Origin of the sequence: Rossellomorea aquimaris (assembly GCF_001877785.1) — a bacterium.
GTDB classification, from domain to species: Bacteria; Bacillota; Bacilli; order Bacillales; family Bacillaceae_B; genus Rossellomorea; species Rossellomorea aquimaris_A.
Map to the genome: position 1 here is coordinate 1 of NZ_MINN01000074.1, position 230,686 is coordinate 230,686.

Here is a 230,686-nt window from a genome sequence, read left to right on the forward strand (position 1 = left end):
GAGTTAAAACAGTGCAAGGCCTGTCCGTTACACGACTCCTGTACACAAAATCGTGCTCGGAGAATTCTTACAGTCGGGATGAACACGGCTCAATTTTATGAACTCTCCCAACAGCAAAAGACAGAAGGATTTAAAGAAAAATACAAGAAACGAGCTTCCATAGAAGGAAAGAATGCGGAGCTGAAAAGGTTTCATGGCCTATCCCGAGCCAGGGGGTATGGTCTTTTAAGTGTTTCTACACAATCAAAACTCACTGCCATCGCAGTGAATTTAAAAAGAATTGCGGCATTGGTATCCTAAAAATACGGAGGATATCTACCTCTAAATCCCCCGTTTTACAATAAAAACAGTCAAATCACACTACGATATACAAAAATAACCAATTTAAAGCGAATATGTTTTTTGAAAGCCTACTTTTTCACTGGTCTCGGACGGTTCTCTTGCTTCTTTTTTCATTTTTGTAGAGGCATTAATATGAGAATACGTTGATTAACCTTGATGGTTAAGTGTAGAACATCCTTAAATCATTGACACTGGTCAATTTCTACACCAAAAACCTTCTTGAGAGCTTCGTAAAAATACCTGAATTCCTCCTTCATGAAAAATACATTCCCTTTTGAGCATTTACGTTCCACTTTTGAAAAATACGTTCCTCTTTCCATATTTACGTGCAACATTTTAAAAATACATTCCACTTTTCTGTTTTATCAACCTACTTGTCGAAAAATCTTTGGGGACCCACTCGTCAGACGGAAGGATGGGCGTTTGTGTTGAATATAAATATTTTACCAAGTAAGAGAGCCATTCCTTCTTTTTGCCTATTTTGTGATAAAATAATAGAAACATATCTTTCGTATTTGCGTCTCTGTAGTAAAATATTCACCTGTTCCGGGCTATTATCTTTACAGCATCATCCGTAAAAAATGCAGTCAGGAGGTGTCACATGGAGATGGAGATGGTAGGAAATGATCCGTCCCTGTATCGAGACATTATTAAAAATCTTGCCTATCCGGTTTTACTTATTGAAATAGTGGATGAGGAGATTGATCATTATCGACTTTTTGAGATGAATGAAGCAGCTTGTGCTTTATTGAAGTTTCCAGAAAAAGAGTTGATGGAGAAAGATGTGATGTCCTTTTTCAGCCACCTGTCCCCCCTCGCATTCAGCACAATTAAAAATCTCTTTCTTAAGAATGAAAAATTTACAACGATCCTTGACGTTCCGGATGGAAACGGCACCATGATTCCTGTGGAATTAAATGTATCCTTGATTGACATAGAAGGGAAACGCATCGTTTTCTGCCTGTTGAAAGAATATTCGGCCCCTTGCTGTTATCACGAAGTCCTTAAAGAAGAAAACACCTATTTGAATACCATCATGAACACCACACAGTCCATCGTATTGATCCTGGATAAGGAAGGCCGCATTGCTCACTGGAATACCTTCACCGAAGCATTCACCGGGTACCGACTCGAAGAAGTGCAATACATGAAGTTTTGGGACCTCTTTTTAGAAAAAGAGGAAGAAAATCGGATCATAGACAACTATTTGTCCGGGAAAATCCCCGCCGAATACGAGAATTACTGGATGACGAAGAATGGGGAAAGAAAATACGTCAAATGGAAAAACGTTGTATTTAACGATCCAACGGGAAATATAGAGTATGTTGTGGCGACAGGAGTGGATATCACCGAACAGGTTCACTCTCTTAATGAGCTGGAAAACAGCAAGGAAAAATACAAGACATTGGTCTCGTCCATGGACGACTTTGTTTTCACGATTGATCAATCGTTGACGGTCATGAGCGTTTTTGGAAAGTGGATCGAATCGAACGGGTTCACGAAGGAAATGTTCGAAGGGAAGTCCATCAAGAAAATTTTCAATGGTTCCATTATGCACCTAAATGCAGCACAACAGGCTTTATCAGGTTATACAACTGAATTTGAATGGGATTTCACGATAAATGGAAAGAAGCACTATTTCCATAGTGTTTTATCACCGATTGTTATAAAAAATCAAAGCATAAAGAAGATTGTCGGCGTGACCCGTGATATTACGGAAAAGAAAACACTTGAAGAGCATCATAGAAGGATTTATGAAGCCGTGACCAGCGGTGTTGTCCTTCAAGATTCGTCCGGAAAAATCGTTTATGCGAACAAAAATGCAAGTGACATTCTTGGATACAGTAAAGAGGCATTAATCACCATGTCTTCCATGAATGAGGAGTGGGAAGCAATAAATGATTCAGGCGATGGCATATCAGGGGAAGAACACCCGGCTATGAAAACGTTGAGTACCGGAGAATCCCACAGCAATGTTGAATTGGCCATCCATAATCCTCTAAGAAACGAAAGAAGATGGATACTCGTTGACACGAGAGCCATTTTTGAATTAGGCAGTACCGAAAAGATTGAATACGTGATCTCCACTTTCCGAGACATCACAAAGAAAAAGGAAATGGATCTGCTTCTTAAACAGTCTGAAAAACTGGCATTGGTTGGGCAGCTGGCTTCGGGGATCGCGCATGAAATCCGCAACCCGCTTACGGGAATCATGGGTTTCTTGAAATTGATCGAAGAAGGCGATGATAAGAATAAACTATTTGATTTCCTTCCGGTCATAAAAACAGAACTGGAGCAAATCAACCGCTTTACCGATGAATTCATTGAACTGTCCCACTCACAGAATGATGAATGGACGGATGTTGAAATGGTTGGCATCATACAGTCTGCCCTTACTGCGGTCGGGACGGAACTTAATGAAAAACAAATCAGATCGACTATAGAATGCGATTCTCATGAGGGGCTGCTTTTACACGGTATTAAGCCGCAGCTCAAACAACTTTTTATCAACCTATTCAAAAACTCGATTGAAGCCATGTCACCGGCGGGACAGCTAATCGTAAAACTGGACCGTGTGGAAGATAAAGCCCGTATCCGTGTAATCGATAACGGAAAAGGGATCAGTCAAGCCCGGCTAAAACACCTCTGTGAGCCTTACTATTCCATCAAAGAAAAAGGGACCGGCCTTGGACTGATGCGATGCCTGAAGATCATACATCAGCATAATGGAAAAATCTCTTTTGATAGTGAAGAAGGAGAAGGAACAGTTGTAACGATAGAGCTTTCTTGCTTGGAGTAGAGGATTGGGAGAGGGCCGGTTCTGCAGCTGCCTTTGAGCAAAAAGGAAGCTGCAGAACCGGCCCAAATGCTTCATTTGGAGGGTTTAAATGAAAAAATACGAAGTAAAGCAAATAGATAATCTGTTAAATTTGGACTTGAATATCATAATAAAGCAAAGTAAAGAAGAAGGATTTCTTATTGGAGAAAGATTAGTTTTTGACTATAAAAATGGCACTAATACTTTTAACAATTTGGGTGAAGCTTTGTATGGAGTTTTTAATATTAATGGTGAAATAGTTGCAATTGGCGGACTGAATAAAGACCCTTTTTCAACTAAACCTTATATAGGTAGGGTGAGAAGATTTTATGTTATTAATGAGTATAGGAGAAACGGAATTGGAAGCTTGTTATTAAAAAACATAATTAACGAAGCAAAAAAGTATTATAAAATTTTAGTACTTCGCACAAATACTTCAGAGGGTGATAATTTTTACACATCTAATGGATTTCTAAAAGTAAATATATATCCAAGTTCCACTCATTATATGGATTTGGGAAATTAGGGAAGCATGGAGACGGTTGTCGTGCTTCCTTTTTGATTAGTAGGAAGCAGCAGAACGTCCCCATGCTTTAAGGGTTGAACAATCATCAGGATTTGAGTAAAACTTTATTTTACATCGCATTAAAATAGGTTGTCAACACTTAATTTGTGTTTTTATCATAAAAATGCTACAATTATTACCAAGTGATTTTTTTATATTGAACGTTTAGTTAAAAATCATATTTATTCCGTAGGGAAATTCAAACAGTTTTTGTGAGCTTTTAGGTAATAGGACCCAAGATATTATACAAGGAGGACTACTATATTGAATTTAATCAATAAGAAAGTTACACATGAGCGGTTTGGTACGGGAAGTATCGTTAAACAAAATGATACGGTAGTTGAAATACATTTCGCTTCAGAAAATAAAAAATTTGTTTACCCGGATGTATTTGGACAGCACTTGAAACTACATGATAAAAATGCTGCCAATTCACTTGGGGAAATTTTACACGAGCAGGAAATGGAACTCAAAGAGAAAGAAATGCAGAAGGAAGAGGAAAAGGCACGGCAAAGAAAATACCAGGAGCTTCGAGCGGGTCATGAAAAACTCATGAAAAATCATAAACTTCATCCCGAATCGCAGATGGTTTACCGGTGCGATACAGAAGAACAGAGCAGCCCCTTTTCAGATTGGACAGTTTCCTCTGGTGAAATAAAAAGTGGTAATAATAAGGGTAAGCCAAACAAGCCCAGTCGCTTACACCAAAACAGTGCGGTCCTGCTGACAGCGGTCGACCCCGGCATCCCTGAAAAAGACAGGCGGATATTAGGAGTCTATATGGTGAAGGATAATTTCATCGGTAAACTTTGTGAAGATGGGAATATTCCTGCACATTCCCATTACAGACTCAAACTTACAGACGAGGAATCGAAGCAGATGCCTTTTTGGAAGTACTATGTCAATGAAAAATCCCCTCAAAAAATGACATGGAATACAGGGAAGTACCGTTATTTTGATAATACGTGGATGGCTCAGATCCTGCGCGACATCGTTTCATTGAAAAGTGACACGGAGGAACAAGAGCTCGCACAACAATTTCTGGACCACTTCTCTAAGATGAATCAAATAGTAGAGCAGGAGTTAAAAGAGCCAAACGGAGCATTATTGCGTGCTTAGATAAGAACAGCGGGTGAACTGGCACATATAAGGTGAGAGAAAGTGTTAGGTTCACTGCGAATAGAGTTAAAAAGGGACAAGGCGGCCGCCTTGTCCCTTTTAGTGGTTTTTGGACACCTTACTTGTTCCTTCGACTCCCTTTTTAACGGTAAGTAGGTTAAATATAAGTGCCAATCTTCATGACAGGACAATTTTATAGAATAAGAGGATTGCTCAGAATCATGATATTTGAAATAATTGGTAGTATGTTAAAGGAGAAAAAACTAAAATGGATGTGAATGATCTTATGAAGCGAGTAGATGTCACATATGTGCTGCTATTTGATGAACCTGTGAGTGAGGGGTTTTTTGAGGACAGGGGCCACCACGCCGTTTTATTTATTTTTAGAGGGAAGATCACCGGTGGAGAGATTACGATATCTATGCCTGAAGAAATAGAAGAGGTTACTTGGATGAATGTTCAAGAGGCAGAAGACTACCTCCATATAACAAGCGATACAAAAGGACTGATCAAATCTAACTCGTCAGCACCATATTTACTTAGAAAAAGAAGTGATGTTACTTCCTGAGAGTAACTATGGTTTTCTTCTACTACCGGGGAGGATAGTTGAAGATACTGTTATTCCATAATCGATTCTTATTGCAGAGAAAGGCTTATTAAATTTTTTGACGAATAATATATTAGTGGATGTGCTATTAATGAGTGGAATTTCTTTTGCAGTCTCGAAAATAACAATCGCTTACAATCAAGAGAATGAGATGGTTGATTTTTATAATAAACTTTTTTCTGCCGATTTGAGCCCATTCCAGGCGGGGGAATTTAGATTTTATAAAGGAAAGATAGGAGAAATTGGTTTATTATTTTGCCCGAATGAAATGTTAGGAATTAATGCTGAAAAAAATAATATCCAATTTACTGTACAAGTACCAAACTTGGAAGATATTCTATCTAAAGTTTCCCGGTATTCCGGTGAACAAATTCAGGAAATTAATAGAGAGGAAAGTCAATCCTCAGTAGGAATTTCTGACCCAGATGGTAATTCCATAGAATTATTGGAGATACAAGCGGTCAGGTAGAGTGGGGACGGTTCCCGTTCTACTTTTCTCATTATATAAAACAAAAAAGTAGTGTGAAAACCGTCCCTGGATAACGTTAAAATATAGTTTTCTTGTTACTTTCGGCTTTTTATGCCTTTCATTAGGATACATCCTGGGAAAGTGGGTTATTGCTTTTTAATTATAGATTTGGTTTCAGATAAAGATTAAGTAGACCCAAATCCCTCCACGAGTTTAAATACGATCCACTTTCCGCATTTATTCACGTAAAATATACGATCAAAATAAGGGAAGAAATTCCTCTTATTGAGGAATTTGTACAAGATATGGAGCAAATAGAGGGAACCATTTCCCCTATTTACTCCAAAAGCATTAAAGTCGACCTTTATACCTTGCCTTAAGGGGAAAAACTTCCCTTATATCCCCCAACCTAGCCCGATTCTGCAGGATAACGGAAAAAACTCCACTTATTAAACCACCAGTGGTTACATACAATTGAAAAAATGTCTGGTTTTTGTTTCTGCATTGCAGATAAGGAACAGCTGGTAACTGAAATAAAGAAGAAGGACGTATTTCGGAGTCTGACCCCACTTTAGTGTGCCGGGGGACAGACCCTCAATCATCCGGGCTTATCCAGAGGTTGAGGGGGGAGGGTTCCTATTCTCCTGTTCTCCTTTTTCCCACATCTAAATAAAGCATCCTAAGCTGAAGTATCAAAACTAATTTATTATAGGGGTTGTTTAAAAGTGAAAAGATTATGTAATCAATGTCAAACTGAGATGATAGATGAGTGTAAGGTGACTGTTGAGGCTGATATTTCTGGAATTAAAATTAGTCAAAAAGGGAAAGGGCTTTTCAATAGCATATCGGCAAAACCTAAAGCTTCTGTATGTCCAAATTGTGGCTATGTCGCTTTTTATATTGATGATTTTAAAAAGTTCAACCGATAAATGTTATTAGGGGCATGCTTCATAAATGAAGGATATTTATGAAGTAACGGGAGCTTATCCAGAACTTAGGTAAGCTCTTTAATTATGAATTTTTGACTTGAGTATGCTGCTTAAAGTTGAAATAATTAGGAAAAAAGGTGGGAATAGCAGCTTTATGTCGGATGTAGAAAAAATGACGAAAATACGGAAAAAAATTAATGCCCTTAATGATTCAGATGCAAAGAGCGTTTTAATGCTTACAGCCACAAATCTTTATAGAGTTAGTGGTGGAGACGGAAGTTTTACAAGCGAAGAATGTATAGAGGAATTGACAAGGTTATATAATAGCATCCCTGAACCTCAAGGAGATTTTGAGAAAAATACACACTACAAAACTATACATATTGTATTCGGTGATTCGACTGCAGGGAGTGTAAGAATCGTATTAAAAGAGATGGGATGGCAAGATGAAGAAAAGGTTATTGCTTTTTCAGATGTATTTTCCATTGGACCTGTTTGGCAATTGCATGAAAAGGGGCTAAGCAACAGGTATGAGTGGTTAGAAAACCATATAAATATGGATGATGAAATGTTAGACAGCTATCAAGACAACTTCAAACATACTGTATCAGAGATTAACGCAATTCCAAGTGATACCCCGATCATCATTTGGAGTGGGGAAAATGCTCATGAACAAACTGCTTTAAGGTATGTTCTATATTTATTGAAAGAAAAAACAAACGATATCTTTGTAATGGATACAACTACAAACTATAAAAATCAATTCGGTGTTCCTGAAACTGAATTTTTCCCGTTACACACCGGGGAAATATCACCTGATAAGTTAACATTAATTTATGAGAAAGACAGAAAACACAACTCATTAACTCACACTGATCGAAATAAGTTTCAGCAGGAATGGGTGCAGTTATCTTCAAAACAAGAAGTTTTAAGGATATGGAAAGACAAGAAGATAGAGAGTGTCGAAGAATCCTATTACGATGATTTAATAATCGACACAGCAAGAAAAATACATATTGAGAATAATAACGAATTTATAAAATCTGCTCGTCTTATTGGTGAAGTAATGGGACGTTTAAATCAATATGTCGGCGACCCGTTTTTCGAGTATAGACTAAGACATCTACTTATGAATGGCATGTTTGAAATAGAAGGTGTTCCAAAAGCAAGGTATTATAGTGTTAAACTCCGATAATTCCTCTTCAATTATCAGAAGAACGGGGACGGTTTTCTTACTTAGAACCGTTCCCGTTCTTCCTATAATGTGAAACTTTCCACGGCCTTTTACGTATAGTTAATTAAGAAAGTCGGTATGTTCAAGAGGGGATTATGAACACACATAAATGAGAGGAGGATATTTTATGAGCACAAAAAATAACCACATCATAAAAGCAATTGGCCTTTCATTGTTAATAACCATTTTTGTCTTTTTCAATATGAGCGATCCTGAGCCTATTGCCACGATTTATTTACTGTTTGTGCCTGTTGCTGCTTTTATAAGTATTTATTTTATTTCAATCATTACTTCAAAAGCATACCATAAGTTTGAAAAAAGCATTGGAAGATAAAACAACTCAGCTCTTATCTAATCTTTTACGGATTTGTCCTGGGCTGACCGGAACATAGCAGAATCCTATAGGAGGGATAAATTGAAGAAAACTGAAGGATCAACAAAGAATTCCAAAAGTCCCGTCTATATATTAAGGAATATCATTCTACTGGCCTTAATCGTATTAGCTGCAAAATTCTTCTTTGATGAGATTCCTGAAAATGACCGAATAGGCTGGCTTGAAAGGAAGATTTTTTGATTAAAACATCGAAATTCTTTTTTGGAATCGTAACTTTTTTGTTGGCGGGAATGGTTTTACTTACACGAAATAGTGAGTGGCTTCCTTTTAGTAATCTAGGGCTGGGGATATTCACCTTTATAGTCGGTATTGAAGAATACCAAAAAGGAAGAAAAGGTAATGGATATTGGGTAATCGGAGGTTCAATCTTTATATTGGTTGTCTCACTATTTACCTTCACGTTTTTATACAGCTAGGAGAAAGGAAAAACAAGCTTATACAAACTAAAGAATATTTTTATATACATACTTAGAAGCGATGGAGATGTAGATATGAATCATATTTTACAAGGGAAAATCGAGGAAGTAATAGGCTCCATACATAAGACTATCGTGCTGGATGAACAAGGCTGGACTTCAGAGGTGCGGAGAATTTTCACAAGTGATCGTTCATATTTACTTAAAAGTTCATACAAAGAAAAATATCGAACTTGGTTGAAGGAAGAGGCACAGGTTTTAAAAAAACTGAATAAAAAAACAGTCATTTCAGTTCCTGTATACTTTGGATTCATTGAGGAAAAGGATAGTGACCATCTAATTATGTCATTTGAGGATGGGATGTCCTTGACGGCAGCTTTATCCAAAGCTGCCTCGGACACCGAAAGGAAATCGTTGATCTGGAGTTTTGGACAATTTCTTCATCGATTCCATGAAAAAGAGCCGCTTGAAATTCTTAAAGGTGAAGGGGATTGGTTGGAAGGGCAGCTTGTTAAAGCACAACACCATGCTGAAAATGGCCAGTGTGACGGGAGTTTACCATTACTAGAACACCTGAAGACTAACAAGCCTGCACCAGTCATACATACGATGATTCATGGCGATTGTACAACGGATAATGTAATGGTGATTGATGGAGACGTTCAACTGTTTATTGATGTAGCTGGTATGACAGTGGGAGATCCTCGATATGATGAATCCTTGGCGATAAGAAAATTTATGAATAACCCTGAATATGTAACTGCTTTTTATGAGGGTTACACTCGATATAGAGTAAACATGGAGGAATTTCATTATTTTGATGAGGGGCTGTATGAGTTTTTCTAGTGAAGAACTTGGTTTGGCGGTAATGGTTACATAAGCACAACTCATATAGGCGCACGCCCGAGTAGGGCAGTCGCCGTTTTTGTCCAAAGGCTTGAGGTGTATACCGCGCCCTAAAACCGATAAATATTCGTAATCTGTGTAATCGGCACGCCGGCCATCGGCAGCATCTGCTGCAGTTCATCCGAAATGACACTGATATAATCGGCACCTTCCCGGAATCCATATCGTTCTTTTATATTGATGTCGAAGTTGCATTTGACCTGCAGGGCGATATCGCCTTCCCGGTCGAACGGGGGTGAGACGGTTTGGACGTCGAATGTATTGCCATTTTTGCTGAAAGAATTGATGGTTTTGATTGCTTTTGGTTTATAGTTTTTGACAGCTTTGGGTGTATAGGAAAAGGTCACCCAGCCGGTTGCATTAATCATGATGAACACCTCGGATTTTAGTGAAAGGTATTCTAGAAGTATAGCAAAAGAGTTGAGATGTGGATAGGGATGAAATGGGGAAGCGTGCAATTAGCAAGTTTATGAGTACCCTGGATATGTAACTCTTTTTAAGATGAGCATAATTGATATAGGGTCATTATTTTAAGAAGGGATTGTATGAGTTTTTATAGTGTATTTAGATGTTTTTCTTGAAAGGAGGAATCAGTATGGATTTTGAAACGGCTCAACACTTACATATAGGCTACTATGAAAATGGTCTAGACATAGAAGTTACAGCTTATAAAGTTATTGGTGAGGATAAATGGGTATTTTTTATAGATGGAGAACAAAATTTAAGCGAATTGAAAAATGTGTTAGATAATTATGTTTTAATTGATAACTTCGGATATAAATATTAACTATCGACAGACATGACCTATCATATGAATACGGGGCTGAAAGACTTATTGAATGGTTAGGCTCACATAAAATAATATAAAATAAAAAATGAATTAAGTAGAGGGTTTTAAGGGGAATATAGAAACGGAAGCGTCCTCATGTTTCTCTTATTTAGGCGTCGATATTTTTTTACTAAGGGTAGTACAAAGAAAGGAAAATATAATACAAGAGTAGTTGCAGGTTTATTGTCTTAACGTTTGGTTCTGGAATTAACGATTATCTTCAGCCCGATTTTCAAGAGTGAAGACCCGTTTATCAATATCTGTGATTCTCGTGTTGAGATAACGAAAGTCCGTTTCAGAACGCTGCGTGCCTGCTTTTAACATCGCAATGACATCTTCTGTTTGTGAGGCTTCAATTCGATTGACTGTTTCTTTAATGTCTTTTACATCCGTTTTTAACGCTATCATGTCCGCTTGTACGTCAGTTTTTAACTCTTTCATTTCCCCTCGTAAGTCAGTTCTTAATTCTTTCATGTCCGCTTGTACGTCAGATTTTAATTCTTTCATGTTACTCTCAAGTTCTTTCATACTACAGTCAAGTTCTTTCACATTACTGTCAAGCTCTTTGATGTTACGCTGAATTTCATTTAACATGTTCACGATCTGCTTTTCCATTTTACTCACCTCCTTTTTACCATTATAGTGGAAAGGAAATGAGGATACCAGTCTGAGATTTAGTAAGCTGGAAAAGTTATAAGGGAAGTCGCCATGATTCAAGAAGAGTGGCAGTTCTTTTGTATGTGAAGCACCAGAACCACCATCTCATTTCAAATAATTCCCATTCAACCCCTCATATACTCCTCAACCAATTCATAACACCGGTCCTTCGTCGACTCATATAAAGATATGTACCAGGCTACATTTTCAAACGTTCCACCTTCATACTTAAGCCGTTCTTTCTCTGCTTTTTCTTCCTTTTCATTTATCCATTTCACTTGTTGGGACTTTAAATCGGCCATTACCTCTGGAGAAAGCTCCTTTTTCAGCAGTGCATAGATTTCATTCAATGCTTCGTCATATTTTTCGTATGCCACACCGTAATAGTCTTTCATGGCGTTGGTGACGCCTTTATCAGAATCCTTTTTATATGGCAGGGCATCAAGTTCTTTTTGGATGTTGTCCAGTTTTTCTGTGTATGCTTGTTTTCCATCTGCTTTTGTGTCCCTATCATTCTGTTCTGAAGTTTCCGTGCTGCTGTTTTCAGTGGAAGTGTCTTTCTCATTCTCATCAGATGGCGATGTACTGTCTGCAGATGAGTCCTCCGGTTTTGAGGGCTTCTCTGTGCTTGCTGAGACCGCATCGGTTCCAGGCTGATCGGCGGCCTCCTCATTAGGGGATTGACTACAGGCGGACATTCCCATGATCAAAATAGCCGACATGGCCGGTACTACTACTCTTTTATTCATTGTTACAGCTCCTATCTTTTGTTAAAAATGCACGCATGGATTATTTTAACATATCCAGATATATCCTTCTAATGGAACTGTAGTGAGGATATGAATGGAGGAGGGAGAGAAAGGAATTACAAGTGAGCGATTGTAACATGATTTACTTTATTGGTAAAATATGAATAAATGGAGCAGTTTTGTGAAAGAGCTTAAAACTTGCTTACGGTAATTCCCGTCTAATAAAGAAGGCGGGTTATTCAAAGGAGAACATGATGACGACTTTTTTCTTGATCCTTATAGGATTGTTTATTGTAACTTCAAATATTATGGGATTTATTTCATTTAAAAAAGAAAAGAGCCTGTATTCCGCTGCGTTTACAATCCTGCTCTCATCGGTTGTATTCGGAGGGATCGGCGGTATACTGGCACTGGCTGTGATTCGTGATGCTTTTGCCATATTCTATGGGTTGCAGGTGGGATTTTATTTATTGATCAATAGTTTGATTGTTTTGTTGGCTGCTGTTTTTGTAACGGTGGTTAGGAGATACAGGGCGGGATGAAGTCCCTGTGGATTTTGAACAGGCCTGAAGTCCTGAGACCGTCACCTTGTTTCCAAATATGTAATCAGTCTTAAACTGCTTGGAGGTCTATCAATGGACAAAAATAAAAAAAGAGATTTATTTAAAATCCAGAATAAGTATAGGCAAAGAACCAGAAGGAAAAGGGAGAAAAACAATAAATATGAAGTGGTGATTATTGCTCTCATTTTCTTAGCGATCATAATCTTGAAGTGGCTTGATTAGTTTGGGCTGGTTATTAAAGTAATTCATGAGGACAATGGAGGCTTTAATTAGATTTTCTGAAATTATTGGTGTGAAAACAGCAGTCTGTTGAACAAGAAAAGCTTTAAACAGTATGTGAAGAGGGAGGTGAAACCGGTGATTTCAGAACTCAATAAATCCGAATTTTACAAATGTAAAGAACTACTATGTGAAGAAGGTCTCTTAGAAGCGAAAGCTGTCATTGAAGGCGGGCATCCTGGGCGCCTGTTTGTGGATAATGATAGCGCTCCTGAATCCGGGTTTATTTGGCTGGGGAGCCATAATGGTTTTATCTTTTTTGGCAGAGAAGATAATGAGGCATTTAATGTTGAGCTGAATGATTTTTTTAATACAGTAATCAAAACAGATTACGAAAAGGCAGGTTTTACAGCCTTTGAAGCAATTGGGTACCATTCGAAATGGAATAAAACGATCAAAAAAGTATTTGGTGATAATTTGATTGGGTACAATCAGAGAGTTTATAAATTACAAAAAGAACAATATAGGAAGGAAAATGAACCTGTAAACAAGCCGGGATATGAGCTCATAAAAATTAAAGGGGATACTTTTAATTCATCCTATAAAAATATCGATTATTTGCAATCGAAAATCTTGGAGTTTTGGTCATCGATTGAGCGGTTTTTGAATGATGGAATTGGATATGTGGTTGTTCATGAACATGAGATTGCGGGCATTTGTTTTTCTGGGGTAGTGGCTGGAGATGTTCATGGGATTGATATTGAGACGTTACCACACCACCAAGGGAAGAAACTTGCTCAAAAGGCGGCGCATACATTCGTAAAAGACTGTCTTACGAATCATATCACTCCTTACTGGGATTGCATGGAGATCAATAAGCCTTCCGTTTCTGTTGCAGAAAATATTGGATTTAAAAATACATATAATTATATTTGGTATAGAGTACCTTTTGGTTAGACCTTTTAGGGTAGAACCGAATCGCCGAAACAGTGAAAAGGGGTATATGAATGAGTTTTCATTGGGTAACAGTTTCACCTGATGTGCAAAATACTATTGCATATCTGCAAAAAAAGATTGCAAACATCATGGACGGTGAGTTGGTTGGGTTCTATATCCACGGTTCCTTAGCAATGGGGGGATTTAATCCGGGCACCAGCGATATTGATATAGTTGCAGTGACGGACAAGGCTATTAAACTTGAAACAAAAAGGAGATTGGCAAAGCTCTTTTTGAAGTGTTCCGCTAACCCATATCCCATTGAAATAAGTTTTTTGAATAAAGGACAATTAAAAGAATGGCAGCATCCCTGTCAATTTGACTTTCACTATAGCGAGTTTTGGAGAGATCGGTATGAAAATGATTTGAATAGTGGAACAGGTGAGTGGATAAATGATGATATTAAAACGGATGCAGATTTGGCCGCCCATATAACGATCCTCAATAATCGGGGGATTTGTATTGGAGGCAGGCCAATTACTGAGGTTTTCCCTCCGGTGCCCCGGTCGGATTATATCTCGTCCATCGTTAGTGACTTTAAGGATTGTATCGCAAACATCGAGGAAGATCCCATTTATTGTACGCTTAATATGATTCGGGTGTACTGGTATCTTAAAGAAGGAGTCATTTCTTCGAAGCGGGAAGCTGGTCAATGGGGAGTAGTGAATTTGCCGTCGGATTTGAGGGAGACGGTTGAAAAAGTGAACGAGAGTTATTACAGCAAAAGCGATAAGTATCACTTTACTAGAGATGAACTTTTACCAGTCAGGGATTATTTTTCTGACCAAGTTCAAAAGTTATTACTGTAACTGTGCTTATCTTGTTTGATTTTAGAAAATAACCAGACTTCGAAGAGGAGAAAACAATTATGAACTTAATCAATGGTGAGTTCACCGTTAATTTTAATGGCATTGATCATTGGGTGAAAATTGAGGGAAGTGAAAATGAGACAATCCCATTGATTATTATACATGGGGGACCAGGAGGGAATCACTACGTTTTTGAAAGAACGGCCGGACCATTGTTATCGCGGACAAGGACTGTCATTTATTATGATCAGCGCGGCTGCGGCAGGTCCGAGAAGCCGGGATTGGATGAAGATTATACGATTGATTTTCTTATTGGTGATTTTAGAAAATTAAAGCAGTGGTTAGGGGCAGAAAAGGTAGATCTGCTTGGATATTCATTTGGCGGAGAGCTGGCCCTTGAAATTTCAACTGTGATTCCCAATGAAATAAACCAAGTCATTTTGTCGGCTCCCAGCTTGATGGATAGTGATATTCAGAAAATGGTCCAAATCACAGGATTTATGTCCATCGCACACCAATCTTTAAGTAATGAAATTTCCTTGCTTATGCACAAAGGAATCGCTTTAGAAGAAATCTATAGCAAGGTTTGGGAGCTGGTGGAGCCTGACACTGTTGATTTGCTGTTATTTGAGGATCAAGAATCGGCAAGGAAAAATAGAGCGTTATGGGAAGAAAGTAAATTGATAAATACAGGCTTAATGACGAGTGCACTCATAAACAGACCTGCAGAACCCCCTTTATTAAATCGCCTCGAAGGAATAAAAAATCAAACGCTGATTATTACAGGAGCATTTGATCGAAATACAGGCATACCCATTTCCACTATCATACATAAAAAACTTAGAAACAGCACCATGATGGTATTTGATAAGAGCGCACATTTTCCGGATTTAGAGGAAACAGAGAAGTTTATAGAAGTTATTAATAATTTCCTGGAAGTAAAATAGGAGGCACTCTCTTTAACACAATACGATTTAGTACCATTGGAGAGGTTCGGTTCCACCAATAAAAATTAGGAGTTTCAATATGAGAATAGCCAAAAATACATATCCAACCATAAAAGATCTCATCTCACTGCCAGCATTATCGGGTCTTCATATTAGCAACGACGGCAAAAAAACAGCATTCGTCAAACGAACGGCTGACTGGAATGACAATACATATAAGAATCATATATGGATCTATGAAAAAAGTAAGGAAGAACCATACGAATTAATAGAGGGTACGTCCCCATTATGGTCGCCGGACTCAAGCAAACTTGCATACCTTCGTTCGGTTGACGGAGAAAATCAAATTTTTGTAGAGTCATTGGATGGTAACATCGGGGTTCAGGTGACAGAGGAGAAAGAGGGAGTAAGTGCATTCAAATGGGATCCAGCCGGTAAGGGTTTGTTTTATACTGCGCTGTCATTGGAATCAGAGGAAATCAAGAAAAGCAGGGAGATCTATGGGGATTTTCAATATGCAGGGAAGGAATACAGGAATCATTGTCTATCATACATTGAGTCTGGTGAAAACAGCGTGGCGCACCAATTAACAGACGGTAAGGATTTTCATATCCATGAATTTGATGTTTCAAGTGATGGGAAAAAGGCTGTATTGCTGGCGGGACCAAGCCCGGATATGCGTGATTATTTTAAACGGGATCTTTACCTATTGGATATTGAAGCCGGCGGTCTGCAAAAGCTGAATGTGGATAGGCTGCTGGGAGGGGGCGTGTACTTTTCCCCCGACGGCAGCAAACTATGTTACGCAGCAAGCATCAGGGAGAAGGAGTACTATAAAACCCGCATTCAGGACAGTACGCTGGAGATAGTCGATCTTCATACGGGGCATCGGACCCAGCCTTTAACTGAAATTGATAGTACGGTTGTTCCGTTACGTTGGACATCCAAAGGGATTTTGATTAAATGGCAGGATAAAACGATTGTTTGTATCGGGCTGTTATCCGAGGATGGTACGGTGGAAATGGTCAGCAGGGATGGTTTTATACTGGATGCATCCATGACTGGCGATGGGATGCATCTATCTTTTATCAAGGCGATGGCGAATGAAACCTTCGAAGTCTATGTGGACGGTAAAAAGATAACGGATGAAAACAGCTTTTTCGGCGGCAAGATTAAAAGTAACAGGGAAATCATCTCGTGGCAAAGCACGGATGGTCTTGATATAGAGGGAGTGTTGTCAACTCCGGCAGGGTTTGATGGGAAGGGGAAATATCCTTTATTGGTACTCATCCATGGCGGTCCGGCGTGGGCATCCTTCCCGATTCATTCAGGCTGTTTCAATGATAAGTATCCGGTTGAAGTGTTCATCGAAAAAGGCTTTATCGTGCTGGAACCGAACTACAGGGGGAGTTCCGGTTACGGCAATAAATTTTTAAAAGCGAACTATCGAAACCTGGGACTCGGTGACTGCCAGGATGTGATATCAGGGGTCGATGCCCTGGTGACCAAGGGGATTGCAGATAAAGACCGGGTTGGCGTGATGGGATGGAGCCAGGGCGGATTCATTTCAGCCTTCTGTTCCATCTATAGTGACCGCTTCAAGGCCGCGTCAGTCGGCGGCGGGATCACGAATTGGCGCCATCATTATGCCAACACCGATATCCCTTGGTTCATCAGAATGCATCTTGGAAATGATCCATGGAATGACCAGGAGATTTATGAGAAAACCTCACCCATGACCTATATCAAATTTGCCTGCACGCCCACTTTGATCCAGCACGGCGAAGTGGATGCAAGGGTTCCGGTAACCAATTCGTATGAGCTGTATCGGGGGTTGAAGGATATGGGCGTGGAGACGGAATTCGTTGTATTTAAGGGAATGGCTTATTGTTCTGAGCAGCCGGGGGTGAATATGGCGGTGATGGAGCAGAATTTAGAGTGGTTTTTGGAGAGGGTGCTTGGGGAGTAGAGTGGAGTAGTTTCCGCTCTGCTTTTCTCTTTTTTTAAGCTCTTTTCGCATATTTTGTTGCTATACAGACAAGAAAATACCGTACTTGGGTATTTTCAGATTGCCAGTCCGTCTCTAGTTTAAACTTGAGTTCGAAAAGAGAAGGTCCACAAGCTCAATTCAGGTTACAAGCCTATTTACGAAAAGCAACAATCTTTTAGAAAACAGCCTTTTTTTATAACTAAAAATGGAAATCTTCAATATAAATCTTCATTGTACGGTTAGATTCTCCTTTGAAAGTTGGCAAATATGCCAATCCGGGTATGCCGAATCTACACTAGATTGAAAATACATTCCATTTTTAGGATTTACGTGCCACTTTTAGAAAATACAATCCACTTTTCCTGTTTTTCAAGCAACTTGTCGAAAAATCTTTGGGAGATCCGGGATAAAGAGGGAGCGGGAGACGCCCGGAATAAGTAGGGAAAACCGTTTTTAATCAACCCAGGGACTATATCCCCGCGGCAAAACCACAGGACAAGAACTTCCTCAACCAAAAAATCAAGCCGCCGAAAAAATTCGGCGGCCTTCAAACCTAATCTACATTCCTACTGAGCTATTTTTTCTTCACCCTCCAATTGCTGAGTCCTCTGGCGCTTCGATTTCCTAAAGTAAAGCAATTCATAGAACACAGGGACGACAACCAGGGTCAGCACAGTGGCGCCGGCAAGACCGCCGATGACCACAACAGCAAGCGATTTTGATACCAGACTTCCATCTTCAGTATGACCGAATAGAAGCGGAAGCATGGCACAGATGGTGGCAACCGCCGTCATCACGACTGGACGGAGACGGGTTCCGCATGCTTCGATAATCGCGTCGCGGATGATCATTGTTTCTTCGTTCTGTTTGACGCGGTCGATCAGGACGATGGCGTTCGTGACGACGATCCCGATCAGCATCAGTGCTCCGATGAGAGCTGTTGCGTCTGCAGGCACCCGGGCGATGAGCAGTCCGAGGACGGCTCCGATTGAGGCGAGCGGCAGCGTGATCAAGATGGCCAGCGGCGCTTTCAGCGTTTTAAAAGTAAGGACCATGATCAGGTAGACGATCAGGATGGAAGCAAGCATCGTCATACCTAGGTCCTTGAAGTCATCCGCCTGCTGAGCGGCTGCTCCGCCGGTATCCAGAGATACGCCTTTCGGAAGGTCGATATCCTTAATTTCCGTAGCGATATTTTTCGAAATGACTGATAGTTTTTCCGGCTCCACTTCTGCGGTGATCCGGACATATAAGTCACCATCTTTATGCAGGACGGTGCTTGGTTTCTCTTCTTCCGTGATGGAAGCAACGTCGGTAAGCGGCTGTATGCCGGAGCTTGTAGCGATCGTCAAGTCTTTCAGGTCGGACAACGTATCCGGGTTGACGCCGGCATCCAGGTACACTGGAGTAGGTGCATCATCCAGGTTGATGGCCCCGATCGGCTGCGGATTCAGCAAGGAGCGGATCTGCATCGCTGTTTGCTGGGCATTCGCTTTCTCTGTGTTGACGTTCACCGTGAAGACAGGTGATGTTTTCTCCTGGTTGCTCGAGACTTTTTTCACTCCGTCCACTTCGCTGATTTTATCCATTAGCGTTTTTGAAGTGGTCAGAAGTTCATCGGTGTCATTTCCGACGACGTCATAGGTGATGCTTGAGTTGGATGATCCCCCGAAGATGGACGAAGGAGAAGCGGTGATGGTCACGTCCTTTTCCTCTTTTTTCGCTTCATTCACCTGATCGATGAAGGATTCGGCATTCCCGTCTTCCTTCATGATGACGGTATAGAAAACGGTGTCTGAATCACTCACGGCTCCGTATTGGGCATTCTCTTCACTTGAGCCGTACTGGGTAATCAGATGGTCGTATCCTTCAAACGATGAAATTTTTTCCTCGAAGTCTGTCATGCGCTGCTTCACAGTGTCTGCCGGCGTATCACTCGGGAATTCCATCGTGACAGCGACAAAAGAAGCATCATTTGCATTGGTTGCTGCTTTTGGCAATGTGATGTAAAGGGCGATCGATCCCCCGAACACTAGAATCGCCAGCAGTATTGGAACGAATTTATGATTTAATGACCATCGCAGCACGTTCACATAACGGTGAGGCGGGCGGTGGCTTGGCATTGAAGTGTTTTTCAACATGCCGCGGCTAAGCAATGGCACGACGGTCAAGGCTACAAGCAGGGAAGCAAGTAGCGAGTACGTCACCGTCAATCCGAATGGAAGCAGGAACGCTTTCAGCGATCCGTTGACGAGTCCCATCGGCAGGAAGACGGCCACGGTGATGAGAGTGGACGACGTGATGGCCCGCGAAACCTCCATGGTGGATTGGAGCACGTTCTGTTTCGTGATCTTCTCATTCTGGCTGCGCCGGAAGATGTTTTCGACGACGACGATGCTGTCATCGACCAGTCGCCCGACCGCCACTGCCACCCCTCCGAGAGTAAGGATGTTCAACGTGACTCCGGATAACCACAGAAGGAAAAGCGTAATGCAGAGTGATAATGGAATCGAGACGGCGGTCACGAGTGTCGGCTTGAATTTTCTCAGGAACAAAAGAATGACAAGTGTTGCGAACAGAGCACCCAGGGCCACTTCCCGCACCATACTGTTCACCGAGTTCTCCACCATTTCACCCGTTGTGAACAAAGCGGTGGCTTCGACCCCTTCATAATCGCTGTTGATTTTATCAACCGTTTCTGTCACTTGATCTCCTGCCGTAACGGCACTGGCATCACTTTCTTTAAAAAGGACGACGGCGAGCGCTTCTTTCCCGTTAACCCGCGTGATGATGTCTTCGGGCTTCACTTTTTCAACAGTTGCGATGTCTTTCAGTTTGACTTCAGGAGCATTCGGAACCTGCATTGGAACGGACAGGTTCTTCAGGGCGTCCACGGAAGTCAGATTATCCGTGACGTTGATGGTACTCTTTTGACCATCGATGGTGGTGCTGCCGGCAGAGGTTGTAACATCCTGTCCCTGGAGCACTCCCATCACCGCGTTGACCGGGATTTGTAACTTTTCAAGCTTGTCGTGGTCAAGATTGATTTGGACACGCGGGCTGTTTTCACCGGCGAAGGTGACTTGTGAAAGACCGGACTGCTCCTCGAACAACGGTCTGAACTCATCGTTGGCAAGATCAATATTTTCTTTCGTCAATCCGTCATCGAATGTCACCGACACCTGACCAATCGGAATCATGGAAGTATTCAGCTGCGAAATCAGCGGCTCTCCCACTCCTTCAGGAAGACGGATTCCTTTGATCGCGTCCTCGACTTTATTCTTGGCTTCTTTCATATCGGTTTTTGAATCAAAGTTGAGTGTGACCTGGGAATATCCCTCCCCGGTCGTGGACAGGATCGATGTTTTTCCTGAAATCGACGTGACCGCCTGCTCCACGGGTTCTGTGATATTCGTTGTCATGGAACCGGCGTCATACCCCTGCGCCAGGGTGACGACCGTAACTTGCGGATTGTCCGCTTCAGGCAAAAATTCCATGGGCAGACGGAAATAACTGATGATACCGATAATCAATGTGATCACGACCAAAAGGCCCATGGCTGCCTTATTGCGAAACCCCCAATTTATTAAAGCTTGCATGTGTTTCCCCCCCTAATACGGATGGTTTATTTTTCCTTATTTATAAAGATACTGTATTGCTGCCTGATTCACAGCCTCCTCCAGGCCAATATTCACCTAGGTCTTGAGGCGTAGATCATCCTCCTTTGCTTTGGCAGAGCGGGGACGAATCTTTTTATGTACAAAATGAAAAAACATTGTTCCCCTGATAACCCAAACGAATAGCCACAAGATACATTTTACTGAGGAGCCGGGCAAGGTATTCTTAAAAGTCTGTAAAAATTTTTAAAGAACCGGCCGCCTTATCTGTTAAAATATTCCTGTTACAATATAGTATTATAGACCTAATGGTGAGCGGTGGGAATATCGAATTGCAGGATTTTGTGAAAATAATAGGGTTTTATAAGAAAAATAGGGCGCGGCTCATCAAAAAGATTCACTATACGATTGAGTCACCTGTAAAAACGGGCAGAAGCACCGAGGCGCGCCACCCAAAAACATCCCAAACTAAAAATACATTCCACTTTCCACATTTACGTGCAGCTTTTGAAAAATACGATCCACTTTCCACATTTACGTGCAACATTTAAAAAATACATTCCACTTTTCCTGTTTATCAACCAACTTGTCGAAAAATCTTTGTATGATCGGGGGACGGTTTTAAAAGTAGGATGGGAACCGTCCCCGTTCTCGATGTAAATAAAGGACTTCAAAAATGATAGAGTGGAGCTGTTTTCACTCTACTTTTCTCTTTTTATTTGAAAAAACTTCACTGAACGGCCGCAATCATGATGAAAAGCAGGAAAAAGTGAAGCCCGGATAACCTCGAATTAAACATAAGAGCCACTTTCAGGATTTACGAGCCACATTCAAAAAATGCAAGCCACTTTTTCCCTTTTTCAAGCCACTTGTCGAAAAATCTTTGAGGCATCGGTATAAGCTGAATTGCCGCGAAGATTCCAGGATGCGGGATGAGGACCATCCTGGAAACTGCATATTTTTGAACGTATGTATCAACTTACATGATATGATTTTCAAGAAAAATACATAAATTTGAAACTTTTCTACCGAATAGATCCCACTAATGAGTAAAGGGGGGCAAAAACAGGTGCAAAATGATAGTAACCGTCTCATAAAAAAAGCAATAAAAGGGAATAAGAATGCTTTTGAAAAGTTAGTTCAGGAGCATTACGAAAGAATCTACAGGACCGCTTATCTGTATGTGCACAACGAAGAGGATGCCTTGGATGTCGTCCAGGAAGCAGCCTATCAGGCCTATAAATCGATCCATTCGTTGAAACAACCTGAGTATTTCTTGACCTGGCTGACGAGGATCGTGATCCACTGTGCGGTGGATGTGATCAGAAAGCGAGAAAAAGTGGTGTCGATGAACGATGAGTATTTGTACAACCTGCCGGATGGATCAACTCCAGACATTGAGGGGTCTTCACAGTTGTTACAGGCCATTGGGCAGCTGAAACACAATCACCGAACCGCCATTATCCTATTCTACTATCATGACTATTCCATCAAGACGATCAGCACTGTGATGGACATCCCGGAGAACACCGTGAAAACGTACTTAAGCAGGGGTAAGGCCGAGTTGAAAAAGGTTTATGAAAAAGAGGAGGAAAGATCTCATGGATAACAATGAATTCAAAAGTACAGTTGAAGAAATACCGGTGCCGAAAGAAAAAGTATTGAATGCCATTTCCAATGGGATCAACCGGGACGGGAAAAGTGGTCATGGAAAGAAAAAGAAGATACTTGCCGGTGCAGCCTCTGCAGCCGCTGTCCTTGGAATCACAATTGCATCCGGTTTTGTAAGTCCTGCGATGAATAATGTCTTGGCAAACGCTCCGTTAATCGGCGGGATTTATCAAGAATTTAACGATCAAAGGGGTGTGGAGCTCGCCAGTCAGAATGCCGTCACCGAGCTGGATCAAGCTGTTACGAAAAATGGAGTGACAGTCAAATTGACAAGCGCTTACTTTGATGGCAGTGTCGTGTCCATCACAGGTTTTGTAGACGACGGGGTTGAGAAAGGTCGTAACGAAGAAGGCGAAGTCAGCTTTGATGTGAACTTTGAAAACAATAAGGGAGACAATGATCCCTGGTTGAACGGTCAGTCAAGGGATATCCGAAAAGTGGATAATGGGTACAACTTTCAATGGAAAATGGACTATCCCCATCAAGCATTCAAGGAGGATTTCAGTCTTCCGGTGACAATCCATAACATCAACGGTATTCAGGGGGAGTGGAAGTTTGATATTCCGGTCAGGCAGGAGCTGAATAGCGCCGTTGCTATTGATCAAGCCCACGAGTACCCGGACAAGGGGAACATCATCCGGATTAAAGAAATCCTTACCGCAAAAGAATCGTCTTCCCTTGTTTACGAAACCACTCAAAAATACAAGTTTGACAACATAAGGATTTCAAAAGCGGTTGATGAAAAAGGGAATGAGTACAGATTTGGAAACCAAACGATACTCGAGGAGTCGGAGCTGGAAGGTGATTATCACAGTACCGTGCGGACAGAAATGACCAAGCTGAAGGCCGATGCGACTTCCCTGACTTTTTATCCTCAGGTAAATATAGCAGCTCCAAGAGAAGAGCAGCTGCTGGATAAGAAGACATTCACGTTAAAAAGCGAACGCTTGAATTTAGGCCTGCAAGTAAATGACGTCATTCAGCAAGGAGATCAATTAGTCGTGGATTATCAACTTACCGGCCTTCCAAAGAACATAAGTGAACATAAACAGGAAGTCATCGATCATAATTTGGGGTATGCGTTCTGGCTGGTCGATAAAGAGTATGTATCAAAAATTGACCCGGACAATCCGTATCCGCCTAAGAATCATGGGATTACGTTAAACAAAGTGAAGGTTATTGATAAAGCCACTGCACATTACCAATCCACATTCGATTTGAATGGAGAAGACAACATACAGGACTTTAATCTAGAAGACACGGTCCTCATGTTTGAATTTTCATCGTTTGTTTCTTCTGAGGAGTTGAAACCATTTACGGTTGAGGTCCCTGAGGTGGATGAATAAATAGTAGGGACAGGAAGAAAAGCAGGGTGGTGACTTTTAAGGGTCATCGCCCCATTTTTTTGTGTGAAAATTATCTTGAGTTAGTTGTCCTGTTTTGAAATAATTGGTAGTGAGTTTAAAAATTTCAAGGGGAAAGCAAAGGGGGAAATGTTATGTCAAAACCAATCGTCAATCAAATCGGGGCTGCCTTCATTCCTGTGAGTGATATTGAAAGGGCAAGGGACTGGTATTGCGACATATTGGGAGTACCGGCAGATGGGGAGATTTTATTCGGTCACCTGTACATACTGCCCATGAACGGAACGGACATTGTACTCGACAGCAAAATTTATTCAGAGGAAACGATCTATAAAGCACCGCCTTTCCATCTCAACACCAATGATATCGAAGAAGCCTATGAATACATGAAAAGCAAAAACGTAGAACTCACAACCGGCATTGAAGGGAACTGGTTCAATTTTAGGGATCCGGACGGGAATCATTTGATGATTTGTCAGTGTTAGGAGGTTCACTGAACGGGGATACAAGCATAAAGATGTAGGCAGGGGATATCTGTGCATCCAATAACCGTAATAGAGATTTTAATGTCTGCTGCTCTGATTCTTATTCTTTTTGTTACCGCCATTTTAATGCCGGCAAAGATAAGAAAGTTGAGTATCATTGCTGCTTTCTCCGCCACTGTACTCATACTGTTATTCTTTACTTTTCGTCCCTTTTGGATCGATTATCAGGTATCCAGGAAGACAGAACAGCTCAATCAATATCTTGAAGGAAAGTACCCCGGTCAAGAATGGGAAGTCAGCCGTCGAATCGGGAGGCAGTACAACCCTTATCATATGATGGTGGAGTTCGAAAACGAAAAAGGGTGGACGTATACTTACTCTGTTGTAGATGAAAAAAATATATGTCAAAGCGTTTGGACACCTCCGGAGGGCAGGCTGCCAAATGAAGGGGAACATTTTGAACATGACGATTGTGATTGAATGCCTTTAGCAGTGGATGGGAAGGTTTACAGCTTTTTTATTTAGGCTCTTTTCGCATGCTTTGTTGTGTTACACACTAGGAAATACCGGAACGTGGGTATTTTCGGCTTGTCCGTCAGTCTGTTGTTTGAACTTGAGTTCGGAAAGAGCACGTCCACAAGCTATAATCAGGCTGCAAGCCAATTTACGAAAAGCAACAATCGTTTAGTCTGCGAAAAGAGCTTTCTGAAAACAGATTATAAAACACTTGTTCGTATTATTCAAACTTCTTCCTTTACTTTCGTCATGTCTGGATTCAACATTAAATAAAGGAATAGAACAAACTCAGGTTACCCCGACTTCACCTCCACCAAAGCGTTTTGATGTTATCCCCTAGGTTTGCATCTTTCTATGTCTAACATTTAAGAATTAATTAAGAACTACATAAGAATTCGTTTAGATTTGCTCCTTACAATGAGTACATGTCAGCCGATGCGGCGGCAAAAACGTGCATTGATAAGGAGTTTTTAGAATGGCAAAAAAAGTAGGTTATTACTCAGTTTTATCCCACCTCTGGATTCAGTGGATCATGCTGGGGGGCATCTTGCTTAATACGTTTATGGTTTATCCGAATATTTTCCACAACGTACCTGAGACATTGGAATCATCCATGGATTGGATGCAGATTGCAAGCCCCCATACTTATTTTCCGCCTTTGGGATTCGTCAGTATCCTGACAGGTGTTCTGGCAGGAATCTTTGTATGGAAAGTGAAACCGGCAAGAAAATGGGTCCTCTTCAGCCTGCTGGCAATCATATTGGAAGGGGCAGCCTCCATCGTGTTTGAGTGGCCGCGGAATGAAATCATGTTTATTAAAGGTGCTGATGTCCATTCTGTTGAATTTCTAAAACAGACGGTGAAGGAATTCAAGATCGTGCATTGGTTCAGGGTCATGTGTAATATCTTCGGATCACTTTTCATCTTCATAGGATTTATTAAGTTTGATCGTTTTATGACAGCAAAAAAAATTAATCAAAGTGAAGTTAGTAAATAATATGTATGCTTGCCGGACCATCCGCTGTTGGAAACTGGATAAATGTCCAGCTTTTCCGATACTTACAAGGAACATGTAAGTGTGAACGAGGAGGTGATGGAGCGGTGTCCATAAAGAAAAAACTGATTTTATCCAATATCGGAATGATTGTCATACCGATTCTCTGTTTAATCATTGTTGAACTCGCTGCCGGGTATTTGTTTTTCTATCTGCTTGGAAGGGAGCCTGAAGGGGATGACATGCAAGTCTTTCAAACGTTTCGTTTTGGGGCCATGATCGTGATACTGGTCATCACCAACGGCACCCTGACCTATTCTATTTCAAGGAGTATCCTTGAGCCGATAAAGAAATTATCCATGGCGGCAAAAAAGATCAGTGAAGGCGAACTCGATTACAGCTGTGCTTCAGGTCAAAAGGATGAGCTGGGTCAATTATCCAATACCTTTGAAGACATGAGGCTGAAACTGAAGGAAGCAGCAGCAGTTCAACATCAGTACGAGCTGAATCGCCAGGAACTCATTGCCAGTATTTCGCATGATTTAAAGACTCCATTGACCTCGATCAAAGGGTACGTCAGCGGTATTCAGGATGGTGTGGCGGGCACTCCTGAGAAGCTGCATCGCTATCTGTCCAAGATTGAAAAAAATGCTGATGATATGCATGCGCTCATTGATGAACTGTTTCTCTATTCCAAACTGGACCTTGAACAAATGCCATTTACGTTTGAAAAAGTAAAACTAGACGATTATTTTAGTGATTTCATTGAAGAACTTTCAATAACGCTTGAAAAAGACCACGGTAAAGCAGTACTGATCCATGACCCGCTGCAATCCTATCTCGTGGAAGCGGACAGGGAAAAATTAAACAGGGTCGTCATGAATATCACACAAAACAGTCTGAAGTATATGGATAAATCAGTGAAAGAAATTCAGGTCATCCTTAGTGAAAGCAGGGATGAGGTCCAGGTGGAAATCAAAGATAATGGGAGCGGAATCCCGAAAAAGGATATCGCCCATATCTTTGACAGCTTCTACCGGACGGACGAATCGAGAAATTCAGCCACGGGCGGCACCGGGCTCGGGCTCTCGATTGCCAAAAAAATCATCGAAAACCACGGCGGGAAAATCTGGGCAGTGAGTGAGCCGGGAGTGGGGACGAGTATTTATTTTACTATGAAAAAGGTGAATGAGCGTGCAGAAAATATTGATTATTGAAGACGAGACGGATATAGCTGAACTGGAGAGGGATTATCTGGAGGTTAACGGTTTTGACAGTGATATCGCTTTGACCGGGGAGGAAGGACTGAACCTGGCAAGGACTCATTCTTACAGCCTTATTTTATTAGACCTGATGCTTCCGGGTATCGACGGATTTGAATTATGCAAAAAGCTGCGGGAATTCCTGGATATCCCGATTCTCATGGTGACCGCACGAAAAGAAGACATTGATAAAATCAGGGGATTCGACCGCGGGGCGGATGATTATATCGTGAAGCCCTTTACACCAAGTGAGCTTGTCGCAAGGGTGAAAGCGCATATTTCACGATATGACCGGTTAATCAATCGTGAAGCCCGGAAAAATGAGATCGAGATCAGGAACATCAGGGTGGACCTCGATTCCCGGAGAGTATTCTTCGACAATGAAGAAAAAGCATTTACCGCAAAAGAGTTCGATTTATTGGTGTTCCTGGCAACCCATCCTGACAGAGTCTTCAGTAAAGAACATCTATTCGAGCGGATCTGGGGATATGACTCGCTCGGGGACATCACGACGGTCACCGTCCACATCAGGAAAATCCGGGAGAAGATCGAGCAGGATCCCGCGGAACCTGAATTAATTGAAACCATTTGGGGCGTAGGCTACCGATTTAAAATGGAATAGGAATGGGGAGGGGTCCTGAAAATGGACGATAACAGACATTATATAAATGAAATAACCCGTAATTTCCCTGATTTTCACGTGGAAACGGTTCATCTGCTCGGTGAAGGGAGGATGAGCATCGTCCTTGAAGTCAATGAGCAGTGGGCATTCCGTTTTGCGAAGAACGGACAGGCCTCCCGGGATCTTGAAAAGGAAATCAAGCTGCTGCCTGACATTCAGCCGACACTGTCTTTGGCGATTCCATCATTTGATTATATTGGCAGGCAGGCAAATGGGCTTTATTTTGTCGGGTATAGGAAGCTTTCGGGTGATTTGTTGGAGGAAGATTCAATTGCAGCACTCAGTCCAGTTCAAGTCCGGAATCTGATCGGATCCCTTGCTGATTTTATAAAAAAAATGCAAGCCTTTCCAGTTGGACCTGTTGAATCCAGGGCTGTTCCTGCCGTAAACCTTGAAAAAAAGTACCTGCAGCTGTTTAAGGAAGCAAAAGAAAAAGTGTTCCCTCTTATTGACGACAAAACAAAAGACTACGTTTCTGACCGGTTTCACGCGTTTTTGCAATATCCGGATTATCACAAGTATACACCCGCATTGATTCATGGAGATCTTTCCCCCGATCATTTCCTTATTGACAGCAAAACAGGTAAATTAACGGGAATTATCGATTTCGGGGATATGTGCCTATGCGACCCCGATTATGAATTTCTTTATACCATGGAGGATTGTGGAAAGGCATTCACCAGGGATTTATTATGTTCGCTGGGATATTCGGACGTAGAAGAGCGGATGAAAAAAATCTCTTGCTTTGTCACTTTCGATCAAATTCAGTATACGATCGACGGGATTCTCAGGAAGAATGAAGAATGGATGGAGGAAGGATTGTTGGCGCTGGGAAAAGAGATGGAAAGGTGGGAAAAATAATATAAAGGTGGACCCCCGTAAACTCGAGATAATGTTTGTTTCAAATCCATAAGCTGGCAGGTAGAGTAGGGACACAGTTCCCGCTCTATTTTTTTCAGACTAAATGGGCGTTTTATTAAAATTTATCCACTTATATATCTGTATCATGGTTTGAAAGAGTCATAGGACTCTGTTCAGGATTTGTAAACATCTTCTAATTTGAAGCGCATCCCATTTTCAGGATTTACGTTTCATTTCTGAAAAATACAAGCCACTTTTCCCTTTTTGAAAATCTCCGGATCAAAGTCGTTTAGGGCACGCCTCGACATGTATGCAGCTGCCCCTTTCCTGGTGTCAGCTCCTAAATCTCCGTAATCGATTTCTTTTTACTAAATTTGTAAAACATATTGACTATTCAGTTCAACTGTATTATCCTATTATTAAGTTGAACTATATAGTCGAACTGAATAGAGGGTGAAAAGTTGAAACATAAATTATTACCGTTGTCAGAAACCATGCATTATATTTTGCTTGCTCTGCGAGAGCCTTTACACGGCTATGCCGCCATGCAGAAGATAGAGGAGTTGAGTAACGGCACGGTTATTTTAGCAGCCGGGACATTATATGGTGCGCTTGAAAACTTGAATAAGCATGCTTGGATCGAACCGGTTGGAGAGCATGGCCGGAAAAAAATTTATAAGATCACCGCAGAAGGGAAGGCTGTTTTGGAATCGGAAAGAGAGAGGTTACTGCATATTTTATCCCTGTACGAAGGAAGTGAATCGAATGAAGAAATTTAAGATGTTCATTGATATTGAAAAAGAGGAGCGCTGGCTGAACGAGCAGCTGCAAAAAGGCTACCGCTGTACAAATATCAGCGGCCTGGGATTTTATACTTTTGAACGAAGCGACAAGGGATATGTGATGCGTCTTGATTATCAAGATTCCCTTTCAAAGGAAAGGTTCAAAGAGTACAAAGAGATCTATGAAGACTTCGGCTGGAATTATATTGACGGTCCCTGGCTTAGCAGGATTCGATATTGGCAAAAAGAAGATGATCATCAGAATGAAATTTTCTCGGACCGCCAATCAAAAAGGCATTATTATAAAAGATTGAAGAATTATTCGTTTTCGTTTGGAATGCTTTTTTTAGCCTATTCACTCATGCTTTACAAGGATTCCGGATTCTATCATGATGGATTGTGGAATATGGAAGGTTCATTGTTTTGGAAGGCATTTATATTCGAAACCCCATTTGTCCTGTTGAAGTTGACCCCTGCATTTTTGGTAGTTTTATTCGGCAGTAGTTTCTATAAAGCTTATCGAAAGTATTCGATGTTTAAAGAAGAGTAGAATGGGGCAGGTTCGGCCCTGCTTTTTTCTTTTTTTCTCAAATAATTGAACTTTATGACTGGATTCCACCGTGAATAACTGGGAGATGGCTATCTGGTATATGCTAAAACCGCTTGCTTAAATAGAAAATACATTCCACTTTCCTCATTTACATTCCACTTCCAGAAAATACGTCCCACTATCTGAATTTGCGTGCAGCTTTTTAAAAATACATTCCCCTTTTTCTGTTTATCAACAAACTTGTCGAAAAATCTTCGCGAAAAGAAGGACGTAAAAGAGCCAGATTCCTCACCTTCGACAGGCATAAGACTTTTCTTCAGAAAACTTCAACTGCAAGGAATTTTTCAAAATAAAAAACATCCGGACCACCCGAATGTTTTTATCGCAAGCTTTTCTAAAACTTCAAGGCCGCTCCAACACCGAAGCCAGCATCCGGTGGACGACCTCATGATCGCGCGGGTCGTTGAGGCGGTATTCTCCGCCGGGCAATGTATACCATTCCTCGGCTCCGACATAGGTGATCGAGAGTGTCAACAGACCGTCATCATCACAGGTGGTGACAAGTTCAAGCTCTCCGGTGATCACGCCGACTTCGGCGGTCATGACGCCGTGTGTTGCTGTGAAAATGGTTGATTTCTTGTTCAAATGTAGTCCTCCATTCTTACGGTTTGACCGGAACAATTCCCGTACGTGCCGAACGTACGGGAATTTGCTTGATCCGAATTAGTAAACGCAGCTATTGAGCATGCCTTGAAGGGCACTCTTCTCAGAAGACTGCAGGCTTAATCCCCATTTGTATTTCGTGCTGATCCACCACTTGGAGTAACCGCAGGCTGCTCCGGAGCGTGTCGGCTGCCATGTGGATGGGTCCTGGTCGCCTTTGGACCGGTTGGAGCTGGCGCTGACGGCAATCAGCTGAGGGCCGCTGAGGTCATTGGCGAAGTCTTCGCGCTTCTGTGTGCTCCAGCTGCTCGCACCTGAGCGCCAGGCTTCCGCAAGCGGGACGACGTGGTCGATATCAAGGTCGGACGGATCTGTGAACGTGACCCCGTCATAGTAACTGTACCATTTTCCGGACGTCACCGGGCAGCTGCCGCTGTAGTAGTCGGCGTCGCGCTGCAGTACGAGCTGGCGGGTATCACATCCGTTCCCCTGACCGATCCAGTGGGGGAACTTGTCCCGCGAGTAGCCGGTCATGGAACTTTCGGATTTCACAGTGAGCGCGTTCAATTGTGACTGGACCGTTGATTTGGACGGGGTACCGGGCGGGAAAGCAAATGCGGCCGGCAGGAATAAAGCGAACGAGAGCAGCAGTGCAACAACAAAAAACAACGATTTCTTTAGCATGGGTATGCCTCCTGTATGTAATTTTTTATATCAACATCCTCATCTGAAAGAATGAGATGTTAATAGTGAGCCGGCAGTCCAAACAGTGAAGTGATTTTTGAGAGGGCAGGTCATGAGCTGAGTTGCTTCTACTTGAAATGATAGTGGATGGAATAACCTTCAAACAAGTAAAAATATTGTAAATTTTCACAATCCACAAAGGTTGAAGCTATCTTCCTGGTCCTTCAGGCTCATGTGTGCATTACGAGTCGTTAAAGATTGAGTCGTTACACCTATATAGAGAGTTAGGGGAGCGAAACCACTTTCCGTAAAAGTTGCAGCTTTGCATGGAAAAGTACCGTTCCTCTCCTTAATAAGTGATATAATAGGTCTCTAAAAAACTAGTAAAGGCGTAGATAAAATGAAGTACATATGGAAGCAATATATGAAGGTACCATTTGTTTTGAAAATGTCTGTCGGATTCCTTCTTGGAATCGCCGCCGGTCTGATTTTCAAAGCGGATGCTGAAGTCCTGAAACCATTCGGAACCGTTTTGATCCATCTTTTAAGTTTGATTGCGATTCCGGTTATCTTCCTTACGGTGGTGCAGGCAGTGAATAAGATGAGTGTCACCCAGCTTGGCAGGATGGGCTGGAAATTGATTCTCTATTATACAGCGACGACGGCTGCTGCGGTTTTCATTGGTCTTGGATTGGCCTTCTGGTTCAATCCGGGGATGAATTTATCGCTGCCGGACGCACAAGTTGAAGAACCCCAAACGCCACATTTCTCGGATGTTCTGCTTCAAATCATTCCGGACAACATGTTCCAGGCTTTTGCCGGGGGAGACACCCTTGCGATCATGTTTCTTGCCGTGATCATGGGGATTGCAATTTCATGGATGAAGTTTGCTTCAGATAACACGATGACGGAGTACGGAAATCTTCTTGATAAGGTGTTTGCTGCATTCAATGAAATGTTCTACATCCTCCTGAAAGGGGTTCTTGCATACGCGCCTTTCGGTGTATTCGCCATAAGTGCGGCTACGTTCGGCTAGCAGGGATGGGAAACCATCCAGTCTCTCGCAGGTTTCGTAGGGGTCTTTTATGCAGGAATCATCCTTCTTTGGATCATCGTGTATGCAGGCTTCTTGAAGTGGTCGGGTCAACCGGTTCTCCATTTCTTCAAGAAAACGAAAGAAGCATACAGTACAGCCTTTTTCACCTCGAGCAGCATTGCGTCCCTGCCGGTTGCCATTCAGTCAGCCAAGAAAGCAGGCGTCTCCGATAAGACGGCGAATTTTGCCCTTCCGCTCGGAGCCATCTTCAATTCAGACGGCGGTGCGCTAAGGATGGGTGTTTCGATTGTCTTCGCGGCAAACGTGACAAACTTACAGCTTTCAGTCACCGATCTGTTGACGATCGTTCTGGTCGGGACCCTTCTTTCCATCGGAACCTCGGGAGTTCCGGCAGCAGGGCTTGTCACGCTGTCAGCGGTCTTGACGATGTTCGGTTTACCGTTGGAAATTGTCGCACTCATAGCAGGTGTGGATGCGCTCATCGGAATGGGCGGAACGGCTTCCAATGTGATGGGCGATATCGTCGGGTCGGCCGTTGTGGATGAGGATGAAGAGGAGAAAGTGAAAGCTTCGGTGGTATAGATCGTATGAGAATAGGGACGGGCCGCGTTTGAAGAGGTCAGTTCCAGTAATTTTGGTAGAGTGGGAGCTGTTCCCGCTCTACTTTTTCTTTTTATGAGAATTTTTTGTTGGAGCCCTCATAAAAACCAGGATTAGAACAGTCACCAGGTACCTGAATTCCGGCAGTATTAAAATACGAGCCACTTTCAGGATTTACGAGCCACTTTTAAAAAATACGAGCCACTTTCCACATTTACGGTCCACATTTCAAAAATACAAGCCACTTGTCGAAAAATCTCGGGAATGGATCTGCTCCCCCCGGTACGATGATGTCAGGGAGCAAGGTCCTCAACTGCGAATTGTATTCTGCATTTAAATATTATCCGTATTTACCCGTGGGAACTCCTGTTCAAGAGCTGCCGAAGCCCTCGCATTATCATTGTGTCGATCATCTTTCTTGCCATGATCTAAGGCTCTGTATTGTTCGACCTCTTCGGGAGTTTTCTTTTTGTCAGCCATCATGTCACCTCCTATCGATAATATGCTCCATTTTTATAATGAAAATTAAAATGTTCAAAGGATATTTTAATAAGAGAATTTATTATGCCATATTGGAGACTCTTCATAATAAAGAATGAGGAGTGGTATTATGGAATTGAATGGAAGCGATTTTAAGGACAGGGCGCTGCATGCAATGCACGCGTTAACAGACAATATGAAGGAGAGGTTCTATTCCATTGCTGATATTCCAAGCTCTGCGGTCCCGGAATTGGCAGAGTTTGTTAAGCAGCACCCTGACACCGAGGTGATGGAAAAGCATTTACTCGGCAACAGCTACATGTTTTACACACTGAATATGGACAACTATCAGCTTTATTTGGAAACCAGGGAAGACCGGATTTTGCAGCTGGATGGCTATACAAACGGGAAGAAATTCGTTTCACACCGATCCTATCGGGATTTTGAAGATTTACATTCGCCGATTAAATTAAATTGACGATAAGGCAGGCTTTCAATTATTAAGAGGGCCTGTTTTTTTATGTGGTATGATACTATTGTAAATAATGGAAAAAATTTATGAGCATGCAAAACAGAAAAAGATAGGGGACAACAGAATCATGGATCTGCATATGAGGGAAGCCGCTAGAAGAGATTATGACGCCATTCATCACATACAAAAACAAGTACACGAACTACATACAAAGGAACGGCCGGACCATTATAAGATGGCGGATATCACATTGGACAGGGAGTATTTCGACAGCTTGATCGACCGGGAACACACAAAGGTATTCGTATTGGAAGAAGAGCAGCCGGTCGCATATTCTATCCTCACAATCAAAAATACTGCGGAAAGACCCATCCTCATCCCAAGGACAGTAGTCTACATGGACGATTTCGGTGTCGACCGGAAATACCGGGGAAAAGGTGTCGGAAAACTGTTTTTCGAGAGAATAGTGGAGTTTGTAAAGAGCACAGGAGCTGACTCATTGGAACTGTCGGTATGGGAATTTAATGAGAGTGCTATAAAATTCTATGAATCTATGAATTTAAAGACTAAGACGAGGGGGATGGAGATTGACTTATCATAAGAAAGCAGGAGATTTTATTTGAAGAAAAAGATTATGGCATCCCTGCTCATACTGGTTTTAACGGGATGTAACCAGAATAAGGTTCTCCATAATAAAGACTTAGAAGAGTCAATATATACAGTTGTTGAAAATGAAAAGAATAGTGAAATAACGGTTGCCCCCCTCACAGATTTCAAATGGGATCAGGCATTCTTATTCCATCCTTACACTCCTCAGGAACAGATGGAAAAACAAATGGGTGTTGAGTTTGAAGACCGAAGCAATCTCAGAAGCAGGGATGATATCTATTTATTGGTCTTTCTGCATGATGGTAAGGCAATACAATATGCTGAAATGGATCGTAAGCAGTGTGATTTTTCAATCGGGAGTAGTGAGTTTCTTGCTCCGGATATGGACTTGATAGAAATTAATAGGGATTAGAGGATCGGATTTATGTTGAAAAAACGATAAAAGGAATGAGTAAATGATGACGAAAAAGGCTGGGTTAAGTTGTATGGTCTTAACTTTTATAATACTTTCAGCAGCAATGAATTATAGCTCGCTTAACTTGGCGGAAAACGCTTGTATTGACAACAATAAGATCCCCACCGTTGAAAAGAGTGTGCTTGCTTTTAATTGGTCGGTCTATTGTAAATAAAATTGCGGTGAGAGCCAAAACTGGCAGCTGTCTTCTATCCTGAAATTTTATTGATATTAACAATGTTTTTAACCAATACTAGCATAAAAGACTATGCTGGAGTGGGTAATGTTGATTACAAAAAATCAGGAAAATAGGCTCGATGTGATACTGGAACAACAAGAGAAGGTTGTTTCCATGTGGCTGGACTATTGGAAAGACTTCTCTGGTTTTGATACCGTCCCATTCTGGGTGATTACTTCGATGCTGGTGGTTCCTCTTGTCATTATTTATTTTAAAATCGACCGGACGAAGGCCTTTCAAATAGGGTTTTATGGGTTCAATATCCATACCTGGTTTACATATTCCGATGCGATCGCCATGAGGACGGGGCACGTCTATTATCCATTTCAGGTGATACCTGTTTTGCCCGTTAACTTTGCCCTGGATGCTTCACTTGTCCCGGTCACCTTCATGCTTGTCTACCAGTGGTGTATCAATAACAATAAAAATGTATTTCTTTACGGTGTTTTGACCTGTGTGTTTTTCGCTTTCTTATTCAAGCCTGTCATGAACGCATGGGATTATATCCAACTGGGTAATGGCATGAATTTCTTTTATCTCTTTCTCAATTATCTTGGCATCTTGATTATGGCCATAGTCATTACAAGGATCTTTCTTTATTTTGAAAAACATCCAAAAAAGGCCGGGAAGACGGATTAGGAGCGTGGGAACGGATCTAGTGGGTAAAGTGAGGACGGGTCTCACTCTGCCACTTGTGTTAAAAAAACGGACCAAAACATCAGAGAGTTTCATCATACACGGTCAAGTCCGACGTTTTATCCGGAAAAGCAGGATAATTTCCATCCCTGGCTATCTCTCTAGTCTAATTTCTAACTTCAAAATCACGTCCTGATTCCGGGGCGGCAGATGCAATAAAGCAAGGGGGCAACGACCAAACTTGTTTATCTTGATAAGAGATTTTTTAAAAATGTGGATGCAGTCATATGTTATTTAGTCAAACAACCCGGATTAATGAATCAAACCTGGAGTGAAAGAGAAATGTCCGCTTAAACCGGGGGTATTTCCTCTGCAGCGGAAAGAGATATTATCAAAACCGGGACGGATATTATCAAAAATCTGGATATATTATCAAAAATACCTCATTTATTATCAATAAAGGAAATATATTATCAAAAACATATATCTACCTCCGATTATACCCAATGCCGTATCTCCGTTCATAACCCATTCAACCCCGTTCAACCGCAGTCAACCCACAATGCACGCTCTCGCTTTGCCTCCCCAACTCAACCCAGCTGCTTTTTCCTGATCTTTGCTAGTAAAAGAATCAATAAAGGTCCCCCTATTCCTAAAATCAGCTTGTAAGAAAGTGAGACTTTAATAAACGTTGAGAAGTATGCGTTGTCAGGATATACGATATTTCCAAGATACCAAAGCACAATTCCAAGTGGAAAGGCTACCGTGTTTGGGTTTTTTATTGAAAAAATAGAGCAAATGCCTATGCAGCTGACGTAGTAGCAGATTAGTAATTTTACAAACAGACTGATGATCCAAATCGCAGCGATGAGCACTTCTACTCTTTGCAGAAAATCTGCAATGTTAATTTGCTTGGCTAATATGAAGGTTGGGTAGGAATACATAGATGCAACTTCGTGTCCAATCACACTGATCACAAGGAACGTTAGGATGATCAGTGATACCCCGCCCATTAAGGAGCCCTTTATCATTACCTTTTTAATATCCACTTTTGTATTCACACAGGGAATGATGATAAGAAACACCAGAAACTCTAAGAATGGGAGAGACAGGAACGATAATGAACTTTGTATTATGGGTTTTACACCCGCACTCATTACAGGTTCAAGCTGCTTAAGTTCGATATCAGGTATCAATAGCAGAATAAAGATGATGAACAAAATAATGAATGTTGGATATAAGGTTTCTGCGAAACGAGACATTACTTCTATTCCTTGCTTGACCCCATATATCACCGGAACCAGGAAAAGAAGATGTATATACTCTTTTGGAGTTTCAATCATGATTGACTGAGTGATAAAATCCCCCATATTACTGAGTACTTGTGCACTGAGAAAGAAAAAATATAAGAAATAAAGAGCATTAACAAATTTCCCTGCGTACGTAGTGAATATCCGTTCATTCGCTTCATAAAGTGTCCGGCAGGAAAATACTTTAGCCATGTGTATGTATAACAATACGATTAAAATGCCGGAGCCAAGACCCAAAAAACCTGAGATCCAGCCATCATTTTCTGCTTGTAAAAGCGCCGGGGGAATCAGCAAAATGGAACTTCCGCATGTAAACATGACCACCAGAATCTGCAGCTGCCGTGATGATATTACCTGTTTCTCATCCTGCATTTCCTCCAACTCCTTCTGCATTCTTAGAGGTTTTTTCGATTTTTTTCTTAATAGGAATCATGATAAGAGAAATCAATGGAATGAATAATCCAAACAACAATGAATAAGAGAGGATTACATCAGAGACAAACATGGTAAAAAAGGCGATATTCGGATAGATGTAAACAGAAAAGTAGAACACGCAGACTCCTATCGGATAGGTAAGGATTTTTTTGTTTTGAAAACCCAACAGTTCACCCAGACCTGTCACTGTTGAATAAAAACAAATAATCACCTTGAAAAATATACTGATGATCCAAACGGCAGCAGCAATAATTTCCACTCTCTGCAGAAAATCTGCAATATTGATCTTCTTGGCGAGAACATAGGTGGGAAATGGAACGAGTGAAGAAAATGAGTAACCCAATACTATTAAGATAAGGAATGTGGTGATGACAAGAATCATTCCCCCTATCAATCCTCCAATGATAAAGGACTTACCGACTTCTTTTTTTTCACTTACATGGGGGGATATCATCGTTAAAATGAACAGCTCTAGATACGGTACAGTCAAGATGGAGAAAGATCCGTTCAATACAGGTTTCAAACCTTCTCCCAATACTGGTTCCAAATTCCTGAATTGTCCTTCAGGGATAATAAAGACAATTAATAAAACCAATAGGATCAGGAAAGTAGGATAAATGACTTCTGCAGACCTCCCGATCACCTCCAGGCCTTTTATGACTCCGTATATAATTGGCAGCATAAATAAGAGATGAATATATTCTTTCGGAGTTTCTATCATGATCTGTGTAGTCATAAAATCTCCCATATTACTAACGACTTCACAGGTGAGTAAAAAAATGAATACTAAATATAAAGAAGATACTGCTTTTCCTGCAACTCTCCCGTATATTTTGTTAAATATAGAAAACAGCGATTCCCCTGGATAAGCCTTTATCAATCCCAGATATATCATGATCACACCTATACCAACCGCCACCCCAATAAGGCCGGATATCCATCCATCATGTTGACTTGATTGAATCAGAGAAGGGGGGACCAGCAGAATCGAACTCCCTACCGAAAAAAATAGAACTAAAAGCTTAAACTGGCGGGGGGATATTTTTTCTAACGGACCATTCATATTATCTCTCCTAGCTCTACTTAAAGAAGCTGTTGATCCATTGGGTCATTGGTTTAAATAGAAAGATGATGACATTCAACGGATTGGGAATTTCCAAATGAAACGCTTCTGCAGCAAAGAGGCCGATTCCAAAGGTAAGGATCGTCAAATAGATAATGAGCTCTTTCTTTTTTTTCTTTAAAGCTTTTAAATCCACTAAGAACATACCTGCTGATATTCCGAGAATAATGATCAAGTTGACCAACCTTATCCCTCCTTACTCAGTGAATGGCCTAAAGAACCTGTATTTCTGACTTTGGCAGAAACGCTAATATCATATTGTATTGCCGGAAACAAATCTTCCCATTCATTCTTGTGCTTCCTCCAATAGGAGGGTTCTTTCCGATGTAACACACTTCCAAATCCAAGCGTATCTGATTTGAATTCTTCTTGAGAGACACGGATTGCTTCAGTGATGTCTGACTTTATATGCTTTGACAAGTTTTTCTCAACCTTTTTTAACACTTTCATATCAGAAGGGTCCAATTCACATTCCACGTCCACAAGATTTCCTTCTGCCTCTACTTCAATCGTTATTTTCGGAACTCCGTCAATAAGCTTCGCATTCATTTTTGCGCTTGAACGGATTATTTCAACTGTCAATTTCTCTTCTTTATTCATGGGACAAGAGACCATTTCTGATGTACTTTTTATATTCCCTTGCGAGTAGTTGTACCCTTTACTCTGCTGCTCATTAAACCAACCCGCAATCTTTCCGCCCTTGAAAACAGCTGAGTTATCAAGTTCAAGATATGTTTTGGGATCGGAGGTTTCCGTATTGGGTACCTGCGAGCCTGCCTCAGCATCTCCCATAACCTTAACACCGGAAATCACCAGTTCTTTCCCATCTGTCTTTAAGTCTTCAAGCACTTCGTCAAATTCATAGGCAGTCGCACTTCCAAGATTTTCATTTGATGATTCGAGCATGGTTTTTAATGATAAAGCAGGGATCGGTTCCAAAAATGTCAGTGTCTTCACAATGTCCTTTGCGCTATCCCCGTCTTTTGCCACCACTACATAGAAATCTGTTCTGTACTCATGATCTCTTATTAATGGATCCAGAAATTTGGAAATATCCTCTTTCACCAATTCTTCTTGAAGCACCAGTACTTGAATATGGCCAAAATATGTTTTGCGCGGCGTTAATTTGGTTAATTTCCGCCAGGTATCGAACAATGCTTCCCCTTCAGCAGAAAGGGTCCTTACAGTGGATCCGACAGCACCCTTTTTGGTTGCTTCAGAAGAAACAGTAGGATTGATTACCTGCACTGTAAACTGATAGCCTTTTTCGGTTTTATCCAATCCGATGGCAAGGGCGATGACCAATTCATTCAATTCTCTCCGGTTCCAGCAACCGGTGACAAGGCTCGAACAGAGGAGTAAAATGATTATAACTTTGAGTATTTTCATTACCCGGATCATCTTCCTTTCGGATGGTTTCTAGTTATCAGTGGATTTTTTCGCTGCCTGCTTTGTCAAATTCGTTTGATTGATGAGCCTCGGTCTATTGGAAAGCCATTTCAGCGGGAAGTGGAAGATGGAATCTTTTTGATCTGGCTTGTTATACGGAGCAATCGGAAACATATATGGAATGCCGAATGAACGCAGGCTGCAAAGATGGATGACCATCATAAAAAGCCCTATCGTAACACCGAACAAACCGAAAGTAGCAGCTAATATCATAAAAGCAAAACGAAGGCCTCTTACTGCTATCGCCAGGTTGTACGCAGGAAAAACGAATGTAGAAATCGCAGTAACGGCGACGACGATGACCATGGCCGGAGTCACAAACCCTGCTTCTACAGCTGCCTGCCCGATAACCAATGCACCGACGATGGAAATGGCCTGACCTACCGCTTTAGGCATCCGGATACCGGCTTCCCTTAGAATTTCAAATGTTACTTCCATGATTAACGCTTCTACAAAAGCAGGAAAGGGAACACCTTCCCTTTGGGCGGCCAGCGTAATCATCAATGCTGTCGGAATTAATTCCTGGTGATACGTTTTAATCGCAATGAATAGGGAAGGGCTCAATAAGGCAAAAAAGAATGCTACATAACGCAGAAGCCTTATAATCCCGAAATCGGAACGCTGGTAATAGTCTTCAGCAGATTGAAAGAATTGCGGAAAGACAACCGGGACCAGTAATACAAAGGGTGTTCCATCCACCAATATGGCAATCCTTCCTTCAAGCAGCCCTCCAGCCACCACATCCGGCCGTTCTGAATTGAACATAGTGGGGAAGGGGCTGATCGTACTGTCTTGAATAAGCTCCTCTATATATGCACTTTCTAATATTGCATCAATATCGATTTTGTCGATCCTTCTTCGCACTTCTTCGACAATGTCTTCATTCGCAATACCTTTTATATACATGATGCTTACATCCGTATGCGTATATCTGCCGACCACCCTGCTTTCAAGCCTCAAGTCGACACTTTTTATCTTTCTTCTCACCAGACTCGTATTCGTCCTGATATCTTCGGTAAATCCTTCCTGAGGACCTCTTACCACACTCTGTGTCTGCGGTTCACTCACATCCCGTTTGTTCGGATCTTTCGTCTTCGCCACGACTGCCTGATTATACCCGTTTACAAGTATGACGGAGTCTCCGGAGAGGATCGCGGAAAAAATATCACCAAAATGATCACAGTACTCGACATTGCCGATTGTCATGATTGAATCTCCGAGTGTAGTTATAAAATTAAGACTGTGGTCTTCTTGTATATACTTTTCAGTCCATTCCATCACCGATTTTATGACACTGTCCTGAATCTGCTGTGCACCGGATAATCCGTCAATATAGACAATGACCATCGTTATTTCAGGGTGGGGATGAATTTTTCTGAAAATCAGATCTCCACTATCTCCCAGGACGCTTTTTAAGTAAGCGATGTTTTCATCTAAATTACTCTTTAAGGCGTCATGGTTATTGTGGCTGAGAGGGTCGTCCACTGCGATGGGTTCTTCCCTTTTATATTTCGGGCTCTTTTTTTTCTTGTTCTTGGGTATGATCTTAATTGGAGACATATGTTCTTCACCCCCTGTATTGGACTTTTTTATACTATTTGCAATTTGCTTCCAAATATTCACGGGAGCAGGGTCGAGAGGGGCATTCGCATATGAAGGATCGTTTCTCGTGAAAGATCAGGCAAAATCACTCAATTTGTCAGGAGATTTTTTATAAAATGCAGAAAGCTGAACTGTATGGCGCCACAAGACTGGGGAACAGGAGATATTCCCCCTAACAAAGAGGGTATTCGCGCGACTGTCGGAGTGGATATTATCAAAATCGGCGCAGATATTATCAAAAATCCAAATATATTATCAAAAACAGCCCATTTATTATCAAAAATCCAGATATATTATCAAAAACTTTTATTCACCGCTACTAATACCCGTTACCGTATCGACCGGTATACCCACGTACGAACTTCATCTCCACAATAAAGGGTTATCCCTCTCACCCGGAGAATACTTACTAAATGAAAGAATCCATATTAAAAAGTGAGGTCACACTTATGTTCCGTTCATTAATCGCAAAAGTACTGCGCCTCCTCCCCGATAAAGCAATGAAAACACCGACGATCCCCCTTGAGGATGTCGAAATGAAAAAAGATATTGTAGTTGAAACATCCGTTGGACCCACTCAGATATCACTCTATTATCCCCTTGGCGCGAAGCAGGAAAAGTATCCTGTTTATATCAATTTCCATGGAGGGGCTTTTATCATGAATGATAAGGAACTGGATGATCCTTATTGCCGCTATCTGGCCAATCATGCAGGGTGTGTCGTCCTGAATGTCGAGTACGGGAAAGCGCCGGAGTATCCTTTTCCGAGGCCGATCCATCAGGGCTATGACATTCTGGGGTGGCTGAAGGGGAGAGCAGATGAATTGGATATTGATGCGGGAAAAATCATGGTTGGCGGACAGAGTTCGGGGGCAAATATCGCCGCAGCCCTTTGTCTCTACCTTGAAGAAAAAGGAGAGGACCAGCCGCTGCTGCAGGTGCTGTCCTGCCCGATGCTGGATTTTGTCACACCGCATGCGGATAAGCCGGAACCGGATAAGCTGCGCGCCCGCTATCCGCAGGTGGCACAGTTCATCAACATGTGTTACGTACCGGACAAAGAACATGCCGCACATCCCCTGGCATCGCCTGTTCTAGCCGAGGTCAACGGCCGCTTGGCTTCGGCCCTTATTCTCATAGCCGAATTCGACGCATTCAGGCCGGAAGCGGAACGTTATGCAGAGAAGCTGAAAAGGGCAGGGGTGAACGTGCAGGATGTTCTGTTCAGGGACTGTTCACATGCGTTCACTCATCTCGGTCCTAATGAAAAAGCGGAAGAAGCCTTGCAGCTGATCGCTGGAAAAATCGAAGCGGCGTCGAATCTGTGAAAATTGAACCACCGCTATGAAACACATCCAAAGTTTTTTTGGTGGGAACAAGGGTATAAAATAAGTGCTGAGGATACAGACTTGATAGCATTGGAAAAGCGTTAACCAAGCCGTTTGACGGCTTATCATAGTTCAGTGATCCCGAGAATGATCAGGAGGAGACGGATATGACCACAGGACAAGGCCAAGCGGGATGTGCGAATCTACCCCGGGGTGAGCATAACCAAAAGATTGTACATAAGAGCAGTAACAAAAAAAGGAGGTGCGTTAATAGATGAAAAATAAAACCGTAATCGTCATCGGAGGCGGACTCGGCGGATTGTCGGCTGCTATTTCACTGGCACAGGCAGGATATGATGTCTCCCTATATGAAAAAAACAATCACATCGGCGGGAAGCTGAACAGGCTGGATCAGGATGGGTTCGGCTTTGATCTCGGCCCGTCGATCTTGACGATGCCGCAGATCTTTGAGCGTTTATTTGCAGCGAGCGGGAAATCGATGAAGGACTACGTCCGGATTGAGAAGCTGGATCATCAGTGGCGTTCCTTTTTTCCTGATGGAAATATCATAGACTTATATGAAGATTTGAAGGAGATGGAGGAGAAGAATCCTTCCTTGAGTGAAAAGGATATCCGTGAATATCAGAATCTGCTGGACTATTCTAAAACGCTTTATGACATGACGGATAAGACCTATTTCCAGCATGGTGTCGACCGGACGAGGGAAATCATGAAGCATACGGGTCTGTTCAGTGCGATTAAGAATTTCGATCTGTTTTCGACGGTTCACGGAGCCATTGATAAACGGATCAGCAATGAGCAGTTCCGCGATATGCTTTCCTATTTCATCAAGTACGTCGGTTCGTCGCCATACGATGCCCCGGCCGTGTTGAATATGATGATTTACATGCAGCATGACCAAGGTGTCTGGTATGTGCCCGGCGGGTTGAACAAGCTGGCGGACGGCCTCGTGAAGCTGGCTGAGGAAGTGGGCGTCACCTTCCATCTCGGAAGTCAGATCGTCAAACTTGAAAAGAAGGATGGCGAAATCACGGGGGCCGTATTGGAAGACGGGACAACACTGACGGCGGATTATTTCGTTTCCAATATGGAAGTCATCCCGGTTTACGAACGGCTGCTGGAGGAAGACAGCCACTATATTAAAAAATTAAAAAAGAAATTCGAGCCGGCCAGTTCCGGACTCGTGATGCATCTGGGTGTGAAAAAGAGCTATCCGCAGCTGCGCCATCATAATTTCTTTTTCGCTGAAAATATGAAAGAGCAAATGCAATCGATCTTCCATCGACGGGAACTGCCGAAAGATCCGGTCATTTACCTGGTCAACGTCAATAAGACCGATCCGACTCAGGCTCCTCCAGGTCATGAAAACATTAAAGTGCTGCCCCATATTCCTTTTATCCGGGACGAGAACCCGTTTACACAGCAGGACTATGAACAATTCGCCGAGCAGACCCTGATTAAATTGGAAAAAATGGGTCTCGACGGTTTGCGCGAAAATATTGTCACAAAGGATATGTGGACACCGGAAGATATCAGGCGGACGTACGGATCCGACCGCGGCGCGATCTATGGTACCGTGTCGGACAAAAAGAAGAATAAAGGGTTCAAGCATCCGAAACAAAGTGAACGCTATAACAACCTCTATTTTGTCGGCGGCACGGTGAACCCTGGCGGCGGAATGCCGATGGTTACGTTGAGCGGCCAGCTGGTTGGGAAGAAAATCGTGGAGAGGGATTCATCCCTTGTGTGATGAGCGTTTTGTTTTATGGAAAATTAATGGGATTCCCGGTATCATTCATAAAACAATGGGCTATATAAAAGTACCGAGCTCACATCTTATGGGATTCCCTCCCTATTCCAGGGGGAGTTAGCTTTAATTGAAAAAGTTGATGAAGCAGATGTTGTAATACGGGTTATTTGGAAACAATGGGACGTGAAAAGGTTGAAGAATATGGGTTCTTGGAAATGAGGGAAAGTACATGAATAAAAAGGTGATTGTCGTTGGAGCGGGTGTCGCGGGGCTTGCCAGTGCGATAAGACTGCAGCACGCAGGGTACCAGGTGGAGCTTTATGAGAAAGGATCCACACCCGGCGGCAAGATGAACAGAATTGAGCTTGATGGCTACACATTTGATCTGGGTCCGAGCATCGTCATGATGCCGGAGCTGTACCGCGAACTGTTCGAATTATGCGGCCGCGACCCCGATGATTATATCCCAATGCAAAAATTGGATCCGATTTACCGCGCGTATTTCAGTGACATTCCCGATAAGCCTTTTGACATTTCCTCGGACCTTACAAAATTAACAAAGACGATTGAATCGATCAGCGAAGAGGACACGGAAGGATTTTTTCACTATCTGCATGAAATTTATAAGCGCTTTGTGATCGCCAAGAATCATATTCTTCACCGGCCGTTCCGGAAAAGGTCTGATTTTTACAACCTCCCGATGCTGAAGAAAGCGTTGAAGCTGAAGCCGTACGACACGGCCGATTCTTTTATAGGGAAATTCATCAAGAATGAACGGCTGAAGCAGCTGATCAGTTTTCAAACGTTATACATAGGCATTTCCCCGCTGAAGAGCCCGTCTTTTTATACGATGATCCCGATGATCCAGTTTTTATATGGAGTTTGGTTCATCAAAGGCGGGATGTATACGATGGCCCTTGCCATGGAGAGGCTCTTCAAGGAACTCGGAGGGAACATCCACTATGGTAAAGCTGTGCAGGAAATAAGCATAGTGAATCGCATGGCGGATGGAATCATCGTGGACGGGCAAAAGATTCATTCGGATTATGTCCTCTGTAATGCAGACTTCCCCTATGCCATTAAACATCTGGTCAAAGATAAAAGGGCGAAAGGCAAGTTCACCGATAAAAAGATCGACAGCATGAAATATTCCTGTTCCTGTTTCCTGTTATATCTCGGAATGGACCGTAAATATGAAGAAATCGAGCATGTACATAATTTTATTTTTAATGTAAACCTGGATCAGAATCTGAAGGATATTTTTGACGGCAAGAAGCTGACGAATGCCTCCTTTTATGTCTATATCGCTTCAAAAATAGATCCTTCCCTTGCACCCGAGGGGAAAGACGGTTTGTATATTCTGATGCCCGTTTCAAATGTCGCAACGGCAGACTATCAATGGGACGAGGAGACCATTTCTTATTATCGCAGCTACATTTTAAATGAACTGAAGAAAATCCGCGGATTTGAAAACATCGAAAATGAGATTGTAACAGAAACGTGTACCACACCACTCGACTTTGAATCGAAATTCAATGCCTATAACGGCGCGACGTTTGGGCTGCAGCCAATCCTTGAGCAGAGCAACCACTATCGTCCCCAAAGCAAGGCAACGCATTGTGAAAATCTGTATTTTACCGGAAGCAGCACCCATCCCGGAGCCGGTGTCCCAATTGTCCTGTTATCGGCGAGGATCGCCGCACAGGAACTGATTCAGGACGATACCGGGGAGATGTATGATTATTCTGTGAGGTAGAGGCTGAGCGGCAGCAGCAGGTGGGGACGTGAATAATGGCTGATCGGTTTCATGTTTTATATGAAGAGATGATAAGGAAACGAACATTTATGACGACCGGCCGGCATCATTACGGATGATAGTTGTAAATAAAGGCTCGTCAGGCCATTTAGAAAAAAGGGGGCAGGTTGAATGACAGCATCAGAAGTAATTAATCTCGCTATTGGGTTTCTGGCTATCGTGATCGGCATCATCATGTTCAGGTCCTTGCCGGTTCCCGGTTTCACCGCAAGAAATGCGGCCGGTCTCCCTTTCCTGTCCATCATCATCCCTGCCAGAAATGAAGAAGGCAGGATTTCACCTTTGTTGGAATCGCTGCAGGACCAGCGTTTCAGGCAATTTGAAATACTGGTGGTTGATGACGATTCAACGGATCAAACTGCTGCAGTGGCTAAGAGCTTCGGTGCCACGGTACTGAAGAATAATGGTGCGGGAAAGTCATCGGCCTGCTGGCTCGGTGCCGAACAGGCAAGGGGAAGCTGGCTGCTGTTTTTAGATGCGGATACGAAATTCACCAGTGTGGATGGGTTAAGCAAATTATTGCATTTCTATCAGGAAAAAGGAGCAAGGGGCATCGTGGCTTTGCAGCCTTTTCATACAGTGAAACGCCTGTATGAACACCTGTCCGTTGTCTTTAACATCATCGTCGTTGTGGGCATGAATCTATTTACGATCTGGGGATCGCGGTTTAAAACCGCAGGCTCGTTCGGCCCGTGTATTCTATGTAACCGCGACGATTATTTTTTGTCTGGCGGGCATAAAGGGATCGAGGGTGCCATCATGGATGACCTTGCCCTGGGGGAGGCATTTCTTGAAAAAGATCTCCCGGTCCGATGCCTCGGCGGAAAAGGTATCATCTCGCTTCGGATGTACCCGGAAGGCCTCGGGAGCCTGATTGAAGGCTGGTGCAAAAGCTTTGCCGTCGGTTCAAAATCCACTCATCCAGCCGTCATGCTGATGGTGATCCTCTGGATTGCCGGCAGCTTCATCACGGCCGGGGCATTCATTTCATCCATTATTGATTGGAACCCCGCCGCTATGATGTTCAGCGGGGCATTGTATATCCTTTATTCGATCCAAACGGCATGGTTTGCCCGCAGGGTCGGTGACTTCAGATGGTTTGTATTCCCTTTTTATCCGCTATTGTTTATGTTTTTTGCAGGAATCTATCTGTACTCCTTCATCAGAGTGAATGTATTTCATTCGGTGAATTGGAAGGGGCGGAAGATTAAAGTTTGACGCGGGACAGGGGGACAGGTACCTTGTCCCACTGGCCGGGAGTGAGAATTCTTAACGGATATTTATTCGATTTTTCAGTCGAACTTAGTCAATATACATACAAATGCCTGTAAATCTGCTTGGAGCGGTTTGAATGCCACTGTCACCGGGGGTATTAGTGGTGGCAGGGTACTATTTATTATCAAAAATGGACTTCTTATTATCAAAAATCCAAATATATTATCAAAAACCAACCATTTATTATCAAAAATAGAATTATATTATCAAAACTATGTTTTTAACGCTTTCTATACCTGCTGGTGTATCGATCGTCGTGGAAGGCATGTGCCTACTGTAGTCAATCATTCTGGACGGATCTGCTGCTTCCAAAGCAGCAGATCCGTCCCTTTTTTATGCAGGCGAATAGTTTCTTGCAGTGATTAGAGCACAGGCGCAGATTGGTCACTTACAAAGAAAAAAACATCCCTATGACAAAGGAATGTCCTTGGTGCGGGCACTGCGCACCTTTTCTCTGGAGGTTACGTTTACCTTGGGAGAAAGTTGTTTAGATGTTGGGCGCTCCGTTTCGCCGGGAGAAGGTGACAATTCTTTTGTGAATTCACTGGGCTGCTTTAGTTTGTCATACGTTGTTCCGATGTATAATTGTCCTTTTAAATCTTTGATACCAAGATTCCCGAAATTGTTACTCAAGTCAGCATGGTCGATGTTGACATTTTCGATTGATAAATGCTCAATGACAATTTTTGAAGGCTCCTGCTGGGTGGAAAGATTGTTCTTAAACCCTGACACCATGCTTGTTTTTAACAATTGAACTTCGTTTTCAAGGGCCTGGATTTTGACCTTCAATTCATTGTGTTCTTCATCGATGCTTTTCTTGATGAATGAAGAGAGTTTTTTTTGAAGATAGGTATACATGTTCTCACATTCTTTTTTGTTGGTATTTTTTACTGTGAGCCTCCGTGCAGTGAAACCTCTTCTATTTTCCGGGGATAAGCCACTTGTATGAGTCCGTTAAAGAATTGAATGTTGATTGATTTCGCCTCGGCCGGTTCAGGCAGGGGAATGGTCCTTTCGAATTCCCCGCTGAACCGCTCTGAATGTATTTCTATTTCTTTCGGATAGAATTGCCTGACGGTTCCTTTGATCAAAAGATTGGTGTTGGAGCTCAATGAAAATTTGATATCCTCTTTTGTCAGGCCTGGAGCTTCCAGGATGATGCATACATGGGTGTTATTTTGATATATATCATATTTGGGAAAGTCATCATCCGTATTGAAGAACCGGGTCGGGTTTTTACTCTCGAAGACGCTGTTCCAGAAGTTATCGCTTTTATACTGATTGGTCAGTTCAAGCCACTTTTTCATTTTTTCAATGTCCATCGATTATCACCTCATGAAGCGTTCCATCTAGACTTGAAAAGCATAAGGGAAGGACGGATTCGCGATTTGATCCTGGTCGCTGACATCAGGGTCGATTACACCGGTATTCATTTGTGAGAAGGTAGGAGAAAAATCACCAAATGAAAGTGTGGCTCCAAATAACTTGTCGTTGGACGTATGACTGTTATGAACCGTCGGACCGATATCGACGTTCCCGTTTTGGGTCACTCCGTTAACTTTAATATTGAATATGTTGATTTGATAAGGCATTAGGGTCCTCCTTTTCTTTTTCTCGTGGATCAGCCGGCACCGGGACCGGTACAGGTAAAGGTGCGCCTACATTGGCTGTATCTGCATTGCCTAAATCTGACTGATCATTTACATCCGGATCGATATATACATTTTCCATCATGGATTCTGTAGGGGAAGTATCACCGTATGAAGAGTTAATGCCTTGGGATTTATTATTGGACGTATGACTGTTATGGACAGCCTCCCCAATGGTAATGGATCCATTTCCTGAGATGCTGTTTACCTTCATACAGTATAGGTTAACTACAGTCTGCACAGTTTCCCACCTCTCTGTCTATGAAATACTATATGCTCTAACCAGCCCAATCGTTCGATTCTTTGAGAAATTGCAAGGCAGCAGCGGGGGGAGCGTTAAGTGGGGTGGAAGTACACCCGGCATCATTTTATGCAAAATGAAAACCGTCCCCCCTGCTTTAGCATCCAGTTTTTATATTTTTTATTGAGGACGGCGCCATAGTTTGAAATAATTGGCAGTGAGAAGGCGGCAGATTCATATTCAACAAGGTATTTTTTATAAAAAATTTCAGAAAAAGTGAAATAAAAAGAAATTTGATTCGACTCATTAATGAGTGTGCACATGGGTGGGGGTTTCGTTAGATGTCATGCAACAGGATTTCCGACTGGTTTTACAAATATAATAAGGATATTTATCATTACCTGATTTATTATACGGGGTCTGGGGATATTGAAGACTTGGTTCAGGAAGTGTTTTACCGTGCGATAAAAGGGGTTGATCGCTTTCAAGAGAATTCAAGCCCCAAGACATGGTTGTTTGGCATTGCCAGGAATGTTGGGTTAGATGAGATCAGAAAGAAAAAACGTTCAAAAATCTTAAACACATTGGCGGGCAGGGATATCGAGGATTTAAAAGAAAAAAGTCCCGATAGCATCTTGCAGTTCAATGAGCAGAACAAAATACTTTACGAGGCCATCCATTCTTTAAAAAGGAACTATCGGGATGTCATCATCTTGAGAGGGATAAAAGAATTTACGGTATCAGAAACGGCGGACATATTAAATTGGAATGAAAACAAAGTAAGAATTACCTATCATCGGGCGTTAAAAGCTCTGCAAAATAAGAAGGAGGGGCTGCAGTGAAAAAGGAATATGACAATTCTCAGGTGTATCAATTGGCAAGTGAAATCACCGAAATGCCTAAACCGGATTATGACAGGCATTTTAATCAATCTGTACAGGAGAAAATACATAAAAATTTAATGGATGCCGCCATAAAGCATGAAATGAAAACATCTTTACGAAATAAGATGCAGCCCCTCTTTTTGAGTTTGGCAGGAATAGCTGCATTAGTGATGATAATATCTTTTGTAATTCCTTTTGATCAATTCACTACAAACAATGCAGGCAAAAATGAAGCTTATCATTTCTCAGGAAATGTATATAATCTTCCAAATCAAGTTGTCATAAAGGGATTAAGCAATTTTCCGGAAGGGACCGTTATTACGCTTGAAAAATCAGGGGATAAGAATAACTCTTTTGAGCTTGAAGACAAAGTGAAGGTTAATCGTGAAGGGTCGTTTCAGTTTGTGACTGAACGTGTAAAGAGGGATAAACAGCTCCTGCTTAACGTCATCATCTATCCTCATCTTCAGACACAGGATGTGAAAAACATCTTGGGGGAACGAGGTAAGGAGTTAAAAGATGTGAAAAATACGAAAGGTGCCTTTAAATATCGCTTCAACGGAAACGATTACTATGGACTTAAGTTGATGGGAGTGGCGTATCGAGTCGACACAACTGAATACCATCTATTGCCGAAAGATCTTAGGGAAATGGAAACCCTTGCAGACTAAAAGTAGGATCGTCACCTTATATATGCTGCTGATGGTCTCAAGGATGATTGGAGGGGAGAGTAGTGAAATCTGTTATTAAACCTGTTATGGAGCCATTATTAATCATATTGGGAATTGTGCTGGTCAGTTCGACAACAGCAGTATTTGATATAGAGACTTCTTATTTTGATAGTCTTCTGTCCGTTTTTAAAGATATCATCCAACCGTACGAGCTTGTGTATGTTAATCCAGTATCTGAAATTGAACGGGAGGTGTTTCCACTCTTATTCATCGCCTTTTTCAGCAGTGCCAGGATAGTGTTTCTTGCTTTGGCCATTGCCATTCTCACTTCATTGCTTCTGCTCGTATTTTATTTTATTTCAGGTGAGTTTTTTAAAAAAATTATCAAGGCTTGTTCAGTCGTCGTGAGTTCGCTGCCTGATATCTTCATTATAGCCGTTCTTCAACTCGGTGTTATATTATTCTTCAAGAGCATGGGTCTTTTGTTGATTGACGTAGCATCAACGGGGGAAAATCAAGTGACCCTCTTTCCTGCAGTCACGCTGAGTATTTTACCCACTTTTTTCTTTTTGGGGTTATTGGTCTCCTTTTTAATAGAAGAAGAACATTTATCATATGTTGAGCTGGCGAAGAGCAAGGGACTGAATAAGTACCGCATTTTGTTTATACATATGATCCGGAATATCCTGATCAGTGTCACGTATCACGGGAAGCAGATTGTGTGGATGATGCTGTCCAATTTATTGATTCTGGAATATCTTTTCAATGTGTTTGGCGTTACCTCTTTTCTATTTTCCTATAATTCTCCTTCCATCTTTGCGATCACTGCCATCCTGTTGTTCCTTCCAATTTATACATTACTAAAGAGCCTTCAGTTGATCATAAAGAAAAGGATTGGAAAGGAGATGAGTTTATGACGAGGGGGAAAGTGAAGATTCTAATCATCTTGTGCAGTGGATTTATCCTCATGCTGCTGGCAGGCAGCATAACGTTTAACTATCTGTTTGAAGGGAAGATACCGCAAACACTGCTGGCATACAGCCAGGATGGAAAGGTCTTAGGTAAAGCACCGTTTGCACCTTCGATTGAACATCCTTTTGGAACAGACCGGAACGGATACGATATGTTCTATAAAGTACTTCAGGGTGCGCAATATACCCTCGGTGCGGCAGTCGTCATCTCAATGCTGGGCTTTGCGGTCTCTTTCATCGCGGGGGTCGTTTGGGGATTTATGAACTCTGCCAATCAGTTCATCTCTCAAACACTGCTATCATCCCTATATTTCATCCCCCAATCCATCATTGCCTACAACATACTATTCCCATTACTATGGGAGCCGCCGGGAGGTTTTGAAACCACCTTTATGGCAAGAGTGACGCTGACCATTATCACCCTTGCCGTGATCACCGTCCCGACCACGGCCGTTTTAATCTCAAATGAGACCAGGGAGATACTGAAAAAAGAATTCATATTGAGTGCAAAGGTGCTCGGAGGAAGCAGGATTTTTCTATTCAAAAAACATGTCATGCCTCACTTGAAGCTAAGACTCTCCATCATTTATCCGAAAATCGTTATTCAGGTATTGTTGATTATAGCGCATCTTGGTTTTTTCCAGTTGTTCTTTGGAGGCACAGACGTATGTTATGGACCTTTCTGCGATCCACCCAAACCTATCGTTCAGGAATGGGCAGGAATCATGGCCCTGAATTTCCATGAACTCTTCAATGCCTGGTGGATCTTCATGGTTCCCATGTTCTTCTTTTCTTTGACGATTCTTTCGTTGAATGGGGTTGTCAGGGGGTTAGAAGCAATGTTGGATTCCAATACTCCAGTTGTTTTGAAAAAGGGAAGGAAAGACAAGGCGAGTCAAACAACGAGTAATAAGAAAGTAGCTGGGGCAGAGGATTTTAGGAGGGTGAGCGGGTAGGAACGCAGGATCGCATCTTCCCGGATATGACAATAATCAAAAATTTAGAGCTGGTACTCTTGCTTGGAAAGGATGAAGTTTAATAGAAAAAATCTTTCAATCCAATGGGTGAAGAAAAATTTGACCAGTATACCCAGCAGTTATTGGAAACTTTCAAACAAACCGGTGGAGGAGGGGGCCAGGTCCACTTTGCATAACGTTAGTGAAGCATGGGACAAAGGATTTCCCGCTTCTTTTTAAGTTCGATTGTTGGTTCGTCCAAGGGTCGTGATACTTTAATCTTCTCAGGAATGGAGGAATTCATAGAATCAGTATGGAAGAAATAACTGAACGATCAAAACTCAGTGCAAGGGAGATGGACTTATGTCTGAAATTCAGGGGGTCCTTGAAAATTACAAGCAGGCTGTAAACGAGAGAGACATCGAAAAATTTTTAGCGGTGTATTCATCTGACGTACATATTTATGACTGCTGGGGGAGCTGGGAGTGCAAAGGGAAAGATGCGTGGAGGGATAGCGTTTCAGGCTGGTTCCACGATTTAAAGGATAATGGCGATGTACTTAAAGTGGGTGTAGAAGATGTAGTGATTGAAGAAAATACGAATCTCGCATTCGTTCATTGTGCTGTTACGTTTGCTGCTTACAAAGAAGGATCCGAAGAAAAACTGCGCCAGATGACCAACCGGTTTACATTTGGCTTGAAACGGGTGGACGGCTCCTGGCTGATTACCCACGAACATTCATCTTTGCCGATAAATATGGAGGATGGGAAGGGAATGTTTGATTTGAGGTGAGGGGTGAGTGATGTCGCGGGACCGGAACGGGGCTTTGAGGCATTTCTTAATAAGATTTATCCCTATCCTTTTTCCAGTTATACGGCTTGTTTGCCCAATTGATAAGCAGCATCGTCAAGAATATAAAAAAACAAATGCTGATATTCGCTGTCCACATTATATGTCCATTGATGATGCCTTGCCAGAAGGTTAATGCTGATAAATAGATTAAAGGGTAACGGATGCTTTTTTTGAACAATGATGCTGCCCCCTTTTTTAGATTGCGATCTGTTCGGTTACCTATAGAGCAACCAATATATTCAATTATAACGCGTTCTCCAGTTTTTGTAAGTTATTTTATGTAAATTCAAAAAAGGAGTAGATCAATCATGCATAAAGTCACACCATTTTTGATGTTCCAAGACGGCAATGCAGAGGAAGCGATGAAGTTCTACACTTCCATTGTGGAGGATTCTGAAATCACAAATATCGTTCGTTATGGTGCTAATGAAAGCGGGGATGAAGGGACGGTTATGCAGGCTACGTTTGAATTGAAAGACCAGGAATTCATGTGCATCGACAGTAATATACAACACCAGTTTACCTTTACACCTTCCTTCTCGATTTATGTGACATGTGATTCCGAAGAAGAACTCGATCATCTTTATGAGAAGCTGAATGAAGGTGGACAGGCTCTTATGCCGGTGGGGAATTATGGGTTCAGCAAGAAGTTCGGCTGGTTAAATGACCGGTTTGGGGTATCGTGGCAGTTGAATTTGCCTGAGTGAGTTAGAGTGGGGGGCGGGTGTGTCGGGGTGTGGAGAGAAGTACCACGATTGGAATATGTGTGTGGCCCGGGAATGAGAATTGAGACATGAAATTCACCTTTTCGATCTGATTTCATCCTTTTTTAATAAGGATTCGGTAAGGATGCCAGGAAGCTATCAAGTAGGATAGGGTTTACTGTTGTCACTGCGGGTATTATCCGGTCAGGATTTATTTTATTATCAAAACCGGCCCGCTTATTATCAAAAATCCCAATATATTATCAAAAACGAACCCTTTATTATCAAAAATAGAAATATATTATCAAAACCGCCTAATCACTAGCACTAATACATGGTGGGGTATCCGACATAACGCTCTAACAAACAGATAGAACAATGAAAAATAACGGAGGATTTATGGACAAGATCATACACAGGATAGCCAATTGGGTAAGAGGCACAGATAAAAAAATCATCATTGGTATTTCAGGTCATGGGGCTTCTGGCAAAACGATGTTTGCAAATGAACTTATTAGGCAGGTAGGGCGGGATGACTTGAATTATATGAATACCGACCCCTATATTATCGGTTCCTCTCAAATCAGGAAGTATGCAGTAATAGATTATGAATATAACAATGAACGTCATCAAGATAAGATGACGGCTTGCCACCCGGGTGCCCATAACATACTGGCTTTAGAGCGGGACCTGCATATGATCAGAAATGGTCTGGATTTATTCACAATGCATTGGGATTATGCAAAGCGCCGGTTAATCTCTCACCGGAACAAAGTCAATATTATTGAAGGGATGACAGTTGCATTTACGGATCCAAGCCTTTATAATTTGAAAATTTACCTCTATACAGATGGGGATACCGAATTAAGGAGAAGGTCTCATCGTGATGTGAAGGAAAGAGGGACAAATATCGATTATTTGAGGCAGTCGCATGAAGAGCGCAGGATTCAGTATGAGTTATTTATGCACCCTTATAGTGAGGGTTTTGATATTGTAATTAAGAATTCGGATGAGGGGTATGTTGTGGAAAAAAATAATTTGTCCACGGTGTGAGGAATTACCATTGGGTTGAACGGCAGCCCGAAGGAGATGGTGGGGCACAGTGGACAAGTACTGCGTCTCAAAATGCGTGCAGTGGTTTGAGGGGACAGGTGCTGTGACCCGAATAGTAGTCTAATTTTACCAGGGAAATTCACTCTTTTGGGCAGGATTTCCGTTTGTTTTAGTTAGAATCCATTATGATTGAGACAATGATGCAGGTATTTCGAATATGAGCAGGGGTATTATGGTGTGTATGATCGTTTTTATTATCAAAAATGGCAAATTTATTATCAAAAAATCCGATTTTATTATCATAAATCAGCAATTTATTATAAAAAACACAAATATATTATCAAAACTATGCTTTCATCACTCTGGATACCTGGCGGTGTATACACCCGTAAGCCCAATGGGACCGGCTCTACCCGCCTTGAAAAAGCAGGATGAGAACCGTCCCCAATTAACCCCCGGCTCAACCCGCCCCAAAAAAACAGGAGCAGAACTGTCCCCATTCCGCCCTAATCCATTCCCTTCAACGCATCTTTATAACGCTGATAATAAGCTTCCACATTATTCAACAACAATAATTCAGTATATAAGTACACTTTCATATTGAAGTTATTGAAATCAATTGTGGTCAGCTCTTGTATTTTTTTGATGCGATAATTCAAGGTGTTAGGATGGATGAACAATTCATTGGCGGTCTGTTTACCTTTTCCGTCATTTTTCAAATAGACTTCGAGTGTCCGGAGCAGATCTGTCTGTTTTTTGACATCATTTTTGATCAACGACAGCAGGTCATCACTGTAATAATCCTTTGATGTGTTTTTTTCATAGAGGGCAGGGAGGTACCGGTAAATGCCCAACTGCGCGAATTCCCGCGGCATCGATTCGGGACGCGGGCTGATGAAGTTGGCGGTTTCGATGACCTCAGACGCTTCCAAGAAGCTCTTCCTCATTTGATAGAGGGAGGTATATTCCTTTCCGACCCCGATCAGGAAATTATAAAATTGTTCCTCACCTGTTTGTTCTTTGACCTTTTTGGCCAAATCCCTGGCTAGTTCCAGCGATGAAAATGGTTTATCAGCTTTGCCGTATAGAACAAGGATCACCTGGTATTCTGTTTTCAACGCGTAAATAGTTGAGTGGAAGGCGGTCTCTTGGACAAGCCTCTCCAGATGATGGAGCATAGGTTTGTATTGTGGTGATGTGATTGAATAGACGGCCACGGTAAACCTTTCGGGTAATGTCAGTTTGACAAGTGATGCATCATGGCGGAGCTGGCTTTCACTTCCGTATTCATGCTGAAGGAGGCGCCATAATACTTCTTCTTTTTTGTCTTTTTTAAAATTTGCCTTTGCGTAAATATCATTGATCAGATTCCCCAGGTGGGGGCAGATCTCTTCAAGGAATGCAAACTCTTCACTTTGGAGAAGGCGGCCGGATTCCTGGACCCAAATATACCCGATCGTATTCCCAAGATATTTTGCGGCAATGACGACACGCTGATGGAATCCGAGTTCTTCCATGGGTTGAACACGGATCGGACTCGATTGGTTTTCCAGCCTGTGTACGATGCCTTCTTTTTTCAGCCGGTCGATGATGAAAATCGGACATTTCTTCGTAAGGATTGTCTTTTGCTGTGTCTGGTCGAATTTATCGAAAGAGGAACTGTAGGAAATCAATTCGAAATTTTTGTTTTCAATGATGACGGGGTTGCCTAATTTTGAATTGATCAATTCCGTCGCTTTATGGATATCTTCAGCCTGCAGGATTAAATCTTTTGCTTCCATAGGAATCTTACCTTTCAACGAGAGTCATTATCCCTATTATATCGTTTAATTCCTGAATGAAAAGGAAAAGCTCCCCGTTGGCAGGGGAGCTTTTTTCATAAGAAGCATATTCATTTTGATCTGGAAACCCGGATTTGCTTCAGCACCGGATGTATAGACCGGCAGCCTGTAGATTATTCCTCATCCATGAATGGATAGGCGATTTCCGTAGTAGGAGCAAAGTTTTCCTTGATGATACGAGGGCTCGTCCAGCGAATCATGTTGAAGACAGAGCCTGCTTTATCGTTTGTACCTGAACCGCGTGAACCGCCGAATGGCTGCTGGTTGATCACGGCACCGGTTGGTTTGTCATTGATATAGAAGTTTCCGGCTGCACCTGATAAGCGGCGCTCAAGGTGCATGATGGCTTCACGGTCCTGTGCAAAGATCGCGCCAGTCAATGCATACATAGACGCTGTATCCACTGCAGTCAAAGTGTCTTCCAATTGATCATTTTCATATACATAGATCGTTAACACTGGTCCAAAAATTTCTTCTGTCATCGTTTTGAAGTTTGGATTCGTTGTCACGATGACTGTCGGTTGAACGAAATAGCCGACTGAATCATCATATGTGCCGCCGGCTATGATTTCTGCTTCCTCAGAATCTGCTGCATAGTCGATGTAACTTGTGATGGAATCGAAAGCCGGTTTATCGATGACCGCACCCATGAAGTTCCTGAAGTCACGGACATCCCCGACTTTTAGCTTAGCTGTTTCTTCCAATACGCCCGCTTTCACTTCTTCCCACATGCTTGCAGGGATGTAGGCACGGGATGCTGCTGAACATTTTTGACCCTGATATTCAAATGCTCCGCGTACAAGTGCAGCGACCACTTTGTCTGCCTGCGCTGTTTCGTGTGCGAATACAAAGTCTTTTCCGCCGGTTTCCCCGACGAGACGAGGATATGATTTGTAGTTCATGATGTTTTCCCCAACATTTTTCCAGATGGTCTGGAATGTGCTTGTTGATCCTGTAAAGTGGAAACCGGACATGCGAGGGTCCGTCAAAACTACCTCTGATACTTGTGAACCGCGGGAAGGTACGAAGTTGATAACGCCTTTTGGCAATCCTGCTTCTTCTAAAATACGCATGAAGTAGTAGTTTGATAGTACAGAAGTTGATGCCGGTTTCCAAACGACTACGTTCCCCATGATGGCAGGGGCTGATGGCAGGTTCCCGCCGATTGCTGTGAAGTTGAATGGGGAGATCGCCAATACGAATCCATCTAATGGACGGTATTCCAAGCGGTTCCAAATATTTTTCATGCTATCCGGCTGCATTTGATAGATTTGGTTTGCGTAATCGACGCCGAAACGAAGGAAGTCAGCTAATTCTTGTGCTGCATCAATTTCAGTTTGGTATGCTGTTTTGGATTGACCCAGCATAGTTGCCGAATTGATGACGTCACGGTAAGGTCCGGAGATCAAATCAGCCGCTTTGAGGAAAATGGATGCACGGTGCTGCCACGGCATATTTGCCCATGATTCTTTTGCAGCCATCGCAGCTTCGACAGCATCACGCAGCTCTTTTTCACCAGCCAGCGAAAAGTTTGCAAGGACATGTTGGTGATCATGCGGCATGACGACTTGCTTCACTGAATCTGTCTTGATATTTTCCCCATTGATGATCACAGGGATATCGACTACTGTTTCCGATTGGCGCTTTAATTCTGCCTTTAGTGTTTCTCTTTCTTTCGTACCTGGTGCGTACGTATTGCCTGGCTCATTTGTAGGTGTTGGGATGTTGAAAACTCCGTTACTCATTTTATTCACGTTCCTTCCTAAAATTAATGTATAAAACTACTTCTTGAAGATTCCCTTCAGTGCAAACGCGATGTTTGCCGGCCTTTCCGCCAGCCGTCTCATGAAATACCCGTACCAATCCTCCCCGTAAGGAAGGTAAATTCGGACGGTATATCCTTTTTTCAAGAGATCGGACTGCAATTGATTCCTCATTCCATAAAGCATTTGAAACTCAAAGCGGTCGTTCGGGATATTGTGTTCTTTCACTAAGCCGATGGTGTAATCGATCATCGCTTCATCATGGCTGGCCACGGCGGTATAATGACCGTTCAAAAGCTGCTTTTTTATAAGATGTTTAAGATTCTCATCCACCTTTTGCTTTTCAGGGAACGCATCACTGCTTGCTTCTTTGTATGCACCCTTCACAAGCCTCAAGTATGGAGAGAACTGGTGGAGGTCATCGACATCCTTATCTGATCGATAGAGATAGGATTGGATGACTGTACCCACATTTTCGTACTTCCGGCGAAGCGTTTTGTAAATATCAAGGATGGCATGGCACCTCGCTGAATCCTCCATATCAAGGGTAACCGTGATTCCATGCTCTTTTGCCTTAGTTAGGATTAATTCCATGTGTTCGAGCACAAGGTCACGGCTGATATCCAATCCAAGGGAGGTCAGCTTCACAGACATTTCAGTGTCCAGCTGGTGGTAAGCGATTGCACTTAAACTCTCGATACACTCCCGGACATGCGCCCGTGCATCATCTATGGAATCAACAAATTCGCCAAGGTGATCAACTGTAACCTGGAATCCCTCCTGATTCAATTGACGAATCAATGGAATGGCTTGCGAAAAGGTTTGACCCCCAATGATCTTATCGGCTCCAAATTTCGATCCCCAACGCTTGGCCATTCGATCCAATGCTTTATTGTAGGAAAGGTACAAGAAAAAGCGCTTACTTATGGCTTCCAAGACCGCCACACCTCCTTATCATAACTGATAATCTACGAAACAGGGTAAATAAACGGAAATTCGTTTAACTATTTCCTCTGTTAAGAAAATTATAACGATAAGGGGCGGCATGAAACAACGTGTTCGAATCACAATAATGTTAGTGTCGATTTATGGTTTAGCCACAAAAGGGGGGAGGGTAGTGGGGGTGGCTCCCGGATTACCGTGAAAAGTGGGGTGGGAATGGTTCATTCACATATGTTTCAATGTGAGTGCCTGCGAGTTTTCATTAAAGTTTGGAAAAAAATCAAACACTAGATTTTCAAAGCATATTTTTAGCCGTTAAGTTTCTGTATAAACAATCTCTGAAATTAAAAATTTTGGGTGGAGTGGGAGTGGCTCTCTTCTTGGCTCAAACAGCCGGAAGAAAACCGTCCCCACTGAACCACCTAACTCGGTATCGGGTGCACAGAATGATCATCCACGATGGATTGGGTGGAAACCAGTTTGTCGTTCAGGGCTTCTGCGCTGATCTCTGAACCAATGCCGGTGCCGGCGGGGACTTGGATGAATCCCTCTTCCATGGTGATGTCTTCCTGGATGATGTCCTGATTCCAGTAGTGGGACGAGGGTGCGGTGTCGCCGGGGATGATGAAGTTCGAGAGTGTGGTCATGTGGAGGTTGTGTGACCGTCCGATGCCTGTCTCGAGCATGCCGCCGCACCATACCGGGACGTTGTGTTCTTTGCACAGATCGTGGATGCGGATGGCTTCCTGCAGTCCGCCGACCCGGCCAATTTTAATATTGATGATTTTACAGCTTCCCAATTTAAGGGCTTTTCGGGCGTCTTCATAAGTATGGATGCTTTCATCCAGGCAGATGGGTGTCGTGATGTTTTGCTGCAGGGTGCTATGGTCGATGATGTCATCATGTGCGAGAGGCTGCTCGATCATGAGCAGGTTGAATTGGTCCAGCTGCTTCAAGTGATCGATGTCATCCAGAGTGTAAGCGGAATTGGCGTCGGCCATGAGAATGATGTCAGGGAAAGCCTCCCTGACTTTTTTGATGTACTCGATGTCTGCCCCGGGGGCGATTTTGACTTTGATTTTTTGGAAACCTTCTTTGACGTATTGCCCTACTTTGGAAACCAGTTCGTCAGGTGAAGACTGAATACCGATGCTTTTGCCGACGGCGATCTTTTTCTGCCGGCCGCCGAGGACTTCGTACAGGGGCATCTCATTCTTCTTGCTGAAAACGTCCCACACCGCCGTCTCGAGGGCGGCTTTCGCGATTTGGTTCCTCCGGACGAATGAAAGCATGCGATGTACGTCCCGCGGGTGTTTGATTTCTTTTTTGATCAATCTTGGGACGAGGAAATCATTCAGCATATAGACTGCTGTTCGGGTGGTTTCTTCGTTGTAGTACGGCTCGTCGCTCGTGACGGTTTCGCCCCATCCGGAGTGGCCGGATTCATCGATGACCTCGACAAGGCAGACCTCTTTGTCCTTCATCGTACCGAAGCTGGTCGTGAAGGGGGCTTTCAGGGATACATTGATGGTATGGAGTTTGACTTCCTTTATCACTACGGAATGCATGATTACCCGTCCTTTCTGGAATGAAGTTTGACGATTTCCGTTAGTATTTCGATGCCGTTGAATAATGCGTCTCTCTCAAAGGTCATGTCGGGATGATGAAGTCCCGGCTGCAGATCGCACCCGAGCCCTACCATGGTCGCCTTCAAATGCGGATGTTTAATCGTATAAAAATGGAAGTCGTCCCCGCCGGGTGTCAGAAGGGGATCGGTCACGTTCTCGTCTCCAAGGACATTTGTGATCGCTTTCTCTGCCACCGCCTGCGCCTCATCACTAACTTCTGCGGCTGCGATGCCGTAATCCCTCGTCACCTTCATCTCGACCCCGTACAGTTCCCCGGTCGTCTCAATGATTTCCTTCACCCGCTCCTGTAATTGATTCATGAGTTCATTTGTCTGTGCACGTAAATCAAGCCCGATAGACGCACTTCCCGGGATGATGTTCAGGTTCTTTCCGCCGGACATGAACTTCGTCACCTTGATGGAGTGGGCGATCGTCGGATTTAAATGAATGGTATTCAGTGTATTCAAGATATGATTGCCTATTTCGATTGCGTTGTGTGTCAGATGAGGGCGCGCGCCGTGTGCGTCATCTCCAAGGATGTCGAATTCCAGGGACCTCGTCGCCCCGTGCAGGATCGAGGGGGTTGCGTATCCGTTCGCGGTTTCCTGGATCGGGCGCAAATGGATGCCGTAAAGAAAGTCAACGTCATCGACGACTCCTTCTTCGGCCATTTTCAGTGCGCCGGCCCCGACTTCTTCTGCCGGCTGGAAAATGAATCGGACGCCGATTTTTTCTTTCAGCTCCTCGTCCTCAATGAGGTTCCATAGCACCCCGAGTACCATCGTCATATGGGCATCGTGGCCGCATGAGTGGTTCGCCCGCAGCTCCCCGTTCACTTTCTGCCACAATGCATCGATATCGGCACGGATGGCAATGACCGGCACTTCGCCGCTGAAATTCCCGAAGTCCCCGATCACGCCTGTGCAGTCTTTGAACGTGCGGACCCTGCAGCCGGCGTCGGTGAGGATCTTCTCGATATAGGATGTTGTATTCTTCTCTTCCCAGCTGATTTCAGGATGAGTGTGGAGATGTTCGAAGGTGTCTCTAATTTTTTCTTTAAAAGGTGCATGCATAAGTTCATTTCTCCCTTTACTTAATATAGTAGGTGTTCGCCGGATTGACGAAGTCCATCTTTCCTTTCACCTGAGCGAGATGAAGGAGCAGAGTGTTCAACACGGAGAACGTGATCGGCCCTTTTTCAAGGATGGATTTCTTTGCCGAGTGAATGGTGAGGACATGGTCCCCGTATTCCGCGATCGGCGAGAGCTTCGAGTCCGTGATCACGATCAGGGTATTGCCGTTTTCTTTCGCTTCTTTTGCAAGGCGGATCGATTCCAGTGCATACCGGTAGTAAGAAAAGATGATGACCGTATGTTCTTTGCCGGGCTTCGTGAAGCCGATATCCGTTTCCGGCCGGTACAATGATGTGTTGTCGATCAGATGATGAAGAAGGAAGTAAAACCAATGGGCATAGGAAAACGAATGGTAGTAGCCGACGACGCTCGTTGACTCGGTTGCAGCCAGGCAGTCAATGATGTCCTGCGCCGTTTTCCAGTCGATGCTTTCGGAGGCATGGTGAATATTCTCTTCATCCATCTGCATGATCCTCACGAACGAATTGGCTTCCTCGGGATTGCTCTCCCTTTTTGTCGGTTTCAATGAAAGCAGGCTTTGCTGCACATCTTTCTGCAGCTCCCCGTAGCCTGAATATCCGATTGCCTTACAAAAACGGATGACCATCGTTTCACTGACATCGATGATTTCAGCCGTCTTTTTGGCAGGGTGGGTCGCGAATAGGACTGGATTTGCGCGCAGCGATTCCGCTACTGTTTTCAATCCTTTTGTTAAATGTTGATAGTGCTTTTCGGTTTTTTCTACGTATGACATGATTCATTCTCCATTAAAATAAAGTATTTAATTTATTGTTGTTAATTTGAATTGTATGCTTTATTATAAAGCTAGTCAACAGAATTTTCAGAAGATTAAGAAGAGGAGGCGGATAAAATGGAAGTCCAAACAGTCACGTCAAAAGAAAAGAAACGGAAAAAGTGGGGGATCCCTGATGCATATGTTATCTTATTTGGCATCCTGGTCGTGATCGCAGTCTTGACCTATCTCATTCCTGCCGGCGAATTTTCAAGGGAAGAAGTGGATGGGATCACGATGGTGGTTCCGGAAAGCTACCAGCAAGTGGATTCTTCTCCGGCAACGTTGATGGATGTCTTCCTTGCGATTCAGGAAGGAATGATCAGTTCGGCGCCTTTGATCTTCCTGGTATTGATCATTGGCGGGGCATTTGCCGTCATCGAATCCACCGGGGCGATTGACGCCCTCATCTTAAAGACGATTGAAAAGACACGGAACAAAGAATTATTGCTGATCATCGGTGTCAGTGTCCTGTTCTCGATCTTCGGCGCGCTGGGCATCATCGTCAACGCAGTCATTGCCTTCATACCGATCGGAATCATCCTTGCCCGCTCCATGAAGCTCGATGCCATCGTCGGCGTCTCAATCATTTACCTGGGCGCTTATGCAGGCTTCAATACTGCATTTCTTGATCCTTTGACAACGGGTACAGCCCAGCAGATTGCCCAGCTGCCTTTATTTTCGGGAATCGGCTACCGGATCGTCATTTATCTGGCAGTCCTGATTTCGACCATTGCCTATGTGGCGTACTATGCGAAAAAAATAAAGAAGGACCCTTCAAAAAGTGTTCTGGGGAAGAATCCATTCCCTAAAATGGAACAAAGAGATGAGGTTGCACACAAGCAGGAAATAACCAGATTACATAAGCTTGTACTCGCCTGGCTGGTCGTCGGGATCGGAATCTATGTGTTCGGGGTATTTCAATATAAATGGGCGTTGAATGAAATGGCGGCCATCTTCCTGATCATCGCGGCCGGTACTGCCATCCTTGCAAAAATGAGCCCGAATAAACTCGTTGCGGAATTTTTTGAAGGAGCAAAAGGGCTTGTGTACGGAGCCCTGATCATTGGGATGGCCAGGTCCATCGTGGTCATCTTGGAGAACGGGAAAATCCTCGATACGATTGTCCAGGGGATGGCCGCCGTCATGACGCCTTTTACCAGCGTCATGGGTGCCCTGGTCATGTTCGTTGCCAATCTCATTTTCAACATTCTCGTCTCGTCCGGAAGCGGACAGGCCGTCATCGTTATGCCGATCATGACACCGCTTGCCGATCTTATGGAAATTCCGAGGCAGGTTGCTGTACAGGCTTATAAAATGGGTGACGGGTTTACCAACACCATCACGCCGACATCCGGCATCCTCATGGCGAACCTGGCGATTGCCGGGATCTCCTGGACCAAATGGATCCGGTTCATGATGCCGCTCCTGCTTATATGGATTGTGATGGGATCAGTGTTCTTGGTTATCGGGGTTATGATGGACTGGGGACCGTTCTAACCAAAAGCGTAAAAAGAATTGGAGAGAGGCTGTCGACCATGTCGACAGCCTTTTTTGCGGCGGGGACCGGTTCTCACTCTGCCATAAGGAGCTGGATGAGAACAGGCTTCATTTGAGTTAGTGTCGATTTATGGTTTAGCCACAAAAGGGGGGAGGGTAGTGGGGGTGGCTCCCGGATTACCGTGAAAAGTGGGGTGGTAACGGTTCCGGGTTGGCTGGGTTGAAGGGAATTGTGGGGTGGCAGGGGGCTGAGCATGGGCGGTTTGTTGGTGGGCTGTTGGCGGGCCCACGGCTGGTCTCGGGTGAGTCGGGGGGACAGGTACCATCACCAAATAATGTTCCCGGGGATGATTATTGGCAACGGATATGCACCTTTTTACTTCGATTACGGTCATTTTAGTCAGGGTTCGGAATGAAATGACTGGAAGCTTCTATGATAGAGAGGAGTTTGAATATGTCATCGGGGTATTATCGGCGTCAGGTGTTATTTTATTATCAAAAACAGCAAGCTTATTATCAAAAATCTAGATATATTATCAAAAACGGACCTTTTATTATCAAAAATAGAAATATATTATCAAAACCATCTTTCCTGCAGCATTAATACCTGGTGGTGTATCAAACCGTTACTGCGGTAAATGTGGTACGGCCTTCCTTCACTCTCGAACTAAAGCTTCCGATAGTCACCACTCAAGCTGTTTACCCAACCATTTGCCTTGAGTTTTCACCCGTTCGAAAAGATCTGCTTTCTGGATAAAGTGGTTGAGCTTCAGCCCGTTTGTGGGGGTGGGTTCTTTTTTTGTGCGGAAAGTTTGTGTAAGAAGTTCATTGCCGTTTATCATAAAATTTGAAATAATTGGTATAAACATAAAATTCGAGCGATAAACCATTTGCTGCTGGGTGGGGGTGCAGGCATCCGCATACTGGTAAGCTTGATCGTTTTAGCGGTACTGTTTGCCGTTGGCGGCTATTTTGTAGAAGGTCTGAAGTTTGTACAAATTGGGGTGTGACATCTGAGGGAGCTGTGCTGGATAGGTGTACTCTGCCTAAAAAGGGCCGTCCCCGATTAACCAGGAGTTTGGCCGGCAGCCAAAAGGAAGGGATATGATAAAATGATTACGTTGAATCCAATCGGTGTTGCTTATAATGAACGGAATGAAATTGAAGATGATTATTGGGGGAAGGTGGTTTCGAAGATCATTCTGGATGATTCCCTTCCGGAAGATTCGCTGAGTGGAATCGAATCTTTTTCTCATGTGGAGATTATTTTTTATTTCCATAAAGTCGATCAGGCCAAAATCATAACAGGTGCCCGCCATCCCCGGAATGATGTGAAGCTCCCTAAGGCAGGGATTTTCAGCCAGCGGGGCAAAAACAGGCCCAATCAGCTTGGGTTGACGACGGCAAGGGTTATATAACGAGAGGGAAGAACTTTATTTGTAGCGGGTCTGGATTGTATCAACGGAACACCGATATTGGATATAAAGCCTGTCATGAAGGAATTTCTTCCGAAAGAGCCGATTACCCAGCCGGAGTGGACTCATGATATTATGAAGCATTATTGGGAGTGAGCTGAGGGACCTGTCCCCATGTTTCTTAGAGATTTAGCAGGTGAGAGGATGAACAAAATGGCAAAAAAGAAAAATGAGACATTTGAATGGATTAAATCTTTGGGTGTTGCGTTAGTCATCGTGTTCATTGTACGGGCTTTCTTATTTACACCTATTCTTGTTGACGGGGCTTCAATGAATACAACATTACACGACCAGGATCGGATGATTGTATCCAAGATTGGAGAACCGGAGAGATTTGATATCGTTGTGTTTCATGCAAATGAGAAACAGGATTATATCAAGCGGGTTATCGGATTGCCCGGTGATGAAATCGAGTATAAGAACGACACCTTGTATGTAAACGGGAAAGCGTATGAGGAACCATACCTCGATGAGCAGAAAGAAAAGATTGATGGCGATTTAACGATGTCATTTAAGTTGGAGAATACTGCTGTCGGACAGGCGACTGTACCGGAGGGTCACTTGTTCGTCATGGGGGATAATAGAAGAAACAGCACAGACAGCAGGATGATTGGGGCGGTCCCTATTGAAAATGTTGTTGGGACCACGAATGTTGTTTTTTATCCGTTGAAGGATATGAGGATCATTGAAAATGAATAGTTTACGCGGGAAGAAGCTGAAGATTGAGTGAGGGTCATCAGCTTTTTTTTGAGAAAGGAATTGCTCCCTGCTTTGCAGGCGACGATAGAGATGCTGGTGAAGAAGGGAAGAGCGATTGTTTGTTATCATTAATTATTGGTAGTTGTGTATATTTCTGTATGGTATATTGATAGAAACACATTAAAAGCAGGTGAAGAAGTCCGACATAGAAGCGGCTAGGTATTCGAGGCTGATTTATGATTGGGAACGAGTGAAAAATCAATTTGAAGCAAGCTGATGAAAGCATGTTCTTATGCTTATTTGGTATGCCGATTGATTTTTTACTCTACGGACTTTTCCCTTTTTAAAACCCCAGAGTAATCTCTGTGGTTTTTTTGTGTTTAAAAAAATTTGAATGGAGTGGTTTTTATGAAACGGTATGTTATTCATGATGGGGAAATCGATGTTAGGATCACAGAATGGGGTGGTGAGGATAAACCGGTGATTTTTTGCCTGCACGGGCTGGGGAGTACAGGTCTCAGTTTTATTGAAATAGCTGAAGAACTGAAGGGTGAGTACAGGGTCATCAGCATAGATGCTCCCGGTCACGGTAAAACCGATCCATTCACCCGTGCCGAAAATTATGAAATGCCTTCATTGGCGAATTGGCTGAATCACATACTAGACTTGCTGAAAATCAATCGATTTTATTTTTTATCGCATTCGTGGGGAAGTTTTGTTTCGTTATTCTATATATTGAACTTCTCGGAGAAGGTACTGGGGGCGATTCTCATTGACGGTGGATATCAAACAAAAAGGCGCATGTCCATTTCATTGGAAGAAGAGGTGGCATTTCAAGAAAAAGATTTTGAAGAATTCGTAGAAACCTGGGAAGAATTTTTGGATGTGGCCGTGTTTGGCGACTCCAGAAGAACCCCATTATTACTCACTGCAGCCAAGGATTTGGCCCTTGTAAAGGATGGAAAATACTATTGGCACGCAAGGGGAGAAACGGGAGGTAACATCATTAGTGGCATGCACAAGGATGAAACGGAGGATATTTATGAAAAACTCCCCCGCCACCTGGACATTTGCCTGCTTCGGGCAGCGCTCCCTGAATCACAAGCTCCATATAGGAATCTGACCGCCGGCATTTTTGAACAAAAATCCGGTGCAACGGTGAAAATGATTCCGAATACGTCTCATATGCTGCATTGGGATGATCCCGGGGCGGTGATTAGAGAGATAAGAGAGAGATGGTGAATGACTCTATATTTGACGGGGCATTATGTCGGGAATCTGTCAGCAAAAATATAGTCTGATGCCCTATAAATGTAAGTAGTGCCGATATCGTGGAGAAAAACTTAAAACCATAAAAAGCACACCAAAAAAGAGGGTGGGAAAAAAGTGATTTAGTCTAAGTAAAACCCGAACTAATTTGAATGAGGAAAATTAGTTCGGGTTATTAATTTCTTCATTGTTCATTTAGGGTTTAGCTCGTTTCAGCGGTTGATTGGAGTGCAAGACGAAGACTCCTGCGGGAAGAGTAGCTTATGTGAAACTTGTCCAGCTCCAGGGCTTAGAGGCACATGTCATAAGCCAAACCGAACATGAAGGCAAAGGCCGCCTTCCCGTCCGGTTCGTCTTATGCCACAGGCCTCTGAGCAAAGCCCTTCCGCTTTTCTTCCCGCAGGCTTGCCGAGGAGGCTCACGGGCTACCCGAGGAAAGCGTAGTCTTGCACGGAAATCATTAGCGTTGTTTAAATTCTAGTCTATAACGTTCGTCTTTAGAGATGAGATTTTAGGTTTTGTCCTAAATATGTATTCATTTTCAATAAAATGATTTATATAAATCTCTCTATATATTTGCCAAATATCTTGTTCATCACTTTTGGCGTGTTTTCTAAGTAAACATTCATTTGTTCAATGTTTGATTCGAATTGATCAGAGTTACTTTCTTCTGTTGGAAAATCAGATATTCCTTTAATAATGATACATTCAACATCATTCTTCTTGCAGATATAAGCAATTGCACCCGCTTCTGTATCGGCAATTGTTATGTTATTTTCTTTTAGTTCTAAATAGTCCTTCCACATAACGACCGCTCTATCAGCGGTGCCAATGGTTCCGGTATGAAAATCATCTCCATATTTTGATTGTTCAATATCGATTATGAAAGATTGCTTAATAAAAGGCTCGATTTCTTTTACTGTGCAATCATATTGAACGGCTTTATTGGGGACAACAATATCCAGATTACTGAACGTATCATCTATTCCTGCACATGTCCCGGCGACGATTACTTTCGTTAAATTAAATTTAGAAATCATATACTGATTACCGCCAACACCATTAACTTTCCTTACACCGGTACTATAAAAAACAAGCTCAGTATCATTCATTGTCCTTATGAAATACTCTCCATAAGGATAGCCGGTACGTTCGTTATCTTTTATGCTAAAGTATTTCAATGTTGCTTCATATTCCCACTTCGTCGCTATACTTACTCCGATCATTGATTTATCACCCTGCCTTTTATATATAGAACGTGAATTTCCCTTAAACGTGATGGCACTGTCAGATTTAATAGGTATTCATCTTGTATGTAACTTCAAATGGTAGGGCGCGGTATAAGAGATTCCGACATCAATAATTCCATCCAATCGATTTGTTCTTTATCCATGCCAATTAACCTCTGCCATGCTATCGGTAATTCGAATAATTCATTATACAGATAATACCATAATATATATAATTTATATGAATCTTTGGAAATTTAGATTAAATAGGAGATGAGAAGTGGATTATTGACGTGACGAGTTTTTGAAAAATAAAAACGAGAGGGTGTTTACCATAAATAGAACAGAAGTTTTGAATGCAATCTCAAAGGCAATTATGGCCAATAAGAATGATAAACCGTTAAGAGTCGGTATCAGTGGCATTACTTCTTCTGGCAAGACTACTTTAGCCAATGAACTTTCTAAGCAACTAGGGAAGATGGGTGTACCGGTGATTCAAGCTCGGATGGATGACTTTCATAATCCCAAGTCCGTCCGTTATCAAAGAGGCAGAGAATCAGCTGAAGGATACTATTTAGATGCTTATGATCATCAATCTTTACTAAATAAGCTTCTGATTCCTTTGGGTCCAAATGGAAACCGTCAGTACTCTGTAAAATCACTTGATTTATCTTCTGACCAATATGTGGACAGCGCTATTGAAACGGCAAAAGAGAACTCACTATTGCTTATTGATGGGACATTTTTGTTTAAAGACGACTTACGAAAAGAACTGGATTTCATGATATATGTACAGACGGACATTGATATTGCTTTGGAAAGGGGCAGCTTAAGGGAACAGCATGCTTTAGGCGGATTAGAGCGTGCTAAAAGTATTTTCATAGAAAGGTACCATGCAGCTTCCCGCATGTACTTGGACGAACATGAGCCTGCTAAATATGCAGATATGATTTTGGTGAATAATGACCTTGATCATCCAGAATTAATCGTGAACAACAGAAAATAAAAGAGTAAAAGATAACGGATGGACAGCCGGGTAACGATGAAAACGATTATTTTTGACTTTGACGGGACACTGGCTGATACATTGGCGGTTTGCTTGTATGCATTTCAATCAGTATTCAAGCTTAAAACAAAAAGTACGGACTGTTTTACGTTAGAAATTTTAAGGGTACCATTGTATGAAAAAGAAAAAATTATGACTGGCTGGCGATTACAGTTCCAACTCTGCTTTCTGGAAAGAATCGAAGCGGTCAACTATCAAAATGCACATAAAGGGGAAGCGAGATGCAACATAATACATCACAAGGATTATTTAAAATTGATTGCGGGGATCTTTACCTTCAAGAGTTTTCAATCGAAGATGCCTACCATATATACAGAATATCAAATCAACCTGAAATCTATCATTTCCTGCCTGACTGGAAATCTACCAAAGAACAGAGGCTGGATTGGGTCACTAATTATGAAATTCCAGCAAATAAAGTATTTCTTGAGGCAGCTGCAAATAATACGGACATTGGAGACCATTTTTTAAAACTTGGTGTTTTTATTAAGGAAACGGATGAATTCATCGGGTGGTGCTGTACGGGCATCAAAGAAGAACTGCCTGCACCAAATAGAGAAATTATGTATGCCATCTCAAATGAATTTCAAGGGAAAGGTTACGCAACAAAAGCGGCTGTGGTTTTGATTGACTATTTGTTTTCACATACAAATGTAGAAATTCTTAATGCAGTAGCTCTAATCAACAACGTCTCTTCTCATAAAGTGATTGAAAAATGTAAATTCAGCTATAATGGTCAACAGACGATAGAAAATGAAGGTTATAATCACTATATATTGAATAAATCGGAGTGGAAGAAAAAACGGTAAGCAGCTAATCTTTCGTTTCACAGACAATCTAGATTTAAGCAGCAGTCTTAAATACTTAAATAAAGGAGGGAACCATTTATGAGAAAAAAAGATGAAGACCAAAACATCCCAGTATGGGCGTTCGAAAAAATAGAGCTGAAAAATCCTGACCCTGTATGGAAATACAAAGGGATTCAGGAGAAAGATGAACTGTATGAGCTGCTATCAGGCTTTGGTGTGAAGCAAGTCGAGCATATCGGCAGTACGGCCATCCCGCATCTGCCGGCGAAACCCATCATTGACTTAATGGCATCCGTTCCATCCTTTGACCAAATCAATCCCATAGCAGAAAGCCTCTCCTTACACCAATGGCATTATGTTCCCCCTGAATTGGACAAACAGCCGTGGAGAAGATTTTTTGTTAAGGTGGAGAACGACAAACGAACCGCCCACCTTCATCTTATGCAAGAAGGGGAAGAGCGGTGGGAGCAACAGCTTATTTTCCTGGAAAAATTAAGAGCGAATCCACAACTAGTAGAGGAATATGCAAAAATAAAACATCAATTAGCTCAGGAATTCCAGAATGATCGAGAAGGATATACAGAAGCGAAGGCGGAATTTATACGTAAGGTGTTGAGAAATTGAAAGGGTTCTTCGGAAGCAAAAGAAACATCCACCAGTTGTAAGAAAGGGGGAACACTCTGTTGCCTGAACTGACACCGTCCCAGAAATCTGCTTTAGAACATATTACAAACTATGCACGCAACTATAATAAGGAAGCCAATGCGACCATTCACCATGTCCTTAAAATGTCCAATATCTCTGATGATCTTTTCAAGAGAGCTGTCTGCAGTTTAAAGTCCAATGCAAGAATCGGTCTTCATTTTCATCCCGATCGGCCCCTATCCAACATGAAAAGTGTTGCTGAATCACTTTTAGATCAGGGGGAATATAAGAGCCAGTTTGAAACATTCATATCTAACGGGAGCGTATCTGCCCTGCCGGGAGGAGAAAGGGATATATGGGAGAATAAACTGTTTGGAGGGGCCTATCAACTAGTGGGAACAACCAGTGACCAGCGTCCTAAATACGGTGCCTTAAATGTGATGCTGCATCCGGATGGACCGGCTCCCCGCTTTGGTTCATGTTATTTCCTTCTTTCGCCTGAAGTCTCCCATCGTTCCACATTCACCTATTTAGATTCGCATCAAGACCCTGAGGAAAAAGGAACATATGAAGAGTTTGATCTGATACTTTCTGCGCTGCTGGAAGAAATATTTTCGAGAGACTTTGCTATTGGTGAAGCCAATCTGACACCAATTAAATTAATAAAACACTTGTCAACAAATCTTGAGAAGCCCTTTACTGATCCAGCAAACAAAGAGCCTAAACGAAATCTTAATCACTACATTGAAGCCCAGGTCCACGGCTCTATTTCCCTTAAAGATGATGTTGAGATGTTGGTTGCAGATCCTTCTTTTAAAGAAACGAAAATCGGTCATGTCTTGAAAGACATTTGCCGTAAGTATTCGATTGATTTGTACTGGCACTGCGGCTTTTCTCTCAACGCAGAAGATGTTCCTTCTGACTTCAGGGGCCCATCAATGCCTTCGCTTGCAAAGCGCATTGCAAAGAATAATCGTATAAATGCGTATGTCATCGGCTCAGCTGGTATGGATTTACATCGTAATCCTCAAGATTGGCTGGACCGTGGTTCGTTGAAAGAAGTTCTACAGGAAATGAAACTATTGTGGCATGTGCTTGTTAGAAATGGTAAGGCATACTGACAAGAGGTGAGGTACTTTGACAACCATTAAAGAAATGGGACGTTTTTGTCCAACGGATCATAGCGGAAACATCATAAATGATGCCAGTCTGCTGAACATCAATCCAGAGTTTTCAAAGGTAATAGAAGAGACTATCGAACATTACAAAACTCATTTAAAAGATGACTTGCACAGCATATACATAAGGGGCTCCATACCACGTGGATTGGGGATAGAAGGTGTTTCGGATTTGGATACGATCGCTCTCACGAATAAAACTCCTCAAGATATGGACCTTGGCTGGGTGGAAAAGTCTGAACATTATTTAAACAAGAAGTATAAGTGTGTAGGTGGAGTGGAATTTAGTTTCTATTCCATTGATGAGGTTTTAGAGAACAATGACTTTTCCATCATACCGTTTATGATCAAAACTCATAGTGTATGTGTGTATGGAGAAGATGTACGTGTACACTTACCTGAATATAAAGCCGATACCACGCTTGGGAATGAACATCTTGTGAATCTGAAGAGACAAATCGACCAGGCAAAAGAGGACCTCGACGGCAATGATGATAAGCAGGATATCGTGGACTGCTGCAGATGGATCATGAAAATCATCGTGAGGGCGGGCCTGGCCCTTGTCATTGATAAAGAATCCAAGTATACCAGGGATTTATATCCTGCTTATACGCTGTTCGCGAAGCATTACCCAGAGAAAGAACCTGAGATGAAGCAAGCTCTCCATTATGCGGTTAATCCTGTTGAAAATCCGGATGAGGTACTGGCATTTTTAGAAGGGATGGGAAGCTGGATGAAAAAAGAGGCTGAAAAATGGCTGGATGTTCATAATACCAAAAAGGAATGGAATCTGTAGAATAGTAGAATAGAGTTGCAAAACCAAAGGGTGCGTCCCGGTATAATTTTAATTAAATAAGGGGAACTGCAATCCGGTATATCTAGGGGGGCTGTATGAAACTAAGCAATATTAACGTAGAAGAACGGATGAAACATTATCACATCAGCGGTTTAAGTTTGGCATACATTAAAGACGGACAGATGAGTGCAGTTGAATCTTATGGTGTGAGTGAATCAGGAACCACTAATGTTGTACGCACTGATACTATATTCAATGCCTGTTCGATAAGTAAGTTCGTAACAGGGATGCTTGTTATGATCCTGACTGAACAGGGAATTCTTGATTTAGACGAGGATGTTAATGAACAGCTTTTGTCCTGGAAGGTTCCAGATCATAGGTTTTCTGCTAAAGTGACACTGCGCCGATTACTCTCCCATCAATCAGGGATCAAGGATCCAAATGATAGCTTTTCAGAGCTTAACCTGATAGATTCAGTGCCCTCCATGGTTGAGATATTGGAAGGGAAAACCCCCTACTGTAAAACTCCGATTGAAGTAAACGTTGAGCCGGGGAGTGAGTTTCATTATTCAGACGCAGGCTATTGCATCATCCAGCAGGTTATCGAAGATGTAACCGGAAAGTCATTTGAAATGGTATTAAGCGAGCTGATTTTCACCCCGTTAAAGATGGAACATAGCTCATTCCCAACAGACTTTTCTAAAGAGAGAATGACAAACTTTTCTTGCGGACACAACAAGTACGGTCGATTGATTGATGGCGGGTACTCCATCTATCCCTACCCGGCTGCGTCAGGTCTATGGACAACCTCCACTGATTTAGCCAATTTGGTCATTGAATTGATCGGTTCTTTAAAAGGTCAAAGTAAGATCGGCCTTTCTGAAATGAAAGCAAAAGAAATGATCAGCTCGCAAGGAAGCAGTAAATGGACTGGTCTGGGAGTATTTTTAGATGGTGCGGGAAACGAGCTTGAGATTTCTTCTCTCGGGTGGGGAATCGGCTACCAGTCTATGATGGTTGCATACCCTCAACTGGAGAGCGGACTCATCATCATGACCAATACAGATACAGGTATTCACCAATTAAAAGGGATGATTGGTGAGGTATATGACTCTATTAAAAAAAGATAAGCTCATAACATATAGCCGGTGGAACATGTCGACTGGTACGATGATTCAGATGAGCTAAAGAACCTGTCTGCATCTTTGAAATTCTGGATTTGAATAAGGAGGAGCTGGCAAATGAACATCGAACTGATGGATATCTTTCGCATGGAAATGAATTTTTGCTGGAACACCGAGACCTGGTTTGTACCTTTGGAATCTGCCCTAAAGGATTTGGATTCTAAACATGCAAGCTGGCAGCCCCCTGGGGGAGGGAATACGATCTGGCAAATTGTGAACCACCTGAATTATTACAACGTCGTCCTCGTTAACCAGCTCAAAGATCCAATTTCACCGAAAAAGGCAGCCAGCGGCAAGGCTGTATATGGAGATATCGGAGAACCGGCAGATCCTGAATGGGAGTCGATATTGGCAGTGGATACATTTGGCGCCAGAGGTGATTTGGAGGATACTGAGAAATGGGAAGCAGTCCTCGCAGAAACACGCCAGATCTTTGGGGATTTGCGGAAAACATTGGAGCAGGGGAATGACAGACAGCTGGATGAAGAACGGATAGGGAGGCTGGCCCGGCAAATGTTGCACAACGCTTACCATATCGGGCAAATTGTGCTGATCCGTAAACAACAGGGATCCTGGCCAAAGGAGCGGGGATGATTTGTGCTTTCTCTGGCAGGTAATTGGATATATACAAAAAGGATTTAGGCATTTTAAATGTTTTCAAGGAAGGAACTCTTTCTTTAAGTTTCCCGTCGTAAAGGGTTCAAGTGATCAGCTGGGTATTATTGAGTCAAGAATCATTTTTATTATCAAAAACGAGGCAGTTTTTATCAAAAATCTGGATATATTATCAAAACCGAACGATTTATTATCAAAAATAGAAATATATTATCAAATCCTTCTGTACACACCTCGATATACCTGGCAGAGTATCCGATCACCAAACCTCTTATACAAGTTGGGTTCCACATCCCATCCCGAAGCATGAACGACTCTCGTCCATGCTTATTTTTTTACTCTTCACTCCCCATCTAATTTCCAAATTAGGCTTTTACACCAGTAACAACACCCGCCAAAAAAACATAAATTGTTTGGGAGTGTTCACATTTATAGTGAATGTACCTATTACAAAAGTTTTTCTTAGAAAGCTTGTTACTTGGATGAGAGCCGCTGGCTAATTTATGTGGGAGGTAATGAAGATGAATAATTTTCACCATGAACTTCAAAATTTGAATGTTGGGGATTTCCAGGCAACACAACCGGTTTCCTGGGAACAGCAAATGTATGATCCGAATGACGAACGGCTTTTTCTTGGACTTGGAGGTTGTTTCGGCTTTGGTTTCTCCTGTTTCTTCAGCTGTTTTGGCTGCGGAGGATGCTTCCGCTGCGGTGGATGCGGAGGGTGTTTCCGTTGTGGCGGTTGCGGACGTTGCGGCGGCTGCGGCAGATGCGGACGCTGCGGTCGTTAATTTGCAGTTAGAATATAGTGAACAAAGTGACCCCTGCATGAGTCTGTGCAGGGGTCTTTATCTATACATAAGGGACAAATTGAGTTTCATATGATAATAATGACGGTCACTAAACAATATAAAGCAGCGGGGGAGGAGGAGCGTTATGGAAAAGTTGGACCCTTCTATGCGCTTGAAAGTGAAAAGGGATACGTTTTATCTCCCGGAACCGGACAGCGGGGTTTACTTCAGGAATAACCAGTGCTCTTTCCGGATGGAAGGCAGCGGCGTCGATCAGTGGGTGGAGAAGCTGCTTCCGATGTTCAATGGGGAGTACACGCTTGAATATTTGACGGAGGGACTGCCTGGTCCTTATAAAAACAGGGTGATGGAAATCGCAGAGGTTCTGCATAAAAATGGATTTGTCCGAGATGTGAGCAGGGACCTGCCGCACGAGCTGCCCAAGCATGTCTTGAAAAAATTCGCCTCCCAGATTGAGTTTGTTGATAGTTTGGCAGATTCGGGGGCATCAAGATTTGAAACCTACCGCCATTCAAATGTTTTGGCAGTGGGATCTGGTCCATTTTTGACATCACTTGTTTCATCGCTGATTGAATCCGGGATGGCAAAGCTCCAGGTTCTCATTACCGATGAAAATCCCACGAACAGGGGGAGGATTCTGGAACTTGTTGACCATGCCCGTGAAACAGATCCGGAGCTGGAGCTTTTCGAAGTGAGTTTCAGGGAAACCGGCTGGCGGGAGACCCTGAAGCCGTTCGACTCGATTTTATATGTGACGCAAAATGAAAACATTGAAGAATTGAAGCTGCTTCATGCCATTTGCAGGGAGGATCGGAAGACGTTTGTACCGGCGGTCTGTCACCAGCAGAAGGGAATAGCCGGGCCGGTACTCCACCCGGATTCAGAGGCTGGATGGGAATCGGCATGGAGCCGTTTACACTCCACTGCATTAATAAAAGAAAATCGATTATCTGCAGAGTCGGCGATCCCTTCAGCGATGCTTGCGAACATGATTGTCTTTGAGCTATATAAAGAACTGACAGGTGTGACAAAGGCAAATCAGAGGAATCGAATTTTCCTGCTGGACCGGGAAACGCTTGAAGGAAGCTGGCATTCTTTTTTACCGCATCCGATTGAGACTGGAAATGCAGGGGCAGAAGCAGTTCACAATCTGGAGCAGCGGCTGGAACAGGATTCAAAGAGAATTGACAGGGAAAAAATGCTGTATTTCTTCAGTCTGCTGACGTCAACTGAGACCGGGATTTTCCATGTATGGGAAGAAGGCGATACGAAGCAGCTGCCGCTGGCTCAATGCCGTGTCCAGCCGGTCGATGGATTATCCGGGGGTCCGGCAGAACTGCTGGATGAGGTGACCTGCAGCGGCCTGACCCATGAAGAGGCTCGCCGGGAAGCCGGGCTGCAGGGAATAGAGGCATACGCTTCAAGGCTCGGAGTTTCGCTTGTTCCTCGTCGTCATGATGAATATGTGGTTTTCTGCTCAGGGGCGACTTTTGCGGAATGCGTTGGACGCGGTCTTCTGAAGTGCCTGACGGATGAGATCAGAAAAAGGGAATCCCTTCAAAGGTGTGCCATTTCCCGGCTTGAATTGGATGATGTCGAGGATGAAAAATGCCGCTTTTACCTAAAGGCACTGACCACGATGCAGGGTGAGCCGGAAATAGGGATTGGTGAGGACGTGGCCGGATTTCCTGTCGTCTATGTCCGCGGGAAAAACGGCTGGTATGGAAATACAGGATTCACGAGCACCTCAGCGCTGAGGAACTCCCTTCAGCATGCACTTTTTAATGCCCAGAACGGTACCGATGCTTTCAACGCCAATCCAGTTACCGCTGTGGTAAAGGAAGGGAATGCAGAGAGAATGGCCATTCCGGCCGATGAAGACGGAATCCGGCATGAAAACCTGAAAGAAGCAATCGAAACCTTGAAACGGAATCAGAGGCAGTTAACGGTTTATGAACTGAATATCGAACCCGTTTTTAAACAGGAGCTCGAAGGCGTGTTCGCTGTGCTGCTGCGAAAGGAGGAAACCCAATGAGTTCTTTCGTGGTGATTGTCGGGGAAGGGAAGCTTGCAGAGCAGGTGTGTGCGCGTATTTCCGCCCGGTATCCGGTGTTCAGGCAGAACAGTTTTGAAAAAAGAATCCCTGCACGGACGGAGTTGGTGCTTGCCGTGGATGATACTTGGAACCCGGCTGTTCATCTTCAGGCAGAAGAAGTGATGAGGGGTGAACAAGTTCCATGGCTGAGGGGCTTCGTTTCGTTTGGAGAAGGCGTCATCGGGCCATTGGTCCGGCCTGACACACCGGGCTGCTCACAATGTGCCGACCTGAGGCGTTTACTTGGAGGGAAGGAACGACATGAGATGCGGGAGGTACAGGGGAAACTGGCTGAAGCAGGTGCAATGACGATGGATCCGTGGGCATCTAATTCCGGTTTGGTGCACATGGCTCACATCATTGCAGCTGAAGCCTGCAGGGTCATCGAGGGTGAAAAGCCGCTTTCGGAAGAGCAGGTATGTTTAATCGACTTGAAAACATTGAACAGCTCCTGGCACTCCTTCGTTCCCGACTCGTTATGCAGGGTTTGCAGCCGGATTCCGGATGATTCCCCTGAATTGGCCCGGTTTTCCCTTCGGCCGAGCCCAAAAATCCATCGTGACAGTTTCCGCTGTACGCCGCTGGATGAGCTGAAAAAAGTCCTCGTAAAAGACTATCTGGATAATCGGACTGGTCTCTTTAACTCGAAGATGTATGACCTGGTGACGCCGTTTGCGGATGCGAGTGTGAATATGCCGATGCTGTCCGGGGATGAAGGGACGGCCGGACGTACTCAAGTGTACTCGGACAGTGAACTGACCGCCATCCTTGAAGGACTGGAGCGTCACTGCGGGCTGGAGCCGCGCGGCAAACGGACGGTCGTCCATGACAGCTACCGGAATGTGAAGGAACAGGCGCTGAATCCGCTGAAGGTCGGCGTGCACACCGATGAACAGTATGCCATGCCGGGCTTCCCGTTTGAAAAATTCGATCCTAAGAGGGCCATTGACTGGGTGTGGGGATATTCCCTCATCGAAGAGCGGCCAATCCTTGTTCCTGAGCTTCTTAGCTATTACAGTCTGGGCTGCGGCTCATCGGGTTTTGTGTATGAGACGTCCAATGGCTGTGCCCTTGGCGGAAGCAGGGAGGAAGCGATTTTTTACGGAATCATGGAGGTTGTCGAACGGGATTCGTTCCTATTGTCCTGGTATGCAGAGCTCAACCTGCCGAGACTTGATCCCCTTTCAGCAGGGGACGAGGAACTGGAGTTGATGATTGAGCGGATGCGGGCTGTCGCAGGGTATGATCTCTATTTGTATAACTCCACGATGGAGCACGGAATTCCAAGTGTCTTTGCGATGGCAAAGAACAGGAAGGATACAGGATTGAATCTGATCCTTGCGGCTGGTGCCCATCTGGATCCGGTAAGAGCGGCGAAAAGCGCGATTCAGGAGATTGCCGGGATGATGCTGAATCTTGATGAAAAATTGGAGAAGAACAGGACGAAATATGAAAAAATGCTTTACGAGGATTCCCTCGTGACACAGATGGATGACCATGGGATGCTGTATGGATTGCCGCAGGCGGAGGAACGGCTGGGATTTTTACTGAATGACAGCCGTCCGATGCGGAGTTTCCGGGAGGAATTCAAATGGACGTCCGAACACACCGATTTGACGGATGACCTGAAGGATATCCTCGCAGCACTCCGAATCCGGAACCTTGATGTCATTGTCATTGACCAGACCGCGCCGGAACTTTCGAAGAACGGACTGCACTGCGTGAAAGTCTTGATTCCGGGCATGCTCCCGATGACATTCGGACATCATCTTACCCGTCTGACTGGACTTGAGAGGGTCCTGAACGTCCCGCCAGAACTGGGCTATGCCGACCGGCCGTTGACTTTTGATGAGCTAAATCTTAAACCGCATCCGTTTCCTTAGGATACTGGGGAGGTAAGGAGGATGAGTCTGGAAAAATTTCTATACAATCTGCAATATAATATCGAGCGGGCCAATCAGCCAAACTGGGAAGCGGACTGGGATGATGCGCCCCTTCCTTATAAGCTGTACCGGGGATTGCCGGCAGTGCCATTGTCTGCGGAAGTACCGCTGTCACTCACCGGAAGCCGGACGCCGCTAGAACCTGATTTAGAAGTAATCGGTCATTTTCTCTGGTATGTCTACGGCATCACAGGGGTAAGCCAGTCTGAGTATGGGGAGGATCCCGGAGAACAGGAGTCTTCCCCCATACACTCTTACCGGCGGTTTGCGCCATCTGGAGGGGCACTGTATCCGAATGAACTGTATCTCTATTTAAAACTGGATGACCTGCCTGCTGGAATCTACCATTATGATGCCGCCCGTCACAGCCTCGGCTTACTCCGGGAAGGGAATTTTGATTCGTATTTGGAACGTGCACTCGGCAATCGCTGTGACATCTCATCATGTTTCGGCACAGCCTTTGTTTCCACCCGATTTTGGAAAAACTTCTTCAAATACAATAACTTTTCTTACCGGCTTCAGGGTCTGGACACCGGCGTCCTGATGGGACAGCTGCTGGAAACGGCCAAACGATTTGGATTTCAGTCAGGGGTGTATGTACAATTTCTCGATTCGGCGGTCAACCATTTGCTCGGCCTTGACGAGGAAGAGGAAAACGTCTATTCTGTCATCCCGCTTTCTGCTGATGCAACGAATTGGGCAGGATCTGTGAGGGGGATGGACCGGGAATTCACCGCTAAGGAAATATGCCGGGAGCTGCCTGCGATTACTTGTGAACATTATGAACGGTCTGAAAGAGTCAGGGAGTTTCCAATGCTGCTAGCGGTAAATGAAGCTTCAAAGATCGATTGTACTGCTGATTTTCGGAGAGTGGGGAGAAGGCCGGGTGTTAGAAGCGCAGGAAAGGAAATCCATTTGCCAGAGGTAGAGTCCCTGGCGTACGATTTTGCTTCGGCATGCAGAAACCGCTATTCACCTGAAATGGATTTTGCGATGGGGAAGGTCAGGCAGGAGCAGCTGGCTGCACTTTTGAAAAATGCATCTCAATCCTTCGCTTACCGTAGTGACATTGATGAAATTTTTTACGATGCGGAACCCCGTGTTTCGATTTACGGGTGTTTTTATAACGTAGAAGGCATACCTGATGGCGTTTACGAATATGACAGCGGCCGGCATTCATTGCTGGAAATCGGCACGGGGGATTATCGCCTTAAGCTGCAATCCGGTCTCTCAATGGATAACGTTAATCTGCTTCAAGTGCCGCTGTGCCTCCATATCATCGGCAACAAGACTTACGATAAAGACACCCTGGGATACAGGGGCTACCGAATCATGCAAATGGAAGCCGGCATGCTGGTACAGCGCCTGCTTCTGGTTGCTTCTGCTTTTGGATTCGGCGGACATCCGCTGCTTGGGTTTGATACGACACTGACGGATCAAATTTACAAACTGGATTCCGGCGGCCGAACCACCCTGATCCAAATACCGATCGGCCCTTTTCGGGAGCGGGGGTGGATGAGGGGGAGTTTGTTGTGTTAGGGAGCACCGGGGGGACAGCATAGGTTGAACTAACATTTGATATCGGTCCCCTTGGAATTGATTGAGGTTTAAGGCAGGTAGATCGGGGACGGTTCCTGATCTGCTTTTTTTTATGAAAATTCCAGCCGGTTGCCCAGCCAATTTTATAAACGTCTAAACTAAGTGGTAAATTGGTGCTTCCGAGGGCTGTATTAGGGTGGCTGGGTAATGGCAAAACCGAATTTTGTCGGAATTGCAGGTTTGAAGCTATTTTGCATGGTGAATCCAGGTACATATGGTTCTGGTACTTCGTTAGAGGACTCTTGATAGAGTTTTAATGAGGAATGTGGCAGGTGAAAATGGGAAATAATTGGTTATTCTTTCGATTTTGGTAGTTAATCTTCGAATTTAAGTAGATAATCTTTTAATTTCCACCTTTAATCTTCTAATTCACCCGATTATTCTTTCAATTCTCCGAATAGTTCAGTCATTTACCAAAATAATCCATAATATCAGGCTGTGGAAGTCCAAGATGAAATTCGTAACCACCGGGACAGGGACAACGATATTAGTGAACCGGGGTACCTGTCCCCATGGATTTTATGGTACTATCTCATTAAGAAGATCAAGTGCAGTACAGGAGGCAATCATGCCAAAGACGAAATACATAGAAATTTATGAAGACCTGAAACATAAGATCGAACAGAATCGTTATGAGTACCAGCAGCTTCTTCCATCGGAGAACACACTGGTCAGGGAGTATGGATGCTCGCGGAATACGGTGCGGCGTGCGATCGGGAACCTGGTGAGCGACGGGTATGTCCAGACGAAGCACGGTCAGGGCGTGCGTGTCATCTATCAGGATTTTAAGCAGAATGAGTATATGTTCGGGGAGACGGAGTCCTTCAAGGAGTTTGCCCGGCGGAATCATAAGAAGCATGAGACAAAGGTGATTGTGTTTGAGGAGCTGACGGTTGATGACGAAATTCATATGCAAACGCTGATTCCGGTCGGGGTTGAGGTGTATCATCTGAAGAGGGTCCGTTATCTTGACGGTAACCCAGTCATCATGGACCACAACTATTTCCGGAAGGATGTCGTGAAGGGACTGACCGTCGAAATCGCGGAGGATTCGATTTATGAGTATCTGGATCGTGAACTTGATCAGCGTGCGGTCACGGCGAAGAGGAAGATGGTGGTGGAACGGACGACAGAAGAGGATGAAAAGTATTTAAACCTTGATGGATTCAACAGTGTCGTCGTGGTGACGAGCCATATCTTCAACTCGGATGGTGTCATGTTCGAACGTACCCAGTCCCGTCATACGCCCGGGAACTTTGTGTTTTTTGATCAAACGCGGAGGAAGTAGAAATACGGAGGCGGCTTGATCCCCGCGGGAGATCGGCCGGTTATGTCGAGTTGACTTCAGTAAATGGGATTCAGGCGCTGGAAATTGTCTGGAGAACTCTCTCAATGTGAGGGTGGTTCTCCTTTTACTTTTAGTAAACATACAGGGGGAAAAATGAAGAAATTATTTTTAACATCACTCGCAATAAGTACTTTGACTCTCGGATTGTCAGCGTGTTCACCAAAGCCAGAGACACCGGAGGAAATCCTTGATGCTTCCATCAAGGCGATGAAAGAAACGAATAGTTTTCGTATAGATATGAATATTGACCAGGATCTCACATACGGACCTCCAAGCGGTGAACCCGATAAACAGACAGCAGAGATTGTGACGGATTACGTCAAGGAGCCGGAAGGATTGCATCTCAACACACATATGAATGTGGCCGGTCCAAAAGTTGATGCAGAAATGTATTTTGCAGAAGGCGAAGTGTATACGACTTCTTCAAGGTGGGACCATTGGTACAAAGGGAAGGAGAATGGTTATCAGCCATCCCTGGATACGGTCAGGAGGATGGTGGACCTAGATAAGAGACTGGAATGGTTAAAAACTCATTCAGAAGAAATGGAAGTGAAGGAAGAGGATGATCAATGGGTCCTTACATTCAGCGGTGAAGGTGAAAAATTCAATCGCTTCACTGAATTCATACTGGATCTTTCCAAACCGGCACTCTATCAATCCCTATACTTAGAAGATATTAAAACGAACGACCTGAATTACAAAATTTATATTGATCGGAAAAGCTTCCTGCCCGCCGAGTCTGAAATCAACATTGATATCGAAATGATGAATGAACTCGATGGTAATGAGATGGCCGCCATTCAAACCATTAAAGAGACTTACACGAAGATGGACGAAATTGAGGCAGTTACCATTCCTTCAGAGGTGAAGGATACGGCGAAGGATAAGTTTTAGTTCAGGGAAATATCGAAGAGTTACTAATCGCTGATTCTTTTGTGAAAAAGAAACACGACTCGTCTACTCTATAAAAGGGAGAAGGATTTATGGAGAAATTCTACATTGCATCCAGCTTTCGCAACATTGATGCAGTTCGTTATGTTACCAGCAAATTAGTGGGCAGCGGTTATATTCATACATACGATTGGACCACCAGTGAAAAGGTAAAAGATTCATTAACATTGGAAGATCTAAAAACAATCGGAGAGAATGAGAAAAAGGCTGTCATGGAATCTGATTTTATTGTTGTTTTATTACCTGGCGGGAAAGGGACACATATTGAATTGGGTATTGCCATCGGCCAGGGAAAGCGGATCTTTCTTTATTCGCCGGACAGAGATATTGATAACGTGGAAACGACGAGTACGTTTTATCACTTACCTGAGGTGAAGAAGTGTTACGGGACACTTGATGATTTATTGAAAGAGATTTCAGGGTGAATGGATTTCTCCTGAGGCTTTCTGAAGAAACAAAATAGTTAAGTAGAAAAACCCAGGACAAAAAATCCTGGGTTTTTCTACTGTCTAAAAGTCTCTTGAACTACGCCTATTCTGCCAGCTTCCCGGCCAAATGAATAAACACACTCGACGTCCATGTATGCGCAAGATCCCTCAATCCTTCACCGGTCTCTGCATGGAAGTTTTCCGCGAATCCTCCGTGTTTGCAAAGTTCGAGGAATTTCCAGGCCACGTCTTTAGCGAGTTCATGTTCCCCGCATTCTTCAAATACTTCCACGAACAAAAGTGTGGTCGGCGCCCAGATCGGGCCGCGCCAGTAGGCATCCTCTTCATAAAGGGGGCTGTCGATCGCTTCGGAGGCAATTCCCCATTTGGTCAGATAGCGGTCGCTCTTCAGGGTGTCGATCATTTTTCTGCGTGCAGCTTCCGGAAGTTTGTCGCCAAGGATGATCGAGACGAGCGGCAGGCAGCCTTCGCTTTCGATTGATTTTCCATCCCTTGTGAAGCGGGCGACGGGCATGTCATCGACTAAGAAGTAGTTGCAGAATTTCTCCGTGTATCCTTCCGCTTCTTTTTCCCAATGTGCTTGGTCTTCTGTTCGGCCTAACTTTCCTGCCGCGACTGCTAGCATATCCATCGATTTAATCAGGAACGCGGTCAGGTCGGGTGAATCGATGATATCGGCATCCCTGAACACGGTGCTGTTATCCTGGCCGGAATCATTGCCGTGATGATATTCGCAAATGCCGTCGCGGTTGAAGTCCTTGTAATGAAGATAGAATTCTACGTGTCTCTTTATCTGTGAAAAAATGGTCTCCAGCTGTTCGGTGGAGAGGGTCATCTTTTCCATCATCTTCAGAACGAACAAACCCTGCACGGGCGGCTTGGAAAAATTCCAGCGAATTGTCGAGTCGCTGACGGACCCAGGGATCTGTCCTTTCTCGTCCTGGTGGTCGAAAAGAAGCTGAATCTGATCCCAGGCGAGCTCATCGTCTACACCTGCAAGGGCGAGTCCGTTGAAGGCATTGTCCCAGCTCCATACACCCGGGAAGTTCGCATTCGACATGTACATCGCTTTTCTTTTTAACAGTCCCTGCTCATTGACGATGCAGGTCCAGTTCAGATACGCAGCTTCTCTCAGTGTCTGTTCATACCCCTCAGGGACAGCCGGCTGTTTTTCCAAGAATGATAGAAAATGATTCGTGCTTTTTTCGAGTGCCGCCTCGAATGAGTATTCCCGTTCTTCAGGGAACCCGCCATTGGTAGGCACGTCTTCGATGACACACAGGATGTTCCCGGATCCGTCAAGCTGGGTAATGTGTATGGAGGACAGATTATCCGCCTCCACCGTGCTCCCGATTGTGTCCATGAAGACATTCTGCTGAAGGGAGACAGAGCCTTCCGGGGCAAAGATCATGTACTTGGTGAGATTCTTGTAGCTGTTGATCAGGCAGAATTCTTCCCCTGGATTTCCTAGTAGATAATTATATTCGAAGTTAAACACTGGCTGGGTGTCGAGGATGAGCCCGACGTTGTCACCAGTTCCTTTTACAAAAATACGCTCGGAATCCTCGAAGCAGATGTGCAGTTTCCCGCCGTCGAATGAAAGTGAGATACGGAATTCATCTGCTTCATATGTGTAAGGAACGGGTTTGCCGTTCACGGCCGGGATGATTTTGAGGGCATTTTGGTGCTGCTTGGATTTCCCCCGAACCGAGTTCAGGTACAATCCGTTTTTCTCAGGCGTTTCGCTTTCCTGGAAGGTGAGGGCCATATAAGAACCGAAATGGCTCATCGGTGTAATTGTGATATCCATGTTGAACGCTCCTTTTTTCAAAATTGTCTTGACAATGATTGATAACAATTTATACTGTACTATAACGAACTTGTTTAAACAAGTTGAAAATTTTATGAAAGCGATTAATCGAGGAGGTCAAGAAGATGGACTTTAAGGATAATGTTTCTGACATTATAAAGAGCATAGGCGGCGCCGGGAACGTCAGCAGTGCGTCACATTGTGTGACCAGGCTGCGCCTGGTGCTTGCGGATGAGAGTTTGGTAGATTTAGAAGCCCTCGAGGCAAATGAACTTGTGAAGGGGACGTTCTCGGCGAGCGGTCAATTCCAGGTGATCATAGGTCCGGGCATGATTGAAAGGGTTTACAGCGAATTTGTTACGCAAACCGGTGCGGAGGCCGTGACGAAAGACGATATGAAGAAGGAAGTCGCAGAGAAGGGGAATGTAATCCAGAAGGGTGTCCGGGTGCTTGCGGATATCTTCATCCCGATCCTGCCTGCGATCGTTGCAGTCGGGCTGCTGCTTGGGCTGAATAATATGCTCGCCAATCCTGGCATATTTTACGATGAAAAATCACTGCTTGACGTTCACACAGGATGGACAGGCTTTGCCGAGTTCATCAATGTGATTGCCAATACAGCGTTTACATTCCTGCCTGTGCTCATTGCCTGGTCGGCAGCGAAAAAGTTCGGCGGAAGCCCGCTGCTTGGGATCGTACTTGGTTTGTTATTGGTTCACCCATCGTTGATGTCCGCTTATGCGTATGCGGAAAATCCAGGGGACGTTGAATACTGGAGCCTGTTCGGATGGGACATTGCGAAGATCGGCTATCAGGGACAGGTGCTGCCCGTCATTTTTGCGACATGGATCCTGACCTGGTCGGAAAAGCAATTGAAGCGTGTCATCACGGATAATTTACAAATGATTTTTGTGGCACCGCTCGCATTGGTATTCGCGGGGCTGCTGACATTCGGTGTCATCGGACCGATCACCATGACAGGTTCGAACTGGATCACCGACGGCATTCTTTATCTGTTTGAAATATCGCCTGTCATTGCCGGCGCCGTGTATGGATTCATCTCCGGCCCGCTTGTGATCACAGGGATGCATCACATTTTCCTAGGGGTCAACTTGCAAATGGCCGGCACGCTAGGCTATGTCACGTTATGGCCTATCGGGGAAACGGTTACCCTCGCGCAGGGTGCTGCCGCATTGACGATGTTCTTCATTATTAAGCAGAACAAGAAACTGAAAGGTGTGTCCCTGACGGCAACCCTTTCCGCATGGCTCGGGGTCACGGAACCAGCCATCTACGGAATCAATCTCCGATTCCGCTACCCGTTCATCGCAGTCATGATCGGAAGTGCAGTCGGAAGTGCATACTTGGCGGCACAGGGTGTGAAAGCGACATCCGTCGGAGTAGGCGGCTTGTTATCGTTCCTGTCCGTTTATCCGGAACACTGGGCATTCTACTTTACCGGAATGGCGATCACATTTGTCATCACGGTTGGTTTGACGTTTGGGTTCTTTAAGAGTAATTTCTTCGCCGCGAAGACGGCTGATGGAAAAGCTGGTGCTAAGGGTGGTGCTGGTGTGAAGGGTGAGAAGAAGTTGAAAGAGGAAAATGTATCGGTTTGATGATTTTTTACGGGGTACCCAGTGATGGGGCCTCGTTTTTTTGATTGCATATGGTCGAGAGGGTGGGCTCATGCTTTGCTCATTCTTCTCATTGGGGGTATTATTCAAGCCTTTGTTAATTTTATTATCAAAACCGGTCCTCTTATTATCAAAAATCTGGTTATATTATCAAAACCGAACCATCTATTATCAAAAATAGAAATATATTATCAAAAAGGTGAAATTGCGATCATTGTACGCTATGGCGCATCGAAAGTTCAAGGTTAAAACAAATTTCAACTTCCTGGTAATTTCATGCACCGGTTTTCTGTCATAAAGCTCGCTTTTCACAAATATGATTTTTGTAAATTGTCTTAAAATGACCAGATGATAAAGATATGTTAAACATTCAATCGTGAAAGGAACTGGAATGGATGAAACTCAATGAAGGAGATAATTTCAGGGTTGAAGGGAGTAAATCAGCAGAGCATGGACGATTGATAAGAATGCGAAAAATCGGGGGATATGGAGCTGCCTTGGCGGTGATGCCATATCTGCTCATAAAAATCGTTTGGACTCTGGGTTTATTAATTCCAACCGGGCACATGGGCGATCCTAATTGGAGGATGGTCAATGCAGTCACGGCTGTTGTCGCTGCAATTGGAATATTTCTCGCAATCGCATTATGCAGGCCATGGGGGGAGCGGCTTCCTGCCTGGTCAGTGGCTTTGCCTGTATGGATAGGGACAGGACTTCTGGTTCCGATGCTTTTCCTGGCGCCAATCCTCGGTCCTGCCGCCGTGAATCAGGACCAAGCGGCTGGGTCTGCTGACATCTGGACATACGAACAGGTTCTCATCATGCTATCGCTGATTGGTGTAGGTATCTGCTTGCCTGTTGCCTTGGCAGGATACGCTAAAACAAGGTGGCCAGAGGCCCTGGGAGGTCCACTTCACACAGGGGAAGCCCCTGGAAATTCGTACAATTTGCAAATTACTCTTGGCAGAATGGTGGCAGCCGGATGTGTCATACTTGGTGTCTTAAAATTATTTTGGGCAGCTGGAGGCACCATCGGAATCATCCCATCTATGATAGAGGATAGGAATTTGTGGTGGCACCTGCTTACACTTAGTACAGGGGTATGGGCTTTAGCGGGAGCCTGGGGAATTTTGGTGTTGACCTCCCGAAAAGGATCGAGAAGATTCCCACTCCCGATGGCCGCTGCATGGATCTCATCCGGAATGCTCTTTTCATACAATATCTTCGCCAACTTATCCGAACTAATGTACAAGGGGCCGTCTTCACCTGAGTACCCAATAGCCAGGGTGATGACAACAGAAGCAGGTATCATCCTTGGAGTGGCTATGATTTTGATTATTTTAATGGTGCTGCATGACCGGAGACGAGAAGAGTGATTTTACCTCAAATGAAAGACCAGGATATCTTTACAGGAGATATTTCTGAATTAATATAATACAAGTACGGTATAGTGACTCGTCTATTTTGACGAGTTTTTTCATTAAGTAAGTCAATTGATTCGTCAATTCTTGTGACACTTTACAGTAGGAAGAAAGGGAATATGATGCATAAATTACTGTGAACTAATGTAAAGCATTAATTTCTAATTGTATATGCATCTAGCCAACGTTATAAAATGAGGGAGAACTTCTGGGGAAGGCCAAAAGGAACGGCGTACCCACCTAACCCCGCGGACAAGACACAACGACATAAAATGAACAGGGGTAAACGTCCCCGGCTATCGAAAGAACCGGTACATAGGCCACCCATACATCTGTAAACAAAAATTGATATTAAGTTTATGTTGCTGATTTATAATGTGAATCGACATATTAGAAGGAGGTAACATCATAATGAAAAAATGGCTTTATCCCGTTACAGATTGGGTTTCGACGAAGCGGGGGATGTGGATTACGATCATTGCCTGGCTGGTTCTGATGGTCGGGTTGAGTGCGGGGCCGAGTCTTGGTGACTATAAAGTGAGTAATTTTCAGTCACTGCCTGACGACGCTGCGTCCATTATTGCAGAAAACAAAATTGAAGAGTTATTTCCGAATGAGCAGGGAACCCCGGGGATCCTTGTGTTTCATAACGATTCAGGTGATGTGAAGTTAGATGAAGTCAATAAGATTTTAGAAGCGATTAAGGGTGAATATATTAAAGGCATCGATCGCATTGTTGATATCAGTAAGCTTCCCCCGCAGGCGCTGGAAGGATTTACTTCTGAAGACGGTTCAACGGTGATTGTTCCCATGGAACTTAAGAAAGGACTTGGAAACAAGGACTATTCTGAAATCAATGACAGGGCGTCAGAAGTCGGCAATAAGGCTGCCGATTCTTTTGCAGACCTGGAATTTTACATCACCGGTCCCGCGGGGATCGCCGGGGATGCGACAAAACTGTTTGAACAGGCGGATGTCGTCTTACTGCTTGCGACGATTGTGATTGTGCTGGTGCTTTTAATCGTCATTTATCGTTCGCCGCTGCTTGCGTTCATCCCGCTCCTGGCTACGATCATCGTCTATCAGGTGGTGAATCAGAGTGTGGCCCTGATGGGGGCTGCGGGCTTGGAAATAAACAATTCGACGACTTCGATCATGAGTATATTGCTCTTCGCTGCAGTCATTGATTATTCCTTGTTTGTGTTCTCGCGTTACCGTGAGGGTCTTTATCAGGTGGAAAATAAATATACTGCCATGAAGAATGCCATGCGTGCCACCGGTGAGCCTGTGTTTTTTGCAGGGGGAACCGTGATGGCGGCCATGCTGATTTTGTTCTTTGCTGAATTCCGTGATTATCAGAACTTTGCTCCGGTTTTCGGACTGGCGATGTTCTTTATTATGCTTGCATCGATTACGCTTGTTCCTGCGTTATTCACTTTATTCGGACGTAAGGCGTTTTGGCCGAAGGTACCGAAATATGGCGGAGAAGAAGAGTTGAAACACACGTTTTGGAAGTCGGTTGCCCGGTTTGTAATCAGTAAACCTTGGATCAGCGGCGGATTGACGGGGATTTTCCTGGTGGTGACTGCACTCAATGTGATGAACATTGAGTTTGAGTTTGATACCGTGAAGAAATTCCCTGAGGATTTACCTTCCCGGACAGGGTATGAAATTGTAGAATCCCAGTTTGATAAGGGGGAGCTTGCTCCAACTACGCTGCTCATTGAAAGCAATGAGGCTATAACGCCTGAAAAGGCAGATGAAATCAAGAACGAATGGGAGAATATGGATGAGGTCGCTTCCGTCCGGAAGTCGGGGCAAACGGAGGATAACACGGCAGTGAAATACAGTGTCGCTTTATCCATGAATCCATATTCGAAAGATGCCATCGACTTCATGGAAGACCTCACGGGCTCGACCCCTGATAAGCTCAGTGATCTTTCCGTAGATGGAGAGGCTTATTACGCAGGCGTTACGGCCAAGCTTGTGGATGAGAGGACCGTGAATAACAGGGATATCGTGATGATTGTGATCCTTGAAACGGTACTCATACTGGGTCTGTTGGTAGCCCTTACCCGTTCGATAAAATTACCTTTATATATGGTGGGAACCATCTTACTTTCTTATGTCTCCGCGCTGGGACTGGGGATTTTCCTTGTTGATGTGTTGTTCGGTTTTGATGCCATCAGTACACGGGTCCCTGTTTACGCATTCATCTTCCTGGTGGCCCTGGGTGTGGATTATAACATCATCCTGGTATCCCGTTTCATGGAAGAGAGAAAGACACACGGTGTCAAGAAAGGCCTGGAAATTGCGATGACGAACACTGGCGGCGTCATTTCATCTGCCGGGATCATCCTCGCTGCTACATTTGCAGCTTTGACCACGATGCCGATTGCTGATTTATTCGTCTTCGGCTTTATGGTGGCAATGGGAATCCTGTTGGATACTTTCCTGGTTCGCGGTGTGCTGCTGCCTGCATTGATACTGGCATTTGAAAAGGAACATCAAACCTCTCATACTAAGGAATAATAGAGATACGAAGATTGGCTGTCGTATTTGCTTATAGGAGGTCATTTATGAAAATTCTTGTTGTGGATGATGATGTCAATATTCAAAAGCTTGTCTCCATTCATTTAAGCCGCAAGGGCTATCAGGCACTGAAAGCGAATGATGCGGAGGAAGCTCTGGAAATCGTTGAAAAGATGGCTGTTGATCTCGCGGTGGTCGATGTCATGATGCCCGGAATGGATGGGTATGAACTGACCGGGATTTTATCTGATGTTTATGATATTCCGGTCATCCTGTTGACCGCTAAGGGGCAGCTGGATGATAAGGAGCGGGGCTTTCTGTCCGGATCGGAAGATTATATAGTGAAGCCCTTTGAGGTCAAAGAGCTGTTATACCGTGTTGCCGTTGTCTTGCGCCGGGTGGAGCGGGCAATGGATACGTTTATAAGGGCAGGGAATCTGGTGCTTGACCGCAAGAACTTTGAAGTGATGATCAATCAAGAGACGATCCTCTTTCCATTGAAGGAATTTGAATTACTGAGTATCCTCGCTTCGCGGGCGCAGCGGATCACACCCCGTGCTTTGTTGATCGAACAGATTTGGGGAATCGATTATGAAGGAAGCGAACAAACCCTGAATACACATATAAACCGGATCCGTGACCGTATTAAGAAATATGAGGCGGGTGTCGAAATCCAAACGGTCAGAGGGATTGGGTACAAGCTTGAGGTGACCGGATGAGGACGCTGTACAGGAAATTTGTCGCAGCGACGCTCTCGATCCTGAGCATCAGTCTCATCTCAGGTTTGTTTCTGACCAATTGGATATATCTAAACTCCACCAAGCAGAAAATCGACCAACAAAACGTGGGGATTGCTAAAGAAATCGTTGCGAGCATAGAGGGGATGCAGGGCCACCAGACGGCTCTGGCTCCATATTTGGAATCAGTGGGGAAACTGGGTTATCAGGTGCTCGTGATTGATGAGGATGGGGACAAACAATTTTTCGGTGAGGAGTTTGCGAAGACCGAGCTCTCAGGTGAAGCCCGGAAGGTAATGGATGAAAGGGAAATCTATCACGGCATGAGTGAGGATTCCAGCCAAACCTTTATGATGGGACACTTTTCCAATGATGTACGCAATACGGTCGGGGTACCATTCACCTCAAACGGAGAGCAGTTTGCGTTGTTCATGCGCCCGAACAACAAATTGCTATTCTCTGATATTCACATGATCCTTGCATGGTTCATTTTAGCTGTATCTATATTCAGTATCATCGGCATGACCTGGTTTGCGAAGCATTTGATCAAGCCCATCACCCAGTTGACGGAAGCAACCAAAGAATTGACACGTGAGAATTTCAAATATGAGTTGAACATCAGCCGCAGGGATGAAATCGGTCAGCTGGCACAAAGCTTCACCACCATGCAGCGTCAATTGCAGCATAACGATGAAGCCCGTAAATCCTTCATCAGCAATGTGTCCCATGATTTTCAATCACCCCTGATGAATATTCAGGGATACGCCGATTTATTGAAGGCGGGTGTGACCAAGGAAGAGAGCGAGCAGTATCTCGGGATCATTGACGATGAATCAAAGCGGCTTTCCCATGTAACAAAACAGTTATTAATCATTACGTCTCTGGATCAAAAAGCATACCCAATGAAGATTTCAAAGGTTCAGGTGGATGATCAGATCAAGCAGGCGATACGCAGGTATCAATGGCTTATAGAGGAAAAAGAACTGGAAGTCTCCTACAATCTCGCTCCATGTACCTTCAAATATGATGCCGAACTGATGTCCAATGTCTGGGATAACTTCATGACCAACGCCATAAAGTACAGCGGTCAGGGGGACAGCATCTGGATCGGTTTGGAGGAGAAAGAGGAGAATCTTGTGATCACGTTTAAGGATACCGGGATCGGAATGACACAAAACGAAATGGATCAGATCTTTGATCGCTTTTACCGTGTGGATGCAGCGAGGGAGAAGGGCGGGACCGGTCTCGGTCTCTCGATAGTCAAGCAGATCATTGACCTGCACCAAGGAAAGATCAATGTGAAAAGTAAAGCCGGGGAGGGAACGATCTTCACGATCACCCTTCCTGTTATATAAAATGGATAATGGAGGAGAAAAAATGGAACAAGTTTGGAGTTTGAGATTGATACGATTTGCAGCTGTCTTTGGCATCATCGGTACGTATTTGGGGTCGCATATGGCCGGGGTGATGGACTATGCACTCAAACCGATTCATGCCCACATCCTGCTGGTCGGCTGGCTTTCCGTTTTTGCCTGGGGAATTTTCTACAAGGTATATACGGTCAAATATAAAAAAATGGTGGCAATTCACAGCATTTTCGGGATGGCCGGAGCTCTCGGTCTGACGGTGGGTATGTGGATGTACAACCTGAATCCCTTTCAACTGAATGAAGCATTCATCACTGTGTTTTTCATTGTAGGGGGAACCTTGCTCCTGCTGGCCTTTCTATTGTTTGCGGTGATTACTTTCATGGTGGAAAGAAAAGCAGTATAGGATCAGCTCCACTCTATCAATGGCTGCCTGAACGGCGATTTTATGTTTAGTCTTTCACAAACCAGGATAAATCCTCTATATGACTTACTAAATCAGGAGGCTGTTAAAATGGGAAGACTGAATCAAAAAATCACCGTGATCACAGGGGCTGCGACCGGAATCGGGGAAGCCGTTGCCAATGTTTTTGCAGAAGAAGGGGCTGTGGTCATCTGTGCGGATGTGGATGAATTCCAGGTGAGGAAGACGGCTGAAGACATCAAATCGAAAGAAGGAACGGCAGAGGCCTATCACCTCGATGTATCGAGCGAGGAGAGTGTGAAGAAATTTGCCGAGTATTTGAAGGACACGTACGGGAAGATCGATGTCCTCTTTAACAATGCAGGCGTGGATGAACAGGGAGGGAAGGTCCATGAATATCCGGTCGAACTATTTGATAAAATCATTGCAGTCGACCTGCGGGGGACGTTCCTTGTCAGTAAATATCTGATTCCGCTCATGCTTGAAAACGGAGGCAGTATAATCAACAACGGTTCAATGTCCGGTCATGCAGCCGACCTGGACCGCTCTGGTTATAACGCAGCAAAAGGCGGCATCATCAACTTCACAAAGGCGATGGCAATCGATTACGCGCGACACGGGATCCGGGTCAACTCCCTGTCTCCAGGTACGATCGAAACACCGCTTATTGATAAACTCGTCGGAAGCAAGCAGGACGACATGGGGCAGAAATTCAGGGACGCCAACCGATGGATCACCCCGATTGGCCGCCTCGGCAGCCCCCGCGATATGGCCACCGTCGCCCTTTTCCTGGCCTCGGATGACAGCGCATATGTGACAGGCGAAGACATCAAGGCGGACGGCGGCATCATGGCGTATACATGGCCCGGTAAGATGTTGATTGAAGAGGAAGAGTGGAAGAAGGGTACGGAATAGAATAGTTTGGTGAGGCTCCTTGTCTTTTGGCAGGGGGCTTTTTATATGGAATGGAGGAACTTTGGAAGATTATGGTTTAATTATCAGAATAGTCATGATATAATCACCCGTAAAGAAAGGAAGGGAGACAACCCATGATTAAAATCATTTATCTCAATCCATTCGATCATTAGAGTGCTGTCTACGTTTGGAAGCCTCCTTGATTTTTACTAGTAATGTCTAGTAATAAACTATAGGAGGAACCAATATGAATAGACAGTTGACGATATTATTGATTGGAAGAATAATCACGAATTTTGCGGACAGTTTTTATATGATCGCGACTATTTGGTATGTGAAATCACTGACGGGTTCACCGTTTCTGATTGGTTTGACGAGTGCGGTGGCGATTCTGCCGGTGACGATACAATTCCTGTACGGACCGGTAATCGATCGATTTTCAAAAAAGACCATTCTCTACGCGGCGATGTTCGGGCAGGGGGCACTGATAAGCGTCATTTCGATCCTTTATTACTCAAATATCCTGTGGCTGCCGGTGCTGTTTCTGATGATGTTCATGGCACTTTCCTTATCAGAAAGTACATACCCGACCGAAAGTGCGTTGATTGAGCGGCTTGCGCCAAAGGAAAAACTGACAAAAGTGAACGCCTTCTTTTCATTTTCGTATCAGACACTCGATATCATATGTGATGCAGTTTCAGGCATCCTGATCGCATTTGTCGGACTTGGCGTCATTTATATGACAAACAGTGTGCTGCTGGTGATGACCGGGCTCATGTTCCTTGTATACTTGAAGGTGCCTAAATCTGAAAAGGAATCTCAAGTCTCTGCATTAGGTTTCTTTAAGCAGTATAAGGAAGATTTCAAAGAGGGCTTCGGGGTCGTCAGGTCGAAGCGCAAATTGTTAAGCATCATGTTCGGAGTGATGGGCATTAATCTGATGGCGACCATGGGACTGGCGATGCTCCCGGTCATTTCGGATACATCCGCTGAATACGGATTCTGGCTGACTGCCATATCCGTCGGCACCCTGACCGGGACCCTCCTTTCGAGCAGGGTGGAAAAGATCCCGCTCAACCGGATCTTGCCAATTGTCGCCGTCTGGTCCGGCGTATTCTGGCTGCTGGCTTTCACTTTCAGGGGCGCCTGGTTCCTGCCGTACCTGTTCTTCGCCTTCTCATGGGCGGGGATCGGCATCTTAAGCATCTATATCCAGACCATGATCCAGGTCAATCTGCCAAGAAACCATGTCGGTATTGGATTTGCATTTATTTCATCGCTGCTTGGATCGCTGAGTCCCCTCGGTTTCTTCCTGGGCGGAGTGATCGGTGAATTGACTTCGGGGATATTTCTGCTGAGCATATCGGGGACAGGGTATCTTTTGTTTTCAATTTACTTCCTGGTGAATCCCAAATTGAGGACGTTGGATGGCCCATTGAATGTCGGTTTTGAGGAATCGGCTTGAGGAAGTACGGGTAACTGGTTTCCTAGAAATTGCAGATAGTAGAGTATAAAATCAATTCGGTTTTATACTCTATTTTTCTATCTTTTTATTGAAAGTGAGGTGGGAATGATAGAAAAACAATAAGATAATTTCAAAAATCCATCAATGATACCTTTTCTCAATGTTACTAAAGAAAATGATACAAAAAAAAATATGACATAGTAAATACAAAAGGAAGGTATTATAAAAAACAAGACATCGGTTTATTTATTAGGAGGAAGTATTATGCAGAAAAAAGCTTTAGTAATAATTGATATTCAAAATGACATAACAAAGAATTACAAAAATATCATTGATAATATTAACAAATCAATTGATTGGGCGGTCGAAAATAATATTCATGTTGTTTATATAAGACATGAGAATTTGTCACCTGGTACGAGAACTTTTAAAACAGGTACACTAGGTGCCGAATTAGCTTCAGATTTGAAAGTAGTATCAGAAAATGTTTTTACAAAATATAAAGGAAACGCATTAACAAGTAAAGAATTTACAGACTTTATTAGTATAAATGAAATAGAGGACTTCTACATCACTGGAGCAGATGCTGTTGCTTGTGTTAAGTCAACTTGCTATAACTTACGTAAATCAAACTATGGGGTTAGTGTACTATCAGATTGCATAACCAGTTATGATAAAAAGAAAATTGATGGAATGATAGATTATTATGAAAGTAAAGGATGCAAGATAATTTGTTTGAATGACTTATTGATTTAAGAATCTACATATCCATTTAATCGTCCAGAGGTAGTTTAAACATACTGCTTTGCTCCGTTTCTTAAAGTATCTAGGTGCACTACTCAATAATTAAAGAATTTATTAATTTGAAGTTAAGTCATCATATTCATTGAACGATACCAAGGCGTCTCACCTCTCCCGCTGCTCTCATTTCAAAGTCTCACGCCTTTCTTAACATCGTGCTTTAACATAGCCTGAAAATAAGGACTCGATTGGGGTTCTTATTTTATGGTCATTTATCAATAATATTATTTAACATAGTTTTTTTGAAAAGTGGAAAAGAAAATCCGGATTATTTTACGAGAGAAGAAGACATAAGCGGGATGAAACAATCGGTCAATCATTTCCTGGAGCAGAAAAGAAGTTTGAAAATCGGGTGATCCGGCTGAGGGCTGAGGAGAATGCAGTCGTGTTTTATGAACAATTGATTGTAAAAGATGAAAAAGTCCTGTCTCGATTGTTCACGATTGAAAATTGGAAATTACGGAGCGGAAAATGGGGAGTTATGAGTGAGATAGAAGAAGCAATTTAGCAGGTTTTGGTCTTTTTAGTCAATATGTTGGTTAATTGCAAGTACCGGTAAGGACGAGCGGTTTAGCAGCGGGGGTATTATCTGGTCAGGGACCGTGTTTATTATCAAAACCGGCCCACTTATTATCAAAAATCCGGATATATTATCAAAACTGAACCATTTATTATCAAAAATAGAATTATATTATCAAAACCATGAATGCACAGCGTAGAATACAAAGGGGGGTATCATTTAATCGGGGTCCGTCCCCGCGACCCAATTAATTTGTCCCCAGCCCCAGCAGCAACACAACAACAACCTGCCGGAGCAAGGCACCCAAGAACCAACAAATCACTTTTCCTTCTTATAAAACCGCCGTGCTTTAGCACGATTGCCGCAATCGGCCATGGAACACCAGCGGCGGCTCCGGTTGCGGCTCGTATCGAAGAATAACCATCCACACGGATCTCCCTCGCATTGTTTGACCCGTTCCAAATCGTTTTTGGAAACGAGTAAATCTACGGCAGACTGCAAGATTGGAGGGAGCATCATGTCCAAGTTTTCCCCGGAGTAATCGAACTTCATTATGTAATGATCTTTTTCATGGATCAACTGAAGCTTTCGATCGAATCGGCTTACAAATTCATTGAAGCGGTCCAGGTCTTTCTCAAGAGGTGGTGCTTCCTCTGCAATCGATTTGAATACTCTATACATCACTTCCCGCATCTCAACTGCCTGCTTCAAAACATCCCCGGCTTCAGGCGGTTTTTCCTCCGCTTTTAAAAGAAGGGCTTTTGCTTGTTGTCCGCTCAGGACTCCTGCATGGATGCTCCAGTCGACCAAATTCGCATAACCCGCAAACCATTCCCTCCTTTTTTCGGTACTTTCCCGCCAACTGACGGTATTGATGAAATCCATACACAGCCGTTCTCCGACCATCATATAAGAATTTGTTTCTGACATGTTCAAAACTCCTTTTCTGTAACCATCTTAATACATATTGACAGTTAGAAACAACCGGGTTAAACTATAACCGTCTAAAGTAATTTTGATGGTTAAATACAATTTCAGGAGGTACAGAGATGAACAATCCGATGTTGGCAGCTGTTGAAACATTGTTGAAGGAAACATTTGAGGGACCTGGTGAAAATGGAAGCTGGTACACAGAATCAAAGCCAGGGAGTGGTTTATTCGGAACGCTTGGAAAACTATCGGAAAAAGAGGCATCGATCTCTGTTAACGGGACGACAATCGCCGCCCAAACGGACCATACCCGCTATTACTTGTGGGTTGCGAACTCCTATTTAAATGGGGAAGAGCCAGAAAAGGATTGGGGAGCATCCTGGAAAATCGCAAAAGTTGATAAAATGACCTGGGAAAAATTCAAACAAGAACTTCAACAAGAATATACAACATTGCTGAAAAAGGTTGGTTCACTTGACTCCTTGGATGAACAGACATCGAATGGTCTGTTGGGAGCGATCGCCCACTCAGCCTACCATCTCGGTTCGATCCGGCAAATGATCAAGGGACTCTAAGATTGAATCCACATACAAGCATAGAAAAGCTCCAGGGAATCATTCCCCGGAGCTTTTTAAAATTAGTATACCCCAACAGCATCCCATGCTGCTTTTACAGAGTTATACGTCGAGCTTCCGCTTCCATACAGGTCCGCTGCTGATTGAAGAAGAGCGGCACGTGCGTAGCTGAAGTTGCTTGTAGGCGTTAAGTATACCGTCAATGCACGGTAATAGATCTTTTCGGCTTTCGCTTTACCGATGCTTTGGATCGTGTTGTACGCTGCTTTGTTCGGAATGCCTGAGTTGGTATGAACGCCGCCATTATCAGAAGAGGTATTGACATAGTCATTCATATGAGCCGGCTGTCCATATTGAGTCGGATTTGACAGGCTGCGAAGGGCATCGCCAGAAACGCCAGGTGTGTAGACATCTTCACCCATCAAGTAATCGCCGGGATCGAGGAAGTATCCGAATACATCCGAGAACGATTCGTTCAGCGCGCCTGATTGATATTGATATTGCAGACCTGCTGTACGTTCTGTCACGGCATGGGTCAATTCATGTGCAACAACGTCCAAAGCGCCTGACAGGGAAGTGAAGGTGGATCCGTCACCGTCACCGTACACCATTTGTGAACCGTTCCAGAAAGCGTTATTGTAGTTGCTTCCGTAGTGGACAGTGGAACGGATGGTCGCACCGTTATTGTCAAAACTGTTGCGGTTATGTGTGTTTTTATAATAGTCATATACTTTACCCGCGTAGGCATGGGCGTCTACGTCAGCAGCTTGCGAATAGGCTGTCCAGGCATTGTTGCTGTCTACTGAATAGTAACCTGGAAGACTTGATCCATTATTCGCTGTTAATGTTTCAATGACACCGTTCATTGGTTTTGTGACGTCAAAAAGATAATAAGTACCGTTTTCATAATAAGTGTTCAATGATTTATAATCATCCAGCACACCATATCCATACCCGGTGGTTCCCGCATCGCTCACTGCATTGACTGCTTCAAGGATCCGGCCGTCTTCAGCATCGATGAAGATCTGCCAGTTGGCACCGTACGGTTTGATGAATTGAAGCTGAACTTTGTAGGCAAGGTTGAATTCGCCGTCTTTCTCATGGATGACCAGGTCATTTTTCACTGTCGTATTTTCGATATCGCTCTTAGGTCCTGCCACGTTTTGATTATCTACAACCGTATCGCTTTTTGATAGGTTGATATGTTTCCATGCAAGATCAGACGCAGCCTTTTTGGAAATGGAGGACTTGGTCTTTGTCACCTTTTTGGCTGCTTTGTCATATAGCTGCCCGGTTGCACCCGTCACTTCATTCTCTTTATTTATGTGGATGATGAAGGTTGCCCCGTCGATCGGAACCCCTTTGATCGATTGAGAAAAACGATAGTGAGTGGATCCAAGCTCATCCGTTGTTTTTTCGATGAGGGTAAGCTCTGAATGAGGATCGATTTTGAACAACTCTTTATTGACCTTCATGAATTTCTTTACATCTTTTTCGTTCTTTACAATACCTTTTGACAGCTTCCCGGATAGGAAGTCCGGACCGCTTTTATCTATAAGTTTTTGATGGATTTCCATTTTGGAAGTGATAGAATCCGTAGATGATTGCGCGAATGTTGTTCCAGTAAAGGATGCACTGAAAACAAGGGATGTTCCTAATGCTAAACTGACTAATTTTTTCTTCGACATAATTACAATTCCCCTTTTATAATGTATTAGAGAAATAGCTATTTCTTATAGCTCCGGCAGCTAATTTGAATTCTAGTAAAATAAACTTGATAAGACAATGAAAATTATGGAAATAGTATGTCAATTTAGAATATTTACTTTTTTGGGTTTCCGCTTTTGTGTAAACGGAAGGGAGGATTCTTTGTTTTTCTCCTTTTTTTGACAAAGATTATTTTTTTAGGCATATTCGACATTTTTTTCTATTTGATAATTTGCTTTCCTATTATAATGGGAAATTAGAAATCTTAGATGTTGGGGGATGAACTTGAAGAGGGACCAGCAGATAAAAACTCAGGGAATTTGACCCTGAGTTTATCTTGATTACTATGATTTAAGCAGGACTATTTTTCTGTACATGCTTTTAAAAAGAATCGGGCGGTCTTCCATTATGGACAGGATCTCTTTGTGAGGTTCAACCATCTTTTCAAAATTCCTCCCAATGTCCGTGCCCAATACCCCGATAACCGGTCTGAGCAGCTTTTTATAGAGCGGCAGTTTGTTCCCTTTTGGAGAAAATTTATCAAAAATGACTATTTTGCCATCCTGTTTCAAGACCCGTACGATTTCCCCGAAACACCGGTTTTCATCAGGGACAACCGACAAGATCAGGCTTGCCACCACCAAATCGAATTGATCATCTTCAAATGCCATGTCCTGTGCATCCATCTTCAAAAATTCGATAGCAGAATGGTTGAATTTTTCCCGTGCCTTCTGAAGCATCGCCTCTGAGTAATCGATAGCCGTGATATCAAACTTATCAATATCCAGTAACTCCAAATCTGCGCCGGTACCAACCCCGACAAAAAGAATTTTCTGACCTTCATCTTTAAATATGCCATCACTGAAAATCTGTTTGCGTGCTTTAAGAAATAATCCGGAATTGAAAAGCTGGTCGTAAAAACCAGACCCGAGTTTATAGATGAATTTGTTCCAGTGGTTGTTCATTGGTCACCTCTTATTTCTTTTAATAATGTTACTATTAACATACCATGTATTTTACCAAATATGACCAATAGCAGATGAATAAAAACTTGCCGCCATTTGGATTGGATGTGGATTAAAGGATATTATACCGGTTTTAAAGAATAGGTATATGACAATTGCTTATCGGAGGAAACCAATTGAATAAACTTAAAAACAACGGTTATGAATTTATGGATTTTATGTACATCAACGAAGGGGAAATATGTACATACGGACCGCTTGCCGGATCTTTTGCGGTATTGAAATGCGGGGGAGAGGTTCTCATGTGCTATAACGTTTGGCGGAAGCAGTGGGAATTGCCGGCCGGACGCAGGGAAGGTGATGAAACCGCAAAGGAGTGCGCTGCTCGGGAACTTTATGAAGAAACGGGGCAAGTGGTGTCGGACTTGCAATTCAGTGGACTATTAAAATCAAAGAATATCAAAACGGGCGAAGTCAAATACAATCCCGTTTATGTTACGGCCCTTGAAAAACTTCAGCCCTTTATCGAGAACGAAGAAACATCTGAGATAAGGCTTTGGGATTTAAAAGAAGAAATCGGTGATCTGGATATGGTTGATATCAGGATATTGGATTTTGTTTGAGTCAGCGGGTCGAGGGGACAGGTACCTTGTCCCACTTCAAAAAAAAAAACGAATCGAACGAAAATTGACCATATTTTAGTGATCATTCTGTTATATGAGTCCGCATTTCATCCAAAGGGGAAGAGTTATGGGCCTCACCCGGGGTATTAATGCGACTCGCAATTCATTTATTATCAAAAAGGGCCCACTTATTATCAAAAATCCGGATATATTATCAAAAACCAACCATTTATTATCAAAAATAGAAATATATTATCAAAACCATTATTACGCATCTCATAATACCCATCGGTGTATAAATCGACCGAAGCATATTCAGAAAGATTCGCCAGGATTATAAGAACCTGAACGAAAGTTATTACATGGAAGAGCCCCACTAGATTCATATTATAACCTACATCACGGATAAGTTATTTGTTATACTAATTAAAAAAGTTCATTAGTGTTTGTCTTTCCGCTATAACCGTATGGACATCAACTATCTAAGTGAACGATAAAAACGAGGGTTAAGATTGACGACATTTCTTTTAATTATCATTTATTTGGCTTTCATCAGCCTGGGGCTGCCTGACTCGATCCTTGGAGCGGCCTGGCCTGTCATGCAAAAGGATTTGGGCGCCCCGCTGGAGTCGGCAGGACTGCTGTTCATGACTGTCGCCGGGGGAACGATCATCTCCAGTTTAGTGAGCGGGAGCATCTTGAAGAGGTTCGGCACAGGTAAGGTTACGTTTGTCAGCTGTTTGATGACGGCCCTCGCACTGGTGGGGTTCCAGTTCTCTCCTTCGATTGTGTGGCTGGTTGTGTGTGCGGTACCGCTTGGCCTTGGTGCAGGGGCAGTGGATTCGGGGCTGAACAACTATGTGGCCGCCCATTACAAAGCTCACCACATGAGCTGGCTGCACAGTTTCTGGGGCGTAGGAGCCACCATGGGTCCGGTCATCATGGCGCAGTTCATTGCAGGTGATTTATCATGGAGAAGCGGGTACCTGGCGATTGCCGGGATTCAACTTGCGCTGGCCGTGATTCTGCTAATGACGCTGCCTATATGGAGCAAAGTGAAAAGCGGACCAAAGGCCAAGGAGAATGAATTACAGGAATCAACTGTTAGTGGGAAAGTGGAAGCAAGTAAACCCCTGCAGGTAAAGGGTGTAAAACTCGCTCTGTTCACGTTCTTCTTTTACTGCAGTATCGAAGCCGCCATGGGGCTGTGGGGGAGCAGCTTCCTCGTGAATGCAAAAGGGGTATCCCCGGCGGATGCCGCCAGGTGGGTGTCCCTGTATTGGGGAGGAATCACGGTGGGGAGGTTCATCACCGGATTTATCACCTTCAAGGTCAGCAACCTCCTTCTCATCCGGTGGGGCCAGCTGATCGCACTCTGCGGGGCGGTGCTTTTGTTCATGCCTCTCCCGACAGTCTTTACGCTCATTGGCTTTATGCTTGTCGGGCTCGGGCTCGCGCCTATTTTTCCATGTATGCTTCATGAGACACCTGCACGTTTCGGCAAGCATCATTCCCAGAGCATCATGGGATTTCAAATGGCATTCGCTTATACAGGGAGTACATTTATGCCTCCGCTGTTTGGCTTTATTGCCTCAAAGACTTCGATCGGATTTTTCCCGGTCTTTGCCTTGGTCATTGCAGCGGCGATGTTATTGAGTTCGGAGAGGTTGAATTCTTTGTTGAGGAAGAAGGCATTGGAAAAAGAGATAAAGGCAGTTTAATTGTTTAGGAACATCAAAAGAGCTGGTCCATCGAATGGACGGCTCTTTTTTGTGTGTTTTCAAGAAAGAATATTTCTATTATTTTACAAAAATATGTTAAACTATCCAAAGGAATTTATTTCATGATGGAGGGGGAAATGTGCTAAATGGAATTCAGGGGTTCAAGTGCGTATGACCAGGAAAGTTTCTTTTCAACTTATATGATACGAAGAGATCGAAAGGACAGCCCAAATAATGCGATTGAGGGTCCGATCATCGATGAGCTTTTTGGCGACGTCCAGAATAAAGAAATCCTGGACCTTGGATGCGGGGATGCCGTTTTTGGCAGAGAATTATTGGATAATGGCGCTGCCTCTTACACCGGAGTGGAGGGTTCTGAACAAATGGCGGCCGCTGCCAGGCTGACTATGTCCGATAAAAATGGGACCATCATCCGCGAGTCCATGGAATCGTATCATTATCCGAAGGAAGCTTTCGATATCGTCACATCCCGTTTTGCCATCCATTATGTTCCGGACATCGAACCATTGTTTCAAGACATACATAAAGCATTGAAGAAAAATGGGCGGTTTGTGTTCAGCGTGCAGCACCCTCTCACTACTTCGTCGTTTGTCAGCAAGAAAACGGGTGACAAACGCGGGAACTGGATTGTGGACGATTATTTCCTTGAAGGGGAAAGAAAAGAACCGTGGATCGATCAAGTGGTGGTCAAATATCACCGGACGATCGAGCAATATTTCCGGACGCTGTTGTCATGCGGTTTTACCGTCACGGATCTGCGTGAAGGGACGCCATTGCGCGAACACTTCAGCAGTGAAGAAGAATTTGTGAGAAGGCAGAGGATTCCGGTTGTGCTTGCTTTTTCTTGCATCAAATAAGATTTGCGGTACACATATCAGAGGAGCGGAAGGCGACAGGGCCGCCTTCAGTTTACTTTTAAAGGGGCGACGGCAATGCTTCTGAAAAGAACGAGTAAGGCAGACATGAGTCCTCTTAAAAAATCAGTCTTGCAAACAGGGATTCTGCTTTTTTGGATGATTGGTATTATATTTCTTTTTATATTGGGGAATTTGCTCCTTAAGATCAATACATATGGATTTGAAACAGGCGTGAAGAGCACGGCCAATACACTGGAGATCTTTTCTAAGCCAGTGGTTTCACCACTGAAATGGTCGTCACAACAAGAAACCGGAATTCATCATTTAGTTGTTAACATGCTTGTTTTTTATGCTGTTTTTACCTTTGGATTCTGGGTGAGGCAGTATTTTAAAGTAGCAGGCGTGATTCTGCTGCTGGTGTTTTTCATTGCTTCAGGCATTTGGTATTATGTATATTTTTTAAGTTATGCGGTGATTTAGATTCTAGAGAGAAAGCTTGGTGTCCGAATGATAAATAAGATTAGAGAACTTCCTGAAAAGGCTGCCTTTACAATAGGCTTGTCAATGATCTTTGTCTGTCCAATCGTATTGCTGTTCATCCCGGTGGATAAATGGATGACGATCGCCATTCAGGGTATTGTCGGATTTATTTCTATCCTATTTATCCTGAGTGCAGCGGATAAGAGACATGCACGAACCGGTAGTGATAAATGAATGACGATTGAGATGGGAGGGGAACCCATTGAATTTTACTGACTCTCTCGTGACCTACTTTCTTTTATGGGGAATGCCCGTTTTTATGGTGATGCGGGCCTACTTGGAAATGAGCGGGGATGTGAAAAAAGAAGCGTTAAGTGATTTCAGAACACCGCGCTTTATTTTTACTATCGGCTTCATGGTGACGGGTGCATTTGCAGCACATGCAGGGATGCTGTTCTCGACAAACTCGTTAAGATACATCGGAACTTCGCTTCTCATCACTGGATTAGTGGTATCTTCTTTTCAAACGTGGAAGTTTAGTAAGGGGAGAAGTGCCTACTTGAAAATGAGCGGGGATGTGAAAAAAGAAGCGTTAAGTGATTTCAGAACACCGCGCTTTATTTTTACTATCGGCTTCATGGTGACGGGTGCATTTGCAGCACATGCAGGGATTCTGTTCTCGACAAACTTGTTAAGATACATCGGAACTTCGCTTCTTATCATTGGATTAGTGGTATCTTCTTTACAAACGTGGAAGTTTAGTAAGGGGAGAAGTGCCTATATGCTTTTAATTGGGACGTTGCTGATTTTCTTATTTTAAAGACAGGTATAGTGCTTAATTTTTTGAACCGGGATACCTGTCCTATCGCTTCTTCAAGTCCCTTGACACTTGCCACTGCATAAGATAAAATATTCCTAATTTTCAATACTGGCGGCTATGAAGAGAAGAGTAGTTGGGATCGGTTATTTTCAGAGAGCTCCGGGTGGTGGGATGGAGTAATAATGATCTTAATGAAAAAAGGCTCGGAGCTTCGCACGGATCCAGGGTTTCCCTGGTGATACTGCGACGGGATCTCCCGTTACAGAGATAGGGTATACTCAACTATAAGTTTTGACGTACCCGAAGAGTTTGGTATGGCGACATATCAATAAACTGGGGTGGTACCACGGAGCATAATACTCTCGTCCTCAAGATGATGAATCTTGGGGGTGGGAGTTTTTTTGTTTTTAAATAGATTCGGTGTGATAAAAAACCAAAGAACGGAGTGAACGGTATGAGTATCGAGCAGACAGAAGCCAGACTGAAAAAGGCACAAGCGATGAGATCGCAGGGGATAGATGTATATCCAGAAAGGTTTTCCGTAAATTATGAACTTGCCGAGGCAGCCCGGCTTGAAGATGCTACAGCGGGAGTGAGGGCAGCGGGAAGGATCATGGGGATCAGGAACTTCAAGAAACTGATGTTCATTACGGTCTCAAACATACATGGCAGTCTGCAGCTTCTCCTGAAGAAGGATGAAGTGGGCGAAGGTCCGTTTGAACAATTTCAAGATTTGGTGGACATCGGTGATTTCATCGGTGTGGAAGGAAGCATGTACACCACGGGGGCGGGAGAGAAAACGCTGCGGATCGAACATTATGTATTCCTTGGCAAAGCGCTGCGGAGTCTGCCGGATAAATGGCACGGTCTGAGCAACATAGATGTCCGTTACAGGCAGCGTTACCTGGACTTGATGATGACTAGTGAAACCCAAAGCCGAATGCTGTCCAGAAGCAAAATGGTTCGCGCTATTCGCCGATTCTTTGAAGATCAGGATTTCATTGAAGTGGAAACGCCAATTCTGCAGCATACCTCCTCCGGTGCGCTCGCGAAACCATTCAAGACCCATCACAATGCCCTGGATACGGATCTGAACCTCCGGATCGCGCCGGAAACATATTTGAAAAGGCTGATCGCAGGCGGCTTCACCAAGGTATATGAATTCGCCAAGTGTTTCCGGAATGAAGGGATCAGTCCCCAGCATCTTCAAGAGTTCACGATGCTCGAGGGATATGCAGCCTTCTGGAACTATGAAGACACGATGAAACTCATGCGTGAGATGGTGCTCCATGTATTGGTACACACTTTTGGAACAACCACCATCCATATAAACGGCCAGGCGATTGACTTTTCCCAGCATTGGGAAGCGGTCTCCTTCAGGGAATTGATTCAGAGGGAAACAGGAATTGATATCAGCCTATATCCAACTACAGATGAATTGATTCAAGAGATTCGCAGGATAAACATCCAACTTGAACATGCGGATATTCATTCGTTAGGAAGAGGAAATTTGATTGATTTGCTTTATAAGAAATCATGCCGTCCAAAGCTGATCAAACCGACATTCCTGATCCAGCATCCAATCGATCTGTCACCACTTGCGAGGGCAAATGACGAAGACCCTGCCCTTACAGACCGGTTCCAGCTGGTCGTGAACGGGGCTGAAATCATCAATGCATATTCTGAACTGGTCGATCCAATTGAACAAAGAAAAAGATTGGAGGAACAAGCCATCCTTAAGAGCAATGGGGATTCAGAAGCGATGGAAATGGATGAGGAATACCTGACCGCCATGGAATACGGGATGCCGCCCATCTCCGGCTGGGGATTCGGCATCGAACGGCTGCTGATGGTACTGACGGACAGCGATACGATCAAGGATTGTGTGTTATTTCCGTTGACTAGGAAGATGTAATTTGATGAGTTGGGTTGAGAGTGGGACGTGGGGACAGGTACAGTGACCCATTAAATAATGTTGAAGGATAAGAAGAGCTGCTTTTATTGATCGAATTTAAATATGTTTTAAGGAATGATGGGATTGGCTGAGCGGGTAACTACTAAACCAGTGAGTTTCAGCTGCCATCGTAGGGTATAATTGGTGCCCTGGTTGTTTTTATTATCAAAAACGTCCTGCTTATTATCAAAAATCTGGATATATTATCAAAAAACAACCATTTATTATCAAAAATAGAAATATATTATCAAAACTTATTTCCAATGCCTGAAATACCTGTCGTGGTATAGGTAGGGGAGGACATAAATCCCGAATCGAAGGAGCCGGTTTCTCATACAAACTGAGAAACCGGCTCTTATCTAATCTATGACATAAAACGAATCGAAGAATATCCAGAGTGCGGATGCTGTGCAGAGCGTTCCTGTTTGTAAACGGCCTTCAGCTGTGGTTCCGAAAGGGTTTCTAAATCCTGTTTTTCCTTCACCATGGATTCTTTGAGCATTTGATAAATACCTTTGTTCTGGTGGTTGAGTGAGGCTTGATTTGCCATCATTTCCTTCCTCCTCTAAGAAAAGAATTCTCTAAAATATAGGGTCGGTGTAAAGTTTATATCATCATAATACCTACAAACCTTATCTGTCAAGTCGGAATTAAACGAGACCCTATATAATTCAATTAACTTGGAGCACTGTAAAACGGGTTCACTGGTTGAGATTTCAGCTCGGTACCTTCTGGAAATATGATAAAATACTGGTAAACAAAAGGAGCATTCTCAATGATTCTAAGAAAATTTCTGGCAACCCTTGTGTCTGCCCTCATTTGTTCATTGATTTTAGCTATATTTCAGACATTAGATGGGAATGATCCTTTATACAATTACGGCAATCAGCTGATGAGCTGGTCAGCCATTTACTTTATTTATATCGGTGCAATTATTCTCATCTATGGAAATATCGTGTCTTCAGCCGCAGAGTATGTCCAAAAGAAGTTGTTTGCAGATAAGGATTGGCTGTACATTCTGATACTCGGGATGTTCGGTGTGGCAAACGGGCTGGTTTTCAATGAAATTCTGATGGCCGTCAGTGGAATGGCTGCAGCTGTGATTTATGGTGTTATAGAAATATGGATTGCCCGCAGGATGAGAAGTGAGCGAAGCATCAAGATGTTCGTGATTGTCCCGGCCGCAGTGTATCTTTTTGCATGGGGGATTGGGCAGGCACTATCCCCTCCGGTGCCGCCTTTTACAAAAGAAGATGCGGTCGAGTTCGCCGTTTCAGGAGAAGGGACCTCAATCGATTATTTTCCGGAAGAAATCGGTGTCTGGGAAGGAAACATTAATGGTTATAAGGTAAAGAGGGAAACCCTTGTAAAAGAAACCGGCCGCGAAACGTATGTGATTATATTTAAGGAGAAATGGGACTCCGGTATCGAAAAAGGTCAGTATTCCCTTTCCTATAAGGTGAAGCGCGGAAGTTCGACGATAAACGGGCAGACCGGGGATACGCCGCCTTACTATTAAACTTCTAATTCATTCAAGAGGTGAGCAGATGGAACTTTTTATGCTGATTGTGATTGTGATATTTTTACTTATTTTATTATCGATCGAAGGATCTCTAAGGAAAGTACATAAGTCGAATACAGAAATCCTGGAGGAATTGCGGGAGTTAAATAAGGAATGAAGGTTATTCACATAGGAGGGATGTCATGAGCAGCTTGATAAGATACAAACTCTTCTTATTTGTCCTGTTTTCTATTTTGCTGTACTTTGCAGTTAGTTGGGTGCAGCTGTTTGGCGTTTATACGCAGCTTTTCAACATTTTTACGATTATCGTGATTCTTGTAATGGGAATTTATTACCCGCGTTTCAGCAAAGGAATCAGTAAACGGATGGGCCGGAAAATAAAGCTGATCTGGATGGCTGTTTTTTTAGTTGTATTGGCTGGGTTGAAGGTCGGTAGTTCAGTTATAAGTGATGGCGCATTTAATTTACTGTTTATCATTACAGGGGTGTATTTATTAATGAATCTTAAGGAAGTGGTTAAGCAGAAGTAAGTGAGGCAAGGGGACAGGTCCACTGGTTTTTATGCTGTCCCCATAACTCACCCTTACCCTACGTGGGTATTTCGTAGGGTTTCGTTGTTTGTAAAAGGAAATATAGGAAAGGGTGTAGAAAAAGCTAGAAGGATACACTTGTTTTAGATGGTTATTTTAGAAAGCGTTTTCTTTGTATAGTAGGGGACGTTTCACTTTTGGATTTAATCGAAACCGGTTTCGTCATTGGGCACGATGCAATTATTATAGGTTTGGTGAAAGGGAAATCTTTTTTAATTAAAAACGAAAGCGGTTTCGGACTTGAAAAGTGGTGCTAAGGAGGAATGAAATCCTTCTTCACATATACAAACAAAGGGAGGAAACAAGGAATGAGAAACAAAGTGGCGATGGTGATGCTTGTGATGATACTTGCATTGTCGGTTGTACTGCCAGCCGGGGCGAAGGGCCCGCGAGGCAGTGAGGATGAGACGATGTTAAAACGCTGGGAGGAGCGGGGGCTCTTCGGGGTGATGGAAAAGATGAAGAAGAATTCGAACGCAGCGTTGTCGAGAGTGGAGTATGCTGGACTCATTCATTATCTAATTGGTGCCGGCAAGGAGGAGATGCCGTGGAGAAGAGCGGATGTGGTGAAGGATGCTAAAGCTCTCGGGTACTGGGATGAGGTGTTCGGAGAAGAAGCGGAAGCCAACTCGGCTGTGAAGAAGAAGGAGGCACTTGAGGTTGTGGAGTATCTCCTTCCGGACAGCGGCTCCGATGATGATGAGGATAGCATGAAGCCGCTTAAACTAATCGATGCAATCCGTTTGTTTGATGAGAGGGCCGATGGTTTTTACCAAGAGGCCGGTGTGTATTCCGGAGAGACGATCGTTGGAAATGCCCTCATTAATCATGGGGATGTGTCGCTCCAGGGTGTGAAGATCGAAGGAGATCTATATATCACGGCCGGCGCTCAGAATGGGAATGTCATTTTGAAAAATGTGACGGTTGATGGAAAGGTTTATATTGACGAGAAAGTGCAGAATCAGGTGCGTTCGGAAGGGTCGAAACTTGGTGAGGTCAGGGTGTATCAGCCAGGTGCCGGCAAATCCGACTGGACGCTGATGTGGTCGGATGAGTTCATTTCAAAAGAAATCGATCGTGAGAAATGGACGTATGATATCGGGAACTGGATTGTGGATGAAAACGGCGATCCAGTTTCTCCCGGGTGGGGGAATAACGAGCTTGAATATTATACGGACTCACCTGAGAATTCCTTCATCCGCGACGGTAAGCTCGTAATCAAGGCGAAAAAGGAGGATGAGCCGATCACCGATCAGTTCGGTTCGTACGATTATTCTTCAGCCAAGCTCAAAACGAAAGGCTTGTTCTCAAAAAAATACGGGAAGTTCGAGGCGCGGATGAAGCTTCCGGAAGGACAGGGATTCTGGCCGGCATTCTGGATGATGCCTGAAGATAGTGTGTATGGCAATTGGCCGACTTCCGGAGAGATTGACATCATGGAATCGGCAGGCGGCGATACGAGCAAGATCGGGGGCACGATTCATTATGGAGCGGAGTACCCGAATAACACGTATACGGGTGCGGAGTATCATTTTCCAGATGGAGAGGATACGACCGGTTATCATACGTATGGAATTGAGTGGGAGCCAGGTGAAATCCGCTGGTATGTAGACGGAAAGCTGTATCAGACGCTGAATGACTGGTTCAGCCAGGGCACGAATCAGGCGGACAAGTACGCATTTCCTGCCCCGTTCGATCAGGAGTTCTATCTGATCCTGAATCTTGCAGTAGGCGGCTGGTACGGCGGCAATCCGGATGAGACGACAAACTTCCCTGGAGAGATGGAAGTCGATTATGTCCGTGCCTATGAGCTGACAGGCCGTGACTATATAGAGCCGGTCGAGCCGGAGCAAGTGAAGGCCGAGCTGCCGGAAGGTTCCAAATTTCCGTTAGAGGATGGGAACTATATTTATGATTCAGATTATGATGAGCCGTTCACAGTGGTGGATGCATCTGACGAAGCGCTGGACGGGACATACTGGAATTTCGTGAAGCTGCCGGACTTCGGCGGTGGAGGGACGATAACGAAGGAAGAGGCAGACGGCGTTTCTTTTGCAAAAACAGAGGTGGCGAATGAAGGAAATGCATTGTGGGCGCTGCAGCTGATCCAGAACGTTTCGATTGCGGAAGGCGGCATGTATAAGGTCAGCTTTGATGCCAAGTCGGATACGAACCGTCCGATGATGTCGAAGGTATCGGGCGGAGCTGAGAGAGGGTACGCCAATTATTCGGGTGAGCAAACGATCCAATTGACGGATCAGGTGCAGTCTTATGAGTACACGTTCACGCACCGCCAGGATACGGATATCGCAGCAAGGCTCGAGTTCAATATGGGTGCAAATGGGAATGCACCTGTGTGGATTGGGAATGTACGCGTCGAGGAAGTGGAGCCGGTTGATTCAGGTAATGCTTCGAAAACTCCGCTGCCGGACGGAAATCATATTTATAACAGTACGTTTGATCAGGGTGACATGACGCGTATGAATTATTGGGATGTTTTAGTGAATGAGCCTGCAGCGGCTGCGGCCGAAGTAACGGAAAAAGCAAGGGAGCTGCATGCAGAGATCACAGACGGCGGTTCGGCTGCCGGTGACGTCCAGGTGAAGCAGACAGGTTTGCAGCTTGATGCGGGTGCAGATTATGAGTTGACGTTCGATGCGCGTGCTTCAGCTGACCGGAAGATTGAGGTCGAGTTCGTGAGCGAGGACGGGACGGTGAGGTATTTAGATTCCGTACCGGTTAAGCTGAATGGTGAAATGGCTCAGAATAAGGTGGCATTTACGATGCCTGAGGAACTGAGCGATGAACATGGTCAGCTGCTGTTCAAACTTGGCGGCTCGGAAGGGGATGTGTATCTGGATAATGTTAGACTGCTGAAAACGTCGGTGGATGTGGAGCTGGAGCCTTTAAAGAATGGAGATTTTAGTTCAGGGCTTGAAAACTGGGTGCCATATATTCATTTTGATGCTGGTGCTGTAGTTAATGCTGAGAATGAGCAGATGAATGTGCGGATTGATAATGCCGGAAAAGAAGCGTGGAGTGTTCTGGCGGAGCAGCCGGGACTGGAACTCGGACAGGGGCTGACGTACGAATTGTCGTTTGATGCCCGTTCGACGGTTGCGCGCAGTATGGAAGTGACGCTTGAAAATGCAGCATACACACGCTATTTCAACCAGCAAATTCCGGTCGATGACGAAATGTCCAACTATACTTATGAGTTTGTGATGGGCGCGAATGAAGTGGTGTCGCTGAAGTTCTTGATGGGGAAATTTGCAGGATCGGACGCAGCACATGAAATCACGATTGATAATGTGGTACTTCGGGTGAAGGAATAGAAGAATAGAAGAAATGGGGACTGCCTGCTGCGGCAGTCCTTTTTTTTTTGAGGTGAGCGGATTCAATCTGCATTCTGCCTCTTTCTCCTATTTAACCAGTACATCAGGAAAAAACCGAGAGTGATCCCAATACTATATGTGATGATATAATTCATTTCAAATTTTCCGATCAGGGATAATACCAGAAAGATGATGGTGCCGATAAGGAATGGAAAATACCAGCGGTTCATTGAAAAACTTCCTTTCTAATAAAAATAGATATATTGAACTATACCCATTTTTTAGGTGGTGAATCTTTACCTGCAAAATAAATAGATTCATTAAGAAATTCTCCAAAAACTCTAAGGATAGTTCCTATTACCTCTTTTTCAGAATTTTACAAATAAATTACATTCTATTTATTTTTTTCCTTTATGATAAAGATGTCATTTATTGATGGATTCAATCAAAATATGGAAATGTCTATAGGAGGCTGAGGGATGAGAAAATGCTTGAAAAGGGTAGTGCCTGTTGTCCTGTCATTTGCAGTTGCCGGCAGCATGGTTCTCCCCAATGTTGCGAGGGCCCTGGGAGATTTCGATTTAGATTCCAGGGTGGTACATACACCGATTAATGAATACCGGGCAGATCTTGCACCTGGTGTTAAGGAGAAGCATTACAGTTTTGAAGGAAGTGACGGGAAGAAGATTGAGAGTTTTGTAGTGGAAGTAGACGTTCAGAATCCGAGTGTATCGATTGAAGCGGGAACCCCGGATGACGGCGAGGAGTATGGATTGCAGCCTGTCAGGCAGCAGGCAAGTGCCGCGGATGGTGAAAACCATAAGGTGGTGGCAGCTGTGAACGCCGATTTTTATAATATGGCTACAGGCGAACCCAACGGTATTGTTTTTAAAGATGGAGTCGGGATAAAAGATCAACTTCGGCAGGGGTGGGGTTTCTTAGGCATCAAAAAGTCCGGTGAAGCAGTCATTGGAAGTACAGCGGAGTATGATGTGGTCAAGGATCAGCTGCAAGAAGCCCTCGGTGGAAATGCGATTCTCGTAAAGGAAAGTCAAGTCTACCAGACTCCTAAAACTGGAGCGGATAGGGAGCCTCGCACGGCTGTTGGGATCAAAGCGGATGGAAGTGTGTTCTTTACCGTGATCGACGGCAGACAAGAGCCTTATTCAAGCGGGATTTCCATGCCTGATTTGGCACAATTGATGATTGATTTGGGCGCGGTGACGGCCCTTAACCTGGATGGCGGCGGTTCATCCACTTTTACCACCCGTACACTTGGAGGGGACGATCTCGAGATTGATAATATGCCCTCTGACCGTGGGGAGAGAAGTGTAGCCAACTCGTGGCTTGTTGTTTCAGAGCAGCCTTCAGATCATTCCTTTGACTCTGCGTATGTTTACCCTTATGATCAATCCTTCACTCCGGGTTCTACGATCGATTTCGGTGCAAAAGGCAGGGACAAGGCCATGGCATCAGCCCCTATTCCAGACGCCGATCTGACATGGGAATTATCTGATGCGTCATTTGGGACAATTGATGAAAATGGAGTGTTTCAATCGAATGGGAAAACAGGTCAATTTCACGTCATGCTGAACCATCAGGGAAAAGAGGTTGGCAAAAGCATCATTGAAATTGCTGCTCCGGTTGAAATTTCTTTCTCTTCACCTGAACTGACGGCAGCCAGAAACAGTGAAATCCCGTTAGGTTTTAAAACAAAATATGAAAAACGGATAGTCGATTGGAAGTTGGAAGACGTTGAGTTTGATATACCGGAAGGATTAGGCACGATTGATGAGGAAGGTGTCCTCCATACGGGTGATGAGAGTGTGAGCGGCACCATCACAGCCCGGCTGAAGGATACAGACCTGACAGCTCAGTTGAAGATCTCTGTTGGAATGCTTCCACAAGTGCTATTTGACTTCGAAGAAGACTTAGGTACATGGAAGACAGCAACAGCGAATCGGGGAGAAAAAGGAAGCCTGAGCCTGGCGGAGTATCCAGAACCCGTTCGATTCGGGGATCAATCACTTAAGCTTGATTATGATTTCACCGATGCACAAACAGGGACGACCCTCGGAGTGTATACCGGTCCGGGAGTGAATACCGAGATCGAAGGGGATCCGCAAAGCATCGGCATGTGGGTCTACGCAACGCCGGAAGCAAACGGGTACTGGCTCCGGATGCTGATTGCAGATGGGAATAACAAGAATCAATCCGTTAACCTGACCGCTGAGAAGCCCGGGATTGACTGGGTTGGATGGAAATACATCGAGGCAGAGATCCCATCATCCTTTACAGGACCATTCAAGATATCCGGGACCCAGGCCATCAGAATGATGTCGACGAAATCCGGCATCACAGGACCTATGACGAAAGGGTCTCTTATATTGATAATATACGTGCGGTGTACGGAGAAAAAGTCGATGATCTATATCCTCCGGTCATTGAGTCCATAAATGCAGAAGGCCAAGAATATACAACCAGCGCGGTGAATATTAAAGCAGACGTTCGGGAATATGAAGATGATCCTTACAAAACGGGTATCGATTGGGAAAAGATCAAATTGTACGTGGACGGCAATGAGTATTCCAAGCGTGAAGGCCACTTTTCCTATGATATGGATGGCTCTGTCTCGCTCAGCGGATTAGAGTGGGCGGACGGTACACATCAAATTACCTTGATGGTTCCTGATAAATTTGGAAACCAGGCGGCTAAAACCGGATATTTTACAGTCAATACAGGGTCTGCAAAGATCGAAATCATTAAAGCTGAAGAGAAAGCATTTTTAGGGGATACATTTGAACTGGCTGTGAAAGCAACAAATCCAGCTGAAATCTCTGAATCTGCCTTGTCATTGAAAGTGGATGGGAATTTTCCGGTGGAAGACATCATCTTTTCACCTGGCTTCGCTGGAAGCACATCAAGCTATGACGATGAAACGGATATCTTGACTCTGCATCTCGAGAACAACGGGGAAACCGGCGATACAGCAGAAGCAGCCATAATTCCGATAAGGGTGCCGGCATCCACGAAAGAAGGAAGCAAAGTGAATGTGGAGTTGATGGGGGGAGAAGTCACCTATGTTCATCCCCGGGAAGAGACTTTCATCCCGACCTATTCGATGAAACCGCTGAATGTGGAAGTAGAGGCTGCACTTAAAGTCGAAGCGGAACCACTGTTAATAGGAGAACCTGCACATATCAAGGTAATGGATCAGGAAGGCAAGCCTGTCAGTGGAGCGGAAGTTTTTGCCTCAATTGAAGGAAACGAAGAACTTCTTGGGAAGACAGAAGATGACGGTTCCCTCCTCGTCGATTCGCTCACAAATGAGATCAAAAACATCAGCTTGTTTTCAGTGAAAGGCGGAAGGTATTCGTTTAAGATGGATACGCAGACGTACCCGGCTTTAGTGGAGGATGAAATAATAAATATTATTTCACCTACCACCGATGACCCTTATAAATCGAAAAGTTTTACCTGGATGTCGAGCCCGTTAGGAAAAGACGAGACACCGGTCATCCAATATGCAAGGAAGAAGGATTATGACAAGAAAGGTGATAAGAGCCTTCTCACCGCAAAGGGATCATGGAGCAATCAAGTATTCTCCGGTGAGTTGGATATTACCAAGAATGGCATCGCGCGTGTGAATCAGGTTACAGTAAAGAAACTGAAACAGGACACGACATACGTTTACCGGGTCGGGAATGGGGAGACCTGGAGTAATATGCAGGAATTCACCACGTTGAAAAGAAAAAATCAATTTGAGTTCGCAATATTGGGGGACACCCAATCACCATCCGACTTAAGCCTGTTTGACCAGATTCTTTCCGATGTCAACGGACAGGATCCGGCATTTATGATCCATGTAGGGGACCTCGTCGATGATTCTTCTAAATTCACTCAATGGGATGATGTATTGGAAGTGATGAGTCAATATGATACCATCCGCACGACTAATCTTGTATCCGCCCTTGGTAATCATGAATATATGGGAGACAGCGATGCCAGTACAGCAAAGGCCATCCTGGGCTCGCCGGGGAATGGTCCTGACATGGACAAGGGCGGCACGTATTCAATAGATTATCATAACATGCACATAAGTGTGCTTGGTTTTACAAGTGACGATAAAGTACTCGATCAACAAATGGAATGGCTGAAAGAAGATATGAAGAGTTCAGATAAACCATGGAAAATACTCGTGACCCATAAGCCTCCGTACTATACGAATCCGTTCGGCGGCAATGAAATCATGAAGGAAAAACTGCCACCGGTCGCTGATGAACTTGGAATCGACATCGTCTTCTCCGGTCACGACCATGCGTACGGCAGAACGAAGAAACTGAAAGAAGGCAAGGAGGACGAAAACGGTACCGTCTATGTTGTTGCAGGCACTACCGGTAAAAAGCACTACGATGCAGTGGCAGATGAAAAATTTGAATACGTCAACATGGAAAACATTGCAGTATATATGAGTGCGAAGGTGGATAAGGATACCATCACATTCATCACCCGCACATCAGACGGCGATGTGATAGATGAGTTCAGTGTGGTGAATGAAGAGTACGATATGGAAGACTCTGAAGAAGAGTAGGATGGATAGGTGTCAGGTACCCTTGTAAACGGGAGGGCCTTGGCACCTTTTTTAATTTGAAAATATGATGCAAATGTTGTCGAGGGGAGGCAGCTGGCCGTTTAACCGAGAGGGATATAGAGGAAAATCATTCTGCATTATAGAATAGTTGAAAGGATAGGATCTAAGATACCGGATTTTATAAGACGAGTGTCTGTTAAAGAAGGAGGATATATTATGCTGTTTATGCTAATCGTCAAAGCCTCGAAAAATTCTGAAGCCGGAAATCACCCGAGCCCTGAATTGATGGATGCCATGACGAAGTATAATGAAGAATTAGTTGAAGCTGGCGTTCGGATCATGGCTAAGGGACTTCATCCAAGTTCATATGGGATACGCATTTCGTATCCTGATCCTGATGAAAAGCCTGTAGTCACGGAAGGACCTTTTAAAGAATCAAACGATTTGATTGCCGGATTCATTCTGATTGATGTGAAGTCTAAGGAAGAAGCGCTCAAGTGGGCGATGCGGATGCCGGATCCCCAGGGAGATGGCGAGGGTCAGATTGAATTGCGGCAGGTATTTTAGCGTCTTGACTGACAACAAGGGGGGAAATACTATGGAGAAAAAAATAACATTCATTCGTTCTGGCAATTTGGCATCCGTCGATTATGCCTACGCAAGCAGCATACCTGCAGGGATGGACGTCCTGTTCTTTGCGGGGGCGTGCCCTCTGGATAAGGACCGTAACGTTCCACATCCAAGTACATATGAACAGCAAGCAAAATTGTGTGTGGAGAATTTGAAGGAAGTCTTAAAAGAGAGTGATGCAGCCTTGGAGGATGTGGTCTATACGAGAGTGCTGGTAGCTTCAGGGGACCGCTCAGATTTAGTAGCTTCCTGGAGTGCGGTTCGCGAGGAGTTTGGCGAACACGATGTCCCGAGCACTTTATCTGGTGTTACGGTGCTGGGATATGAACATCAGTTGGTGGAAATTGAGGCGGTAGCGGCTGTGGATAGGGAGGGCGGAGTAAAAAGAAGATAGAACTAGGCGGCAAAGTAGGACCGGTACTTGTATAAGTGGCAATCTGGATATTTTTGTTAAATTCAGCATATATCCAAATTAGTCAGCATAAATGGGCGGAAAGTCAGTATAAAACGAGATGGGCCAGCTTCCCTCCATGATAAAGGTTTTATACCAGGGGGCTGGCCCCGTTAAGTCAGGTCCACGCGCAAAGACTATTCGACAAGTGGCGCGAATAGCACCCAGAGTGGCGCAATAATTTAAATACCGGCGCAATTATCCGGAAAGTGGCTTAATTATTCAGATTCCGGCGCAATTATCCCGGAACCGGCACAATAACTATTTCTATATTCATATTCTTAGTTTTGAAGTCACTGAGAAATTGGCTTAAGACATTAATTTTGATAGGAACCTTCTCTTTTTATCTTAAAACAGTCAAACTATGGCAAGTTTTCAAAAAGATTCTCACTTCACCCCAGCCACAGCCACCGTCTGATACCCCCGAGAAACCGGCCCGCCCAATACCCTGACCTCTGAAAATTTTAATCTCTCCATCATCGGAATCAGTTCCCTATGAATCATTTGCTTAACCGAAGCCCATTCCTCTCCGTCTTTCCCGTCACAAAGCGTAATCATGACTCTGCCTCCCGGCGTCATCACCCTGTGAATTTCTTCAAACGACCTGGAAAGATTCTCCCAAAAATAAACAGAATGGATGCTGTACACGGCTGAAAATTGCTCTTCAGAAAGAGGCAGTTCTTCGACACTGCCAAGGACTAACTCTATCCTTTTCTGTTTCAGTGCTTTTCTGTTTCGCATTGCAGCGGAATGGAGGAGGGATTTGGACAGATCCAAACCGGTGACATGGTGACCGCCATTCATTGAGGAGATCTGTTTTAATGCAAAACCTGCACCGCACCCGATTTCGAGTACACGTTCATTCTCCTGAAGGTTTAAATTTTCAATGGTCCATAGCGTTTCCGGTTGATGCTGCCGAATCATCTTTTCCCCGATGAACCGTCCGAGCAGTCCCGTGGGCCGGCCATACTGGCTATCAATGATGTTGTAGAATCTTGTTTTGAGATTCATAAAAAATTCCTCCTAAAGTTACTGTATTTACACTATAATTTTCTTATAACTATTAAACAATCATATATAAGTTATAGATACTATTAAATATTCTTATAGTAAGGAGGCGGTAAAATGGAAATCAGTCAATTAAAAGCATTTGAGCTTGTGGCCAGGCTCGGGTCATACAGCAAGGCTTCGAGATACCTGGATGTGTCTCAGCCGACAATCAGCCTGAGGATAAAAGAGTTAGAGAAAGATGTGGGCGGATATCTTTTTGTCCGGTCAGGTAAACAGATGGTGCTGACAGATTTAGGAAAAGGTTTCCTTCCTTATGCCAGACAGGCACTTGAAATACTGACTAAAGGGAAAGAAAGGGCGCTCTCTATAAAAGAAGGCAAAAGAGGGGAAGTCACGATTGGGACACTCCCGACTTTTACAACCGGACATTTCACCTCTATCGTGATGGAGATGCAGCATCGTTTTCCTGACATCGATGTGACCATCCATACCGGCCATAACCAGCAAATCATCGACATGCTTTATGATGGATTCGTTAATATGGGGTTGATCACATCGCCGTTTTTTAATAAAGACCTGAAGAGGATCCATACGCTCAAAGAACCCCTCGTCTTCGTCGCACATCACAGTCACCCATTAAGCGGAATGAAGAGTTATGGGGCAAGGGATATTTTTGAAAACGGCAAACCATACATCATGACCGATTGGAGCGAAGAGAGTAAACATTGGCAGAGAACGCACATACAATTAGGGACGGACATTATAGAATTGCCGCCGGCCACCGCACTGGAATTCGTCCTGCAAGGCACTGGAGCAGCACTGCTAACGGAATCAATGGTATGTCACCTCATCCAAAAAGGGACATTGGTCAAGCTCGAACCAAACGAAATGCCAGCACTATACAGAGAAATCGCCTTGGTCAGCCTGGATCGTGAGCAGTCCCTGCCGCCGGCTTCACAGCTCTTCGTAAAAACAGTAAAGGGCGGGTCATGGGGACAGGTACGTTGACCCGTTATTCGGCTCTTTCTTCTTTTCAGGAAAATATATACATTATAATTGACATTTCATTCCAAACATATATAATTTAAGTAATTAAGTAAACACTTAAATATTGCGAAAGGAGGGACGGACTTGTCGATCAACGAGTTGTTTAAGGCCCTGTCCGATGAGAATAGAAGAAAGATCCTGGACCTGCTGCGGAAGGGGGATTTGACGGCAGGTGAGATTGCGGAACACTTTGACATCAGCAAACCTGGGATCTCGCAGCATTTATCGGTACTGAAACATGCCGAGTTGGTGTATGCGTTCAAGAAGGGGCAATATGTGTATTATTCGTTGAATTCATCGGTTTTTCAGGATGTCATGAAATGGGTCGTACAATTTAATTCCAAGGGGGAGAACGAATGAACAGTAAGTTCTTTATCATTTTCTTGACAATTTTAACATTTGCGGCAAGTATCTATCTTTACGTCAATGGCAGCGGAATAATGGATTCAGCTTATGGACCTGAAGAGGTCATTCTTTTTGCGGTCCCGTCCACGATGATGTTAGTGGCTATCCAGCTCTTCACTATGCCGGTCCTCATGAAACAAGGCGATATTTCCTCTAGATTCAAGAAGGGAATTGACCACATCTTTGTATCCCTCGTGCTCATTTTATTGATCCTGCACATCGGGCTGCTTCTGCTGGCTTCCGGAATAGAGTTCGACATATTAAGGCTGCTGCCGATTTTGGCCGGGACAGTGCTGATGACTACCGCCAACACACTTCCTAGATTCCAACTGAACACCACAGACCAACCCGCATCTCAAAAAAATTCAACTCAACAAATTTGGAACACCACACTCAGGCCGTTCGCCTACCCGCTGTTCTGGGGCGGCATCATCATGTTTCTCTGTGTATTCCTGCAAGGGACCTTCATGCTAGTCAGCTTCTTTGCAGTCTTAGGCATAACGCTGCTGACCGCCGTATCCCGTGCGTACAAAGCTTATCAACTTCACTTATCACAGAGATGAGAGAAAGCGGGCCATGGGGCCAGGTACTGCGGCTCACTTCAATTTAAAAAAATTTCAGTTAAATGAGGAATTAGAATGAAAATAGAACAATTACCGCTAGTGAAAATAAGGGATTTAACCCTCGAAGACGCAGAAGACCGTTATCAGTGGTGCCTCGATAAAGAAGTCACCAAACATCTAAATATGCCGGAGAAGTATCCTCCATTCAGCAGGGAAGAGACCAGGAACTGGATCAAGATGTGCATAAACAAAACGAATGGCTATGAACAAAAAGCCATCGTCACAGAAGAGGGCACACACATAGGCTGGATCGACTTGAAAAATATCGACAAGCTGAACAAACACGCAGAAATCGGGATTGCGATTGGAGAGAAAGCTTATTGGGGCAGGGGCTATGGCCTTGCAGCCATGAAAGAAATGCTTCAATGGGGATTCAATGAACTGGGATTAAATAAAATTTGGCTGCGGGTGGAAGTGGACAACGATAAAGCGATTAAATCGTATTTACGAATGGGGTATGTGGAAGAAGGAATTCTGCGGCAGGACCGGTTGAGGAATGGGGAGTTCGTCGATCGGGTAAGAATGAGTATTCTTCGATCAGAATTTTTAAAGTAATAACCGTAAATAAGGGGGAAGAAAATGATAAGTACTGAAAAAGATATACTCAACCTAATTCAAAACGATGAGAGGATGATGGGAATCCTCAGGGCTGCGAGCAGGCTGCACCTCCCGGATTGTTGGATTTGTGCAGGGTTTGTACGCTCAAAGATCTGGGATGAACTTCACGGATTTAAAAATAGAACGGAGATCCCCGATGTGGATGTAATCTATTTTAACGAGAGCAACCTTGAAGAGGAAACGGAAAAAAGACTGGAGGCTGCACTCCGCGACATATTACCTGAAGTCCCCTGGTCCGTTAAAAATGAGGCCAGAATGCATGTAGTAAATGATGTTTCACCTTATGAATCCTCTGAAGATGCGATATCAAAATTTCCTGAGACAGCAACTGCTCTTGGTGTGAAGCTGGACAGCAATCAAGAGCTTATCCTGACTGCCCCATGGGGACTGGATGATGTCCTCAATATGGAGGTAAGGCCGACTCCATATTTTAAAGAGACACAACAACGGGCTGTTATTTATGAGGAACGGGTCATAAAGAAAAATTGGAAAGCAACTTGGCCGAAAATTAACGTGTATCATACAGGTTGGAGGCGATGATTAATCTCCATCGCCAACACAACAGTCCCGCTTTTTTACCGGTAGCAGAACATGTGGCAGACACATTCGAGAAAGTGATTTGTACAGGGGCTTCCACTTTCATCATCCATCGGGATTCAGTCGTCTTTGAGCAGTACATCGGCAAACAGTCCGCTGCTGAAGATGCCAGACTGGTCCAGGCGGACACGCAGTTTCACGTCGCTTCAGTTAGGAAAACGTATATCGGTTTTGCCGTTTCGTATGCTTTACATTATGGATACATAAAGAGCATTGATGATAAGGTGACCTGCTATCTACCTGACCTGGATGAGTCTGAATGGAAACCGGTGACGATCAGGCATCTTCTTACCCACACACATGGATTGAAAAAGGAAGGTCGGAATACTGTCTGCGAGTTTGAGCCCGGCACCGACTGGTCGTACAAACAAATCGGGGTCGAAGCCCTGACCAGGCTAGTGAAGGTGACAACAGGCAAATCTGTTGCAGAAATCCTTCATGAAACGGTCTTCACCCCGCTTCGTTTACGCGAATCAGATTGGTACGCTGAAAAAAACGAGCGGCTCGTTGACGTGATCCTGCGCTATGAAGAGGACGAAGACTGGCGGACAAGCGAAGGCACGGAAGGCGATAAGATGAACATGTACGTCTCCACCAGGGAGCTGGCGTACTGGGGCTACTTCCATTTGAAAAAAGGAAAAATAAACGGGAAGCAAATCGTCCCGCGGGAAATCATCGATATGGCCGTCTCCCTTCAAAGTCCTGCCGCTCTCCATACAGACGCCCCTCAAAACGGCTTCTTGTGGTTCGTCAAAGATCTGCCTGCCACGAAGACAGAAATCGGGCCCTTGGTCCCGAAAGGATCCTATCAGCTTCTCGGATTCACGAATGCAACCGTGCTCGTCATCCCCGAAAAAGATCTCGTTGCCGTCCGGATGTTTAATAGTTTCGGATCACCGGAGGGATATGATTATCTTGCAGATGTCCGGTCGTTTGGGGATATGGTTATGAAGTGTGTCGGGAAATAGTGGGATTGCGTCATTGGAAAGAAAACAGGTGAATGTATTCAGCATAAAAATAATCCAGCATAAACTTATATTTTTTCAGCATAAGATCAAAAAATTCAGCACAAATGGATTAGAAGTCAGCATAAACTCATATGTGAAAAAGGTTCCGATTGTACCCCATGTTCGGAACCTTTTTGTTTAATTTCCTATTGATGGAAATTGCGGTTTGGTGGATAATGGGTACCAGGTAAAAAATGGGGATTCGGGGCTGATCCTCAAATCTATTAAAGATTAAGTGATTGAGAGGTTGAAAACTTACATGGAAGAGAAGGACAGATATTTTTTAGAAATGGCTTTAAGGGAGGCTGAGCAGGTGCTGATGGAGAACACCTATCCAATAGGGGCTGTCATAGTCGATGAAAACGACAATGTGATTTCTACTGGCAGAAATCGGGTACAGCCGCAGCAGGATGCCACGGCCCACGCAGAGATTAAGGCGATCCGGAATGCAGGTGGAGCGATTCTGCAGGCAAAAGTGCACCGTGAAAAACTGTCGCTATATACATCAGTAGAACCCTGTCCCATGTGTACAGGCGCCATTTTGTTTGCGCATATCAAGAAAGTCGTGAGGGCGATGAATGACGATATCGGTTTTGGAGGTTGCCGTAAATTAAGGGACTCGTCCATGTTTGATGATCGATTTATTGGTGCAACTGATCGAGGAGCCATTTGAGGACTTGAAGGAGAGGCAGTCGGACTTAATGGAAGAATGGGCCTTGAATCCGAATGATATTGTGAATTTACGAAAAGCTGTTAGTAAACCTTTATAAGATTACGATGCGGCAAATTGCTTAAAACAAAGAGGTGTAGAAATGAAAAAACTACTGATCCCAATCATGTTATCATCCGTGTCCATCCTGCTCATGGCGTGCAGTGAAGATGTTAAAAAAAACGGTGAACATGTCGATTCAGAAGAAAATAAATCAACAGAGGAAGATGTTCTCGCATCTGACAGCAGGGATGAATCTGCAAACTCCGACTCTTCGGAAGAAGCTGAGCCTGCTGATTCCGATGCTGAACCATCGTCACAGAGCGGGGACAACCAATCAAAAAGTACGGAAGAAACTACCCTGTCCCAGTACTCGTCAAAGGAAATAGAATACGCGCGCGTTTGGCTGCAGGTGATTGGAAACGAAGATGCAACTGAGTTAAACGTCCGCCAGATATCAGCGGGAGAAGCCGTCAACCCTTACGATGAACACAGCGCCGTCTATCCGGAAAACGTCATTGTGCTGGCCGGGGATATCGTGGCTGATGGAACAGTGACGTACAGCGGCAATGGGGACGGCACTATTAACATATATAATATTCCCTCGCATTGGCCGAGTGCCCAGCAGCTCGAAGTGTCGATGAAGGAGTATACGAAAAAGATCATTTCAAATACTGAAAAAGTATATATTAATCCAGGAGACGATGAGGCAGTCTTGGAGCTGATTGAGAAGTTGAGCAGCTAAAGAATTCAGGATCGATCCGCAGAAGAAGGATTAACTGAAGCTGCACGCATAGTTATTGTCATCTCTATCAGTTTCTTTTCCGCAGACCATCTGATGGGTATGAGAATAGTATTATTGCTATTTGCGGCAACCGATATAATCTTGATCGTTAACCGGCAAAAGGGAAGAAAAAGTGTATTCTTTGTTACTTCTGCTGTCTTCCTAACAGCTCTTATCATTATGGGTCTACTTGAGACATTTACATTGTACATGTTGATATTTGGAATCGTTCTGGTCATTGCTTCCTATAGAACACTATTTGAAGGAGATGAGGAAAATAAAACCTGTCGACGTTCTTGATTAATTTTAACACTGTAACCTTTATTCTCTTCCTATGTAAACGGGGAACTTTTTAAAAACAGAAGATTTTTAAACTAGATGGGGGATCATATTAATGAAATATCTATGGGCGGCTATCAATCTGCTGATTCCGGTTTTACTGTTATTCCTGATTTTTTCTACTTGGATTGGGTATATTGCAGAAAGCCTCAGAGACTTCTATCATTTCAAGTGGGCTGCCATTGGCCTGATTCTTCTGGGGTATATGCTGAACTTTAAAAAGCGGGCGGCCGGGCTGATTATTGTGACGGCAGGCTCAGCTGCTTGGTTCTTTATTTGAATCAGACCGGCTCCATGCCTGAGGGAGGACGTCATATCCTCGAGGTCATCCTCCTAAATAGATATCTAAAAACGTTTCATATCTTCTCTTAACAATATCCAACTCATAAACCCTTACAAAATCCACTTTGAAAGCTGGATAGGGTGTCAACTCCTCTTCTGCTGCTCTTTCCATTTCTGTTAGCCCATCTTTCGAAAGCGGGGTAGAGATATTCCCGCCGTAATGCTCTTTCCCCAGGGTCAAGTGAGGTACAAAGTCATCGAGTTCAAAATACCTCTTTATCAATTCATGCGATGGTGAAATCTCTTTTACTATTTTTTGATGGAGGGTATGTAATTCCGCAGAGTCCACACTCAAATAAAGGATGTTATTTCCAAAATACTTTGGTTTACCCAAGGACACTTGAAATGGACTGATATTCTCGCAAACTCTTTTCACATTTCCTAGCCACTTTTTATCGGGAGTCAGACCTCCTTGTGCTTTCAGTGTGATATGAGGTTCCACACCTGATTGTCGAATCCATTTACGCTGAAATCGCTCAACTCGTTCCACATATTCTCCTGGCGGGACAATACCTATAAAATAATCAATTTTCAATTTTCTCAACCCCTGATTCATTCGTTTTGAATAGTTTACCAGAAATGAACAATCGGAACATCCTTTAAAAACAATGATGCTGTACAAAACGTCTAACTATTAGTTTCTGCTCTTTTCATAGATTGAAGAAGATCGCGGAGGGATTTCTTTGAAAGTGTTCATTGCCGTTATCGGCCCTTTATTGAGTATCATTTCCTGGCTGGCAGTGGGGTAAAGGTCCTGTTTTAGTGGAAAGCTGGAGAGAAAAACCGATAAAAATTAAAGATCGTTTAAGTGAGGAGGGGATTTTGTGTTTTGGATAAAATTTTGCCTGATTGTAATTATCGTCTTTGTCCTCATCTCTTTCGTTAAGTTCATCTTAAGAAGAGTCTTCCATATTAAAAAAGTGAAGAGAAAGGTGTTTTCCTATAATCTTATTAATGAGAGGCACCGCAAAATAGATAAGTGGATAAGGTTTGTTTCTGTGATCATTCTTATCGGCTTAAGCTGGGGAGTAATTGAGGATAAAAATTACATATCTTTATATGTAATAGGAATGACTGTTCTCCTCATGACGGACTACTTAGTCAGGGCATATTTTGAATGGAAACACAGTGAATATCCTAAACAAGCCATTGTAACGGTGGCTGAAATGGTAATGATGGTTACTGCAATCATAACGATCGTACAATTTGAGTTGCTTTGGATTTGAAAAGAGCCGTGGTGGGCTATGGGGACAGGTACAGAGGTCCATAGTTGAATGGGAGATAGGGGGCCAAATTAGTGGTTTTATTTAAAAGACGCATAAACTCATTTTTTCATTACAAATCTTAAAATATCATCATATAACCCTGATTTGAATGCGTAAGTTATCATGGACGACTCTCCAGGGAGGATTTCAGAAGCTCATAAATAACGATTCAAGCCACTTTTCACCACATTAAGGCCACTTCCCCACGTTTTCAAGCAACTTGTCGAAAAATCTTCAATCTTTTGTATGCAATCGCCAAAATGGATGAAAAAACCGGCACACCTAAAGCGTACCGGTTTTCTCATCACAGTCCCTTAAATCCCTGCCCAGACATCCTTCCCGAACCGGCCGTCCTTCTCGAGCTGATCGAGCCAGTTCTTCGATTCTTCCTTAGAAACACCATGAACTTCCCGGTATGCCGTACGAAGGGTATCTTCCACTTCAGGGGACATCCGGCTTCCGTCGCCGCAAATATAGAGATGTGCGCCGCGGTCGAGCAGTTCGATCAGGCGAGGGGCGTCCTCTTTCATAAGATGCTGTACATAGGTCTTCTGCTGTCCGTCCATACGGGAAAATGCCGTATGAAGAGTGACAATGCCATTTTGTTCATCCCGCTCTAGTTCACCACGGTAGATGTAATCCTGATCACAGTGGCGGCATCCGAAATAAAGATGTGCTTCACCAATCGGCGTTCCTTGTTCCTTCAAGCTTCGGCGCGCCTGCAGGAAGCCGCGGAACGGAGCGACGCCGGTACCAGGTCCGACCATGATGATCGGTGTTTCGGAGTCAGCCGGCAGTTCGAAATTCGACTGCGGCGTGCGGATGAAGCATGCGATGTCTTCTCCTTTTTCCAATCTCGCCAGATAATTGGAGGCGACACCTTCATATTCGCCCAATCTGCTCCACGCCGCATCTCTTACGACACCGACCGTGATGCTCAATTTTTCAGCATCGGCAGAAGGGGAAGAAGAGATGGAATAATATCTCGGCTTTAGGGCCGGGAGGAGTTCCATGAACCGTTCAAACGAGAGCTCGCATGCTTCGTATTTTTCCATAAAGTCGAGCATGGAGACGCGTTTTTTCAATACCTGTTCTTGATAGACTCCTTCTTCAAGCATGGCTTCCAGTTCTTTTTTATGAGGCGGACACACGGTGTAAGCCGCCAGTTCGCGGATTTGTGCCCTGGTGGCCGCTTCCTGCAATTCCACACAGTGGGAAAGAATATCCGATAAGGAAACGGGGCGGCCGAGCGGCAGATGGGCTGCGCTCCGTCCGCTTGCCGACAGTACCACCTGGTCATTTCCTTTCAAGCCGAACCGCTTCAATACTCGGTTCACATTTCTCAGACTGTTTTTCGGAAGTACGCCCAGGTGGTCTCCTTCCTTGTAAGAAAGTCCGGCAGGCAGGGCCACCTCGATATGACGTGTGCTTCGGCCGCTGTCAGGTGACTGAAGCTCCAGGTTTTCCAGGATGTTCGTATTCACCGCTTCATAAGACTTGGCAAGCGGGGAACCGCCGATGCCGCTGACAAATTCCATGCTGAGGCTGCTGCGCTCCTTGCCGCCTTTGTTTTCAACTTTCAAACCGAATGTCTCGACGGCGTCCGACCACATAGTGTCTTTCCACTGTTCAAGCTGTTCTTCGAAGTCGCCGCTCGCATCTCCTTCGCCGCGTACGGAGAATCTTACGGCACCTTTTTCTGCGAGTTTTTCGTCGATTAATCTTGGGACATCCTGGTAGGTACTGGCCCAATTATGATCTCCGCAGCCGAACACTGCATAATGGACGCCTTCAAGTTCACCGGGCTTCACTTCCTCAAGCCACTGGACGAATTGTCCGGCGTTGCTCGGCGGCTTCCCGTTGTAGGAGGAAGTGACGATCAAGACGGCGCCCTCTGCTGGAAGACTGCCAACGCGGTCGTTTAGAGGGGAGACCTCCGTGCGTACACCGTGGAAGCTTGCCGTATCCGCGAGCTCCTTGGCAACACCTTCTGCCGTACCGGCATCGGATCCGTAAAGGACAAGAAGGGGACGGTCATTTAGACCCGATACGACTGGAGCCTCTTGAGATCTCGTATCTTTATTCTGTGTTTTTTCACTTGAACCTGAAGCGAATAGAGAGAAATCCGCAGCGGTCTGTTCCCGCTGTTTGACTTTGATTTTAAAATCACCCGGCTTCAGCGTCAGAGTCTGTTTGACATTAAGCTGGTAGTCCTGATCATCAATGAATTCAAAGTGCTTCAGCAGCATGGCGAGTACAAGGGTCGCCTCATGAAGGGCGAACTGCATGCCGATGCAGGCGCGCTGCCCATTGCCGAACGGCTTGTATGCATGATGAGGCACTTTTTCCGGGTTATCGAAGCGTTCTGGACGGAATTCGTCCGCATCATCTCCCCAGGCATCCCGATCCCGGTGAAGCTCAGGGATCAGAACAGTGATTCGTTCTTCCTCTTTTTTAACCGGATACTTGCCGGCAAGGAGGGTATCCTCTTTCGCATACAGGCTGAAAGCAGGAGCCGTCGGCCATAAGCGAAGTGATTCATTCAGTATCATGCGGACATACTTCAAATCGATCACTTGTTTATAGGTCGGTGCATGCCCTGAAAATACTTGGTCCACTTCCTCGTAGGCTTTCTTTAATTTATCAGGGTTTTTCATCAAGAAGTAGAGGGCGAATGACAAGAGCCCGCTTGTTGTTTCATGCCCTGCGATCAAGAAGGTGATAATCTGGTACCGGATATTCTCATCATCCAAATTCTCTCCGGTTTCAGGATCTTTCACATTCAGCATGCGGGATAGCAGATCATTTTCTTCCTGCGATCCGTTCGCCTTCCGTTCAGCGATGATGTTGTCGACCATCGAGAACATCGTCTGTATATCATGTCTGTATTGACGTTTCGTCCTGACCATCAGCTTATCTTGGATGTCCAGCCTCTGAAGCTGGTGCATCGCTTCATCCATTGCACGCACCATGCTGATGATGAAGGGATGGGGGCTCTCACGGTAAAAACTGTTGAATCGGTAGTTGAAGCCGCACAGTCCAATCGTATCAAGTGTAAGTCGAGTCATATCTTCAGGCACATCGATCTCTTCATTCGGATTCAGTCTCGCCCATTTCTGGACCAGCTGGACGCCGATGTCGATCATCATATCGTGATAATCCTTCATCGCCCGCTGGCTGAAGGTAGGCATGAGGATGTTGTGGGCCTTGCTCCAATTTTCCTCATCGGTATGGCTCGTAAATAGTCCGTCCCCGCCGAAAGCGCGTACTTTTTCGAGGGCGCCTTCGATGCTTTTATCGAATCTTGACTGATCACATACCTCTTTTACCAGCTCATGCCCCGACACGATGATCGTGGAAGAAGAGGGGGTCTGGAGACGGAAGATGGGTCCCTGTTCCTCTGCGAGTTTCATGAACGACAGCGTCGGATTGTCCTTGTCGATGAGCGGTAGATGACCGAGTGGACCGTATGTTTTTGGTTGTGGGATCGCTTCATATTTTTCCATTGAAAACATCCTTTCAAATCATGATAGACAGTACAAATGATTATTTGATGAAGTTTGCCCGCAGGCTGTGTTTGATCATTTCTTTCCATTGTGTTTCGTCTTTTGTGACAGATGAGAAAGGGCTCAGGATATGGGGGGCTGCCTGCTGATAGGAAACGGATGACAAGAGCATCACGATGAGCTCCTCCGGGTCTTGGTCGGCCAGCACTCCAGTTTCTATCCCCTTTACGATAAATGGATAACTCTGTTCATGGAAAGGCTTGATCAATAGTTCGAATAAATGATCGAACCTTTCGCCTTTTTGAATGCTTTCATTCATGACAAATAAACTGAACTCCCGATGCTCAAACGTCATTTCGACCAACTTGTCAAATAGCTCACCGAGGAGCTGCCTCATATCAGCAGAATCCTGTACTGCTTCCAAATCAAAGTCATTAATTTCGAGGACTTCCCCGGAAAGCTTCAGGATGACGGCCTTCCACAGGTCCATCTTAGAACCGAAGTGGTACTTGATCAGCGCCATGTTCACATTCGCATCCGCCGCAATCTCACGCAGGCTCGTTTCCTCGAACCCTTTCGTAGAAAACAGCTTCGTGGCAGAGTCAAGCAATTGTCCTCTGGCCACTTCCTTATTCAGACGGGGTCTCCCCGGCGCCCTTTTTTGTTCATTGGATTGAGTCATAATCGAAGTTCCTTTCTCTAATTAATCAACCGATTAATTAATATGCGTCTAGTATCGGATATCTGTAATGGAAAGTCAAACAATAACCGGATCGGGACAGAGGGACAGGTACGTTGACCCATTTTTCGGAGGCGGACGGGACGCCGGGGCAGGTGCAATGGCCTGATTTAATTTGAGTAACAGGGTCTGTTACCGTGGCACGTATACTGGACTGGGAGAGTTGGTAAAGGAGTATTTTGGTGAATTAAGCATAAAACTAAAAAGTCAGCATATATCCGAAAAAATCAGCATAAACTCATTTTTTTCAGCAAAAGCCAAAATAATTCAGCAAATCTATCAGAATTAAGCATGATCTGAGGGTACCAGCAGGTAGTGGAAGAGATACTGAAGATTTTCACAGATGGAATTTAAGTCGCTTCCCGCCATTTTCGTTCCACTTTTCGTATTTACATGCGACTTTTCACAAATACACTCCACAATCCCAAAATACATTCCACTTTCAAAGTTAGCGTTCCAATTTATCAAGGTACGTTCCATTTTCCCCGTATATCAACCAACTTGTCGATAAATCTATGGACTGGCGAAATTGAACCGCGGGACCTGGCGGAGATTGAGCCGAGAGTGCTCGATGGGACGAACACATTGCCCCGAATACCGTTCCACTTTCTAATAAATCTGTATGACCAAGTGGAGGTTTTTAACGAATAGCCACCATAAATAAGGACATGACAGATTCGTCATGTCCTTTCTTTTATCATATTCTTCCTGATTCGTTCCTTAACGATTCACTGTCGGGAAACCAAATCCAGAAGCATAGTCATCGCCTGCTGCTGAGCCGGAGCCGCCGAGTATATCATTATTCTTCCCGCGGTTTTGGATTTCTGCACGGAGCTGGGCTGCAGAGAAACTAGGGTTTTCCGCCCAGATCTTTGCGGCAAGTCCCGATACATGAGGGGTTGCCATGGACGTACCGCTGATAGTGTTGTACGTACCATCGTACCAGGTCGATTCAATCGCACGGCCCGGTGCCGAAACTTCCACATCACCCACTCCAATCACGTAGTCACCATCCGTATTTGGATTTCCGCGGGAAGAGAAATCAGCTACGCGGTAGGTTCCATTTTGCTGGACATCTTCAAGTGCTGCCACTGCAACCGCATTTTCAACTGCGCCAGGATATCCGATCGTATTGGCGCTTGGCCCTTCATTACCTGCTGCAGCAACGACAAGCACGCCTTTGTTATAGGCATAGTTGACGGCGTCCGTGATCAAAGGACTTTCAGAACTGGCTCCGAGGGACATGGAGATGACCGTGTTGACATTCAGGCGGTCACTTTCATCCGCAGCATACCGGATAGCAGCTGCAATGTCATCGGAGTAGCCTGATCCGCGGTCATTCAATACTTTGTAGGACCACAGTTTGGCATCCGGTGCCACCCCGTAGATCCCATCGCCAGTACCGCCGTCGGCAAGGACCGTCCCTGATACATGGGTGCCGTGTCCGTTTTTATCTTCACAAAAGTTTGTGACGAGGCTTGCTTTTCGTTGGGAGAAATCATTGCACTGCTCAACATTATTAGCGAGATCCGGGTGCTTTTTGTTTGCTCCAGTATCAAGGACCGCCACTTTTACGCCGCTTCCGCCGGATGTAGAACTGATGCCCGCATTCTCATACATGGCTTCGATTCCCCATGGCGTCTGATCACTCGCTGCTGATCCTGCATTCGATCCAGGCTTGGCATCCAATGATACTTCCTCGACAAGTTTAACAGATAGATTTTTATTTTTTTGAAGAGCGTTATATTGGGCTTCTGTTACTTCGGTTGAAAAACCTTTCTGATCAAAATCCCAGCGGACACCGTAATTTTGCTTTGCGTTAACTTCTGCTTTGTCATTGGTGGATGAGATTAGAACGCGGACTTTTTCCCCTTTTGCCGTGGCATCTGCCGTACTGTTGATAGCCGGACTGACTAGAAGTGCACTCATTACGACAGTCCCAAGAATCTTTCCTACTTTCATTTACAACATCCTCTCCATTTTTGTTTACTGACCTTCTCCCGAAAAAAGTTCGCCTCCCCGCTCTGGTAGATTGAAAAGAATCATCTAGACCAAAGAACTATGTAGAGATCCTTACTAAAACGGATTGTAACAAAATTTAACCATTAACAGAATAGGTTGAAAATTCTTATTAATGTAAAATTATGGGATATATGAAAGTGGAATTTAGAATTTAAATGAAAGGGAGGAAAATTTTCATAAAACAGAGGCCGGACATGCGTTTTTTACGGGTATATATACCTGGATTTTCCCAACCTGATTTTGAAACCTTTTAATGGGACAGGATTTACAGGGTTTGTGCACAGCAAAAATAAATCGATTTAATCTAAGATCATCGTAATATGGTAAAATATAGAATGTTAAGCTAACGTAAGAAACTGTCACGGCACTATTGCCGAATGTCATTCAACAATACAATAAGGAGGTGTAAAGGTGGCTCTAAAAGAAACACTAAACATCCTCAACGGAACAGAAATGTACAAGCACTTCAAAGAAACTCAATTTCTTGATTCTAAAAACATGATCCCCTTCAACGAGGCAATGTGTTACGGGGACACGTGCGAGGTTATTTTTTCAGAGGAATTTAACAACATCCGCGCGAAGGTGCATCATGTCACACCAGCTCAATATACTGACATCACCTTGAAACCATTGCAGCCCCTCTTCAGCGGAGAGTTCGGGAGGATTGCCCTTTGGTTTGATGAGGATATGTTTTGCCAAATGAATCTCCTTACCATCCTCGCCTGGTTAGACCTTACAGTGGTCCGATCGCACTCAATATTGTGGGAGATCGCTTTCAACCTGTGGATTCTTATAGCTTGGAGGCAAAAGGGTTTGATTCCCTGTACAAAGGAGTCATGATTCTTCAATCGGACCCTTGGGAAGTCCATCCGCCTCCTTTAAACAAAGGGATTCATCTTTATTTGGACTATCTTAAGGAAGACAGTGATCTATTGGTATATATTCAGGAACACCGGGAGGTCCAGATAACAGAACTTGTGTCAGACTTAATGATGAAATTTAAAGAGTATGGGCTGGGGGATACGCAATACTCGGAGATTATAAAAACTTATCGTCGAAATCTGTGACAACTTTTAAATTACTTGCTCAACATAGAGGCATTACTGGAAGAGGAAAGGAGTGACAATGGTGAAAAATAAATGTGCTCCATCCCTATTTTTTTTCAGAAAGGAGCCTGACATTGGAAAAACTACTAAACATTGTCCAGCAACTGGACGAAACGTTCAAGATTAAAAGCTTCGGCAAAGATCCTGCTTTCAGCCGATATATCCCTCAGGTTTATGAAGGGAAATTTGATTGGAGAAAGAAGTTCGAGCCGGAATTCAATGAGTTATTCAACGGCTTGATGATAAAGGGAACGCCAGAGGTGAATAATATTTTTTTGGCCGTTTTCCCAACGAAGGATGTTTTAGAAACATTCATTGAAAAAGGGGAATCCGGTGACCTGCTTTTTATGCACCATCCTTTATTGATGGAGTGCGGTGATCCGGTTGGTGAGTGGGGAAGGGGATTCGTTCCGATAGAAGAAACCCTATTGAATCGAATCAGGAGTAGAGGTCTTTCGGTGTATACATGCCACGTTCCGATGGATTATCACGAAACATTGGGGACAAGCCAGGCGATTGCGGAAGCACTGAATGTGGATATCACCGAAAGGTTCATCCATGACGATAAACACGGCTGTATTGGAATCATCGGCAATGTTCAACCAACGGATTGTGAAGATTTAATAAAACACCTCAAACATATTTTTGATATCCCCTATGTTGATTTTGAAGGACGGAAAAAAGTGATCAACAAGGTGGCCATCGTCGCCGGCTGCGGTGATAAAACCCATTGGATGCAGCTGGCTGAAGACAAAGGGGCAGATGCTTATATCTCCGGGGAAATACACTGTCATATTGATAGTGATTACGGGAGGAGAAGATTTGATGAAGTCATAGAGTATGCATGCAAAACAAGCATGTCTTTATTTGGCGTTTCACATTCTGCCTCCGAATATTTAGTGAAGAAAACGTTGGTGGCTCCTTGGTTAGAGGAGAATTTTAATCTTGAAAGCGTTCATTTGATTCCGCAGAGGGATTGGTGGCTGTAAGGAACGAGTTGAAAGATTGTGATTAAGATAGGAGTGTTTTTTATGGGGAAATACCCGAACCTAAAGATATTCACTCTCTAGTGGCAGAGGCTGCTGGAAAGTGAGTGGAGAGCGGTCTCTGCTGTTTCTTATACATTTTATAAGAAAGCGGGGACGTTTATGGGATATAAAAAGGCAAGTGATGTGCTGCCGATCGAATTGGTGCAAATCATTCAGGAATATATTGACGGGGATTATTTGTTCATCCCCAGGAAAAGGGGAAATGAGCTTTCCTGGGGAGAAAAAAATGGGACAAGGCAAGCTTTTAAAGATAGAGATCAAATGATTTATAGGCATTACATTAATGGTGCTTCAAAAGAGCAACTGGCTGAAGTGTACCATTTGTCTCTCAAAAGTATCGAGAGGATCATCTATAAAGAAAAAGAATAAGTGATTACAAGGAGTGTCTTATGCAGAGATAAAGCATGAGGCATTTTTTTTGCTCATTATCACTACATAACCAGACTTTAGGGAGCGAGATAAAACCCGATGATATAAAATGGAAGTAACGAATTGAAAAGGGTGAGTCAGGAAAATGGGTTATACAATCAGGAAGAGAACACAGGAAGATGTCGCTGAATTCATTAAGTGGACCTATGAAGGAGTGTATTCGTTTTACGATAATAACATTCAGGAAGAAAAAATAAATGGCTTCCTCCAAAGTGTCAATACCGACCAAATGTATTCAGTTGTAGACGGTCAAAGAGAATTGATCGGCAACTGTGAATTCTTTGATGTGGGAGAACCACCGGAAGAAATAATGGCTGTTGGCGTTCAAATGAGGCCTGATCTAACAGGAAAAGGAAATGGACTCGCATTTATCCAATCCATCATCGAACAGGCAAGAAGATTAATAGGATATAACCATTTGGAGCTGGCGGTCGCTGAATTTAATAAACGTGCCATCCATGTTTATGAACAAGCAGGTTTTAAAAGAAAGGGAGATTTTGAGAACACAATCAGAGGTAAAGATTACAATTTCATCATTATGGAAAAGGATTGGTGTATTGTAAGGAATGGTGAACGGTAAACAAAGAATAATCTGAAAATACCAAATGATTGTGGTAAAATTTAACTTATCAGACATATCGAGGTGACACAATGAAACAATGGTTCGGATCCGCAGCTATCTGCATCAACGAGCGGAATGAAGTCCTGATGGTTCGGGGCAATGATAGTGATAGGTGGGCCATTCCGTCAGGCGGAATAGTAATAGGCGAGACGCCTGAAGATTGCTGCATCAGGGAAGTAAAAGAAGAGACAGGGTATGACGTCAGGATCCTCAAGAAACTGACTGTTAAAGAGACCGTTTTAAAAGGGATCGAAGTGCAGACCCATTATTTTAAAGTAGAGAAGCTGGGTGATAGTGCAGGCATCAATGATCCTGATGAAACAATTGTTGAAGCAGCCTGGAAGTCATTATCGGACTTACATGATTTGGACCATATGTATCCGGAAGATGTGCAGACGATTTTGGAGTGCAGTGATTTAATTATAGATTGATGTGGTTAGAACTTACCTAACGTTCAGGCCTTTACAAAGAGAACTGGTCATGGACAGGTTGAAGGAAGGAATACTATGAAAATGACAGACTGCCAAATTCAAATTGAAGAAAAGTATGTGAAAGTAAAAGACTTTAAGCTTTATGCGAAAGTATTCGGAGAGCAGAAAACGAAACTAACGGTCGTAATGGACGCAGGATACGGAGACCATTCTAAAGCGTGGAAAGACATTGCTCCTGTAATCGCTGAACAATCAGATGTTGTACTGTATGACCGCGCAGGTCTCGGCAAAAGTGAAAAGAGTCCAGCCCCAAGAACGAGTGACCATATGGTTGATGAGTTAAAAGAAATGCTCGCGGAATTGAACATGCATCCGCCATATTTACTCGTCGGCCATTCATTTGGCGGGGTGAATATGAGATTGTTTGCAACCGAGTACCCTGAAGAAGTCAGCGGGTTGATTTTGGTCGACTCCACACCGGAGGATTACAGAGAAGTATTCCTTCCTACTATGCCGGCTGAGTTTCAAAAAGCATATAAGGATCAGTTCGTTTATGAAGGCAATTATCATGAATTTATGGAGAGTTTAAAATTGGTTAAGAAATCAAGGAAGCAGCTTGATATACCTTTGGTCGTCATTGCAGCAGGGAAGAAAGCTCATTATTCTGCCTCCTCACAACAGCTCTGGAACAATATGCAGAAGGAGCTGCTTACCATATCCACAAACAACCGGTATATCCTCGCTGAAAATAGTGCCCATTATATTCAGTATGACGAGCCCGCGGTAGTAGTTGAAGCAATTAAAAGTTTATTTTGAGGTGCTGAATGATTATTTATTATGGAACCCCTGCAATAGAAACAGAGCGATTACTGCTCGGAAAGTTCACGCTTACTGATACCCAGGCCGCATTTGACCACTGGCTCTCAGACGATCGAGTATCAGACAACCGGGTGAGTGCCGCACATCAATCCGTTTCAGAAACCAGAGAGCGGATGAATCGGATTCTTTCAGACTATGAAAGTGAAGAGTTCTGCTATTGGGCAATAAAGCTCAAGGAAAGCGGAGAACTGATAGGCGAGATTGATATATATGACATTGAAGAAGCAACAGGAAATTGCGAGGTCAGCTATTCGTTGGGATACAGGTGGTGGAACAAAGGATATGGAACGGAAGCATTGAAAGCAGTTGTGGAATTCGGTTTCAGGCATATGAACCTGCATAAGATTTCTGCGGCACATAACACCGATAACCCGGCATCCGGCCGGATCATGAGCAAAGCCGGGATGGTGCAGGAAGGGACAATCCGGGATATGATCCGCAATTCGAAGAGGCAGTATAAGGATTGTGCAGTTTATGGGATTCTGCAGGAGGATTATCTGAATAAGAACGGTGAAGCGGGCAGGTTTTTAATAAAGGTTTGCTTTACGGCGAGATAGACCTCGTACATAGCAAAGAGTTGAGCGTACCACAATACCGGGAAAGCAGAAGATTCCACGGGGTAAAAAGTGAAGCTGCTTCAGTGCTCCCATACAAAAAGACATACGCCTGGGTGCTCGAAAAGCCGCAGATTTATGTAGAGCCCGTTCCTTATAAGCATCCGATGGGTGCAGTCATTTGGGTCAAGCTAACCGAATAGGAATGATTAAAATGAAACAAAACTCACTTATGCTGCTTGGTAAAAAAGAATTGAAATGGATACAAAATGAACTCCCGCCGCTCGCAAACGATGAAGTCCTGGTGAAAACGATAGCAGGGGCGATCAGCATTGGAGCGGAAATGCCGCAGTATCTAGAAACAGACATCACCGAGAGGCAGCCGGCCTATCCTAAAGAAACCGGGTATGAAAACTATGGTGAAATCATCGAGGTCGGCAAAGGGGTTGCCATGCTCAAAAAAGGAGACAGAGTCGTTGCTTCCTTCGGGCATAAAGATTATGGGATCATACCGGAGTATAAATCCATACCAGTGCCAAGAGATATTCATTACGCCGATGCACTGCTTACCATATTGTCCTGCGACGCGGCAAAAGGCGTCTTGAAATTGAATCCAGGCAAGGAAGACAAAGTATTGGTGACCGGCATGGGGACGATGGGGCTTCTGACTGTGTATTTTTTAAGGGAGTATATGGATGTCCGCCACATTGATGTGCTAGAACCTAACGCTTCAAGAAGATTCATGGCAAAGCAATTAGGATCAAATAATCTACTTAATGACATCTCTGATTGTCCAAAGGATTTTTATGATTATGGACTGGAGTGCTCAGGGATCAATGCGGCATTTCATTGCCTGCAAACTTCCCTTTTGCCCGATGCCGGACTCTGCATCCTGTCGGACGGAAACAAGGACGTCTTTGAACTGCAGCCTGAATTTTATGAGAAAGAATTAAGAATCGTGGGCTCGAGTGACGGCTGGGATTATCAGAAACACTCCCAGTGGTATTTTGAAAATATAAAACGCAGAAGGTCGGTGCTGAATCAGTTGTTTGAACTGACGATCGGGAAGGAAGAATTGATCCGATGTTTTGAAGATTTGGGAGAAGGTCGTGTAAATCCTTTGAAAGTATTGGTCAAATATTAACTTTCGATTGAACAGGAGGTCTAGGTGATGGATCCGAAACAAAACGAAAAACTCCGTAAGGTCCAAGCATCATACAGGAAGAAGAAAATAAGATACCGGTCGAAGGGTGATGTAAGCAGAACCTGGACACTGGCGGTTGGAGCAGGTGTTCTGATCATGTTCTTCTTACTGATTATGAGTGTTTTGTTCGATATAGGTGTACCGCTGCCTTCATTTTTTGGAAGGTGAGTTTTCACCTTTGCTGTTGAAATGTTACCCACAGTTTTTCACGAGGAAAGGAAGTATAGGGGGATTTAGATGGACATCTTAATACAGCAACCTGTAAATTCAGAACAGCTTGCAGGCTTCATCGAAAAAATCAATACCAAACAATCAAGCCATGTAGGCTATTGCGGAGAAAAGAAAAAGGAAATCCTAGACACTCTCCAGAACGATTTTTCTGACATGAAACTCGAGGATTCATTCATTGTTGCCTACAGGGAGGACCAGATTGCCGGAGCCGTTGGAGTTGATATTGACCTTGATGAGAAAACTGCAGAGGTTTGGGGACCTTTTATAGAAGATGGAGAGGATTGGCAAGGCCTTGCTGTTTCATTATGGCAGCATGCCTCTGTTTTATTAAAAAGCAATGATATTCGAATCGTCTCTTTTTTCTTGAACCATTTGAATGCGAATGCCATACAATTTGTATCATTATTGAAGGGAGTCAGCAAAGGAAACCATTTAATCTTAAAGGCTTCCAGAGGAGCTGAACAATCTTGCGGTGCATTTCAAGAAGTATCGCCAATCAACCAGGAGTTAAAAGCAGATTTCTTAAGTTTACACCGTCGATCATTCCCCGATACATATTACACCGGGGAGCACATACTGAATAAATTGAATAATGAAAATCAGTTGCTGACTGCCAAAAGCGAAAGTGGCGGGCTGACCGGCTATGTATATATCGAAGCCTCACCCCGGCATGGTGAAGGGAGGATCGAATACATTGCCGTCTCCCCCAAACACCGAAAAAAAGGAGTCGGGGCAATGCTTGTCAAATCGGCTCTGACTAAACTGTTCGACCATTCCCCTATAAATGAAATTGCACTCTGTGTGAAAAAAGAAAACAAAATGGCAGTAAATTTATATATATCTGCAGGATTTATCGTTCAGCATGAACTGATGCTTTACCAGGTTCAAGTGAAGTAAAGGAATTTTGCCTGAAGAACAAGGTGGCTTTAGAATCGTTCGGGGAGAAAAAGATAAGAAAGTGTTATGCAGCCTGGATACCTGGTATTTATACCTGCCTTCACTTCTCCTGAAGCTTGTCCGAGTAATTACCTTTACGACTAAAGTCGTAATCTCCGTCATCAAAATGATGGAAGACCCTGCCCAGAATATTCTGTAATCTAAAGATACATAAAATCTTTGGAGGAATGAATGATGAAAAAATATATCTGTACGACTTGCGGAGTCCAATATACTGAAAGTGCCTGTGAACCTGAGCGTTGCCCGATTTGTGAAGAAGAAAGGCAGTATGTCAACCCCGGGGGTCAGTCCTGGACTACCCACGAAGAATTAGTGGAGAGTGGAAACTATAAAAATATCATTACAAAAGAGGAAGAAGGTCTGTACAGCATTACGACAACCCCGAAAATAGGGATCGGGCAGACAGCCTATCTGGTCGCAGGTGACGGTTTCAATATTCTGTGGGACTGCATCACCTTCCTTGACGACGAAACCATTGCATTCATCCGTTCTTTGGGCGGGATCGATGCCATTGCCCTTTCTCACCCTCACTACTACTCACGCCAGGCAGACTGGTCAGAAGTGTTCGATGCGCCAATCTACATCCATCGCGATGACAGCGAATGGATCATGGAACCAAGTGAATACATCCAGCCATGGGAGGGTGAGGAGAAATCGTTGGGTAATGGTTTGAACCTGCACCGTCTTGGCGGGCATTTTAAAGGCGGTGCAGTGCTGCACTGGAGGAATGGGGGAGACGGGAAAGGCGTGCTTCTTTCCGGAGATATCATCCAGGTAGTTGCGGATACGCGTTGGGTCAGTTTTATGTACAGCTATCCCAACTTGATTCCGCTGCCGGCAAGTAAAGTGGAAAAGATGGCGCTGAAAGTACAGCCGTTGTCATTTAACAGGTTATACAATGCTTTTCATAAAGTAGTAAAAGAGAATGCCCATCATGCAGTTCAGCGTTCGGCGGAACGTTATATTAAAGCGGTGAATGGGGAATTGTTTAATACGTGAAAAAGAGAAAAGGGTTGTATGTGGCAATGGAGGTAACAAAGTCGTATAGGTAACGGTAGTAATATGTCCAATGTTCCAAGTTTATTTCACTGAAGAAGCGAATTTTCTCATTATTTTAATCAACCCGGCCGGCTTCTATAAAAATATTCCTGTTCATCCGGCAGCGAACAGACTCTATAAACAAGAATATTAATATACGAATATTTATTGTGCCGAAATCCAATTAATTGTGCCGGTTACAGGATAATTGTGCCACTTTCAAAATAATTGCGCCACTTCAACTGCTAATCGTGCACTTGTCGAAATTACTTTGCCTTGCCGCGCCATTTTCCACCGGGCAAACACCAGCTAATAAAAGCAAAGCCTCTACCTTAAAATGAGCCTAGGTCCCAGTCCCCCTGGCACGCAGCTTTGCTCCCTCCAAAACTCCCAATCCGTTTTGATTGGGAGTTTTTCATTGGTTTTGCATGTACTGAAAACCTACTTGTAAAATCCCCCATCAATTCTTCCATTAAATTTACCTCGCAGACTATCGCAGGAACAGAGCTGCCTCAGATTGAAGTAAGTTTCTCTATCAATCTGTTAAAACTCCAGTATAATAGTAATTGATTTTTGTTTTTTCTTATTATTCAGTCGGTTTTGAAATTATACATAGCGGAGGCATTGCCGATGGACCATTCTGGTTTATTTAACGGTTTACTCATTAATCTCCTGGTCATTCTGATTATGATCTTATTGACGAGCTTTTACCATTTGTCACGGCAGCGAGTATATAAAGTTCAAATAAATTTTCTGCCTGTTTACTTAATCAGTACATTCTTGATTTTTCTAAGCCTGCTCGTGTCGGTGAAGGTTGAAGAAGGATTCTTTTATGATCTGCGCTTCATCCCTTTTCTCCTCGGCGGCATTTATGGAGGGAGAAAGATGCTTCCCTTACTGGCAATTACGATGATAGCTGTCCGCTTACCATTTATGGGACACGGCTTCATTATTACCGTCGTCATCACCATTATTTCCACGATTGCCATTTACTATTTAACTCCAAAGCTATCAGGCAAGGCATGGGTAAAGCGAGTCTATTGGTTTACGTTCTATTCATTCGGATATTCTGTTCTCGGTCTTTTACTGCCTTCCATATTTTTCGGTTTTAATGATTACTCGGCATTTTTGATTTATTCTGCGACATTGACGGGTTCGACATTTTTTGTCTTTTATTTATGTGAAATGATCCGTACAATTTATATTCTTCAGCTTGAAGCCATTAAATACGAGAAAATGCAAGTGGTCAGTCAGCTTGCTGCGAGTATGAGTCATGAGGTGAGAAATCCTCTTACTACGGTTAAAGGCTTCCTGCAATTGATCAATGAAAACCCTGCGGATGCACCTGCGAATACAGAGCTATCCAAGATAGCGGTCAGTGAAATAGACAGGGCGACGGATGTGATCAATCAATACTTGAATTTTGCAAAACCGCATCCTGACAGGGAAGTTGACGTTGACGTGACCATGGAAATCCGTCATACACAGGAAATCATCAAGCCTTTAGCCGTTAACAAAGGAATATCTGTTGCAGCTGAGCTCTTACATCAACATTCGATTAAAGGTGACCCCAATAAGCTGCAACAGGTTTTGATCAATGTGATGAAAAACGGAATCGAAGCAATGGAGTCAGGAGGAGCACTGGAAATTTGCAGCTATGAAGAAGAAGGCTTGCTCAACATCATCATTAAAGACAATGGAATCGGAATGACAAAAGAACAAATAACACGACTTGGCGAACCTTATTATTCATTGAAAGGGAAGAACGGAACGGGTCTTGGAATGATGACCGTCTTTCAATTGGTGGATGGCATGAACGGGACCGTAAGGGTAGTGAGTAAGAAGAAAAAGGGTACATCCATCACCCTGTCCTTTCCGATTTCCTACAGAGATTATGGAAAAGAGACAAAGGTTATGTAAGAAATCGCCAGTCCTTCTTTGCGATCAAGGCATAGAGGAACTGGCTTTCTTTGGGCAAACACACATTTCCGTGCTTCCCTGCATATCATATCGTGGTGAAAAACAGAAGGGAATGAGTGTAAATGTATTATTCATATCATACTTATGCCGATCACTTGTCGAGGGGGGGAGAAGATCAAATCCTGAACCTTCTTTTTTCTGGAATACAGAGGAAAGCAGCTGCGGTGGATTTTTACGGCCGGATGGCAGGTTTTGCACCAAATGAAGAACATAGAAGCCACCTGGTTCGGATTGCTGAAGATGAAAGGGAGCAGTGGCAGCAGTTAACAGGTCTGTATACTTCAATGACTGGAGCAGAGCCGGTATACACCATACAACAAGTTCCCTTTCACAGCTACCATGAAGGTCTTCAAAGAGGATATGAGTCGGAACTTGAAAGCTATGAACAATACAGATTGGGCACCTTGCTTATTAATAATCCCGCGATTTATGAAACATTATTGAATGCATGCATGGGCGATTGGGAGCATGCAGACCGTTTGAACTATTTGAAAGCCTCAAATGAAAACAACAGGATGGATTACGGACCTGAACCGTTCGCTGTCGATATTGATGATGCAACGGAGCAGAATAATAATTTCAGAACAGCCTTATGGACCGGGGAACATCTTCAAGTGACATTGATGAGCATTGGTGTGGGGGAGGATATAGGACTTGAAAACCACCCAAATCTCGATCAGTTCCTCCGAATTGAACAGGGGCGGGGGGTTGTACAGATGGGGGATGATCCGAATAACCTGAATTTCCAGAGGAATGTGGAAGAAGACTTTGCAATTGTGATTCCAGCAGGTAAATGGCATAACCTTACCAATACAGGGAATGAGCCGCTAAAGCTTTATTCAATCTATGCACCTCCACAGCACCCAAAAGGCACTGTCCACAAGACTAAGGCAGATGCAATGGCGGCAGAGGCAGCTGAACATGGCAGGAAGTACTTTGGAGAATTTTGGGGATGAATTTGAGAAGAGATCATGCCTCTCGGAAATAATTAATTTACAAATATAAGAAAAAATGAGATAATAATGAAAATACGCAAGGGGGAAAGTAAGTTTATGGAACCAACAAATTGCTAAACATTAATTTTATTTAAAATTAATAGTGATTTTATTCAGAACCGCAATACCTAGTCAAGATAGGTTTATTTGTTATGTTCTTAATGGAATCAGGCAATTTGAAGGTACTTGCTTACTTTTGCTCGGGATGATCACGAATTGGATGTGAGGGGCCGGTTTGATATCGGGGCTCTGCATACAGGCGGACTCTGTGTTTTCCATTCGCAGTCTTCGTTTAAACAACTATTCAATGGTCGCAAAATCGAGTATATAAGACTGTAAGAAGTGCAATCTTCTTACGGTCTTTTTTAGTTAATTAAATAAGTATGAAAGTTCTTCTTGATGCCGTCCATAAGAGTTTAACGCAAAATATGGATGAAAGAAGGAAATAGTATGCTGGAATTATCATTGAATGGCGTAAAAAAATATATGGAGGCCACCCTTGTTCTGCGGAATATCACGTTTGAGGTTTTCACTGGAGAGAAGGTAGGGGTTGTTGGTGTCAATGGAAGCGGGAAAAGTACCATCCTGAAATTGATTGCGGGGATTGAGCATATGCATTACTATCCAGGCTACCCGCAAACTTCCAGTTACGGATATGATGAAGGATTTGTGAATGTGCCAAAAGATGCTGAAGTTGCGTATCTTGAACAGATGCCGGAGCTGCCGCAAGGATTGAAGGTCATCGATGTTTTGAATCTGGCTTTCGAAGAAATTCAGCTCATAGAGAAAAAAATGCGTGAAATAGAAGAAGCGATGAAGACGCTCGAAGGGGATGCTCTGGATAAAGCCCTTAAGAAATACAGCGATCTCGTTCAGCTATATGAAGTAAAGGGTGGATATGAAACCCAGGAGAAAATAGGCAGGGTCTGTACCGGGCTGAAGCTTGATGAAGGATTTTTAAACAGGGACTTCGATCAATTGAGCGGCGGTGAAAAAACCACGGTCATGCTTGGGAAGCTCCTGATTCATGCTCCTGATATCCTGCTGTTGGATGAGCCGACCAACCACCTCGATATGGAGTCGATCGAATGGCTCGAAGCCTACTTGAAAAGCTATAAGGGAATCGTTCTCATCGTCTCCCATGACCGCTATTTTCTCGATCATGTAGTCTCAAAAATCGTGGAAATCGAGGACATGGAATCCAAGACCTACAAAGGGAACTATTCTTCCTTTGTCAGGCAGAAAGAAGAAAATATGCGGATTCAATACGAGCATTTCCGGGAGCAGCAAAAAAAGATCGGCAGTATGGAAAAGCAAGTCACCAATCTGAGGGACTGGGCGCTCCGAGCCGACAATAATAAGTTTTTCAGAAGGGCCGCCAGCATCCAGAAGAAGATTGAAAAACTGGATCGAATCAACAAGCCGGTATTTGAGAAAAAGAATATGAGACTTACTTTTAAGGATGCCGTTCGGTCCGGAAATGAAACGATCAAAGCTGTCGGTTTGTCGAAAAGTTATCATGAAAAAGTGATTTTCGAGGATGCAGATTTAATGATTCATTTCGGTGAAAGAGTCGGGATGATCGGATCCAATGGATCCGGAAAGACGACATTCATGAAAATGCTCCTTGGAGAAGAGCAGGCGGACCAGGGAGAAGTGGAGTTAGGGGCGAATGTGGCGCCGGCTTATCTGCCGCAAAAGATTATTTTTGAAAATGAAGAGTTGACGGTCTTGGAAACTTTCAGGGAAGACATCTCGATTTCAGAGGGGAATGCACGAGAATACCTCTCGAAATTCATGTTTTATAGGGGCAGTGTCTTTAAGAAAGTGAAACATCTGTCAGGTGGCGAACGGATCAGGCTGAAGCTCGCCATGCTGTTATTCCAGGATATCAATTTACTGATTCTTGATGAGCCGACCAACCACCTTGATATCGACTCGATTGAAACTCTTGAGGAAGCTCTGGATGATTTCAAAGGAACCGTCTTCTTCATCTCCCATGACCGTTATTTCATCAATAAAATGAGCCAGAGACTGATTTCTGTCGAGGACTGCGGGTTTAAAAGTTATGACGGTAATTACGATCATTACCGAAGTGAAATAGAGAAGACGAAGGTTGAAGAGAAGGAGTTAGAGGGAATTGTGAAGAAGCAGAAGAAACAGGCTGTGGAAGTGGCACAGGATGAGGACGAGGTGCTTTCGAAGATTGAAGAACTTGAGCGTGAACTTGATAAGTTAGATAAAGCAATGACAACTGAAAAAATGGAGCATGAGGAGCTTCTTCACCTTTATGTGAGGAAGGATGAGCTAGATCAGGAATTGGATTCTGTCATGGAAGATTGGATGAGGATTGCCGGCTTAGATTAAATCATCAGGTCACACGGGGCATAACAATGCCCCGTATCCAAATATTAATGGATAGAAGGTTGCTCTGCGTGAATTTCATTTTAGATAAAGAGTAGAAATGAACTGTAGACTTGTTCACTAACCAGCCAGCTCATTTATGAAAATATTTCTTTTGCGAAAATATCTTTTTTTTCTGAAATTTAATTGCTATAATGTTGATACAAGTGAAAAATGAGTGGTGAAGGCGCCATAATAGATGAACCAGAATTGGTTGATCTATTATGGCGCCTTTTTGGATCTCATGACTGTAAACGCTTACTTAATTTGTTGTTAAAAAGAAGGTCCTTACTAACGAAAGGTGGGAGGAACATCTATGTTTTCATGTACAGTCAAGAATGTCCAATTTCGGTTTCGTTCTGTCAGCGAAGTGCTGGCCAAAGCGAGCGAGGAGAAGTCAGGTGACATTATGGCCAAGATTGCGGCAGAGTCCTATTTGGAGAGAATGGCGGCAAAGATTGTCTTAAGTCAGATGACCCTGAAAGACATCTATGAAAATCCAGTGATTCCATATGAAAAAGATGAAATTACGAGAATCATTTATGATGATTTGAATCAGTTCATTTACAAAGAAGTTTCAGGTTGGAGCGTTGGTGAGCTGAGAGATTATATTTTGGCTCATAAAACGAATACCTCGGATTTATTCCGGCTGAGTAAAGGGTTGACGAGCGAGATGATTGCAGGAGTGGCGAAGCTGATGTCAAGCATCGATTTGGTGATGGCCTCACAGAAAATCAGGCCGACGGCTCACTGCAATACAACAATCGGTGAAGCTGGTCGACTGGCGTTCCGTTGTCAGCCGAACCACCCAACCGATAATCCTGAAGGGATCCTGGCATCCATGAAAGAAGGGCTTTCTTATGGGTCTGGAGATGCGGTAATTGGTGTGAATCCTAATAATGATTCAGTGGAATCCGTATCAAAAATTTTGCACATGACCCATGATTTTATACAGAATTGGGAGGTGCCTACTCAAAATTGTGTGCTGGCACATATTACAACACAAATGAAGGCGTTGGAAAGGGGAGCTCCCATCGCACTGATGTTTCAAAGCCTTGCCGGCACGCAGGAAGCGAATGACGATTTCGGTGTCTCTAAAGAAATATTGGATGAGGCCTTTGATATGATGGCGAAGCACGGTACTTCTACTGGGCCGAATCAGCTTTATTTTGAAACCGGACAAGGTTCAGAAGTATCTTTAGATGCTCATTCGGACGTCGACATGCAGACATTGGAGGCAAGGACATACGGGTATGCCCGTCACTGGAAGCCTTTCATGGTGAATAACGTATCAGGATTTATTGGCCCTGAAACACTTTATGATGGAAGGCAGGTCATTCGGGCAGATCTTGAAGATCTGTTTATGGGAAAACTGCATGGACTACCGATGGGAATTGCGCCAACGTATACGAATCATATGCAGATGGATCAAAATGATCAGGAAATCGGCGGTATGCTGACCGCCCTTGCAGGAGCCAACTTCTACATGGGTGTGCCTGGCGGGGATGACGTCATGCTCAGCTATCAGGACACAAGCTACCACGACGATGCAAGTTTACGAGAGATGCTGGGACTTCGTCCTCTTGCTGAATTCGAAGGCTGGCTTGAAAAAATGGGTATTATGGACAATGGCAGATTGACTGACCGGGCAGGAGACCTATCCATTTTCAAATAAGAAAGGAGGAGAACCGACATGAATATCCAAACGATTGTAAAGCAGGTACTTGAGGAACTGGAGAAAGTTGAGGAAAAGAAACAGCTGTCCGCCCCAATTGGTGATAAACAAACCGATAAAAGCTACACATATGAAAAAAAGAAGGTTGTCAGGGTGGACAACGCCGAAGATCGGGAAGTGATCGAGAAGGCCCGGTCGATCACACCGGCGAGAATCGGTATCGGCAGGACCGGAACGAGGATGAAAACAAAGGAATATCTTGATTTCCGAATCGATCATGCCGCTGCACAGGATGCAGTATTCAAAGGGGTTTCGGACGAATTCCTGGAGAAAATGAAGCTGCCAGTTCTTCAGTCCAAATCTGATTCGATGGATGAATACTTAATGAACCTGAACAGCGGACGTCAGCTGAATGAAGAATCAAGGAAATGGGCACAAGAGAACCTTTCCGTCAATCAGCAGGTTCAAATCATCGTGTCCGATGGACTGAGTTCGACGGGGATTGAAGAAAATATTCCGGATTTACTGCCTGCACTGATCCAGGGGTTGAAGGGTAAAAATATTTCCCTTGGAGAAACCATTTTTATAAAAAGAAGCAGGGTGTGGATACAGGATGAAATCGCCGCGATAACCAATTGCGATGTGGTGATCTCATTGATCGGGGAAAGACCGGGACTTGCAACATCTAAAAGCCTTAGTGCATACCTCATTTACCGTCCTGGAGAAGAGACGGTCGAAGCGGATCGTACAGTTATCTCAAACATTCATGACGGTGGAATCCCTCCTGTTGAAGCAGGTGCATACCTTGCCGATTTACTGGAAGATGTATTAAAGAATAAAGCCAGCGGAGTGAAGTATGCAAAGCTGAAATAACATTAGACAATAAGAAAAAATGACTAATCTGGAAACGGGGTTCCTTTTATCTTAGTTCTTTCCATTGACAACCCTGAAACAAGAGAAATATAATGTTCTATATTCAGAATTTTCTGTATGGAACAGGGGTTTTATAATGGACAACAACTCAGTAAGTTATTTGTGCAGTATGCATACTGATCTTTCTAAAGAAGATATAGACAAGCTCAGGGAAATTGCAGCAACCCTTCAATTGATGGCGGATTTGAACAAAGCTCATGTCTTTGTGGACTGCCTTACACGTGAAGGCAGTCAAGCCATTGTGGTGGCAGAGGCTGCACCTGCAACATCCAGACCTATTTATAAAAATTCCGTGGCAGGAAAATTCGTTTATGAATCATTTGAACCCTCCGTCATCTATACCTTAAAAACGGGGCAGCCCATGTTTCATAACCGGGCGATTACCCAGGAAGGTAAAACCGTGGAGCAAAGCGTAGTGCCGATTAACGGAGTAAATGAAAGCGTTATCGGGACGCTTATCATGGAAAAGGATATAAGCGAACAGCTGAAACGTCAGCAGAAATTGGAAGCGCTGTCAGAAGCGACTGAAGCGTTGAGTGAAATTCTCATCGGTGCAGGGGAAAGTCATCCGATCCTTCCCGAGGTGATTGAGGAGTCTTTATTCTTTATAGAGAATACCAGCAGAATCCTGTTCTGCAACTCAGCAGCAGCCAATATGCTTCATGAACTGGGAATGGGAGAATGTCATGCAGGAGATTTCCTGTTTCACTTTTTTCCAGAGATAAAAGATATACTTCATTCTCCTGAAGAATTACTGGTCAGGGAAATTACATTTTACAATAAAGTCTTCAAGGTGAAGAAAATTCATCTCGGCCAGCCGGATAAAGCCAGCGGCACCTTCATCATCTTTAAGAACATCACGGAACTTCGGGAAAAGGAAAGGGAATTGATTGTTAAATCTGTGGCAATTCGGGAAATCCACCACCGCGTGAAGAATAATCTTCAAACAGTCGCAAGCCTGCTGCGCCTGCAAATGCGGAGAGGGCTTCCTGAAGAAAGCAAGGTTCACTTTGTTGAAAGCCTGAATCGTATCTCAAGCATTGCCTCGGTGTATGAAATCATCCTCTCAAATTCCAGTGTGGATGATGTGGATCTCTATCGTTTGATAGAAAAAATCGGCAATATGCTCGTGTCCGAGACCGAGGATCATAAGAGGATTTCCATTACGTACTCAGGTCCGCAGTTATTGATTAAATCGAGTAAGGCTGTATCCGTTGCCCTGGTACTTAATGAATTAATACAAAATTGCATGAAGCATGCCTTTAAACAAATGTTTGAAGGCGAGATCAATGTAGTATTCGAGCGTCGAGAAGAGAATCTTGAGGTTCGGGTCCTTGATAATGGTGAAGGTCTTTCACCTGGCTTTAAATCTTCGCTGGGCTTGGATATCGTACAAATGATGATTGAACATGACTTGTCAGGCCAATTCCAGATCGAACGAGCCCAGCCTTCCGGAACAGAGGCCGTTGTCACATTTCCTATGGAAAGGGAGGTGGCACTCGTATGAGTAAACGAATCATGATCGTTGAAGATGAATCGATCGTCCGCCTGGATCTCTCCATGATGCTCGAAGATGCCGGCTATGAAGTCATTGCACAGGTGGGGGACGGGGAAAGCGCCATTGAACACGCTCTTTCATTACATCCTGACTTGATCATCATGGATATCAAGATGCCGAAATTAAATGGATTGAAAGCAAGCGAAATCATCTCTAAGCGGACAACGATCCCTATTCTCCTCTTGACGGCATACAGTCAACGGGAATACATCGATAAAGCGAAGCAGGCAAATATCATGGGGTATCTTGTAAAGCCGGTAAAAGAATCAAGTTTGATCCCAGCCATGGAAATTGCTCTTCAGCAAGCGGAAAATGCAAATGCCTTCAGACAAAAGGTTGAAGACATGAAAGGAGAGCTGTCGAGCAGGAAAATGATTGAACAGGCAAAAGGACTGATTATGGAGAAATTTCACGTGCCTGAAAACACTGCATACAAAAAAATGCGCAAAATCAGCATGGATAAGCAGGTTTCTATGGAAATCGTGGCAAAAAAAGTTCTTCATAAGTATAAAAGTTAAGCATTACAAGTGAATAAAAAAGCGATGGTGCTTATGCGGTTTTTGGTCCATGAAACCGTAAGGCACCCTTTTGCTTTTTTTAGATATATTCATGCAAACATCACCAAGGGGTATTCATAAATTTCTATTAAACAAGGGGGAAATGTTATGGAAATGATAGGGAATGTTGTGATTTACATCATCATGGCGTGTGCTGTACTGGGGGCGTTTGCCGCCATCCGCAATAGTGATGACGGGCTTGGGAAACAGTTTATGGAAGGTCTGCATGCTGTTGGTCACATTTTCGTGCCTGCGGCGGGGATCATGGCTTCGATTCCTTACCTGTCATGGTTCATTGACAAGGTCTGCGGTCCATTTTTCGCAGCGATTGGGGCAGATCCAGCAATCGCAGCGACATCCATTTTAGCGACGGATATGGGAGGCTATCAACTAGCCGAAGTATTAAAGGAAACACAGGAAGGATGGATCATGGCGATGATCGTCGGGTTTATGGCCGGGGCGACCATCGTATTCTCCATTCCAATGGGTCTTGCGATGCTTGATAAGCGCGACCATAAATATATGGCGCTAGGCGTGATGTCAGGGGTATTGACGATTCCGATTGGTGCGCTTATATCAAGTACGATCATTACCTTCTCGAATTCAAATGTACGTGATTTCATTTCAACTTCAGGAGAAGCGAAGTTTCAATTTGCTTTAGGATATGGGCAAGTCCTTTTGAACTTGAGCCCGCTATTGATTTTCGTTGTGCTCATCGCAGTAGGGCTGTATTTCCTTCCAGACCTGATGATAAATGGATTCATGTGGTTTGGGCGGATACTTGATGCTGCGATTAAGCTGGTTCTCGTATTTTCAATCGTTGAAATTTTCACCGGTCTCTTTTCAACGGTATTCGGAGGGTGGGGATTCCATCCGATCATGGCGGATGAAGCGGATCAATTCCGTGCCCTTGAGACTGCCGGATATATCGGGATCATGCTGGCCGGGGCTTTTCCAATGGTTTATTTACTTCAGAAATATGCCGGCGGCCCGCTTGAAGCAATGGGAAGAAAAGTAGGACTCACTAAAGAAGGAAGTGCAGGTATCGTTGCTACGATCGCTAATATTTTGGCTATGTTCAAGCTGGTTAGGACGATGCCTCCTAAGGATAAGGTCATCAATATCTCATTTGCCGTTTGTGCGGCATTCTTACTTGGAGATCACTTGTCCTTTACGGCCAACTTCCAGCCCACATTGATTCTTCCGATAATTGCAGGGAAGATTTCCGCGGGGGTGATCGGAATCGGCCTGGCTTATTGGCTCTCTGTACCGAAAGCGCTGGAACTGGAAAAGAAGGATCGTGCAGCCGGGATCATAGGTGAAGATGAATATTTAAATAAAACTGAAGAGGATAAAGCAAAAGCAGTTTAAGGTGACTGCGCTGCAACTAAGGGAGTGCGAAATAATCATGGATGAGAAGAAACGATTTATACAGGAGTTCGTACCTGGAAAACAAGTCACACTAAGTCATGTGATTGCCAATCCGGATCCAGGCATGTTTGAAAACTTGGGGATTCAGCAGGCGGGGGCATTGGGGATTCTGACGCTGACACCGAGTGAAACGGTCATCATCGCAGGCGATCTGGCCACAAAGGCAGCCGATGTGAATTTAGGATTTCTTGACCGTTTTACCGGAAGTTTGGTTATCGTCGGAAGTGTTTCCTCCGTAGAAATGGCCATGGAGGAAATCAATCGTTTTTTATCAGAGACACTGCAGTATACCCCTTCAAAAATCACGAAATCATAAGGGGGAAGAAGAATGAAGAAAAATCGCGCGATGCTGATCGGTTCGATCGGTGCAGGGAAATCGACGCTGACAAATGCCCTTTTGGAAAGAAATGAAAAAGCGGTCAAAACACAATCTCTAAATTATTCCGATTGGATTGTGGATACGCCGGGGGAGTATACGGAGAATCCTTTTTATTATAAAAATATCATGGCGACCTCACTAGAAGTTTCCCATGTCATGTATTTGCAGGATGCCACCAGAAAAAAAACGATTTTCCCGCCTAATTTCAGTACCGGTATCAATAAGCTTCCGATCGGGGTTGTAACAAAGAGCGATAGTGATAAAGCCGATGTAGACGAAGCAGTGAGGCAATTGAAAAGGGTGATTCCTTCGGGACCCATCGTGATTACATCCTCGATTACGGGAAGAGGAATACAGGAAATTCGAAATCTTGTAAAATGCAATTCCCTTATTGAGATGAAGGAGTATGTATCAACCCACATGGATGGGAACATCTTCTTTTCTTGAAAGCCTTTACAAAATTCAAAAAATAGACTATATTCAAATTATAAAAAGATATTCGAGCAAAGGCGCTCAGTACAACCGTCATGAAAATGGATGACGGTTCGTATTGGGCGCCTTTTTGTCTATTTTTAACTCCGTCAGCAGGGGGGTGAAACCTTTGAAACGTTATGATCCTCAAAAAGAGGAGATTCTGAGCGCAGGGATTGATATTGGAACGAGCACCACCAAAGTCGTCATCAGTAAGTTCTCTCTTATGAACATGGCGGGCGGCACCCACATGCCCCGCATCGAAATCATAGATAAAGAGATTCTTTACAGAAGTCCCATATTCAGAACGCCTCTTCAAACCAGAACTTCAATTGATATCGAAGCAGTGGAAAAACTCGTGAAACAAGAATATCAACTTGCAGGAGTCAGCCCAAGTGATATTAAAACGGGGGCGGTGATCATCACAGGCGAAACGGCTACGAAAGAGAACGCACAGCAAATGGTCCACCAATTATCCGACCATGCAGGTGATTTCCTTGTCGCAACCGCCGGGCCTGATCTGGAAGGAATCATCGCAGCCAAAGGTTCGGGTGCTTATGAGTATTCGAAGAAGATGGGGAAAACCATCGCAAATATCGACATCGGCGGCGGCACCGCGAATGCGGCGGTCTATAAGTCAGGCAGGCTCTTGGGAACCTGTACATTGCATATAGGCGGCCGGCTGATCGAGTTTAACGGCGGCACCATCCAAAGCATCTCGCCTCCTATTCTTAAAGTCCTGGAAAACATGGGTATGTCTCTAGAGGAAGGGGACAGACGGGATGAGTCAAAAATTAAAAAAATAACAGATTTTATGGCAGACTCTATTGCCCGGATGCTGAATCGAAACGTATCCGAACCCGACCTTCCCCTGCTGCTTGGACATAAGCCGAATTGGCTGGAAGACATCGACGCCATCATGTTTTCGGGCGGAGTCAGTGAATGCCTCTATGAACATGAAGAGCATGCTGCTTCACAAACTCAATATGACGACATCGGGCAAATGCTGGCAGCCTCTCTGAAAGAATGTAAAGCGTTATTGGAATGGGAATGGGTGACGCCTGTTGAAACAGTCAGGGCTACCGTTCTTGGAGCTGGAACGCAGACAACCGAAATCAGTGGTGCGACCATTCATGTCGATGGCAGGGATCTCCCCCTTCGGAATCTGCCGGTCTATCAAATTCCGTTCGGCCATCAACTGGAAGAGGGGCTGAGTCGGATATCCCAAGCCGTAGAAGAGGCCTTGGATGTCTATGATTCACAGCGGGAAGGAATCAATTTCGCTCTCTACCTGACGGAAATCCCTTATCTGGGATTCAGGGATGTTCAGACGCTGGCACATGCCCTGATGGACGCCGTCAAAACAAAACCAAAAACTGACCAGCCCTTAGTCATCATCCTTGAAAGCGACCATGCAAAGGTTCTCGGTCAGACGCTTAAGACGGTGAATCCCTCGCAGACGGTCATTTGCATCGACCAGATCAATGTAGAGCATGGGGACTATATCGACATTGGGAACTTGCTGCAAACCAGTGTGGTCCCAGTCGTCATTAAAACATTAACCTTCCATCATTGAGAAAGGAGGCGCGGGTTGTGAACCTTAAAACAACTTATTTAGGAACGGTATATCAATTTTCATCTTTAAAAGAATTATTCGCAAAAGCAAATGAAGAGAAGTCAGGGGACCGCCTCGCGGGGATTGGAGCGGAAACGGTTCAGGAACGGATCGCGGCGAAAGAAGTGTTGAGTCAACTGACACTTTCTGATATCAGGGAGCATCCGCTGCTTTCTCCCGAAGAGGATGAAGTATCCCGGATGATTGAAAATCAGGTGAATAAACCGATCTATGAATCAATCAAAAACTGGTCAGTGGCTGAGCTGCGGGAATACATCCTGGATGACAGCACCTCGGGAGACGATTTAAAGAGGCTGGGCAGAGGGTTGAACAGCGAAATGATCGCGGCAGTTGCAAAGCTCATGTCGAATCTCGACCTTGTTCATGCAGCAAATAAGATTGAGGTTTTAACAAAATGCAATATTACCATCGGTTATCAAGGGACACTCGCTTCCAGGCTGCAGCCGAACCATCCGACAGATAATGTCGATGGGATGATTGCATCCTTAAAGGAAGGATTAGCTTATGGGATGGGAGACGCAGTCATCGGAATCAACCCTGTCGACGATTCAGTCGAAAGTGTCAAACGGCTGCTTCACGCGACCCACAGCTTTATCGGGGACTGGGATATTCCAACTCAAAACTGTGTGCTTGCCCATGTGACAGCCCAGATGAAGGCGATTGAACAAGGAGCCCCGGCCGATATGATCTTTCAAAGTATAGCAGGTACGGAGGCTGCTAACCGATCGTTTGGCATTAACGCTTCCTTATTAAACGAAGCAAATGACATGGCGAGGACGCTCGGGACGGGAACCGGACCGCAGCGCCTGTATTTTGAGACAGGACAGGGTTCTGAACTATCGGCCGAAGCACATTTTGACATCGATCAAATGACACTTGAAGCAAGAAACTATGGATTCGCTGCCTGCTACGATCCGTTCATTGTGAATACGGTTGTAGGATTCATCGGCCCTGAATACTTGTACAACAACAAGCAGGTAATCCGTGCAGGTCTCGAAGATCATTTTATGGGGAAAATGCACGGCATACCAATGGGAGTGGATGTGTGCTATACCAACCATATCAAAGCCGATCAGAATGACATTGAAGATCTCGGGGTCCTCTTGACAGCTTCTGGTGTTAATTTCGTCATCGCAACACCGATGGGGGATGATTGTATGCTGAACTATCAATCTCTCAGCTATCATGATGTCGCTGCCCTCAGGCAAACCATGAAGAAGCGTCCATCCCCAGTTTTTGAAGAGTGGCTTGAGAAAATGGGGATCTACGAAAACGGCAAGCTAAGTAAGATCGCCGGAGACGCGACCATTTTTGCACGATAGGAGTTGAAACGAATGAACCCTGAGCTTATAGAACAAGTAACAAAAATGGTGATAGAAAAGATCCAAAGCAGACAGCAGTCAACTGAAACCTCCAATACTGATAAAGCTTCCCCGGTTAAATTCTGGGATCATACATCGGCCTCTAAGAATAAAAGCGATTATCAGCGTACACAGGATCAGTCCCGTACTGAAAGCGGCGGAAAGCTGATTGAAATCAAAAGCTACACGGACTCTGCCACAACAAGCAGGCAGAAAACAGAAGGGAACTCAGTGGAGAGCAGCCAGCACCGGGAAGCGGATTCTGTCTCTGAAGAGCTTAAAGATCTGCAGGATAAGACTCCGGCAAGGATTGGAGTTGGAAGGGCAGGGGTGAGGCCAAAAACGGATACGTGGCTGAAATTCCGTTTTGACCATGCTGCCGCCGTCGATGCCGTTTATGGGGATGTAAATGATTCATTATTATCGAGGCTGGATTTATTTAAAGTAAACACCCTGGTTGAGGATAAAGAGATTTACATCCGCCGGCCCGATTACGGTAGGAAGCTTTCAGAGGAAGCGAAGAAGACTATATCGGAGCGCTGCAATAAATCCCCGACCGTACAGATTGTCGTATCAGACGGCCTGAGCTCAAGTGCAATTGAAGAAAATGTGGAAGATGTCTTCTTTTCATTGAAGCAGTCACTCACAAGTTTGGATCTCGATATGGGGACCCCCTTTTACATCGAAAAGGGAAGAGTGGCAGTGATGGATGATGTCGGGGAACTCTTGAAGCCCAAAGTGGTGGTCTTGTTGATCGGTGAACGACCGGGTCTTGTCAGTGCGGAGTCGCTGAGTGCCTATTTGTGCTACGAACCGGGAAAAGGAACGATCGAAGCCGACCGGATGGTGATCTCGAATATCCATAAAGGCGGCATCCCCCCTGTTGAAGCGGGGGCGTACCTCGGGACGGTCATCCAGAAGGTTTTGAAATATGAAGCCAGCGGTGTATCGCTAGTGAAGAAAGAAGAATAGGAGGGGACGAAAATGGCATTGGAACGAATTCATGCAGACATCCTGGCCATTCGGGTCATTCCCAATGTAGACAGCGGATTAGCGAAACATTTCAATCTTGATCCCCATCACAGGAGCCTGGGGATCTTCACCTCGACCGTAGATGATATTGGCTACACGGCTCTTGATGAAGCAACAAAACGAGCTGAAGTGGAAGTGGTGTATGCCCGTTCTTTCTACGCAGGCGCCGGTCATGCTTCAGGTCCCTTATCAGGGGAGATGATCGGGGTGATGGCCGGCCCTTCTCCCGATGAAGTGAAAAGCGGGATGGAAGCGGTGCTCCAGACGGCGGAAACGGGTGCTTTTTTTGAAGCCTTGGATGCTGAAAAGAGCCATGCCATCTATGCACATGTTGTGTCGCGAACAGGCACATATCTTTCGAAAGAAGCAGGAATCGATCAAGGAGAACCACTTGCCTATCTGATTGCACCGCCACTTGAAGCGGTCTATGGCCTGGACGCTGCCCTGAAAGCCGCTGATGTCGAGCTCGTTAAATTTTTCGGGCCGCCGTCAGAAACGAACTTCGGAGGCGGGCTCCTGACAGGCTCCCAATCAGCCTGTCAGGCGGCAGCAGATGCTTTCCGTGAAGCCATCATGGATATCGGTCACAATCCAACCAGATATTGATAACTGCTAAGAAACGAAAGGAGCGTGGTAATGTGCAATTTGATAACGATCTCCAGTCCATCCAGGAAATGCGGAACGCTGTCAAACGGGCAAAGGAAGCCCAGGCAGAGTACTTGTCTTACAGCCAGGAACAAGTCGATGAAATTGTGAAGAAAGTGGCAGAGGCCGCTTATGGGAAATCACAAGAGCTTGCCCGGATGGCAGTGGAAGAAACCGGTATGGGACTTGTAGAACATAAAAAAATCAAAAATGAAGTCGGTTCCAAAGACGTTTATGAATCGATAAAGGATGAAAAGACTGTGGGCATCATCGGTGAGGACCGGGTCAATAAAGTGACGGAAATCGCCTATCCCTTCGGAGTGGTGGCAGGCATCATCCCGACGACGAACCCTACTTCGACGGCCATTTTTAAAACGCTGATATCCTTGAAGACGAGAAATGCGATCGTCGTCAGCCCTCATCCAAGGGCAGTGAACTGTACAGTGGAAGCATTGAAAATTTGCAGCGAGGCTGCCGTTAAAGCAGGCGCCCCTGAAGGGTTGGTAGGCTGGATATCCAAACCATCCATGGCTGCAACAAATGAGCTAATCAAACATCGCGATATTGATGTGATCCTCGCAACTGGGGGAGGCGGCCTTGTCCGTGCGGCATACAGTTCGGGGAAACCGGCTTACGGTGTCGGCCCAGGGAACGTCCCGGTTTATATCGAAAAGTCAGCGAAGGTCAACGAAGCTGTCTCCATGATCGTCGACAGCAAATCCTTCGATAACGGCACAATCTGCGCAACGGAGCAGGCAATTGTCGTCGACAGGAATATTCAGCAAATGGTGATGCGTGAACTGAGGAATAATGGGGCCTACATCCTCAATGAAGAAGAGAAATCAGCTCTTGAAAAAATCATTTCACCTGCCCCTGGAAAGTTAAATCCAGGAATCGTGGGCCAGCATGCAGTAAAGATAGCAGACATGGCAGGTATAAAGGTTCCTTCCAACACACGGGTGTTGATAGCAGAAGAGACAAGGGTCGGAAAACACATACCTTTCTCCATTGAAAAATTATCGCCGATCTTTGCTTTATACACGGCTGAAAGCTATCAGGAAGCCAAGGATTATTGTATGAAGCTGCTGAATCTTGGCGGTAGGGGGCACAGTCTCTCGCTTCATACAACAGATGACGGTGTAGCGAAGGAGATGGCCCTAGAAATGCCGGTGTCCCGTATCATGGTCAATACCCTGTCATCCATCGGTGCGGTAGGGGCGACAACAGGCTTGAAACCTTCCCTGACGTTGGGCTGCGGCTCGTTCGGAGGGAATATCACATCCGATAACGTCTCTGCCCGCCACTTAATCAATATTAAGAGAATGGCATACGGAATAAAGAGTCCTTCCATCCCGAAAGCCTCTACTTCTGATCTCCCGAAGAAAATCGAAAAAGGGAATCAAGAGGTAGAAGAGATTGTGGATCAAGTATTGAAGCAGGTACCGGAGCACGAGATGAGCCCCGAGAGGATTACTGAAATGGTGAATAAAGTCATTAAAAAATATCAACTAAATTAATTGGAGGAATGAAAAATGAGCAGAGAATTAACAGCATTAGGAATGATCGAGACTAAAGGATTAGTGGCATCAGTTGAAGCAGCGGACGCAATGGTAAAGGCTGCGAATGTGCATTTAGTGGGGAAAGTCCATGTAGGAGGCGGGATCGTGACGGTTCTGGTACGAGGAGATGTTGGTGCAGTCAAGGCAGCTACTGACGCGGGGGCTGCGGCAGCACAGCGTGTAGGAGAAATCATGAGTGTCCATGTCATCCCGCGTCCTCACAACGAACTTGAAAACATCCTTCCGAAGCTAGAGGTAGAAGTCTAAAACCTGCATCACAGTTAGGAGCATGAAGCATGAATAATGAATCCATTCAAACCATTGTGGAAGAAGTCATGTCCAGATTATCAGCTGGAACAGAGAAGGTAAACTCTGTTCCGCTGGCAGTTTCAGCCCGGCATTGCCATGTAAGTCAAGCAGACCTGGAAGCCCTTTTCGGAAAAGGATATACGCTGACAAAAAAAGCCGATTTATCTCAGCCTGGTCAATTTGCAGCAAACGAAACCATAACAATCGCCGGACCAAGAGGGAGCCTTGAAAAAGTGCGCATTCTTGGTCCTGCGCGTCATATGACCCAAGTGGAAGTGAGCCGGACGGACTCTATTAAACTGGGAGTGAAGCCCCCATTGCGGGAGTCAGGCGACATTATTGGCTCTGCCCCCATTACGCTCGTAGGCCCAAAAGGGAGTCTCTATAAGAAAGAGGGGCTGATCATCGCTCAGACGCATATTCATATGACCCCCGAAGATGCCAAGGGTTTCGGGGTGGAAAACGGAGAATATGTGGAAATTAAAGTCGGCGGCGAACGTCCGGTTACATTCGGTAAAGTCTTAGTGCGGGTATCTTCCAGATACAAGCTTGAAATGCATGTTGATACAGATGAAGCGAATGCAAGTTTGCTAACGGGAAAACAGGCTGGTGAATTGGTGAAAATCGAGGGGATTTCATGATTGACCGCGAACTGGTTGAACAAATCGTCGTCGAAGTCTTAAAGAAACTCAAACTTTCAGAAAACCAGCCGGAGAATCACTCGAATGCCAATCTCCTGCTGATAGGGGTTAAATCCCGTCTGGAACCCGCCGATCTGTTAAGGCTGGAGTCCAGATGGAATCTAATTTCCTATGAATCTTTGGAACAAGCAGAATTGCATACTGCTGAAAGAGTTGTGTTCCTTGATGCCCCACAGGATTTAATCGTAAAGGGTGCGTTGGGAATAGGGGATACACCAGAAAGCGAACTACTGTCCCGCTGCATCCTGGAATATGTCCCTGTCACCATTATTCCAAAAATACATTTACACAAGCATTTGTTCAATGAAAATCAACAGAACTCTGAATATATCAAGCAATTACACTCTTATACAAAGCTCCTAGTGAAATTTGGCGTGAAGGTTGAAGCGTTGAACGGTTTCCTGGGTAAACAGGATGAAGAGAAGAAACAGCCATCTTCATTAAAAGGTAAACCAAAACAGCTGCTGACACAAAGAGATATTCAAGATCACAAAGAAAAGGAAGTACAAGTGACGAAACAAACGATCATCACCCCTTTAGCACGTGATGCAGCACGAGACCTGGGGAAACGCATTATAGTAATTGATTAAGAAGGGGAGAAGTCATCATGCAATTAGGGAAAGTAATTGGCAACGTATGGGCAACCAGGAAAGAAGATGATCTGAAAGGGTTGAAATTCTTAGTCATTAAACCTGATCTGCCGGATGGACCGTCGGAAGAAGATCCGTTCATTGCGGTGGATCGAATCGGAGCAGGTGTCGGGGATCAGGTGCTGGTTACCCGCGGAGGTGCAGCTGCCAATATGTCCACTGAACCTAAATTGCCCATCGACGCTCTCATAATCGGAATAATCGACTCGATCGATGTGGAAAATGAAAGAGGTGAAGGATGATGTCAAGAGCACTGGGATTGATCGAAACTAGGGGACTTATCGGATCCATCGAAGCGGCGGATGCGATGCTGAAATCTGCCGATGTCACATTGGTCAAGCAGGAAAAAGTGGATGCAGCCCTCGTGACGGTGCTGGTCCAGGGAGATGTAAGTGCTGTTCAAGCAGCTGTCGATGCAGGAAAAGAAGCAGCGAAACGTGTGGGAGAGCTGGTATCTGCCTTGGTCATCCCCCACCCGGATGAAGAGATTGGGAATGTTCTATTTAAAGATAAGAAAAAACCCGAGGTCAATGCAGAAACAAAGGAGCCCCAGCCCAAAGGCAAACGTGCTCCAAAGAAAAAGCCGGAAGCGCAACCGGGAAAAAATACGGCCAAAAAAGCTGCTGACCTCAATGAAAATCAACCACCAAAGGCTCCTTAATCACATGATTCAGGGTGAAAGGATGGAGGAAAAGCATCATGGCATTTAAAAGGAGAAAAATTGCAGTCATTGGAGCGGGCTTCACAGGTACGACGGCTGCATTGATGCTCGCTCAAAAGGACTTGGGAGATATCGTGATCGTCGATATCCCCTCCCAAACCAACCCGACCAAAGGAAAAGCCCTCGATATGCTGGAAGCCGGACCTGTACAGCAGTTTAATGCAAACATTACGGGTACGTCAAACTATGAAGACATTCAAGATGCAGATCTTGTCCTTATCACAGCAGGACTGCCGAGAAAACCCGGGATGAGCCGGGATGATCTTGTGGCAACCAACGAAAAGATCATGAAAGACGTTTCAGAAAACGTGAAGAAGTATGCACCGGACAGCTATATCATCGTCCTCAGCAACCCTGTGGATGCCATGACATACGTATGCTTCAAAACCACCGGATTTCCTAAGAACAGGGTAATCGGCCAATCCGGTGTACTTGATACGGCACGTTTCAATACATTCGTTGCACAGGAGCTGAACGTATCCGTAGAAGATGTCACCGGTTTTGTGCTTGGCGGGCACGGAGATGATATGGTGCCGCTTGTGCGCTATTCCTATGCAGGAGGGATCCCGCTCGAGAAAATCCTCCCGCAGGACAGAATAGATGCCATCGTTGAAAGAACAAGAAAAGGCGGGGGAGAAATCGTCAACCTTCTCGGTCAGGGGAGCGCTTATTATGCGCCCGCAGCATCTATGGTTCAAATGGCAGAAGCCATTTTAAAGGATAAGAAACGAATTCTCCCGTCGATCGCGTATCTGGAAGGTGAATACGGTTACTTCAATGTATACCTTGGAGTACCGACAGTATTAGGCGGTAACGGAATAGAAAACGTCATCGAAATCTCCCTTACAGGTGAGGAGAAAACTGCTCTGGACCAATCGGTAAAGTCGGTTGAGAATGTATTGCAGTTGCTTGAGGTCAACAATTAATAAGTAAGTCACTTAGGGTCATGGGATAAATCCTGTGACCTTTTTTGCATTAAAATAAAAGTACATAATACCGTTTTTTATGGTAAATTTTATATAATACAATTGAACAAATTTTATATTTAGGTAGTTTCATATTAATTCCAGCTCTTTGTTAGGAAAATTTTAACCTTATTATGGGGGAAGAGGCATGCGCCAGGAAATCGCACTGGATAAAGTGACTGCAAGTTTAAAAGGGGACTCAAGTATCCGCTGTATATTCATAAAAGGATCAATGGGCAGGAAAGAGTACGATGAACATTCTGACATCGATCTATACTGCCTGGTAGATGAAAGCGATGAAGAAGCTTTTCTAAAAAGGAGGCTCGATCATCTCAGGGCATATAAAGAGATGATCTTTCACGATGATATTTTCATCATCGCTCCTCAGATCATAGCCATTTATGAAGATTGGCTGCATATCGATTTGTTTACAGTAACCGAAAAGACAATTCAGCATAAGGATTTCTTCGCCGTTCTTTATGACCCTGAGAATTTGATGGAGAAATATAAAAATGATCAGCATTTAACGATTACAAGCGAAGCTTTCCGGGACAGTGTACTCGATGCAGCCTGGTTTTTATTTCAGCATAAAAAGGCAGCAAATAGAGGGAATCATACATGGGCACCAGAAATGCTCCGTCATACGATGAGGAATGTCGCCACAATCTTGTTGGCAAGGTATGCCAGTGAACGCGCTCTTCTCGGGTTAAAAACCATACATAGGGATCTGCCGATGGATATTCAGCATAAAATCGAAAATATTTATGAATTGATGACTCCTTCCCATCACAGTGAATCGGCTGTTTGCATAGCGTCTCTCTTAAAAGAACAACTTGAATGGATCAAAGGAGAGATGGGGGAGGAAGATCAGCAAACGTACTCATTCCTGGTTCTGATGGTCGAAACTGTTTTAAATGGTGTTTAATCAGTACAATCTTTATAGATTTATATCCAAGCAATCATCGGATCTTTTCCTTGAAAAGGCTTGATGATTGCTTTTTTATTCTGAAGAGACTTTGTAAGGCTGCATAAAGGTTCCGAAAATATGAAACTATTTCCATTAAATCAACGTATATCCAATTAGGCAGAATAATATGATGAATGGGTTAGTTTTGTGTAGTAAGTTCAAGGGGGTTGTCTGTGATGATTGAAATTGTGAATGTCAGTAAGAGGTATGGCTCCAACACCGCACTGGATGATATTCAATTCACCATTGAGGAGGGAAGCTGTTACGGACTTGTCGGACCGAATGGAGCAGGAAAGTCGACATTGATAAAAATTCTATCCGGTGTCCTGCAGGATTTTGAAGGTGATATTATGGTCCAGGAAGATTCGGTTGCAAAAAATCGTATGAAAGTGAAAAAGAGGATAGGGTATATCCCCCAGGATATTTGTTTGGAAGAGACTCTTACTGCTCAAGAGAACCTCACTTATTTCGGCAGTCTCTATGGGTTGAGGGGCAGGGATCTTAAACGGAGAACAGCAGAAGTGCTGGATCAGATCGGACTGAAGGAAAGAGGGAAGGATAAGGTATTGACATTTTCAGGCGGGATGAAGCGGAGGTTGAATATTGGCTGCTCCCTGCTACATAAACCAGCGATCATTATCATGGATGAACCGACGGTTGGAATAGATCCGCAATCGCGAAATTCGATTTTTTCGATTATCAATCAACTGAAGTCAGAAGGAAGCACAATCATCTATTCGAGTCATTACATGGAAGAGGTTGAACATCTTTGTGACAGCATCGGACTGATAGATAAAGGGAAGTTGATCGAATCCGGAACAATGGAAGCTCTGCTTGCCAAATACAAGAAACCGTCCTTGTTTATAGCAGGTGATCAACTGGAGATCGAACTGCTGTCCAGGCACGGTCATGTTGAACCTAAAGGCAACGGTTTCCTGATAGAGAGTGAAAGGCCATTGAGTGCCCTCCAGGATCTGATTGGAGAGTTTCGTAAAAATGGAATCGAACCGAGCAGACTTGAGCTGTATCAGCCGAAGCTTGAAGATATCTTTTTCAATTTGACGGGGACTCAGCTCAGGGATTCGTAGAAAAGGAGGATGTAACCATGTGGGCAATCGCACGGACAGAATTAAAAAAGAATATCCAGGATAAAGGGTTATGGTTTTGGACGTTTATCTTACCAATCGTATTTATGATCGCGTTTGTTGCCATTTTTTCAGGAGATGAAAATACGAGCTATAAAGAAGTCGTCACTCAAATCATTCCTGGTTATACGATCATGTTCGCATTCTACATCATGATTTCTATGGTCATCGTTTTTTTAAAGGACCGGGATAAAGGCATGGTCGCGAGGATTGCCAGTACCCCGCTGCCAATCAGAGACTATTTCATAGGGAAGTGGCTCCCGTTCATGCTCATCGTCTTGATTCAAATCGCCGTCCTATTCACCTTTGGGGTCGTGGTGTATGACCTTCCATTGGGGGATCCGGCTGCCTTGATCATCTTATCCATCATGCTTGCTTTTATCGTATCCGGCTGGGGAATGGCGCTTTCTGTACTGGTTAAAACTGAAAACATGGGAATCGCCTTTACCCAGATCATCGCGCTTGGAGGTGCGATGCTCGGAGGATTATGGCTTCCTGTGGAATTCATGCCGGGCTTCATGCAGACCATCAGCAAGGCGATGCCCCAATACTGGGCAATCGAAGGATATAAGGAAATCATTCTTCGAAACGGAACTGCCGGAGATATTCTCTTCAACGCAATCATCCTGTTTGGGGCAGGAATTGCCGGCGTCATCATTGCTTTTATAGCATATCCCCGGTTTCTGCGGTCAGCAAGGAGCTAAGGTTGAATGGGGATATTCCTCTGAATGGCGGTTGATACCCAATTTTCCGAGGGGGGATAATGATGAAAAACTACGCATTCATTCTCTATGTGTTGATACTGGCGGTCCTCCAAACTGCCTGCTCCCAAGAAGAAAAAAACTTCACAGTTCAAACCGAAGATCTGCCCCCGCAGAAGACAGAAACGTTTTCTGCGGGCGGACAGAACTTCACCATCATTCCATTTTACGAAGAGACGCTTGACTATATTGAAGTGGTGGAGGAAAACAGTCTTCTGAATACACTTGGAACGTATCGATACACCGTGAAGGATCCAATGCTCGACAGGATGTCTGAACAGAAGATGATCCTCAATATGGACATCCCTGCCAGTGTGACCATAACCCAACGAATTAATGAGCTAAAAGAGAAGACAGCACAGTTGATCCGCGATCAGGATAAGACCAATGCAGCAATCCAAGGCGCATTGGATGCCTCAACCGGGCTCTTGTCAGGCGGGGATAAGACCTTCTATGTACTGCCGGTCAATCCGGACCTCCCGATGGAAGGCATGGGAGGCGTGGCTGCCTGGACGCTCGATGAAAATGTCATTTTACTGCTGCTCGATCCGTCATATAAGGAAGACAGGCTTTCCTACACCATTGCTCATGAATATCACCACGCAGTTTCGATGGAAAGCGATCCAATCTATGATTCCTTATTGGACTTTGTCCTCTTCGAAGGAAAAGGTGACGCGTTTGCACAAAATGTATATCCGGATGTGAAGATCCCATGGACAACGAAAGTAAAGGACATCGAGCTTGAAGTGGCATTTTCACAGCTTGAGGCTGCCGGCATGACTGCAGAGATGGAGCTTTATCACTCTTGGGAACTCGGGGACCCCGCAATGAACATTCCAAGGTGGGCAAATTATAAGATGGGTAATCTGATTATGCAGAGTTACTTGGAAAATCATCCGGGAGTTCCAATTGGAGAATGGACCAGTCTTGGAGCAGAAGAACTTGTAAGAGAAAGCGATTATGAAAAGTTATTGGCAGATTTTTAGAAAAACGGCTGTTTGATAAGGAGAAATTCAAATGATAGCTGATATGTATAAACGCAGAGAGAAGCTTGCTTATATAGCATTTTTAATCCTGGTTACGATCGGTGCGGGGTTCATGTTTTGCACAGGCCCTGACAATGTTGAGCAGTGGATGGAGGGAGGAGCGTTTTTATTGCCGGCATTGTTGATGCTGGGTGTTGGCATTGGCAGCAGGAACAAATACAACAAAGTGAAGGGTATCTCATTACCCCGTTCGAGCCAAAATATTTTGGAGACAGATCACATCATCATAAAAAAAGACGCCAGTTGGATGCCTAAACTGCTTGTTTTTGAAAAAACCGGCAGTTTCCTGGGGTCGTTTCATTTGACCAATGTTCCTTGGTGGGTAAGACCGATTATTCTTTTCAGGACTTCGACTTTCACATTTTTCCCGGTTGAAATTGCCTTCACCTCGAATACCGGGAAAGTTGTGTTCACATGCAGGCGTAGAGGTTTTAAACAAAGCGTGGTTGAGATTTTTCATTCGGATGGAAGTTTTTTAGGTACATACATTCAAGAAGAAATAAAGAGTGTGGTTACGGTCAAGGGAGAGCTGAAAGACCGGGAAGGGAAGACTCTTCTTCAGGTGAAAAGTTCAGGCTTCACCGGGGACTTCACTCTTTATGGCGGGGACGGCCATCTTTGGGCGCGTTTCTATAATGGAAGATTCCCTCATGAGCATACTGAGATATTCAGGGATGTATATAATGACATGGTGGAGATGTCCGGCCGGCTTCCAGATAATCAGAAGATATTACTACTGGGAATGGTTGGGTACCTGTTTATGAATCGTAATAATAGGGAGTGAGGAAAAATATAAGCCAGTATATACTTTAGTTATAGGAATTTATTAAATTTAAGGAGGACTACCAATGAACCTGGGTGCATTTTCTGTCAGTCTGAATGTAAAAGATATAAACAAATCAAAAGAATTCTATGAGAAGCTGGGGTTTAAAGCATTAGGAGGAGACATCTCACAGAATTGGCTGATCTTAAAAAACGGAGACCACATCATTGGCCTGTTTCAGGGAATGTTTGAAAAAAACATCCTTACGTTCAACCCTGGATGGGATCAGGATGCAAAGAACCTTGACTCATTTACAGATGTCCGTGATCTTCAGAAAGAACTAAAGTCTAAAGGGCTCACCCTGCTGACAGAGGCGGATGAGTCTGGTGAAGGGCCTGCTCATATTACATTACAAGATCCGGATGGAAATCCGATATTGATCGATCAACATAGATAGGAATCAGATGCATACATTAGGCCAGATCCAGTAACAGAGATACTGGATCTGGCCTAATGTATGCTCAACTAATGATTGAGTAGTATGTGTTCACTATTCAACTGCCGGGATTGAAGGTCTTTCCTCTATTGCACCCTATAAAAGCCAGGATATCATGGATCTTTGCGCTCTCAAGCCCTTTGAAAAAGGAGATTTAGCTTCCCACACTGTCGTTGCCCCATTCATTAGCCAGAAAGTGATTGACGAATGTACAGAAAAGGAAGTGTCATTGAACGGACTCGAGGGAATTTCTTTGATCGCCCCTTTTATAAGCAAAGAAGTCATAAGGGTATGTGCAGAACAGAGTTACCATAGAATCCTTGTATCTATTGCTCCTTTTAATGAAATGGAATTTTTAAATGATCTTGCAGTTGCTAGGTCAAAAGTTTTTCAGAGTAAGTGAATCCTCACCTGATTTATCCTCGAGCAGGTAAATTAGTTCGGGTTTTTAGTTTGAGGTCCTGATAGATATTTAACTGCTTCCAGCGGTTGATTGGAGTGCAAGACGTAGACTCCTGCGGGAAGAGTAGCTATAAAAATTGTCTTTAGAGATTTGTTTCAAATTCTTTTTTACTGGAAACCATTGTATAAATTTGTAATATTTGAAATAATTGGATGTATGACCAACAACGTTCGAAAAAAGGGGATAATTCATGAAACTGCAATCCAATAAAACTGTTTTTAGCGAAGACGATTTAAAGGCATTATTGACAGAAATCAAATCAGGCCAAAAAACGTGGAAGGATGTAGATCTTAATTTGACAGTGAGGTCCATGTGCACCCACATCGGCTCAACGGATCCTGTACTCAGGGACAAATTAATCTATACTTTATTCTTTCGATTGATCATCGAAGATAATCTCATAGAGCCGGACCTCATGAAAGAGCTGCTTCAAATATGTCAGAAAGATTTATTGTTTTATGGAATAGGTGATAAGGAAACGGATACCGTATTCACCAGGGCGTTTACTACACTGCTCATAGCACTGATCATATACCGGGATATTGAAGATGATTTCCTGTCAAAAGCCAAGGTTGATCAGGTGGGGGAGCATTTGATCAGGTATATCAACGAAGAGAAGGATGTAAGAGGATATATCGCTGGAAAAGGATGGGCGCACAGCATTGCACATGTTGCAGACGCATTTGATGAGCTTATTAAAAACCCAAAAATCAGCCGTGATCTTTATCCTGAGATCTTCCATTCATTATGGAATAAGATGTTTATTTCCGACAGTGTCTATCTGCACGATGAAGGTGAAAGGGTGGTCACTCCGATCATCGAAATGCTGAACAGGGGTCTTGATTCCAGCAAAATAGAGAGTTTAATAGATAGCATAAAGCTTAAATTGGAGAGAAAAAAGATTGAGCTGGATGAAGAGAATTACTGGTTATTATTCTCCAATGTGAAGACATTCTTAAAGAGTTTTTATATAAAACTCAATCATACTTCCAAGTACGATTCCATCCGTGTCAGCATTGAAAAGTGTCTGGATGCAATCTAGTATCATTGAAGTACTGAATCAGAATGAAACAGGAAATGAAATTGGCCGGAACAGAGGGATGGACATGACATACAAATTTGAAAAGATGACTCAAAAAGAAGCGGTCGACATTGCATACGGCTGGCACTATGAAGGTGATTATGCCTTTTACGATATGGAAGCAGATGAGGAGGACCTTGCTGAATTCTTAAATCCGGAATCCCGGGGTGATACGGTATTCACCGTTTTTAAAGAAACTGAGGCAGTTGGCTACTTCAGCATAACCAGGCCGGAAAAAGGAGTATGCGACATCGGCCTCGGTATGCGGCCGGACCTGACCGGGAACGGGATGGGAGCCGGCTTTTTGAAAGCGGGGCTGTCGTTTGTCATCGATGAATTTAAAGCAGATAAAATCACTTTATCTGTTGCAGCATTCAATCAAAGGGCTATAAAGGTGTACGAGAAAAATGGCTTTACAGCAATTGATGCTTTTATACAAGAGACGAACGGCGGTACATATGAATTTCTTCGGATGGAATACAATGTTGTGTGAAGGGACCTTACCGCAGACCTTCTGATTAAAGGGGGATTCCAATGAATTTCAGTAAAGAAGAGTATGATTTAGTTTACTCAGAGGAATATGAGCCAGAGGGATTCGAAGATATAAAGGAATTGGCTGACCGCTGCAAGTTTTCAAACTGCACCCACACCGTAGAACCTCATTGTGCTGTCCTAAAATCCATTTCTGATGGTGTGCTCGCGGAGGATCGATTTATTGCCTATTACCGCGAAAAAAATGAAGCACTGCATGTGGCTAGTCACAAGAATAAAACAAAAGCAGTCGATTATTTGAAGCAGAGAAAACTTTTTCAGGAGCCTGTCAAAAAATCAAAGGAGTAAAATGGTATGAATCTGGGAATTCCGATTGCTTCCGGCAATACAGCGGAAATCTTTCTGCATGAAGACAAAATAATAAAGGTTTTTAATGAACGGCTGCCTTGCGGAGAGGCTACGTATGAAGCGGGCAAACAGAAACTTGCCTATTCAACTGGCCTCCCTGTACCCAAAATCCTTGATGTAGAAAAGATAGACGGAAAGCAAGCGCTCATAATGGAATATGTGAAGGGGAAAACATTGGGAGAACTCATCTCAGACTCACCTGGGGATGCCGGACATTACATGGATCTCTCCGTGGACATACAGCTGAAAATCCATTCAATGAAAGTTGATACGCTTGAACCCATGAAAATGAAATTAGCGAATCAGATCGACGGCGTCGGGGAATTATCTCAAAGGCTTAAGGAGGTCTTGATCGAAAGATTAGATGAGATCACGTTCGAGGAAAGGCTTTGCCACGGAGATTTACACCTGAATAATTTAATCATGTCCGAAGATGGATCTCTTACTATCATCGACTGGATCGACTCGAGCAGCGGGGATATACGCGCAGATGCTTACCGCACCTATCTGCTTTATTCACAGGTATCATTGGAATTAGCCGAATTATATCTAAGGCTCTATTGTCAGAAAAGTGGTTTATCAAAAGAAGAAATTTTCATTTGGGCTCCAATCATAGCAGGGGCAAGGCTGTCCGAAAGCGTCTCGACTGAAAATAGTCAACGGCTTCTTGCCATTGTAAATAAATATTGCCCTTAAAGAAGAAGGCCGTCCCGGAGTGGTTGCCGAAAACCACGCCGGGATGTTTTTTTGTTTATTATTGACCAGTGTGGTCAAAAGGAGTAATATGGAATTGACCACACTGGTCAATGACTTGTCCATCAGAAGGAGGGCTTGTTTTATATTGTTTAAGACATTGAATATCGATACTGAAAAAGAAGACAGGATTATCAACGCAGCGACAAAAGTTTTTGCCGAGAACGGATATAAGCGTGCATCCACGAATGCGATTGTTAAGGAAGCCGGTATTTCGAAAGGGATTTTATTTCATTATTTTAAAAGTAAAAAAGAATTGTATTTATCCCTTTATGAGCATCTCTCGGACATGTTCGCTGAAAAGATTTATGACCGGCTGGACATGGAGGAACGGGACATTTTTGAAATCATCCGTCAGGTGTCGGTCATTAAGTTCGAACTGTTTTCTACTTACCCTGATTTAATCAATTTCCTGAATAGTGTATTTCATGAAAGTGATCCTGACGTTAAAGATGAAATCGATAAAATCAGGGGAACCTTGACCGGGAGCAGTTTTTCTAAATTGTTCAGCAATATTGATGCAGGGAAATTCCGGGAAGGCATTGACGTCGAAAAGGCCATTCAGGTGATCTATTGGACATTTGAAGGTTTTGCAAATCAGCAGCAGGCAAAAGCAAGTTCGATGTCGGTAGCAGACATTAATAAAGAAGATATCCTGGCAGAGCTCGATTCATATACCGAGCTTTTGAAGAAATCATTTTATAAATAATCTTTTTTACTGCACAGGGAGGCGGCAGGTATGAATGTAATTGAAATCAATGGGCTGACAAAAACATATGGCTCATCGAGGGGGATAAACAATATCAGCTTCAATGTGGAGGAAGGTGAAATCTTCGGATTCATCGGTCCGAATGGGGCGGGCAAGTCCACGACGATCAGAACCCTTCTATCCTTGATCAAGCCGACAGGCGGGAGTGCAGCCATATTCGGGAAGGACTGTATCGAGCATGCCCCGGAAATTGCAAAAGATGTTGGTTATCTGCCTTCAGAAGTCTTCTACTATGACAATATGAAGGTGATGGACCTGCTGAAATATTCCGCGAGTTTTTATAAGAAAGATTGCAGCGCCCGGATCACGGAGCTGGCAACCAAACTCGATCTTGATCTCACGAAAAAAATCGATGACCTTTCACTGGGTAATAAAAAGAAGGTCGGCATCATCCAGGGACTGCTTCATGAACCGAAGCTGATCATCCTTGACGAGCCGACTTCAGGACTCGACCCGCTCATGCAGCAGACTTTCTTTGATCTCTTGAAAGAAGAAAACCGAAAAGGAGCGACTATTCTTTTTTCTTCACACATCCTCAGTGAAGTGCAGCGTATGTGTGACAGGGTGGCAATTATTAAAGAAGGTGAAATCGTCCAGGTTGAGAAAATCAGCACCCTCAAGGAAAATAACCATAAGAAGTTTAAAATCGAAGTGAAAAACGAATTAGCGGCATCCTATTTTGACATGCCGGGTGTGAATAAACTTGAGACAAACGGTCGCCATATCAGCTTCTTGTTCAGGGGCGACATTAATGAAGTGATGAAGAAAATCGCTGAAATCGACATTGACAATCTGTGGATAGAAGAGCCCGATCTGGAAGAAATCTTCATGCATTATTATGAGAAGGAGGCGTGATCCTCCATGAATATATATCTTTATGAACTGAAGGCGTACCGTAAGAATACGATTATGTGGACACTTGCGCTTGTGGGACTCGCTCTTTTGTTCATGTCGATGTTTCCGCCCATTGCTAAGGAAATCGACGCCTTCAAGAAAGCATTAAAAGGCTTTCCTGAAGGCGTACGGAAAGCTTTGGGGCTCCAGGTCGAGACCATCGGGTCTGTCAATGGGTACTATTCATATACATTCCTGTATATAGCGCTTTGCGGGGCTATTCAGGCAATGACCCTTGGAATATCTATTTCTTCTAAAGAAATACGAGAAAAAACTGCAGATTTTCTATTAACTAAGCCAGTGACACGTTCAAAGGTGCTGGTTTCGAAATTGCTTGCGGCGTTAACCAGCCTTGCAATTACGAACATTGTGTATGTTGCAGCAGCAGTGGCGATTGCCAATCTGGTGGCGAATGAAGAGTTTAGTTTGACTGTTTTTCTATTAATCTCTCTGAGCCTCTTCGTCATCAGTATGATCATGTTTGCATTAGGTACAGTGCTGGCAGTTCTTTTTCCAAAAATAAAATCCGTTGTCAGCGTTTCACTTGGAGTAGTGTTTGGGTTCTTCGTGCTGGGCATGGTTGCCGGCTTGGAGGAAACAGGCCGTTATTTATCTCCATTCAAGTATATTGATTATGCGCATGTGATGAGAGAAGGGACCTATGAGTGGGAGTTCATGATCGTGGGCGGGGCTATCATCCTCCTTTGTTTTATTATCAGCTTCATCGTGTATAAGAAAAAGGATATTCATACGGTATAAAAGGAGGTATTGTTCGTGAATATGTATTGGAGAGAAATGAAAGCGCACGGTAAATCATTAATCATCTGGTGCATCGGTATGTGGGCGCTTATTGCCGCAGGGATGAGTGAATTTGGTGCCTTCACTTCTTCTGGACAGTCGATGAATGACTTGATGGAAAGCATGCCAAAAGCGATGCAATCCTTTATGGGCGGAGGCGGTTTGGATTTATCAACGGCAATCGGATACTATGGTTTGCTGTTCCTTTACATCATCCTCATGGCGACGATTCATGCAGTCATGCTCGGTGCCACGATCCTTTCTAAAGAAGAAAGGGATAAGACGGTGGAATTTTTATTTGTGAAGCCGGTGACGCGGAGGAAGGTAGTGGCAGTGAAGATGCTTGCGGCAGCGACAAATGTGCTGATCCTGACACTTGTAACATGGGGAGTTTCCATCTTGATCACAGGACATTACAGCGAAGGAGAAAGCGTAACAGGCAGCATCGGAAAGCTGATGCTGGGGATGTTGATTCTGCAGCTGCTGTTCATAGTTACAGGAACTGTTGTAGCTGCCGTGAATAAACGACCCGGTAAAGCTTCAGTCATTGCAACCAGTATTCTGCTTGCCGCTTTTTTCTTGTCATTTGCGATTGATTTAAGTGAAAAGCTGGAGGCGTTGAAATTCCTAACTCCGTTTAAATATTTTGAAGCCAGAAACATGTTAGACGGCGGCCTGGAACCCGTTTATGTCATTTTGTCTGCCCTGTTGACCGCACTATTCGGCACTGCGACATTCTGGTTCTATAGGAAGCGTGATTTAAAGGTTTAGATAGGTGAATGGACGTGAAAACAGGCAAACTCTGGTTTGCCTGTTTTTTTTACAATAAAAAACTGCCCGAAGATGGAATAACCCACACGGCAGGCAGTAGAAAATTAACTATTGATAATCCATTGTAAATGTAATAGAATAAAACAGAAACGCTTTTATTAAAGGAGTGATTTACGCACTTCCTCAATAATAATTATATAACATACAATCTTGTTGTGTCAACCTTATAGTTTTAAAAAAAGGAGTGCTTAAATGAATCATCAAATGCGCCAGGAACAAGACCGCGTCAAACGTGTTATTGAAATCATTGATGAACAGATAGAAATCCTTGAAAATGAAACCGGCCGGAGGAAAGATGAAGTCGTTGATATCCGCAGGAACTTCTGGGATGAGGTCAAGGTCAATACTGATACGTTCGATGATTTCCTCGAAACAGTCTTAAGTTTGAGGCAGCAGGCACAGGTCCTGACTGTAAGTCAAAGTACGCACCGGCAGGCAGTCAAGAAGCTGTCTTCGCTTCGCCGAATGAAAGCAAAACCGTATTTCGGGCGCATTGACTTTCTTGAAGAAGGGGATACGTCCGCAGAGGATATATATATTGGAATAGGGTCGCTGACTGACAAAACAGGAGAGGATTTTCTTGTTTATGATTGGCGTGCACCGATCTCCAGCGTTTATTATGATTATCCGCCCGGTCCTGCGGAATTTGAAACACCCGGCGGCACGATAAAAGGGGAATTGATGAAAAAGTGGCAATACATCATCAAGGACGGGACATTGGAATCCATGTTCGATACGAGCCTCACGATCGGGGATGAAGTCCTCCAGCAGGTGCTCGGAAAGAGGACCGACAACTTTATGCACAATATCGTCGCCACTATCCAGCAGAAGCAAAACCAGATCATCAGGCATGACAGCGGGAAGCTGCTCATCGTCCACGGTGCAGCAGGCAGCGGCAAGACCTCTGCAGCCCTTCAACGAATTGCGTATTTGCTCTATAAGTATCGGGAGAATCTTAATGCAGATCAAATTATCCTATTTTCCCCTAATACCATGTTCAGCAGCTATGTGTCCAATGTTCTGCCGGAACTCGGTGAGGAAAATATGGAACAGGTGACGTTCCAAGATTATCTGAACCACCGTCTCAGTGATGAATTTGAGGTGGAAGATCCATATCAGCAGCTTGAATATGTACTGCTTCATAAAGAAGACGACAACTACAATGCGCGTACAAATGCCATTATTTTTAAAGCATCGAACCATTTCTTCGAATTGATAAAATCCTACAGGAGCTCCCTTGAAACGAGCGGCATGATATTTAAGGGGATCAGGTTCAGAGGGGAATCAATCGTCACTAGCGAACAGATTACGGAACGCTTTTATTCGTATGAACCATCCATTAAATTTCATAACCGGATCGAGATGCTGACCGATTGGCTGAAAGATCAGCTGAAAAAAGCAGAGAAGCGGGAACGGACGAAGCCGTGGGTCGAAGAAAAGATCGAACTGCTGAGTAAAGAGGAGTATCAAAAGGCATTCAAGTATTTAAATCGGAAAAACGATACGAAAGAAGAGTCATTCAGAAACTATGATGAGGAGAAAGAAGCGCTGACTCGAATGATTGTCAGAAAGAGATTCAGGGGTCTGCGAAGAAAGATAGAAAATCTCCAGTTTATTGATATAAAAGCAATATACAAACAGCTATTCACAAATCCCTCAGTAATTGAATCCTTGACGAAGGGGGCGCTTCCTGAGGATTGGGATGAAATGAGCCGGTCGACTGAGGAGATGCTTTCAGAAGGAAAGTTGAATTATGAAGATGCAACCCCCTATCTCCTGTTGAAGGAATTGATCCTTGGCTTTCAGATGAATACTTCGATCAAGCATGTGATTATCGACGAAGCTCAGGACTACTCTCCCTTCCAATTCGAGTTCCTTAAAAGGCTTTTTCCTGCGGCGAAAATGACGGTGCTCGGGGATTTTAACCAGGCGATCTTTGCCCACGCAAGGGAGCACGTGAATTTTCATCTTTTAACGAGCCTTTACGGGGAAAATGAATCCGACACGATATTATTGACACAAAGCTATAGATCGACCAAACCTATCATTGAATTTACGCGCGGCTTGGTACCACCTGATCGCGAAATCGAGGCTTTTGACCGGGAGGGTGAAATTCCTGCTTTGACCATAGTGGAAGATCGAAAAGAACTTCATCAGCATATTGAATGGAGGGTCGAAGAACTTAAAAAGAAGGGGTTCCATTCTATCGCGATTATATGTAAATCAGCTGCTGAAAGCGAAGCGGCGTATTCCGGACTTACTGGTGTAAAAGATTTGAAAATCGTGAAAGCCGGTGCACTTCAATACGAACAGGGTTTGGTTGTGATCCCGACCTACTTAGCCAAAGGGATCGAATTCGATGCCGTTATCATTTATGATGCTTCCTCACGCCAGTACGGTGATGAGAGCTTGCGACGGTTATTTTATACCGCTTGTACTAGGGCGATGCACGAACTTCATTTGTATAGTGTTGGGGAACCGACACCTTTTATTGAAAACAATGCCGATTACAAGCTTATCGAATAGAGTTCTCCTACTTGAATGAAGGTCTGCCCCGGGATACTCAACATCCGGGGCGGCCCTTCTCTTTTTTTATGAGCCAAATTCATTGTAAAGCTATTATACCTCTGCTAGAATCAACAAAGATTTAGTACAAGCAGACGGAAAGGTGTTTAATCATGAATCCACAACCAACAGGAAAAGAACGGATTGGACTCGCATTCCTTCTGGGTATGCTCGGCATCCTTGGTCCGTTGAATATTGATATGTATCTGCCGAGCTTTCCGGGAATAGCGGCTGACTTGCATGCCAGTGCATCCATGGTGCAGCTCAGCCTGACTGCATGCCTGATCGGGCTGGCTGCAGGGCAGATTGTCATCGGGCCTGTCAGTGATGCCCAGGGAAGAAGGAAACCCCTATTAATCTCTATATTTCTATTCGCGCTATCATCCATTCTATGTGCACTTTCACCAAATATCTTGGTTCTAATTGCCGCTCGTTTTATTCAGGGTTTCACTGCTTCAGCGGGGATTGTGCTTTCGCGTGCGGTGGTACGGGATGTTTTCAGCGGGAGGGAATTGACTAAATTCTTTGCGTTGTTAATGGTGATCAATGCAACAGCACCAATGATCGCTCCGATTACAGGAGGAGCCATCCTGTTGCTGCCGTTTGCTTCGTGGCATACGATCTTCTATTTTCTTGGATTAGTAGGATTTGTGATCGTCGCAACAATTGCTGTGAGATTGAAAAAAACCCTTCCTCCAGAAAAAAGAATTCCGAGCTCGATCGGAGCTTCGCTCAAAACGATGGGGAGCTTGATGACGGATAAATCCTTTGTCGGTTACGTGCTCACGATCGGACTTATTCACGGCGGAAGCTTTGCCTATGTTGCCGGCACGCCGTTTGTGTATCAGGGGATTTATGAAGTATCTCCTCAGGCCTTCAGCATTCTTTTCGGCATCAATGGTCTTGCCATCATTTCGGGCAGTTTCATGATCGGTAAATTCAGCGATTTCGTACCCGAGAGAAGTCTGCTCCGGATCGCCGTGATTACAGCAGTAAGCGCGACAACCATCCTTCTGATCGCCACCATCATCCAAGGGCCGCTGGCGACACTCGCCATTCCGATCTTTATTTATATGACTTCGATGGGAATGATTTTGACAAGCACGTTCACCCTCGCCATGGAAAAACAGGGACATCGTGCCGGAAGTGCAAGCGCCATGCTTGGCATGCTCCCGCTTGTCGTCGGTTCTCTCGTCGCACCGCTGGTCGGCATTGATGAAACAACCGCCGTACCGATGGGGGCAGTGCTGTTCTCGACATCGCTCCTTGGTTCAATCGCGTTCTTTACACTCACCGGGAAACGTGAATGGAAGCGGGACGGGGGGACAGGTACCGCGTCCCAGTAACTTTTGGTCTGAAGCTGCCGATTGGGTGTGTTTGTCGGTGGAATATTAAATGATTTGTGAAAAAAAAGATCAAATGTGAATTTTTTAAGATTATTTAGGATAAAAGTCTGGGTTTAAAAGGGTCATTGAAACGTATTTTTATGAAGTTTGCGACAGTTACGTTCCATTTTCCAGATTTATGATCCATTTTACGAAAATACGTTCCATTTTCAGGATTTATGATCCATTTTCCAAAAATACGATCCGTTTTTCAATTTTATGATCCGTTAATAATGATTCTAATGTAGGGCAGATGCTCAGATCCGCTCGCCGATCAGCACAGAAGTGATAAACAGCGTAAACAGTAAAAAACCCCAGAACCAAACGGATCTGGGGTTTTTTACTTTAAATCTGACGCCTATTCCTCCCACCATTTCTCTTCCGGGTAAGGCCCTCCATTCAAAATGACCGTTTCACCGATCATCGGTGTTAGAATCTGCACTCCTTCTTTCTGACCGGCTTTTGTCACACGCTTAATCGGGTCTGTCCAGTCATGGAAAGACAAAGTGAAGGCGCCCCAATGGATCGGGAGAAGCAGTTTGCCTTTCACATCTTTATGGGCCTGGACGGTTTCTTCAGGAATCATGTGGATGGCTGCCCATCTGTGATCGTATTGTCCGCATTCCATCAAGGTCAGATCAAATGGACCGAACCGCTCGCCTATTTCCTTGAAATGGGGACCGTAGCCGCTGTCTCCGCTGAAAAAGATGGTTGTTTCACTTCCTTTAATGATCCAGGAACTCCATAATGTGCTGTTCCTGTCATGCAGACTCCTTCCGGAAAAATGCCTTGCGGGTGCTGCGGCCAATGTGAGCCCCTGAAAGTCGACTTCACTCCACCAGTCAAGTTCGGTGATGCTGTCCGGATTGATGCCCCACCGTTCCAGATGACTTCCCACCCCGATCGGCACGAAATAATGCCGGACTTTTGCCCGAAGCTTTCGAATGGTTCTGTAATCTAGATGATCATAATGATCGTGCGAGAATAGGATAGCGTCGATTACCGGAAGATTTTCTATTGAGAAAGGTAATTCCCGGCTGAATCTTTTACCTCCCAACCCCAGAAATGGGGAAGGGCTGTCACCGAACATCGGATCAAGGAGGATGAGCTTTCCTTCAATATCGATCAAACATGCAGAATGTCCGAACCATGTCACATTCGTTTTGTGGGAGGGATGGTTCAACATTGGGAATTCTATGTTCGGAAGGCCGCCCCTGGGCTTCAAGTTTCCATTTTTCTTCACCATATCACGGATCATGGTCAATGAAGATTTCAAGTCTGTATTCATTGAAGTAGGGAGGGCGTTCTTAAATGAACCATTGGAATATTGCGGTGAAGATTCCACCCTGCTGTTTTCGGGTTTCCGGCCGAAAGCGGGGTGCAATTTGAATAGTAAATAAGTGAACAGTACCAACACGCATATGAAAAAAAGAGTGATCATCCGGGGATCCCCTTTTGAATTAGTAACTTAACTATCTCAAATTATCATTACTGTGTCCAAAATGGGAATGTTTAAAAATGAATTAATAGTGATTAATCCGCCAGTTCCTCATACCATAACCGTGTTTCTTCAGGTGACCCGCCGTTAATGAATAGATGTTGATTTTTCACTTTCACGTAAATATAAGAAGATTCTTTTTTGATGAATAACAGGCTTCTTCCGTAATCCTTCACCTTGAATACACCCTTAGCCTTCTTTGAAAGCCCAAACCCATTGATTTTCCATGTGACTTCCGGCATCTCATCGAGCAGTTCGACCGTTTCGATTTTGCCCTTATCCCACTTATCTCCATACATGCCCGTAATCTGGAATGAATCCTTGGATACTATCAATTCATTTTTTTGGTAACCGATGAAAGTGATACCGCCGATTAACGCAAACACAGCGGCCATAAGGATGGAACTGATCCAGTAGCTCCGCCTGCGTTTACGGGGAACCTCATATTTGGACAGATAAATCATCCCGCCCATCAGGAATATCAGCATGAAACCGAACTGAACCTCCATCGTGAATCGGAAGTGAGTGAGAGCCAGCGGAAGGAGCAAGAGCATCCCTAAGGCTGTCAAAAGCAATAATGAGCCGTTCTTCTGAGGATATCCGTTCCTGATCAGCTCCTCTTTTTCTTCTTCGGACCTGGCGGCATAACCTGAAATCAGTTCATATACCTTCTTATAACGTATTGCCCACCCAAGCAACGTAAATAGGGCGATGACAAACAATTGAATGCCAATAAGGACCACCATGTTCATTCCTCCTGTGAAAAAGATTTCTTTAGTAATCAGTACGAAAATAGAACGAAAATGGTTTCATAATAGTTGACGTACGTTTGAGCGGTTAAGAATGAAATATGTTACGTTATACTTAATGAGTCATATTTAATGAGGGGGAGATCACCAGTGAGCAACCGATTTACCATCGATCAGCAGCTGCTTTCAAACATGCAAGAACAGAATGAGGTATTTTGGCCAAATCCTAAGCTCTCTTCGTTCAAGGCATCGGAGGCAGAGGAAATATTAGAGGCAGAACAGCGGCTTGCAAGATTTGCCCCATACTTAAAAGAAGTATTTCCGGAAACCAGAAACACTGATGGCATCATTGAGTCACCCATTAAATATCTTCCTGAAATGCAGGAGAGGATGCAAGCCCATTTTCAGACAAAAATACCCGGCAAACTGATGATGAAGTGCGATAACCAGCTGCCGATAGCAGGCTCCATTAAAGCACGAGGCGGCATTTATGAAGTATTGAAGCTTGCTGAATCACTTGCACTGGAACACGGACTGATTCAAAAAACGGAAGATTACTCAAAAATGGCAGGGAAATCTTTCAGAGACTTTTTCTCTCAATATTCGATAGCAGTAGGCTCGACAGGGAATCTTGCCCTCAGTATCGGCATGATGGGTGCAGCTCTTGGTTTCAAAGTTACCGTCCATATGTCGCAGGATGCAAAGCAATGGAAAAAAGACCTTCTGAGAGAAAAAGGTGTTAACGTCGTGGAACACGAAAACGATTTTTCTTATGCTGTCGAACAGGGCAGGAATCAGTGTTCGATAGATCCGAATTGTTATTTTATAGATGACGAAAATTCCCGGGATTTGTTTATGGGATATGCGGTGGCAGCAATGAGGCTGCAAAAGCAATTCATACAAGAGGGTATTAAAATAGATAAAGACCATCCTCTGGTTGTCTACCTGCCATGCGGAGTCGGCGGGGGACCGGGTGGCGTCACCTATGGGTTGAAACATGTATTCGGGGACGATGTTCACTGCTATTTTGCGGAGCCGGTGAATTCACCCTGCATGCTTTTGGGGCTGTCAACCGGTAAGCATGAAGAGATTGCTGTGCAGGATATCGGTCTCAGCAATGTGACAGAAGCGGATGGCCTTGCTGTCGGCCGCCCGTCGGCACTTGCGGGAAGAATGGTGGAGAGAATACTGAATGGTGTTTACACTGTCAGCGACGGGAACCTTTATAAAATGCTGACTCTATTATATGAAGCTGAGTCCATATCCCTTGAACCATCCGCTCTCGCAGGCATGCTCGGCCCCGTACAGTCAGGAATCAGGTCCCAACTCGAGTCGCTCTCACTTACACAAAAACAGTTATCTCAAGGGACTCATCTTGTATGGGCAACGGGAGGGGATCTGGTCCCTCAGTCCATCATGAAGGGTTATATCGCTAAAGGGAAGGGACTGTTTTAACCGGGACCAAAGAATCCGCAGCCGCATGAGTCCAATGAAGCTGGGTGTTGATAGAATGAGCGATTATTGACAATAAATGGACTTCAGCATATAATGATGATGTAAAATTAATCTTTGTATAGCAAAGGGAGTATGTACTATGTTAGGTGTCGTTCTTAACTAACCGTGAAATGAATACGGACATTTTGCCGGCTTTCGCTCTTTCATAAAAAGGGCGGAATGTACGCTTATTTAACTGTGCCAGCAGAATGTAGTTAAGAACAATGGTCATAGCCTGTACATCCCTTATTTCAGGAGAGCTGTGTCTTTTGTGCACAGCTTTTTTTGTGTGCAGAAGTACGTGGGGCGCTTTATTTAGTGCACTCCTAAATAAGCCTTTGTATTCAAGTAGTGAAGACCACAATGGACATTGTTCTGTTGTGGTCTATTTTTATTTATTGGAGGAGAAAACATTGAACGAAAGAACATTTCAAACATTGGAATTTCAAAAAGTGAAACAAGAGCTTGCGGACTTCGCTCTTACAGAAGAAGGGAAATCCGTACTGCTGAACCTGATGCCTTCTGTGAATAAACGTCAGATCGAAATGCGCCTTGATGAAGTGACCGAAGCGGTGAAGATCCTTGAGAAAAGCGCAAGTGTTCCGATCCACGGCATGGATGGGGTGGAGAAAATCATTTCAAGTTTCAATAAAGGTGTTCCGCTGAGACCGGATGGATTAACTAAACTGTATTTCTTCCTTGATACATGCAAAAAGTTGAAGAAATATATGTCCGACAAGCAATTCCTGGCTCCCAGGGTCTCTGCTTATGTCTACTCCATTGAAGACATACCGGAAGTGGCGGACGAAATCAATCGCTGCATCCGAAACGGCAGGGTTGATGATTATGCGAGCAGGGAACTGCTGCGGATACGGAAACAGCTCGCCATTCAAGAGGAAAGGTTGAAGGACAAAGTCCAATCAATCGTAAAGTCAGCCAAATATAAATCATTGCTGCAGGAAGCAATCGTAAGCCAGCGGAATGGCCGGTATGTGCTTCCCGTAAAGAAGGAATACAGAGGAAAAGTGAAAGGGTCGGTTCTGGATTCATCTGCATCTGGCTCGACGCTCTATATCGAACCGGAGGAATTGAGCGTGCAGCAGGATCAGCTCCTGCTGTATAAGCTTCAGGAGGAACAGGAAATCGAGAACATCCTTTGGGCATTGACAGGGCTGGTTCAGACATATGAACCGCAGCTCAAGCTGGCGATCGAAACGATGGTTCACTATGATGTCCTTTTTGCAAAGGCGAAATACAGCCGCGCAATTGACGGAGTGAGTGCGGATGTCAACGAACATCATTACATCCGCTTGAAGAATGCTGTCCATCCGCTGCTTGGAAGCGATGCGGTGCCTTTGACGATCGAGATGGGGGACTCGTTTCATGCTTTGGTGATCACAGGCCCGAATACGGGAGGGAAGACCGTCACCATCAAGACCGTGGGACTGCTGACCCTGATGACTCAATGCGGACTTCATATTCCTGCCGGTAAGGGCAGTGAAATCAGCATTTTTGATAAGATTTTACTTGATATCGGTGACGGGCAAAGTCTCGAGCAGAACCTGAGCACGTTCAGCTCCCACGTTAAAAACATCATCGACATATTAAAGGAAACAAATGACCGTACCCTTGTGCTTCTTGATGAACTCGGTTCCGGTACAGATCCGCTGGAAGGAATGGGGCTTGCGACTGCCATCCTCGATCAATTATATGAAAAGGGAGCGACCTTGATCGCGACTACTCACTACAGTGAAATCAAGCACTTCGCAGAAGAACATAAGGGATTCATAAACGGGAGCATGGAATTCAACATTGAAACCCTTCTTCCCACATACAGGCTCATTGTCGGAAAAGGAGGGGAAAGCCAGGCTTTCTCCATTGCCCTGAAGCTCGGGATGCATCCTTCCATCATCGAAAAAGCGCATAATATAACCTACCGGGAAACCAAAGTCTACAGAATTGATGAACAGGATATTCATGCTAAGAAAGAAATGGAAAAACAAATCATCGTTAACAAGCATAAAAGAAGAGAACGCGGGGAAAAGGAAGAAGCCAAGCCGTCAGTACAGCAGTTTTCAAAAGGCGATAATGTAAAAGTATCACCAGGCGGAGATTTCGGCATCATTTACGAAGGACCGGATGACAAGGGACGCTACATTGTGCAGATCAAGGATGAAAAACATGAAATTCCGCATAAACGGTTATCCCTTTACATTTCAGCAGCAGAACTGTACCCGGAAGGCTATGATTTTGACATCATCTTCGAAAGTAAAGAAAATCGTAAGAAAGATAAGCTCATGGGAAAGAAGTTTGTGGAAGGACTGACGATTGAAAGGGAATAGAGGGCTGATAAGATATGCCGGGCAGGGATGAATCCCTGTCCCGGCACATCTTATTCCTTATTCAGCAATTCAAATAATACATACTTCTCATCCTTTGTTTTAGCAACGAGGTATTGATCCTGACCCTTCACTCTGAAAATAATGGATCCTTTTGCTAGTGTGTTTGAAGTGAAGTTGTCTACCGGATGATATTCCTCATTTATCTGATTCTTGATCTTACCAAGTTCATCCCCAAGGATAACCCTTTTTTTCGAATCAATTCTTAAGTATTCCTTTCCGTCAGCCACCATCATCGGTCCATACCCGCATAACTCATATTCTTTCTCTTTACCGATACTGCAGGCACTCATTATCAACATAGTAAGTATACATAATGCCAGCTTTCTCATTCTTATCCCCTTTCATAAACGTTATAGTCAATAAATATTCCTGCCTGTCTTCATACATGCTGATTTCTTCAGCCGAGCAAAAAAAAGGGTCACGAATATAGAAATATTTGGTATAATATTTTCTAAACTATTTTACGTTCAAATGAAAAAGAAGGCAGGGAAGAATGATGTATACGCCAAAAGAAAGAGAACAGTATTTTACAAGGGCCATCTACAACCTGGAACTCTCTGAAAATATCGAAGGAGTCGTTCAGCTTGGATCAGGGGTGGCAGGGTATAAGGATCAACTGTCGGATATAGATTTGATGGCGTCAGCTCCGTCAGCTGCAGATCTGGGGGAAGCAAAGTCTTTTTTGCACGGTTATTTCCGAACTATCGATGCTGTTTACATAAAACAATTACAGTTAAGAAAAGATGTTTTTTTGATCATCGCTTTTCTGAAAAATGGACTGGAATTTAATGTCTCCGTCCTTCCAAGGGAATTATTGAGTGTCAAATCTCCCCTATGGAAGGTAGTAGTAGATAAAACAGGGAATATATCTGCAAAAATGAAAGATGCCCAGAAACAATTCGAACAGGCTAACTATGCGTTCAGTGATGACATCGCTTTTGATTTCATGTACAGTATGAGGAAATTCCAGACAGAACTTAAGCGCAACAATATGATTTATGCCTTAAAAATGCTCGAAACAATGAGGGCACATACCGTTCAGCTTCAATCTTTGATGGAGGGCAAGAAGCTGCATCAGTTTAAAGCGTATGAAACACTCCGTCCGGAATTTATAAGTGAATATTTGAGAACATTCCCCGAGCTGATAACAGTGGAGCAAGTACAGAAAGCAGCTGAAAGATTACGAGATTTATTTATGGACACGATACGCCTCAGCAACAATCATAGCATGGACGAAAGCCTAAACAGTATCCTCCTAAAATAAACGCACTGGCAATGAACATAATGAGTTCGCATTTCAAATACAAAAACTAAATTAACACACCAAGTAGCAGTCCAATTCCTAACTGAATGAGACTGCTTCTTTTTGTTGATATTTAAAGGGGTTAATAAAATAAACGCTAAATCCGCCCTGAATTTCGCCTCCTTTTTAACATAAGGTCATTAGTTTTTTGTCAGTTTGAAAATACGTGTACTAATCGATTTACCAATTGGTGTGCTGTAAATGTTTTTAACTAGCGGGGGGAGGGTGTTGATGTTTGAAGATAAAAAAGAAGCAGACATTTATTCATCCTTCAATGCGAGCATACTCTGATGATTTTAATAAGGGGAGTTTTTTCCGTTATCCTGCAGATAGGGCTAAGTTCGGGGGATATAAGGGAAGTTTTTTCCGTTAAGGCAAGGTATGATGGTTCATTTTCATGCATTTGGAGTCAATAGCGGGAATTTTCACCTCTATTTACTCTTTATTTCGTGCTTATTCCTCAATAAGAGAAATTTCTCCCCTTATTGAGTGAATTATGTATACTCGGAATCCCTAACTACTAAAAAATGCTTGGAGATTCTGTCTCCAAGCATTTTTCTAAACTGATTTTTTTGCCAAATTGCTTCTTAATTTTGGTGCGAATTACGTTACGAAAAGCAATGTTCTGTAGTTCAAAACAGAATCCCATACAATGATCCGCGGTGCTGTTTTACATAAAGATCATTAAAATGGATTCGTCGCCCATTGCAGTGATTGTTTGATAAAAATACGCGGATGCAGTTTCAGCTGCGCCACCATATGTTCGGCCAGATCTTCCGGCTGCATATACTTTTCCGTATCCGCTTCATCCAGTTCATCCCCGAACGTAAGGTCTGTGGCGACAAGACTCGGGTTCAGCGTCATCACACGAATATTATGCTTGCGTACTTCCTGCATCAGGGCCTCGGTCATTCCCTGAACAGCAAATTTTGAACCACTGTAGGCGGTGCTTCCGGCGGTGCCTTTCAAACCGCTGCTTGACGATATATTGATGATATCCCCGCGGTTTTTATCTATGAGTTGAGGGAGGACGGCGCGCGTGACATAATAAGTTCCAAACACATTCACTTCGAACGTCCTTTTCCAATCTTCCGGAGAGATTTCTAAAAAATTCCCGTACGTACCGATACCGGCGTTGTTAATGAGGATATCTGCCGATCCCAATTCATTTTGGAGCGACTCAACTGCCTTTTCCACCTGATCTATATCGGAAATATCCGCAGCAGCCACACTAGCCTTCACACCCAATGATCTCGCTTCTTCCGCGACTTGTTTCAAAGCGCTTTCGGTTCGTGCGATCAACCCTACATGAACTCCCTCTCTTGCAAGTTCCAATGCCGTCGCTTTCCCGATGCCGCGTCCGGCTCCTGTTATATACGCAATTTTCCCTTGAATCGTTTGTGCCATCATGGTTACACCCTTTCAGCTTAAGTATCTAACATAAGTCTACGGGGCAAAAAGTGGAGAAGCAAATAATCCAGCTTGATTACACGATGATTTCTTGAATCTCTGTCAGACGAACAAGGTTACCATTCGAAATCTTTGCTTAAACGCCATGATAACCATTCAACAAGTTGTATTAAGTAAAAGGGTTCATTTTCGACAAACCAGCAGGACTATTTCTGCATCTTCACGAAACTAAGGATACAGAGGGGCTTGCTTTTTGAAAGGGAAGGGGGGTAGAACGTCAGGTTTTGTCTAGTATTATCTGAATGTTCCATCTATTTAACGTATTGTAAGTCTATTTCACAACTTCGTGGACAGAGTGTCTAATGAATCATATGATTTTTCAAACTACAATGATTGTAACCACCTACCAGTAGTTGGGATAGGAACCGGCAGAAACCAGGCTACTAAACTGCCGCAACACATATTCTGAAAGAAACAAGCTTTTCAAAGTGTTAAATCAAAAACAAAGGGGTGTTCACACTATGTCTATCAATGGAGAAAGATTGAATCAGCACCTGGAGGAACTTTCTGAAATTGGAAAGATCGGAGAGACTGGTGTCTGCCGTCTTGCTCATTCAAAAGAAGACCGCCGGGCTGTAGAGGTAGTGAAGGGCTGGATGGAAGATGCGGGATTGGCAGCTAGAATCGATGGTTTTGGAAACTTGATCGGCCGGCTGGAGGGATCTGAACCCGATCTGCCCCTTCTCATTCTTGGCTCCCATATAGATTCCCAGCCATACGGTGGAAGATTCGACGGGACAGCAGGTGCACTCGGGGCGATTGAAGTCGTACATAGCATGAAGGAGAACGGAATCACTCCGGCGCGTACAATTGAAGTGATCTGTTTCTCGGATGAGGAAGGAAGCCGTTTTAACAAGGGGATATTTGGAGTCCGGGGATTGGCAGGTATGCTTGAAGAAGGGGAATTGGAACGAAAGGATAAGCAGGGGATGACAAGAAGGGAAGCTCTGAAGGAGTTCGGTGTTAAGCCGGATCTTACGAAGAGTCCGGTCTACCAAAAAGGGGATATTGCCGCTTTCCTCGAGCTGCATATCGAACAAGGGCCTGTCCTTGAGAATTTAAACAAACCTGTCGGAATCGTTTCCGGGATCTCCGGCCCTATCTGGCTGACGGTCACCCTCGAAGGGTTCGCCGGCCACGCAGGTTCGGTGCCGATGAAAATGAGGCAGGATGCGCTTCTCGGAGCATCCGATATCATCACAAAGTTTGACCGGCTTGTTAAAACAGAAGGAACGGATACGACCGTCGGGACAGTGGGCAGTATGCAGGTTTTCCCGAATTCAAGAAACATTATTGCAGAAAAGGTTGAGTTCACGGTCGACTTAAGGGATATCGACCTTGAAGCCCGTACAAGGCTGGAAGAAAAACTTTATAAAATCATTGAAGAATCTGCTGGGGAGTACAAATTGAAAGTTGATATTAAAGAAGATACCCGCAGTGAGCCGAGATATTGTGCCGATTGGATCAAAGACATCATGAAAGAAGAAGACAAAAAGCTCGGACTGGATTCACCGACATTGATGAGCGGCCCTTTCCATGATGCACTGATTATGTCCTATATCAGTGACTACGGGATGATCTTCGTCCGCTGCGAAAAAGGGATCAGCCATAATCCGCTGGAATACGCAGAAATGGAGGACATTGAAAAAGGAGTTCAGCTGCTATATAAAACCGCACTGCGAATCGCTCAAACGTGAGCCGGGGGACAGGTACCAGTCAAAGGAATCATGGACAGACCGCTGGATTTTGAAGGGAGAGAAGCTTTTAGAAAAGAGCCACGGTTCCTGTCCCCATGACCCGGATTAAATATTACAGGAGGTGTTGATGTGAGCGCGACGATGCTCTTTATTAATGGGGAAGTGGTTACGGTTGATTCGGAGTTTTCTGTAATGGAAGCTGTGGCCTTAAAGGATAACAAGATTATCGCGGTGGGAACGAATGAAGAAATCCTGGCGCTTAAGGGTGAAGAAACTGACATCATAGACCTGGCCGGCAGAAGTATTCTCCCGGGATTCATAGATGCCCATGCCCACCTCGAACTTTATGGGACAAACAGGCTGGGAGTGAACGGGAAGGAAGCAGACAGTATTACCGGACTAATTGAGAGACTGAAGGAGAAAGCGAAAACCACCCCAGAAGGAGAATGGATCCGTGGGTGGGGGTATAATCAGAATCATTATGCGGAAGGACGGCATCCTACTCGCTGGGATCTCGATCAGGTGTCCACAGAGCATCCGATCATCGTTGTCCGGACGTGCGGGCATATTTCCTGTGTCAACAGTAAAGCACTCGAATTGGCCGGTATACATTCGCAGACGGAAAATCCTCCGGGCGGAAAATACGAGCGGAAGGCCGGGGAATTGACGGGACTGCTTTTGGAATCTGCTCACATGAATATGTTCCTGTCTGCAAATTATTCCGAGGAAGAAGTCATGCATGGCCTGGAACTCGCTTCAAAAGATTTTTTAGAGAAAGGCATCACCAGTGTTCATGATGCCGGCGGCTACGGGCCCGCCCACATCCGTTCCCTTTTGAAAGCCGTCTCTTCAAAAAGAATCAGACAAAGAGTTTACGCCCTGTACGGCTCCCTGCATGACTCCACTGGAATGGTTGAGAATGGTCTCATGAGCGGAATAGGGACAGGCCTCGGGGACGAGTGGATGAAAATCGGTCCTGCCAAGGTCTTTATTGATGGAAGCAGCAGCGGTCCCACCGCGAAGACAAGGAATCCTTATACGAGTGATCCCGATGATTCGGGAATACTTTACCTGTCACAAGAAGAGTTGAATATGTCCCTTGGAAAAGCCCATCAGGCAGGCTGGCAAATCACAGCGCATGCCATCGGGGACGAAGCCGTCCACATGATGATCGAGGCAGTCAGGTCTTCGCTTGAGAATGAACCGAGACAAGACCACCGCCACCGGATCGAACATTCCGGGATGACACCGCCCGATCTTCTTGTGAAAATGAAAGACCTGAATATTATTCCGATCCCCAATCCTGCATTTATTTATGAGTTTGGTGACGGATATGTCTCAGATTACGGTGAGCGGGTGAACCACATGTTCCCCTTATTGAGTTTTTCAGAACACGGAATTCCTTTTGCCATCGGTTCCGACAGTCCGATCACAACGGCAGCTCCTCTTCACGGCATATTTTCTGCGGTCACTAGAATGTCAAAGTCGGGCAAGGTAATCGGCATCGGACAGCGCATCACCGTCCAGGAAGCAATAAAGGCCTACACATTGAACGGTGCATATGCGAGTTTCGAAGAAGAACTGAAAGGCAGCATAGAGCCTGGAAAACTTGCCGACCTTGTCGTATTGAATGATTCAATTCTGACCTGCGATCATCAGAGGCTGCAAGAATTAAACGTAGAGCTCACAATTTTAGATGGAAAGATCGAATATGCGGCAAAAAAGGAGGGTGTCATTTGAGTAAAAGCAAATTTACAACATTATACTGCATCTCCCTGGGAATTCCGTTCTTGCTATTAATCTTCCCGTTCTTTTCACTGGGGAACAGGGCTACACCGATTGTAATGGGAATGCCCTTTTCGGTGTTCTGGGTGATCCTGTGGATCATCATTACATTTTTGATCGTTCTGATACTCTATCGGATCGATCCCGACAAAGATGAAGAGGAGGCGAACTGATGGAAGATTGGCAGATTGCTATGATCATGATGATCGGTTATCTTGTGATTGCACTTATCGTGGGAGTTATGGCCGGCAGGGGACATGACAAGAACTCTCTGGATGAGTTTACTGTTGCCGGCGGAGGACTCGGGCTGGTTGTCATGTGGTTCCTGATGGGCGGGGCCGTCTTCAGTGCATTTTCATTCCTCGGAGCCCCGGGCTGGGCTTATTCAAAAGGAGCTCCTGCCCTTTACATTTTGACTTATACCGCGTTTGCGATTCTTCCGTGGTATATCATCGGTCCGAAGATCGGAAAAATCGGACGGAAGTTCAATATTTACACAGTGGCAGGTTTCATGAAAAAACGATATGGAGGGAAGACGCTGCCGATCCTGATCGGGATCATCGCCCTGCTTGCCTCGATCCAATATCTTGCCACGCAAATGAAGGGAATGGCGTACATTTTCAATATCATGACGGAGGGACGGATCCCTCTCTGGCTGGGTGCCCTGCTTGCATATGGTATCGTGGTCGTGTATGTCGCCACAGGAGGTCTCCGGGCAGCAGCCTGGTCGGATGTCTTCCAGGGAATGCTTATGATCATCATTTCCTGGGTCGTCGGTTTAGCCATCGTCAATCAGATGCACGGAAGCATCGGAGAAATGTTTTCGAACCTCGTCCGGGATAATCCTCAATTCCTGGAAATCGGCAATGAAGGTTCGACGATGTCAGGTACGGCTTATACAACAACAATCCTTGTCTCCCTAATCGGATTCCTGATGTGGCCGCATCTCTTTTCTAAATCTTATGCGTCAAATGCACGTACAATCAAAAAGACGGTGCTTGTCTATCCGATCTTTGCCCTTTTCCTGATACCTTTGTTATTCGTCGGTTTTTCTGCAGTCAACGTTGTGAATCCCGCCGATGTAGGGGCACCGGATGAAATTCTCCCATATTTAATCACTGTTGTTCTCACTATGCCGGGCTGGGTGTACGGTCTGGTTGGTGCCGGGGCGCTGGCTGCAGCGATGTCGACTGCCGATGCGATTACTCACAGCGCATCACTGGAATTCACGGACGGAGTCATCAAGAACATGAAACCTGATCTACCGGATAAAACGACATTATTTTTGATGAGAGCAGGGGTATTCGTAGTGGGCGGACTCGCATATGTCATCACCGTGTTCGGCGGACAGGGGCTCATCGCCCTGCTGCTTGGAGCTTACGGTTCCATCGTCCAATTTGCACCAGGAGTATACGGAGCCCTTTATTCAAAGAAAATAACAGGACCTGCCGTCATCACCGGACTCATCGTCGGTACATTTGTCAATTACTATTATCAGCTTATCGCTGAAACGACTCCATTTGATATTCATGCCGGCATCCTGGGCTTGATCTGCAATATAATCATTGTTGTTGTAATCAGTGCCCTCACCCGGCAAAAGAGCGGGAAGATGGCAGAGGAGTATCGGAATATTGGATAAAAGATATGGATAATTAGTACAAAGGTTGCAAGTCCAACCCAAAATGGGGGGCTTGCAATTTTTTTGTTGGAATACGTACAGGAATTATAGGTAGATTTAGAGCTTTCAACATATGCAATGAATAATTATGGTATTTTAATAACAGAGGTGACGCCAATGAAAAACAAACCAATTTATGTAGAAATCCCCATCAAGGCACCTGTCGATAAAGTGTGGGAGATGTCTCAGGACCCTCATCTCCATGAGCAGTGGGATCTTCGATTTACATCCATCACCTATTTTCCAAAAACATCAGATGATGATCCGCAATCATTTCGATACGAGACAAAATTCTGGTTTTTAAAGGTTGCTGGCTGGGGTGAAAGTGTCGGGACCCATCATAAAGAAGACGGTTCAAGGACCTCTTCACTGCATTTCGGGACAGACCAGAAAATTTCTCCGATCTGTCAAGGAAGAGGATACTGGAGATATGTCCCGACGGAAAACGGAACAACTTTCCTTACCCAATATGGCTATGACGTCCGATTTGGCGGGTTTGGAAGACTCATAGACACCGTGTTCCGTCCGCTGATGGGGTGGGCGACGGCTCTAAGTTTTGACGTGCTCAAGCAATGGATTGAAAAAGGGGAGCCGCCGCGCTCACAATTTATGCGCTACTTCAGCAGTACAATGATGGCCATACTCTTTTTCTTCGTTTGGGTTTATCAGGGGCTGGTTCCGAAGGTCATAGCGGGACACCCCAAAGAAGTTTCGATGCTTTCAGCCTTGTCCTCTCTGGACGGGATGGCAGCTGTAAAAGGAGTGCAAATCATAGGGGTTCTTGAAATCCTTTTCGGTGCCGTCTGGCTTTTATATCGTAAAAAAAGGCATCTGCATGCACTGCAGATGTTCGTGTTCCCTATATTGATGATCCTGGCTGTTTCGTCGAATCCCTACATTTCTTATCACCCATTCAATCCAGTAACTTTCAATGCAAGTCTGTGGGTACTCTCCATTATCGGTTTCATTCTTGCCAAAGATTTACCCACTGCCTCCAGCTGTATTAGAAAGAGAAAGGTTGATTCAAAGTGACAATATATAAAGAACTTCTAGGAGAGGACTTTCATAAGCTGCATCCCAAACTTCAGGAGAGATATATGCTGCCTCTAGGACAACCATTTCAGGGGACAGGAACGATGTCAAAAATAGAAACCGGTCCTGCCTGGCTTAAGCCTTTTTTAACTTATGCTGTACGCAGAAAGTTTCTTTTTCCTGAAAGCGGTAAGGATGTACCGTTCACGATTAAAAATAGCTGCAGGCTCCTGCAAAGCGGAGAGACAGAGGTTTATTGGGAGCGGTCCTTCTTATTTAAAGAAGAGACACGTCAATTTAATGCCTTCATGACCATTGATGCCGAGCGAGGGGTAGTAAAGGATTATTTGGGTGAACCAAGCCTGTTTTATTCCGACCTGAATCTTAGTGTAAACCATGACGGAGGGTTGCACATACAATCCGGTTCTCAGCGTTTCCTTGCCGGTAGCTTTGAAATCCCGCTCCCTTCGTTATTCAGAGGCGAGGTCGCCGTGGAGGAAGGGTATGATGAGGTCTGTGGATGCTATACCATAAAAGTTGATATAAATAATAAATTAATAGGCAGGATGATGACTTATGAAGGTACATTTACTGCGCTGTCTGGTTAATCCCGCCACCCTTTCAGGGATTATTCTTTTCACCGCAAGCTGCTTTATGGTGACTGACCAGCCTCATTTATTGATGCTGACTGCTGCACAATTGATATTGGTACCAGTCATGCTTCTGCAGATCCTTGAATTGAGCAGGCTGCATAGAATAATCATTTGGATTGCGATGCTCTCCGTTTTCCTGCTGCAATTCGTTTCATTGAGTGGAGGCAAGCTGCTGCTCTCATTTATTTATGTGAGCTTTACCCTCTTGGTGGCAGCTAATGGATTGAAACGTTTTTCCAGGAGGGGTTTCACCAATTTGGCAGAAATTTCAATAGATGTGGGTTTGATGTATCTGTTTATAGGCGGGCTGTGGTTTTTTGCTTATATTAATGGGGTGGATACAGGGTTCAACCCATTGATCACATGGTTAACGGCCATACATTTTCATTACTCAGCCTTTTTGCTGCCTATTTCCCTTGGTTTATTTGGAAGGATGCATGGGTCAACTTTGTATCGGTGGATCGTACCTGTTATCCTGGCAGGTCCTATGCTTGTTGCCATTGGGATTACTTTTTGGCCGATTCTTGAAGTCTTGTCCGTGCTGTTATACATACTTGCCATTTACAGTCTGATCGGGCTTTCTTTCCGGACCCGCTTTGCCTCCCGTCTGCAGGCATTCCTGATCCGGATATCATACTCTGCGCTTGGGGTGACCATTTTATTTTCAATGCTTTATGCGCTGAATAGTGCCTTTGGATACTGGTATGTCAGTATCGAATTCATGCTATTGTTCCACGGTCTTGTCAATTGTATCTTTTTTGGACTTGCCTGTGTGATCGGCTGGGCGGCATCCCCGCCGGCATCGAAACAGGAAACGTGGACCTTTCCGGTGAGCAGGATAAAAGGGAGATGTGAGTGGTCCGGTAAAAAGCATCCCGGTCTTGTCGATAATCTTAAAGACTTTGTTGATGTGGATTCTTTACCCCATTCAATCGTTCATTTCTATGAGCACACAGAGGAGTACCAATTAACTGCTTCAGTCAAATGGGCTGCCTGGTTCATGCCGCTGGCCCTGTGCTTCAAACTGATCAGCAGAAGGATGCAGCAGTTGAACCTTCCTCTTTCCAGCAAAAGAACGGAAATGACAGGAGAAATCTTGCAGGTGGATCCGGACATGGATGGCAGGGAGCATCCGAGGGTATGGGTCCGCAAGGTGAAACATTCCACCGTGTTTGCAGCCATCTATTCCCGGCACGAAACGAACGGGAGGACCTTTATGAATATTGCCCTGCCGCTACCGCATTCCTCCATGGTCGGTATACTTCAATTAAAGGAATTGAATGGCTCCTTGATTTTGTCAAGCGAAGGAGAGGGAGATCCGGGTGTTTATCTGGCCGGAGGGGATAGTCTTTTAAAACTTCCTTTATCCGAGCATTTCTTGATCCGGGAAACGAGCCGGGGTTCACTTGCAGCCAGTCACAATATGAAAATCTTTGGGATGCATTTTTTGAATATCGAGTATTTGATTCACCGGAAAATATGAGGTATCAATCAGAAGCTTCAGCTTAGATAAGAAAATGTATGAATGATAATGGACAAGATGAATATTTATATAAAGACTAATTGTACGATAGAAACTTTTTCAGTGTGTAAGTCAACTCGGAGCTCTAGATAGGGGCTGGTTTCTTGTATAGAAATAATCGGAATCCACTTGTGAATATCTCCATCTTCATTTTGATTTTTTTACTCATCATCCATGTCATTCGTTTTATCCTCAATGCGAAAGTGTACATCGTCTACAGTATGGGGCTGGGCCCGATTTTATTAATGGGGCTTATCGTATTTCTGATTATTTTTCTTTATTTTAAAGGGTGAATGTATAGGTACAGTGACTGGAGACCAGACAAATGGTCTCCAGTTTTTTTGTATAAAGTGTTGTTAGGAGTTAGAAATTATTGGATAATTGTGAAAGCGGCTTTAACTGTTCCTGGTTTCCAAAAGCGAGATGCAGCGATAAAATCAAATCGCACTATTTACATATCTAAGGAGAGATGACATTGGCTACTTGGGTGACACATTTCAGAATCGCAGAAGAATTATTGAAAACGGAACTTGCCGTTTCGCGGATCGGATTTTTGGTAGGGAACATCGGCCCGGACTGCGGTATTATCGGGGAGGACGGGGTCCCTCATCCACCGAAAAAGATTACTCATTTCAAAGATGAAGGGAAAATCAATGCAGAATCATTTTACGATGAATATCTCCTGGGAGAAAATGAGTTAGATGCCGAGGGATATTCTTACTATCTTGGCTATTACATTCATCTTGTTACCGATCAGGAGTGGCTGAAGATCGTAGCGGATAAGAAAAAGGAGAAGGTTTATCAGGATATCTTGAACTCTCCAGATTACGCGAGAATTGTCAAAGGAGATTGGTACGGGCAGGATTTTTTATACCTCAAGCAGCATCAAGACAGCATTTTCTGGACGGATTTTCAGCACATCGATGATTTTCCGGAGTATGTGAGTTTCTTTAGAAACGGTCAGACATTAGAGCAAATCAGGAATATAACAAAATTCTACCAGTCCAGCTCGATTGGAGATGATCATGAATTTATTTATCTCACAGCTGCAGAAATGAATGCATTCGTTGATCGTACTGTAGAAGACATAAAAGTACGGTTAAATCATAGGTTGAATATGCAAGTGGGCTGATGGAATTTGTATCCGTCTGCTGTTTTTCTTGAAACATAAACATAAAGTGAGGGTGGAAAAATGAACATTAGAGAACGTATGGAAGGTGAAAAGCTTCCTATGAAACTGTTATTGCTGGCTGATCCTTCGGAAGAAATTGTGAAGGAATATGTCGGGCGCGGGTATTGTTACCTGACCGAAATCCAACAGGAGATAGTCGGTGTCTATGTTTTGCTGCCGACCAGGCCAGGAACGATTGAGCTTGTGAATGTTGCAGTTTCAGAGGAATTGCATGGCAGGGGGATCGGGAAAGAGCTGGTGACCGATGCCATCGGGAGGGCAAAAAGTAAAGGCTACAAAACGATTGAAGTCGGTACCGGCAACTCAGGCATCGGCCAGCTGGCACTCTATCAAAAATGCGGGTTTAGAATAACGGGTGTTGATATGGATTTCTTCATAAAGCACTATAACGAGGAGATTTTCGAAAATGGAATACAGTGCAGGGATATGATCCGGATGGCACTCGACCTTACATGAATCTCTTGCTATGAATTCGATCTTTTACATGCAGCGTTTCTGATTTTAAAGTGGAAATAATTAAATAAAAGCTTAATAGAATGATGGGAAAAGGGGGAATTCTTTGTTTTTATATCTTGCTTTTTTTCTGCTTCTTTTGAATGTTGTCTTCCTGGTGTTGAAAAAAGTGGCTCCTTATTCTGAAATAATGAACTCATTCAAAACTGTAAATGGATTCTGGAAAGCACAAGCCGCTTGTTTATCTCTTGTACTGCTTTTTGTGTTCCTTCACTTTTCAGGGGAGGAAAGGGCCAAATGGCACATAAGCCGTGACTATGTTTCCGATGGTGTTTTGTATTTGGGTGATGAGAGCGGGAGCATTGAATACCAATCATTGGTGGTGGAAGAAAGGAACTATGAAACAAACGTGATTTTACCCATTGCGGCGGTGAATTCAGATAAAGTTCGTCTGTTATTTACTCATGACGGTTCCGCAAAAAGAGAACCGATAGCACTTTCTCAGCCCCATGATAAGAAGCAGCCTGTCAAACTATGGTTCCCCGAAAGTGGAAAATGGAGAATGGACATCGAAATAGATGGAAACGTATATTCTTCCATCGTGCTTCCGGTCAAAGAGAAATAACTTATAGAAAAAACAATGTACAGAGAGGTGTACCCTGTTGGATAAAATCAAAAAGTTATTCATACCCGAAAATGCAAGAGTCATCGTCATATCAGATATTCACGGTGAACTGGAGCTTTTCAAACAATTATTGGATAAGGTGGATTTCGACTCAGGAGATTATTTGATCATAAACGGTGATCTTTGTGAAAAAGGCAGCAACAGTGACGGTGTGGTGAGATTTGTCATGGAGCTGGAGGCTCAATACCCAAATGTACATGTCACTGAAGGCAACTGCGACACACTGGTTGAAGATCTAGTGGAAGAAAACCCTGAACTCCTGAGATATTTACAAACGAGACAACACTCGATCCTGAATGAATGGCTCGATAAAATAGGTTTTGTCATCGGCGAGGATACGTCAGTCGGAGAAATCAAAGAAAGGTTGACCTGCCATTTTTCAAAAGAAATTAACTGGCTGCTTCAATTGCCGACTGCAATTGAAGCGGATGACTATATCTTCGTTCACGCCGGTCTTGAGGATCGTGTCGATTGGAAGGAAACAGAACGGTTGAAAGCCATAACATTTCGTTCATTCCTTCATCACACGCATAATGCGGGCGAACATGTGATCGTCGGCCACTGGCCGGTCGTCAACTACTCTTCCGATATATCGTCACACAAACCAATCATCGATGAAGGCAAAAAAATGATCGCGATTGATGGTGGAAACATCATTAAAAAAACCGGTCAGCTCAATGCCCTGATTATTGATCGTTTAAATAAAAAGGATTCGATCGCATATACCTATACCGATTCATTCCCGCAATTTGAAGTTTTAGAGGATTTTCATGCTGATGCACAATTAACGGGTGCAATCTCCTATCCATCCTATGAACTCGTCCCCATCAAAGCTGGGCAACACTTCACTTTATGTGAACAGGTCGAAACAATAAACAAGTTATATGTGAAAAATGAATATTTTTATCAAGGAGAAGATGGCAGTACATATGCCAAAAACGATGTATCCTGTGCTCAAATCTCAGTGGAAAAAGGAGACATCGTTTCACTTATTGACGATAACTGCAGCGGGTACGATTTAATTAAGAAGAATGGGGTTATTGGATGGATCGGAAAAGGGATCCTTGCATCCCATGACTCTTCACATAAAAAATCGAATTCCCTTCTGAACAAGTAAGAAGCACCTGTTTAAGATCAAAATTTGGAAAAAGAGGATGAACATCCCTGGTTGGATATGGTAACATAGACTCACGGAATTTATTTTCTAACAATTTTGTCATTTTAAAGCGGCATAAGTATTGAAGGGGGATGTGGAAATGATCCCGGCGAACGGAAAAACAGATCCATTCCTGATCAGTAAGATCAGGCAAAAAGATATGGAATCCACCCTTGATTGGTTTGAACAGTATCAGAATTCATTTTATACGATTGGCTGGATGTATCTGAGGGACCAGAAGCAAGTGGAGGAGCTATTTTACAGAGCTATTAAAAAAATACATCAAGAACTGCCGAATTATAAAAGAAAGAGTCCCTTTGATATCTGGACTTCTTCGATTTTTATCCAGGTTTGCCGTGAGCTTTCAGAAGCGTTTCAACCGAGCCAGCCTGAGGAGGATATATTTGACGCACTGCAAAAACTTTCAGCAAAAGATAAAGAAGCCATCGGGGTCGTATACCTAATGGGATATTCCATTGAGGAAGCGGCGCAGATACTCCATGCTGACATTGGGGCAATAATAGAACGCCTATTTTCAGGAATCCAGTTATTGAAAAAGGAACTGGGCTATCACGGGAACTTTAACGGCTGTCCCGAATATAAACTGTACTACATAGATTACTTGGAAAAAAACCTTGACCGCCCGCGAAAAGTTGATTTTGAAATTCATACATACAATTGTCATGGCTGCCAAGAGGAACTCGCTTCATTCCAGGATATCATGCTGACCATAAAGGGGACTGCAGAAGAGGTGAATGTGCCCGGCGGTATATTAATGAAAGTAAAAGCAAGGCTTGAGAAAGAGGAAAACATCAGGCTGAAAAAGAAAAAGAAGCGTATAAAAATCGGAGTGTCATTTGCTGCCGTGTTTACATTGCTGCTGTGCACCGGTTTAGTCACCGGCACCTTCAGCAGCCTCTATTACTCCTGGACAGAAGATAACGAAGAGCTCCGCGCATATCTGCAGAATGATTTTGGTGAACGGCTTGATTTGGAAGCGGAAAGTGACAGTGTGAAAATAAAAATAAAAAGTGTAATCGCGGACGACGTGCAGACACTGGTTTTTTATGAAATCCAAGATACAAAAGAAGACAATCGATATATGCTGAATCTGCATGACGGCGTGAACGTTGAGAACGAATATGAAATCATGGATCGATCCGCACAGCAAAGATTCTCACCTCCATTCCCGCCTGCGGATTTTGATAAAAATGAAAAGAATATATTCGAAGGGAAACTGAGTCTGCTTCCGCTGAAAGATGAAAGCGGGACAATCAAATTGAATATTAACAGGCTGCAGAAATTGATGGTCGATCCTGAGAATACGGATGAAATTAATCCATGGGCTTATGAGGAAATGGAATTCTCAGAGGGAGTATGGAAATTTGAAATCCCTGTGAAGAAGAATCCTTCACGAGAATATGCGTTGGATAACGAAACGAAAATCGAGGGCCTGCCAGTCCGTTTTGAAAAGCTTACAATTGCCCCGACTGCAACGATCCTCCAGTATAGCTTCAAGAATCTGGACGGTGATAAGCGAATTGAAATGCTTAATTTCGAACTCCTTGAAGCAGGAAGTGAAAAATTGAAAGCAGACTTATACGGCAGTTCATTTGTGGACAATCCAGGAAATATTGAATGGAATACCTTTCAGGCACATTTTGATCCACTATTCGGACAGGCGCCAGAAGAAGTCAATGTGAAATTCGGTTCGATTCATCTGGCAGTCCAGGATGAAAAATCGATAGAATTGGAGTCTTCGAAACCATATCCACAAACATTTGACTACCTGGGAAGTACCATTTCAATTGATAAAGTGGAAGTGGGATTGCCGACAAAAGTAGTAATCAGTAATCATGATCTCATGAACCGTGAATATGAATCGCTTCAACTCCACGTCACAGGACAGGAAGAATATGAAAATGTCTCTATGGGGATGGAATCAGAGGGAGTCCTTGTGGATAAAAACGGTAAGGAATACGATCCCATGGAACTGAGCTATCCTTTCGAAGAAATCGAGCAGCCCCGGTACTTTGAAACTGTTCAAAGTTTCCAACTTTTCAATGACACCTCACGGGAAGAAGTCATCCCAAAAACGCTTGATATTGAAGGATACACGACAACGAAATATTTGGATGAAATGGTGAAGATTGAGTTGTGACTTAGAGGTCTGTCCAATAGGGCAGGCTTTTTTTATTGGGAAACCAGTTCCATTTTTGCGAATATTGATGTTGAGGAGAAAAAGACATTCAAATCAGGGTCTTTAGGTTATCCAAACAATGATAAAATGGGGATGAAGACTTAAGGAGGTTCCATTTTGACAGGCGTATTTATTTTTATTCTTATCATTTTCATCGCTTCCACCCTTCAGACAAGCACAGGTTTTGGGTTCTCCATCATGGCCACTCCTTTTTTACTCCTGCTTTTCCAACCTGCTGAAGCGATCCAGATCAATCTCATTCTATCGCTGCTCATTTCAATCGCTCTTATATGGAAAATCAGGGAGTCCATAAATTATGAGTTAATGAGGAAACTTATTGCAGGGAGTCTGGCAGGCGTTCCGGCCGGGTTACTTATTTTTAAGTCGATTGACGACCTTACCACGTTCAACATTGTTGTCAGTATCATCCTGCTGGTTCTGACTCTTTTACTTATCTTGAGGTTCAGGATCAATCGGACACCACTCCGGGATTACCTGATAGGGGGTATTTCAGGCATTCTGACGACAAGTATCGGAATGCCCGGCCCTCCGCTGCTGCTGTATTTTACGGGGACAGATACGAAAAAGGAAGTGTTGCGTTCCACCACACTGGCATTTTATCTCTTCATTTATCTTATCAGTCTGATAACCCAGCTTATATTTACAGGTACCGATTCAGTTATATGGAAATCAAGTTTGTATGCCATCCCTGTTGTGTTCCTCGGCCTGCTGGCCGGCCAATATCTTTTTAACTGGGTCAACCAGCGGATTTTCACGATTTTCACTTATTTTCTGTTAACTTTCACTGGTTTGTATTTACTCATCAATAGTATATTCTTCAGATAATATAAAGTATGGATATAAGTGATTTGGAATGAATTTTCTCTCTATGGAAATTAGTCGGTAATTAGATTAAATGTTGATTCCATTTTAGTTCTTTCCAGCGGTTAATTGGAGTGCAAGACGAAGACTCCTGCGGGAAGAGTAGCTTATTAGAAAAGCGTAAGGGCTTTGCTCAGAGGCTGTGGCATAATGCGAATCGGCCACGAAGGCGCTCTTTTGCCTTCTTGGACGGTTTGACTTATGACATGTGCCTCTAGGCGAGCCGCCTACGCTTTTCTTCCCGCAGGCTTGCCGAGGAGGCTCACGTGCTACCCGCGGAAAGCGAAGTCTTGCACGGAAATCAATAGCGTGATCAGAGTCCGTTATAAAATGCCGGACTTAGGCACTGTTTGTCTTTCTATTACATTCCAGATTCAACATCGAAGCAAGTTTAGTAGAAAATATGTCATAAACAGAGTAAAAAAGCACTTCTTTTTTGGGGAGGCCGGGTGTAAAATTAAAACAAATTATGTGTGAAATTTACATCTGAAGATATCCGAATATGTTGTTGACCTTGTTATCACAGCCTGCCGGACGACAAGTTTTCTTGGAGTATTCGGAATATTAAAAAATGAAGAGGTTGAGGAAAATTGATTATTGAATCAAAGGAAATGCAGATTAAGGAACAAAGTATCTTTCATCATCCAGGGAATAAAATCATCACGGATGATCGCGAGATAAAAATCATCGCCAGAATGGAAGAACCCTGTATCGTGGTTTTGGCAGATGTACTGAGCAATGAAGAATGCGATGCGCTCATCCAGCTTTCTAAAGAGCGCATGAACCGGTCCAAGATTGGAAATAAACGCAGTGTGGACGATCTTCGCACCAGCAGCAGCATGTTTTTTGAAGAGGCTGAAAATGAACTGGTAGCGAAAGTTGAGAAGAGGGTTTCTCAAATCATGAGCATTCCGGTTGAACATGGTGAGGGGCTTCAAATATTGAATTATAAAATCGGGCAGGAGTACAAAGCGCACTTCGACTTCTTCAGGTCGGCACAAAATAAACCTGTAACCAACCCCCGAATCAGTACGCTTGTCATGTACCTTAATGACGTGGAAGAAGGCGGGGAAACTTATTTTCCTAAATTGAATTTTTCTGTATCCCCTCAAAAGGGTATGGCCGTTTATTTTGAGTATTTCTATGACAACCAGGAGCTGAATGAACTCACCCTTCATGGCGGCGGCCCGGTAATCACAGGCGACAAATGGGCAGCTACGCAATGGATGAGAAGAAAAGTGTACAGATAGAGAGAAGAAAGCTCTTCCAATATGGAGGGCTTTTTTCATTATCTTTTTTTGAGTAGAAAGTGAGTTGATCACCCCGCTAGTTCATGTGAAATGATAAAAAATGGAGGGAATGGGGTCCTGGAAATAGAATTACAATTAAATATGCGCTCAAAATTGAAAGGGATGAATCATTATGAAATTGACGAGGGATACCCAATATATTCGAGGTATATCTCTAAAGGAAGACCGTATTCCCTCTTATAACGAATTCCCGTTTTGTCTGCCCGTCATGAAAAATTTCAGTGAGTTGATTTTCCATCCGAATGTCACCTATATCATAGGTGAAAATGGCATGGGGAGTCTACTCTTCTTGAAGGCATCGCCATTGCATTGGGCTTTAACCCAGAGGGGGGAACGCTGAATTTTAATTTCTCCAGCTATGATTCCCACTCTGATCTGCATGAGTATCTGCGGATCGTTAAAGGAGTTGAACGGGCAAAGGACAGTTTCTTTTTTAGGGCAGAATCATTCTATAATGTCGCTTCAAATATAGAAGAAATGGACAGGGAACCATTACCTGTGGCAAAAGTGATCGACTCTTTCGGAGGTAAATCGCTTCATGAGCAGTCGCATGGTGAATCATTTTTCGCAGCTTTCACAGAGCGTTTTCGCGGACAGGGACTTTACATACTGGATGAACCGGAAGCAGCGTTATCACCTCTTCGCCAGCTGTCGATGCTTGCACGTATAAATGAGCTGGTCCAGCAGGGGTCCCAACTCATTATTTCGACTCACTCCCCCATCGTAATGGCATACCCTGATTCCAAAATCGTTGAATTAAGCGAGTCAGGGATGACAGAATTAAGCCTTGAAAATACGGGTCATTATAAAATGATGAAGCAATTTTTCGATGACCGGGAAAGACTGCTGGTTCACTTGTTTAAAGAGTGATGGTTGTCTTGTTACACCATGTAATAATTGAATATGACCATATTTTTGAAGACCGCCGCAACGAAAATGACTTAATAATATGAGGAGACTGCCAATGTATCAATATTATAATGGTTTGATTATACGTGAGGGAACAATTGGTGTACCTGCAGATGCCGTTGAAGGCCTGTTTAAAGAAGCAGGATGGGTGCGAACAACACCACGCTGGCAAAAAGAGAAATTCACATTGATCTTTGAGAATTCTACCTGGGCGTTCACAGTATGGGATGGGAATGAAATGATCGGGATGGTAAGGGTGATATCCGACAGGATTATGGCTGCCAATATAATGGATCTTGTTGTCTCCACCGATTACAGGGGAAGGGGAATCGGAAAGAAGCTGGTTGAACTCTGCGTCGGGAAGCTTCCTCACGGTGACTGGTTTGCTCATACATCCGCAGATAATTTTACATTTTATAAAAAGTGCGGGTTTGAAGTAAAGGATTTATCGGAAAACGGAACATGCAGTTATTACGGATATATAAAAGCCCGGAAAGAGGGACATCGCATGACATGATAAAAAGAGGCACACGGAATGAGTTATGGGAGAAAAGTATATTAACTGGAATCAGGAATAGTGAATGAATTCAATCAGCACTTCAACGAATCCCTCCTTCCTGCCCATTAGAAGCATGGAGCTAGATTGATTGGCCGGTGGAAGACCTCCTCAGATGGAGAAGCAGTTGAAATCTTCGCTATTTTGGAGTACGACAGCTATGAAGATTAAGAAATAATTGAAGGGGAAGTCAGAAGTGACGGGCCGCATATAAGTGAGTTCAGGAGTGATTTGCTAAAATGGGAGGGAGAGAGAAACTTAAAGAGTCTTTCTTTATAAACGACCAGGACTTTTTTGATCAACATTAGCTAATGAAAGTCCCATCAGATAAATAGGATGAACAACTCTAGCATCGTGCAGATCAGCATCTATAAAAATATTAACCAAGGCGGAATGAATTCCGGTTACTTCACCGGTATTCAAATCACCTTGGTTTTTTGTGCATAGCCGTGACCTTTTGTACAAGCTGTGAATATTTTACTAGTAGAAGGGGTGATAGATTTAATGGCTAAAGCTAGTGATTATTTAATAGCATTGGACGACGGTCACGGGCTTGGAACAGCAGGAAAACGTACGCCATATATTCCTTCCGTAGGGAGGCAGATACGGGAAAATGAATTTAATGAGAAAGTAACGCTCTTTTTGAAAACAGAATTAGAGAGATGTGGTTTCAGGACCCTTTTAACAGCTCCGACGGATGGGGATACTCCGCTGATGGATAGGACGGAGCTTGCCAATTCCAGGGGCGCGGATGCGCTGATTTCCAACCACTTCAATGCGTTCGACGGGAAATTTGACGGTCCAGGCAAAGACCCTGAAGGACATTCAATTCATGTTTATTTCAATGATGTGAATGACAGGAGGCTGGCAGAAAGCATTGCAAAATATCTGAAGCAGGGAACGAAGCAAGTATTCCGCGGAATCATTGAGCAGAACCTTCATATGACAAGGGAATTCAATAAAGCAGCTGTACTTGTAGAGAATGGATTTATGGATAATGAGAAAGAAGCGCTGCTCATGATCAATGAAGATTTTCAGCGTGAAACAGCGAAAGAGCAGGCAAGAGGAGTTTGTGATTTCTTTGGGGTTCCTTATGTGGACGAAAAACCTGGAGGCGGGGTTAAACCTCCGGAATCAGGTACTGGCGGTGTTTCACCTGATTATATCGGTAAACGTGTAGAAAGTATTTACAGAGGATCTGAAGGGCTGGACTTTTACAGCAGGCCGACTTTCAATGATGCATACAAGGCAGGGACGTTAAAGTTTCAATACGGATTCCCGGTGATTCTCCGCAAATTAAGGGTCGAGGGTGCCTATATGTATGAAGTGAAAAATTCGCGCGGCCACGTGTATTATGTCACGGCTGCCCCTAAATTTGTAAAAGTAGAGGGTTCGGGCGGAGGAACGAAGCCGCCATCAAATCCGGGTCCTTCCCCAGGTCCGGTCGCGATTGGTGAAATCAGGATCATGGGTGTAGCGCAAGCGGCCATCATCCAAGACCGCCCTGACAGATTGAATTCCAAGAACATCGGCACCATAGCAAGAGGCCGGACCATACCGGTAACAGGGTCGGTCAGGGGGAAGAACAGCAGTTCAGGCTATTGGGAAGTCATCTACAATGGCAAAAGAGCATATGTAACAGGTGATTACGGAAGGTATACCGCCTATTAATAAAAATAACAACCGGCCTTAAATGCAATGAAAATGTTGCATTCATGGCCGGTTTTTTTATTGAATCTCACTTCAGAGGACGTTGTCTATAATCTGTTCGAATGTATCACTGACCCTGCTTCTGTTGACGAGAATCTGCTGATTGTCAAGATTCACGCTTCCTCTATATTCATCGAGATTAAACTTTTCCTTGAAAGCGGCCATGGATCCTTTACTTCGTTTATCAATTTCAAAATATACAGTCGTTTCACGATCGCCTTGAAGAATATAGACTTCGAGTTCGTCCAGCTTCCGGTTGTACTTACCGTAAGTTGGAATGAATTCGAATTGTTGTACAAATGGACGCTTCGTTTTCACCCATGCAGGTGTGTTCTGACTTTCCATCTGCCTGAATTTAAAGCCAATTACCTTGATTGCGTCAATAATGTTCTCGTGTATGGTGGATGGCGCGACTGTAACATAATCCTTGTCTTTCGGATCGATCGCGTTTCGGATATCAATTCCCGTCTCGATCCAAACGGGAGGTACATTCTTTTGGGTGTGAGGATCTGTCATTGTTACCGGCGTATCGTGCGGGATTTGGATAGCGAATGGAATGGTTTTTCTTTCACCTCTAATAATTGTAAAAGGTTCATTTAGTTGAAAAGACTCTACTATGGCCGGTGACAATCGATCGCTTCCTTCATGGCCGAACATTGTCATTAATTTAAGATTGATGGCTTCTATCCGTTGATCCGTGTTTCCGCCCTTTACCTCTACGATTCCATTTAGAATCTCCCCCTGCTGAATAAAAGGACTTTTCAGCTTTGTATCAACTGCAGCAGAACCTATTCCCATACTCGCAACCACTTTATCGAAAACAGACATGAATTCCTCTCCCTCCTTTTGATTTCATCGTAGCACAAATATTGGGTTTGGTAACAGCAGAAATAAAAAGATTAGATGAAGAAGACGCTTTTTGGAAGGCCGGACAAGATTCTTGACAGTTTATTAAACTATTTTCAGTTATATCGTTTACGTTTTTGTGTAAAGGGTATACCCCTAATGGAAGCAAAGGGGGAATCTATATTTTATGCGAAAATTTTCGAATATCGGGTGTGTGTAGCAGGACGGAAAAGGATGTAAACGTAGAAATTTCGCTCGCAAAAGGGAGCGGTAATTCTGAACATGTAATCGCCACCTGCACAGGTATCAGAGACGATTGCCATGATTGCCCTTTTATATTATTAAATGAGGAATAAAAAAGCTGGAGTAGAAAAAAAGATATAAAAAAATGATTATTGATGAAATCAGTGTTGAACGGGAACGGGTTCGACACTTTTTTGTATTTGAATGGCCGTCCAGCCGGTTTAAACATATGCTGAGATTGGCCGAAATTTGAATTGAGAATTTCATATCGAAGCAAATAAAATGTGGAAAACCGAAAAAATTATTGAATTTTCAAACTATTGATGTTTAAATAGAGTCATACTAAACTTATCAGATATGTGACAACCAGAGATGAAGTTTGAAAAGAAGGGTGGTGGAAAATTGACAGCAGATAAGATTGCAGTGAAGAAGGTATCTGAGCAGGTGGAAGAAAGAATCAAACGGATGATCCAATCGGGTATGTTTAAGGAAGGAGAAAAGCTTCCATCCGTTCGCGAGCTTTGTGAGATGTTCGAAGTCGGCAGGTCAGCCGTCCGGGATGCGATGACAACGTTGAAGGGAAAAGGCATTCTGCAGGTGAAGCAGGGCGAAGGAGCGTATATACGTGCTTTCGATACAGAGAGTTTCTTCACGACTCAGCTGATGCTTCCTGACACGAAGGATATTCGCGAATTGTTCCAGGCAAGAAAAATGATTGAGCCGGGGCTCGCTGGAATGGCTGCCGAAAAGAGGACGGTTGAGGATGTTTGCATCCTGGAGAGCTTTCTCTCTCAGGAAGTGATGGCCAATTGGGAGGCCGATTACGAGTTTCATATGAAGATAGCCCGCATTACCGGGAATATGATCCTTGTTAAATTGATGGCGTTCATTGCAGCGTCAACGAGGAAAGCGATGATTGACGTCCACCAGCATATCCAGAGCCGGGATGAAATTTCGAACCTTGTCATGGAACAGCACAACCGCATCTTCAAATCGATTCAATCAAGCGATGCAACTGCAGCCAAGGAAAATATGATTAGTCATCTGGAGTTTGTTGAGAAAGTGCTAGTCAATAACGTACTTCAATCATAAGACGTTCTTTTTTTTACGAATTCTTCAGAAACGATGTTTCTTATTACAAAACAAGGAGTGTGGACAATGCTGAGTGAGCTTGTGACAGAGTTGACTAACGCAGTGCCCGAATCGCGGGTTAAAAAAGGGAAGCTGGACCGCTTCGGGAACGGCGGTGATCTCAAGGTCTGCCCGGTATCGGAAGAAGAGGTTGCAGCGATAGTAAAATATGCAAATGAAAAAGGTAAGAAAGTGACTGTGGAAGGCGGGGGGACGAAGAGAGGGTACGGCGGGCTTGTTGAATCTGCAGACATTATTCTGTCAATGGCAGAGTACAAAGGAGTGGTGGAACATGCGACGGGTGACTTGACCATTACAGTCAAAGCCGGCACGACCTTCAAAGAACTGCAGACGTATCTGGCAGCTTACGGACAGAAAATTGCACTCGATCCGGCCTGGACAGACGATTCAACCATCGGTGGAATAATCGCTGCAAATGAAAGCGGTCCCAAAAGGCTCGGTTACGGATCAGCACGGGACAATGTCATCGGGCTGCGAATCGTCTATCCTGACGGTACGATCATCCGCTCTGGCGGAAAAGTTGTGAAAAATGTTGCAGGTTACGACATGAATAAGCTGTTTATCGGTTCCATGGGTACACTGGGCGTGCTGACTGAAGTGACCCTCAAATTGCGGCCCATTTCAAAATGTGAAAGCCTCGTCCTTGTATCCTTTCCGGCAGAAGGGCAGGCAGACATCCGTCAATTTGTTATTGATGTGCTTGATTCAACACTTGAGCCGACTTCACTTGAACTGCTGAATCCGCCGCTTTCTGAACAGTTGACCGGAGTAAAAATGTATACAGTCGCAATGAGCTTTGAGGATGTTGAAAGCTCGGTCCGTTATCAGGAGGAGACTGTACAGCGGCTAAAGCCTGAGGGCAGTCAGCTTACGATTTATGAACGGGATAAAGCCATGAACTTCTGGGCTGACTTTTCACGTATCGGATCAGCCGTTGATGAAGGAACAGGTTTGAATGCCATTTTGAAAATGGGTATGGTCAATCTCGACGTACTGCATGTATTAAAAGATTGTGAACATCTTGAAGAAAGTCACCGGGTCAAAATCCTGGCGCACGGCGGACTCGGCCATGGACTATGCGGCGCCCATGTGAAGGGAAACCATGAAGACGTCCTTTCAGTCATTCGAGAATTGACGGCGGCAGCAACAAACCGTGGAGGCTATGTCATCGTTAAGAGCCTTCCGTTTTTTGAGCGCCAGAAGATCAAAATATGGGGGGACGATCCGTCCTATCTCTTTTTACTTCAAGGCATCAAAGCAAAAGTTGACCCTAATTCAGTATTGAACTACAAACGATTTGTAGGAGGGATTTAGGTGAGTGTAAAAGAGCTTATGAAAACACCGCCCTGTTCTGACATGAGTTTAAGCAACTATTTATGGAATGACAAACCGGATGAAAACAAGTGGGCAGACTGCGTCCACTGCGGGATGTGCCTGGAATCATGCCCAACGTATGAACTGACGGGACAGGAACAGCATTCCCCCCGGGGGCGTGTACACCTGATTAAGTCGGTGGCAGAAGGGAAGCTTGAAGTGAATGAGCAGTTCATGGACCCCGTATATGCATGCCTCGACTGCCGTGCCTGTACGACCGCCTGTCCCGCCGATGTCGATGTGGGAGGATTGATTGAGGAAGCGCGGGGACAAATCCGCCAGGCGATGCCGCTTAAGGGATGGAAAGGGATGGTCAGCAAAACATTCCTCGAAGGATTGTTCCCGCACCCGAACCGCTTGAATGCACTCGGGGGCGTGCTGAAATTTTACCAAAAGAGCGGCGCGCAGACGCTTGTAAGGAAGACGGGCCTCATCAACGTGATGCCCAGGCATCTGGTAGAGATGGAAGCGATCATGCCCGAAATCAAACAATCTGTACGGCAAAAATATAAGAACCAGAAGGTCATCAAAGCGAATGGCGAAACGAAGCACGAGGTTTCCATACTGACGGGCTGTGTGATGGATGTGATGTTCGGGGAAATCAATGACTCGACGATCAATGTCCTGACCAGAAACGGGAACGATGTGGTGATTCCGGAAAATCAAACGTGCTGCGGCGCGCTTCATGTTCACTCGGGAGACAGGGAGATGGGCAGGAAGCTTGCCAAACAGAATATCGAAGCGTTCAAGGATAGTGACAAGGTGATTGTGAACGCAGCGGGTTGCGGCTGCATGATGAAGGATTATCCGGAACTCTTTCATGAAGACCCGGAATGGAGGGCAGAGGCTGAGGAGTTTTCCGCAAAAGTTAAAGACATTTCCAAATATCTTCATGATACAGGCTATGAAAGGCCCAAAGCGGAACTGAAAACACGGATTACGTATCATGATGCCTGTCATTTGGCGCATGGGCAGGGTGTACGCCAGGAGCCGCGCGATCTTCTCCTCAAGATCCCTGGAGTCGAAATGGTCCATATGCCGAATGCTGACCGTTGCTGCGGAAGTGCCGGCATATACAATATCACAAACCCTGAAATGGCAGGTGCAGTGCTTGAGAACAAAATGCAGAATGTCCCAGAGGATGTCGAAATGATATCGATGGGGAATCCAGGCTGTATGCTGCAAATGGCAATGGGAGTCAAGAAGTACGGTAAAAACCAACAAGTCGTCCATACCGTACAGCTCCTTGACTGGGCGTATCAAAAAGAGGATGAAGAAAGGGGGAGGGCATGATGGCACTGAAAAAGCTAAAGACTGCAGATCCTCATATCAAAGGTCTCGCGGCTCTTGTCAACGGACCGAACAGTATCCTGTATCATAAGGAGGATCTGATCGCCTATGATTGCGACGGCTTCACCCTCCATAAGCATCTGCCAAAAGCAGTCGTATTCCCTAAGGATACGGAGGAAGTGGCTAAACTTGTAACCTATTGCTCCGATAACGGACTTCCATTTTTGGCCAGGGGCGCAGGCACCGGTCTGTCCGGCGGCGCAATCCCTATTAACGGGGAAGTAATCATCAGCCTCGTCCGGATGAAGCGGCTTTTAAGTGTCGATTTAGAAAACCGGCGTGCAGTCGTCGAGCCGGGATTCGTGAATCTGAAGCTGACTAACTCTATTTCAGATAAAGGCTATTATTACGCCCCTGACCCGTCAAGCCAATACTGCTGTACGATCGGGGGAAATGTCGCCGAGAATGCCGGCGGGGCACACTGTTTGAAATACGGTGTCACAACCAACCATATTCTCGGATTGGAGGTCGTGCTGCCGAACGGAGACATAATCGAGATCAGCCCGAGCGGAATCCCCGATGCCCCTGGCTATGATCTGCTCGGCCTTCTGACAGGCTCTGAAGGGACGCTCGGAATCGTCACGAAGATCACCGTGCGCATCCTGAAAAATCCCGAAGCGAAACAAACGGTGCTCGCCTATTTTGACCGCGTGGAAGATGGAAGCCAGGCCGTTTCCGATATCATCTCGAAAGGCATCGTCCCTGCAGCCCTGGAAATGATGGACAAAATCGCGATTGAAGGAGTCGAGGCAGCTGCTTTCCCTGTGGGACATCCAAAGGATATCGAAGCCTTGCTTCTGATCGAGGTGGACGGGATATCGGCCGGAATCGAAGAGCAGATCAATCAAATATTGGATGTGTGCAGAAAAAGGAACGTCCGGGGAGTTAAAGTCGCCCGGGATGAGCTTGAAAGAGGCAGATGGTGGGCCAACCGGAAGACAGGCTTCGGTGCGATGGGAGCCATCTCCCCCGACTATCTGGTCCAGGACGGTGTGATACCGAGAAGCCGGCTTCCTGAAGTGTTAAAGAGAATAAACGAAATCAGTGCTGAATACGGGCTGCGGATAGCGAATATTTTCCACGCGGGGGACGGGAACCTGCATCCGCTCGTCCTCTTTGATGCACGGATCCCCGGCGAAACAGAAAAAGCATTGAAAGCAGGGAGCGAATGCTTGAAGGCATGTGCCGACGCAGGCGGATCCATTACGGGAGAACACGGTGTAGGCATTGAGAAGAAAGAAGAAATGCGCTTCGTCTTCAATGACGATGAAATCATTGCCCAGAGCAATATACGTGAAGTCTTCAACCCTCGCAATCTACTGAATGCCGGCAAACTGTTCCCGAGCCCAGGCCGTTGCGTGGAGATTAAGAAAGAGTTGAAGTCCCAGCAGGAAGTGATTGGGTCATAGATCGATAGGAACTGCGGTCTGGTCTATGTATATATGAAAAAATCTGAACAAAGCGAATATGCTTATTCCAGCAAGCATGATGAAAATACTGAATTATTAGAAAAATGATTGAATGGTGAACGTAAAGATGGTATCATCATTATAACATTTACGAAACAGCGTTTCTTAATAAGAAACTACAAATGATTTTAATAATAGCTTATATAAGTTATTGCACGTAAACCACCAGCATCAATACAGCGCCCTGAGCCAAAATAGGAGGAATCATTAATGAGTAATTATGTCAATGCAGGATCCTTGCAGGTAGATCAACAGTTGTATGAGTTTATCAATGCTGAAGTCCTTCCCGGTACAGGACTTGACAGTGAAGCTTTCTGGCCGGAATTCGGTGAGCTCATTCAAGATCTCACACCTAAAAATAAATCGCTGCTGGCCCGCCGTGATGAAATCCAGGATAAACTTCACGAGTGGCATAAAGAGAACAAAGAATTCGATTTCGCCAGCTATAAAACGTTCCTAGAAGAAATCGGCTATCTCGAGACGGAAGTGGGCGACTTCAATGTGACAACTGAAAGCGTTGACGATGAAGTGGCGCTCCTGGCCGGGCCTCAGCTGGTCGTACCCGTGAATAATGCACGGTATGCCATCAACGCTGCCAACGCGCGGTGGGGAAGCCTGTATGATGCCCTTTATGGGACCGACGCGATCGGTGAAGAAGACGGTTCCGGCCGTCAAGGCGCGTACAATCCGGTCCGGGGCGAGAAGGTCATAGACTTTGGAAGGAACTTTTTGGATCAGGCCGTGCCTTTGAAAGACGCCTCCCACAAACATGCGTTGAAGTATGAAATCGCTGACGGCAGATTAGCCGTGACGCTACTAAATGGAAAAACAGCAGGATTAGAGGACGAAAGCAAGTTTGCCGGCTATCAGGGGGAAGCTGAGAGCCCCTCATCAGTCCTTTTGAAAAATAACCGCCTCCATATTGAAATCCAATTTGACGAGAAGCACCCGATCGGGGCGTCGGATGATGCAAATGTAAAGGATATTGTCCTTGAATCAGCGATTACGACAATCATGGACTGCGAAGACTCTGTGGCGGCAGTCGACGCCGAGGACAAGGTACTTGTTTACAGGAACTGGCTGGGCCTCATGAAAGGGGATCTCGCAGCGGTATTTGATAAAGCAGGCAAGACGATGACTCGTACACTGAACTCTGACCGGACGTATAAGACCCCCGCCGGGAAAGATCTCACCCTGTCCGGACGTTCTCTGATGTTCGTCCGTAATGTCGGACACCTTATGACGAACAGCGCCGTCCTGGATCAGGACGGCCGGGAAGTGCATGAAGGGATCCTTGATACAGTTATTACGAGTTTAATAGCAAAGCATACGCTGCGCGGGACGGGAAGCTACCAAAATACTGCAAAGGGATCGGTCTATATTGTAAAACCAAAAATGCATGGCTCCGAGGAAGTCGCTTTTGCTAATGAACTTTTTGACAGGGTGGAGGATCTGCTTGACTTGGACCGTAACACGCTGAAGATAGGGGTCATGGATGAAGAACGCAGGACCACCCTTAACCTGAAGAACTGCATCAGCACGGTAAAGGAAAGAATCGTGTTCATCAACACTGGATTCCTCGATCGTACGGGGGATGAAATGCATACTTCGATGGAAGCGGGCCCGATGATCAGAAAGAACGATATGAAGGCCACGAAATGGCTCAAGGGTTATGAACAATCGAACGTCCAGACAGGACTTGCGGCAGGATTCCAGGGTCGTGCTCAAATCGGCAAGGGGATGTGGGCGATGCCTGATATGATGGCCGAAATGATGGTGCAGAAAATCGGCCATCTCAAAGCTGGGGCCAATACGGCATGGGTGCCGTCGCCAACGGCTGCGACGCTCCACGCACTTCATTATCATGAAGTGTTCGTGCAGGATGTCCAGGATGAGCTGGCGAAAGAAGCTTCTGACCTGCGCGATGATATTTTGACAATACCTGTTGCGGAATCTCCAGATTGGTCCGCTGAGGAAATTCAGCAGGAACTCGATAACAATGCGCAGGGAATCCTTGGATATGTCGTTCGCTGGGTGGAACATGGAGTGGGCTGCTCGAAGGTGCCCGATATCAACAATGTCGGCTTGATGGAAGACCGCGCCACGCTGCGCATCTCCAGTCAGCACATGGCCAACTGGCTGCACCACGGCATCTGCACCGAGGAACAAGTGATGGAAACGTTGAAGCGGATGGCAAAGGTCGTTGACGAGCAAAATGCAGGCGACCCTGACTACCGCCCGATGACCGCAGATTACAATCAATCTGTCGCTTTCCAAGCCACCTGCGACCTTGTCTTCAAAGGGTACGAACAGCCAAACGGCTATACCGAACCGATCCTCCACCGGAGACGGATCGAAGCGAAAGAGAAGTATGGGGTAAAGCAGTAATAGGAAATGTAATGGGGCATTCTTCTTGAATGCCCTGTTTTGCAAGATGGACCGGGAATTTCTAAGCTGCGATACTATTTGTTGGTTTCGCGGAGTCTTTTCGTTTACATAGAGGCGAATTCGATTATATCTTTGTGACTCCGATTATAGAAGGAAAGTTTTAATAATAGTTTGTAAGGATTCGATAATAAAAAGTGGATTTTCAATAATAAATTCAATTTTTTTGATAATAAATCTTCATTTTTCGATAATAAGCTCTCTCTGATTGCTTACCAGCTAGACTATTACAGCTGTTTTTAGGTAAGAAAAGTGACCAATGACGTTAAAACCTTGGAAAAGTAATTCATTATGAATAAAAATAGCGAAAATCTCTTCTTTTTGTAAAAATAAACCTTATTTTTCAAAAAGAATCACCGAAAGGAGAACTTACTATGAAATTCATTCGATTCCAAAAGGGGAATGCAGTATCCCACGGAGTACTCGATGGCAGCACCATCAAACAAATCAAGGGAGATATCTTCTCAGCATGGGAATATACAGGCAGAGTCCATGAAGCAGCCGAGGTGAAGCTTCTAGCTCCGCTAGAGCCCAATCAGATCATCGGCATCGGCGCAAACTTCGTATCAAAGCAGGAAGACCTGCCGGATTCTTTACCTGAGATCCCGGTGTTTTTCTTCAAGCCGGCTTCATCGGTTGTCGGTCCGGAAGAGAACATCGAGATACCCGAAACCATCGATTCTGTGAAGTTCGAATCTGAACTCGCCGTCGTCATCGGGAAGGAAGCAAGGAATGTTCCGGAGGAGGAGATCCTCGATTATGTGTTCGGCTATACGATCGGGAACGATGTCACCGCACCCCAATTCTTTCATGAGTCCGGGCACTGGACGATCGGGAAGTCATTTGACACATTCACGCCGCTCGGACCGGTGATTGAAACCGAGCTGGATCCTTTCAACGTGTATGTGGAAGCGAGGTTGAACGGGGAAGAAAAGCAGAACAGTCCGACTTCACTGATGATCGTGCCGATCCGGGAGATGCTTTCCTATCTGACGAAGGTGATGACCTTGAAGCCTGGGGATGTCATTTTAACGGGAAGTCCCATCGGTGCTGAAATGGTCGGGGCAGGGGACGTGATCGAATGTGAGATCAAGGAGATCGGGACGCTGAAGAATACGTTCCTGGCTGTCGGTCACGGCATCGGGGTATCGTAAGCGTCCGTACCGATTGTGATATAATGGAAAGCAAGACGTTTTGTCATCAGGGGTGAAGAGTGTGGAAAGAGAGAATATGGTCAAATCCGTGAGCCGGGCACTGGACATCATCCAGCTTATCAGCATGAAAAAGGGCGGCATGGGCGTGACGGAAATTGCAAATCAGATAGACATCAACAAAAGCTCCGTTTACCGGATTTTATCTACGCTTGTACAGTATGGATTCATTGAACAGGACGAGACTACAGGCCGCTATAAGCTCGGGTATAAATTCCTGGAGGTCAGCTCCAGGCTCTTGGAATCGATCGATTTGCGGGAAGAAGCAAAGCCTTTCCTGCAAGAGCTTGAAAATGAAACGAATGAAGTCATCCACTTGGTTGTGTATGATCAGGGTGAAGTGGTCTACATCGAAAAGCTTGAAGGCAATGAAGTGCTCAGAATGCATTCAAAGGTGGGAAAGAGGGCGCCAATGCACTGTACCTCAGTCGGGAAAGCGATCCTTGCCCATCTGCCGACGAATGATGTCATCGATATCCTGGATCGTAAAGGCATGCCAATGCATACCGATCAGACAATCACGGATAAAGATCGATTCCTGAAAGAATTGATCTGGGTGAAACAGAAGGGCTATGCCCTGGATCTTGAAGAAAACGAGTACGGGATCACCTGTATCGCTGCACCCATCTTTGATCACCTGGAGAAGGTGGTAGCGGCCGTCAGCATCTCTGGTCCGACAATGCGTATGTCCGGTCAGCGGATGGAAGAATTGAAAGAGCGGGTGCCTGAAATCGCCAAGCGTATTTCAGCACGGCTCGGGCATGTCCATCATAATCAAATCATATAAGCAAAGGCCCTATCTTTCCATCAATGGAAAAATAGGGCCTTTTTATTTAAAAATTATAAATTTTCTAAAAAATTGTTGTAACGGGACATAATGTATGTATAATTTTAGTTAGGGTTCAGTAATGTTATATAACACAAACTGAAATGGTTGTATAACAGTGTTGCTTAATATGTAGTTCGTCAGAAACGGTGTTTGGTATTACAAAACGGAAAGGGGAAACGTTTCATGAGTACTGGTGTGTTGGCAATCTTATCTTTATTACCCATCCTGGCAGTCGGAATATTCCTGGTAGGTCTTAGATGGCCGGCAAGTAAAGCAATGCCCATTTCATACATAATTGCAGTAGGGCTTGCTTTATTTGTCTGGAAAGTTCCGGGAGCCAATGTTGCGGCAGCCTCAGTGAACGGGCTGGTTGTTGCAGGAACTTTGCTTTTCATCATCTTTGGGGCGATCCTGTTATTGAACACACTGCAGGAGAGCGGGGGAATCAAGACGATCCGTCAAGGTTTTACGGACATTTCAGCTGACAGAAGAGTCCAGGTTATCATCATCGCCTGGCTGTTCGGGTCTTTCATTGAAGGTTCGGCTGGATTCGGGACGCCTGCAGCAGTGGCAGTGCCGTTATTGGTGGGTCTTGGATTCCCGGCGATGGCAGCTGTTGTTGCCGGCATGGTGATTCAGAGTACACCGGTTTCATTCGGGGCAGTCGGTACGCCGATTCTTGTCGGTGTCCAGTCGGGTTTATCGGCCGATTCCGGAATCACGACCGATTTCCTTGCTTTTGTGACGGATATCGGTACGAAAGTGGCACTCCTCCATATGGTGACGGGTACACTGGTCCCGTTATTTGTCGTTGCACTGATGACAAGATTCTTCGGGAAAAATAAATCCTTCTCTGAAGGAATCAAAGTGTGGAAATTCGCATTGTTCGCAGCTTTTTCAATGACGGTTCCCTATCTGATCGTCGCCAATGTGCTTGGACCTGAATTCCCGTCCATGATCGGCGGGCTTGTCGGGCTTGCAATCGTGATCACTGCTGCTAAGAAAGGATTCCTGATGCCGCCGAAAGAAGAGGCATGGGATTTCGAAGAAAAGTCCAAATGGGATTCAGAGTGGAGCGGCAGACTGGAAATCAAAGATATCGCACATAAAAGCGGAAGCATGAGCATGGTCCGTGCATGGGCACCTTATATCCTGGTCGGCCTGTTTTTAGTATTGACAAGATTGAAATCGCTTCCATTATTGGAGTGGTTCCAATCCTGGACGGTCACGTTCCCAAATCTATTCGGGACGGACATCAGCTCCAGCTTCCAGCCGCTGTATTTACCGGGCACGATTTTCATTGCCGTGTCTGTGATCACTTACTTCCTTCATGGAATGAACGGAAGAGCATACAAGCGGGCCTGGGCACAATCGGGGAAAACGATGATTGCTGCCTCGACTGCCCTCGTCTTCACTGTCCCGATGGTTCAGGTGTTCCTGAACACCGGGGGAGGAGCGGCCGGCTTTGAAAAGATGCCGATCGAACTCGCGAACGGAGTCGCGGCGATTGCAGGTGATTACTGGCCGTTCTTCTCTACTTTCATCGGAGGGATAGGTGCCTTCATCGCAGGCAGCAACACTGTAAGTAACATGATGTTCTCCCTATTCCAATACAATGTCGGGTCGCAGATGGGTGTTGACGCAAGCTGGATCGTAGCCCTGCAGGCAGTCGGAGGAGCTGCAGGCAATATGATCTGCGTCCATAACGTTGTGGCGGCTTCAGCCGTGGTCGGTTTAGTAGGGAAAGAAGGGGCAGTCATTCGAAAAACGCTGCTTCCATTTGCATACTATGCACTGTTTGCAGGCTCCCTCGGGTATTCAATCGTATGGTACTCTCAGAAAGGAATCTTCAATCTCGGCAGTTTCATCGTTGTACTCATTGCGATGGCAGCGATCTACGTTATCGCAACCAACAACAAGCGTACCAGTCTTCTCGTCACCAAGAACATAATCGGTCCGAAAGTAAAACAGGGTTAACAGACAAGCCATACCCGGTGACAATACGAATAGAGAGATTAATCCGCCGGCCGGTATAACGGTCGGTGTTTTTTTCGTACAGCATTGCCTGCCTCATTGCATTTCCCGGAGGACATTAACCCTTTGAGACAATGGGCCGGTCTTCGAACCTGCAGTCGGGTAGCAGACTCCCCGTCTTATTAAAAGACTTACATTTGGTTTTATTATCTACTAAACTGAAATAAATCTCCCCTGAGGATATTGAAAGGAAAGTGATGATGTATGCCGAATAATTTTAAAATAGAGAAACCGAAAATACAATCTAATCTCGAACCTGCCCGATTCGAGGATGTCTATTACGATGAAGACCCGATGTTGAAGGACTGCGAAATCAAGCATGCATTTGTAGAAGGGGAAGAACTGGAAAAACTCGACCTTACGAGGGTATCGTTAAAAGGTGTGAGGCTTTTAAACTCTTCTTTCAGAAGGGCCGATGTCACGGATACTGTGTTTGAAAACTGTGATTTGTCCAATACCCGTTTTGAAGAAGGAATCATACACAGGGTCCATTTCAAGGAATGCAAGCTGCTTGGACTTGATTTATCCCAGGCTAACCTGAAGAATGTCACGTTTGAAAATTGCATCCTGAATATCAGCAGCTTTATTGATGCAAAAGTAAAGCAGGTCCTTTTTGAAAAGTCCACTTTGCACAGTGCTAATTTCTTTGACTGTCGTTTAGAAGATGTAACATTTGATCAGTGTGATTTAAATGACATCGATTTTACCGTGACTAATCTGAAAGGGATTGATATCAGCTCGAGCTTCTTCGAAAGAATTCGGGTGGAAGCAGAAAATCTCAGGGGCTGCATCGTTTCACCCCAGCAGGCAGTTTCGTTCGCGCCGGTTTTCGGTCTGAAGATCAGGGAATAGAACTTCAGGGGCAGCTATACTCGCCGCGTAGTAAAATGAAATCATACATACTCAACCAAGGAGGGAAATGAATTTGTTTCAACTGGTGAATGAAGTAAGGGAGAAGAACCCGCTTGTACATAATATTACGAATGTGGTGGTTACAAATTTCACAGCGAACGGGCTTCTGGCAATCGGAGCTTCTCCGGTTATGGCCTATGCCAGGGAAGAAACTGCGAATATGGCAAGGATTTCAGGAGCGCTCGTACTGAACATCGGCACTCTGTCGGAGACCGAAGTGGAGTCGATGATTCTGGCAGGGAAAGCGGCAAACGAAAAAGGGATCCCGGTTGTATTCGATCCTGTCGGAGCCGGTGCCACACCGTTCCGCACAGAGATGTCCAGTAAAATTTTGAAGGAAGTCAAGATATCTATTATTAGGGGTAATGCAGCCGAGGTTGCCGTCATTACAGGTGAAAAGTGGGAAATTAAAGGAGTCGATGCCGGGTCAGGGGATGGAAGCATCGTTGAACTTGCTAAAAAAGCTGCTGGCCTATTCGGGTGCACCGTGGTGATTACGGGCAAGGATGATGTCATCACCGATGGAGTAACAACCCATATTGTGGAAAACGGTCATGAATTGTTAACCAAGGTTACCGGTACCGGCTGCCTGTTATCATCTGTTATCGCAGCATTTGCTGCGCTCGAAAAAGATAGTGTGGAAGCTGCGGGAACTGCCGTTTCAGCCTACGGGATTGCGGCCGAGAAGGCGGCAGCAACGACGGCAGATAAAGGCCCGGGCAGCTTTCAAATCGAATTTCTCGACCAGCTTTCAAAGATTAGTAAAGAAGACGAAGCATTTGCTAAGATTAAAACCACCAAAGAGTAAAGGCAGGGATGAACATTGACTATAAGTAAAGCACTTACGATAGCGGGATCGGACAGCGGAGGCGGGGCCGGCATCCAGGCGGACCTGAAGACGTTTCAGGAACTCGGCGCATACGGCATGTCAGCCATCACCGCTGTAACAGCTCAAAATACGCTGGGCGTCCATGGTGTATACCCTGTAAACATTGAAGGGATCGTACAACAGATTGACGCAATAGGGGACGACCTGGGAACGGACGCACTCAAAACAGGCATGCTTTTTTCCGGTGAGGTAATTGAAGCGGTGAGTGAGCGTATTCATCATTACGGCTGGGATAATATTGTCGTTGATCCTGTTATGATTGCAAAAGGCGGGGCAAAGCTACTCCAGGATGAAGCGGTCCGTGCCCTCAAGGAAAAACTGATACCGCTGACATCGGTGATTACGCCGAATATTCCGGAAGCAGAAGTATTGACGGAAATGAAAATCACTTCCTTGAATGACCGGAAAGAGGCTGCAAAACACCTGATGGACATGGGTGCTAAAGCTGTCGTCATCAAAGGAGGTCACGCAGATGACAAAGAAGTCATTGACTTATTCTTCGATGGGACAACTTGCGAAGAGCTTGTTTCGCCCCGCATCGAAACCCTTCATACACACGGGACCGGCTGCACGTTTTCTGCAGCAATTACGGCACAGCTTGCAATTGGCATGACGATGAGGGATGCGGTCCTGACTGCGAAAGAATTCATCCGTGCTGCAATAGAGGACGAGATTGGGATCGGCGCGGGACATGGCCCGACAAACCATTGGGCTTACAATAAAAGGGGTGAGAAATAGTGGATATTCATCGAAATAAATCTTCGATTGAAGAGCTTCTTCAGCTTTACTTCATCATGGGGAGCACAAACTCCATAGCAGACCCTGTCCATGTCCTCGAGCAGGCGATCGAAGGAGGCATCACCCTCTATCAATATAGGGAAAAAGGTCCGAGTGCCCTGGAAGGACTTGAAAAGACCAAACTGGCCGAAAAACTTTTCCGAGTCTGCAAAGATGCAGACATCCCCTTTATCGTGAATGACGATGTAGATCTGGCACTCGAGTTGGATGCAGACGGAATCCATGTCGGTCAGGAGGATCTGGCTGCAGACTTTGTGCGTGAAAAGGCCGGTGATAAGATTGTAGGTGTATCGACACATACCATTGATGAAGCTGAGAAAGCCATTGAAGACGGTGCCGATTACCTTGGTCTCGGGCCGATTTACCCGACGATTTCAAAAGATGATGCTCGGGCTGTCAGCGGACTGACAATCATTGAAAACTTCCGTAAAAACGGGATAATCGTACCGATTGTTGGAATTGGAGGCATCAATGCTAAAAACGCCAGGGCTGTCATTCAGGCTGGCGCGAACGGAGTCTCTTTGATATCAGCCATAGCAGCGGCTGCTGATGTGAAAAAAGCCGCAATGGATTTAAAGAAAGCAGTCATATAGGGTGAGAAAAGACCTTCATCGCTCTAAGGCGGTGAAGGCCTTTTTCATACTTATTTAAAGATACGGTCCAGGAAAATCCTGATCCGTTTATTGGCTTCCATTTCATTTTTCTTCTTGGAAAACCCATGCCCTTCATCTTCAAAAAGAAGATACTCTGCGTCTATTCCTTTCTCTTTCATTCTTTCCGCCATTCTCTCAGATTCTACCGTTTTGACCCGTGGATCGTTTTTTCCGTGAACAATGAACATTGGTTTATTCATCTGCTCCACATATGTAATCGGGGATGCAGCGACAAGTTTATCAAAGTCCTCTTCTGGATTTCCTACCATCTGATTCATGAGTGTCCGCCAGCTCGCAGGGGCATTCTCCACGAAAGTAAAAAGGTTGGAAATACCGAAAATATCAATGACACCGCATAAATAATCACCATGTCTTCCAGCAAGGAGCAGACTCAAATATCCGCCGTAACTGCCGCCCATAACAGCGATTTTCCCTTTATTGGCATGGCCGTTTTCAATCAGCCACTCCATTCCGGCAACACAGTCATGTCTTGGACCGCCGCCCCAATCCTTTTCCACCATCTTTTGGAATGTTGCACCGTACCCTGTGCTGCCCCTGAAATTCGGGGCGAAAATGGTGTATCCGCTTTGTACAAGATATTGAATAAGAGGACGGTATTTCATCCTTTCAGCTTGTTGAGGGCCTCCGTGCAGCCAGAGGATTGTCCCTTTCTCAACAAGATCCTGGTCAGGCTTAAAAAGGAGCGCTTCAATCGATAGACCATCATAAGAAGGGTAACGGATCACTTCAGGCTTGATCATGTTTCGCTCATTAATCCCTAATGCTTTGTTATTTGTAAGCATAATCCACTCGCCGTTTACTTCCCGTTTAAAAATATTATCAATTTGGTGTGATGAAATGCCGAGAGCATACAATGTCCCGCTTGAGTACGACTCGATTTTTTTCAGAATATCACAAGGTAAATCAATCGTTGCCAGATCACCGGTTGTGGTCTCGAATTGATAAAGGTGGTCCTTCACACCTTTTTCACTTGCTAAATAAAAGGTGCTCCCATTCGATGTAAACATTTTTATTTCTTCATCTTTAAACTTCAATATTTGCCGGAATTCATTTGTTGATAGAGTGAAAGATGCCAGATAAGAGAATTCTTCCTGATAGTTTGTCAGGAAATAAACTGTGTCCTCATCTGCAAACCGTACGTCCCTGATTATATGTGGAAAGGATGGGTCCGGGACGAGTGGAATTTTTTTATCATCAGCTTGATAGAAACATGCTGCGTGTGTATTTGTATAGGTTTCAATGAAAATATAGTCAGAGCCATTTGGAGAAACGGCTGCCACAACAATAGGTGCTTCCTTTCCGGATTCAAGGAGTTCTTTTCTATTGGTTTTCAAGTTGAATCTATAAATATTCAACAAAGGATTTTCATGATTAGAAGAGTAGTATATTTCATGATTGAAGGTACACGCATTATAGCAGACTGACCTGTTCTCTTCCTTGTCGAAAGGAACAGGCTTTCCTCCTGAAAGCGGCAGATGATGCAGCTGGTAATTTTCATCTCCATCATGTTCAAACGCAGCCGTAATCAGATGTTCATCTTCATGGATGTGAATAAAACTGCTGTTCTGATTGATTGCTGTCAGCTGATAGGGAAAGTTATTTGGCAAATCCATTGCCCATAGATTAAATTCACCTTTCAGATTGGTACTGAACACCAATTTCTTTTCATCCCTACTAACACTGAATGTGCCGATCTCGACCGTGTGGAAGTACTGTTCTACTTCGGGCTTTTGTAAAAGAATAAGACATTCCCCCATACTTCAGACTATAACCATATTATTCCACTTACTGTACTCACATTCAATCATAAGTTTTCGCGAGCCTTAACTCTTCACAGGTTCCCATCCCAACCTTGTTAAATCCCTGAAAAAAAGGTTGCATTCACCCTTCAATTTTTATAAAGTATTAAGTTAGACAGTATGTACAAGGAGGTCCAGGATTTGCCTACTACCAACGAAGAAATGGTTGTTACTATACATGGATTAGATAAAAAGGGATCAGGTCAGGCTGAGGTTTGGCGTGAGAATGAACTCGGGAATCCAAAGAAATTAAGATTGATGATTCCACAGACGCTTCCGGGGGAAAAAGTGCGGGTTACCGTTGATCATCCCGAGAAAAAAAGACGAAAAGCGATGCCGGATGAAATCGTCGAGGCTCATCCAGAACGGACTAATGCACCGTGTCCGCATTTTGAACGCTGCGGAGGCTGCGTATGGCAGCACTGGACGTATGAAGGCCAGCTCAAAGAAAAAACGAATCATGTAAGGCAAGCAATCGAAGCTGAGGGCTTCGACCATTCTCTTGTCCGTCCCACAATCGGAATGGAAGAACCGTGGCGTTACCGGAATAAAATGGAATTCACCTTTGCTCCTGACGGTTCAATGGGTTTGCATGAGCAGGGGAATTTCCGTAAGGTCATCAAGCTTGAAACATGCTTGATTGCAAGTGAGCAGATGGTGGAAGCTGCGATGGAAGTGGCCGACTGGGTACAGGATCACGGTCTGGAAGGGTACAATAAGGATACTCATGAAGGACTGCTCCGACATTTGATGGTCCGTCAATCATTTGCAACCGGAGAGCTGATGCTTGCAGTATTTTCTACAAAAGGGCCAGAAGGTGAACTGCAGGCTGCAGTGGACGACTTAAAAGCACGTGTGGAGAGGAAGTTCCCTCATGTGAAAAGTCTGCTGTGGATGGAAAACACAGACTGGGCGGACAGGACCCAGGCTGAGAAAATTCACCTGCTTGACGGCCGCGATTATATCAACGATGAAATGGATGGGTACCGCTTCCGTCTATGGTTCGATACTTTCTTCCAGACGAATCCGGTGCAGGCACAGAAACTCGTCGACTTAGCGGTCGAAATGAGCAAACCGAAGAAGACAGATAAGATGATCGACCTGTTCTGCGGTGTCGGTACATTCTCCCTGCCGTTTGCAAGCAGGGTGGAAGAGCTTGCCGGCATTGAAATCGTCGAAAGTTCAATCGAGTCCGCCAAACGCAATGCCGAGGATAACGGGATCACCAACACCTACTTCCTGGCGAAAGATGCCCGAAAAGGAATTGACCAGGTGCTTGAAAGTTTCGGTCATCCACAATTATTGATGCTCGATCCGCCTCGTTCTGGTGCAGGCGGTAAAGTCATGAGGAGAATCGGGCGTTCACAGCCTGAAAGAATCGTTTATGTCTCTTGCAACCCGGACACATTCGCGACTGATATCAAAGAACTTGAACCATTCGGTTACACGCTTGATGCAGTTCAGCCGGTGGATCTATTTCCGCATACAGTTCATGTAGAATGCGTCGCTACATTGACATTGAATAAATAATATAAGGCCCTTTCCAGACTGAGCTCTCACTTTAAAGCATTCTGGGAAGGGCCATATTTTTATGGGATTCAATAAGATCTTGAAAAGTTCTGGAAAAATATTCTTGACTTAAATGTAGGCAACGGAATATAGTTTAATTAAACACTGGTCAACAAAAAGGAAGAGGTACAAAATGGCACCCAGAAAAGCAGTAAAACATGAACTCACAAAAGAGA

Annotated in this window: 219 protein-coding genes, 9 pseudogenes and 1 other annotated feature (1 of these 229 cut by a window edge); of the genes and pseudogenes, 185 read left to right on the forward strand and 43 right to left on the reverse strand. The window is 44.2% G+C overall.

Annotated elements, in window-relative coordinates:
• The 12 genes and pseudogenes from BHE18_RS03855 to BHE18_RS03905 form a co-directional block, all read left to right on the forward strand.
• Window positions 1-297 (forward strand): annotated as a pseudogene (locus BHE18_RS03855) (transposase); the annotation flags it as partial.
• Between the two features lie 646 nt (window positions 298-943).
• The gene (locus BHE18_RS03860) at window positions 944-3,142 is read left to right on the forward strand and encodes a PAS domain-containing sensor histidine kinase (protein WP_071617324.1); all 2,199 of its coding nucleotides are present in this window, start codon (window positions 944-946) and stop codon (window positions 3,140-3,142) included.
• Between the two features lie 88 nt (window positions 3,143-3,230).
• The gene (locus BHE18_RS03865) at window positions 3,231-3,686 is read left to right on the forward strand and encodes a GNAT family N-acetyltransferase (protein ID WP_071617325.1); all 456 of its coding nucleotides are present in this window, start codon (window positions 3,231-3,233) and stop codon (window positions 3,684-3,686) included.
• A 303-nt stretch (window positions 3,687-3,989) separates the two neighbouring features.
• Window positions 3,990-4,844, forward strand: a complete 855-nt coding sequence (locus BHE18_RS03870; protein ID WP_071617326.1) for a malate synthase — start codon at window positions 3,990-3,992, stop codon at window positions 4,842-4,844.
• Window positions 4,845-5,112: 268 nt separating this feature from the next.
• Complete coding sequence (locus tag BHE18_RS03875; RefSeq protein ID WP_071617327.1) at window positions 5,113-5,412, forward strand: NUDIX hydrolase; 300 nt, start codon at window positions 5,113-5,115, stop codon at window positions 5,410-5,412.
• 130 nt (window positions 5,413-5,542) lie between these two features.
• Window positions 5,543-5,920, forward strand: coding sequence for a VOC family protein (locus BHE18_RS03880; RefSeq protein WP_071617328.1), 378 nt, complete (start codon window positions 5,543-5,545; stop codon window positions 5,918-5,920).
• 725 nt (window positions 5,921-6,645) lie between these two features.
• The gene (locus BHE18_RS03885; protein WP_071617329.1) at window positions 6,646-6,849 is read left to right on the forward strand and encodes a hypothetical protein; all 204 of its coding nucleotides are present in this window, start codon (window positions 6,646-6,648) and stop codon (window positions 6,847-6,849) included.
• 154 nt (window positions 6,850-7,003) lie between these two features.
• Complete coding sequence (locus tag BHE18_RS03890; RefSeq protein ID WP_235860243.1) at window positions 7,004-8,044, forward strand: DUF1835 domain-containing protein; 1,041 nt, start codon at window positions 7,004-7,006, stop codon at window positions 8,042-8,044.
• Between the two features lie 166 nt (window positions 8,045-8,210).
• Window positions 8,211-8,417: a hypothetical protein gene (locus BHE18_RS03895; RefSeq protein WP_071617330.1), complete on the forward strand. Its 207-nt coding sequence runs from the start codon at window positions 8,211-8,213 to the stop codon at window positions 8,415-8,417.
• A gap of 81 nt (window positions 8,418-8,498) precedes the next feature.
• On the forward strand, window positions 8,499-8,657 hold the full coding sequence (locus tag BHE18_RS23120; RefSeq protein ID WP_171910646.1) for a hypothetical protein: 159 nt from the start codon (window positions 8,499-8,501) through the stop codon (window positions 8,655-8,657).
• 50 nt (window positions 8,658-8,707) lie between these two features.
• Window positions 8,708-8,893 (forward strand): DUF3953 domain-containing protein, encoded by a 186-nt coding sequence (locus tag BHE18_RS23915; protein ID WP_369122136.1) that lies wholly within the window; start codon window positions 8,708-8,710, stop codon window positions 8,891-8,893.
• Between the two features lie 75 nt (window positions 8,894-8,968).
• Window positions 8,969-9,739, forward strand: a complete 771-nt coding sequence (locus BHE18_RS03905; RefSeq protein ID WP_071617332.1) for a phosphotransferase family protein — start codon at window positions 8,969-8,971, stop codon at window positions 9,737-9,739.
• 110 nt (window positions 9,740-9,849) lie between these two features.
• Here the strand turns inward: BHE18_RS03905 and BHE18_RS03910 are convergent, their stop codons facing one another.
• On the reverse strand, window positions 9,850-10,167 hold the full coding sequence (locus BHE18_RS03910; RefSeq protein ID WP_071617333.1) for a hypothetical protein: 318 nt from the start codon (window positions 10,165-10,167) through the stop codon (window positions 9,850-9,852).
• A 227-nt stretch (window positions 10,168-10,394) separates the two neighbouring features.
• Between BHE18_RS03910 and BHE18_RS03915 the strand changes: the two genes are divergently transcribed.
• Window positions 10,395-10,586: a DUF3986 family protein gene (locus tag BHE18_RS03915; RefSeq protein WP_171910647.1), complete on the forward strand. Its 192-nt coding sequence runs from the start codon at window positions 10,395-10,397 to the stop codon at window positions 10,584-10,586.
• 249 nt (window positions 10,587-10,835) lie between these two features.
• Here the strand turns inward: BHE18_RS03915 and BHE18_RS22650 are convergent, their stop codons facing one another.
• Entirely contained in the window at window positions 10,836-11,243 is a 408-nt protein-coding gene (locus BHE18_RS22650) for a hypothetical protein (protein WP_083573607.1), read from the reverse strand.
• Window positions 11,244-11,410: 167 nt separating this feature from the next.
• Window positions 11,411-12,034 (reverse strand): lysozyme inhibitor LprI family protein, encoded by a 624-nt coding sequence (locus BHE18_RS03925; RefSeq protein ID WP_071617334.1) that lies wholly within the window; start codon window positions 12,032-12,034, stop codon window positions 11,411-11,413.
• Between the two features lie 251 nt (window positions 12,035-12,285).
• On the opposite strand from BHE18_RS03925, the gene BHE18_RS03930 reads away from it, so the two are divergent.
• The 5 genes from BHE18_RS03930 to BHE18_RS03950 all read left to right on the forward strand — a co-directional run bounded on the left by BHE18_RS03930 (window position 12,286) and on the right by BHE18_RS03950 (window position 17,537).
• Window positions 12,286-12,576: a 3-isopropylmalate dehydrogenase gene (locus BHE18_RS03930; RefSeq protein ID WP_235860244.1), complete on the forward strand. Its 291-nt coding sequence runs from the start codon at window positions 12,286-12,288 to the stop codon at window positions 12,574-12,576.
• A gap of 378 nt (window positions 12,577-12,954) precedes the next feature.
• Entirely contained in the window at window positions 12,955-13,773 is an 819-nt protein-coding gene (locus BHE18_RS03935; protein WP_071617336.1) for a GNAT family N-acetyltransferase, read from the forward strand.
• 50 nt (window positions 13,774-13,823) lie between these two features.
• A complete protein-coding gene (locus BHE18_RS03940; protein ID WP_071617337.1) occupies window positions 13,824-14,621 on the forward strand; it encodes an aminoglycoside adenylyltransferase domain-containing protein in 798 nt (265 codons plus the stop codon).
• A gap of 59 nt (window positions 14,622-14,680) precedes the next feature.
• Window positions 14,681-15,568 carry an alpha/beta fold hydrolase gene (locus tag BHE18_RS03945; protein ID WP_071617338.1) on the forward strand — a complete coding sequence of 296 codons (888 nt, stop codon included), beginning with the start codon at window positions 14,681-14,683 and terminating at the stop codon, window positions 15,566-15,568.
• A gap of 79 nt (window positions 15,569-15,647) precedes the next feature.
• Window positions 15,648-17,537: a S9 family peptidase gene (locus BHE18_RS03950; RefSeq protein WP_071617339.1), complete on the forward strand. Its 1,890-nt coding sequence runs from the start codon at window positions 15,648-15,650 to the stop codon at window positions 17,535-17,537.
• Window positions 17,538-18,124: 587 nt separating this feature from the next.
• Here BHE18_RS03950 and BHE18_RS03955 read toward each other — a convergent pair.
• Window positions 18,125-21,157 (reverse strand): efflux RND transporter permease subunit, encoded by a 3,033-nt coding sequence (locus BHE18_RS03955; RefSeq protein WP_071617340.1) that lies wholly within the window; start codon window positions 21,155-21,157, stop codon window positions 18,125-18,127.
• Window positions 21,158-22,244: 1,087 nt separating this feature from the next.
• On the opposite strand from BHE18_RS03955, the gene BHE18_RS03960 reads away from it, so the two are divergent.
• The 10 genes from BHE18_RS03960 (at window position 22,245) to BHE18_RS04010 (ending at window position 30,342) form a co-directional block, all read left to right on the forward strand.
• A complete protein-coding gene (locus BHE18_RS03960) occupies window positions 22,245-22,784 on the forward strand; it encodes a sigma-70 family RNA polymerase sigma factor (protein ID WP_235860245.1) in 540 nt (179 codons plus the stop codon).
• A complete protein-coding gene (locus BHE18_RS03965; RefSeq protein WP_071617342.1) occupies window positions 22,777-24,192 on the forward strand; it encodes a DUF4179 domain-containing protein in 1,416 nt (471 codons plus the stop codon). The genes BHE18_RS03960 and BHE18_RS03965 overlap by 8 nt, the downstream gene beginning before the upstream one ends.
• 152 nt (window positions 24,193-24,344) lie before the next feature.
• Window positions 24,345-24,695, forward strand: a complete 351-nt coding sequence (locus BHE18_RS03970; RefSeq protein ID WP_071617343.1) for a VOC family protein — start codon at window positions 24,345-24,347, stop codon at window positions 24,693-24,695.
• A 51-nt stretch (window positions 24,696-24,746) separates the two neighbouring features.
• Window positions 24,747-25,175, forward strand: coding sequence for a hypothetical protein (locus BHE18_RS03975; RefSeq protein WP_071617344.1), 429 nt, complete (start codon window positions 24,747-24,749; stop codon window positions 25,173-25,175).
• A 511-nt stretch (window positions 25,176-25,686) separates the two neighbouring features.
• Window positions 25,687-26,208, forward strand: a complete 522-nt coding sequence (locus BHE18_RS03985) for a hypothetical protein (protein ID WP_071617346.1) — start codon at window positions 25,687-25,689, stop codon at window positions 26,206-26,208.
• Between the two features lie 104 nt (window positions 26,209-26,312).
• Window positions 26,313-27,422 carry a HAMP domain-containing sensor histidine kinase gene (locus BHE18_RS03990; protein ID WP_071617347.1) on the forward strand — a complete coding sequence of 370 codons (1,110 nt, stop codon included), beginning with the start codon at window positions 26,313-26,315 and terminating at the stop codon, window positions 27,420-27,422.
• Window positions 27,400-28,089, forward strand: coding sequence for a response regulator transcription factor (locus tag BHE18_RS03995; protein WP_071617348.1), 690 nt, complete (start codon window positions 27,400-27,402; stop codon window positions 28,087-28,089). Before BHE18_RS03990 ends, BHE18_RS03995 begins: the two co-directional genes overlap by 23 nt.
• Window positions 28,090-28,110: 21 nt before the next feature.
• On the forward strand, window positions 28,111-29,010 hold the full coding sequence (locus tag BHE18_RS04000; protein WP_071617349.1) for a phosphotransferase family protein: 900 nt from the start codon (window positions 28,111-28,113) through the stop codon (window positions 29,008-29,010).
• A gap of 461 nt (window positions 29,011-29,471) precedes the next feature.
• Window positions 29,472-29,789 (forward strand): PadR family transcriptional regulator, encoded by a 318-nt coding sequence (locus tag BHE18_RS04005; RefSeq protein WP_071617350.1) that lies wholly within the window; start codon window positions 29,472-29,474, stop codon window positions 29,787-29,789.
• Complete coding sequence (locus BHE18_RS04010) at window positions 29,776-30,342, forward strand: DUF2812 domain-containing protein (protein WP_071617351.1); 567 nt, start codon at window positions 29,776-29,778, stop codon at window positions 30,340-30,342. Before BHE18_RS04005 ends, BHE18_RS04010 begins: the two co-directional genes overlap by 14 nt.
• A 402-nt stretch (window positions 30,343-30,744) precedes the next feature.
• Here BHE18_RS04010 and BHE18_RS04020 read toward each other — a convergent pair whose 3' ends face one another.
• Both BHE18_RS04020 and BHE18_RS04025 read right to left on the reverse strand, forming a co-directional pair.
• A complete protein-coding gene (locus BHE18_RS04020; protein ID WP_235860246.1) occupies window positions 30,745-31,023 on the reverse strand; it encodes a hypothetical protein in 279 nt (92 codons plus the stop codon).
• Between the two features lie 42 nt (window positions 31,024-31,065).
• Window positions 31,066-31,689, reverse strand: a complete 624-nt coding sequence (locus BHE18_RS04025; RefSeq protein ID WP_071617353.1) for an HNH endonuclease family protein — start codon at window positions 31,687-31,689, stop codon at window positions 31,066-31,068.
• Window positions 31,690-32,137: 448 nt separating this feature from the next.
• Between BHE18_RS04025 and BHE18_RS04030 the strand changes: the two are divergent.
• A pseudogene (locus tag BHE18_RS04030) lies at window positions 32,138-33,328 on the forward strand (dicarboxylate/amino acid:cation symporter).
• A gap of 351 nt (window positions 33,329-33,679) precedes the next feature.
• Here BHE18_RS04030 and BHE18_RS23125 read toward each other — a convergent pair.
• Window positions 33,680-33,829 carry a hypothetical protein gene (locus BHE18_RS23125; protein WP_171910648.1) on the reverse strand — a complete coding sequence of 50 codons (150 nt, stop codon included), beginning with the start codon at window positions 33,827-33,829 and terminating at the stop codon, window positions 33,680-33,682.
• A gap of 127 nt (window positions 33,830-33,956) precedes the next feature.
• Between BHE18_RS23125 and BHE18_RS04035 the strand changes: the two genes are divergently transcribed.
• The 4 genes from BHE18_RS04035 to BHE18_RS04050 all read left to right on the forward strand — a co-directional run bounded on the left by BHE18_RS04035 (window position 33,957) and on the right by BHE18_RS04050 (window position 36,238).
• Window positions 33,957-34,304 carry a hypothetical protein gene (locus BHE18_RS04035; protein ID WP_083573610.1) on the forward strand — a complete coding sequence of 116 codons (348 nt, stop codon included), beginning with the start codon at window positions 33,957-33,959 and terminating at the stop codon, window positions 34,302-34,304.
• 121 nt (window positions 34,305-34,425) lie between these two features.
• Complete coding sequence (locus BHE18_RS04040; protein ID WP_071618221.1) at window positions 34,426-34,899, forward strand: GNAT family N-acetyltransferase; 474 nt, start codon at window positions 34,426-34,428, stop codon at window positions 34,897-34,899.
• An 18-nt stretch (window positions 34,900-34,917) separates the two neighbouring features.
• Window positions 34,918-35,319, forward strand: a complete 402-nt coding sequence (locus BHE18_RS04045) for a hypothetical protein (protein ID WP_071617354.1) — start codon at window positions 34,918-34,920, stop codon at window positions 35,317-35,319.
• A gap of 325 nt (window positions 35,320-35,644) precedes the next feature.
• Window positions 35,645-36,238: a hypothetical protein gene (locus tag BHE18_RS04050; protein WP_141771808.1), complete on the forward strand. Its 594-nt coding sequence runs from the start codon at window positions 35,645-35,647 to the stop codon at window positions 36,236-36,238.
• A 587-nt stretch (window positions 36,239-36,825) separates the two neighbouring features.
• On the opposite strand, the gene BHE18_RS04055 is transcribed toward BHE18_RS04050, so the two are convergent.
• Genes BHE18_RS04055 through BHE18_RS04075 form a run of 5 tightly spaced genes read right to left on the reverse strand, consistent with a single transcriptional unit; the run spans window position 36,826 to window position 42,112 of the window.
• A complete protein-coding gene (locus tag BHE18_RS04055) occupies window positions 36,826-37,917 on the reverse strand; it encodes a GerAB/ArcD/ProY family transporter (RefSeq protein ID WP_071617355.1) in 1,092 nt (363 codons plus the stop codon).
• Entirely contained in the window at window positions 37,907-39,043 is a 1,137-nt protein-coding gene (locus BHE18_RS04060) for a GerAB/ArcD/ProY family transporter (protein WP_071617356.1), read from the reverse strand. Before BHE18_RS04060 ends, BHE18_RS04055 begins: the two co-directional genes overlap by 11 nt.
• Before the next feature lie 16 nt (window positions 39,044-39,059).
• On the reverse strand, window positions 39,060-39,287 hold the full coding sequence (locus BHE18_RS04065) for a hypothetical protein (RefSeq protein WP_071617357.1): 228 nt from the start codon (window positions 39,285-39,287) through the stop codon (window positions 39,060-39,062).
• A gap of 2 nt (window positions 39,288-39,289) precedes the next feature.
• Window positions 39,290-40,492 carry a Ger(x)C family spore germination protein gene (locus BHE18_RS04070; RefSeq protein WP_071617358.1) on the reverse strand — a complete coding sequence of 401 codons (1,203 nt, stop codon included), beginning with the start codon at window positions 40,490-40,492 and terminating at the stop codon, window positions 39,290-39,292.
• 30 nt (window positions 40,493-40,522) lie between these two features.
• Window positions 40,523-42,112 (reverse strand): spore germination protein, encoded by a 1,590-nt coding sequence (locus tag BHE18_RS04075; RefSeq protein ID WP_071617359.1) that lies wholly within the window; start codon window positions 42,110-42,112, stop codon window positions 40,523-40,525.
• A gap of 177 nt (window positions 42,113-42,289) precedes the next feature.
• Between BHE18_RS04075 and BHE18_RS04080 the strand changes: the two genes are divergently transcribed.
• From BHE18_RS04080 to BHE18_RS04100, 5 genes are all read left to right on the forward strand, one after another.
• Window positions 42,290-42,532 carry a hypothetical protein gene (locus BHE18_RS04080; RefSeq protein WP_071617360.1) on the forward strand — a complete coding sequence of 81 codons (243 nt, stop codon included), beginning with the start codon at window positions 42,290-42,292 and terminating at the stop codon, window positions 42,530-42,532.
• A gap of 35 nt (window positions 42,533-42,567) precedes the next feature.
• On the forward strand, window positions 42,568-43,482 hold the full coding sequence (locus tag BHE18_RS04085; RefSeq protein WP_235860247.1) for an alpha/beta hydrolase: 915 nt from the start codon (window positions 42,568-42,570) through the stop codon (window positions 43,480-43,482).
• Between the two features lie 274 nt (window positions 43,483-43,756).
• Window positions 43,757-45,253, forward strand: coding sequence for a phytoene desaturase family protein (locus tag BHE18_RS04090; protein ID WP_071617361.1), 1,497 nt, complete (start codon window positions 43,757-43,759; stop codon window positions 45,251-45,253).
• 229 nt (window positions 45,254-45,482) lie between these two features.
• On the forward strand, window positions 45,483-47,009 hold the full coding sequence (locus BHE18_RS04095) for a phytoene desaturase family protein (RefSeq protein WP_071617362.1): 1,527 nt from the start codon (window positions 45,483-45,485) through the stop codon (window positions 47,007-47,009).
• A 171-nt stretch (window positions 47,010-47,180) separates the two neighbouring features.
• The gene (locus BHE18_RS04100; protein WP_071617363.1) at window positions 47,181-48,287 is read left to right on the forward strand and encodes a glycosyltransferase family 2 protein; all 1,107 of its coding nucleotides are present in this window, start codon (window positions 47,181-47,183) and stop codon (window positions 48,285-48,287) included.
• A gap of 465 nt (window positions 48,288-48,752) precedes the next feature.
• On the opposite strand, the gene BHE18_RS04105 is transcribed toward BHE18_RS04100, so the two are convergent.
• The 4 genes and pseudogenes from BHE18_RS04105 to BHE18_RS04120 all read right to left on the reverse strand — a co-directional run.
• Complete coding sequence (locus BHE18_RS04105; protein WP_071617364.1) at window positions 48,753-49,202, reverse strand: hypothetical protein; 450 nt, start codon at window positions 49,200-49,202, stop codon at window positions 48,753-48,755.
• Between the two features lie 29 nt (window positions 49,203-49,231).
• A complete protein-coding gene (locus BHE18_RS04110) occupies window positions 49,232-49,666 on the reverse strand; it encodes an Hsp20/alpha crystallin family protein (protein WP_071617365.1) in 435 nt (144 codons plus the stop codon).
• Window positions 49,667-49,693: 27 nt separating this feature from the next.
• On the reverse strand, window positions 49,694-49,936 hold the full coding sequence (locus BHE18_RS04115) for a spore germination protein (protein WP_071617366.1): 243 nt from the start codon (window positions 49,934-49,936) through the stop codon (window positions 49,694-49,696).
• A gap of 37 nt (window positions 49,937-49,973) precedes the next feature.
• Window positions 49,974-50,207 (reverse strand): annotated as a pseudogene (locus tag BHE18_RS04120) (spore germination protein); the annotation flags it as partial.
• Between the two features lie 368 nt (window positions 50,208-50,575).
• Here BHE18_RS04120 and BHE18_RS04125 point away from each other — a divergent pair.
• The 8 genes from BHE18_RS04125 (at window position 50,576) to BHE18_RS04165 (ending at window position 56,760) form a co-directional block, all read left to right on the forward strand.
• Complete coding sequence (locus BHE18_RS04125) at window positions 50,576-51,076, forward strand: RNA polymerase sigma factor (RefSeq protein WP_071617367.1); 501 nt, start codon at window positions 50,576-50,578, stop codon at window positions 51,074-51,076.
• A complete protein-coding gene (locus BHE18_RS04130) occupies window positions 51,073-51,789 on the forward strand; it encodes a hypothetical protein (RefSeq protein WP_071617368.1) in 717 nt (238 codons plus the stop codon). The genes BHE18_RS04125 and BHE18_RS04130 overlap by 4 nt, the downstream gene beginning before the upstream one ends.
• 62 nt (window positions 51,790-51,851) lie before the next feature.
• Entirely contained in the window at window positions 51,852-52,706 is an 855-nt protein-coding gene (locus BHE18_RS04135; protein WP_071617369.1) for an ABC transporter permease subunit, read from the forward strand.
• Window positions 52,703-53,716, forward strand: a complete 1,014-nt coding sequence (locus BHE18_RS04140) for an ABC transporter permease (protein ID WP_071617370.1) — start codon at window positions 52,703-52,705, stop codon at window positions 53,714-53,716. The genes BHE18_RS04135 and BHE18_RS04140 overlap by 4 nt, the downstream gene beginning before the upstream one ends.
• Before the next feature lie 363 nt (window positions 53,717-54,079).
• A complete protein-coding gene (locus BHE18_RS04145) occupies window positions 54,080-54,508 on the forward strand; it encodes a YybH family protein (protein ID WP_071617371.1) in 429 nt (142 codons plus the stop codon).
• Window positions 54,509-54,876: 368 nt separating this feature from the next.
• Window positions 54,877-55,275 (forward strand): VOC family protein, encoded by a 399-nt coding sequence (locus tag BHE18_RS04155; RefSeq protein ID WP_071617373.1) that lies wholly within the window; start codon window positions 54,877-54,879, stop codon window positions 55,273-55,275.
• 396 nt (window positions 55,276-55,671) lie between these two features.
• The gene (locus BHE18_RS04160) at window positions 55,672-56,325 is read left to right on the forward strand and encodes a uridine kinase family protein (RefSeq protein WP_071617374.1); all 654 of its coding nucleotides are present in this window, start codon (window positions 55,672-55,674) and stop codon (window positions 56,323-56,325) included.
• Window positions 56,326-56,562: 237 nt separating this feature from the next.
• Window positions 56,563-56,760 (forward strand): hypothetical protein, encoded by a 198-nt coding sequence (locus BHE18_RS04165; RefSeq protein ID WP_071617375.1) that lies wholly within the window; start codon window positions 56,563-56,565, stop codon window positions 56,758-56,760.
• 71 nt (window positions 56,761-56,831) lie between these two features.
• Here the strand turns inward: BHE18_RS04165 and BHE18_RS04170 are convergent, their stop codons facing one another.
• The 6 genes from BHE18_RS04170 to BHE18_RS04195 form a co-directional block, all read right to left on the reverse strand.
• On the reverse strand, window positions 56,832-58,106 hold the full coding sequence (locus BHE18_RS04170) for a PucR family transcriptional regulator (RefSeq protein WP_071617376.1): 1,275 nt from the start codon (window positions 58,104-58,106) through the stop codon (window positions 56,832-56,834).
• A gap of 173 nt (window positions 58,107-58,279) precedes the next feature.
• On the reverse strand, window positions 58,280-59,911 hold the full coding sequence (gene pruA, locus BHE18_RS04175; RefSeq protein WP_071617377.1) for an L-glutamate gamma-semialdehyde dehydrogenase: 1,632 nt from the start codon (window positions 59,909-59,911) through the stop codon (window positions 58,280-58,282).
• Window positions 59,912-59,947: 36 nt separating this feature from the next.
• Window positions 59,948-60,865 (reverse strand): proline dehydrogenase family protein, encoded by a 918-nt coding sequence (locus BHE18_RS04180; protein WP_071617378.1) that lies wholly within the window; start codon window positions 60,863-60,865, stop codon window positions 59,948-59,950.
• Window positions 60,866-61,293: 428 nt separating this feature from the next.
• Window positions 61,294-62,439, reverse strand: a complete 1,146-nt coding sequence (gene menC, locus BHE18_RS04185; RefSeq protein WP_071617379.1) for an o-succinylbenzoate synthase — start codon at window positions 62,437-62,439, stop codon at window positions 61,294-61,296.
• A gap of 2 nt (window positions 62,440-62,441) precedes the next feature.
• Window positions 62,442-63,572 (reverse strand): M20 peptidase aminoacylase family protein, encoded by a 1,131-nt coding sequence (locus BHE18_RS04190; RefSeq protein WP_071617380.1) that lies wholly within the window; start codon window positions 63,570-63,572, stop codon window positions 62,442-62,444.
• Window positions 63,573-63,588: 16 nt separating this feature from the next.
• Complete coding sequence (locus tag BHE18_RS04195; RefSeq protein WP_071617381.1) at window positions 63,589-64,386, reverse strand: MurR/RpiR family transcriptional regulator; 798 nt, start codon at window positions 64,384-64,386, stop codon at window positions 63,589-63,591.
• Window positions 64,387-64,503: 117 nt separating this feature from the next.
• Between BHE18_RS04195 and BHE18_RS04200 the strand changes: the two genes are divergently transcribed.
• From BHE18_RS04200 to BHE18_RS04220, 4 genes and pseudogenes are all read left to right on the forward strand, one after another.
• Entirely contained in the window at window positions 64,504-65,925 is a 1,422-nt protein-coding gene (locus BHE18_RS04200; protein ID WP_071617382.1) for a YfcC family protein, read from the forward strand.
• 1,112 nt (window positions 65,926-67,037) lie between these two features.
• Window positions 67,038-67,496: pseudogene (locus tag BHE18_RS04210) on the forward strand (SAM-dependent methyltransferase).
• A 57-nt stretch (window positions 67,497-67,553) separates the two neighbouring features.
• Window positions 67,554-68,099 carry a signal peptidase I gene (gene lepB, locus BHE18_RS04215; RefSeq protein WP_071617384.1) on the forward strand — a complete coding sequence of 182 codons (546 nt, stop codon included), beginning with the start codon at window positions 67,554-67,556 and terminating at the stop codon, window positions 68,097-68,099.
• Window positions 68,100-68,507: 408 nt separating this feature from the next.
• Window positions 68,508-69,341 (forward strand): alpha/beta fold hydrolase, encoded by an 834-nt coding sequence (locus tag BHE18_RS04220; protein WP_071617385.1) that lies wholly within the window; start codon window positions 68,508-68,510, stop codon window positions 69,339-69,341.
• 581 nt (window positions 69,342-69,922) lie between these two features.
• Here the strand turns inward: BHE18_RS04220 and BHE18_RS04225 are convergent.
• Entirely contained in the window at window positions 69,923-70,594 is a 672-nt protein-coding gene (locus BHE18_RS04225) for a 5'-methylthioadenosine/S-adenosylhomocysteine nucleosidase family protein (protein WP_071617386.1), read from the reverse strand.
• Window positions 70,595-70,901: 307 nt separating this feature from the next.
• Here BHE18_RS04225 and BHE18_RS04230 point away from each other — a divergent pair, with 307 nt between their 5' ends.
• The 15 genes and pseudogenes from BHE18_RS04230 (at window position 70,902) to BHE18_RS04300 (ending at window position 86,063) form a co-directional block, all read left to right on the forward strand.
• A complete protein-coding gene (locus tag BHE18_RS04230; RefSeq protein ID WP_235860248.1) occupies window positions 70,902-71,603 on the forward strand; it encodes a hypothetical protein in 702 nt (233 codons plus the stop codon).
• A gap of 36 nt (window positions 71,604-71,639) precedes the next feature.
• Window positions 71,640-71,720 (forward strand): annotated as a pseudogene (locus BHE18_RS23835) (HAD hydrolase-like protein); the annotation flags it as partial.
• A gap of 164 nt (window positions 71,721-71,884) precedes the next feature.
• A complete protein-coding gene (locus tag BHE18_RS04235; RefSeq protein WP_071617387.1) occupies window positions 71,885-72,472 on the forward strand; it encodes a GNAT family N-acetyltransferase in 588 nt (195 codons plus the stop codon).
• A 78-nt stretch (window positions 72,473-72,550) separates the two neighbouring features.
• Window positions 72,551-73,096 (forward strand): GrpB family protein, encoded by a 546-nt coding sequence (locus BHE18_RS04240; protein ID WP_071617388.1) that lies wholly within the window; start codon window positions 72,551-72,553, stop codon window positions 73,094-73,096.
• A 56-nt stretch (window positions 73,097-73,152) separates the two neighbouring features.
• On the forward strand, window positions 73,153-74,238 hold the full coding sequence (locus tag BHE18_RS04245; RefSeq protein WP_071617389.1) for a DUF3626 domain-containing protein: 1,086 nt from the start codon (window positions 73,153-73,155) through the stop codon (window positions 74,236-74,238).
• Between the two features lie 16 nt (window positions 74,239-74,254).
• Entirely contained in the window at window positions 74,255-75,091 is an 837-nt protein-coding gene (locus BHE18_RS04250) for a nucleotidyltransferase (RefSeq protein WP_071617390.1), read from the forward strand.
• A gap of 95 nt (window positions 75,092-75,186) precedes the next feature.
• Window positions 75,187-76,221, forward strand: coding sequence for a serine hydrolase domain-containing protein (locus BHE18_RS04255; protein ID WP_071617391.1), 1,035 nt, complete (start codon window positions 75,187-75,189; stop codon window positions 76,219-76,221).
• A gap of 111 nt (window positions 76,222-76,332) precedes the next feature.
• Window positions 76,333-76,869, forward strand: a complete 537-nt coding sequence (locus BHE18_RS04260) for a DinB family protein (RefSeq protein ID WP_071617392.1) — start codon at window positions 76,333-76,335, stop codon at window positions 76,867-76,869.
• A gap of 542 nt (window positions 76,870-77,411) precedes the next feature.
• Window positions 77,412-77,681 (forward strand): heterocycloanthracin/sonorensin family bacteriocin, encoded by a 270-nt coding sequence (locus BHE18_RS04270; RefSeq protein WP_141771809.1) that lies wholly within the window; start codon window positions 77,412-77,414, stop codon window positions 77,679-77,681.
• Between the two features lie 145 nt (window positions 77,682-77,826).
• Window positions 77,827-79,737 (forward strand): putative thiazole-containing bacteriocin maturation protein, encoded by a 1,911-nt coding sequence (locus BHE18_RS04275; RefSeq protein ID WP_071617395.1) that lies wholly within the window; start codon window positions 77,827-77,829, stop codon window positions 79,735-79,737.
• Window positions 79,734-81,680: a TOMM precursor leader peptide-binding protein gene (locus tag BHE18_RS04280; RefSeq protein WP_071617396.1), complete on the forward strand. Its 1,947-nt coding sequence runs from the start codon at window positions 79,734-79,736 to the stop codon at window positions 81,678-81,680. The genes BHE18_RS04275 and BHE18_RS04280 overlap by 4 nt, the downstream gene beginning before the upstream one ends.
• 21 nt (window positions 81,681-81,701) lie before the next feature.
• Window positions 81,702-83,279 carry a SagB family peptide dehydrogenase gene (locus BHE18_RS04285; RefSeq protein WP_071617397.1) on the forward strand — a complete coding sequence of 526 codons (1,578 nt, stop codon included), beginning with the start codon at window positions 81,702-81,704 and terminating at the stop codon, window positions 83,277-83,279.
• A gap of 628 nt (window positions 83,280-83,907) precedes the next feature.
• Window positions 83,908-84,627, forward strand: a complete 720-nt coding sequence (locus BHE18_RS04290) for a UTRA domain-containing protein (protein ID WP_071617398.1) — start codon at window positions 83,908-83,910, stop codon at window positions 84,625-84,627.
• A 153-nt stretch (window positions 84,628-84,780) separates the two neighbouring features.
• Window positions 84,781-85,581, forward strand: a complete 801-nt coding sequence (locus BHE18_RS04295; protein ID WP_071617399.1) for a DUF6612 family protein — start codon at window positions 84,781-84,783, stop codon at window positions 85,579-85,581.
• Between the two features lie 89 nt (window positions 85,582-85,670).
• Entirely contained in the window at window positions 85,671-86,063 is a 393-nt protein-coding gene (locus tag BHE18_RS04300; protein WP_071617400.1) for a nucleoside 2-deoxyribosyltransferase, read from the forward strand.
• Between the two features lie 106 nt (window positions 86,064-86,169).
• Here BHE18_RS04300 and BHE18_RS04305 read toward each other — a convergent pair whose 3' ends face one another.
• Window positions 86,170-87,897, reverse strand: a complete 1,728-nt coding sequence (locus BHE18_RS04305; RefSeq protein WP_071617401.1) for an amylo-alpha-1,6-glucosidase — start codon at window positions 87,895-87,897, stop codon at window positions 86,170-86,172.
• A 125-nt stretch (window positions 87,898-88,022) separates the two neighbouring features.
• Between BHE18_RS04305 and BHE18_RS04310 the strand changes: the two genes are divergently transcribed.
• The 10 genes from BHE18_RS04310 (at window position 88,023) to BHE18_RS23735 (ending at window position 99,704) form a co-directional block, all read left to right on the forward strand.
• Complete coding sequence (locus BHE18_RS04310) at window positions 88,023-89,516, forward strand: PTS transporter subunit EIIC (protein WP_083573614.1); 1,494 nt, start codon at window positions 88,023-88,025, stop codon at window positions 89,514-89,516.
• Between the two features lie 413 nt (window positions 89,517-89,929).
• Window positions 89,930-90,910 carry a hypothetical protein gene (locus tag BHE18_RS04320; protein WP_235860249.1) on the forward strand — a complete coding sequence of 327 codons (981 nt, stop codon included), beginning with the start codon at window positions 89,930-89,932 and terminating at the stop codon, window positions 90,908-90,910.
• Between the two features lie 456 nt (window positions 90,911-91,366).
• Window positions 91,367-93,487 (forward strand): MMPL family transporter, encoded by a 2,121-nt coding sequence (locus BHE18_RS04325; RefSeq protein ID WP_071617403.1) that lies wholly within the window; start codon window positions 91,367-91,369, stop codon window positions 93,485-93,487.
• Between the two features lie 47 nt (window positions 93,488-93,534).
• The gene (locus BHE18_RS04330) at window positions 93,535-94,206 is read left to right on the forward strand and encodes a response regulator transcription factor (RefSeq protein ID WP_071617404.1); all 672 of its coding nucleotides are present in this window, start codon (window positions 93,535-93,537) and stop codon (window positions 94,204-94,206) included.
• Window positions 94,203-95,579: a sensor histidine kinase gene (locus BHE18_RS04335; RefSeq protein ID WP_071617405.1), complete on the forward strand. Its 1,377-nt coding sequence runs from the start codon at window positions 94,203-94,205 to the stop codon at window positions 95,577-95,579. The genes BHE18_RS04330 and BHE18_RS04335 overlap by 4 nt, the downstream gene beginning before the upstream one ends.
• 22 nt (window positions 95,580-95,601) lie before the next feature.
• Window positions 95,602-95,997 carry a hypothetical protein gene (locus tag BHE18_RS04340; RefSeq protein ID WP_071617406.1) on the forward strand — a complete coding sequence of 132 codons (396 nt, stop codon included), beginning with the start codon at window positions 95,602-95,604 and terminating at the stop codon, window positions 95,995-95,997.
• A 108-nt stretch (window positions 95,998-96,105) separates the two neighbouring features.
• Entirely contained in the window at window positions 96,106-96,930 is an 825-nt protein-coding gene (locus tag BHE18_RS04345) for an SDR family oxidoreductase (protein ID WP_071617407.1), read from the forward strand.
• Between the two features lie 247 nt (window positions 96,931-97,177).
• Window positions 97,178-98,395, forward strand: a complete 1,218-nt coding sequence (locus BHE18_RS04350; RefSeq protein WP_071617408.1) for an MFS transporter — start codon at window positions 97,178-97,180, stop codon at window positions 98,393-98,395.
• Window positions 98,396-98,659: 264 nt separating this feature from the next.
• Window positions 98,660-99,151 (forward strand): cysteine hydrolase family protein, encoded by a 492-nt coding sequence (locus BHE18_RS04355; RefSeq protein ID WP_071617409.1) that lies wholly within the window; start codon window positions 98,660-98,662, stop codon window positions 99,149-99,151.
• Between the two features lie 430 nt (window positions 99,152-99,581).
• Complete coding sequence (locus BHE18_RS23735) at window positions 99,582-99,704, forward strand: hypothetical protein (protein WP_268876290.1); 123 nt, start codon at window positions 99,582-99,584, stop codon at window positions 99,702-99,704.
• Between the two features lie 330 nt (window positions 99,705-100,034).
• Here BHE18_RS23735 and BHE18_RS04360 read toward each other — a convergent pair whose 3' ends face one another.
• Complete coding sequence (locus BHE18_RS04360; RefSeq protein WP_071617410.1) at window positions 100,035-100,646, reverse strand: CGNR zinc finger domain-containing protein; 612 nt, start codon at window positions 100,644-100,646, stop codon at window positions 100,035-100,037.
• 119 nt (window positions 100,647-100,765) lie between these two features.
• Here BHE18_RS04360 and BHE18_RS04365 point away from each other — a divergent pair, with 119 nt between their 5' ends.
• Complete coding sequence (locus BHE18_RS04365; RefSeq protein ID WP_071617411.1) at window positions 100,766-101,221, forward strand: hypothetical protein; 456 nt, start codon at window positions 100,766-100,768, stop codon at window positions 101,219-101,221.
• Between the two features lie 62 nt (window positions 101,222-101,283).
• On the opposite strand, the gene BHE18_RS04370 is transcribed toward BHE18_RS04365, so the two are convergent.
• The gene (locus tag BHE18_RS04370) at window positions 101,284-102,909 is read right to left on the reverse strand and encodes a M4 family metallopeptidase (RefSeq protein WP_071617412.1); all 1,626 of its coding nucleotides are present in this window, start codon (window positions 102,907-102,909) and stop codon (window positions 101,284-101,286) included.
• 363 nt (window positions 102,910-103,272) lie between these two features.
• On the reverse strand, window positions 103,273-103,893 hold the full coding sequence (locus tag BHE18_RS04375; protein WP_071617413.1) for a class I SAM-dependent methyltransferase: 621 nt from the start codon (window positions 103,891-103,893) through the stop codon (window positions 103,273-103,275).
• A gap of 176 nt (window positions 103,894-104,069) precedes the next feature.
• Between BHE18_RS04375 and BHE18_RS04380 the strand changes: the two genes are divergently transcribed.
• The 7 genes from BHE18_RS04380 to lysS all read left to right on the forward strand — a co-directional run bounded on the left by BHE18_RS04380 (window position 104,070) and on the right by lysS (window position 110,330).
• A complete protein-coding gene (locus BHE18_RS04380) occupies window positions 104,070-104,516 on the forward strand; it encodes an NUDIX hydrolase (RefSeq protein ID WP_083573615.1) in 447 nt (148 codons plus the stop codon).
• Between the two features lie 512 nt (window positions 104,517-105,028).
• The gene (locus tag BHE18_RS04385) at window positions 105,029-106,237 is read left to right on the forward strand and encodes an MFS transporter (protein WP_071617414.1); all 1,209 of its coding nucleotides are present in this window, start codon (window positions 105,029-105,031) and stop codon (window positions 106,235-106,237) included.
• Between the two features lie 146 nt (window positions 106,238-106,383).
• A complete protein-coding gene (locus tag BHE18_RS04390; protein ID WP_071617415.1) occupies window positions 106,384-107,115 on the forward strand; it encodes a class I SAM-dependent methyltransferase in 732 nt (243 codons plus the stop codon).
• Between the two features lie 75 nt (window positions 107,116-107,190).
• Window positions 107,191-107,595: a hypothetical protein gene (locus BHE18_RS04395; protein WP_071617416.1), complete on the forward strand. Its 405-nt coding sequence runs from the start codon at window positions 107,191-107,193 to the stop codon at window positions 107,593-107,595.
• Window positions 107,596-107,622: 27 nt separating this feature from the next.
• On the forward strand, window positions 107,623-107,829 hold the full coding sequence (locus BHE18_RS04400) for a hypothetical protein (protein WP_071617417.1): 207 nt from the start codon (window positions 107,623-107,625) through the stop codon (window positions 107,827-107,829).
• Window positions 107,830-107,857: 28 nt separating this feature from the next.
• A complete protein-coding gene (locus BHE18_RS04405; RefSeq protein WP_071617418.1) occupies window positions 107,858-108,415 on the forward strand; it encodes a hypothetical protein in 558 nt (185 codons plus the stop codon).
• Between the two features lie 108 nt (window positions 108,416-108,523).
• Window positions 108,524-108,788: a binding site (T-box leader), on the forward strand.
• 81 nt (window positions 108,789-108,869) lie between these two features.
• Window positions 108,870-110,330, forward strand: a complete 1,461-nt coding sequence (gene lysS / locus BHE18_RS04410; RefSeq protein WP_071617419.1) for a lysine--tRNA ligase — start codon at window positions 108,870-108,872, stop codon at window positions 110,328-110,330.
• Window positions 110,331-110,733: 403 nt separating this feature from the next.
• Here the strand turns inward: lysS and BHE18_RS04415 are convergent, their stop codons facing one another.
• Window positions 110,734-110,922, reverse strand: coding sequence for a hypothetical protein (locus tag BHE18_RS04415; RefSeq protein ID WP_071617420.1), 189 nt, complete (start codon window positions 110,920-110,922; stop codon window positions 110,734-110,736).
• 222 nt (window positions 110,923-111,144) lie between these two features.
• Here BHE18_RS04415 and BHE18_RS04420 point away from each other — a divergent pair, with 222 nt between their 5' ends.
• The 4 genes from BHE18_RS04420 (at window position 111,145) to BHE18_RS04430 (ending at window position 115,816) form a co-directional block, all read left to right on the forward strand.
• Window positions 111,145-111,888: a hypothetical protein gene (locus tag BHE18_RS04420; protein ID WP_071617421.1), complete on the forward strand. Its 744-nt coding sequence runs from the start codon at window positions 111,145-111,147 to the stop codon at window positions 111,886-111,888.
• Window positions 111,889-111,916: 28 nt separating this feature from the next.
• Window positions 111,917-112,048, forward strand: coding sequence for a hypothetical protein (locus BHE18_RS23740; protein ID WP_268876291.1), 132 nt, complete (start codon window positions 111,917-111,919; stop codon window positions 112,046-112,048).
• Window positions 112,049-112,073: 25 nt separating this feature from the next.
• Window positions 112,074-112,421, forward strand: coding sequence for a hypothetical protein (locus BHE18_RS04425; RefSeq protein ID WP_071617422.1), 348 nt, complete (start codon window positions 112,074-112,076; stop codon window positions 112,419-112,421).
• A 368-nt stretch (window positions 112,422-112,789) separates the two neighbouring features.
• On the forward strand, window positions 112,790-115,816 hold the full coding sequence (locus BHE18_RS04430) for a carbohydrate binding domain-containing protein (RefSeq protein ID WP_071618227.1): 3,027 nt from the start codon (window positions 112,790-112,792) through the stop codon (window positions 115,814-115,816).
• Window positions 115,817-115,878: 62 nt separating this feature from the next.
• On the opposite strand, the gene BHE18_RS23130 is transcribed toward BHE18_RS04430, so the two are convergent.
• The gene (locus tag BHE18_RS23130) at window positions 115,879-116,046 is read right to left on the reverse strand and encodes a hypothetical protein (RefSeq protein WP_171910649.1); all 168 of its coding nucleotides are present in this window, start codon (window positions 116,044-116,046) and stop codon (window positions 115,879-115,881) included.
• Between the two features lie 249 nt (window positions 116,047-116,295).
• On the opposite strand from BHE18_RS23130, the gene BHE18_RS23545 reads away from it, so the two are divergent.
• From BHE18_RS23545 to BHE18_RS04450, 4 genes are all read left to right on the forward strand, one after another.
• Window positions 116,296-118,272, forward strand: coding sequence for a phosphodiester glycosidase family protein (locus tag BHE18_RS23545; protein WP_071617423.1), 1,977 nt, complete (start codon window positions 116,296-116,298; stop codon window positions 118,270-118,272).
• Between the two features lie 1,025 nt (window positions 118,273-119,297).
• Window positions 119,298-120,407: a purple acid phosphatase family protein gene (locus BHE18_RS23550; protein ID WP_235860267.1), complete on the forward strand. Its 1,110-nt coding sequence runs from the start codon at window positions 119,298-119,300 to the stop codon at window positions 120,405-120,407.
• A gap of 216 nt (window positions 120,408-120,623) precedes the next feature.
• Window positions 120,624-120,974, forward strand: a complete 351-nt coding sequence (locus BHE18_RS04445) for a YciI family protein (protein WP_071617425.1) — start codon at window positions 120,624-120,626, stop codon at window positions 120,972-120,974.
• 31 nt (window positions 120,975-121,005) lie between these two features.
• Entirely contained in the window at window positions 121,006-121,431 is a 426-nt protein-coding gene (locus tag BHE18_RS04450; RefSeq protein ID WP_071617426.1) for a RidA family protein, read from the forward strand.
• Between the two features lie 444 nt (window positions 121,432-121,875).
• On the opposite strand, the gene BHE18_RS04455 is transcribed toward BHE18_RS04450, so the two are convergent.
• Window positions 121,876-122,499: a class I SAM-dependent methyltransferase gene (locus BHE18_RS04455; protein ID WP_071617427.1), complete on the reverse strand. Its 624-nt coding sequence runs from the start codon at window positions 122,497-122,499 to the stop codon at window positions 121,876-121,878.
• Window positions 122,500-122,613: 114 nt separating this feature from the next.
• Between BHE18_RS04455 and BHE18_RS04460 the strand changes: the two genes are divergently transcribed.
• The 9 genes and pseudogenes from BHE18_RS04460 to BHE18_RS04505 all read left to right on the forward strand — a co-directional run bounded on the left by BHE18_RS04460 (window position 122,614) and on the right by BHE18_RS04505 (window position 128,908).
• Window positions 122,614-123,507, forward strand: a complete 894-nt coding sequence (locus tag BHE18_RS04460) for a LysR family transcriptional regulator (protein WP_071617428.1) — start codon at window positions 122,614-122,616, stop codon at window positions 123,505-123,507.
• A 129-nt stretch (window positions 123,508-123,636) separates the two neighbouring features.
• Window positions 123,637-123,906 (forward strand): autorepressor SdpR family transcription factor, encoded by a 270-nt coding sequence (locus tag BHE18_RS04465; protein WP_071618228.1) that lies wholly within the window; start codon window positions 123,637-123,639, stop codon window positions 123,904-123,906.
• A complete protein-coding gene (locus BHE18_RS04470; RefSeq protein WP_071617429.1) occupies window positions 123,903-124,514 on the forward strand; it encodes a hypothetical protein in 612 nt (203 codons plus the stop codon). Before BHE18_RS04465 ends, BHE18_RS04470 begins: the two co-directional genes overlap by 4 nt.
• Before the next feature lie 75 nt (window positions 124,515-124,589).
• Window positions 124,590-125,129 carry a GNAT family N-acetyltransferase gene (locus BHE18_RS04475; RefSeq protein ID WP_071617430.1) on the forward strand — a complete coding sequence of 180 codons (540 nt, stop codon included), beginning with the start codon at window positions 124,590-124,592 and terminating at the stop codon, window positions 125,127-125,129.
• A gap of 24 nt (window positions 125,130-125,153) precedes the next feature.
• Window positions 125,154-125,732: a nucleotidyltransferase family protein gene (locus BHE18_RS04480; protein ID WP_071617431.1), complete on the forward strand. Its 579-nt coding sequence runs from the start codon at window positions 125,154-125,156 to the stop codon at window positions 125,730-125,732.
• Entirely contained in the window at window positions 125,729-126,757 is a 1,029-nt protein-coding gene (locus BHE18_RS04485; RefSeq protein ID WP_171910650.1) for a serine hydrolase domain-containing protein, read from the forward strand. The genes BHE18_RS04480 and BHE18_RS04485 overlap by 4 nt, the downstream gene beginning before the upstream one ends.
• Before the next feature lie 328 nt (window positions 126,758-127,085).
• Window positions 127,086-127,566 (forward strand): annotated as a pseudogene (locus BHE18_RS04490) (nucleoside deaminase).
• 42 nt (window positions 127,567-127,608) lie between these two features.
• Window positions 127,609-128,250: a hypothetical protein gene (locus BHE18_RS04495; protein WP_071617432.1), complete on the forward strand. Its 642-nt coding sequence runs from the start codon at window positions 127,609-127,611 to the stop codon at window positions 128,248-128,250.
• Window positions 128,251-128,683: 433 nt separating this feature from the next.
• Window positions 128,684-128,908, forward strand: a complete 225-nt coding sequence (locus BHE18_RS04505) for a hypothetical protein (protein ID WP_071617434.1) — start codon at window positions 128,684-128,686, stop codon at window positions 128,906-128,908.
• A 45-nt stretch (window positions 128,909-128,953) separates the two neighbouring features.
• On the opposite strand, the gene BHE18_RS04510 is transcribed toward BHE18_RS04505, so the two are convergent.
• Window positions 128,954-129,505, reverse strand: a complete 552-nt coding sequence (locus tag BHE18_RS04510) for a 2'-5' RNA ligase family protein (protein WP_071617435.1) — start codon at window positions 129,503-129,505, stop codon at window positions 128,954-128,956.
• 289 nt (window positions 129,506-129,794) lie between these two features.
• Here BHE18_RS04510 and BHE18_RS04515 point away from each other — a divergent pair, with 289 nt between their 5' ends.
• On the forward strand, window positions 129,795-130,196 hold the full coding sequence (locus BHE18_RS04515) for a DUF4181 domain-containing protein (protein ID WP_071617436.1): 402 nt from the start codon (window positions 129,795-129,797) through the stop codon (window positions 130,194-130,196).
• Between the two features lie 353 nt (window positions 130,197-130,549).
• On the opposite strand, the pseudogene BHE18_RS23970 reads toward BHE18_RS04515, so the two are convergent.
• The 5 genes and pseudogenes from BHE18_RS23970 to BHE18_RS23135 form a co-directional block, all read right to left on the reverse strand.
• Window positions 130,550-132,265: pseudogene (locus BHE18_RS23970) on the reverse strand (diflavin oxidoreductase); the annotation flags it as partial.
• 119 nt (window positions 132,266-132,384) lie between these two features.
• Window positions 132,385-133,741, reverse strand: a pseudogene (locus BHE18_RS23975) (cytochrome P450); the annotation flags it as partial.
• A gap of 40 nt (window positions 133,742-133,781) precedes the next feature.
• Window positions 133,782-134,423, reverse strand: coding sequence for a TetR/AcrR family transcriptional regulator (locus BHE18_RS04525; RefSeq protein WP_071617438.1), 642 nt, complete (start codon window positions 134,421-134,423; stop codon window positions 133,782-133,784).
• A 777-nt stretch (window positions 134,424-135,200) separates the two neighbouring features.
• Entirely contained in the window at window positions 135,201-136,442 is a 1,242-nt protein-coding gene (locus BHE18_RS04530) for a S8 family serine peptidase (protein ID WP_071617439.1), read from the reverse strand.
• A gap of 612 nt (window positions 136,443-137,054) precedes the next feature.
• Window positions 137,055-137,201: a hypothetical protein gene (locus BHE18_RS23135; protein ID WP_171910651.1), complete on the reverse strand. Its 147-nt coding sequence runs from the start codon at window positions 137,199-137,201 to the stop codon at window positions 137,055-137,057.
• On the opposite strand from BHE18_RS23135, the gene BHE18_RS22835 reads away from it, so the two are divergent.
• From BHE18_RS22835 to BHE18_RS04785, 49 genes are all read left to right on the forward strand, one after another.
• Window positions 137,195-137,569: a hypothetical protein gene (locus BHE18_RS22835; protein WP_141771811.1), complete on the forward strand. Its 375-nt coding sequence runs from the start codon at window positions 137,195-137,197 to the stop codon at window positions 137,567-137,569. The two genes, BHE18_RS23135 and BHE18_RS22835, sit on opposite strands and share 7 nt — an antisense overlap.
• Window positions 137,570-137,682: 113 nt before the next feature.
• Window positions 137,683-138,597 (forward strand): Nif3-like dinuclear metal center hexameric protein, encoded by a 915-nt coding sequence (locus BHE18_RS04545; RefSeq protein WP_071617442.1) that lies wholly within the window; start codon window positions 137,683-137,685, stop codon window positions 138,595-138,597.
• Between the two features lie 159 nt (window positions 138,598-138,756).
• Window positions 138,757-139,026 carry a CD3324 family protein gene (locus tag BHE18_RS04550; RefSeq protein ID WP_071617443.1) on the forward strand — a complete coding sequence of 90 codons (270 nt, stop codon included), beginning with the start codon at window positions 138,757-138,759 and terminating at the stop codon, window positions 139,024-139,026.
• 145 nt (window positions 139,027-139,171) lie between these two features.
• Window positions 139,172-139,666, forward strand: a complete 495-nt coding sequence (locus BHE18_RS04555; RefSeq protein ID WP_071617444.1) for a GNAT family N-acetyltransferase — start codon at window positions 139,172-139,174, stop codon at window positions 139,664-139,666.
• Between the two features lie 71 nt (window positions 139,667-139,737).
• Window positions 139,738-140,139 (forward strand): NUDIX hydrolase, encoded by a 402-nt coding sequence (locus BHE18_RS04560; protein WP_071617445.1) that lies wholly within the window; start codon window positions 139,738-139,740, stop codon window positions 140,137-140,139.
• Window positions 140,140-140,214: 75 nt separating this feature from the next.
• The gene (locus BHE18_RS04565; protein ID WP_071617446.1) at window positions 140,215-140,955 is read left to right on the forward strand and encodes an alpha/beta fold hydrolase; all 741 of its coding nucleotides are present in this window, start codon (window positions 140,215-140,217) and stop codon (window positions 140,953-140,955) included.
• An 8-nt stretch (window positions 140,956-140,963) separates the two neighbouring features.
• Window positions 140,964-141,575, forward strand: coding sequence for a GNAT family N-acetyltransferase (locus tag BHE18_RS04570; RefSeq protein WP_071617447.1), 612 nt, complete (start codon window positions 140,964-140,966; stop codon window positions 141,573-141,575).
• 211 nt (window positions 141,576-141,786) lie between these two features.
• Window positions 141,787-142,716, forward strand: coding sequence for a zinc-dependent alcohol dehydrogenase (locus BHE18_RS04575; RefSeq protein ID WP_071617448.1), 930 nt, complete (start codon window positions 141,787-141,789; stop codon window positions 142,714-142,716).
• A gap of 27 nt (window positions 142,717-142,743) precedes the next feature.
• Window positions 142,744-142,944 carry a hypothetical protein gene (locus BHE18_RS04580; protein WP_071617449.1) on the forward strand — a complete coding sequence of 67 codons (201 nt, stop codon included), beginning with the start codon at window positions 142,744-142,746 and terminating at the stop codon, window positions 142,942-142,944.
• A 69-nt stretch (window positions 142,945-143,013) separates the two neighbouring features.
• Entirely contained in the window at window positions 143,014-143,904 is an 891-nt protein-coding gene (locus BHE18_RS04585) for a GNAT family N-acetyltransferase (protein ID WP_071617450.1), read from the forward strand.
• A gap of 7 nt (window positions 143,905-143,911) precedes the next feature.
• Window positions 143,912-144,103 (forward strand): hypothetical protein, encoded by a 192-nt coding sequence (locus tag BHE18_RS04590; protein ID WP_071617451.1) that lies wholly within the window; start codon window positions 143,912-143,914, stop codon window positions 144,101-144,103.
• A gap of 32 nt (window positions 144,104-144,135) precedes the next feature.
• Window positions 144,136-144,963: an MBL fold metallo-hydrolase gene (locus BHE18_RS04595; protein ID WP_071617452.1), complete on the forward strand. Its 828-nt coding sequence runs from the start codon at window positions 144,136-144,138 to the stop codon at window positions 144,961-144,963.
• Between the two features lie 669 nt (window positions 144,964-145,632).
• Window positions 145,633-146,922 (forward strand): sensor histidine kinase, encoded by a 1,290-nt coding sequence (locus tag BHE18_RS04600; protein ID WP_071617453.1) that lies wholly within the window; start codon window positions 145,633-145,635, stop codon window positions 146,920-146,922.
• Between the two features lie 122 nt (window positions 146,923-147,044).
• Window positions 147,045-147,938, forward strand: a complete 894-nt coding sequence (locus BHE18_RS04605) for a cupin domain-containing protein (RefSeq protein ID WP_083573617.1) — start codon at window positions 147,045-147,047, stop codon at window positions 147,936-147,938.
• A 489-nt stretch (window positions 147,939-148,427) separates the two neighbouring features.
• Complete coding sequence (gene abc-f, locus BHE18_RS04610) at window positions 148,428-150,344, forward strand: ribosomal protection-like ABC-F family protein (protein ID WP_071617454.1); 1,917 nt, start codon at window positions 148,428-148,430, stop codon at window positions 150,342-150,344.
• A 352-nt stretch (window positions 150,345-150,696) separates the two neighbouring features.
• The gene (locus BHE18_RS04615; RefSeq protein ID WP_071617455.1) at window positions 150,697-152,055 is read left to right on the forward strand and encodes an ethanolamine ammonia-lyase subunit EutB; all 1,359 of its coding nucleotides are present in this window, start codon (window positions 150,697-150,699) and stop codon (window positions 152,053-152,055) included.
• A gap of 18 nt (window positions 152,056-152,073) precedes the next feature.
• Complete coding sequence (eutC, locus tag BHE18_RS04620) at window positions 152,074-152,928, forward strand: ethanolamine ammonia-lyase subunit EutC (RefSeq protein ID WP_071617456.1); 855 nt, start codon at window positions 152,074-152,076, stop codon at window positions 152,926-152,928.
• A 136-nt stretch (window positions 152,929-153,064) separates the two neighbouring features.
• On the forward strand, window positions 153,065-154,495 hold the full coding sequence (locus tag BHE18_RS04625; protein ID WP_071617457.1) for a sensor histidine kinase: 1,431 nt from the start codon (window positions 153,065-153,067) through the stop codon (window positions 154,493-154,495).
• On the forward strand, window positions 154,492-155,064 hold the full coding sequence (locus BHE18_RS04630; RefSeq protein WP_071617458.1) for an ANTAR domain-containing response regulator: 573 nt from the start codon (window positions 154,492-154,494) through the stop codon (window positions 155,062-155,064). The genes BHE18_RS04625 and BHE18_RS04630 overlap by 4 nt, the downstream gene beginning before the upstream one ends.
• A 147-nt stretch (window positions 155,065-155,211) precedes the next feature.
• Window positions 155,212-156,474 carry an ethanolamine utilization protein EutH gene (eutH, locus tag BHE18_RS04635; protein ID WP_071617459.1) on the forward strand — a complete coding sequence of 421 codons (1,263 nt, stop codon included), beginning with the start codon at window positions 155,212-155,214 and terminating at the stop codon, window positions 156,472-156,474.
• Between the two features lie 34 nt (window positions 156,475-156,508).
• Window positions 156,509-156,850: an ethanolamine utilization microcompartment protein EutS gene (eutS, locus tag BHE18_RS04640; RefSeq protein ID WP_071618231.1), complete on the forward strand. Its 342-nt coding sequence runs from the start codon at window positions 156,509-156,511 to the stop codon at window positions 156,848-156,850.
• Between the two features lie 12 nt (window positions 156,851-156,862).
• On the forward strand, window positions 156,863-157,360 hold the full coding sequence (locus BHE18_RS04645) for a EutP/PduV family microcompartment system protein (RefSeq protein ID WP_071617460.1): 498 nt from the start codon (window positions 156,863-156,865) through the stop codon (window positions 157,358-157,360).
• 154 nt (window positions 157,361-157,514) lie between these two features.
• The gene (locus BHE18_RS04650; protein ID WP_071617461.1) at window positions 157,515-158,960 is read left to right on the forward strand and encodes an ethanolamine ammonia-lyase reactivating factor EutA; all 1,446 of its coding nucleotides are present in this window, start codon (window positions 157,515-157,517) and stop codon (window positions 158,958-158,960) included.
• 17 nt (window positions 158,961-158,977) lie between these two features.
• A complete protein-coding gene (locus BHE18_RS04655; protein ID WP_071617462.1) occupies window positions 158,978-160,342 on the forward strand; it encodes an ethanolamine ammonia-lyase subunit EutB in 1,365 nt (454 codons plus the stop codon).
• A gap of 12 nt (window positions 160,343-160,354) precedes the next feature.
• Entirely contained in the window at window positions 160,355-161,353 is a 999-nt protein-coding gene (gene eutC / locus BHE18_RS04660) for an ethanolamine ammonia-lyase subunit EutC (RefSeq protein ID WP_071617463.1), read from the forward strand.
• A 12-nt stretch (window positions 161,354-161,365) separates the two neighbouring features.
• Entirely contained in the window at window positions 161,366-162,019 is a 654-nt protein-coding gene (eutL, locus tag BHE18_RS04665; RefSeq protein WP_071617464.1) for an ethanolamine utilization microcompartment protein EutL, read from the forward strand.
• A 32-nt stretch (window positions 162,020-162,051) separates the two neighbouring features.
• On the forward strand, window positions 162,052-163,575 hold the full coding sequence (locus tag BHE18_RS04670) for an acetaldehyde dehydrogenase (acetylating) (RefSeq protein ID WP_071617465.1): 1,524 nt from the start codon (window positions 162,052-162,054) through the stop codon (window positions 163,573-163,575).
• Between the two features lie 15 nt (window positions 163,576-163,590).
• A complete protein-coding gene (locus BHE18_RS04675; RefSeq protein ID WP_071617466.1) occupies window positions 163,591-163,884 on the forward strand; it encodes a BMC domain-containing protein in 294 nt (97 codons plus the stop codon).
• A gap of 29 nt (window positions 163,885-163,913) precedes the next feature.
• The gene (gene pduL / locus BHE18_RS04680) at window positions 163,914-164,567 is read left to right on the forward strand and encodes a phosphate propanoyltransferase (protein ID WP_071617467.1); all 654 of its coding nucleotides are present in this window, start codon (window positions 163,914-163,916) and stop codon (window positions 164,565-164,567) included.
• The gene (locus BHE18_RS04685; protein ID WP_071617468.1) at window positions 164,564-165,217 is read left to right on the forward strand and encodes a hypothetical protein; all 654 of its coding nucleotides are present in this window, start codon (window positions 164,564-164,566) and stop codon (window positions 165,215-165,217) included. The genes pduL and BHE18_RS04685 overlap by 4 nt, the downstream gene beginning before the upstream one ends.
• 17 nt (window positions 165,218-165,234) lie before the next feature.
• Window positions 165,235-165,519 (forward strand): EutN/CcmL family microcompartment protein, encoded by a 285-nt coding sequence (locus tag BHE18_RS04690; RefSeq protein ID WP_071617469.1) that lies wholly within the window; start codon window positions 165,235-165,237, stop codon window positions 165,517-165,519.
• Window positions 165,519-165,938, forward strand: coding sequence for a BMC domain-containing protein (locus BHE18_RS23555; RefSeq protein WP_071618232.1), 420 nt, complete (start codon window positions 165,519-165,521; stop codon window positions 165,936-165,938). Before BHE18_RS04690 ends, BHE18_RS23555 begins: the two co-directional genes overlap by 1 nt.
• A gap of 38 nt (window positions 165,939-165,976) precedes the next feature.
• Entirely contained in the window at window positions 165,977-166,924 is a 948-nt protein-coding gene (gene mdh / locus BHE18_RS04700) for a malate dehydrogenase (protein ID WP_071617470.1), read from the forward strand.
• 187 nt (window positions 166,925-167,111) lie between these two features.
• Window positions 167,112-167,888: a nucleotidyltransferase domain-containing protein gene (locus BHE18_RS04705; RefSeq protein WP_071617471.1), complete on the forward strand. Its 777-nt coding sequence runs from the start codon at window positions 167,112-167,114 to the stop codon at window positions 167,886-167,888.
• 218 nt (window positions 167,889-168,106) lie between these two features.
• A complete protein-coding gene (locus BHE18_RS04710) occupies window positions 168,107-169,018 on the forward strand; it encodes an ABC transporter ATP-binding protein (RefSeq protein WP_071617472.1) in 912 nt (303 codons plus the stop codon).
• Between the two features lie 17 nt (window positions 169,019-169,035).
• On the forward strand, window positions 169,036-169,779 hold the full coding sequence (locus BHE18_RS04715) for an ABC transporter permease (protein ID WP_071617473.1): 744 nt from the start codon (window positions 169,036-169,038) through the stop codon (window positions 169,777-169,779).
• A gap of 59 nt (window positions 169,780-169,838) precedes the next feature.
• Window positions 169,839-170,822: a DUF2268 domain-containing protein gene (locus BHE18_RS04720; protein WP_083573618.1), complete on the forward strand. Its 984-nt coding sequence runs from the start codon at window positions 169,839-169,841 to the stop codon at window positions 170,820-170,822.
• Between the two features lie 31 nt (window positions 170,823-170,853).
• Entirely contained in the window at window positions 170,854-171,666 is an 813-nt protein-coding gene (locus tag BHE18_RS04725) for a hypothetical protein (RefSeq protein WP_071617475.1), read from the forward strand.
• A gap of 64 nt (window positions 171,667-171,730) precedes the next feature.
• Window positions 171,731-172,102 (forward strand): VOC family protein, encoded by a 372-nt coding sequence (locus BHE18_RS04730; protein WP_071617476.1) that lies wholly within the window; start codon window positions 171,731-171,733, stop codon window positions 172,100-172,102.
• 692 nt (window positions 172,103-172,794) lie between these two features.
• Window positions 172,795-173,646 carry a DUF2785 domain-containing protein gene (locus BHE18_RS04740; protein WP_071617478.1) on the forward strand — a complete coding sequence of 284 codons (852 nt, stop codon included), beginning with the start codon at window positions 172,795-172,797 and terminating at the stop codon, window positions 173,644-173,646.
• A 64-nt stretch (window positions 173,647-173,710) separates the two neighbouring features.
• Complete coding sequence (locus tag BHE18_RS04745; protein WP_071618233.1) at window positions 173,711-174,178, forward strand: GNAT family N-acetyltransferase; 468 nt, start codon at window positions 173,711-173,713, stop codon at window positions 174,176-174,178.
• A 41-nt stretch (window positions 174,179-174,219) separates the two neighbouring features.
• Window positions 174,220-174,525, forward strand: coding sequence for a hypothetical protein (locus BHE18_RS04750; protein WP_071617479.1), 306 nt, complete (start codon window positions 174,220-174,222; stop codon window positions 174,523-174,525).
• Window positions 174,526-174,531: 6 nt separating this feature from the next.
• The gene (locus BHE18_RS04755) at window positions 174,532-175,281 is read left to right on the forward strand and encodes a phosphotransferase family protein (protein ID WP_071617480.1); all 750 of its coding nucleotides are present in this window, start codon (window positions 174,532-174,534) and stop codon (window positions 175,279-175,281) included.
• A gap of 88 nt (window positions 175,282-175,369) precedes the next feature.
• Window positions 175,370-176,047 (forward strand): TetR/AcrR family transcriptional regulator, encoded by a 678-nt coding sequence (locus BHE18_RS04760; RefSeq protein ID WP_083573673.1) that lies wholly within the window; start codon window positions 175,370-175,372, stop codon window positions 176,045-176,047.
• A 30-nt stretch (window positions 176,048-176,077) separates the two neighbouring features.
• Window positions 176,078-176,962, forward strand: a complete 885-nt coding sequence (locus tag BHE18_RS04765) for an ABC transporter ATP-binding protein (protein ID WP_071617481.1) — start codon at window positions 176,078-176,080, stop codon at window positions 176,960-176,962.
• A gap of 6 nt (window positions 176,963-176,968) precedes the next feature.
• Window positions 176,969-177,760 (forward strand): ABC transporter permease subunit, encoded by a 792-nt coding sequence (locus BHE18_RS04770; protein WP_071617482.1) that lies wholly within the window; start codon window positions 176,969-176,971, stop codon window positions 177,758-177,760.
• 21 nt (window positions 177,761-177,781) lie between these two features.
• A complete protein-coding gene (locus BHE18_RS04775; RefSeq protein ID WP_235860268.1) occupies window positions 177,782-178,570 on the forward strand; it encodes an ABC transporter permease subunit in 789 nt (262 codons plus the stop codon).
• 252 nt (window positions 178,571-178,822) lie between these two features.
• Window positions 178,823-181,156 carry an RNA polymerase recycling motor HelD gene (helD, locus tag BHE18_RS04780; protein ID WP_071617484.1) on the forward strand — a complete coding sequence of 778 codons (2,334 nt, stop codon included), beginning with the start codon at window positions 178,823-178,825 and terminating at the stop codon, window positions 181,154-181,156.
• Window positions 181,157-181,308: 152 nt separating this feature from the next.
• Window positions 181,309-182,541, forward strand: a complete 1,233-nt coding sequence (locus BHE18_RS04785; RefSeq protein ID WP_071617485.1) for a Bcr/CflA family efflux MFS transporter — start codon at window positions 181,309-181,311, stop codon at window positions 182,539-182,541.
• Window positions 182,542-182,938: 397 nt separating this feature from the next.
• Here BHE18_RS04785 and BHE18_RS04790 read toward each other — a convergent pair whose 3' ends face one another.
• On the reverse strand, window positions 182,939-184,021 hold the full coding sequence (locus tag BHE18_RS04790) for an MBL fold metallo-hydrolase (protein WP_071617486.1): 1,083 nt from the start codon (window positions 184,019-184,021) through the stop codon (window positions 182,939-182,941).
• 92 nt (window positions 184,022-184,113) lie between these two features.
• Window positions 184,114-184,824, reverse strand: coding sequence for a DUF3784 domain-containing protein (locus tag BHE18_RS04795; protein WP_071617487.1), 711 nt, complete (start codon window positions 184,822-184,824; stop codon window positions 184,114-184,116).
• A 135-nt stretch (window positions 184,825-184,959) separates the two neighbouring features.
• Here BHE18_RS04795 and BHE18_RS04800 point away from each other — a divergent pair, with 135 nt between their 5' ends.
• Window positions 184,960-186,282, forward strand: coding sequence for a D-serine ammonia-lyase (locus BHE18_RS04800; RefSeq protein WP_071617488.1), 1,323 nt, complete (start codon window positions 184,960-184,962; stop codon window positions 186,280-186,282).
• A gap of 142 nt (window positions 186,283-186,424) precedes the next feature.
• On the opposite strand, the gene BHE18_RS23745 is transcribed toward BHE18_RS04800, so the two are convergent.
• Complete coding sequence (locus tag BHE18_RS23745) at window positions 186,425-186,553, reverse strand: hypothetical protein (RefSeq protein WP_268876295.1); 129 nt, start codon at window positions 186,551-186,553, stop codon at window positions 186,425-186,427.
• A gap of 181 nt (window positions 186,554-186,734) precedes the next feature.
• Here BHE18_RS23745 and BHE18_RS04805 point away from each other — a divergent pair, with 181 nt between their 5' ends.
• Window positions 186,735-188,663: an endonuclease MutS2 gene (locus BHE18_RS04805; protein WP_071617489.1), complete on the forward strand. Its 1,929-nt coding sequence runs from the start codon at window positions 186,735-186,737 to the stop codon at window positions 188,661-188,663.
• A 50-nt stretch (window positions 188,664-188,713) separates the two neighbouring features.
• Here the strand turns inward: BHE18_RS04805 and BHE18_RS04810 are convergent, their stop codons facing one another.
• Window positions 188,714-189,052 carry a hypothetical protein gene (locus tag BHE18_RS04810; protein ID WP_071617490.1) on the reverse strand — a complete coding sequence of 113 codons (339 nt, stop codon included), beginning with the start codon at window positions 189,050-189,052 and terminating at the stop codon, window positions 188,714-188,716.
• A gap of 164 nt (window positions 189,053-189,216) precedes the next feature.
• Here BHE18_RS04810 and BHE18_RS04815 point away from each other — a divergent pair, with 164 nt between their 5' ends.
• Complete coding sequence (locus BHE18_RS04815) at window positions 189,217-189,987, forward strand: aminoglycoside 6-adenylyltransferase (protein WP_071617491.1); 771 nt, start codon at window positions 189,217-189,219, stop codon at window positions 189,985-189,987.
• A 723-nt stretch (window positions 189,988-190,710) separates the two neighbouring features.
• Here the strand turns inward: BHE18_RS04815 and BHE18_RS04820 are convergent.
• Window positions 190,711-191,433: a 3-ketoacyl-ACP reductase gene (locus BHE18_RS04820; RefSeq protein WP_071617492.1), complete on the reverse strand. Its 723-nt coding sequence runs from the start codon at window positions 191,431-191,433 to the stop codon at window positions 190,711-190,713.
• A 524-nt stretch (window positions 191,434-191,957) separates the two neighbouring features.
• Between BHE18_RS04820 and BHE18_RS04825 the strand changes: the two genes are divergently transcribed.
• The 18 genes and pseudogenes from BHE18_RS04825 to BHE18_RS04910 all read left to right on the forward strand — a co-directional run bounded on the left by BHE18_RS04825 (window position 191,958) and on the right by BHE18_RS04910 (window position 210,877).
• A complete protein-coding gene (locus BHE18_RS04825) occupies window positions 191,958-193,193 on the forward strand; it encodes a Zn-dependent hydrolase (RefSeq protein WP_071617493.1) in 1,236 nt (411 codons plus the stop codon).
• A gap of 129 nt (window positions 193,194-193,322) precedes the next feature.
• A complete protein-coding gene (locus BHE18_RS04830) occupies window positions 193,323-194,933 on the forward strand; it encodes an amidohydrolase (protein ID WP_171910653.1) in 1,611 nt (536 codons plus the stop codon).
• On the forward strand, window positions 194,930-195,151 hold the full coding sequence (locus tag BHE18_RS04835; RefSeq protein WP_083573619.1) for a DUF3311 domain-containing protein: 222 nt from the start codon (window positions 194,930-194,932) through the stop codon (window positions 195,149-195,151). Before BHE18_RS04830 ends, BHE18_RS04835 begins: the two co-directional genes overlap by 4 nt.
• Complete coding sequence (locus BHE18_RS04840) at window positions 195,151-196,617, forward strand: sodium:solute symporter family protein (RefSeq protein WP_071617494.1); 1,467 nt, start codon at window positions 195,151-195,153, stop codon at window positions 196,615-196,617. The genes BHE18_RS04835 and BHE18_RS04840 overlap by 1 nt, the downstream gene beginning before the upstream one ends.
• Window positions 196,618-196,773: 156 nt before the next feature.
• Window positions 196,774-197,688 carry a DoxX-like family protein gene (locus BHE18_RS04845; RefSeq protein ID WP_071617495.1) on the forward strand — a complete coding sequence of 305 codons (915 nt, stop codon included), beginning with the start codon at window positions 196,774-196,776 and terminating at the stop codon, window positions 197,686-197,688.
• On the forward strand, window positions 197,685-198,296 hold the full coding sequence (locus BHE18_RS04850) for a DUF4166 domain-containing protein (protein ID WP_071617496.1): 612 nt from the start codon (window positions 197,685-197,687) through the stop codon (window positions 198,294-198,296). The genes BHE18_RS04845 and BHE18_RS04850 overlap by 4 nt, the downstream gene beginning before the upstream one ends.
• Complete coding sequence (locus BHE18_RS04855) at window positions 198,265-199,824, forward strand: YndJ family protein (RefSeq protein ID WP_071617497.1); 1,560 nt, start codon at window positions 198,265-198,267, stop codon at window positions 199,822-199,824. Before BHE18_RS04850 ends, BHE18_RS04855 begins: the two co-directional genes overlap by 32 nt.
• Window positions 199,825-199,967: 143 nt before the next feature.
• The gene (locus BHE18_RS04860; RefSeq protein ID WP_071617498.1) at window positions 199,968-200,156 is read left to right on the forward strand and encodes a hypothetical protein; all 189 of its coding nucleotides are present in this window, start codon (window positions 199,968-199,970) and stop codon (window positions 200,154-200,156) included.
• A gap of 182 nt (window positions 200,157-200,338) precedes the next feature.
• The gene (locus BHE18_RS04865) at window positions 200,339-200,995 is read left to right on the forward strand and encodes a hypothetical protein (protein ID WP_071617499.1); all 657 of its coding nucleotides are present in this window, start codon (window positions 200,339-200,341) and stop codon (window positions 200,993-200,995) included.
• Between the two features lie 60 nt (window positions 200,996-201,055).
• Entirely contained in the window at window positions 201,056-201,511 is a 456-nt protein-coding gene (locus BHE18_RS04870; protein ID WP_071617500.1) for a GNAT family N-acetyltransferase, read from the forward strand.
• Window positions 201,512-201,614: 103 nt separating this feature from the next.
• Window positions 201,615-202,133, forward strand: coding sequence for a hypothetical protein (locus BHE18_RS04875; protein WP_071617501.1), 519 nt, complete (start codon window positions 201,615-201,617; stop codon window positions 202,131-202,133).
• Between the two features lie 37 nt (window positions 202,134-202,170).
• The gene (locus BHE18_RS04880; RefSeq protein WP_071617502.1) at window positions 202,171-203,310 is read left to right on the forward strand and encodes a metallophosphoesterase; all 1,140 of its coding nucleotides are present in this window, start codon (window positions 202,171-202,173) and stop codon (window positions 203,308-203,310) included.
• Between the two features lie 139 nt (window positions 203,311-203,449).
• Window positions 203,450-205,510 (forward strand): DUF4179 domain-containing protein, encoded by a 2,061-nt coding sequence (locus BHE18_RS04885; RefSeq protein ID WP_071617503.1) that lies wholly within the window; start codon window positions 203,450-203,452, stop codon window positions 205,508-205,510.
• A 156-nt stretch (window positions 205,511-205,666) separates the two neighbouring features.
• Window positions 205,667-206,395, forward strand: a complete 729-nt coding sequence (locus BHE18_RS04890; RefSeq protein WP_071617504.1) for a sulfite exporter TauE/SafE family protein — start codon at window positions 205,667-205,669, stop codon at window positions 206,393-206,395.
• 647 nt (window positions 206,396-207,042) lie between these two features.
• Window positions 207,043-207,681, forward strand: a complete 639-nt coding sequence (locus BHE18_RS04895) for a 2OG-Fe(II) oxygenase (protein ID WP_071618237.1) — start codon at window positions 207,043-207,045, stop codon at window positions 207,679-207,681.
• A gap of 172 nt (window positions 207,682-207,853) precedes the next feature.
• A pseudogene (locus tag BHE18_RS04900) lies at window positions 207,854-208,611 on the forward strand (AAA family ATPase).
• A gap of 94 nt (window positions 208,612-208,705) precedes the next feature.
• Window positions 208,706-209,167, forward strand: coding sequence for a GNAT family N-acetyltransferase (locus BHE18_RS04905; RefSeq protein ID WP_071617505.1), 462 nt, complete (start codon window positions 208,706-208,708; stop codon window positions 209,165-209,167).
• Window positions 209,168-209,710: 543 nt separating this feature from the next.
• On the forward strand, window positions 209,711-210,877 hold the full coding sequence (locus BHE18_RS04910) for an N-acetylmuramoyl-L-alanine amidase (protein ID WP_071617506.1): 1,167 nt from the start codon (window positions 209,711-209,713) through the stop codon (window positions 210,875-210,877).
• Between the two features lie 72 nt (window positions 210,878-210,949).
• Here BHE18_RS04910 and BHE18_RS04915 read toward each other — a convergent pair whose 3' ends face one another.
• Entirely contained in the window at window positions 210,950-211,744 is a 795-nt protein-coding gene (locus BHE18_RS04915) for a sporulation protein (protein WP_071617507.1), read from the reverse strand.
• Between the two features lie 663 nt (window positions 211,745-212,407).
• On the opposite strand from BHE18_RS04915, the gene BHE18_RS04920 reads away from it, so the two are divergent.
• The 12 genes from BHE18_RS04920 to thiE all read left to right on the forward strand — a co-directional run bounded on the left by BHE18_RS04920 (window position 212,408) and on the right by thiE (window position 227,061).
• Window positions 212,408-213,097: a FadR/GntR family transcriptional regulator gene (locus BHE18_RS04920; protein ID WP_235860250.1), complete on the forward strand. Its 690-nt coding sequence runs from the start codon at window positions 212,408-212,410 to the stop codon at window positions 213,095-213,097.
• 66 nt (window positions 213,098-213,163) lie between these two features.
• Window positions 213,164-214,471: an FAD-binding oxidoreductase gene (locus BHE18_RS04925; protein ID WP_071617509.1), complete on the forward strand. Its 1,308-nt coding sequence runs from the start codon at window positions 213,164-213,166 to the stop codon at window positions 214,469-214,471.
• Between the two features lie 18 nt (window positions 214,472-214,489).
• Window positions 214,490-215,824 (forward strand): (Fe-S)-binding protein, encoded by a 1,335-nt coding sequence (locus tag BHE18_RS04930; protein WP_440480381.1) that lies wholly within the window; start codon window positions 214,490-214,492, stop codon window positions 215,822-215,824.
• Window positions 215,824-217,290: an FAD-linked oxidase C-terminal domain-containing protein gene (locus tag BHE18_RS04935; RefSeq protein WP_141771833.1), complete on the forward strand. Its 1,467-nt coding sequence runs from the start codon at window positions 215,824-215,826 to the stop codon at window positions 217,288-217,290. The genes BHE18_RS04930 and BHE18_RS04935 overlap by 1 nt, the downstream gene beginning before the upstream one ends.
• Window positions 217,291-217,560: 270 nt before the next feature.
• Window positions 217,561-219,738: a malate synthase G gene (locus tag BHE18_RS04940; RefSeq protein ID WP_071617512.1), complete on the forward strand. Its 2,178-nt coding sequence runs from the start codon at window positions 217,561-217,563 to the stop codon at window positions 219,736-219,738.
• A 431-nt stretch (window positions 219,739-220,169) separates the two neighbouring features.
• Window positions 220,170-220,949: a fumarylacetoacetate hydrolase family protein gene (locus BHE18_RS04945; protein ID WP_071617513.1), complete on the forward strand. Its 780-nt coding sequence runs from the start codon at window positions 220,170-220,172 to the stop codon at window positions 220,947-220,949.
• Window positions 220,950-221,010: 61 nt separating this feature from the next.
• Window positions 221,011-221,793, forward strand: coding sequence for an IclR family transcriptional regulator (locus tag BHE18_RS04950; RefSeq protein ID WP_071617514.1), 783 nt, complete (start codon window positions 221,011-221,013; stop codon window positions 221,791-221,793).
• Window positions 221,794-222,018: 225 nt separating this feature from the next.
• Entirely contained in the window at window positions 222,019-223,812 is a 1,794-nt protein-coding gene (locus tag BHE18_RS04955; protein WP_071617515.1) for an L-lactate permease, read from the forward strand.
• A 261-nt stretch (window positions 223,813-224,073) separates the two neighbouring features.
• Window positions 224,074-224,721 (forward strand): pentapeptide repeat-containing protein, encoded by a 648-nt coding sequence (locus BHE18_RS04960; RefSeq protein WP_071617516.1) that lies wholly within the window; start codon window positions 224,074-224,076, stop codon window positions 224,719-224,721.
• Between the two features lie 67 nt (window positions 224,722-224,788).
• The gene (gene thiM, locus BHE18_RS04965) at window positions 224,789-225,589 is read left to right on the forward strand and encodes a hydroxyethylthiazole kinase (RefSeq protein ID WP_071617517.1); all 801 of its coding nucleotides are present in this window, start codon (window positions 224,789-224,791) and stop codon (window positions 225,587-225,589) included.
• 15 nt (window positions 225,590-225,604) lie between these two features.
• Window positions 225,605-226,408, forward strand: a complete 804-nt coding sequence (thiD, locus tag BHE18_RS04970) for a bifunctional hydroxymethylpyrimidine kinase/phosphomethylpyrimidine kinase (protein ID WP_071617518.1) — start codon at window positions 225,605-225,607, stop codon at window positions 226,406-226,408.
• Window positions 226,408-227,061: a thiamine phosphate synthase gene (thiE, locus tag BHE18_RS04975; protein WP_328585869.1), complete on the forward strand. Its 654-nt coding sequence runs from the start codon at window positions 226,408-226,410 to the stop codon at window positions 227,059-227,061. Before thiD ends, thiE begins: the two co-directional genes overlap by 1 nt.
• Before the next feature lie 50 nt (window positions 227,062-227,111).
• On the opposite strand, the gene BHE18_RS04980 is transcribed toward thiE, so the two are convergent.
• Window positions 227,112-228,797 (reverse strand): alpha/beta hydrolase family protein, encoded by a 1,686-nt coding sequence (locus tag BHE18_RS04980; RefSeq protein WP_235860270.1) that lies wholly within the window; start codon window positions 228,795-228,797, stop codon window positions 227,112-227,114.
• Window positions 228,798-229,103: 306 nt separating this feature from the next.
• Between BHE18_RS04980 and rlmD the strand changes: the two genes are divergently transcribed.
• Together rlmD and BHE18_RS04990 are read left to right on the forward strand one after the other, a co-directional pair.
• A complete protein-coding gene (gene rlmD / locus BHE18_RS04985; protein ID WP_141771835.1) occupies window positions 229,104-230,471 on the forward strand; it encodes a 23S rRNA (uracil(1939)-C(5))-methyltransferase RlmD in 1,368 nt (455 codons plus the stop codon).
• Between the two features lie 172 nt (window positions 230,472-230,643).
• A protein-coding gene (locus BHE18_RS04990) for a TetR/AcrR family transcriptional regulator (RefSeq protein WP_071617521.1) crosses the window boundary here: on the forward strand, window positions 230,644-230,686 show its 5' portion. 527 nt of this gene lie beyond the right edge of the window; 43 of the gene's 570 nt are visible here — the first part of the coding sequence; it begins with the start codon at window positions 230,644-230,646; its stop codon lies off the right edge, out of view.

Bases quoted from the DNA above. Each gene is read 5' to 3' on its own strand.
- BHE18_RS03860 (WP_071617324.1), top strand. From the start codon at position 944: ATGGAGATGGAGATGGTAGGAAATGATCCGTCCCTGTATCGAGACATT.
- BHE18_RS03865 (WP_071617325.1), top strand. From the start codon at position 3,231: ATGAAAAAATACGAAGTAAAGCAAATAGATAATCTGTTAAATTTGGAC.
- BHE18_RS03875 (WP_071617327.1), top strand. From the start codon at position 5,113: ATGGATGTGAATGATCTTATGAAGCGAGTAGATGTCACATATGTGCTG.
- BHE18_RS03880 (WP_071617328.1), top strand. From the start codon at position 5,543: ATGAGTGGAATTTCTTTTGCAGTCTCGAAAATAACAATCGCTTACAAT.
- BHE18_RS03890 (WP_235860243.1), top strand. From the start codon at position 7,004: ATGTCGGATGTAGAAAAAATGACGAAAATACGGAAAAAAATTAATGCC.
- BHE18_RS03895 (WP_071617330.1), top strand. From the start codon at position 8,211: ATGAGCACAAAAAATAACCACATCATAAAAGCAATTGGCCTTTCATTG.
- BHE18_RS23915 (WP_369122136.1), top strand. From the start codon at position 8,708: ATGGTTTTACTTACACGAAATAGTGAGTGGCTTCCTTTTAGTAATCTA.
- BHE18_RS03905 (WP_071617332.1), top strand. From the start codon at position 8,969: ATGAATCATATTTTACAAGGGAAAATCGAGGAAGTAATAGGCTCCATA.
- BHE18_RS03910 (WP_071617333.1), bottom strand. From the start codon at position 10,167: ATGATTAATGCAACCGGCTGGGTGACCTTTTCCTATACACCCAAAGCT.
- BHE18_RS03915 (WP_171910647.1), top strand. From the start codon at position 10,395: ATGGATTTTGAAACGGCTCAACACTTACATATAGGCTACTATGAAAAT.
- BHE18_RS22650 (WP_083573607.1), bottom strand. From the start codon at position 11,243: ATGGAAAAGCAGATCGTGAACATGTTAAATGAAATTCAGCGTAACATC.
- BHE18_RS03925 (WP_071617334.1), bottom strand. From the start codon at position 12,034: ATGAATAAAAGAGTAGTAGTACCGGCCATGTCGGCTATTTTGATCATG.
- BHE18_RS03930 (WP_235860244.1), top strand. From the start codon at position 12,286: ATGATGACGACTTTTTTCTTGATCCTTATAGGATTGTTTATTGTAACT.
- BHE18_RS03940 (WP_071617337.1), top strand. From the start codon at position 13,824: ATGAGTTTTCATTGGGTAACAGTTTCACCTGATGTGCAAAATACTATT.
- BHE18_RS03945 (WP_071617338.1), top strand. From the start codon at position 14,681: ATGAACTTAATCAATGGTGAGTTCACCGTTAATTTTAATGGCATTGAT.
- BHE18_RS03950 (WP_071617339.1), top strand. From the start codon at position 15,648: ATGAGAATAGCCAAAAATACATATCCAACCATAAAAGATCTCATCTCA.
- BHE18_RS03955 (WP_071617340.1), bottom strand. From the start codon at position 21,157: ATGCAAGCTTTAATAAATTGGGGGTTTCGCAATAAGGCAGCCATGGGC.
- BHE18_RS03965 (WP_071617342.1), top strand. From the start codon at position 22,777: ATGGATAACAATGAATTCAAAAGTACAGTTGAAGAAATACCGGTGCCG.
- BHE18_RS03970 (WP_071617343.1), top strand. From the start codon at position 24,345: ATGTCAAAACCAATCGTCAATCAAATCGGGGCTGCCTTCATTCCTGTG.
- BHE18_RS03985 (WP_071617346.1), top strand. From the start codon at position 25,687: ATGGCAAAAAAAGTAGGTTATTACTCAGTTTTATCCCACCTCTGGATT.
- BHE18_RS04000 (WP_071617349.1), top strand. From the start codon at position 28,111: ATGGACGATAACAGACATTATATAAATGAAATAACCCGTAATTTCCCT.
- BHE18_RS04010 (WP_071617351.1), top strand. From the start codon at position 29,776: ATGAAGAAATTTAAGATGTTCATTGATATTGAAAAAGAGGAGCGCTGG.
- BHE18_RS04025 (WP_071617353.1), bottom strand. From the start codon at position 31,689: ATGCTAAAGAAATCGTTGTTTTTTGTTGTTGCACTGCTGCTCTCGTTC.
- BHE18_RS23125 (WP_171910648.1), bottom strand. From the start codon at position 33,829: ATGATGGCTGACAAAAAGAAAACTCCCGAAGAGGTCGAACAATACAGA.
- BHE18_RS04035 (WP_083573610.1), top strand. From the start codon at position 33,957: ATGGAATTGAATGGAAGCGATTTTAAGGACAGGGCGCTGCATGCAATG.
- BHE18_RS04040 (WP_071618221.1), top strand. From the start codon at position 34,426: ATGGATCTGCATATGAGGGAAGCCGCTAGAAGAGATTATGACGCCATT.
- BHE18_RS04050 (WP_141771808.1), top strand. From the start codon at position 35,645: ATGTTGATTACAAAAAATCAGGAAAATAGGCTCGATGTGATACTGGAA.
- BHE18_RS04055 (WP_071617355.1), bottom strand. From the start codon at position 37,917: ATGCAGGATGAGAAACAGGTAATATCATCACGGCAGCTGCAGATTCTG.
- BHE18_RS04060 (WP_071617356.1), bottom strand. From the start codon at position 39,043: ATGAATGGTCCGTTAGAAAAAATATCCCCCCGCCAGTTTAAGCTTTTA.
- BHE18_RS04070 (WP_071617358.1), bottom strand. From the start codon at position 40,492: ATGAAAATACTCAAAGTTATAATCATTTTACTCCTCTGTTCGAGCCTT.
- BHE18_RS04075 (WP_071617359.1), bottom strand. From the start codon at position 42,112: ATGTCTCCAATTAAGATCATACCCAAGAACAAGAAAAAAAAGAGCCCG.
- BHE18_RS04080 (WP_071617360.1), top strand. From the start codon at position 42,290: ATGGCGCCACAAGACTGGGGAACAGGAGATATTCCCCCTAACAAAGAG.
- BHE18_RS04085 (WP_235860247.1), top strand. From the start codon at position 42,568: ATGAAAGAATCCATATTAAAAAGTGAGGTCACACTTATGTTCCGTTCA.
- BHE18_RS04090 (WP_071617361.1), top strand. From the start codon at position 43,757: ATGAAAAATAAAACCGTAATCGTCATCGGAGGCGGACTCGGCGGATTG.
- BHE18_RS04095 (WP_071617362.1), top strand. From the start codon at position 45,483: ATGAATAAAAAGGTGATTGTCGTTGGAGCGGGTGTCGCGGGGCTTGCC.
- BHE18_RS04100 (WP_071617363.1), top strand. From the start codon at position 47,181: ATGACAGCATCAGAAGTAATTAATCTCGCTATTGGGTTTCTGGCTATC.
- BHE18_RS04105 (WP_071617364.1), bottom strand. From the start codon at position 49,202: ATGTATACCTATCTTCAAAAAAAACTCTCTTCATTCATCAAGAAAAGC.
- BHE18_RS04110 (WP_071617365.1), bottom strand. From the start codon at position 49,666: ATGGACATTGAAAAAATGAAAAAGTGGCTTGAACTGACCAATCAGTAT.
- BHE18_RS04115 (WP_071617366.1), bottom strand. From the start codon at position 49,936: ATGCCTTATCAAATCAACATATTCAATATTAAAGTTAACGGAGTGACC.
- BHE18_RS04125 (WP_071617367.1), top strand. From the start codon at position 50,576: ATGTCATGCAACAGGATTTCCGACTGGTTTTACAAATATAATAAGGAT.
- BHE18_RS04140 (WP_071617370.1), top strand. From the start codon at position 52,703: ATGACGAGGGGGAAAGTGAAGATTCTAATCATCTTGTGCAGTGGATTT.
- BHE18_RS04145 (WP_071617371.1), top strand. From the start codon at position 54,080: ATGTCTGAAATTCAGGGGGTCCTTGAAAATTACAAGCAGGCTGTAAAC.
- BHE18_RS04155 (WP_071617373.1), top strand. From the start codon at position 54,877: ATGCATAAAGTCACACCATTTTTGATGTTCCAAGACGGCAATGCAGAG.
- BHE18_RS04160 (WP_071617374.1), top strand. From the start codon at position 55,672: ATGGACAAGATCATACACAGGATAGCCAATTGGGTAAGAGGCACAGAT.
- BHE18_RS04170 (WP_071617376.1), bottom strand. From the start codon at position 58,106: ATGGAAGCAAAAGATTTAATCCTGCAGGCTGAAGATATCCATAAAGCG.
- pruA (WP_071617377.1), bottom strand. From the start codon at position 59,911: ATGAGTAACGGAGTTTTCAACATCCCAACACCTACAAATGAGCCAGGC.
- menC (WP_071617379.1), bottom strand. From the start codon at position 62,439: ATGCATTCCGTAGTGATAAAGGAAGTCAAACTCCATACCATCAATGTA.
- BHE18_RS04190 (WP_071617380.1), bottom strand. From the start codon at position 63,572: ATGCATGCACCTTTTAAAGAAAAAATTAGAGACACCTTCGAACATCTC.
- BHE18_RS04195 (WP_071617381.1), bottom strand. From the start codon at position 64,386: ATGTCATACGTAGAAAAAACCGAAAAGCACTATCAACATTTAACAAAA.
- BHE18_RS04200 (WP_071617382.1), top strand. From the start codon at position 64,504: ATGGAAGTCCAAACAGTCACGTCAAAAGAAAAGAAACGGAAAAAGTGG.
- lepB (WP_071617384.1), top strand. From the start codon at position 67,554: ATGGCAAAAAAGAAAAATGAGACATTTGAATGGATTAAATCTTTGGGT.
- BHE18_RS04220 (WP_071617385.1), top strand. From the start codon at position 68,508: ATGAAACGGTATGTTATTCATGATGGGGAAATCGATGTTAGGATCACA.
- BHE18_RS04225 (WP_071617386.1), bottom strand. From the start codon at position 70,594: ATGATCGGAGTAAGTATAGCGACGAAGTGGGAATATGAAGCAACATTG.
- BHE18_RS04235 (WP_071617387.1), top strand. From the start codon at position 71,885: ATGCAACATAATACATCACAAGGATTATTTAAAATTGATTGCGGGGAT.
- BHE18_RS04240 (WP_071617388.1), top strand. From the start codon at position 72,551: ATGAGAAAAAAAGATGAAGACCAAAACATCCCAGTATGGGCGTTCGAA.
- BHE18_RS04255 (WP_071617391.1), top strand. From the start codon at position 75,187: ATGAAACTAAGCAATATTAACGTAGAAGAACGGATGAAACATTATCAC.
- BHE18_RS04260 (WP_071617392.1), top strand. From the start codon at position 76,333: ATGAACATCGAACTGATGGATATCTTTCGCATGGAAATGAATTTTTGC.
- BHE18_RS04270 (WP_141771809.1), top strand. From the start codon at position 77,412: ATGAATAATTTTCACCATGAACTTCAAAATTTGAATGTTGGGGATTTC.
- BHE18_RS04275 (WP_071617395.1), top strand. From the start codon at position 77,827: ATGGAAAAGTTGGACCCTTCTATGCGCTTGAAAGTGAAAAGGGATACG.
- BHE18_RS04280 (WP_071617396.1), top strand. From the start codon at position 79,734: ATGAGTTCTTTCGTGGTGATTGTCGGGGAAGGGAAGCTTGCAGAGCAG.
- BHE18_RS04285 (WP_071617397.1), top strand. From the start codon at position 81,702: ATGAGTCTGGAAAAATTTCTATACAATCTGCAATATAATATCGAGCGG.
- BHE18_RS04290 (WP_071617398.1), top strand. From the start codon at position 83,908: ATGCCAAAGACGAAATACATAGAAATTTATGAAGACCTGAAACATAAG.
- BHE18_RS04295 (WP_071617399.1), top strand. From the start codon at position 84,781: ATGAAGAAATTATTTTTAACATCACTCGCAATAAGTACTTTGACTCTC.
- BHE18_RS04300 (WP_071617400.1), top strand. From the start codon at position 85,671: ATGGAGAAATTCTACATTGCATCCAGCTTTCGCAACATTGATGCAGTT.
- BHE18_RS04305 (WP_071617401.1), bottom strand. From the start codon at position 87,897: ATGGATATCACAATTACACCGATGAGCCATTTCGGTTCTTATATGGCC.
- BHE18_RS04310 (WP_083573614.1), top strand. From the start codon at position 88,023: ATGGACTTTAAGGATAATGTTTCTGACATTATAAAGAGCATAGGCGGC.
- BHE18_RS04320 (WP_235860249.1), top strand. From the start codon at position 89,930: ATGAAACTCAATGAAGGAGATAATTTCAGGGTTGAAGGGAGTAAATCA.
- BHE18_RS04325 (WP_071617403.1), top strand. From the start codon at position 91,367: ATGAAAAAATGGCTTTATCCCGTTACAGATTGGGTTTCGACGAAGCGG.
- BHE18_RS04330 (WP_071617404.1), top strand. From the start codon at position 93,535: ATGAAAATTCTTGTTGTGGATGATGATGTCAATATTCAAAAGCTTGTC.
- BHE18_RS04335 (WP_071617405.1), top strand. From the start codon at position 94,203: ATGAGGACGCTGTACAGGAAATTTGTCGCAGCGACGCTCTCGATCCTG.
- BHE18_RS04340 (WP_071617406.1), top strand. From the start codon at position 95,602: ATGGAACAAGTTTGGAGTTTGAGATTGATACGATTTGCAGCTGTCTTT.
- BHE18_RS04345 (WP_071617407.1), top strand. From the start codon at position 96,106: ATGGGAAGACTGAATCAAAAAATCACCGTGATCACAGGGGCTGCGACC.
- BHE18_RS04350 (WP_071617408.1), top strand. From the start codon at position 97,178: ATGAATAGACAGTTGACGATATTATTGATTGGAAGAATAATCACGAAT.
- BHE18_RS04355 (WP_071617409.1), top strand. From the start codon at position 98,660: ATGCAGAAAAAAGCTTTAGTAATAATTGATATTCAAAATGACATAACA.
- BHE18_RS04360 (WP_071617410.1), bottom strand. From the start codon at position 100,646: ATGTCAGAAACAAATTCTTATATGATGGTCGGAGAACGGCTGTGTATG.
- BHE18_RS04365 (WP_071617411.1), top strand. From the start codon at position 100,766: ATGAACAATCCGATGTTGGCAGCTGTTGAAACATTGTTGAAGGAAACA.
- BHE18_RS04370 (WP_071617412.1), bottom strand. From the start codon at position 102,909: ATGTCGAAGAAAAAATTAGTCAGTTTAGCATTAGGAACATCCCTTGTT.
- BHE18_RS04375 (WP_071617413.1), bottom strand. From the start codon at position 103,893: ATGAACAACCACTGGAACAAATTCATCTATAAACTCGGGTCTGGTTTT.
- BHE18_RS04390 (WP_071617415.1), top strand. From the start codon at position 106,384: ATGGAATTCAGGGGTTCAAGTGCGTATGACCAGGAAAGTTTCTTTTCA.
- BHE18_RS04395 (WP_071617416.1), top strand. From the start codon at position 107,191: ATGCTTCTGAAAAGAACGAGTAAGGCAGACATGAGTCCTCTTAAAAAA.
- BHE18_RS04400 (WP_071617417.1), top strand. From the start codon at position 107,623: ATGATAAATAAGATTAGAGAACTTCCTGAAAAGGCTGCCTTTACAATA.
- lysS (WP_071617419.1), top strand. From the start codon at position 108,870: ATGAGTATCGAGCAGACAGAAGCCAGACTGAAAAAGGCACAAGCGATG.
- BHE18_RS04415 (WP_071617420.1), bottom strand. From the start codon at position 110,922: ATGATGGCAAATCAAGCCTCACTCAACCACCAGAACAAAGGTATTTAT.
- BHE18_RS04420 (WP_071617421.1), top strand. From the start codon at position 111,145: ATGATTCTAAGAAAATTTCTGGCAACCCTTGTGTCTGCCCTCATTTGT.
- BHE18_RS23740 (WP_268876291.1), top strand. From the start codon at position 111,917: ATGGAACTTTTTATGCTGATTGTGATTGTGATATTTTTACTTATTTTA.
- BHE18_RS04425 (WP_071617422.1), top strand. From the start codon at position 112,074: ATGAGCAGCTTGATAAGATACAAACTCTTCTTATTTGTCCTGTTTTCT.
- BHE18_RS04430 (WP_071618227.1), top strand. From the start codon at position 112,790: ATGAGAAACAAAGTGGCGATGGTGATGCTTGTGATGATACTTGCATTG.
- BHE18_RS23130 (WP_171910649.1), bottom strand. From the start codon at position 116,046: ATGAACCGCTGGTATTTTCCATTCCTTATCGGCACCATCATCTTTCTG.
- BHE18_RS23545 (WP_071617423.1), top strand. From the start codon at position 116,296: ATGAGAAAATGCTTGAAAAGGGTAGTGCCTGTTGTCCTGTCATTTGCA.
- BHE18_RS23550 (WP_235860267.1), top strand. From the start codon at position 119,298: ATGTCGAGCCCGTTAGGAAAAGACGAGACACCGGTCATCCAATATGCA.
- BHE18_RS04445 (WP_071617425.1), top strand. From the start codon at position 120,624: ATGCTGTTTATGCTAATCGTCAAAGCCTCGAAAAATTCTGAAGCCGGA.
- BHE18_RS04450 (WP_071617426.1), top strand. From the start codon at position 121,006: ATGGAGAAAAAAATAACATTCATTCGTTCTGGCAATTTGGCATCCGTC.
- BHE18_RS04455 (WP_071617427.1), bottom strand. From the start codon at position 122,499: ATGAATCTCAAAACAAGATTCTACAACATCATTGATAGCCAGTATGGC.
- BHE18_RS04460 (WP_071617428.1), top strand. From the start codon at position 122,614: ATGGAAATCAGTCAATTAAAAGCATTTGAGCTTGTGGCCAGGCTCGGG.
- BHE18_RS04470 (WP_071617429.1), top strand. From the start codon at position 123,903: ATGAACAGTAAGTTCTTTATCATTTTCTTGACAATTTTAACATTTGCG.
- BHE18_RS04475 (WP_071617430.1), top strand. From the start codon at position 124,590: ATGAAAATAGAACAATTACCGCTAGTGAAAATAAGGGATTTAACCCTC.
- BHE18_RS04480 (WP_071617431.1), top strand. From the start codon at position 125,154: ATGATAAGTACTGAAAAAGATATACTCAACCTAATTCAAAACGATGAG.
- BHE18_RS04485 (WP_171910650.1), top strand. From the start codon at position 125,729: ATGATTAATCTCCATCGCCAACACAACAGTCCCGCTTTTTTACCGGTA.
- BHE18_RS04495 (WP_071617432.1), top strand. From the start codon at position 127,609: ATGAAAAAACTACTGATCCCAATCATGTTATCATCCGTGTCCATCCTG.
- BHE18_RS04505 (WP_071617434.1), top strand. From the start codon at position 128,684: ATGAAATATCTATGGGCGGCTATCAATCTGCTGATTCCGGTTTTACTG.
- BHE18_RS04525 (WP_071617438.1), bottom strand. From the start codon at position 134,423: ATGACTCAATCCAATGAACAAAAAAGGGCGCCGGGGAGACCCCGTCTG.
- BHE18_RS04530 (WP_071617439.1), bottom strand. From the start codon at position 136,442: ATGAAAGTAGGAAAGATTCTTGGGACTGTCGTAATGAGTGCACTTCTA.
- BHE18_RS04550 (WP_071617443.1), top strand. From the start codon at position 138,757: ATGGGATATAAAAAGGCAAGTGATGTGCTGCCGATCGAATTGGTGCAA.
- BHE18_RS04555 (WP_071617444.1), top strand. From the start codon at position 139,172: ATGGGTTATACAATCAGGAAGAGAACACAGGAAGATGTCGCTGAATTC.
- BHE18_RS04560 (WP_071617445.1), top strand. From the start codon at position 139,738: ATGAAACAATGGTTCGGATCCGCAGCTATCTGCATCAACGAGCGGAAT.
- BHE18_RS04565 (WP_071617446.1), top strand. From the start codon at position 140,215: ATGAAAATGACAGACTGCCAAATTCAAATTGAAGAAAAGTATGTGAAA.
- BHE18_RS04570 (WP_071617447.1), top strand. From the start codon at position 140,964: ATGATTATTTATTATGGAACCCCTGCAATAGAAACAGAGCGATTACTG.
- BHE18_RS04575 (WP_071617448.1), top strand. From the start codon at position 141,787: ATGAAACAAAACTCACTTATGCTGCTTGGTAAAAAAGAATTGAAATGG.
- BHE18_RS04580 (WP_071617449.1), top strand. From the start codon at position 142,744: ATGGATCCGAAACAAAACGAAAAACTCCGTAAGGTCCAAGCATCATAC.
- BHE18_RS04585 (WP_071617450.1), top strand. From the start codon at position 143,014: ATGGACATCTTAATACAGCAACCTGTAAATTCAGAACAGCTTGCAGGC.
- BHE18_RS04595 (WP_071617452.1), top strand. From the start codon at position 144,136: ATGATGAAAAAATATATCTGTACGACTTGCGGAGTCCAATATACTGAA.
- BHE18_RS04600 (WP_071617453.1), top strand. From the start codon at position 145,633: ATGGACCATTCTGGTTTATTTAACGGTTTACTCATTAATCTCCTGGTC.
- BHE18_RS04605 (WP_083573617.1), top strand. From the start codon at position 147,045: ATGTATTATTCATATCATACTTATGCCGATCACTTGTCGAGGGGGGGA.
- abc-f (WP_071617454.1), top strand. From the start codon at position 148,428: ATGCTGGAATTATCATTGAATGGCGTAAAAAAATATATGGAGGCCACC.
- BHE18_RS04615 (WP_071617455.1), top strand. From the start codon at position 150,697: ATGTTTTCATGTACAGTCAAGAATGTCCAATTTCGGTTTCGTTCTGTC.
- eutC (WP_071617456.1), top strand. From the start codon at position 152,074: ATGAATATCCAAACGATTGTAAAGCAGGTACTTGAGGAACTGGAGAAA.
- BHE18_RS04625 (WP_071617457.1), top strand. From the start codon at position 153,065: ATGGACAACAACTCAGTAAGTTATTTGTGCAGTATGCATACTGATCTT.
- BHE18_RS04630 (WP_071617458.1), top strand. From the start codon at position 154,492: ATGAGTAAACGAATCATGATCGTTGAAGATGAATCGATCGTCCGCCTG.
- eutH (WP_071617459.1), top strand. From the start codon at position 155,212: ATGGAAATGATAGGGAATGTTGTGATTTACATCATCATGGCGTGTGCT.
- BHE18_RS04645 (WP_071617460.1), top strand. From the start codon at position 156,863: ATGAAGAAAAATCGCGCGATGCTGATCGGTTCGATCGGTGCAGGGAAA.
- eutC (WP_071617463.1), top strand. From the start codon at position 160,355: ATGAACCCTGAGCTTATAGAACAAGTAACAAAAATGGTGATAGAAAAG.
- eutL (WP_071617464.1), top strand. From the start codon at position 161,366: ATGGCATTGGAACGAATTCATGCAGACATCCTGGCCATTCGGGTCATT.
- BHE18_RS04675 (WP_071617466.1), top strand. From the start codon at position 163,591: ATGAGCAGAGAATTAACAGCATTAGGAATGATCGAGACTAAAGGATTA.
- pduL (WP_071617467.1), top strand. From the start codon at position 163,914: ATGAATAATGAATCCATTCAAACCATTGTGGAAGAAGTCATGTCCAGA.
- BHE18_RS04685 (WP_071617468.1), top strand. From the start codon at position 164,564: ATGATTGACCGCGAACTGGTTGAACAAATCGTCGTCGAAGTCTTAAAG.
- BHE18_RS04690 (WP_071617469.1), top strand. From the start codon at position 165,235: ATGCAATTAGGGAAAGTAATTGGCAACGTATGGGCAACCAGGAAAGAA.
- BHE18_RS23555 (WP_071618232.1), top strand. From the start codon at position 165,519: ATGTCAAGAGCACTGGGATTGATCGAAACTAGGGGACTTATCGGATCC.
- mdh (WP_071617470.1), top strand. From the start codon at position 165,977: ATGGCATTTAAAAGGAGAAAAATTGCAGTCATTGGAGCGGGCTTCACA.
- BHE18_RS04705 (WP_071617471.1), top strand. From the start codon at position 167,112: ATGCGCCAGGAAATCGCACTGGATAAAGTGACTGCAAGTTTAAAAGGG.
- BHE18_RS04710 (WP_071617472.1), top strand. From the start codon at position 168,107: ATGATTGAAATTGTGAATGTCAGTAAGAGGTATGGCTCCAACACCGCA.
- BHE18_RS04715 (WP_071617473.1), top strand. From the start codon at position 169,036: ATGTGGGCAATCGCACGGACAGAATTAAAAAAGAATATCCAGGATAAA.
- BHE18_RS04720 (WP_083573618.1), top strand. From the start codon at position 169,839: ATGATGAAAAACTACGCATTCATTCTCTATGTGTTGATACTGGCGGTC.
- BHE18_RS04725 (WP_071617475.1), top strand. From the start codon at position 170,854: ATGATAGCTGATATGTATAAACGCAGAGAGAAGCTTGCTTATATAGCA.
- BHE18_RS04730 (WP_071617476.1), top strand. From the start codon at position 171,731: ATGAACCTGGGTGCATTTTCTGTCAGTCTGAATGTAAAAGATATAAAC.
- BHE18_RS04740 (WP_071617478.1), top strand. From the start codon at position 172,795: ATGAAACTGCAATCCAATAAAACTGTTTTTAGCGAAGACGATTTAAAG.
- BHE18_RS04745 (WP_071618233.1), top strand. From the start codon at position 173,711: ATGACATACAAATTTGAAAAGATGACTCAAAAAGAAGCGGTCGACATT.
- BHE18_RS04750 (WP_071617479.1), top strand. From the start codon at position 174,220: ATGAATTTCAGTAAAGAAGAGTATGATTTAGTTTACTCAGAGGAATAT.
- BHE18_RS04755 (WP_071617480.1), top strand. From the start codon at position 174,532: ATGAATCTGGGAATTCCGATTGCTTCCGGCAATACAGCGGAAATCTTT.
- BHE18_RS04760 (WP_083573673.1), top strand. From the start codon at position 175,370: ATGGAATTGACCACACTGGTCAATGACTTGTCCATCAGAAGGAGGGCT.
- BHE18_RS04765 (WP_071617481.1), top strand. From the start codon at position 176,078: ATGAATGTAATTGAAATCAATGGGCTGACAAAAACATATGGCTCATCG.
- BHE18_RS04770 (WP_071617482.1), top strand. From the start codon at position 176,969: ATGAATATATATCTTTATGAACTGAAGGCGTACCGTAAGAATACGATT.
- BHE18_RS04775 (WP_235860268.1), top strand. From the start codon at position 177,782: ATGTATTGGAGAGAAATGAAAGCGCACGGTAAATCATTAATCATCTGG.
- helD (WP_071617484.1), top strand. From the start codon at position 178,823: ATGAATCATCAAATGCGCCAGGAACAAGACCGCGTCAAACGTGTTATT.
- BHE18_RS04785 (WP_071617485.1), top strand. From the start codon at position 181,309: ATGAATCCACAACCAACAGGAAAAGAACGGATTGGACTCGCATTCCTT.
- BHE18_RS04790 (WP_071617486.1), bottom strand. From the start codon at position 184,021: ATGATCACTCTTTTTTTCATATGCGTGTTGGTACTGTTCACTTATTTA.
- BHE18_RS04795 (WP_071617487.1), bottom strand. From the start codon at position 184,824: ATGGTGGTCCTTATTGGCATTCAATTGTTTGTCATCGCCCTATTTACG.
- BHE18_RS04800 (WP_071617488.1), top strand. From the start codon at position 184,960: ATGAGGGGGAGATCACCAGTGAGCAACCGATTTACCATCGATCAGCAG.
- BHE18_RS23745 (WP_268876295.1), bottom strand. From the start codon at position 186,553: ATGACCATTGTTCTTAACTACATTCTGCTGGCACAGTTAAATAAGCGT.
- BHE18_RS04810 (WP_071617490.1), bottom strand. From the start codon at position 189,052: ATGAGAAAGCTGGCATTATGTATACTTACTATGTTGATAATGAGTGCC.
- BHE18_RS04815 (WP_071617491.1), top strand. From the start codon at position 189,217: ATGATGTATACGCCAAAAGAAAGAGAACAGTATTTTACAAGGGCCATC.
- BHE18_RS04820 (WP_071617492.1), bottom strand. From the start codon at position 191,433: ATGGCACAAACGATTCAAGGGAAAATTGCGTATATAACAGGAGCCGGA.
- BHE18_RS04825 (WP_071617493.1), top strand. From the start codon at position 191,958: ATGTCTATCAATGGAGAAAGATTGAATCAGCACCTGGAGGAACTTTCT.
- BHE18_RS04840 (WP_071617494.1), top strand. From the start codon at position 195,151: ATGGAAGATTGGCAGATTGCTATGATCATGATGATCGGTTATCTTGTG.
- BHE18_RS04845 (WP_071617495.1), top strand. From the start codon at position 196,774: ATGAAAAACAAACCAATTTATGTAGAAATCCCCATCAAGGCACCTGTC.
- BHE18_RS04855 (WP_071617497.1), top strand. From the start codon at position 198,265: ATGAAGGTACATTTACTGCGCTGTCTGGTTAATCCCGCCACCCTTTCA.
- BHE18_RS04870 (WP_071617500.1), top strand. From the start codon at position 201,056: ATGAACATTAGAGAACGTATGGAAGGTGAAAAGCTTCCTATGAAACTG.
- BHE18_RS04885 (WP_071617503.1), top strand. From the start codon at position 203,450: ATGATCCCGGCGAACGGAAAAACAGATCCATTCCTGATCAGTAAGATC.
- BHE18_RS04895 (WP_071618237.1), top strand. From the start codon at position 207,043: ATGCAGATTAAGGAACAAAGTATCTTTCATCATCCAGGGAATAAAATC.
- BHE18_RS04905 (WP_071617505.1), top strand. From the start codon at position 208,706: ATGTATCAATATTATAATGGTTTGATTATACGTGAGGGAACAATTGGT.
- BHE18_RS04910 (WP_071617506.1), top strand. From the start codon at position 209,711: ATGGCTAAAGCTAGTGATTATTTAATAGCATTGGACGACGGTCACGGG.
- BHE18_RS04915 (WP_071617507.1), bottom strand. From the start codon at position 211,744: ATGTCTGTTTTCGATAAAGTGGTTGCGAGTATGGGAATAGGTTCTGCT.
- BHE18_RS04925 (WP_071617509.1), top strand. From the start codon at position 213,164: ATGCTGAGTGAGCTTGTGACAGAGTTGACTAACGCAGTGCCCGAATCG.
- BHE18_RS04930 (WP_440480381.1), top strand. From the start codon at position 214,490: ATGAAAACACCGCCCTGTTCTGACATGAGTTTAAGCAACTATTTATGG.
- BHE18_RS04935 (WP_141771833.1), top strand. From the start codon at position 215,824: ATGGCACTGAAAAAGCTAAAGACTGCAGATCCTCATATCAAAGGTCTC.
- BHE18_RS04940 (WP_071617512.1), top strand. From the start codon at position 217,561: ATGAGTAATTATGTCAATGCAGGATCCTTGCAGGTAGATCAACAGTTG.
- BHE18_RS04945 (WP_071617513.1), top strand. From the start codon at position 220,170: ATGAAATTCATTCGATTCCAAAAGGGGAATGCAGTATCCCACGGAGTA.
- BHE18_RS04955 (WP_071617515.1), top strand. From the start codon at position 222,019: ATGAGTACTGGTGTGTTGGCAATCTTATCTTTATTACCCATCCTGGCA.
- BHE18_RS04960 (WP_071617516.1), top strand. From the start codon at position 224,074: ATGCCGAATAATTTTAAAATAGAGAAACCGAAAATACAATCTAATCTC.
- thiM (WP_071617517.1), top strand. From the start codon at position 224,789: ATGAATTTGTTTCAACTGGTGAATGAAGTAAGGGAGAAGAACCCGCTT.
- rlmD (WP_141771835.1), top strand. From the start codon at position 229,104: ATGGTTGTTACTATACATGGATTAGATAAAAAGGGATCAGGTCAGGCT.